At 42.4% G+C, this 230,686-nt stretch carries 180 protein-coding genes, 5 tRNA genes, 7 rRNA genes and 1 riboswitch (2 of these 193 cut by a window edge); of the genes, 117 read left to right on the forward strand and 75 right to left on the reverse strand.

Annotated features, from left to right (window positions below; translation table 11 throughout):
- Together hslO and hslR are read right to left on the reverse strand one after the other, a co-directional pair.
- On the reverse strand, positions 1–417 hold the 5' portion of the coding sequence (gene hslO, locus FJ709_RS00495) for an Hsp33 family molecular chaperone HslO (protein WP_226412434.1). It extends 444 nt beyond the left edge of the window; only the first 417 of its 861 coding nucleotides appear in the window; the start codon lies at positions 415–417; its stop codon lies off the left edge, out of view.
- A 64-nt stretch (positions 418–481) separates the two neighbouring features.
- Positions 482–880: a ribosome-associated heat shock protein Hsp15 gene (gene hslR / locus FJ709_RS00500; RefSeq protein WP_226412436.1), complete on the reverse strand. Its 399-nt coding sequence runs from the start codon at positions 878–880 to the stop codon at positions 482–484.
- 253 nt (positions 881–1,133) lie between these two features.
- Between hslR and gspC the strand changes: the two genes are divergently transcribed.
- From gspC to FJ709_RS00560, 12 genes are read left to right on the forward strand one after another with little or no spacing between them, the layout of a single operon-like run.
- Positions 1,134–2,048 (forward strand): type II secretion system protein GspC, encoded by a 915-nt coding sequence (gene gspC / locus FJ709_RS00505; RefSeq protein ID WP_226412438.1) that lies wholly within the window; start codon positions 1,134–1,136, stop codon positions 2,046–2,048.
- Between the two features lie 26 nt (positions 2,049–2,074).
- On the forward strand, positions 2,075–4,213 hold the full coding sequence (gene gspD / locus FJ709_RS00510) for a type II secretion system secretin GspD (RefSeq protein WP_226412440.1): 2,139 nt from the start codon (positions 2,075–2,077) through the stop codon (positions 4,211–4,213).
- Positions 4,203–5,759: a type II secretion system ATPase GspE gene (gene gspE / locus FJ709_RS00515; RefSeq protein WP_404829989.1), complete on the forward strand. Its 1,557-nt coding sequence runs from the start codon at positions 4,203–4,205 to the stop codon at positions 5,757–5,759. The genes gspD and gspE overlap by 11 nt, the downstream gene beginning before the upstream one ends.
- Before the next feature lie 3 nt (positions 5,760–5,762).
- A complete protein-coding gene (gene gspF, locus FJ709_RS00520; protein ID WP_226412442.1) occupies positions 5,763–6,995 on the forward strand; it encodes a type II secretion system inner membrane protein GspF in 1,233 nt (410 codons plus the stop codon).
- 54 nt (positions 6,996–7,049) lie between these two features.
- Complete coding sequence (gspG, locus tag FJ709_RS00525; RefSeq protein WP_226412444.1) at positions 7,050–7,484, forward strand: type II secretion system major pseudopilin GspG; 435 nt, start codon at positions 7,050–7,052, stop codon at positions 7,482–7,484.
- A gap of 3 nt (positions 7,485–7,487) precedes the next feature.
- Complete coding sequence (gene gspH / locus FJ709_RS00530) at positions 7,488–8,066, forward strand: type II secretion system minor pseudopilin GspH (RefSeq protein WP_226412446.1); 579 nt, start codon at positions 7,488–7,490, stop codon at positions 8,064–8,066.
- Positions 8,053–8,421, forward strand: a complete 369-nt coding sequence (gspI, locus tag FJ709_RS00535) for a type II secretion system minor pseudopilin GspI (RefSeq protein WP_226412448.1) — start codon at positions 8,053–8,055, stop codon at positions 8,419–8,421. The genes gspH and gspI overlap by 14 nt, the downstream gene beginning before the upstream one ends.
- Entirely contained in the window at positions 8,402–9,166 is a 765-nt protein-coding gene (gene gspJ / locus FJ709_RS00540; RefSeq protein ID WP_226412450.1) for a type II secretion system minor pseudopilin GspJ, read from the forward strand. The genes gspI and gspJ overlap by 20 nt, the downstream gene beginning before the upstream one ends.
- Entirely contained in the window at positions 9,166–10,155 is a 990-nt protein-coding gene (gspK, locus tag FJ709_RS00545; protein WP_226412452.1) for a type II secretion system minor pseudopilin GspK, read from the forward strand. Before gspJ ends, gspK begins: the two co-directional genes overlap by 1 nt.
- A gap of 48 nt (positions 10,156–10,203) precedes the next feature.
- On the forward strand, positions 10,204–11,421 hold the full coding sequence (gspL, locus tag FJ709_RS00550; RefSeq protein WP_226412454.1) for a type II secretion system protein GspL: 1,218 nt from the start codon (positions 10,204–10,206) through the stop codon (positions 11,419–11,421).
- 1 nt (position 11,422) lies between these two features.
- On the forward strand, positions 11,423–11,899 hold the full coding sequence (locus FJ709_RS00555) for a type II secretion system protein M (RefSeq protein WP_226412456.1): 477 nt from the start codon (positions 11,423–11,425) through the stop codon (positions 11,897–11,899).
- 9 nt (positions 11,900–11,908) lie between these two features.
- Positions 11,909–12,670 carry a type II secretion system protein N gene (locus FJ709_RS00560; protein ID WP_226412458.1) on the forward strand — a complete coding sequence of 254 codons (762 nt, stop codon included), beginning with the start codon at positions 11,909–11,911 and terminating at the stop codon, positions 12,668–12,670.
- Between the two features lie 111 nt (positions 12,671–12,781).
- On the opposite strand, the gene yrfG is transcribed toward FJ709_RS00560, so the two are convergent.
- Positions 12,782–13,456 (reverse strand): GMP/IMP nucleotidase, encoded by a 675-nt coding sequence (gene yrfG, locus FJ709_RS00565; protein WP_226412460.1) that lies wholly within the window; start codon positions 13,454–13,456, stop codon positions 12,782–12,784.
- A gap of 331 nt (positions 13,457–13,787) precedes the next feature.
- Here yrfG and FJ709_RS00570 point away from each other — a divergent pair, with 331 nt between their 5' ends.
- The 5 genes from FJ709_RS00570 (at position 13,788) to cysQ (ending at position 24,557) form a co-directional block, all read left to right on the forward strand.
- Positions 13,788–14,282: a GNAT family N-acetyltransferase gene (locus FJ709_RS00570; protein ID WP_226412462.1), complete on the forward strand. Its 495-nt coding sequence runs from the start codon at positions 13,788–13,790 to the stop codon at positions 14,280–14,282.
- Between the two features lie 250 nt (positions 14,283–14,532).
- A complete protein-coding gene (locus FJ709_RS00575) occupies positions 14,533–15,099 on the forward strand; it encodes a phage tail protein (RefSeq protein WP_226412464.1) in 567 nt (188 codons plus the stop codon).
- A 105-nt stretch (positions 15,100–15,204) separates the two neighbouring features.
- Positions 15,205–22,839: an Ig-like domain-containing protein gene (locus FJ709_RS00580; protein ID WP_226412466.1), complete on the forward strand. Its 7,635-nt coding sequence runs from the start codon at positions 15,205–15,207 to the stop codon at positions 22,837–22,839.
- Between the two features lie 196 nt (positions 22,840–23,035).
- The gene (gene nudE, locus FJ709_RS00585) at positions 23,036–23,584 is read left to right on the forward strand and encodes an ADP compounds hydrolase NudE (protein WP_226412468.1); all 549 of its coding nucleotides are present in this window, start codon (positions 23,036–23,038) and stop codon (positions 23,582–23,584) included.
- Positions 23,585–23,741: 157 nt separating this feature from the next.
- Positions 23,742–24,557 carry a 3'(2'),5'-bisphosphate nucleotidase CysQ gene (gene cysQ / locus FJ709_RS00590; protein WP_226412470.1) on the forward strand — a complete coding sequence of 272 codons (816 nt, stop codon included), beginning with the start codon at positions 23,742–23,744 and terminating at the stop codon, positions 24,555–24,557.
- Between the two features lie 227 nt (positions 24,558–24,784).
- Here the strand turns inward: cysQ and mnmH are convergent, their stop codons facing one another.
- The 3 genes from mnmH to FJ709_RS00605 form a co-directional block, all read right to left on the reverse strand.
- Positions 24,785–25,885, reverse strand: coding sequence for a tRNA 2-selenouridine(34) synthase MnmH (gene mnmH, locus FJ709_RS00595; protein WP_226412472.1), 1,101 nt, complete (start codon positions 25,883–25,885; stop codon positions 24,785–24,787).
- Positions 25,878–26,939: a selenide, water dikinase SelD gene (gene selD / locus FJ709_RS00600; protein ID WP_226412474.1), complete on the reverse strand. Its 1,062-nt coding sequence runs from the start codon at positions 26,937–26,939 to the stop codon at positions 25,878–25,880. The genes mnmH and selD overlap by 8 nt, the downstream gene beginning before the upstream one ends.
- A 231-nt stretch (positions 26,940–27,170) precedes the next feature.
- Positions 27,171–28,277 carry an acyl-CoA desaturase gene (locus tag FJ709_RS00605; RefSeq protein WP_226412476.1) on the reverse strand — a complete coding sequence of 369 codons (1,107 nt, stop codon included), beginning with the start codon at positions 28,275–28,277 and terminating at the stop codon, positions 27,171–27,173.
- Between the two features lie 166 nt (positions 28,278–28,443).
- On the opposite strand from FJ709_RS00605, the gene fabR reads away from it, so the two are divergent.
- Positions 28,444–29,061 carry an HTH-type transcriptional repressor FabR gene (gene fabR / locus FJ709_RS00610; protein WP_226412478.1) on the forward strand — a complete coding sequence of 206 codons (618 nt, stop codon included), beginning with the start codon at positions 28,444–28,446 and terminating at the stop codon, positions 29,059–29,061.
- A gap of 74 nt (positions 29,062–29,135) precedes the next feature.
- Here fabR and trmA read toward each other — a convergent pair whose 3' ends face one another.
- A complete protein-coding gene (gene trmA / locus FJ709_RS00615; protein ID WP_226412480.1) occupies positions 29,136–30,233 on the reverse strand; it encodes a tRNA (uridine(54)-C5)-methyltransferase TrmA in 1,098 nt (365 codons plus the stop codon).
- Between the two features lie 85 nt (positions 30,234–30,318).
- Between trmA and murI the strand changes: the two genes are divergently transcribed.
- Complete coding sequence (gene murI / locus FJ709_RS00620) at positions 30,319–31,092, forward strand: glutamate racemase (RefSeq protein ID WP_226412482.1); 774 nt, start codon at positions 30,319–30,321, stop codon at positions 31,090–31,092.
- Between the two features lie 19 nt (positions 31,093–31,111).
- On the opposite strand, the gene FJ709_RS00625 is transcribed toward murI, so the two are convergent.
- Entirely contained in the window at positions 31,112–31,567 is a 456-nt protein-coding gene (locus FJ709_RS00625; RefSeq protein WP_226412484.1) for an RNA recognition motif domain-containing protein, read from the reverse strand.
- Positions 31,568–32,273: 706 nt separating this feature from the next.
- Between FJ709_RS00625 and FJ709_RS00630 the strand changes: the two genes are divergently transcribed.
- From FJ709_RS00630 to rrf (FJ709_RS00650), 5 genes are all read left to right on the forward strand, one after another.
- Positions 32,274–33,818: ribosomal RNA gene (locus tag FJ709_RS00630) — 16S ribosomal RNA — on the forward strand.
- Between the two features lie 88 nt (positions 33,819–33,906).
- Positions 33,907–33,983: transfer RNA gene (locus FJ709_RS00635), tRNA-Ile, on the forward strand.
- 131 nt (positions 33,984–34,114) lie between these two features.
- Positions 34,115–34,190 (forward strand) — tRNA-Ala (locus FJ709_RS00640).
- Between the two features lie 361 nt (positions 34,191–34,551).
- A 23S ribosomal RNA gene (locus FJ709_RS00645) occupies positions 34,552–37,454 on the forward strand.
- 139 nt (positions 37,455–37,593) lie between these two features.
- Positions 37,594–37,709 (forward strand): 5S ribosomal RNA (gene rrf, locus FJ709_RS00650).
- The 16S, 23S and 5S rRNA genes sit together here with 2 tRNA genes alongside, the layout of an rRNA operon.
- A 1,054-nt stretch (positions 37,710–38,763) precedes the next feature.
- On the opposite strand, the gene FJ709_RS00660 is transcribed toward rrf (FJ709_RS00650), so the two are convergent.
- Complete coding sequence (locus FJ709_RS00660; RefSeq protein WP_226412486.1) at positions 38,764–41,928, reverse strand: efflux RND transporter permease subunit; 3,165 nt, start codon at positions 41,926–41,928, stop codon at positions 38,764–38,766.
- Positions 41,929–41,937: 9 nt separating this feature from the next.
- Positions 41,938–43,086, reverse strand: coding sequence for an efflux RND transporter periplasmic adaptor subunit (locus FJ709_RS00665; protein WP_226412488.1), 1,149 nt, complete (start codon positions 43,084–43,086; stop codon positions 41,938–41,940).
- 774 nt (positions 43,087–43,860) lie between these two features.
- Between FJ709_RS00665 and FJ709_RS00670 the strand changes: the two genes are divergently transcribed.
- Positions 43,861–44,478: a TetR/AcrR family transcriptional regulator gene (locus tag FJ709_RS00670; RefSeq protein ID WP_226412490.1), complete on the forward strand. Its 618-nt coding sequence runs from the start codon at positions 43,861–43,863 to the stop codon at positions 44,476–44,478.
- Between the two features lie 15 nt (positions 44,479–44,493).
- On the opposite strand, the gene FJ709_RS00675 is transcribed toward FJ709_RS00670, so the two are convergent.
- Together FJ709_RS00675 and FJ709_RS00680 are read right to left on the reverse strand one after the other, a co-directional pair.
- Positions 44,494–45,183 (reverse strand): DNA-3-methyladenine glycosylase I, encoded by a 690-nt coding sequence (locus tag FJ709_RS00675; protein WP_226412492.1) that lies wholly within the window; start codon positions 45,181–45,183, stop codon positions 44,494–44,496.
- Between the two features lie 135 nt (positions 45,184–45,318).
- Entirely contained in the window at positions 45,319–45,849 is a 531-nt protein-coding gene (locus tag FJ709_RS00680; RefSeq protein ID WP_226412494.1) for a thioesterase family protein, read from the reverse strand.
- A gap of 148 nt (positions 45,850–45,997) precedes the next feature.
- Positions 45,998–46,189: riboswitch (FMN riboswitch) on the forward strand.
- 94 nt (positions 46,190–46,283) lie between these two features.
- On the opposite strand from FJ709_RS00680, the gene ribB reads away from it, so the two are divergent.
- Positions 46,284–46,940 carry a 3,4-dihydroxy-2-butanone-4-phosphate synthase gene (gene ribB / locus FJ709_RS00685; protein ID WP_226412496.1) on the forward strand — a complete coding sequence of 219 codons (657 nt, stop codon included), beginning with the start codon at positions 46,284–46,286 and terminating at the stop codon, positions 46,938–46,940.
- Positions 46,941–47,260: 320 nt separating this feature from the next.
- Here ribB and FJ709_RS00690 read toward each other — a convergent pair whose 3' ends face one another.
- Both FJ709_RS00690 and prlC read right to left on the reverse strand, forming a co-directional pair.
- Positions 47,261–47,923 (reverse strand): flagellar brake protein, encoded by a 663-nt coding sequence (locus tag FJ709_RS00690; protein ID WP_226412498.1) that lies wholly within the window; start codon positions 47,921–47,923, stop codon positions 47,261–47,263.
- 181 nt (positions 47,924–48,104) lie between these two features.
- Complete coding sequence (gene prlC, locus FJ709_RS00695; RefSeq protein WP_226412500.1) at positions 48,105–50,144, reverse strand: oligopeptidase A; 2,040 nt, start codon at positions 50,142–50,144, stop codon at positions 48,105–48,107.
- 172 nt (positions 50,145–50,316) lie between these two features.
- On the opposite strand from prlC, the gene FJ709_RS00700 reads away from it, so the two are divergent.
- The 4 genes from FJ709_RS00700 to FJ709_RS00715 all read left to right on the forward strand — a co-directional run bounded on the left by FJ709_RS00700 (position 50,317) and on the right by FJ709_RS00715 (position 53,801).
- The gene (locus FJ709_RS00700) at positions 50,317–50,487 is read left to right on the forward strand and encodes a hypothetical protein (RefSeq protein ID WP_226412502.1); all 171 of its coding nucleotides are present in this window, start codon (positions 50,317–50,319) and stop codon (positions 50,485–50,487) included.
- A 104-nt stretch (positions 50,488–50,591) separates the two neighbouring features.
- Positions 50,592–51,119 (forward strand): hypothetical protein, encoded by a 528-nt coding sequence (locus FJ709_RS00705; protein WP_226412504.1) that lies wholly within the window; start codon positions 50,592–50,594, stop codon positions 51,117–51,119.
- A gap of 78 nt (positions 51,120–51,197) precedes the next feature.
- Positions 51,198–52,553, forward strand: coding sequence for a glutathione-disulfide reductase (gene gorA / locus FJ709_RS00710; RefSeq protein ID WP_226412505.1), 1,356 nt, complete (start codon positions 51,198–51,200; stop codon positions 52,551–52,553).
- A gap of 774 nt (positions 52,554–53,327) precedes the next feature.
- Positions 53,328–53,801: a CYTH domain-containing protein gene (locus FJ709_RS00715; protein ID WP_226412506.1), complete on the forward strand. Its 474-nt coding sequence runs from the start codon at positions 53,328–53,330 to the stop codon at positions 53,799–53,801.
- Positions 53,802–53,888: 87 nt separating this feature from the next.
- On the opposite strand, the gene FJ709_RS00720 is transcribed toward FJ709_RS00715, so the two are convergent.
- Positions 53,889–55,418 carry a DUF3612 domain-containing protein gene (locus FJ709_RS00720; protein WP_226412507.1) on the reverse strand — a complete coding sequence of 510 codons (1,530 nt, stop codon included), beginning with the start codon at positions 55,416–55,418 and terminating at the stop codon, positions 53,889–53,891.
- A gap of 157 nt (positions 55,419–55,575) precedes the next feature.
- Here FJ709_RS00720 and FJ709_RS00725 point away from each other — a divergent pair, with 157 nt between their 5' ends.
- Entirely contained in the window at positions 55,576–56,094 is a 519-nt protein-coding gene (locus FJ709_RS00725; RefSeq protein ID WP_226412508.1) for an aldolase/citrate lyase/malate synthase family protein, read from the forward strand.
- A 113-nt stretch (positions 56,095–56,207) separates the two neighbouring features.
- Here FJ709_RS00725 and ccoG read toward each other — a convergent pair whose 3' ends face one another.
- Together ccoG and FJ709_RS00735 are read right to left on the reverse strand one after the other, a co-directional pair.
- Positions 56,208–57,683 carry a cytochrome c oxidase accessory protein CcoG gene (gene ccoG / locus FJ709_RS00730; RefSeq protein WP_226412509.1) on the reverse strand — a complete coding sequence of 492 codons (1,476 nt, stop codon included), beginning with the start codon at positions 57,681–57,683 and terminating at the stop codon, positions 56,208–56,210.
- A gap of 207 nt (positions 57,684–57,890) precedes the next feature.
- On the reverse strand, positions 57,891–59,333 hold the full coding sequence (locus FJ709_RS00735; RefSeq protein ID WP_226412511.1) for a sigma-54 interaction domain-containing protein: 1,443 nt from the start codon (positions 59,331–59,333) through the stop codon (positions 57,891–57,893).
- Positions 59,334–59,586: 253 nt separating this feature from the next.
- Here FJ709_RS00735 and FJ709_RS00740 point away from each other — a divergent pair, with 253 nt between their 5' ends.
- Positions 59,587–60,522 (forward strand): YeiH family protein, encoded by a 936-nt coding sequence (locus tag FJ709_RS00740; RefSeq protein WP_226412513.1) that lies wholly within the window; start codon positions 59,587–59,589, stop codon positions 60,520–60,522.
- A gap of 150 nt (positions 60,523–60,672) precedes the next feature.
- Here FJ709_RS00740 and FJ709_RS00745 read toward each other — a convergent pair whose 3' ends face one another.
- Entirely contained in the window at positions 60,673–60,855 is a 183-nt protein-coding gene (locus FJ709_RS00745) for a hypothetical protein (protein WP_226412515.1), read from the reverse strand.
- A gap of 450 nt (positions 60,856–61,305) precedes the next feature.
- Between FJ709_RS00745 and FJ709_RS00750 the strand changes: the two genes are divergently transcribed.
- From FJ709_RS00750 to FJ709_RS00765, 4 genes are read left to right on the forward strand one after another with little or no spacing between them, the layout of a single operon-like run.
- Positions 61,306–61,986: a methylamine utilization protein gene (locus FJ709_RS00750; RefSeq protein ID WP_226412517.1), complete on the forward strand. Its 681-nt coding sequence runs from the start codon at positions 61,306–61,308 to the stop codon at positions 61,984–61,986.
- Positions 61,976–64,273 (forward strand): EAL domain-containing protein, encoded by a 2,298-nt coding sequence (locus tag FJ709_RS00755; protein WP_226412519.1) that lies wholly within the window; start codon positions 61,976–61,978, stop codon positions 64,271–64,273. The genes FJ709_RS00750 and FJ709_RS00755 overlap by 11 nt, the downstream gene beginning before the upstream one ends.
- Positions 64,274–64,296: 23 nt before the next feature.
- On the forward strand, positions 64,297–65,148 hold the full coding sequence (locus FJ709_RS00760; protein WP_226412521.1) for a DUF3034 family protein: 852 nt from the start codon (positions 64,297–64,299) through the stop codon (positions 65,146–65,148).
- Positions 65,145–65,579, forward strand: a complete 435-nt coding sequence (locus FJ709_RS00765) for a group I truncated hemoglobin (protein WP_226412523.1) — start codon at positions 65,145–65,147, stop codon at positions 65,577–65,579. Before FJ709_RS00760 ends, FJ709_RS00765 begins: the two co-directional genes overlap by 4 nt.
- Before the next feature lie 22 nt (positions 65,580–65,601).
- Here the strand turns inward: FJ709_RS00765 and FJ709_RS00770 are convergent, their stop codons facing one another.
- Positions 65,602–66,795, reverse strand: coding sequence for an HD-GYP domain-containing protein (locus tag FJ709_RS00770; RefSeq protein ID WP_226412525.1), 1,194 nt, complete (start codon positions 66,793–66,795; stop codon positions 65,602–65,604).
- Between the two features lie 268 nt (positions 66,796–67,063).
- Here FJ709_RS00770 and FJ709_RS00775 point away from each other — a divergent pair, with 268 nt between their 5' ends.
- Entirely contained in the window at positions 67,064–68,422 is a 1,359-nt protein-coding gene (locus FJ709_RS00775) for an isochorismate synthase (protein ID WP_404829990.1), read from the forward strand.
- Positions 68,423–68,526: 104 nt separating this feature from the next.
- Here FJ709_RS00775 and FJ709_RS00780 read toward each other — a convergent pair whose 3' ends face one another.
- Positions 68,527–70,134 carry an AbgT family transporter gene (locus FJ709_RS00780; protein WP_226412527.1) on the reverse strand — a complete coding sequence of 536 codons (1,608 nt, stop codon included), beginning with the start codon at positions 70,132–70,134 and terminating at the stop codon, positions 68,527–68,529.
- Between the two features lie 533 nt (positions 70,135–70,667).
- Between FJ709_RS00780 and FJ709_RS00785 the strand changes: the two genes are divergently transcribed.
- The 4 genes from FJ709_RS00785 (at position 70,668) to FJ709_RS00800 (ending at position 73,946) form a co-directional block, all read left to right on the forward strand.
- Positions 70,668–71,186, forward strand: coding sequence for a LemA family protein (locus FJ709_RS00785; protein WP_226412529.1), 519 nt, complete (start codon positions 70,668–70,670; stop codon positions 71,184–71,186).
- A 284-nt stretch (positions 71,187–71,470) separates the two neighbouring features.
- Positions 71,471–72,124 carry a lytic transglycosylase domain-containing protein gene (locus tag FJ709_RS00790; protein ID WP_226415793.1) on the forward strand — a complete coding sequence of 218 codons (654 nt, stop codon included), beginning with the start codon at positions 71,471–71,473 and terminating at the stop codon, positions 72,122–72,124.
- A gap of 112 nt (positions 72,125–72,236) precedes the next feature.
- Entirely contained in the window at positions 72,237–73,640 is a 1,404-nt protein-coding gene (locus tag FJ709_RS00795; RefSeq protein WP_404829991.1) for a M28 family peptidase, read from the forward strand.
- A 57-nt stretch (positions 73,641–73,697) separates the two neighbouring features.
- A complete protein-coding gene (locus FJ709_RS00800) occupies positions 73,698–73,946 on the forward strand; it encodes a hypothetical protein (RefSeq protein WP_226412531.1) in 249 nt (82 codons plus the stop codon).
- A 69-nt stretch (positions 73,947–74,015) separates the two neighbouring features.
- Here FJ709_RS00800 and FJ709_RS00805 read toward each other — a convergent pair whose 3' ends face one another.
- Positions 74,016–74,858 (reverse strand): 23S rRNA (adenine(2030)-N(6))-methyltransferase RlmJ, encoded by an 843-nt coding sequence (locus FJ709_RS00805; RefSeq protein WP_226412533.1) that lies wholly within the window; start codon positions 74,856–74,858, stop codon positions 74,016–74,018.
- Positions 74,859–75,013: 155 nt separating this feature from the next.
- Here FJ709_RS00805 and FJ709_RS00810 point away from each other — a divergent pair, with 155 nt between their 5' ends.
- Positions 75,014–75,772, forward strand: a complete 759-nt coding sequence (locus FJ709_RS00810) for a class I SAM-dependent methyltransferase (RefSeq protein WP_226412535.1) — start codon at positions 75,014–75,016, stop codon at positions 75,770–75,772.
- 1,085 nt (positions 75,773–76,857) lie between these two features.
- Positions 76,858–77,391: a cysteine hydrolase family protein gene (locus FJ709_RS00815; RefSeq protein ID WP_226412537.1), complete on the forward strand. Its 534-nt coding sequence runs from the start codon at positions 76,858–76,860 to the stop codon at positions 77,389–77,391.
- Positions 77,392–78,122: 731 nt separating this feature from the next.
- On the opposite strand, the gene FJ709_RS00820 is transcribed toward FJ709_RS00815, so the two are convergent.
- The 5 genes from FJ709_RS00820 to FJ709_RS00840 all read right to left on the reverse strand — a co-directional run bounded on the left by FJ709_RS00820 (position 78,123) and on the right by FJ709_RS00840 (position 83,026).
- A complete protein-coding gene (locus FJ709_RS00820; protein ID WP_226412539.1) occupies positions 78,123–78,338 on the reverse strand; it encodes a TIGR02450 family Trp-rich protein in 216 nt (71 codons plus the stop codon).
- Positions 78,335–78,832 carry a DUF3429 domain-containing protein gene (locus FJ709_RS00825; RefSeq protein WP_226412541.1) on the reverse strand — a complete coding sequence of 166 codons (498 nt, stop codon included), beginning with the start codon at positions 78,830–78,832 and terminating at the stop codon, positions 78,335–78,337. Before FJ709_RS00825 ends, FJ709_RS00820 begins: the two co-directional genes overlap by 4 nt.
- A 189-nt stretch (positions 78,833–79,021) precedes the next feature.
- Positions 79,022–80,041 carry a DUF4382 domain-containing protein gene (locus FJ709_RS00830; protein ID WP_226412543.1) on the reverse strand — a complete coding sequence of 340 codons (1,020 nt, stop codon included), beginning with the start codon at positions 80,039–80,041 and terminating at the stop codon, positions 79,022–79,024.
- A gap of 513 nt (positions 80,042–80,554) precedes the next feature.
- On the reverse strand, positions 80,555–81,547 hold the full coding sequence (locus tag FJ709_RS00835; RefSeq protein ID WP_226412545.1) for a DUF4382 domain-containing protein: 993 nt from the start codon (positions 81,545–81,547) through the stop codon (positions 80,555–80,557).
- 918 nt (positions 81,548–82,465) lie between these two features.
- Positions 82,466–83,026: a TetR/AcrR family transcriptional regulator gene (locus FJ709_RS00840; RefSeq protein ID WP_226412547.1), complete on the reverse strand. Its 561-nt coding sequence runs from the start codon at positions 83,024–83,026 to the stop codon at positions 82,466–82,468.
- Positions 83,027–83,133: 107 nt separating this feature from the next.
- Between FJ709_RS00840 and FJ709_RS00845 the strand changes: the two genes are divergently transcribed.
- Entirely contained in the window at positions 83,134–84,327 is a 1,194-nt protein-coding gene (locus FJ709_RS00845; RefSeq protein ID WP_226412549.1) for a nitroreductase family protein, read from the forward strand.
- A gap of 165 nt (positions 84,328–84,492) precedes the next feature.
- Complete coding sequence (locus FJ709_RS00850; RefSeq protein WP_226412551.1) at positions 84,493–85,005, forward strand: DUF2937 family protein; 513 nt, start codon at positions 84,493–84,495, stop codon at positions 85,003–85,005.
- Positions 85,006–85,125: 120 nt separating this feature from the next.
- Here the strand turns inward: FJ709_RS00850 and FJ709_RS00855 are convergent, their stop codons facing one another.
- Positions 85,126–85,731: a HutD/Ves family protein gene (locus FJ709_RS00855; protein WP_226412553.1), complete on the reverse strand. Its 606-nt coding sequence runs from the start codon at positions 85,729–85,731 to the stop codon at positions 85,126–85,128.
- A 131-nt stretch (positions 85,732–85,862) separates the two neighbouring features.
- On the opposite strand from FJ709_RS00855, the gene FJ709_RS00860 reads away from it, so the two are divergent.
- Positions 85,863–87,896 (forward strand): EAL domain-containing protein, encoded by a 2,034-nt coding sequence (locus tag FJ709_RS00860; RefSeq protein ID WP_226412555.1) that lies wholly within the window; start codon positions 85,863–85,865, stop codon positions 87,894–87,896.
- A gap of 106 nt (positions 87,897–88,002) precedes the next feature.
- On the forward strand, positions 88,003–88,893 hold the full coding sequence (locus FJ709_RS00865) for a dienelactone hydrolase family protein (RefSeq protein ID WP_226412557.1): 891 nt from the start codon (positions 88,003–88,005) through the stop codon (positions 88,891–88,893).
- A gap of 197 nt (positions 88,894–89,090) precedes the next feature.
- On the opposite strand, the gene FJ709_RS00870 is transcribed toward FJ709_RS00865, so the two are convergent.
- Genes FJ709_RS00870 through putP form a run of 3 tightly spaced genes read right to left on the reverse strand, consistent with a single transcriptional unit; the run spans position 89,091 to position 92,943 of the window.
- Entirely contained in the window at positions 89,091–90,338 is a 1,248-nt protein-coding gene (locus tag FJ709_RS00870; RefSeq protein WP_226412558.1) for a glutamate-5-semialdehyde dehydrogenase, read from the reverse strand.
- Positions 90,335–91,438 carry a glutamate 5-kinase gene (gene proB, locus FJ709_RS00875; protein ID WP_226412560.1) on the reverse strand — a complete coding sequence of 368 codons (1,104 nt, stop codon included), beginning with the start codon at positions 91,436–91,438 and terminating at the stop codon, positions 90,335–90,337. The genes FJ709_RS00870 and proB overlap by 4 nt, the downstream gene beginning before the upstream one ends.
- An 8-nt stretch (positions 91,439–91,446) precedes the next feature.
- Positions 91,447–92,943 carry a sodium/proline symporter PutP gene (gene putP, locus FJ709_RS00880; protein ID WP_226412562.1) on the reverse strand — a complete coding sequence of 499 codons (1,497 nt, stop codon included), beginning with the start codon at positions 92,941–92,943 and terminating at the stop codon, positions 91,447–91,449.
- A 362-nt stretch (positions 92,944–93,305) separates the two neighbouring features.
- Here putP and FJ709_RS00885 point away from each other — a divergent pair, with 362 nt between their 5' ends.
- Positions 93,306–93,785 carry a MarR family winged helix-turn-helix transcriptional regulator gene (locus tag FJ709_RS00885; RefSeq protein WP_226412564.1) on the forward strand — a complete coding sequence of 160 codons (480 nt, stop codon included), beginning with the start codon at positions 93,306–93,308 and terminating at the stop codon, positions 93,783–93,785.
- Between the two features lie 61 nt (positions 93,786–93,846).
- On the opposite strand, the gene iadA is transcribed toward FJ709_RS00885, so the two are convergent.
- The 3 genes from iadA to FJ709_RS00900 form a co-directional block, all read right to left on the reverse strand.
- Positions 93,847–95,010 (reverse strand): beta-aspartyl-peptidase, encoded by a 1,164-nt coding sequence (iadA, locus tag FJ709_RS00890; protein WP_226412566.1) that lies wholly within the window; start codon positions 95,008–95,010, stop codon positions 93,847–93,849.
- A gap of 8 nt (positions 95,011–95,018) precedes the next feature.
- On the reverse strand, positions 95,019–96,467 hold the full coding sequence (yfcC, locus tag FJ709_RS00895; protein ID WP_226412568.1) for a putative basic amino acid antiporter YfcC: 1,449 nt from the start codon (positions 96,465–96,467) through the stop codon (positions 95,019–95,021).
- A 72-nt stretch (positions 96,468–96,539) separates the two neighbouring features.
- On the reverse strand, positions 96,540–99,131 hold the full coding sequence (locus tag FJ709_RS00900; protein WP_226412570.1) for a TonB-dependent receptor: 2,592 nt from the start codon (positions 99,129–99,131) through the stop codon (positions 96,540–96,542).
- A 347-nt stretch (positions 99,132–99,478) separates the two neighbouring features.
- Here FJ709_RS00900 and FJ709_RS00905 point away from each other — a divergent pair, with 347 nt between their 5' ends.
- The 7 genes from FJ709_RS00905 (at position 99,479) to FJ709_RS00935 (ending at position 110,779) form a co-directional block, all read left to right on the forward strand.
- Positions 99,479–101,206 carry a cyanophycinase gene (locus tag FJ709_RS00905; protein ID WP_226412572.1) on the forward strand — a complete coding sequence of 576 codons (1,728 nt, stop codon included), beginning with the start codon at positions 99,479–99,481 and terminating at the stop codon, positions 101,204–101,206.
- A gap of 67 nt (positions 101,207–101,273) precedes the next feature.
- Positions 101,274–102,014 carry a PepSY domain-containing protein gene (locus FJ709_RS00910; protein ID WP_226412574.1) on the forward strand — a complete coding sequence of 247 codons (741 nt, stop codon included), beginning with the start codon at positions 101,274–101,276 and terminating at the stop codon, positions 102,012–102,014.
- Complete coding sequence (locus tag FJ709_RS00915) at positions 102,014–102,766, forward strand: PepSY domain-containing protein (protein ID WP_226412576.1); 753 nt, start codon at positions 102,014–102,016, stop codon at positions 102,764–102,766. The genes FJ709_RS00910 and FJ709_RS00915 overlap by 1 nt, the downstream gene beginning before the upstream one ends.
- 257 nt (positions 102,767–103,023) lie before the next feature.
- Positions 103,024–103,461, forward strand: a complete 438-nt coding sequence (locus tag FJ709_RS00920) for a hypothetical protein (protein ID WP_226412578.1) — start codon at positions 103,024–103,026, stop codon at positions 103,459–103,461.
- 114 nt (positions 103,462–103,575) lie between these two features.
- Positions 103,576–104,931: an efflux RND transporter periplasmic adaptor subunit gene (locus tag FJ709_RS00925; protein ID WP_226412580.1), complete on the forward strand. Its 1,356-nt coding sequence runs from the start codon at positions 103,576–103,578 to the stop codon at positions 104,929–104,931.
- Positions 104,932–104,943: 12 nt separating this feature from the next.
- A complete protein-coding gene (locus FJ709_RS00930) occupies positions 104,944–108,078 on the forward strand; it encodes an efflux RND transporter permease subunit (RefSeq protein WP_226412582.1) in 3,135 nt (1,044 codons plus the stop codon).
- A 223-nt stretch (positions 108,079–108,301) separates the two neighbouring features.
- Positions 108,302–110,779 carry an alpha/beta hydrolase family protein gene (locus FJ709_RS00935; protein ID WP_226412584.1) on the forward strand — a complete coding sequence of 826 codons (2,478 nt, stop codon included), beginning with the start codon at positions 108,302–108,304 and terminating at the stop codon, positions 110,777–110,779.
- 383 nt (positions 110,780–111,162) lie between these two features.
- Here FJ709_RS00935 and FJ709_RS00940 read toward each other — a convergent pair whose 3' ends face one another.
- The gene (locus tag FJ709_RS00940; RefSeq protein ID WP_226415795.1) at positions 111,163–112,059 is read right to left on the reverse strand and encodes a LysR family transcriptional regulator; all 897 of its coding nucleotides are present in this window, start codon (positions 112,057–112,059) and stop codon (positions 111,163–111,165) included.
- Positions 112,060–112,266: 207 nt separating this feature from the next.
- Here FJ709_RS00940 and FJ709_RS00945 point away from each other — a divergent pair, with 207 nt between their 5' ends.
- Complete coding sequence (locus FJ709_RS00945; RefSeq protein WP_226412586.1) at positions 112,267–113,235, forward strand: TDT family transporter; 969 nt, start codon at positions 112,267–112,269, stop codon at positions 113,233–113,235.
- Positions 113,236–114,533: 1,298 nt separating this feature from the next.
- Here the strand turns inward: FJ709_RS00945 and ppiC are convergent.
- Positions 114,534–114,812 carry a peptidylprolyl isomerase PpiC gene (gene ppiC, locus FJ709_RS00950; RefSeq protein WP_226412588.1) on the reverse strand — a complete coding sequence of 93 codons (279 nt, stop codon included), beginning with the start codon at positions 114,810–114,812 and terminating at the stop codon, positions 114,534–114,536.
- A gap of 328 nt (positions 114,813–115,140) precedes the next feature.
- Here ppiC and FJ709_RS00955 point away from each other — a divergent pair, with 328 nt between their 5' ends.
- The 7 genes from FJ709_RS00955 (at position 115,141) to FJ709_RS00985 (ending at position 120,924) form a co-directional block, all read left to right on the forward strand.
- Positions 115,141–115,584, forward strand: a complete 444-nt coding sequence (locus FJ709_RS00955) for a TlpA family protein disulfide reductase (RefSeq protein ID WP_226415796.1) — start codon at positions 115,141–115,143, stop codon at positions 115,582–115,584.
- Positions 115,585–115,587: 3 nt separating this feature from the next.
- Positions 115,588–115,827, forward strand: coding sequence for a DUF4266 domain-containing protein (locus tag FJ709_RS00960; protein WP_226412590.1), 240 nt, complete (start codon positions 115,588–115,590; stop codon positions 115,825–115,827).
- Positions 115,818–117,122, forward strand: a complete 1,305-nt coding sequence (locus FJ709_RS00965; protein ID WP_226412592.1) for a DUF3570 domain-containing protein — start codon at positions 115,818–115,820, stop codon at positions 117,120–117,122. The genes FJ709_RS00960 and FJ709_RS00965 overlap by 10 nt, the downstream gene beginning before the upstream one ends.
- Positions 117,123–117,262: 140 nt before the next feature.
- Positions 117,263–118,093: an FAD:protein FMN transferase gene (locus tag FJ709_RS00970; RefSeq protein WP_226415797.1), complete on the forward strand. Its 831-nt coding sequence runs from the start codon at positions 117,263–117,265 to the stop codon at positions 118,091–118,093.
- A gap of 26 nt (positions 118,094–118,119) precedes the next feature.
- On the forward strand, positions 118,120–118,779 hold the full coding sequence (locus tag FJ709_RS00975) for a response regulator transcription factor (protein WP_226412594.1): 660 nt from the start codon (positions 118,120–118,122) through the stop codon (positions 118,777–118,779).
- Positions 118,779–120,224, forward strand: coding sequence for an ATP-binding protein (locus FJ709_RS00980; RefSeq protein ID WP_226412596.1), 1,446 nt, complete (start codon positions 118,779–118,781; stop codon positions 120,222–120,224). The genes FJ709_RS00975 and FJ709_RS00980 overlap by 1 nt, the downstream gene beginning before the upstream one ends.
- A 226-nt stretch (positions 120,225–120,450) precedes the next feature.
- Positions 120,451–120,924: a peroxiredoxin gene (locus FJ709_RS00985; protein ID WP_226412597.1), complete on the forward strand. Its 474-nt coding sequence runs from the start codon at positions 120,451–120,453 to the stop codon at positions 120,922–120,924.
- Between the two features lie 102 nt (positions 120,925–121,026).
- On the opposite strand, the gene FJ709_RS00990 is transcribed toward FJ709_RS00985, so the two are convergent.
- The 5 genes from FJ709_RS00990 to FJ709_RS01010 all read right to left on the reverse strand — a co-directional run bounded on the left by FJ709_RS00990 (position 121,027) and on the right by FJ709_RS01010 (position 125,919).
- The gene (locus FJ709_RS00990; RefSeq protein ID WP_226412599.1) at positions 121,027–121,881 is read right to left on the reverse strand and encodes a hypothetical protein; all 855 of its coding nucleotides are present in this window, start codon (positions 121,879–121,881) and stop codon (positions 121,027–121,029) included.
- Between the two features lie 115 nt (positions 121,882–121,996).
- Positions 121,997–123,331, reverse strand: a complete 1,335-nt coding sequence (envZ, locus tag FJ709_RS00995) for a two-component system sensor histidine kinase EnvZ (RefSeq protein WP_226412601.1) — start codon at positions 123,329–123,331, stop codon at positions 121,997–121,999.
- 3 nt (positions 123,332–123,334) lie between these two features.
- On the reverse strand, positions 123,335–124,060 hold the full coding sequence (ompR, locus tag FJ709_RS01000) for an osmolarity response regulator transcription factor OmpR (RefSeq protein WP_226412603.1): 726 nt from the start codon (positions 124,058–124,060) through the stop codon (positions 123,335–123,337).
- A gap of 246 nt (positions 124,061–124,306) precedes the next feature.
- Positions 124,307–125,047 carry a hypothetical protein gene (locus FJ709_RS01005; protein WP_226412605.1) on the reverse strand — a complete coding sequence of 247 codons (741 nt, stop codon included), beginning with the start codon at positions 125,045–125,047 and terminating at the stop codon, positions 124,307–124,309.
- A gap of 119 nt (positions 125,048–125,166) precedes the next feature.
- Positions 125,167–125,919: a putative porin gene (locus tag FJ709_RS01010; protein WP_226412607.1), complete on the reverse strand. Its 753-nt coding sequence runs from the start codon at positions 125,917–125,919 to the stop codon at positions 125,167–125,169.
- A 360-nt stretch (positions 125,920–126,279) separates the two neighbouring features.
- Here FJ709_RS01010 and greB point away from each other — a divergent pair, with 360 nt between their 5' ends.
- Positions 126,280–126,750: a transcription elongation factor GreB gene (greB, locus tag FJ709_RS01015; protein ID WP_226412609.1), complete on the forward strand. Its 471-nt coding sequence runs from the start codon at positions 126,280–126,282 to the stop codon at positions 126,748–126,750.
- Positions 126,751–126,916: 166 nt separating this feature from the next.
- Positions 126,917–128,965 carry a TonB-dependent receptor plug domain-containing protein gene (locus tag FJ709_RS01020; RefSeq protein ID WP_226412611.1) on the forward strand — a complete coding sequence of 683 codons (2,049 nt, stop codon included), beginning with the start codon at positions 126,917–126,919 and terminating at the stop codon, positions 128,963–128,965.
- A 128-nt stretch (positions 128,966–129,093) separates the two neighbouring features.
- Here FJ709_RS01020 and FJ709_RS01025 read toward each other — a convergent pair whose 3' ends face one another.
- Both FJ709_RS01025 and FJ709_RS01030 read right to left on the reverse strand, forming a co-directional pair.
- On the reverse strand, positions 129,094–129,624 hold the full coding sequence (locus FJ709_RS01025; RefSeq protein WP_226412613.1) for a response regulator transcription factor: 531 nt from the start codon (positions 129,622–129,624) through the stop codon (positions 129,094–129,096).
- On the reverse strand, positions 129,617–130,897 hold the full coding sequence (locus tag FJ709_RS01030; RefSeq protein ID WP_226412615.1) for a sensor histidine kinase: 1,281 nt from the start codon (positions 130,895–130,897) through the stop codon (positions 129,617–129,619). Before FJ709_RS01030 ends, FJ709_RS01025 begins: the two co-directional genes overlap by 8 nt.
- A 281-nt stretch (positions 130,898–131,178) precedes the next feature.
- Here FJ709_RS01030 and FJ709_RS01035 point away from each other — a divergent pair, with 281 nt between their 5' ends.
- Positions 131,179–131,751 carry a cytochrome b/b6 domain-containing protein gene (locus tag FJ709_RS01035; protein ID WP_226412617.1) on the forward strand — a complete coding sequence of 191 codons (573 nt, stop codon included), beginning with the start codon at positions 131,179–131,181 and terminating at the stop codon, positions 131,749–131,751.
- Positions 131,752–131,804: 53 nt separating this feature from the next.
- On the opposite strand, the gene FJ709_RS01040 is transcribed toward FJ709_RS01035, so the two are convergent.
- The gene (locus FJ709_RS01040; protein ID WP_226412619.1) at positions 131,805–134,825 is read right to left on the reverse strand and encodes a bacteriohemerythrin; all 3,021 of its coding nucleotides are present in this window, start codon (positions 134,823–134,825) and stop codon (positions 131,805–131,807) included.
- A gap of 203 nt (positions 134,826–135,028) precedes the next feature.
- On the opposite strand from FJ709_RS01040, the gene FJ709_RS01045 reads away from it, so the two are divergent.
- The 5 genes from FJ709_RS01045 (at position 135,029) to FJ709_RS01065 (ending at position 143,779) form a co-directional block, all read left to right on the forward strand.
- The gene (locus tag FJ709_RS01045) at positions 135,029–137,392 is read left to right on the forward strand and encodes a Tex family protein (protein WP_226412621.1); all 2,364 of its coding nucleotides are present in this window, start codon (positions 135,029–135,031) and stop codon (positions 137,390–137,392) included.
- A gap of 184 nt (positions 137,393–137,576) precedes the next feature.
- Positions 137,577–139,244 (forward strand): phosphoethanolamine transferase, encoded by a 1,668-nt coding sequence (locus tag FJ709_RS01050; RefSeq protein ID WP_226412623.1) that lies wholly within the window; start codon positions 137,577–137,579, stop codon positions 139,242–139,244.
- Positions 139,245–139,336: 92 nt separating this feature from the next.
- The gene (locus FJ709_RS01055; protein ID WP_226412625.1) at positions 139,337–140,011 is read left to right on the forward strand and encodes a response regulator transcription factor; all 675 of its coding nucleotides are present in this window, start codon (positions 139,337–139,339) and stop codon (positions 140,009–140,011) included.
- Positions 140,011–141,474, forward strand: coding sequence for a sensor histidine kinase (locus tag FJ709_RS01060; protein WP_226412627.1), 1,464 nt, complete (start codon positions 140,011–140,013; stop codon positions 141,472–141,474). Before FJ709_RS01055 ends, FJ709_RS01060 begins: the two co-directional genes overlap by 1 nt.
- A gap of 292 nt (positions 141,475–141,766) precedes the next feature.
- Positions 141,767–143,779: an LTA synthase family protein gene (locus FJ709_RS01065; RefSeq protein ID WP_226412629.1), complete on the forward strand. Its 2,013-nt coding sequence runs from the start codon at positions 141,767–141,769 to the stop codon at positions 143,777–143,779.
- A 90-nt stretch (positions 143,780–143,869) separates the two neighbouring features.
- Here the strand turns inward: FJ709_RS01065 and FJ709_RS01070 are convergent, their stop codons facing one another.
- Both FJ709_RS01070 and bioH read right to left on the reverse strand, forming a co-directional pair.
- Positions 143,870–144,370, reverse strand: coding sequence for a hypothetical protein (locus FJ709_RS01070; protein WP_226412631.1), 501 nt, complete (start codon positions 144,368–144,370; stop codon positions 143,870–143,872).
- A 94-nt stretch (positions 144,371–144,464) separates the two neighbouring features.
- Entirely contained in the window at positions 144,465–145,250 is a 786-nt protein-coding gene (gene bioH / locus FJ709_RS01075) for a pimeloyl-ACP methyl ester esterase BioH (protein ID WP_226412633.1), read from the reverse strand.
- 30 nt (positions 145,251–145,280) lie between these two features.
- Here bioH and FJ709_RS01080 point away from each other — a divergent pair, with 30 nt between their 5' ends.
- On the forward strand, positions 145,281–146,189 hold the full coding sequence (locus FJ709_RS01080) for a ComF family protein (protein WP_226412635.1): 909 nt from the start codon (positions 145,281–145,283) through the stop codon (positions 146,187–146,189).
- A 282-nt stretch (positions 146,190–146,471) separates the two neighbouring features.
- Positions 146,472–147,050, forward strand: coding sequence for a Fe-S biogenesis protein NfuA (gene nfuA / locus FJ709_RS01085; RefSeq protein WP_226412637.1), 579 nt, complete (start codon positions 146,472–146,474; stop codon positions 147,048–147,050).
- A 51-nt stretch (positions 147,051–147,101) separates the two neighbouring features.
- Here the strand turns inward: nfuA and FJ709_RS01090 are convergent, their stop codons facing one another.
- A complete protein-coding gene (locus tag FJ709_RS01090) occupies positions 147,102–148,160 on the reverse strand; it encodes a PepSY-associated TM helix domain-containing protein (RefSeq protein ID WP_226412639.1) in 1,059 nt (352 codons plus the stop codon).
- A gap of 648 nt (positions 148,161–148,808) precedes the next feature.
- Here FJ709_RS01090 and FJ709_RS01095 point away from each other — a divergent pair.
- Positions 148,809–150,788, forward strand: a complete 1,980-nt coding sequence (locus FJ709_RS01095) for a methyl-accepting chemotaxis protein (RefSeq protein ID WP_226412641.1) — start codon at positions 148,809–148,811, stop codon at positions 150,786–150,788.
- Positions 150,789–150,941: 153 nt separating this feature from the next.
- Here FJ709_RS01095 and menE read toward each other — a convergent pair whose 3' ends face one another.
- The 4 genes from menE to menD are packed head-to-tail and all read right to left on the reverse strand — an operon-like array spanning position 150,942 to position 156,060.
- The gene (menE, locus tag FJ709_RS01100) at positions 150,942–152,438 is read right to left on the reverse strand and encodes an o-succinylbenzoate--CoA ligase (RefSeq protein ID WP_226412643.1); all 1,497 of its coding nucleotides are present in this window, start codon (positions 152,436–152,438) and stop codon (positions 150,942–150,944) included.
- A gap of 8 nt (positions 152,439–152,446) precedes the next feature.
- Positions 152,447–153,472: an o-succinylbenzoate synthase gene (menC, locus tag FJ709_RS01105; RefSeq protein ID WP_226412645.1), complete on the reverse strand. Its 1,026-nt coding sequence runs from the start codon at positions 153,470–153,472 to the stop codon at positions 152,447–152,449.
- 9 nt (positions 153,473–153,481) lie between these two features.
- The gene (gene menH / locus FJ709_RS01110) at positions 153,482–154,321 is read right to left on the reverse strand and encodes a 2-succinyl-6-hydroxy-2,4-cyclohexadiene-1-carboxylate synthase (protein WP_226412647.1); all 840 of its coding nucleotides are present in this window, start codon (positions 154,319–154,321) and stop codon (positions 153,482–153,484) included.
- Entirely contained in the window at positions 154,321–156,060 is a 1,740-nt protein-coding gene (menD, locus tag FJ709_RS01115) for a 2-succinyl-5-enolpyruvyl-6-hydroxy-3-cyclohexene-1-carboxylic-acid synthase (protein WP_226412649.1), read from the reverse strand. Before menD ends, menH begins: the two co-directional genes overlap by 1 nt.
- A gap of 466 nt (positions 156,061–156,526) precedes the next feature.
- Between menD and FJ709_RS01120 the strand changes: the two genes are divergently transcribed.
- Positions 156,527–157,357, forward strand: coding sequence for an HDOD domain-containing protein (locus tag FJ709_RS01120; protein WP_226412651.1), 831 nt, complete (start codon positions 156,527–156,529; stop codon positions 157,355–157,357).
- A gap of 156 nt (positions 157,358–157,513) precedes the next feature.
- Here the strand turns inward: FJ709_RS01120 and FJ709_RS01125 are convergent, their stop codons facing one another.
- Positions 157,514–157,948 carry an Lrp/AsnC family transcriptional regulator gene (locus tag FJ709_RS01125; protein ID WP_226412653.1) on the reverse strand — a complete coding sequence of 145 codons (435 nt, stop codon included), beginning with the start codon at positions 157,946–157,948 and terminating at the stop codon, positions 157,514–157,516.
- Between the two features lie 141 nt (positions 157,949–158,089).
- Between FJ709_RS01125 and yjeH the strand changes: the two genes are divergently transcribed.
- Positions 158,090–159,379: an L-methionine/branched-chain amino acid transporter gene (gene yjeH / locus FJ709_RS01130; RefSeq protein ID WP_226412655.1), complete on the forward strand. Its 1,290-nt coding sequence runs from the start codon at positions 158,090–158,092 to the stop codon at positions 159,377–159,379.
- 6 nt (positions 159,380–159,385) lie between these two features.
- On the opposite strand, the gene FJ709_RS01135 is transcribed toward yjeH, so the two are convergent.
- The gene (locus tag FJ709_RS01135) at positions 159,386–159,835 is read right to left on the reverse strand and encodes a tellurite resistance TerB family protein (protein ID WP_226412657.1); all 450 of its coding nucleotides are present in this window, start codon (positions 159,833–159,835) and stop codon (positions 159,386–159,388) included.
- 158 nt (positions 159,836–159,993) lie between these two features.
- On the reverse strand, positions 159,994–160,527 hold the full coding sequence (locus tag FJ709_RS01140) for a DUF2780 domain-containing protein (RefSeq protein ID WP_226412659.1): 534 nt from the start codon (positions 160,525–160,527) through the stop codon (positions 159,994–159,996).
- Positions 160,528–160,685: 158 nt separating this feature from the next.
- Between FJ709_RS01140 and FJ709_RS01145 the strand changes: the two genes are divergently transcribed.
- Both FJ709_RS01145 and FJ709_RS01150 read left to right on the forward strand, forming a co-directional pair.
- Positions 160,686–161,441: a hypothetical protein gene (locus FJ709_RS01145; protein ID WP_226412661.1), complete on the forward strand. Its 756-nt coding sequence runs from the start codon at positions 160,686–160,688 to the stop codon at positions 161,439–161,441.
- 39 nt (positions 161,442–161,480) lie between these two features.
- A complete protein-coding gene (locus FJ709_RS01150; protein WP_226412663.1) occupies positions 161,481–162,968 on the forward strand; it encodes a tetratricopeptide repeat protein in 1,488 nt (495 codons plus the stop codon).
- Positions 162,969–163,323: 355 nt separating this feature from the next.
- Here FJ709_RS01150 and FJ709_RS01155 read toward each other — a convergent pair whose 3' ends face one another.
- The 3 genes from FJ709_RS01155 to FJ709_RS01165 form a co-directional block, all read right to left on the reverse strand.
- Positions 163,324–165,279 carry a methyl-accepting chemotaxis protein gene (locus FJ709_RS01155; RefSeq protein ID WP_226415798.1) on the reverse strand — a complete coding sequence of 652 codons (1,956 nt, stop codon included), beginning with the start codon at positions 165,277–165,279 and terminating at the stop codon, positions 163,324–163,326.
- Positions 165,280–165,472: 193 nt separating this feature from the next.
- The gene (locus tag FJ709_RS01160; RefSeq protein WP_226412665.1) at positions 165,473–165,835 is read right to left on the reverse strand and encodes a hypothetical protein; all 363 of its coding nucleotides are present in this window, start codon (positions 165,833–165,835) and stop codon (positions 165,473–165,475) included.
- A 159-nt stretch (positions 165,836–165,994) separates the two neighbouring features.
- Positions 165,995–166,969, reverse strand: coding sequence for a LysR substrate-binding domain-containing protein (locus FJ709_RS01165; protein WP_226412667.1), 975 nt, complete (start codon positions 166,967–166,969; stop codon positions 165,995–165,997).
- Positions 166,970–167,127: 158 nt separating this feature from the next.
- On the opposite strand from FJ709_RS01165, the gene FJ709_RS01170 reads away from it, so the two are divergent.
- Positions 167,128–168,327, forward strand: coding sequence for a multidrug effflux MFS transporter (locus FJ709_RS01170; protein ID WP_226412669.1), 1,200 nt, complete (start codon positions 167,128–167,130; stop codon positions 168,325–168,327).
- 86 nt (positions 168,328–168,413) lie between these two features.
- On the opposite strand, the gene FJ709_RS01175 is transcribed toward FJ709_RS01170, so the two are convergent.
- Positions 168,414–169,406, reverse strand: coding sequence for a putative porin (locus FJ709_RS01175; RefSeq protein ID WP_226412671.1), 993 nt, complete (start codon positions 169,404–169,406; stop codon positions 168,414–168,416).
- A gap of 84 nt (positions 169,407–169,490) precedes the next feature.
- On the opposite strand from FJ709_RS01175, the gene FJ709_RS01180 reads away from it, so the two are divergent.
- From FJ709_RS01180 to FJ709_RS01210, 7 genes are all read left to right on the forward strand, one after another.
- Complete coding sequence (locus tag FJ709_RS01180) at positions 169,491–170,105, forward strand: tRNA-uridine aminocarboxypropyltransferase (protein WP_226412673.1); 615 nt, start codon at positions 169,491–169,493, stop codon at positions 170,103–170,105.
- A complete protein-coding gene (locus tag FJ709_RS01185; RefSeq protein ID WP_226412675.1) occupies positions 170,102–170,473 on the forward strand; it encodes a hypothetical protein in 372 nt (123 codons plus the stop codon). The genes FJ709_RS01180 and FJ709_RS01185 overlap by 4 nt, the downstream gene beginning before the upstream one ends.
- A gap of 30 nt (positions 170,474–170,503) precedes the next feature.
- On the forward strand, positions 170,504–171,193 hold the full coding sequence (locus FJ709_RS01190) for a methyltransferase domain-containing protein (RefSeq protein WP_226412677.1): 690 nt from the start codon (positions 170,504–170,506) through the stop codon (positions 171,191–171,193).
- A gap of 169 nt (positions 171,194–171,362) precedes the next feature.
- On the forward strand, positions 171,363–172,643 hold the full coding sequence (locus FJ709_RS01195) for an amidohydrolase (protein ID WP_226415799.1): 1,281 nt from the start codon (positions 171,363–171,365) through the stop codon (positions 172,641–172,643).
- Positions 172,644–172,688: 45 nt separating this feature from the next.
- Entirely contained in the window at positions 172,689–174,017 is a 1,329-nt protein-coding gene (locus FJ709_RS01200; RefSeq protein ID WP_226412679.1) for a M16 family metallopeptidase, read from the forward strand.
- The gene (locus tag FJ709_RS01205) at positions 174,014–175,459 is read left to right on the forward strand and encodes a M16 family metallopeptidase (protein WP_404829992.1); all 1,446 of its coding nucleotides are present in this window, start codon (positions 174,014–174,016) and stop codon (positions 175,457–175,459) included. The genes FJ709_RS01200 and FJ709_RS01205 overlap by 4 nt, the downstream gene beginning before the upstream one ends.
- Positions 175,460–175,634: 175 nt before the next feature.
- Entirely contained in the window at positions 175,635–176,216 is a 582-nt protein-coding gene (locus FJ709_RS01210; RefSeq protein ID WP_226412681.1) for a hypothetical protein, read from the forward strand.
- A gap of 179 nt (positions 176,217–176,395) precedes the next feature.
- Here the strand turns inward: FJ709_RS01210 and FJ709_RS01215 are convergent, their stop codons facing one another.
- From FJ709_RS01215 to FJ709_RS01240, 6 genes are all read right to left on the reverse strand, one after another.
- Positions 176,396–176,728: a DUF2956 domain-containing protein gene (locus FJ709_RS01215; protein WP_226412683.1), complete on the reverse strand. Its 333-nt coding sequence runs from the start codon at positions 176,726–176,728 to the stop codon at positions 176,396–176,398.
- On the reverse strand, positions 176,725–177,189 hold the full coding sequence (gene trmL, locus FJ709_RS01220) for a tRNA (uridine(34)/cytosine(34)/5-carboxymethylaminomethyluridine(34)-2'-O)-methyltransferase TrmL (protein ID WP_226412685.1): 465 nt from the start codon (positions 177,187–177,189) through the stop codon (positions 176,725–176,727). The genes FJ709_RS01215 and trmL overlap by 4 nt, the downstream gene beginning before the upstream one ends.
- Before the next feature lie 109 nt (positions 177,190–177,298).
- A complete protein-coding gene (locus FJ709_RS01225; RefSeq protein ID WP_226412687.1) occupies positions 177,299–177,946 on the reverse strand; it encodes a hypothetical protein in 648 nt (215 codons plus the stop codon).
- A gap of 166 nt (positions 177,947–178,112) precedes the next feature.
- Positions 178,113–179,477 carry an ATP-binding protein gene (locus FJ709_RS01230; protein WP_226412689.1) on the reverse strand — a complete coding sequence of 455 codons (1,365 nt, stop codon included), beginning with the start codon at positions 179,475–179,477 and terminating at the stop codon, positions 178,113–178,115.
- Entirely contained in the window at positions 179,477–180,163 is a 687-nt protein-coding gene (locus FJ709_RS01235) for a response regulator (RefSeq protein WP_226412691.1), read from the reverse strand. The genes FJ709_RS01230 and FJ709_RS01235 overlap by 1 nt, the downstream gene beginning before the upstream one ends.
- Before the next feature lie 93 nt (positions 180,164–180,256).
- The gene (locus FJ709_RS01240; protein WP_226412693.1) at positions 180,257–181,708 is read right to left on the reverse strand and encodes a cytochrome C biosynthesis protein; all 1,452 of its coding nucleotides are present in this window, start codon (positions 181,706–181,708) and stop codon (positions 180,257–180,259) included.
- A gap of 276 nt (positions 181,709–181,984) precedes the next feature.
- Between FJ709_RS01240 and FJ709_RS01245 the strand changes: the two genes are divergently transcribed.
- Together FJ709_RS01245 and fieF are read left to right on the forward strand one after the other, a co-directional pair.
- Positions 181,985–182,476 (forward strand): Spy/CpxP family protein refolding chaperone, encoded by a 492-nt coding sequence (locus tag FJ709_RS01245; RefSeq protein ID WP_226412695.1) that lies wholly within the window; start codon positions 181,985–181,987, stop codon positions 182,474–182,476.
- A gap of 217 nt (positions 182,477–182,693) precedes the next feature.
- On the forward strand, positions 182,694–183,563 hold the full coding sequence (fieF, locus tag FJ709_RS01250; protein ID WP_226412697.1) for a cation efflux pump FieF: 870 nt from the start codon (positions 182,694–182,696) through the stop codon (positions 183,561–183,563).
- A 106-nt stretch (positions 183,564–183,669) separates the two neighbouring features.
- Here fieF and glnG read toward each other — a convergent pair whose 3' ends face one another.
- The 4 genes from glnG to FJ709_RS01270 form a co-directional block, all read right to left on the reverse strand.
- Positions 183,670–185,085, reverse strand: a complete 1,416-nt coding sequence (glnG, locus tag FJ709_RS01255; protein ID WP_226412699.1) for a nitrogen regulation protein NR(I) — start codon at positions 185,083–185,085, stop codon at positions 183,670–183,672.
- Between the two features lie 25 nt (positions 185,086–185,110).
- A complete protein-coding gene (glnL, locus tag FJ709_RS01260) occupies positions 185,111–186,154 on the reverse strand; it encodes a nitrogen regulation protein NR(II) (RefSeq protein WP_226412701.1) in 1,044 nt (347 codons plus the stop codon).
- Between the two features lie 127 nt (positions 186,155–186,281).
- On the reverse strand, positions 186,282–186,824 hold the full coding sequence (locus FJ709_RS01265; RefSeq protein WP_226412703.1) for a DUF4124 domain-containing protein: 543 nt from the start codon (positions 186,822–186,824) through the stop codon (positions 186,282–186,284).
- A 133-nt stretch (positions 186,825–186,957) separates the two neighbouring features.
- Entirely contained in the window at positions 186,958–188,082 is a 1,125-nt protein-coding gene (locus FJ709_RS01270) for a helix-turn-helix transcriptional regulator (protein WP_226412705.1), read from the reverse strand.
- A gap of 185 nt (positions 188,083–188,267) precedes the next feature.
- On the opposite strand from FJ709_RS01270, the gene FJ709_RS01275 reads away from it, so the two are divergent.
- A complete protein-coding gene (locus FJ709_RS01275; protein WP_226412707.1) occupies positions 188,268–190,652 on the forward strand; it encodes a PKD domain-containing protein in 2,385 nt (794 codons plus the stop codon).
- 83 nt (positions 190,653–190,735) lie between these two features.
- On the opposite strand, the gene ppnP is transcribed toward FJ709_RS01275, so the two are convergent.
- Positions 190,736–191,041, reverse strand: a complete 306-nt coding sequence (ppnP, locus tag FJ709_RS01280) for a pyrimidine/purine nucleoside phosphorylase (RefSeq protein WP_226412709.1) — start codon at positions 191,039–191,041, stop codon at positions 190,736–190,738.
- A gap of 192 nt (positions 191,042–191,233) precedes the next feature.
- Positions 191,234–193,045: a translational GTPase TypA gene (gene typA / locus FJ709_RS01285; RefSeq protein WP_226412711.1), complete on the reverse strand. Its 1,812-nt coding sequence runs from the start codon at positions 193,043–193,045 to the stop codon at positions 191,234–191,236.
- Positions 193,046–193,608: 563 nt separating this feature from the next.
- Here typA and glnA point away from each other — a divergent pair.
- The 4 genes from glnA to glpK all read left to right on the forward strand — a co-directional run bounded on the left by glnA (position 193,609) and on the right by glpK (position 199,092).
- Positions 193,609–195,018, forward strand: a complete 1,410-nt coding sequence (gene glnA, locus FJ709_RS01290; RefSeq protein ID WP_226412713.1) for a glutamate--ammonia ligase — start codon at positions 193,609–193,611, stop codon at positions 195,016–195,018.
- Between the two features lie 653 nt (positions 195,019–195,671).
- Positions 195,672–197,024, forward strand: a complete 1,353-nt coding sequence (locus FJ709_RS01295; RefSeq protein WP_226412715.1) for an outer membrane protein transport protein — start codon at positions 195,672–195,674, stop codon at positions 197,022–197,024.
- 70 nt (positions 197,025–197,094) lie between these two features.
- On the forward strand, positions 197,095–197,523 hold the full coding sequence (locus FJ709_RS01300) for a nuclear transport factor 2 family protein (RefSeq protein WP_226412717.1): 429 nt from the start codon (positions 197,095–197,097) through the stop codon (positions 197,521–197,523).
- Between the two features lie 75 nt (positions 197,524–197,598).
- Positions 197,599–199,092: a glycerol kinase GlpK gene (gene glpK / locus FJ709_RS01305; RefSeq protein ID WP_226412719.1), complete on the forward strand. Its 1,494-nt coding sequence runs from the start codon at positions 197,599–197,601 to the stop codon at positions 199,090–199,092.
- A 90-nt stretch (positions 199,093–199,182) separates the two neighbouring features.
- Here glpK and FJ709_RS01310 read toward each other — a convergent pair whose 3' ends face one another.
- On the reverse strand, positions 199,183–199,485 hold the full coding sequence (locus tag FJ709_RS01310; RefSeq protein ID WP_226412721.1) for a hypothetical protein: 303 nt from the start codon (positions 199,483–199,485) through the stop codon (positions 199,183–199,185).
- 706 nt (positions 199,486–200,191) lie between these two features.
- Here FJ709_RS01310 and mraZ point away from each other — a divergent pair.
- From mraZ to lpxC, 15 genes are all read left to right on the forward strand, one after another.
- On the forward strand, positions 200,192–200,650 hold the full coding sequence (gene mraZ / locus FJ709_RS01315; RefSeq protein WP_226412723.1) for a division/cell wall cluster transcriptional repressor MraZ: 459 nt from the start codon (positions 200,192–200,194) through the stop codon (positions 200,648–200,650).
- Between the two features lie 21 nt (positions 200,651–200,671).
- Positions 200,672–201,613, forward strand: a complete 942-nt coding sequence (gene rsmH / locus FJ709_RS01320; RefSeq protein ID WP_226412725.1) for a 16S rRNA (cytosine(1402)-N(4))-methyltransferase RsmH — start codon at positions 200,672–200,674, stop codon at positions 201,611–201,613.
- An 11-nt stretch (positions 201,614–201,624) separates the two neighbouring features.
- Positions 201,625–201,939 carry a cell division protein FtsL gene (ftsL, locus tag FJ709_RS01325; RefSeq protein ID WP_226412727.1) on the forward strand — a complete coding sequence of 105 codons (315 nt, stop codon included), beginning with the start codon at positions 201,625–201,627 and terminating at the stop codon, positions 201,937–201,939.
- An 11-nt stretch (positions 201,940–201,950) separates the two neighbouring features.
- Positions 201,951–203,687, forward strand: a complete 1,737-nt coding sequence (locus FJ709_RS01330; protein WP_226412729.1) for a penicillin-binding transpeptidase domain-containing protein — start codon at positions 201,951–201,953, stop codon at positions 203,685–203,687.
- Positions 203,684–205,213 carry a UDP-N-acetylmuramoyl-L-alanyl-D-glutamate--2,6-diaminopimelate ligase gene (murE, locus tag FJ709_RS01335; protein WP_226412731.1) on the forward strand — a complete coding sequence of 510 codons (1,530 nt, stop codon included), beginning with the start codon at positions 203,684–203,686 and terminating at the stop codon, positions 205,211–205,213. Before FJ709_RS01330 ends, murE begins: the two co-directional genes overlap by 4 nt.
- Positions 205,210–206,583 carry a UDP-N-acetylmuramoyl-tripeptide--D-alanyl-D-alanine ligase gene (locus FJ709_RS01340; RefSeq protein WP_226412733.1) on the forward strand — a complete coding sequence of 458 codons (1,374 nt, stop codon included), beginning with the start codon at positions 205,210–205,212 and terminating at the stop codon, positions 206,581–206,583. Before murE ends, FJ709_RS01340 begins: the two co-directional genes overlap by 4 nt.
- Positions 206,584–207,666 carry a phospho-N-acetylmuramoyl-pentapeptide-transferase gene (gene mraY / locus FJ709_RS01345; RefSeq protein WP_226412735.1) on the forward strand — a complete coding sequence of 361 codons (1,083 nt, stop codon included), beginning with the start codon at positions 206,584–206,586 and terminating at the stop codon, positions 207,664–207,666.
- Positions 207,667–207,672: 6 nt separating this feature from the next.
- The gene (gene murD / locus FJ709_RS01350) at positions 207,673–208,992 is read left to right on the forward strand and encodes a UDP-N-acetylmuramoyl-L-alanine--D-glutamate ligase (RefSeq protein WP_226412737.1); all 1,320 of its coding nucleotides are present in this window, start codon (positions 207,673–207,675) and stop codon (positions 208,990–208,992) included.
- On the forward strand, positions 208,982–210,193 hold the full coding sequence (gene ftsW, locus FJ709_RS01355; RefSeq protein WP_226412739.1) for a cell division protein FtsW: 1,212 nt from the start codon (positions 208,982–208,984) through the stop codon (positions 210,191–210,193). Before murD ends, ftsW begins: the two co-directional genes overlap by 11 nt.
- Before the next feature lie 62 nt (positions 210,194–210,255).
- Entirely contained in the window at positions 210,256–211,320 is a 1,065-nt protein-coding gene (murG, locus tag FJ709_RS01360; protein WP_226415801.1) for an undecaprenyldiphospho-muramoylpentapeptide beta-N-acetylglucosaminyltransferase, read from the forward strand.
- A gap of 1 nt (position 211,321) precedes the next feature.
- Positions 211,322–212,767: a UDP-N-acetylmuramate--L-alanine ligase gene (murC, locus tag FJ709_RS01365; RefSeq protein WP_226412741.1), complete on the forward strand. Its 1,446-nt coding sequence runs from the start codon at positions 211,322–211,324 to the stop codon at positions 212,765–212,767.
- 132 nt (positions 212,768–212,899) lie between these two features.
- The gene (locus tag FJ709_RS01370) at positions 212,900–213,670 is read left to right on the forward strand and encodes a cell division protein FtsQ/DivIB (protein ID WP_226412743.1); all 771 of its coding nucleotides are present in this window, start codon (positions 212,900–212,902) and stop codon (positions 213,668–213,670) included.
- A complete protein-coding gene (ftsA, locus tag FJ709_RS01375) occupies positions 213,667–214,902 on the forward strand; it encodes a cell division protein FtsA (RefSeq protein ID WP_226412745.1) in 1,236 nt (411 codons plus the stop codon). The genes FJ709_RS01370 and ftsA overlap by 4 nt, the downstream gene beginning before the upstream one ends.
- 26 nt (positions 214,903–214,928) lie before the next feature.
- A complete protein-coding gene (gene ftsZ / locus FJ709_RS01380) occupies positions 214,929–216,095 on the forward strand; it encodes a cell division protein FtsZ (RefSeq protein ID WP_226412747.1) in 1,167 nt (388 codons plus the stop codon).
- A 245-nt stretch (positions 216,096–216,340) separates the two neighbouring features.
- Complete coding sequence (gene lpxC / locus FJ709_RS01385) at positions 216,341–217,261, forward strand: UDP-3-O-acyl-N-acetylglucosamine deacetylase (protein WP_226412749.1); 921 nt, start codon at positions 216,341–216,343, stop codon at positions 217,259–217,261.
- Here the strand turns inward: lpxC and FJ709_RS01390 are convergent.
- Positions 217,258–217,716 carry a DUF721 domain-containing protein gene (locus tag FJ709_RS01390; protein WP_226412751.1) on the reverse strand — a complete coding sequence of 153 codons (459 nt, stop codon included), beginning with the start codon at positions 217,714–217,716 and terminating at the stop codon, positions 217,258–217,260. The two genes, lpxC and FJ709_RS01390, sit on opposite strands and share 4 nt — an antisense overlap.
- 27 nt (positions 217,717–217,743) lie before the next feature.
- On the opposite strand from FJ709_RS01390, the gene FJ709_RS01395 reads away from it, so the two are divergent.
- The 9 genes from FJ709_RS01395 (at position 217,744) to rrf (FJ709_RS01435) (ending at position 227,972) form a co-directional block, all read left to right on the forward strand.
- Positions 217,744–218,643, forward strand: coding sequence for a M23 family metallopeptidase (locus FJ709_RS01395; protein ID WP_226412753.1), 900 nt, complete (start codon positions 217,744–217,746; stop codon positions 218,641–218,643).
- A gap of 58 nt (positions 218,644–218,701) precedes the next feature.
- On the forward strand, positions 218,702–221,425 hold the full coding sequence (secA, locus tag FJ709_RS01400) for a preprotein translocase subunit SecA (RefSeq protein ID WP_226415803.1): 2,724 nt from the start codon (positions 218,702–218,704) through the stop codon (positions 221,423–221,425).
- 692 nt (positions 221,426–222,117) lie between these two features.
- A 16S ribosomal RNA gene (locus FJ709_RS01405) occupies positions 222,118–223,662 on the forward strand.
- Positions 223,663–223,877: 215 nt separating this feature from the next.
- Positions 223,878–223,954, forward strand: a tRNA-Ile gene (locus FJ709_RS01410).
- A 145-nt stretch (positions 223,955–224,099) separates the two neighbouring features.
- Positions 224,100–224,175 (forward strand) — tRNA-Ala (locus tag FJ709_RS01415).
- 361 nt (positions 224,176–224,536) lie between these two features.
- Positions 224,537–227,439, forward strand: a 23S ribosomal RNA gene (locus FJ709_RS01420).
- A 139-nt stretch (positions 227,440–227,578) separates the two neighbouring features.
- A 5S ribosomal RNA gene (gene rrf / locus FJ709_RS01425) occupies positions 227,579–227,694 on the forward strand.
- A gap of 52 nt (positions 227,695–227,746) precedes the next feature.
- A tRNA-Thr gene (locus tag FJ709_RS01430) sits at positions 227,747–227,822 on the forward strand.
- A 34-nt stretch (positions 227,823–227,856) separates the two neighbouring features.
- Positions 227,857–227,972 (forward strand): 5S ribosomal RNA (rrf, locus tag FJ709_RS01435).
- 838 nt (positions 227,973–228,810) lie between these two features.
- Here the strand turns inward: rrf (FJ709_RS01435) and mutT are convergent.
- The 4 genes in view from mutT to coaE are tightly spaced (at most 53 nt apart) and all read right to left on the reverse strand, a layout consistent with a single transcriptional unit that may run on beyond the window.
- Positions 228,811–229,209 (reverse strand): 8-oxo-dGTP diphosphatase MutT, encoded by a 399-nt coding sequence (gene mutT / locus FJ709_RS01440; protein WP_226412755.1) that lies wholly within the window; start codon positions 229,207–229,209, stop codon positions 228,811–228,813.
- Positions 229,210–229,239: 30 nt separating this feature from the next.
- Positions 229,240–229,467, reverse strand: a complete 228-nt coding sequence (yacG, locus tag FJ709_RS01445) for a DNA gyrase inhibitor YacG (protein ID WP_226412757.1) — start codon at positions 229,465–229,467, stop codon at positions 229,240–229,242.
- A 53-nt stretch (positions 229,468–229,520) separates the two neighbouring features.
- Positions 229,521–230,255, reverse strand: a complete 735-nt coding sequence (gene zapD, locus FJ709_RS01450) for a cell division protein ZapD (protein ID WP_226412759.1) — start codon at positions 230,253–230,255, stop codon at positions 229,521–229,523.
- Positions 230,248–230,686, reverse strand: the 3' portion of a protein-coding gene (gene coaE, locus FJ709_RS01455) for a dephospho-CoA kinase (RefSeq protein WP_226412761.1). The gene runs 179 nt beyond the window's last position; the window shows 439 of its 618 coding nt (coding positions 180–618); its start codon lies beyond the right edge, outside the window — the gene reads right to left on this strand; it ends in the stop codon at positions 230,248–230,250. Before coaE ends, zapD begins: the two co-directional genes overlap by 8 nt.

The following is a 230,686-nucleotide window of genomic DNA, read 5'->3' on the forward strand; positions in this document are numbered from 1 at the left end:
CAAACATGCCGCCATATTCGAGTGATCTAATGAAACAATACCTTGATAACGCTCACCTTCATCCGGTGTTAGGGTTATCACCATATAGCCTTTGCCCATCATATCTTGCAGGCTAGCATCCGCAGCAATGTCACCTTTCCAGCGTGAAACACCGCGTAATACTTGTTTGTTATTGCCATTAATGACCGCTAATGATACTGGGCCATCACCTTGTAACTGGACGCTGATATCACCAGAAAATTTAATTGTTGCGGTAAGTAAAGAGGTTGCGGCCATCAATTGACCTAATAAAATCTGCACTGCTACAGGGTAATCATGGGCGGATAGTACTTGTTGGTAACAATCTTGTAATTGAACAATTTCACCACGGACATCGGCGTTATCAAACAGGTAGCGGTGTAATATATCGTTAGTCATCACGTATCTCTTCTGTAATAAGTCGATTAATTGATTAATTGATTAATTGATTAATCGTCTAATTCTATAATTCTTTGAAGCGCATAAGCTGTCTGCGCTGTTTTTTATCCGGCTTATGGTCGGGAACCGGATTATTTAACATGTTCAATCGTCTTGCTTCGGCGTTAAACTCACGTTTAATAATACTTTGCTCGGTTTCTTGATAAAGTGTTTGGGCAATTTCAGCACCTTGGCGTTGCTCCGATAACTTTACAATAACCACTTCTCTATCATCATGTCCCTGGCGGATCCGTATTTTGCAACCCAGTTCAGCATTCTTACTGGATTTAGTACGTTGTCCATTGTAATGTACTTTGCCGCCGTTAATCATGTCTTTGGCTAATGCGCGGGTTTTGTAAAAACGAGCTGCCCAAAGCCATTTGTCGAGCCTAATAGTGGATTTATCGGACTTATTGTCTTTCAAAGCGCCTCCCTAAACTGGACTGAGTTCACAAGCTGATTCATTTTACCGTCATATCGATAAAGTATCATCGTAAAAAGCGGCAGGCCTCACACCCTTTTCAGGCGCGTAAAGTTAGCATATTTGGGCGTATTTCGCCAATTGATCTGCTCTGGGCTTGTTGCTTATTGCTGTGTGAGTTAGCATGAGTAGCTATAACTAAATTACAACATAAAACAGAGGCCTGTACTGTAAAAGTATAGAGGGTCCAAAACCTATGGATTTATTAGATAAACTGATCACCAAAGCGGCCGTTATTCCTCACAAGCAAGTGAGTAATATCGTCTTTGGCTTAGGTCTTATAATTGTGTTGCTGCTTGCTGCACAAATTACATGGAAGTTAATGCCCGTGTCTGATAATCAGGCAAATTGGCAACCCTCTCCTGTGTCGGCCTCTTCCGCCAAGCGTGTGGAGCTTGATGCTGTGCGCAATTTATTATTGTTTGGTCAAGTTGATAACAATAATAGTCGGCCTAAAGCTGAGGTCGTTGAGCAAATCACTGACGCACCTAAAACCAACTTATCAATTTTATTAACGGGTGTGGTTGCATCAACGTCTGAGCAGCATGGCTTGGCTGTTATTGAATCTAGCGGCAACCAAGAAACCTATAGCCTTGGCGATAAAATTAAAGGGACGTCTGCTTCACTTAAAGAAGTCTACGCCGACCGCATCATTATTACTAACTCGGGGCGCTATGAAACCTTGATGTTAGATGGCTTAACATACACCACGCAAAGCAATGTTAATCAGCAGCTTCAGCAGGCTAAAATTAACTCGCGTGATGTTAGGCAAGTTGACATGCGCAACAGTGAGCTTTCAGCTGAATTGGCTCATTCACGTGATGAATTGCTGTCTGATCCAAGCAAAATTACCGATTATATTGCTATTTCCCCCGTTCAAAAAGACGGAGAAATAGCTGGGTATCGTTTAAATCCAGGTAAAGATGCGGAACTGTTTAAACAAGCAGGGTTCCAACCGAGTGATTTAGCTAAATCAATTAACGGATTTGATCTGACCGAAATGAGTCAGGCATTAGAAGTGATGGCGCAGTTGTCTGAGCTGACGGAAATGTCAGTGATGGTCGAACGCGAAGGACAATTGGTCGAAATCATGTTTAGCTTGCCACAATAAGTAGTGGCATTAGGGGAATAAGAATAATGAATAACAAAGGACTTCGACACAAGATTATTGCAGGCATGATTGCTGGTGCTGCGATGCTCGCTTCCCATGGCGCTTGGTCGGAACAATATGCTGCCAACTTCAAAGGAACTGACATACAAGAGTTTATTAATATTGTCGGTAAAAACCTGAATAAAACTATTATTGTCGATCCTACCGTGCGCGGTAAAATTAATGTGCGTAGTTATGATCTATTAGATGACGATCAGTATTACCAGTTTTTCCTCAATGTGCTGCAAGTATATGGTTATGCTGTGGTTGAAATGGAAAACCATGTCATTAAAGTCATTAAAGATAAAGATGCTAAAACTGCCGCTATTCGGGTTGCTGACGACTCTACTCCTGGCTTAGGTGACGAAATGGTGACGCGTATTGTGGCGCTATACAATACCGAAGCTAAGCAGCTTGCACCTCTATTACGCCAATTGAATGATAATGCGGGTGGCGGTAACGTTGTTAACTATGATCCATCTAACGTATTAATGATTTCAGGCCGAGCCGCTGTTGTTAACAAGTTGGTGGATATTGTCCGCCGCGTTGACAAACAAGGTGATACAGCTGTCCAGGTGGTGTCGTTAGAGTTTGCTTCGGCAGGTGAAATCGTTCGCATCATTGACACGCTTTACCGTTCAAGTGCTAACCAATCACAACTTCCTGGTCAAGCACCTAAAGTGGTGGCCGACGAGCGCACCAATGCGGTGATTGTCAGTGGTGATGAAAAAAGTCGTCAACGCGTAGTTGAGTTAATTAAACGTTTAGATGCAGAGCAAGCCAACACCGGTAATACCAAAGTACGTTATTTACGTTATGCCAATGCTGAAGATTTAGTCGAGGTGTTAACCGGTTTTGCGCAAAACTTACAAAGTGATAAAGACGGTGCTGCTACGCAAGGTGGTGGCAGTAAACGCCGCAGCGAAATTAACATCATGGCCCACGCAGATACTAACGCATTGGTGATCAGTGCCGAACCTGATCAAATGCGCACTATTGAAAGCGTAATCAACCAACTCGACATTCGTCGTGCGCAGGTATTGGTTGAAGCCATTATTGTTGAAGTTGCCGAAGGCGATGATGTTGGTTTTGGCATTCAATGGGTTACCGAAGCGGGTGGTGGCACTCAGTTTAATAACCTAGGCCCTACTATTGGTGAGATTGGTGCTGGGATATGGAATGCACGTGAACAAGAAGGCACTTTTATTACCAATCCAAGTACAGGTGAGGTCATTGGTCAAAACCCGAGTTCTCAGGGCGATATTACTTTACTTGCACAGGCTTTAGGTAAAGTAAATGGCATGGCTTGGGGCGTGGCAATGGGTGACTTTGGTGCGCTTATCCAGGCGGTATCAAGCGACACTAATTCAAACGTGTTAGCAACGCCGTCAATTACCACCCTTGATAACCAAGAAGCCTCGTTTATTGTCGGTGATGAAGTGCCTATCCTAACCGGTAGCCAAAATTCTAGTAATGGTAACAGCAACCCTTTTCAAACGGTTGAACGTAAAGAAGTGGGTGTTAAATTAAAAGTGGTGCCGCAAATTAATGAAGGCACTTCTGTTAAGTTAACCATTGAACAAGAGGTGTCTGGTATTAACGGTAAAACCGGTGTTGATGTGACCTTTGCGACTCGCCGCTTAACCACGACTGTTATGGCTGATTCTGGTCAAATTGTGGTACTTGGTGGCTTAATCAGTGAAGAAGTCCAAGAAAGCGTGCAAAAGGTGCCATTTTTAGGTGATCTACCTATTATTGGTCATCTCTTTAAATCATCTTCAAGCGGTAAGAAAAAGAAAAACCTGATGGTGTTTATTAAACCCACCATTATCCGTGACGGTATTACCATGGAAGGCATAGCAGGCCGTAAGTATAACTATTTCCGTGCACTGCAACTTGAGCAGCAAAGTGGTGGTATCAACTTAATGCCTGACTCTAATGTGCCAATTCTGGATGAGTGGGATCAAGACACTTATGTTCCAGATGACGTTAACCAGGTACTTGAACGTTATAAAAATGGTAAAGGGTTAGAAACCCAAATGCGTGAAACTGACCCGGCATTAAGAAGCATTAATGAAAGCAAACAAACAAATGATATAAATGATAGTGAGCAAAATGATGACTGATATCGCAGCGGATCCGTTGGCGCAGGCATCTCAAGAGTTAGCGCTAGAAGTGGAAGGCGATGAGGTCTTCCACTCTAATAGCAAAGAGCGACTACCGTTCACGTTTGCCCACCGTTTTCAATTGGTGCTGGCTAAACAAGATGAGCTGTTGTCGTTGTTTTACACCGAAGCGACACCTATTGAAGCCATGCTTGAGGCGCGTCGTTATACAGGACAAGATTTACCCTTATTCAAATTGGAAAAAACCACTTTTGAAGCTAAGTTAACCCAAGCTTATCAGGCCAATTCGTCAGAAGCACAACAGCTAATGGAAGATATTGGTAACGAGATGGACTTGTTTACTTTAGCTGAAGAGTTACCTCAAACAGAGGATTTGCTCGAAGGTGATGATGATGCGCCAATCATTAAGTTGATTAACGCCTTGTTATCCGAAGCCATTAAAGAAGAAGCCTCTGATATCCATATTGAAACCTATGAGAAACAACTTATTGTTCGTTTCCGTATTGACGGTGTTTTGAAGGAAGTTTTAAAACCAAACCGCAAGTTATCCTCTTTGTTAGTGTCACGTATTAAAGTGATGGCACGATTAGATATTGCCGAAAAACGTGTACCACAAGATGGACGTATTTCGCTGCGTATTGCTGGACGTGCGGTCGATGTACGTGTTTCGACCATGCCGTCGAGTCATGGCGAACGTGTGGTGATGCGTCTGTTAGATAAAAATACCGGTAACCTTGATTTACAGCAATTGGGTATGACACCAGGTATTCGCGAACAATTCGATCAGCTTATTCGTAAACCCCATGGCATTATTTTGGTGACCGGTCCAACAGGCTCAGGTAAAAGTACCACCTTGTATGCTGGCTTGACTGAAATCAACTCCAAAGACACCAATATTTTAACCGTTGAAGATCCTATCGAATATGAATTAGAAGGTGTAGGCCAAACTCAGGTTAACAATAAAGTCGACATGACATTTGCCCGAGGTTTACGCGCCATATTACGTCAAGATCCCGATGTGGTAATGATAGGCGAAATCCGCGATCTAGAAACCGCGCAAATTGCCATACAAGCATCACTTACGGGTCACTTAGTGATTTCAACCTTACATACCAATACCGCTTCTGGTGCGATTACGCGTCTGCAAGATATGGGCGTAGAACCTTTTCTGGTTTCATCTAGTTTACTGGGCGTATTAGCGCAGCGACTTATTCGTACCTTATGCCCTAAATGTAAAGAATCACATGTGCCAGATGAACGTGAACGTGAACTATTAGGCATAACCGCCAATGACACACGGGTTATATTCCGCGCCAAAGGTTGTAAAGCCTGTGGCGAAAATGGTTATCGTGGCCGTACCGGCATTCATGAACTGCTGGTGGTTGATGATAACGTGCGTGAGCTTATTCACGGTGGTCGTGGTGAGTTAGCCATTGAAAAATATGTCCGTAAAACCATCCCAAGTATTCGTCATGACGGCATGAGTAAAGTGCTGGCAGGCTTAACTACATTAGAAGAAGTACTACGCGTCACTCGCGAGGAATAATCAATGGCAGCGTTTGAATACAAAGCCCTTGATAAAAAAGGCAAGCAACAAAAAGGGGTGATAGAAGCCGACTCGGCGCGTCATGCCCGTAGTCAATTACGTGAACAACGCCTAATGCCGGTAGAAATACAGCAAGTGGCAGATAAAGAGGCTCGTTCACAAAGTGGCGGTTTTAGTTTTGGTAACTTATTTAAGAAACGTATCTCTGTCGCGGAATTGGCGTTAATTACCCGACAAATTGCCACCTTAGTTGCCGCAGGTTTGCCGATTGAAGAAGCCTTAAAAGCTGTGGGGCAACAATCTGAAAAAGCCCGTTTAGGTAATATGATTATGGCGGTTCGCTCACGGGTGGTCGAAGGTTATAGCCTTGCTGACTCAATGGCGGAATTCCCCCATGTATTTGATGACTTATATCGTGCCATGGTGGCGTCTGGTGAAAAATCTGGCCATTTAGAAGTGGTGTTAAATCGCTTAGCTGATTACACCGAACGCCGTCAACAATTGAAATCAAAACTGACTCAGGCGATGATTTATCCTGCGGTGCTTACCACGGTTGCCATTGGCGTCATTGCGGTATTATTAGCCGCAGTCGTACCTAAAGTGGTTGGTCAATTTGAGCATATGGGACAGGAGTTACCCGGCACAACCCAGTTTTTAATTCTTGCTTCTGACTTTGTGCAAAACTACGGTTTTATTCTTGTCGGCGTGATTGTCGCCTTATTTGTTGTATTTAAACGCTTATTAACTCAGCCAGCAATGCGGATGAAGTTTGATTCATTACTATTGAAACTTCCTGTGATTGGTAAGGTCAGTAAGAGTATCAATACCGCACGATTTGCTCGAACCTTAAGTATTTTATCCGCTAGTGCGGTGCCATTATTAGATGGTATGCGTATTGCCAGTGAAGTACTGCAAAATGTGAAAGTGCGTGCTGCCGTTGATGATGCTGGTGCTAGAGTGCGCGAAGGTACCAGTTTAGGCGCAGCATTAACCAACACTAAGCTTTTTCCCGCTATGATGCTGTATATGATCGCTTCGGGTGAAAAAAGTGGCCAGCTAGAAAATATGTTAGAACGTGCGGCAGATAACCAAGACCGTGAATTTGAATCTAACGTCAATATTGCTATCGGCGTATTTGAGCCGCTGCTTGTTGTTAGCATGGCAGGTGTAGTGTTATTTATTGTAATGGCAATTTTACAACCTATTTTAGAGCTCAACAATTTAATCAGCGGTTAATGCAAAGTCTTAACCCAAATCATATTAACAACACTGTTTTAGAGGAAGTATTCAATGCAAAAGCAAACCAAACAACGTGGTTTTACCTTACTTGAGGTCATGGTTGTTATCGTTATTCTAGGTATTTTAGCCTCAATGGTTGTTCCCAACTTAATGGGTAACAAGGATAAAGCCGATCAGCAAAAAGCGGTATCTGACATCGTTGCACTCGAAAACGCATTAGACATGTACAAGCTAGATAACAGTGTTTATCCAACCACAGATCAAGGTTTAGATGCATTGGTTCAAAAGCCGTCATCATCGCCAGAACCACGTAACTACCGTGATGATGGCTATGTAAAACGTTTGCCACAGGACCCATGGCGCAACGAATATTTATTATTAAGCCCAGGTGAAAACGGCAAGTTAGATATCTTTAGCGCAGGTCCAGATGGTCAACCAGGTACTGAAGATGATATCGGTAACTGGAATTTACAAGATTTCCAATAAACCATGCAAAAATATCGTCAATCTGGTTTTACGCTACTAGAAGTGTTGCTTGTTGCATTATTGATCGGGCTAGCCGCTGCGGCTGTCACCCTATCAATGGGCAGTGCTGGGCCTGAGCAAGAGTTAAAAAAGCAAGCTCAACGCTTCATGGTTGCAGTAGAATTAGTACTCGATGAAACCGTGTTAAGTGGCCAATTCATTGGCATAGTGGTTGACGAAAGCGCATATCAATTTGTGTATTATAAAGATGCTAAATGGGAACCCATAGAGCAAGATAAGCTGTTATCTGTTCATGATTTAGCGCCAGGAATGACGCTTAATTTAGTGTTAGATGGTATGCCTCTAGACCAAGAGGATGAGCAACAAGATTCCTGGTTTGATGAGCCCTTTATTGACGAGCCCAGTGCTGAAGATAAAAAGAAAAATCCTGAACCTCAAATTCTGTTGTTTCCAAGCGGTGAGATGACTCCATTTGAGCTGAACTTTTCAATAAACGATGAAAACCGACAACCTATTGATGTATTAGTTGTGGGTGATGCATTAGGGCGATTATCGATAGGGCATTTTGATGAACAACTCTAAAGGCATGACTTTACTAGAAGTGATTGTCGCCTTAGCGGTATTTTCTATTGCAGCTGTGTCAGTTACAAAAAGTTTAGGCGAACAAATGGCCAATATGCCCATTTTAGAAGAGCGGACATTGGGACAATGGGTTGCCAGTAATCAAATGGTTGAGGCGCGTTTGCCAGACAAGTTTCCTGAAATTGGCTCAAAAGATGGCCAAGTAGAGCTGGCAGGTGAAGAGTGGTATTGGCGTCAAGAAGTGATAAAAACCACCGATGATAATTTCAGAATGATCCGAGTCAGTGTGAGTAAAGATCAACGTTATACCCGCATAGTGGCACTAGTGAGTAGTTATGTTCACAACCGCGGTTAAAGGCCATAGAGGTTTTACCTTACTTGAGATGCTTATTGCTATCGCTATTTTTGCGATGATCGGCCTTGCAGCAAACTCAGTGTTATCGACCGTAATGAAAAACGACGAAGTGACCAAGGCTTTCTCCGTTCGTTTAAAAGCGTTACAACAAGGTTTTGGCGCAATTGAGCGAGATTTGGGACAAATTGTGGCGCGTACATTTCGCGGCTTAGATGGTGAACGCAGTAACAGCTATTTTCAAAGTGGTGACAACCTACTTGGGTCAGAAACTGAAGCATTGGTGTTTTATCGGTTAGGTTGGTTAAACCCTGATGGTATTCTACCCCGAGGCAGTATCCAGTCGGTTGCCTATGTTGTTCAAGGTGGTCGCTTAGAACGTTGGTATTATCCTTACCCAGAGCCTGAAAGTGCAGCAGAGCCATTAAAAACGCTTATTATTGAGAATGTATTATCAATAGAGTACTCATTTTATATTAATGATAAATGGGAGCGAAAAACCGATGGCACCACCATGCCAAAAGGAATTGCAATTAACCTGGAAATTGAGGGTTTAGGAAAAATTCAACGCCAGTTTTTATTACCCAAAGGTGCATCAGCACCTAAACCCGGTGATAACAATGAGCCTAATGATGGCTCAGATGATAGTAATGGATCTGATAATAAGAGTAATGCTGGCAGTGGTGGCGAAGATACTGATGATAATGGCCGTAATGTCGGCAATGGTAATGATGGTGGACGAGGTTGATGGGGCGTCATAAGCAGCAGGGCGTAGCCATGATAGTGGTTATTTTAATTGTTGCTGTGGTAGTGACAATTGCCACTAATATCACCAGCCGCAACCAACTCTCAATGCGTCGTACACTTAATTTAGCACAATATGATCAGGCTTATTGGTATGCCCTGTCCGGCGAAGAGTTGGCAATGAAAGTACTCAAACAAGACTTTGAAGACGCCGACGGTAATATCGTTCATCGCCAGCAATATTGGGCATTAGCCGATGTGATTTTTCCTGTTGAAGACGGCCAAATTGCCGGTGAAATACAGGATATGCGTGCCTGTTTCAACTTGAATGCCGTAGGGCTTGAGTCAAAAGAAGTTGAAAATGGGCAGCCAAAATTAACCTTGGCGGCTAAGCAATTTCAAGGGATATTAATTGCCCTAGGCATGGATGAGTTTGGTGCAGAGCGCTTAACTCATACCCTAAAAGATTATATTGATGAAGATACTTTATCGGGTCCATTTGGTGCAGAAGATGCCGAATATGAGTCTCGAAAAGTACCGTATCGTGCAGCGAATACATTAATGCAGCATCGTAGTGAGCTTCGTGCAGTGCTGGGCTTTACCCAAGATATATATGTAACACTATTACCCTATATTTGTGCAATACCCGGTGATGATCGCCAATTGCTAAATGTGAATACTATTGAAGTTGAACAAGCGGCGTTAATGGTAGGCATGTTGGATAATCAGATTTCTATTGCCGATGCCGAAAATATTATTAACCAGCGACCAGCAGATGGTTTTGAAAAAATAGAAGATTTTTGGGATAACTCCTCAGTTAGAGGAATAAAGTCTGAAGCGACTCTTCGTTCAAGCTTTGTGATTACGAGTGATTATTTTTTACTGCACTCAGGTGCCAAAGTAGATAATGCAATATTCAGAATGGACAGTGTATTGAAGCGCAGTGGCAATAATTTAGATGTCATCACTCGCCAGTACGGTGGCCAACAATAATAACAAACTCAACCGCATGATGTGGTAAGAGATTGGTGGAGAATAACAGTGTCTGAAAGGCTATTTATCCGATTAGGTAAAACAGCAGATCACCCATGTTCATGGTTAGTGTGGTCTGAGCAGGAGCAAGAAATTATTGCTTCAGGCGAATTACCCGATGCGCTCAGTCTTAACAGCTTAACAGCTCGTGTGGGTAATCGACCTGTTGATGTGTTAGTGCCAGCAGCAAGCATGACGTTAACTAAAATAGCGGTACCTGAAAAAGGCCAACGTCAAGCGCTTAAGGCGTTGCCATTTATGCTGGAAGAGTCCATTGCCAGTGATGTAGATAATATGCATTTTGTGGTAGGAACCCGCCATGGTGACAATGTTAATGTGGTCGCGGTTGAGCATCAACAAATGCAATTATGGCTAACATGGTTAATGGATGCAGGTTTAAAAGCAAAACGCATTGTACCAGATTGCTTAGCCTTACCCCTTGAGCAATGTCGCTGGGCTATTATGAGCTTTGGTGATGAGTATTTATTGCGTACTGGCGAAGGTTCGGGTGTGAGTTTGCCTAAAACCTGGACTGAGCTTGCGCTACCAAAGTTAGTCGCAGAGGCGCAAAAAAGTGCCGCTATCGAGCAGACCATTGATGTTGCCTGTTATAGCGAAGGGGTAACCTTTAACGCTAACCATATAACGCTGTCACCTAAGCCGCTTGAACTCCCTATGATGGTATTGGCCAAAGGTATTTTGAATGCCCCGGTTAACCTATTATCAGGTGCATATAAGCCAAAGCGTGAATACAGCAAACACCTTATGTTATGGCGTAATGCTGCGATTATGATGGTAGCTGTTTTGGTATTGGCGCTCGTTAATAAAGGTTTGGCAATTTCTCAATTAAATCATCAGACAGCGGCAATGAAAATTCAAAGTGAGGCGATATTTAAGTCTGTAGCGCCAAGCATTAATCGTATTGTGGATATTCGCTCCCAAATCAATAGCCAGTTGCGCAGTATGCAAGGTCAAGGTGGTGGAGTGGCATTTTTTGAAATGTTAGATGGGTTGAAGCCCGCATTTTCCAGTGTACCTCAACTTAAACCCACCTCATTGCGTTTTGATGCAAACCGTAATGAATTAAGGATGCAGGTTGTTGCTGACAATTATGCCCAATTAGATAAATTTAAAGAAATTGTCAGTAAAGACTTCCAGCTCGATGGCGGTGCAATGAACAGTAATGAAGACAGTGTTACCAGCACACTAACCTTGAGGAGCAAATAAGATGGATAATTTGCGTATTTGGTGGCAAGGCTTAGTGCATCGAGAGCAACAACTAGTTGGTTTTTGTAGTGTGATTGTGGTGATTGGTATTTTGTATTGGGGAGTATGGTCGCCTATTTCAAATGCTCAACAAACAGCCGAGCGTAATTATAATGCTGAGCTGCAAAACTTAAATTATGTGAAGCAAACAGCCAATAAGATAGCTGGCCTTGAAAAAGCCGGAGCGAAAGTTCAAGCTAGCGGCAGTTTAAGCTCGATTGTGAACCAAACTGCCAGCCAATATAATTTAGAGATAACTCGAATGCAGCCGCAGGATGATAAAATTCAACTGTGGATGGACGAAGTGCCATTTGACTCGCTGTTAGACTATTTACATAATTTGGTTGATCAAAAAGGTTTAACGTTAGATAGCGTCGATTTATCAGATTCAGATACGGCGGGTTTTGTTAATGTCAGACGTATTCAGTTGTCTCAGTAAGGAATGTTTGTGAAATTATTTGTCAAAATTGGCATTGCTGTAGTGGTGTATTTGATTTTTTTGATTGTATATTTACCTGCCAGTCTGTTAGTGAGCGTAGCGCCATTACCGAATAATATTCAGTTTGCGGGTGTGGACGGTACTTTATGGGATGGTAAAGCCGATCTGGTGCGTATCGATCAACGCCAATTAGAACAGGTGAGTTGGCAGTTAAGTCCGTGGGCATTGTTTATTGGCCGTGCAGATATTGATTTTAAAATCGGTACGCGGGCAACGGCTGTCAGCAGTAAAGGCAGTATCAGTTACTCTTTTTCCGGTTTGCAGGTTGAAAATTTACGCTTTGATGCGCCCAATAGTTTTATTGTTGCGGGAGCACGCTTGCCGTTTAGAGCGCAATTAAATGGTGACATTAGTTTAATGGTAGAGAAGCTAGAGCAGGGTCTGCCCTGGTGTGAGCAGCTCAAAGGTAAGTTGTTTTTAAACAGTACCCATGTCATTAATCAATTTGGCGAATATCCATTAGGTAATATTGCTTTAGGTCTGAACTGCCTTGATGGTCAAGTGCAATTAACTACCGACGAGCAATTGAATCAATTAGGTTTGGTGGGCACTATTACTTTGGCTGAAAATAATCTGGTTAAAGTCAGTGCTAAAATAAAACCCACAGCGGCTCAGCCAAAAGATTTAACCGAAGCTTTAGCATTTTTGGGTAGACAAGATAGCCAAGGATATTATCCGATTAACTATCAAGGTGCTATTCCGGGTTTATAAGCGTCAGCGAGTGCTGAGCGTTCGAGTATTGATTATGATAGGGCGCACTAGCGCCCTTTTTTTCATCAGTGAGGTTATGGACAATTGCGCCATTACTACCTTGGGCTAGCGTTATAGATGTTGGCCTGCAAGTAACTCTTCTAATAAATGATGGTAATCATCAATTGCCGGAAAATCATTAAATAGCTTATGGCCTTTTTGGCTGTCAGGATTCTTTATGCCTAGCTGAAACCCTATGCCCGCCTTTTTCGATGCGGCTAAAATCGGTTCACTGTCATCAATAAATAAACATCTGGCGGGATCTAGCTGATATTTTTCAATCGCCGTCAACCAGAACTGCGGATGCTCTTTAGGGTAACCCGTTTCATGACTTGATAACATTGCATCTAAACCCTGTGCCAGTTCAGTATGCTCAAGTTTTAACGCTAAACTTTTAGGGTGGGCATTGGTGAATAAGATACGTTTTTTATTCATAGCACCCAATGCCATAAGAAAAGGCATGCTGTCTTGACGCATTTGAATGCGTTCAACAAGTGAATAATGCAGAGTGAGAATATCAAGCTCAAGCTGCTGCTGCCAATAATCTAAACAATACCAATCTAATGTGCCAGTCACTTTGTGGTAAGCGTTTTCGACTAATTGCTTGGCCGCATCAAGGCTAATTTGTCTTTGTTGGCTTAATTGCTGCGGCACTAAAGTAAGCCAAAAATGGTTATCAAAGTGTAAATCCAGCAAGGTGCCGTCCATGTCGAGTAACACTGTATCTATGTTATTCCAGTTAAACATCAATAAATCCTTTGCAGATAAAAAGTTTAGCCATCACTTGTCATTCTTCCTTTATATACTAGCCTCAACAAGCGTGCTGAATGTTTAAGCGTCACTTTGATAAGTTTATAAATTCATTATCTTTGCTAATGTGACTCAACGCAATTTAACAAATTTAACAGCATATAGTGACAATAGTTCGGAGTTAAATTCGGACCTTACTTAAAAATGCAGGGTGACCTTATGTGAATAAACACTATTTTCAAGATGTTTTGACATTGTGCAGCAGAGCAGCAAGTTAAGTATGTTAGCTACCTTCAGTTGCTAACTATGTCTTATTTTTGGAGTACTAATGTTAAGTCAGCTAAACCCACTATTGAATATCAATGTGCGCCCAGCCAGTGATGATGACGTATTTATTATGGCGCAGCTATTTTATTCTACCCGTAGCGATTTCTATCAACTTGGATTACCCCAAGTTACAGTTGATATGCTACTGCAGCAGCAATATCAACTTCAACAAATGTCCTACAAAAATCAATTCCCCAACGTAATGGATTATATCCTGTGCCGCCAAGCTCAGATAATTGGCAAGCTGACCTTAGAGGTTAAGCCAGAATATTTGTGGCTTGTCGATTTGGTGATAGCGCCTGACACCCGTAGCAAAGGCGTTGGCACCGCAGTGTTAGAAGCGCTTAAGCAAGATGCCAAGGGGCGGCAAGTCCCCATTTACTTGTCTGTAGCGATAGATAATCCAAGAGCGAAAGCACTTTATTATCAGCAAGGTTTTACTATACAAGGTGTTACGGATACTCATGAAAGCATGCAGTGGCAATACCGCACATAAATGACATTACTTAAATATAGCACCCATGTATCTTTTTTTATGCCTATACCCTTGCAGTGTCGTTTTTTTTACTACACTTGTATCGTTTGGGTCATTGTAATTGTTTTTAGGTGATACGCAGTAAAGCGCAAAGGGCTTATTAGCGATAAATTTAGGTAACGCGTTTTGTGCTTAAAATATCACAAGTCCTGACGTTTAAAACAAGCAAGATTAAATAGACTTAATCGTAAATAATCTAAGGAGAGAAAACATGTCAGAACCATTTACTGGAGAAATCCGCATGGTGGGTTTCAACTTCGTGCCACGTGGCTGGGCCTTATGTGATGGGCAGATAATTTCAATTGTGCAAAACCAAGCGCTTTTTGCTTTGCTAGGCACCACCTATGGTGGTGATGGTATAACGACCTTTGCCTTACCTGATTTTCGTGGCCGTAGCCCTGTTTGTATGGGGGCTGGGCCAGGATTAACCCCGGTTAAACAAGGAGTATTAGCAGGTCAGGAATCGGTCCACTTAAGCGTGGAACAGTTACCCGATAGACCCTTGGCGGTGACAGTCAGTGTGGCAATCCCCGCTTCTGCAGCAGGTGTTAACGTTACAGCTACGCCGACAAATGCTGCAGTATTAGGTCCCATCGCGGCTAGTGGGCGCTCAGGTACCCTCTATGCTACAGATGCTGCGGATGTAACCTTAAAACCCTTCAATGCAACCGGTAATACAGCATCCTTGGGTAGTGGGGCACCAGTCTCTTTGCGCAATCCAAATATAGGCACTAATTTCATTATCGCCCTGGAAGGACTGTTTCCATCGCGTAATTAACCTTATTTTTTTATGTTCGATAAGCGTTCCTACTTGGAGCGCGTTGTTGTAAAGTGAAAATTGTTATCCAGTAAGTGCATCTACCTATTATAAAAAGAGAATATTATGCTTAAAAATATGCTTGCCAATACCATTAACACACTTGGAACTCGTACTAAAAAATATTGTGTTACTTGGCTCAGACTATGTGTAAGTGTTTTATTCTTGACCATGATGCAACCTGCTTATGCGGCGACGCCTGCCGATGAAAATTATGATGATAACGCGCTAGCTGATGTTGCCACGAGCAATTTATTCACCTTGGATGGTGTCAAATACACGCTGACAGGCTCAGGTACATATCGGAATGTTATAGCAAGTTCAACTGTATTTTCTGCTTTAGGTGACAATGGGGCAGATCGCTATTTGTTTATTGATTATGATAGCGCCTATGGCTTAACGAGCGTCAGAATTGAAGCTGCCGATGGCAGTGCTTTCCGCTTATCTGGCTTTAGCTTTGATGCTGTTGCGGACGCTAATATTACCGTAACCCCGAACGGCGGTAGTGCACTTTCTTATGCTAGTAATGGTTTGTATATTACTCAGCAAAATGTTGATACATCAAGTAATACCGACTTTCAAAATATTACCAGCGTAACGTTTGCAGGGGCAAATCTTAGTATTTTTTTTGATGACTTAAACTTTGAGCCTGCGGTTTTACCCGCGCCTACTATCACCAGCGCAACCTACAACGCCTCGACGGGTGCGTTGGTTGTAACCGGCACTAATTTCACGGCAACGGCGGGCGCGACCAATGATGTTGTTGCGAACACATTTACCCTAACGGGTGAGGGCTTCGCTACCTACACATTAACCAATACCGCCGATGTAGAGATTTCCTCCGCGACCAGTTTCACCTTAACCCTGAGTGCAACTGATCGCGCCAGTGTTAATGTTCTGACCAATAAAAATAATGCCACTTCTACTAGCGGAACTAGCTATAACCTTGCCGGTGCGGCAGGTTTTATCGCCAATGCCCCTGCCACAGCAGACTTGACCGCCAATGCTATTACGGTTTCAAGTGTACCTTTGCCAACAATTTCTACGGCAGCTTACAACGCCAGTACCGGTGTGCTTACGGTGTCAGGAACTGGATTTAGTAGTTTTGCAGGCGCGACTAACGACATAGTGGCAAATAAATTTACGCTCCACGGTGAAGCGGGTATGAGTTATACCCTAACCGATACGAGCAACGTTGAAATAACCTCCAATACCAGCTTTTTGTTAACCTTTAGTGCAACAGATAAGGCCGCCTACAATCTCATCGCCAATAAAAATGGGGGATTATCGACAGATATATCCACCTATTACTTGGAGGCGGCAGATGATTGGGCTGCAGGTGCGGATCCAACCCTCTTTGTTGAGGATTCTTCGGGTAATAACATTACGGTGACTAATGTCCCTCTGCCGACCATTAGCAGCGCACTTTATAGCGCCTCTACGGGTGTATTGGCTGTTACCGGGGCTGGCTTCACCAGCTCAGGCCCTGGTGGTAGCGATGATATTATCGCGAATAAATTTACCCTTAGGGGAGAAGCGGGTGCCACCTACACCTTAACGGATACCGCCAATGTTGAGGTCACCTCGGGTACCAGCTTTACCTTCACGTTGAGCGCCACGGATAAGTCAGGTGCTAATGCCCTCCTGAATAAAAATGGCACCAGCTCTGTTGATGCCACTACTTACAATCTCGCAGCGGCGGAAGATTGGGCGCCAGGCGCAGACGCAACCCTGACCATTGCTGATCTGGTTGGCAATGGAATTACCGTTAGTAATGTGTTTGCTGCGCCGGGTGCACCCACAATAGGCACGGCTACAGCGGGCGATACCCAAGTGTCGGTTACCTTCAGCGCGCCGGGTTCTGATGGTGGCTCAGCGATTACCGGTTATACGGTAACGGCGAGTCCGGGTGGTGCAAGCGCATCTGGTGCAGGTTCGCCCTTAGTGGTGACGGGTTTGACGAATGGCCAGGCCTATACTTTTACGGTAACGGCTACCAATGGTATTGGCACTGGCTCTACCTCGGCAGCCTCAAACAGTGCAACTCCTAAGGCGCCACAAACCATCACTTTCGGCAATCCGGGCACGCAAAATTTTGGCACTACGCCAACACTCAGCGCGACGGCAACATCTGGTTTAACGCCAACCTTTAGTTCCACCACAACGGGTGTTTGTACCATTACCAGTGGCGGCGCATTGACGTTTGTGACAGCGGGTACTTGTAGTATTGATGCCGACGAAGTGGGTAATAGCAGCTATCTGGCCGCCGCGACTGTTACGCGCTCATTTAACGTAAATGCGTTAGTGCCAGGCGCACCTACAGTGGTGAGTGCCACGGCGGGTGATACCCAAGCCTCTGTGAGTTTCACCGCACCAGTATTTACGGGGGGCGCAGCTATAACCTCATATACAGTGACCTCAAGCCCTGGCGGCATAACGGGCACAGGTGCAGATTCACCCATTACTGTGACTGGGCTAACCAATGGTGTTGCTTATACCTTTACCGTTGTGGCGACTAACTCTGCCGGTGCGGGTTCCGCTTCTGGGGCCTCTAGTGCCATTACACCTAAAGCGGCGCAGACTATTACTTTTAGTAACCCAGGCGCGCAAAACTTCGGTACTACGCCAACGTTAAGTGCGTCGTCAACGTCAAGCTTAACGCCAACCTTTACTTCATCCACAACGGGAGTGTGTACTGTTACCAGTGGCGGCGCCTTGAGCTTTATTACTACAGGCACTTGTACCATTAATGCTGACCAGACGGGTGACGTCAGCTATATAGCGGCAGCGCAGGTGAGCCAGAGTTTCAATGTTATTGCCGTTGTTGCAGGAGCACCCATTATAGGTACCGCGACAGCAGGGGATACTCAAGCTAGTGTGAGTTTTAGTGCACCTGCCAGTACTGGTGGTGCAGCAATTACAGCTTATACCGTCACCTCTAGTCCCGGAGCCTTAACGGGTACGGGTGCAGGTTCACCAATTACAGTGACGGGCTTAACCAATGGTGTTGCCTATACCTTTACCGTTACGGCGACTAACTCTGTGGGTGTTGGTGCTGCCTCTAGTGCCTCTGGTGCTATTACGCCTAAAGCGGCGCAAACCATTACTTTTAGTAATCCAGGCGCGCAAAACTTCGGCACCACACTAACGTTAAGTGCTACGGCAACGTCAAGCTTAGCGCCAACTTTTACTTCATCTACAACGGGAGTGTGTACTGTTACCAGTGGTGGTAACTTAAGTTTTATTAGTGCAGGCACGTGTACCATTAATGCAAATGAAGCGGGTAATGGTAGTTATTTAGCAGCAGCGCAGGTGAGCCAGAGTTTTTCTGTTAATGCTGCGGTTGCAGGTGCGCCAACAATAGGTACTGCCACTGCCGGTGATGCTCAAGCTAGCGTGAGTTTTACTGCGCCTACTAGTACAGGTGGTGCAGCCATTACCGGTTATATCGTGACGTCTAGCCCCGGTGGTTTAACTGCTAATGGAGCGGCTTCACCTTTAACCGTCACGGGTCTCACTAACGGCATAGCTTATACCTTTGCGGTACAGGCTATTAACAGTGTTGGGGCGGGTAATACTTCTGTTGCAAGTAACTCTGTTATTCCAAACGGCGCACCTGTCATTACCGGTACGCCAATATTGACTATTGATCAAGATACACAGTACTCATTTACACCAAATGCAGTGGATACCGCGACAGATACTTTAACGTTTAGTATTGTCAATAAGCCGTTATGGGCAACATTTAATACGAGTACGGGTACATTGTCAGGTACTCCATCAATTCAAGATGTTGGGGTTACCAATGGCATTGTGATCAGCGTGTCCGATGGTACTTTGTCTGCAAGTTTAACGGCATTTAATTTAACTGTTATTAATACTAACAAGGCACCAACTATTACTTCTACTCCTATCACTAGCATTGCAGAGGGTTCTGTCTACAGTTATACCTTTTCAGCTACGGATGTCGACCCTGGTGATACGCTCACGTTAAGTGCGCTCACATTACCGAGTTGGCTAAGCTTTAATGTTACTACTGGTGTACTAAATGGTACCGCGACTAATGAAGAGGTTGGTACACATTCAGTGACACTTCGCGTAGCTGATACTGCAGGGTTAACAGCTGATCAAAGCTTTAGTATTACAGTCACTAATGTCAACGATGCGCCAATTATTGGCTCAACACCTATCACCAGCATTGCAGAGGGATCAGTATACAGTTATACATTCTTAGCTACGGATGCAGATTCAGGTGACACGCTAACGTTAAGTGCGGTCGTGCTACCAAGTTGGCTACGCTTTAATGTTACTACGGGAGTATTAAGTGGCACCCCTACTAGTGCAGATGTTGACACGCATGAGGTTACGCTTCGTGCTACAGATGTCGCAGGGTTAACAGCTGATCAAAGCTTTAGTATTACAGTCACTAATGTCAACGATGCGCCTATAGTGAACAGTGCCAGTGTGACATTGAGTGAGGATAGTTCAGTAATGATTATTCTTACAGCGGAAGATCTAGATAATGATCAACTAACCTATGATGTAGTTAACATGCCTGTGTCAGGTACGTTAGAGCAACATGGTACGGCATGGCTTTATACCCCAGAAAAAGACTTTAATGGTACAGACAGCATTAGCTTTACCGCGAAAGATGCAGAATTAACTTCTGAAGCCGCGATTATCACCATCAATGTTACAGCTATAAATGATGAGCCATTAGCCGTGGATGATAGTTATAGTCAAAGCCTGTCGACGGATAATAGCTATACCTTAGCGGTGTTGGACAACGACAGTGACGTTGATGGTGATACCTTGACTATTGATGGCGCTGCTGCCGATGTCGGTAGCGTGCAAATTGTAGCGTCACAGCTTAAATACCTAGCGCCTACCGATTTTGTTGGCCCGGTGACATTGCGTTATAGCATTTCCGACGGCAATAAAGGTCGCAGTAATGCCAAAGTACAATTGCTTGTGACCGGTGAAAATTCTGCTGATTTACCTGTTATTACCGTCCCTGCCGACATTACCGCTAACGCAACAGGTTTGTTTACTAAGCTTAAGCTAGGTGTTGCAACGGCGGTTGATAAGGCGGGAAATAAGCTTGCTGTGTCGCTTGTTAATACCCAACAACTGTTTGCTCCTGGTGAGCACTTAGCCTACTGGAAAGCCACTGACAGCCAAGGTCGCAGTGCGATTAAACCGCAAAAAGTGACGGTTAAGCCGTTGATTTCGATTAGTCGCAATCAAGCGGTTGCCGAAGGCAGTGAAGCTCATTTCAGTGTTATCTTAAATGGTCCATCGCCGCAGTATCCTGTCAGCATTCCTTATACCGTGTCTGGCAGTAGTGATGGCAATGATCATGATTTAGTCGATGGTGTGTTTGAGATAACCTCTGGTTTAAGCGCAAGCTTTAGCGTCAATGTGTTCGATGATGGGATAACGGAAGCGGATGAAGAGCTGCTAATCAGCTTAGATCCAAGCCTGAACCTCAGCAGTCAGCGTGAAACTCGCTTATTGATTACTGAAGCTAACATTGCGCCGACAGCGAGTATCGAGGTTACCCAGTCAAATGAGCCACGGACTCAAGTGAGTAAGCAAGACGGAAAGGTGTACATTCAGGCGAAAAGCCAAGATGTGAATTTGCAAAATAGCCTTACAGAGGTCTGGTCAACAGGTGTGTTGGTGTTAGAAAGTGATGCCGATGGCAGTTACTTTGACCCAAGTACGCTTGATGCGGGTATTTATCCTATTAGCTTGGTAGTGACCGATGATGGTACGCCGCAATTATCGACTGAGGTGCAATTAACCTTATTGGTGAAAGACAGCTTACCCGTACTAACAGGAAGTGACAGCGATGGTGATTTAATCCCAGATAATCAAGAAGGCTTTGCTGATACCGATGGTGATGGTATTGCTGATTACCTGGATGGGATTAATGAGTGTAACGTGCTGCAAGAAAAGGTTAGTTCGCAACAGACCTTCCTTGCAGAAAGTGAGCCGGGTGTGTGTTTGCACTTAGGTAATGCGGCGCTAAGTAATGGTGCTCAAGGTCTTCAGATACCAGACGATAACTTAATCCCTGATCCAATAGCATTTATTCCAGCAGGTGGCTTGTTTGATTTTGTAATCGACGATCTCCCAACACCAGGCATGACTGTTAGTATCGTTATTCCGCAAATACAACCCATACCGGCAAGCGGTGTGTATCGTAAGTTTATGCGCGGTAGATGGGTGAGCTTTGTGGAGAATGCCAACAATTCAATCCACTCTAGTCAGGGCTCTGCCGGTTATTGTCCGCCACCAGGCGCTGCAGAATGGCAGCCCGGCTTAATTGAAGGCTACCATTGTGTGCAGTTAACCATAGAAGATGGCGGCCCTAACGATGATGATGGTCTTGTCAATAGCGCGGTTTCAGACCCGGGCGGGGTTGCTGTGATGCTTAACAATAATCACTTACCAGTGGCAAATGCAGACAGTGCGTCTTTATCATTGAACCAAAGTATTGATATAGATGTGCTGGCAAATGATACCGATATCGATGGTGATACCTTGAGCGTGCAGAATGTGACCAGCGATTTTGGTGATGCGGTGATTTTAGCCAACCAGCAAATCAGTTACACTCCTGATGTTGACTTCATTGGCATAGACGTACTGTCCTACAGTATTTCAGATGGACAAGGTGGCACATCAACTAGTCAACTTACGGTAACCGTGAGGGCTAATAGTGCACCCACCACAATCGATGACACAGCTAATACGGATGATAGAACCAGCTTGCTGTTAAATGTATTAAGTAACGACAGTGATATCGATGGTGACAGCTTAACGTTAGTCAGTGGTACAGCATTACAAGGGGCTGTATCGATAGAATCTAACCAGCTTCGTTATACACCTAAACAGGGGTTTGAAGGGGTGGATACACTGAGCTATTTGATAAGTGATGGTGCTGGCGGCGAAGCCTCAGGGCAGGTGTTAGTGACCATTAAAGCTTATCAAGAAGTTGTTATCGATAATCAATCCGGTGGTGGTAGCTTATCCTTGTACGGATTGGTGCTACTTGCTTTTGGTGGTTTAGTGCGTCGAGGTAAATGGCTGGCGGTAGCAATCAGCAGCGTGTTATTGACTGGTGTGACAGCGCAAGCTAATGCAGCAGAAGCCAACAGCTGGTATCTAGATGGGTTTGTTGGACAAGCGTATGCTGATAGCAAGATACAAAATTGGCAATATCCAAACGATACTGAAGTCACTGATGTTGATGATAGCGATACTGCATTGGGTTTGAGTGCGGGTTATCAATGGAACAATTTTCTTGCTGTTGAGTTAGGTTATTCTGACTTTGGTAGCGGCACTGCACAACTTAAAGGCAGCACCTTAAGCCCTGAGGCATATCAACAGGCATTGAAATCGGTTACGCCGATACTGGCTGATGGTATAACCCTAGGACTGCGTTTTACTTTAGTTGAGCATCAGGATTGGCGATTTGAGATACCGGTCGGTTTATTTAGATGGAATGCCGATATTGCCAGCCAGATGAATAATAACCGTATAATGACCGAGCTTAGTGGTACTGATTGGTATATTGGAATGCAATTTCATTACCAAATGACCGAATCCTGGTCTTTAGGGCTGGGGTACCAATATGTTGATATTGAGCCAAATGATATTTTAACTGGCCAGCTCAGTTTACGTTATCATTTTTAAAGGGTTGTAGAAGTGAAAAAGGAGCTAATTAGCTCCTTTTTTATTGAGTAAAAATATCAATAATAGCGCTATGAATCATCTTTAATGACTAAGGCATAGAAACTTGTTTTAAGAAGACTGTAAATTCCGGTTGTAGATTACGCTTAGGGTAGTAATATTGTCGCTTGTCTTATTTCATTCGTCACATGAGGTTGCAATGACAGAGCGGCATAGTAAGCCGGAAATCTTGCACACAGAAATTGTCGCTAAAAGTCGGCTATTTCAAATTGAGCAAGTTCATCTTAAGTTTTCAAATGGTGTTGAGCGCCAGTATGAGCGAATGAAGGGCGGAAGCCGTGGCGCTGTAATGGTTGTGCCTATTTATCAAGGTCAGTTGTTACTGGCAAAAGAGTATGCCGCCGGAACGGATAATTACGAATTAGGTTTTCCTAAAGGGCTTATTGATCCTGGTGAAGAGGCTATTGAGGCTGCTAATCGTGAATTACAAGAAGAAATAGGTTTCGCCAGTAAAAAATTAACGTATCTAAAAACGCTATCACTTGCACCGGGATACTTCTCTAGCAAGATGCATATTTTTGTTGCAGAACAATTGTATGCCAGCGAACTCGAAGGTGATGAACCTGAACCAATTATTGTGGTGCCCTGGGCACTAGATGATTGGCAAGCATTGTTAGATAACCCCGACTTTTCTGAATCTAGAAGTGTAAGTGCACTTTTTTTAGCTAAACAGTTTTTAGCTAAGTAATCTCTAGCTAGGTAATTTTTAGTCTCGCAATATGAGTCATACAGAGGTAAGTGCCATTTACTTACCCAGTAAAGTATTATCCTCGCACTTTGGCTAAAATTAGCTAAAGTTAGTTTTAATCAGTAATACATGCTTATTTCCAGCAACTGGAGTTGTAATGAAGCCTGAAGCCATCATCGAACAAGCAATTGAAATTGCTATCGAAGCAGGGAATGCTATTCGTAAAATCTACCAGTCAGGTGATTTTAAACGAGAGATAAAATCTGATAATACCCCTGTAACGTCTGCCGACTTGGCCGCCCATGAAATCATTTGTTCACGTCTTGCTAAGCTGACACCGGACATTCCTATTCTCAGTGAAGAAGATGCAGATATTCCTTTGTCTGTCAGACAAAACTGGTCAAAGTATTGGTTAGTCGATCCGCTTGATGGTACTGGTGAATTTATTGCTGGTAGTGGTGATTTCTCGGTGATTATTGCCCTTGTTGAACATAATCGTCCCATCATGGGAATTGTTTATGTGCCAATGACCGAGGTATGTTATTACGCTATTGCAGGGTTAGGCGCCTATAAACGTAGCGCCGAAGGTGAAGTACGTATTACCAGCACTCAATTGGCGCTATCAGAGCAAAATCATTTGCGAATAGCGGTTAGCCGCCGACAAGACCCCCAAAAGGTACTTAAATTATTTAACCACCCTAAAGACTGCGAGTTAGTGGTGTTAGGTGGTGCGGCATTAAAGAGTTGCTTAGTTGCCGAGGGGCAGGCCGATTGTTATATCCGTTTGGGCCCAACAGGTGAGTGGGACACAGGTGCAGCACAAATTATTGTCGAAGAAGCGGGTGGAGCCTTGGTTGATATCCACTTGCACCCAATGACTTACAATGAGCGAGACACACTAGAAAATCCTAATTTTATTGTTGTTGGTACCGAAAATCTGCCGTGGAATGTCATGGTACTTGATGGTGAATAATTAATCTCAATTCGGGCTAAGAGATGCATTCAATAAGCTAAATTCAACACGTTTAGTCTATATTAGCCTCAGCATATGTGTATGTTCCTGAATAATGTCGCTGAAACCTTATGGTGGACATTATTCAGGGAGTGACATAATTAAATGAGACACTATGCAAATAGTTAAAAGCGCTGTTGGCATCAGTGACGATGCGATATAAGTAAATTCTCCGGTAAATAGGTGGCTTATATTTGCTCATCTAGCCATTGGTGTACTTCAGTGGCATTACCTTTAAAAATCACCTTAGTGAGTTTTTTATCAAGTTGGTATTGATACATGGGGTCATAGTATTTGCTGAGTAACTGACTTATCCAGGCGTAATGACCATCAAAGCTATGGTGACTTTGCTGCTGCTTTAATGCTTGTTGAATAAGTCCTTGTAACTCGTCATGTTGTTTTCCGCCTAAGCGTTTACGGATTTTGCTAATACAGTCGACTAAATACACAGAAAAAGCGTTAAATCCCTCAACCTCTCCGAATAGAGTGCAATATTGTTGGTGCATATTACTGACATATTCACCATGAAGCCTATCGACTCGGGCATTAAATGCTTCTTCAAGTAATACAATTGGCGCTTGCTGCATGGCTTTAAAAAATGGCTGCGGAATAGCGGTACGGCCAATTAAGAAGCTCTCATCTTCTAACAGCAATTTGGATGATGGCTTGACCTGTTGATATTTAAGTAACGCGACCCCTAGATTATTTTCAAAATTAATTTGGCTAGGTTGTGAGCTTATTTGTTTACCAAAACTTGATCCGCGATGATTAGCCAGGCCTTCTAGGTCGATGGTTTCTTTACGCTGATGAATAAACTCAGTTTTACCACTACCGGTACTGCCGCTTAAAATCAAAAAATGGTGATTTGATTCAGCTTGTTCAATAGTACTAATCAGAAAGCTACGGAGTGCCTTGTATCCCCCATAAATATAGGGAATATCAATACCTACATGTTGCAGCCATTGTTGGCTAAGTTGAGAGCGAAGGCCGCCTCGAAAACAATACAAATAACTATGATTATGTTGGTGTACTTGTTTGCACCAGGCATCAATACGGCTTTGCTTAATATCACCGCTGACCAATTGATGGCCTAGGGTAATGGCGGCTTGTTGCCCCTCCTGTTTATAACAGGTACCCACTAGTTGACGCTCTCTATCATTCATCAAAGGTAAATTAACTGACTCGGGAAAAGCACCTTTATTGAACTCAATTGGCGCGCGAACGTCGATCAGAGGCCGCTTATCTAATAACAGACGGCCGTATTCGCTTGCGGCAATGGTATTACTCATTGAGTAAAGCCACTAGTTGTTCAGGTGTGTTTAATACATTGCTACTCAATGTCCCAATACAATGGAGCGCAATTTGATGCTCAGCTAATATTTTGTGTAACTCTGCCTGCGCCGATTCATTTACTGCTATCAATAAACCACCACTGGTTTGAGGATCACATAATATTGCCTGCTGGTAATCGGTCAATGATGGTAAATGCGGTGCATAACTTTGATAGTTACGACTTGTTCCCCCAGGAATACAACCTTGGGCAATATAGTTATCGACTTCAGCTAATCTAGGAATGGCATCAAAGTTAAGTGTCGCAGTGAGATTAGCCCCTTGGCAGAGTTCGATTAAATGACCTGCTAAACCAAACCCAGTAACATCTGTTAAGGCATTGACGCCTTTTATTTTAGCGATATCTTGGCCAACGTTATTCAGCTGACACATAGCATCAATCGCAATATGATTATGTTCGGGTTTAAGCTTTTTTTGTTTTTGAGCAGTTGTCAGTACACCAATACCAATAGGTTTGGTCAGATACAATTTGTCACCCGTCTTAGCAGTGCTGTTTTGCTTTAAATCATTCAATTTTACCTGGCCTGTCACGGCTAAACCAAAAATAGGTTCTGGTGCATCAATACTGTGCCCTCCCGCTAACATAATACCGGCATCTTTACAGGCCTGACGTCCGCCATCTATGACTTGTTGAGCCACTTCTGCAGGCAGTTTATTTACCGGCCAGCCTAAAATGGCTATCGCCATTATTGGGGTTCCGCCCATGGCATAAATATCACTTATTGCATTCGTCGCTGCAATACGACCAAAGGTAAAAGGGTCGTCGACTATGGGCATAAAGAAGTCAGTAGTACTAATAATCCCAATATCATCATTGAGTTTGTATACCGCAGCATCATCACGCGTGTCATTACCGACCAGGATATTAGGGTCAGTGAATAGCGGCAATTGTGATGACAATATGGTGCTGAGTACTTGAGGTGAAATTTTACAGCCGCACCCGGCTCCGTGGCTGTATTCGGTTAAGCGAATGTCTTGATAATTGGACTTCATAATGAATAACTTAATCTAAGGAAGTGAAGGTCTGTTATAGATTCATTGTGAAAGATAATCTGGTACTTGGGTAGCATTAAATAGAAAAAGCGCATTTGAATTGGTTTTTGAAATTGCTATAGCATCTTTAGACACAGTCAACAGGCGAATAAAAATGCCGCTCCCTAAAGGGCGCGGCATTAATGTCACTGTAAAGCGGCTGTTAATTGGCCGCTAGAATTCAGACTAAAACTACGCGTAAGCAGCAGTCAGGTTTTTCCATTGTCGCTGCTGCTCAAGAAAGCGTTCGCGAAGTTCTTGAACCTGTTCTTTTAAGTGGGTATCAACTAATTGTTTTCGCTTAGCTTCAATTAACGCTTTTTTGGCTTGATAGTATTCCATCAAATGCTGCTTCATAAGTTCATATTCAGCTTGGAAGGTATCAATTATTTCATCACAATTAGGTAAATGGGCTACTTTATACTGCACACGTTGCAGTTGCATTTTCAGTTTAGCCGCTTCAATACGCTCTTGTGGTACTTTACGTAAGTCGGAGGCTAGTCCAAACCAGTCCAACGTTTTTATTAACCACTTAGTTGGATCGTAATCCCACCATTTAATACCATTACGGTAATCATTTTCAAAAATATGGTGGAAGTTGTGGTAACCCTCACCGTATGTCAGCAAGGCTAAAAAAGCATTGTCGCGAGCGGTGTTTTTGTTTGTGTACGGTTGTTTACCCCAAATATGGGCAAGTGAGTTAATGAAAAAAGTACAATGATGCACTACCACTAATCGTAGCAAGCCAGCCATTAATACCATTGACACTATGTCACCATTTAACCAGCCCAATAAAGCGGGTAGACCGATATTCATTAAAATAACCAATGCTAAATAGTGTTTGTGTTGCCATACAAGAATCGGATCATTTTGCAAATCGCGGACGTTATTGTAATCACTATAACGACTTGCTTGATATTCACGTAACATCCAACCTATATGGCTGTACCAAAAGCCCAGCTTAGCTGAATAGGGATCTTTGTCGTTATTATCGACATGCTTATGATGTACACGGTGATCACTACACCAGTGTATAGCACTATTTTGTAATGCTAATGCACCACCTAATGCAAATAATACTCGCACTGCCGGATGCGCTTTATAGGCCTTATGGGACCAAAGGCGATGATAACCAGCGGTGATAGACAAGCCACTGGCATAGGCTAAAACAATGAAGGCAAGCCATTCTACACCATCAAAACCGTGCGCTATACCGCGCCAAGGTACTAATACCACAGCACCAATAAACGTAATAGCGAACAACAAGGTGTTAAGCCAAATAATAGGAGGTTTTTTCATCTAATCGATTTCCTGCTAACTTTTAAATATGAGTCTAAACTAATTGAGCGTACATATGTAAGCTAATTTATCCTGTGATCAGTTTTGGGTCAAGCTCAATAGGGCTGTGTTTATACGATAAAAGGGGTATTATCTGTTAATTAATCTTGACTGAGCGATTTGTTAAATGGGTGTAAGAGCACAACAAAAAGAGAAAACCCGCCGTGCATTAGTGGATGCAGCGTTTAATCAATTAAGTGCTGAGCGCAGTTTTTCTAGTTTAAGCTTACGTGAAGTTGCTCGAGAAGCCGGTATCGCACCGACATCTTTTTATCGTCATTTTAAAGATATGAATGAGCTTGGCCTGACTATGGTTGATGAGGGCGGGTTAACGCTTAGACAAATGATGCGTAAAGGTCGTCAACGTGCTGAAGCGGGTGGAAGTGTTATTCGTATTTCAGTTGACACCTTTATGGAAGTCATGGAATCAAACCCCAATGTGTTCCGAATTCTATTACATGAACGTTCAGGGACATCAGCGGCTTTTCGCGCAGCAGTTGAGCGTGAGGTTGAACACTTTATTTCTGAACTAGCCCATTACACCGAAGCACACGCAAATAGACACCCAACACTTGCACGAGCTCAAGCCGAGGCTTTGGTGACTTTGGTGTTCAATGCGGGTGCCAGCGCATTAGACTTAAAGCGAAGTGAGCGAAAATCGCTGGCTGATCAATTGGTGTTGCATTTGCGAATGGTGGCGACAGGTGCTGAAGCATTACAACAAAAAATGGACAGCCGCAGCTGATGATTCAGTTATATATTTTAATAAAAAGGGCAGATAGTTAATCTGCCCTTTTTATTCATATTGATAAAGCTGTCTTACTTGCGCTCAAGTAACACACCAGATTCCATATGATCGGTATATGGGAACTGATCAAATAATGCAAAGCGGGTAATTTTATGGGTAATGCCTAGTACTGTTAAGTTATCTTTTAACGTACTTGGGTTACACGATATATATAAAATACGCTCATAGCCTTGAACCAACTTTAATGTTTCGTCATCAATACCGGCTCTTGGTGGGTCTACAAATATGGTATTGCAATCATAGCTGTCTAAATCGATACCTTCTAAGCGTCTAAAGCTACGTTTTTTGGCCATCGCATCACTAAAGTCTTCTGCAGACATGCGAATAATCTGCACGTTATCGACTTTATTAATTTCAATATTATATTGCGCAGCATCAACTGATGGTTTAGCCAGCTCAGTAGCCAGTACGCGCGAAAAATTTTGCGCCAATGCAATTGTGAAATTGCCATTGCCGCAATAGAGTTCAAGTAAATCACCCTGGCTATTTTGGGTAGCGTTTATTGCCCACTCAAGCATTTTAACTGACACGTTAGCATTCGGCTGGGTAAAGCTATTTTCAATCTGCTTATACAAAAGCGTCTTACCGTTCACATTCAGTTTTTCAGTGACAAAATCTTTATCTAAATCGATTTTTTGCTTCCTAGCTCGACCAATTAAATTAACATTAAATTGTTTGGCGAGTTTAGCCTTTAGTGCGCTCGCATCTTCATGCCATTGAGCATCTAATTGACGGTGATATAACAAAGACACTAAAATCTCACCGCTTAAGGTAGACAGGAAGTCGACCTGAAATAAACGATATCGCAAAGAAGGGCTTGGTTTTAGCTCTTCAATTAAGGCTGCCATCATTTGATTGATCAAAGTACCCGCTGGTAAATATTGATCACAACGCACTTTAGCATTCAGCTCTTTGTCAAACATGTAGTAATATAAGTCTTCGCCTTCGTGCCACATTCTAAATTCGGCGCGCATCCGATAATTAGCAGGCTCAGAAGCGAAGACTTCTAATACTGGTGGGGTAAAATCAGCAAAGGCTTGTTCAAGCTTGATACGCTTCTGTTCAAGTTGCGTAGCATAGTTATTTGGGTCCATGGCTGCTAAATTCATTTTCTCCACCAAAGGCAATAAAAAAGGGCGCAAATTTTATAACAAATAGCGTCGATATCCAATGTATATAAAATAGGAGACCACTTTGTCAGAGCCAATTTTAGTATTCGACTCAGGAATAGGTGGTTTATCAGTACTATCAGAAATCCGCAAGTTACTGCCAAATAGGGATTATCATTACTTATTTGATAATGCCCGCTTGCCCTATGGAAACTTATCAGAAGTAGATTTAATTGAAGGGTGTGTTGAGTTAATTCTACAACAGGTACATCAAATCAATGCTGCTATTGTGGTTGTTGCATGTAATACCGCCAGCACTCTAGTATTGCCAAGGTTAAGGCAGAGTTTATCTATCCCTGTCGTTGGCGTTGTGCCAGCCATTAAACCCGCCGCTGCATTATCTACCAAGAAGCATATTGGACTGCTTGCCACACCTGGCACAGTAAAACGTGATTATACTCAAGAACTGATTAATGAATTTGCCGATGACTGCAAAGTAGAATTATTCGGGTCATCAGAATTAGTTATGATGGCAGAGAAATATGTCGCAGGTGAAATCATAGACCTAATAGAATTGGCCTTAATACTGCAACCTATTAAAGATGCTGATATTGATGTGCTGGTATTAGGCTGTACACATTTTCCTATTATCGCAGCCGAAATTAACCAGATACTGGGTAATCATGTCAAATTATTAGATTCTGGATTGGCAATAGCGAATAGAGTAAAAACATTGGTTGCTATGAGTAATAAGCAGGGAAGTGAATTAACGGTCAGTTATACAAAACAGATTTCAACAGGACTCTATAAAGCATTAGTCGGTTATGGGTTCACTAGTGTGAAACAAATAACCGACTAAACCACCTAACTAAGTTAGATTAAGCATCAGAAGAATCGGAAGAATCAGATTCTTGAGATTTAGCTTCTCTTACCTTTAAAGTACGCTCCTGGAAAGTATAGTCGTTCAACTTACCCATTGCTTTTTGAGCACCCGCTTCAGACATTTCAACAAAGCCAAAGCCTTTACGGCGACCTGTTTTGCGATCACGTACTAAACGGACTGAATTAACCGGGCCATACTCACCAAATAACTCTTTAACTTCACCTTCATGAACACGGTAAGGTAAGTTACCAACATATAACGTCATTGTTGGACCTACATAAGGTTCATCAGATGCGCGAGCTTGGCTAGATGGAACAAAGGTAAAGATAAGTGTTGCTGTTACTATCCCTGCAATAAACGCTACAGAGGAAGCTACACTACCTTGAACTTGAAAAAAAACAAAAGCACCAACAAGTGCTGCAATAAGAACAATCACGAATGATTTCTGCATAAAATAATCTCTAATAATAATGAAATGAAAAATAACTGTTAAAAAACCGCTATATATTAATGAATAATCCGAACATTAACCAGTCCGTTGTAGAAAAAATGAGCTTAAAATTAACTTAAATATGATAAATACAGCTTTATGGATCAAACTTGTCGGATTTATGGGCAGGAAAAGCGAAAAAAACAGCGATCTGAGTAAAAGATCATCGGTCAGTAAAAAAGATCGCGATCCCCCCTTGCGCCGATTCAGAATCTCCCTATAATGCGCATCCACTGACACGGCACAGCGCGAAAGCAAAGTGGCATCTGAAGTTAATCACTTAGGAAGTCAGGTTGATTTGAAAGGATAAAAACTTCGGTTTCATCATCAAATCAACAGCGAAAAGAAAGTTTGAAAAAACACTTGACGCTGACAACAGGGTCTGTAGAATACGCAGCCCAAGCCAACGACCTAGCGTCTTACGGCGATGTTTGAAAAATCAACATCAACGCTCTTTAACAATTTATCAAGTAATCTGTGTGGACATTCACAGGTATTGAGTTATTCGAAATTGTCTTCTGTTCTTCGGAATGTTGGCAATCAAAAAATTTAAACTCAATGCAACGATGAATGTTCATAGTAATATGTACAAAAAGACTTTGTTAACTTCGGTTGATAAAGCAATCAGAATTCATTGAGCCGAAACCTTCGGGTTTCAAAAAAACTTTAATTGAAGAGTTTGATCATGGCTCAGATTGAACGCTGGCGGCAGGCCTAACACATGCAAGTCGAGCGGCAGCGGGAAGATAGTTTACTATCTTTGCCGGCGAGCGGCGGACGGGTGAGTAATGCCTAGGGATCTGCCCAGTCGAGGGGGATAACAGTTGGAAACGACTGCTAATACCGCATACGCCCTACGGGGGAAAGGAGGGGACCTTCGGGCCTTTCGCGATTGGATGAACCTAGGTGGGATTAGCTAGTTGGTGAGGTAATGGCTCACCAAGGCGACGATCCCTAGCTGTTCTGAGAGGATGATCAGCCACACTGGGACTGAGACACGGCCCAGACTCCTACGGGAGGCAGCAGTGGGGAATATTGCACAATGGGCGAAAGCCTGATGCAGCCATGCCGCGTGTGTGAAGAAGGCCTTCGGGTTGTAAAGCACTTTCAGTAGGGAGGAAAGGCAGTAGTTTAATAAACTATTGCTGTGACGTTACCTACAGAAGAAGGACCGGCTAACTCCGTGCCAGCAGCCGCGGTAATACGGAGGGTCCGAGCGTTAATCGGAATTACTGGGCGTAAAGCGTGCGCAGGCGGTTTTTTAAGCCAGATGTGAAAGCCCTGGGCTCAACCTAGGAATTGCATTTGGAACTGGGGAACTAGAGTCTTGTAGAGGGAGGTAGAATTTCAGGTGTAGCGGTGAAATGCGTAGATATCTGAAGGAATACCGGTGGCGAAGGCGGCCTCCTGGACAAAGACTGACGCTCATGCACGAAAGCGTGGGGAGCAAACAGGATTAGATACCCTGGTAGTCCACGCCGTAAACGATGTCTACTCGGAGTTTGGTGACTTAGTCACTGGGCTCCCAAGCTAACGCATTAAGTAGACCGCCTGGGGAGTACGGCCGCAAGGTTAAAACTCAAATGAATTGACGGGGGCCCGCACAAGCGGTGGAGCATGTGGTTTAATTCGATGCAACGCGAAGAACCTTACCTACTCTTGACATCCAGAGAATTCGCTAGAGATAGCTTAGTGCCTTCGGGAACTCTGAGACAGGTGCTGCATGGCTGTCGTCAGCTCGTGTTGTGAAATGTTGGGTTAAGTCCCGCAACGAGCGCAACCCCTATCCTTATTTGCCAGCGAGTTATGTCGGGAACTTTAGGGAGACTGCCGGTGATAAACCGGAGGAAGGTGGGGACGACGTCAAGTCATCATGGCCCTTACGAGTAGGGCTACACACGTGCTACAATGGCGTATACAGAGGGTTGCAAAGCCGCGAGGTGGAGCTAATCTCACAAAGTACGTCGTAGTCCGGATTGGAGTCTGCAACTCGACTCCATGAAGTCGGAATCGCTAGTAATCGTGAATCAGAATGTCACGGTGAATACGTTCCCGGGCCTTGTACACACCGCCCGTCACACCATGGGAGTGGGCTGCAAAAGAAGTGGGTAGTTTAACCTTCGGGAGAACGCTCACCACTTTGTGGTTCATGACTGGGGTGAAGTCGTAACAAGGTAGCCCTAGGGGAACCTGGGGCTGGATCACCTCCTTACCTATACGACTAACTCAATACCTAAAGTGCAGAAATGCATGTGAGTGTTCACACAGATTACTTGATAGAAAGAAAGAGAAATTACGTTGGGTCTGTAGCTCAGCTGGTTAGAGCGCACCCCTGATAAGGGTGAGGTCGGTGGTTCAAGTCCACTCTGACCCACCAAAATCTTTCCTTTCCTGCGTTGGAAAGTGACTCGTTTAGTGAACTAAACGTCGCCACTTACCGCCTTGAATAGAAACGATTTGGTTTAATGCCTTCGTTGAAGGTGAACGTAAATTCTCACTGTATGTAAAGGGGTTATAGCTCAGCTGGGAGAGCGCCTGCCTTGCACGCAGGAGGTCTGCGGTTCGATCCCGCATAGCTCCACCATTCTCTTTAATGAGAAACATACATATTGGTCCGAGATGCCAAAGATAAACGAAATTTTATCTTTGGCTTTTTTAAGCCCGCTCTTTAACAATTTGGAAAGCTGATAGTACTAACTAAAGGCGCATGAATGATGATTCGTTGTCGTTTATGTGATTACGTTAGTGCGAAAATAATATTGATGCGAAAGCATCAGTATCTTGAGTTCTCAAAACACTGTTTAAGTGTCTTGAATATTCTAAAAACTAAGGCGAGTCACACTTCCTGGTCGGGAGTGAGACAAGTAAAAACCAGCTAGTTGCGATACAGTCTAATTAGTTCATTCTCTTGTTTACAAGGGTTGTGAAACTCATTTGGGTTGTATGGTTAAGTGACTAAGCGTATACGGTGGATGCCTTGGCAGTCAGAGGCGATGAAGGACGTAATAACTTGCGAAAAGCGTTGGCGAGCTAGTAATAAGCATTTGAGCTAACGATATCCGAATGGGGAAACCCGGCCACATAAGTGGTCATCATACAGTGAATACATAGCTGTATGAGGCGAACCTGGGGAACTGAAACATCTAAGTACCCAGAGGAAAAGAAATCAACCGAGATTCCCCTAGTAGCGGCGAGCGAACGGGGATTAGCCCTTAAGTCTATGGGGTGTTAGTGGAATGAGTTGGAAAGCTCAGCGGCACAGGGTGATAGCCCCGTACATGAAAACTAACCATAGATGAAAACGAGTAAGGCGGGACACGTGACATCCTGTTTGAATATGGGGGGACCATCCTCCAAGGCTAAATACTCCTGACTGACCGATAGTGAACCAGTACCGTGAGGGAAAGGCGAAAAGAACCCCTGTGAGGGGAGTGAAATAGAACCTGAAACCGTATACGTACAAGCAGTGGGAGCGGTTCTTGAGACCGTGACTGCGTACCTTTTGTATAATGGGTCAGCGACTTACGTTTTGTAGCGAGGTTAAGCGAATAGCGGAGCCGTAGGGAAACCGAGTGTTAACTGCGCGTTTAGTTGCAAGGCGTAGACCCGAAACCGAGTGATCTAGCCATGGGCAGGTTGAAGGTTGAGTAACATCAACTGGAGGACCGAACCGACTTATGTTGAAAAATGAGCGGATGACTTGTGGCTGGGGGTGAAAGGCCAATCAAACTCGGAGATATCTGGTTCTCCTCGAAAGCTATTTAGGTAGCGCCTCGAGCGAATACCATTGGGGGTAGAGCACTGTTAAGGCTAGGGGGTCATCCCGACTTACCAACCCTTTGCAAACTCCGAATACCAATGAGTACTACTCGGGAGACAGACAGCGGGTGCTAACGTCCGTTGTCAAAAGGGAAACAACCCAGACCGTCAGCTAAGGTCCCAAAGTGTATGTTAAGTGGGAAACGATGTGGGAAGGCTTAGACAGCTAGGATGTTGGCTTAGAAGCAGCCATCATTTAAAGAAAGCGTAATAGCTCACTAGTCGAGTCGGCCTGCGCGGAAGATTTAACGGGGCTAAACATACCACCGAAGCTACGGGTTTGCAGTTTACTGCAAGCGGTAGAGGAGCGTTCTGTAAGCGGTTGAAGGTGAAGGGGTAACCCACACTGGACGTATCAGAAGTGCGAATGCTGACATGAGTAACGATAAAGGGAGTGAAAAACTCCCTCGCCGAAAGACCAAGGGTTCCTGTCCAACGTTAATCGGGGCAGGGTGAGTCGACCCCTAAGGTGAGGCCGAAAGGCGTAATCGATGGAAAACAGATTAATATTTCTGTACCTCTGCTAACTGCGATGGAGAGACGGAGAAGGCTAGGCTAGCGCGGCGTTGGTAGTCCGCGTTTAAGGTAGTAGGCGGTGTTCTTAGGCAAATCCGGGAACACGTACTTAAATGTACACGTTGAGAGCTGATGACGAGTCACTAAGGTGATGAAGTAGTTGATGCCATGCTTCCAGGAAAATCTTCTAAGCTTCAGGTTAGTAGGGATCGTACCCCAAACCGACACAGGTGGTCGGGTAGAGAATACCAAGGCGCTTGAGAGAACTCGGCTGAAGGAACTAGGCAAAATGGTACCGTAACTTCGGGAGAAGGTACGCTGCTGTTGGTGATGGGACTTGCTCCCTAAGCTGACGGCAGTCGCAGATACCAGGTGGCTGCAACTGTTTATCAAAAACACAGCACTGTGCAAAATCGCAAGATGACGTATACGGTGTGACGCCTGCCCGGTGCCGGAAGGTTAATTGATTGGGTTATCGCAAGAGAAGCTCATGATCGAAGCCCCGGTAAACGGCGGCCGTAACTATAACGGTCCTAAGGTAGCGAAATTCCTTGTCGGGTAAGTTCCGACCTGCACGAATGGCGTAATGATGGCCACGCTGTCTCCAGCCGAGACTCAGTGAAGTTGAAATTGCGGTGAAGATGCCGTATACCCGCGGCTAGACGGAAAGACCCCGTGAACCTTTACTATAGCTTGGCACTGAACATTGAACCTACATGTGTAGGATAGGTGGGAGACTTTGAAGCTTCGTCGCTAGATGGAGTGGAGTCAATCTTGAAATACCACCCTTGTAGTTTTGATGTTCTAACTCTGGCCCCTTATCGGGGTTGAGGACAGTGCCTGGTGGGTAGTTTGACTGGGGCGGTCTCCTCCCAAAGAGTAACGGAGGAGCACGAAGGTTGGCTAAGTACGGTCGGACATCGTACGGTTAGTGCAATGGCATAAGCCAGCTTAACTGCGAGACATACACGTCGAGCAGGTACGAAAGTAGGTCATAGTGATCCGGTGGTTCTGAATGGAAGGGCCATCGCTCAACGGATAAAAGGTACTCCGGGGATAACAGGCTGATACCGCCCAAGAGTTCATATCGACGGCGGTGTTTGGCACCTCGATGTCGGCTCATCACATCCTGGGGCTGAAGTCGGTCCCAAGGGTATGGCTGTTCGCCATTTAAAGTGGTACGCGAGCTGGGTTCAGAACGTCGTGAGACAGTTCGGTCCCTATCTGCCGTGGGCGTTGGATGATTGAGGGGAGCTGCTCCTAGTACGAGAGGACCGGAGTGGACGAACCGCTGGTGTTCGGGTTGTCATGCCAATGGCATTGCCCGGTAGCTACGTTCGGAATCGATAACCGCTGAAAGCATCTAAGCGGGAAGCGAGCCCCAAGATGAGTCATCCCTAGAGCTTTAAGCTCTCTAAAGGGCCGTAGGAGACTACTACGTTGATAGGCAAGGTGTGTAAGCGTTGTGAGGCGTTGAGCTAACTTGTACTAATGACCCGTGAGGCTTAACCATACAACCCAGATGGGTTTTACTAACCTTAGTTGTTAGGATGGGACACTTAGACAGTGCGAACTCAAGAAGCTCTAATGAGCAATCAGCTTTCCGAATTATTATTTAATGCTAGTTAAATGGCGTTAGATAACCAAATTTGTCTGGAAACCATAGAGCTGTGGCACCACCTGATCCCATTCCGAACTCAGAAGTGAAACACAGTATCGCCGATGGTAGTGTGGGGTCTCCCCATGTGAGAGTAGGTCATTTCCAGGCGCCAAATAAAACAGCAAGGCCACTCTAATTGAGTGGCCTTTTTGTTTTGTGTCGAAAAATTATTCTTGAGCATGAGTCAAACATAGTGTGGCCGATATGCCCATGTGAGAGTAGGTCATTTCCAGGCGCCTAATTTACTCGAAAGAGTAGTGATAAGCCCGTTGCTAATGCAACGGGCTTTTTTACGTCTGAGATTTAAGCATTAAAGTCGTGTAGCCGATATGCCCATCTGAGAGTCGATTATTTCCAGGCGCCTAATACCAATCAGATGGTACCAATCTCATTAATTTATGGGTCAGACCTATTCTCTCTAATAGCTCAATCGGATATCCCTTCTGGCTCAAATATCCTCATCTCCATGAAAGCAGCTATTAACTAGTTCATTCTGATAAAGTCGTTATCACACTTGCTCTCCATGGTTTAGTTCTGGTGAACCGGGGTAACTTGAGGGTTGTTAGTTTAGCAAAGTTATCATCTAAATCATGCTGTCGCTGAGATCAATTTCAAATACTCGTACATTTATCTGCTGTTAGCATGTGAGGCAATAATGGCTTTCGTTACTGGCGTGACTGCTCCGTCTAAATATACTGATTCAAACAGTTGCAGCCATAACGCTCGTGGACGAGTTTCTTTGGCTAGGAGAATTATGTTGGCTAAATCTGACTAGACATCAGTGCGAGTGAATGTCACATATTAAGGACAGTTGGCATATAGGGGGTTTTAAAAGCGTCCAGAATTACTTGGGGTGATGAGATCAAGTGGTTATCAATGACAATCTAATTGATGAAGTAAATGATAGGTTTTTTTATGCCAGACTAAATTCAGGTGAGTTAAAGCAATTGATACTTTGGGTTAGATAGGTAGCAATCTAGGTGTTAAAGCTTACCTTGCGGATCTTTAACCTACTGGTAAATATCGTTCGAGGACGATCTTTACCATCTATTCAGCTTGATAAAATAAAGGACCAAACGTTTGCACGTTTGGTCCTTTATATTCTGCCAAATACCTTTACTCAGTTATTTTCTGAAAAGCGTTAAGCGTTAAGCGTTAAGCGTCAGACGTCAGGCTTATTGCTTGCGGCTGAGTCGACACTGTTTATTTCTGATTCAGCTTGGCTTTTTCTCTTACTGAAAAGTCTTTCAACCACCACAAAGAACAGTGGAATTAAGAATATACCTAAGAATGTCGAACTCATCATGCCACCTAATACACCGGTGCCAATGGCGTTTTTACTGCCGGAACCGACACCAGTACTAATTGCTAATGGAACCACACCGAAACCAAATGCTAATGAGGTCATTAGAATAGGACGCAAACGCACACGTACCGCATTTAGTGTTGCTTCGATTAATCCCGCACCTTTATCGTAGAAGTCTTTGGCGAATTCAACGATCAAGATGGCATTCTTGGTTGCTAGGCCCACCGTTGTCAATAAGCCTACCTGGAAGAATACGTCGTTAGGTAAACCTCGACCGTTCATAGCAAGCAATGCACCAATAACCCCTAGAGGTACGACTAATACGACGGCAAATGGCACCGACCAGCTCTCATAGAGTGCTGCAAGGACCAAAAACACCACTAGAATTGACAAAGCATATAATGCAGGTGCTTGGTTACCCGACAAACGTTCTTCATAGGACAGGCCATTCCACTCAACTCCAAACCCAGGTGGTAATTGTTCGACCATTTTCTCTATCGCAACCATAGCATCACCGGTACTGTAACCAGGCACGGTAGCACCTTGAATATTGACAGCAGGTAAACCATTAAAGCGTTGTAACTGCGGTGAACCAAAGTTCCAAGAGCCTGTCGCGAAGGCTGAAAAGGGCACCATTTCGCCCTCTGAGTTACGGACATACCAAGTGTCTAAATCACTGGGTTGCATACGATATTTAGCCTCACCTTGCACGTATACTTTCTTAACACGACCACGGTCAATGAAGTCATTCACATATGAGCCACCCCATGCGGTAGCGAGTACGCTGTTGGCACTGTTGATATCAATACCCAGTGCGCGCACTTTAGCTTGGTCGATATGAATTTCGTACATTGGCGCATCTTCCTGGCCATTGGGTCTAACGCCCACCAAGCTTGGATTTTGTGCCGCCATACCCAGTAACTGGTTACGTGCCTCAATTAATGCATCATGGCCTTTACCGCTTCTATCTTGCAGATATAAATCGAAACCATTTGCTGTGCCCAACTCAATTACCGCAGGTGGAACAAACGCAAACACCATGGCTTCTTTTATTTGCATAAAGCGGCCCATTGCACGACCTGCGATAGACTGTACATCCTGACCTGGTTCTTCTCGTTCGGCCCAATCTTTTAAGCCAACAAACGACATGCCCATGTTTTGGCCCATACCCGCAAAGCTGAAACCTGCAACACTGAACACAGAGTTTACCGAATCGCTTTCCTGGGTCAGATAGAAATCATTGATTTCGTTTAACACTTTAACGGTACTTTCTTGGGTTGAGTTGGTTGGTAAAATTGCTTGGGTGAATAAAATCCCCTGATCTTCATCTGGTAAGAATGCCGTTGGCATGCGTAAGAAAATCCACGCTGTAGCAATAACAAGCACAAGATATATGCCCATCATGCGGAAACTGCGTTTAAGAATTTTTGCCACGCTCGCTTCATAGCGAGATGTCATGCGATCAAACATACGGTTAAACCAACCAAAAAAGCCGGTATTAATATGGGTATGACCTTTAGGTAATGGCTTTAACATGGTTGCACATAATGCAGGTGTTAAAATCAACGCTACTAATACTGACAACGCCATAGCCGATACGATAGTGATTGAGAACTGACGATAAATCACCCCGGTAGAGCCTGACATAAAGGCCATAGGCACGAATACCGCAGAAAGTGTTAAACCAATACCTACAAGTGCGCCAGTAATTTGATCCATCGACTTACGAGTTGCTTCAAGTGGGCTTAACCCCTCTTCAGACATTAATCGTTCAACGTTTTCTACTACCACAATGGCATCATCGACCAGTAGACCAATTGCCAGCACCATAGCGAACATGGTGAGGGTGTTAATAGAGAACCCTGTTGCCGACAAAATAGCGAATGTACCCAGTAGTACTACGGGTACTGCAATCGTTGGGATTAACGTTGCCCTGAAGTTCTGTAAGAACAGATACATGATCAAGAATACTAATACGATAGCTTCGATTAACGTATGGACCACACCTTCAATAGATTTCTCAACAAATGGAGTAGTGTCATACGGATAGTAAATTTCTAACCCTTCAGGAAAATAGGTTTTTAAATCATCTAAACGGTCGCGAATATTATTAGCTGTATCGAGTGCGTTTGCACCTGTTGCCAACTTAAAAGCTAGACCAGATGCAGGTTTACCATTATAGAAGGATTCAACCGCGTAGCTTTCGGCACCAAGTTCAACTCGAGCCACATCTTCAAGATAGACATTTGCGCCAGAAGAGTCTGATTTCAGAATAATACGTTTAAATTGTTCAGGTGTTTGTAAACGGCTTTGTGCGGTAACCGTGGCGTTTAATTCCTGGCCTGGCATTGCAGGTGAACCGCCTAATTGGCCAGCCGATATTTGAGCATTTTGCTCTCTAATGGCTGCCATTACATCAATACTGGTTAAGTTGTATTGGGTTAACTTTAGCGGTTCAAGCCAGATGCGCATTGCGTACTGCGCACCAAACAATTCGAGTTCACCAACACCTGGTACTCGACTCATCGGGTCTTGAATATTGGCAGCAACGTAATCAGAAATATCGTTTTTAGCCAGCGAGCCGTCTTCAGACACAAACGCCACAACCATTAAGAAACCCGCGCTGGATTTGTTAACGTTTACACCTTGTGATTGTACTTCTTGAGGTAAGGAGGTCATTGCCGACTGCAGTTTATTCTGCACTTGAACTTGAGCAATATCGGCATCGGCTTCGGCATTAAACGTTAAGGTAACAGTAGCGTTACCAAAACTATCACTGCTAGAAGAAATATAGCGTAAATGGTCAATACCTGTCATACGTTGCTCAATAACTTGAGTCACGGTATCTTCCATGGTTTTGGCCGATGCACCAGGATAAAATGCGGTAATCACAACCGTTGGCGGTGCAATACTAGGGTATTGGGCAATGGGCAGGCCTTTAATGGCCAGCACGCCTGCTAACATAATAAGAATTGCGATCACCCAAGCAAAAATAGGGCGATCGATAAAAAAGCGAGCCATAATAATGTCCTATTTTTGTGGAGTATCTTCAGTTAATACCTGTGGTGATACCGCCGCACCTGGACGAATTTTTTGTAAGCCTTCTACAATTAATTTATCGCCAGCTTGGAGGCCATCAATGATGCGCCATTGGTTATCAATTACTTCAGCAGTAGTGACAATACGCACTTCGACATTGTTATCTTGATTAACAATCATAGCCATTGCCTGACCTTTGGTATTGCGAGTAATGGCGCGTTGAGGCACTAAAATAGCTTGTGGATCAGTACCTGTATCTAAACGTGCACGCACATACATACCAGGTAACAGTACACCATCAGGGTTAGGGAATTCAGCACGTAATGTGACAGACCCGGTAGCCTCGTCAACACTGACCTCAGCAAATTGCATCGTACCTTGCTGATCATAAGTGGTACCGTCTTCTAAAATCAGCGTAACAGTAGCATTGTCACTTTTTTGTAACTTACCCGCTTTTAGCTTACTTTTAAGGCGTAATAACTGCACACTAGATTGAGCAATATCAACATTGATAGGGTCTAATTGTTGAATCGTCGCCAAAGTGCTGCTTTGGTTTGCGGTGACTAAAGCACCTGCTGTTACTGATGATTTACCTATGCGACCCGCAATTGGGGCTTTTACTTCAGTATATTCAAGATTGATTTTAGCTGTGTTAATAGCGGCTTGCGCAACGGTTACAGATGCTAAGGCTTCTTTATAAGCGGCTTTTGCTTCATCAAAATCTTGTACACTGACCGAATTAGTTTTTACCAATGTTTGGTAGCGCGCCGCTTTCGCTTTAGCAGATTCTAAACCTGCGTTAGCACTGGCTAAATCAGCTTCTGCGCTAACTAAAGCCGCTTTATAGGTAGCTGAATCGATTTGATAAAGAGATTGACCTTTAGTGACCTCTTTACCTTCAATAAATCCACGTTCAGTAATAATACCAGACACTTGTGGACGAACTTCAGCTTCTAAAAACGATTTACTGCGACCCGGTAGCTCTACTTGAATCGACTGTGACTGTGCTGTCACTACCATTACACCAACCGGAGTAGGTGGGCGCTCTTGTTGAGCCTGCGCTCCTTCGTCTTGTTTGCCACAGGCTGTTAACCATAACGTCGCAGTTATCACTGCGGCAATTTTCAATGCTTTGTGCATGAGAGCTCCTACTCTAATGTATCCACACACAACTAGGTTACTGTGTGAAAAAGGCTATTTCAATTCTAACTGTATATTTTGCTACGCAATTAACATTGCTCATAGAAACTATTCGCAAAGCCAATGGGCTAAATTGTAAATAAATACGTTAACCCGCTTGATTGATAACTGTTTGTTAACGAATTTGGAGTAAAAAACTTGTTTTATGAGTAATTTAATTAAAAATGTTTACTCAGTGTGTGGTTAATTTAACAGCTATATATTGCAATTACACAGACCAACTAAGATAACCTTGTTGAAAGTTATTATAGTATTTCACTATTAATGGTTTTTGTCTGTTAGCTCTTTTGGTTAGTTTTGCTTATTTTTATTGTAAAACAGGTGTTTGTTGCGTTAATTGCACTGAACTTTGTCATCAAAGATTGTGTGCTTGTGGAGTAGGCATACAAATCAGTAGGTCAAATTCAGGGATAATAAGCTCAACATGATGTTGTTTAGCAAGGGCAGTTGTCCGTTTTGTAAACGCAAAATTCTTGAGCATATTGCAAACATCAGATATTCCTTTTTGCTAATTTACTGCTTGGTTTACGTCACAATCAACCATTGAAATACCCCAATAGATGTAATCATGATTAACAAGACTGATACGACAATAATCAACATTTTCATTATCAACTAAAAAGTAAACTATACGGTGTAGTTTATTGCGATCCAGTTGAAAAGTAAACTGGTCAGTGTAAAATAACTTTTATCAATTTTTTGAATACAAAGTATATGGACACTGAAAAGAAAAGCCGCAGCCAGTTAAAACGACAAGCCATCATTGATGCAGCCAAGCGCACCTTTAAATCGATAGGTGTCGCAGCGACCAGCATGGACAAGCTAGCTGAAGAGGCTCAAGTGTCTAAACGCACGGTTTATAATCACTTTGCTACCAAAGAAGCCTTAGTGATGCACTTGGTGAGTGAATTGTGGCTTGAAGCTATGACACGTAACCAGGGTCAATATCAAGCCGACAAAGATTTACTACAACAATTTACGGCCATTATTTTGACCGAAATTGAGTTTATTAATTCACAAGAACATATCGATATGGCCCGAGTCGCATTTGGGCACTTGTTTTACAATAGTGAAGAGATGAACCGAGAGGTTGAGAAAATGAAGCTGCTTGAAACGGCGTTACTGCGCTGGATAAAAGCCGCCGTAAGCGATAATAAGTTAGCACTAACCGATGTTAATTTTGCTAATGAACAGTTAATGCACTTAATTAAAGGGCATTGTTTCTGGCCACAATTATTGGCTTACAAACCTTTACTCACCAGTGAAGAGCGCCAACATCTGGCCGATGAAACTGCAAAAATGTTTTTAAGCCGTTATCAAGTAACAGCTTAATACCTATCATCACTTCTACAGATAGTTATCACCGACGCCGAGTGAAATAATTCGGCTTATTTCAGCTAATGTCAGCCCTGATTCTTGTTGCCAAGTATTGAATGCTGCTTGTGTTTGTTTAAGGCCTGTTTGTGAACTAAATCCGGCATCGACAACGTTTTTGGCTTTTAAATACCCTTGTACATCGTTGGATAATATAAAGGTGTCTTTGCCAATGGAGCGTAAAAAGTACGCACCAGTATTGCCGCCTAAACGGGTCCCTTGTTTTTTCAGTGACTGCCATAAACCGATAATATCTTCGGTTGGCCAGTGGGCGATGAACTCAGCAAAGCTGCCGTGTTTAGCCGCTAATGATTGCACCATATAGGCATTATCCACAATAGCCTGGGTCTTCTTTTGGTGGCGGATCAGTGTTGCGTCGGATGCCCGTTGTTGAATCTGCTCAGGTGATAGCATCAGCACTTTTTGTGGCTCAAAATCAAAGAAGGCTTTTTCATAAGCGGGCCATTTATTGTCGACTACGCGCCATACAAAACCACTTTGAAAAACCCGCTTAGACATAGCTGATAATAATTGTGCATCACTGTATTGGGCTATTTCACTACTGGATAATGTGTTGGGTAACAAAGCTTCAACAGCCGCCATTCCACCTTTGCGTTCACAGGCACGTAACACGATATCAGCAAATTTTTCTAGCTTAGCCACAATATGGTCCTCAGGTATTTGATTGTCATTTAGCGTTTGAGTTATGAGCTAAATTAATCTATTTAAATGATTATATGGCACAAACAAAACAGCCATCTATACGATGGCTGTGGTTGTTTAGATTAACATTAGGCGTTAAATGTTTCTTTCTTTTTTAAGTTGTAAAAATTGCTTCCACTTTACCACTTCAGGTGGCAAATCTGGTGTTGCACCTTCATAGCCCGCTTCCAATACTAAGCTGTTAATCGGCACTTGTTTGCCTTTACATATAAATACGCCACGGACATGAACAATACAATGCAAACCGCGTGCTGTGACAAAACGCTGCTCAATATAGAAATATTTTTCATCCCAGCCAACCACTTTAGTTTCAACTTCAAACTTTTCAAATGGCTTAATATCACGGATATAAGTGAACTCAGATGCATTAACAATTGGCATCCACTTCATCTTGAGAAATTTTTTCATTAACCCCATATCGGCGATCATATAGGTACGTGCCAAGTCCATAAATGCAGGGTAGCGTGAGTTAGTGAGATGCAGGTTTATATCGCAATCAAACGGCAATGCTCGATAACTAATCTTGCTGGTACCTAAAAAACCAATGCCAGGGCAATGGCGAATGCGCCACATGAACAACCACACTAATCGAAAATACAGATTCATTTACAACCACTCCTTTATGAGCGCCACAGGCTAGCAGAGGTCATACCAGCGAGCAAGCAGAGTTTTTGCGATTTTCGCGGGCGTTTGTGCGTTGAGTTGATTGAACTTATGTGGCTAGGACATTATTATAGCGCTGCTGAATTTCAGCATTAATTCTCAGGGCGGGGCGAAATTCCCCACCGGCGGTAAATACTTGTGCCTATTTATATGGTGCAAACATAAAGCCCGCGAGCGCTCGATTCGTCGAGGTCAGCAGATTTGGTGACTTAGTTTATTACTAATATGGTAATGGCTAATATTCCAGAGCCGACGGTTAAAGTCCGGATGAGAGAGAATAGCAACACCATCAGTAGACTCTGTCCGCTGGTGCAATTCTATTTGGCGTAAAAACCCTCTTCAAAGCCCTGATTCTGGTATTTTTTTAGGAGTAAACCATGAATCAGTTATCTTTACTTGCACCTTTTGGTGAGCCAATCGAGCGCGTTGAAAAAGCTATTATTGCCTTACAACAAGGTCGGGGCGTGTTATTGCTTGATGATGAAGACCGTGAAAACGAAGGCGACATTATCTATTCAGCACAGCACCTGACCACAGAGCAAATGGCATTAATGATCCGTGAATGCAGCGGTATTGTGTGCTTATGCTTAACCGATGAGCAAGCTAATAAGCTTGAACTGCCACCTATGGTGATGGATAACAACAGTGCTAATCAAACGGCATTTACGGTATCGATAGAAGCCAAAGTTGGCGTGACCACAGGTGTTTCTGCTGCGGATCGTGTTACCACAGTTAAAACGGCAACAGCAGTACATGCTAAAGCCAGCGACTTAGCAAGACCTGGGCATGTATTTCCACTGCGCGCCCGTACAGGTGGAGTCATGTCGCGTCGTGGCCATACTGAAGGCACTGTTGATTTGATGCAAATGTCAGGTCTAGCGCCTGCTGGGGTGTTGTGTGAACTAACCAATGAAGACGGCTCTATGGCTAAAACGCAGGAAATTGTCGCCTTTGGTTTAAAACATAACATGCCAGTCCTAACGATAGAAGACATGGTAATGTATCGCTTAAAGCATGATTTGAAATTAGCCTAGTTGATTTAACTGGCTTAATGGCTTTGATGTACAATTGCTGGAAAGAGGCGCTTATGCGCCTCTTTTATTATCTTCAACGTACGAGATTAAGCCTACTTGCATAAGGCACAATGACACTAAAGCGCATCTATAATACTTGGTAGTGGGCCATTGTCTTAGCCTCAGTTAACATTCCTTTGTGGATCCACACTTATAAAAGATGCCATATACCAGAGTGTTTTTCATCCATCCAGTCGTTGGGAGTGAGTATTTAGTCAAAATAGCTACAGTGCTAAGGGGAAGTAATATAGATTATTTGGCTGAAGTGTCGCTTATTGCCATTACAATTCGATAAAGAGTTGGTTCAATAGCTTTTTGATCTGTTCATCATCTTCTTTAAATTGAATGCCTACATTTACTTTGCCATTTTCAAAACGGCTATTACATACTCTGGCAGGAATGGTAATTTCAAGATCACTGGGTGAGCGAAGCACGACAAAGATATCTTTTTGGTTTACGGTCACTTTAGGGTTATCGGTTTTAAAAACAAAACCACAACCTTTTGCGGAAATATCAGAAATAATACCCTTTAATTGGGCTGCTTTTTTAACCTCTTGCTCGCCTCTTGCGACAAGCGATGCCGGTAAATGTGTGACATAGCGTTGATGAGTACGTAGTTGTCTATTTTCAATTTTTTCTGGGTAGGTTAAAAATATAAATTTTTCAGGAATCTTAGTGATATTTCGAATGGTGGCTTTAAACGCGTAACACTCCCCTTGTTGACCTTCAAGTAGATAACGAACAACAACTACATTACCTTCGGCTAACACATCGCTGTAGTTATTCATATTCTGTGGGGCGGGATGTTTTAAGATAATATATTGGCCTAAATCATAACCTGCTAACGTCGCTTTTATACGTAACTTAACAGGATGGTCAATTTGTAAATCGACGATTTTTCCTGGTTTTAAATCAAAGAAAATAGGCTGTATATTGGCTGTCAACGTTCAAGTCCGTTCATAGATTATTATTAGTATGGAGGCCTGTTAATGTATTGTGATAATCCCTATAAGGCAATTCTTTTTATGCCAATAATTGATGTAGTGCCATAAGTCATCAAGTGTGGATGTTTCAATTTGAACAAAAAAGCGCCTTAATGGCGCTTTTTTTGTTTACAGTATTTTGTTAAGCAGCAATACCACTATGTCTCAATAGGGCATCGGTATTAGGCTCACGTCCCATAAAGCGTTTAAATAGCTCCATGGGTTCTTCACTGCCGCCCATTTCAAGTATGTTGTGTAAGAAACTTTTGCCTGTTTCTGAGTTGAAAATACCTTCATCTTCAAAGCGCGAAAAGGCATCTGCGGACAATACTTCAGCCCACTTATAGCTGTAATATCCCGCTGCATAACCACCTGCAAAAATATGGGCAAAGCCATGTTGGAAGCGGTTAAAGCTGGGGGGTGTTAATACCGCTACCTTACTGCGCACTTCATCTAAAATACCCTGAATATCGGCGCCCTTAGCAGGATCAAACTCATGGTGCATTCTAAAGTCGAATAACGAAAATTCCAGCTGACGCAACATCATCATGCCAGACTGGAAATTCTTTGCCGCTAACATTTTATCCAGCAATGCTTTAGGAAGTGGCTCACCGGTTTCAAAGTGACCTGAAATTTCCGCTAATGCTTCTTCTTGCCAGCACCAGTTTTCTAAAAATTGACTTGGTAATTCAACCGCATCCCATGGCACACCATTAATGCCTGATACACCGCCTACATCAACTTTGGTGAGCATGTGGTGAATGCCGTGGCCAAACTCATGGAATAAGGTGATCACTTCATCATGGGTAAATAAAGCAGGCTTACCATTTACGGGGCCATTAAAGTTACAAGTTAAATAAGCAACTGGCTTTTGTAGGCCAGTAGAGGTAATACGACGACCTCGACAATCATCCATCCATGCTCCGCCACGTTTACCTGTGCGGGCATATAAGTCGAGGTAGAAGCTGCCACGGTGAATGTTTTCAGCATCAAAAATATGGAAAAAACGCACATCTTTGTGCCAGGTATCAAATTGTTTTTCTTCTTTAATGGTTAAACCAAACAGCTTGTTTACCGTAAAGAAAAGACCTGATAATACTTTGTTTTCAGGAAAGTACGGGCGTAACACTTCTTGGGATACTTCATACTTATGTTGTTGCAGTTTTTCGGCATAAAAGCTTAAATCCCACGACGCCATTTCGGTCACATTGAAATGTTCTTTTGCGAAAGCACGAAGTTCAGCCAACTCGCTTGCCGCTTGATCTTTTGAGCGTTCACCTAATTCATTCAAAAAGCCCAGTACTTGCTCAGGGGTTTCAGCCATTTTGGTTGCTAAAGATTCATCGGCATAGCTTTTAAAACCTAATAGATTAGCTATTTCATGACGTAGTGCAATGATTTCATTCATGTTGCTACTGTTATCAAACTCACCGGCATTAGGGCCTTGATCCGATGCGCGTGTCACAAATGCACGGTAGCATTCTTCACGTAACTCACGGTTTTCACTGTAGGTCATAACAGGCAAGTATGATGGGAAATCTAAGGTGAATAACCAACCTGTTTTCTCATTTTCGTCAGCCATGGCTTTTGCTGCTGCGATAGCTGATTCCGGTAAGCCGACTAACTCCGATTCATCGGTGATCAGTTTGGTCCACGCTTGGGTGGCATCTAATAGTTGGTTTGAAAAATTGCTGGTAAGTTCTGAAAGACGTTTCACTATGTCGCCATAACGGACTTTATCAGCATCACTTAAGCCAATACCTGATAATTCGAAATCACGTAGGCTTTGTTCAATCACCATTTTTTGTGCCTGAGTTAATTGGCCAAAATCCGCGGACTGGTGAATCGATTTATACGCTTCATATAAGCCTTGGTGTTGACCCACATAGGTGCCGTAATCTGATAGTAGTGGCAGACAGTCATCGTGTGCTACACGCCATTTATCATTACTAACAACTGAATTCATATGAGAAACCGGTGACCAGACTTTACTGAGCTCATCATCAACTTCTTCAAGTGGCGCGATTAGGTTGTCCCAGGTGTATAAGCTGTTCTTGGCGAGGAGTTGATCAATACTGTTGCGGCAGTTTTCAATGGCTTGTTCCACAGCAGGCTTAATGTGTTCAGTTTTTATTTGTGAAAAAAGCGGTAATTCTGTGCCACTTAGCAATGGGTTGCTCATAATGTTTCCTCGAAGATTAGGCGTATGTGATCTTTATGAGGGCGACAGGGTTGAATTTCAAGTCAAATAGGCTGAGCGGATGAATAGGAGTACGCCTAAGAATACTTTATTAGGCATTACCTAGGCTAAAAATTGACTAAAAAAAGTGATTTTGCTCCCGATTTGCATTTACATGCTATTTGGTGTTGAAGCGGGTTATGCACTATCTAACAATGTGGAATTGTCAGCGCACTTTAGCCGTACCAAAGCATTAAAGGATATTAAGCGTGAAGCATCGGTTGATGGTGTAACGGGGTGTTTAAATCAAACCTACGCTGGTGTGCATGTTAACTGGACTTTCTAACTCGGCTAGATGACGATTACATCTTTATGTGAAACTTAGTCTACACTTTAAAGCGCAGCAGGATTGTTATGCTTTTATTACCTCATTTTTTGCAAGGATGCATTATGAAACTTTTCATTTTATTCTGTTCTGTCTTATTTTCTCTAATTTGTCTCTCAAGTATCAATCAAAGTATTGCCGGTGATGATTGGGCAGAGCTAACTGCCAATACTAAGTTAAAACAATCTGAGCTTAATAATCAATCTGCAGTAAAGCTTGGTAAAGATGGTGTTTATGACAGTGAAGGTAAACCTATTAAGATAAGTCAGCCTTCATTTGCACTTGAATATGATGCTGAGGAAGCATTAGTTACACCATATCGGTTACAAAATGCCACAAAATCCATCAAAGGGTCTGAAAAAACATCCACCAAAACAAAATCATCCGCAACGGCTAAAATGGCCGATGATCCCAGTTGTCGCTGGCTGCATAATCGTATTACCTATTTGCAAGGTAAAGTTCGAACAGAAAACCGCCATCAACAACATTTTGAAAAAGAGTTGTCCGCTAGGTTATCTGAGTGGAAATGTTTGCAGTGCGCAGGAAAAGGACCTTCTCAGGGTGATCACGACCGATGCCAGTACAAACGTTAACGCGAGTTTATTAATGGCACCTAGCATCCAAGTCGTTTCCTCCCTACAATAGCCATATCAATTGCAGCGGAGATTATCATGGCTCAACATTTTGACTATATTGCTTTGGGTGCCGGCAGTGGCGGTATCGCATCAGCAAATCGTGCAGCAATGCGCGGTGCAAAAGTATTAATTATTGAAGCAAAACATGTGGGTGGCACCTGTGTAAACGTAGGGTGTGTGCCTAAAAAAGTGATGTGGTATGGTGCGCATGTCGCAGATGCCATGAATCTTTATGCCAAAGATTATGGTTTTGATGTCACAGTTAATAAATTTGATTGGAACACCTTAGTTGATAATCGTGAAGCTTACATTGGACGTATTCACGAAGCCTACGGCCGTGGTTTTGCTAGCAACAAAGTGACACTACTAAACGGTTACGGCAAGTTTGTTAACAACAACACAATTGAAGTGAATGGTGAGCATTACACCGCCGACCATATTGTGGTCGCTACCGGTGGTGCGCCGACTATTCCTGATATTCCAGGAGCAGAATACGGTATCGATTCAAACGGCTTCTTTGAACTACGTCACCAACCAAAACGCGTGGCCGTGGTTGGTGCGGGTTATATTGCTGTTGAGCTAGCAGGCGTATTACATGCCCTTGGTAGCGAAACTCATTTATTAGTGCGTAAACATGCACCTTTGCGCAACTTTGACCCTATCTTAGTTGATGCGCTTGTTGAAGCAATGGCAACAGATGGCCCAACACTGCATACTCACAGCACGCCAAAGCAAGTGATTAAAAATGCTGATGCAAGCTTAACGCTTGAGCTTGAAAACGGTAATAGCATTACCGTAGACACGCTAATTTGGGCTATTGGTCGTTCACCAGCAACAGGTAATATTGGTCTTGAAAATACTGATGTCACTCTTAATGCAAAAGGTTATGTAGTAACCGATGAGCAACAAAATACTACCGCAAAAGGCATTTACTGTGTTGGCGATATTATGGAGGGTGGTGTAGAGCTAACTCCTGTTGCCGTAAAAGCGGGGCGTTTATTGTCAGAGCGCTTATTTGGTCAAATGCCTAATGCGAAAATGGATTACAGCGTGATCCCTACTGTGGTGTTTAGTCATCCTCCAATTGGTACTATGGGGCTTACCGAACCCGAAGCGATTGAGCAGTACGGCAAAGATAAGGTGAAAGTCTACACCTCAGGCTTTACCTCAATGTACACAGCCGTCACAGCACACCGTCAAGCCTGTAAAATGAAGCTAGTATGTGCTGGTGATAATGAAGTCGTGGTAGGTATACACGGTATTGGTTTTGGTATGGATGAAATCCTGCAAGGGTTTGGTGTTGCAATGAAAATGGGCGCAACCAAAGCTGATTTTGATTCAGTAGTTGCGATACATCCAACGGGTGCTGAAGAATTCGTTACTATGAGATAATAGTAAGTAAGCGGTATTAATCGAGAGCAAAAAAGCAAACCATAGTGTTTGCTTTTTTATTGTCTGATGATTTATTCCAGCCCTGCACCCTTGATACTCATGTCGTTGGTGGTCAGTATAAATGATCACCGATCTGGATAATAAATGCATATAAAATATCTCGTTGCACAGCTAACTGTGTTGATATGTAATAGGCTGGCTCTTGATGCGTTAATTCGCCTTGTTAAAGGCATCGATAAACTCCAACTAATGCATGAGGATAAAGCGGTGAATTTAAAATGGTGGAAGAGGTAAAACAAGCGGCCGATGTAAGATGGGGTTCTATCAACGAAACGGATCAATTTTTTGAAAAAGTGTTTTCTGTTGATGCTTAATCTAACCGGTTAATCATTTATGCTAGCAATATTCTCCATACTACCAATATTACCTAGGCAGTGGAGTTTGACAAATTATCTTCTAACAATTGCACCACAATTAACTCTTTTTTCAGTGTTGAGTCATCTACGAATGATTCATAAAACAATCTATTCTGCAATTAAGAAATAACATTGGTTAATAGGCATTATCGTCTTTAACTCATGGCTCGTTCTAAACATACTCTTGTTCATGTTAGTCCGTTTAGGTTCTGCGGCTAACTTATTGTGAAGGTCTAATTCTGAAGCCTTTGAATAGTCTATGGCAAAGGTAATAGCAACAAGAAGCAAATAAATGCCTATACAAATAGGTGATAAATTTCAATAATGGGTTTCATCATCTTTAGCTGAATCTTATTAAATGACTGTCGAAATTGAACGTAAGTATCTTGTACATAATGACCAATTTAAATCACTTGCTCACCGCTCAACTCGAATTGTTCAAGGATATTTAAACTCTGAAAAATCGCGCACGGTAAGAGTTAGAATAATGGGTGATCAAGGCTTTTTAACCATCAAAGGTATTAGTAATCAAGCTGGGTTATCACGCTTTGAGTGGGAAAAAGAAATCAGTGTGCAAGAAGCTCAAGACTTACTTAAATTATGTGAACAAGGTGTCATTGATAAAACCCGATACTTGGTGGAATATCAAAACCAAGTATTTGAGGTTGATGAGTTTTATGGTGATAATCAAGGCTTGGTAGTGGCTGAACTTGAGTTAGAAAGTGAACAGCAAGTGGTGATAAAACCTGATTGGTTAGGTGAAGAGGTGACTGGTGATAATCGTTATTACAATTCTTCATTAATGAAGCAGCCATATAGCCAATGGGCTTAAGCTGTTATCGGTTACATCTTTTGTAAGCTAATAAAATGCCGTTTAAATTGATATTTAAACGGCATTTTAATATTGACAGTGTTTGAGTTAATTATCTTCACATAGATTTTTGCCTGCCGCATAACAACTTGGCTGTCTTGGGCACACTGCGCCGCGTGAGCAAATTAAGCGGGCGTCATTTTTAATGCCGCGTTCAATCCAATTAATGTTAAGAATTTTAGCCACACTGGTGAGATCTTGTTTGATGTGCCTTGGAATAACCACAGAGCCACCATTAGAGGCGCACGCTTGTTTCAAATCATTGGCAATCGACAGTGAATCTTTACCCTGGGCATCAATAGCTGGGTTCAAATCAATACCTGCACACAGCACATGTGGATTACCCGCTGAGTCTTCAACCTTGATAGATTCACAGCAATATATTCGGGGTTGATTACCGACATTTAAAATCGAAATTTGCGCTGACGTACCAGATGACGGCTCATTAATCATTCTGAACACCGCCCAGTGCTGACAAGGGTCTTCCACTAAACGCATGTTGCCCCATGGCAGCGGGATACCATTGCCGCGATATACCGCTTTTAATTTGCCTGGCGCATAGGCATCAAAGAAATGCCAATGTGGGTAAGGTGACACCACCGTCATGCGGCGCATAGCAACCGATGCAGAAACTTGTAATTGCTTGTGAACACTAATTTCATAGCCGTGACGGTCAAGCAATTGCCTAAAGGGAACCTTAGGGCACAATAACGCACCGGCAAAAAAGCTTGATTCAAAATCACGCCAGGCATGCAAAATATCTTGAGCATTAAGCGTGTTTGACTGTGGAATACCGTTGTCATCACCTTCTTCTTTTCGCCCTGAGGTCATCACCGACTTTAAACCGTCTTTGTTGTGCAACACACAGTGACCAATATGCACAGCTAAATCATATTTCAAACGATGAGGACGATCTTTTAAGGTGTTATTTAAGTAAATCGTACCGGGAGGCTCAAAGAAAGAAGTCACTAATTGATGTGAGCTTGCCCCCATCTCATCACGAATTTCTTGCGGAGTGCGGTCAATCCACTTAATCACTAATCCCATTCTGGCGGCAATGGTGAGCATGTCATCGGCCATTAAGGGCATACGTTTTAAACCCACATCTTCAGCGGCACGTTCTAAATCAGGAAAATGATTTTGGTGATGCTCTTGGTGCGCGCGGATTAGCAAGTGGGCAAACTGCCTGCCCGATGTACCGGTTTGCGACAGCATTTCGGGTATCGCAATTTGTAAAATATCATTAGAGAATAAAAAGCTTGGCTCTAGCGGCATACCACTAATGCCACCTTTATTGCCTTTTTCAGGCGTAATAGCGTGATCTTCTGGCACGTCATCCAGAAACCAGCCGACTTCTTTTTGAAAAACCACTGCGATAACCGCAAGCATATCGGCACTTGGCACACGCTTACCACGTTCAATCATAGATAAATATGACACAGAAGGTGAGTTGTTAGCGTCTACCCGCATACAGCGGGCAGATAAGTCTTCCATGGTTAAGTTGTTGCGTTTACGCAAGTTTCTTATTTTTGTACCCAGAAAATGGGTCTTTCGCATCAAGCTTTTATCATTTCTCATTTTGTATAATTCACACTGTAAAATTTTTATTGTGAAATTCTTAGTAAAAATAGCATAGACTAAAAATCAAGCTGTGAACAAGGCTTAAATTAAAAACCATTTTGAATCATTATAAATAAAATAATGTGACCTACGATTAAAAGAAGAGGATAAGGCTATGAACATGTCTACTCAAGCAAGCAAAACATCTACCCAAAACCTTAACCACTTCATTGGTGAGCAATTTGTGGCAACCACTAACCCATTGGATCGTTCTATTAATGCGAAAGAATTTTTAGACGCTCAATTTCCATTAGCAACAGGCTCACACCAAGATGTGACTAGCTATGTGGTTTACTACACGCACTTGCTTGCATTTTTAAAAGATGGCACACAATGTGGTTTATTAAATCCTTGCCAATTTGTTGCGCTAACGGGTCATAAAAGCGAGCCAACATCCGTGGTATTAAAAAATAATGACACTCATATTGAAATTTGTTTCGACCGCCAGGGCGATATTGGCTCTGATGATTTGGCGAACATTGAAGATATTCAAATTGAAATGCCAATTAAGAATTTACCGACACCTTACAAACAATGGATCAGCTTATTACACTCAAGCTGCAAACCAACCGAAGGCCGTTGCAAAGTGTTTACTGCTAAAGATGGTAGCGATTACGCCATGCACCAGCGTTAAGCCTGTAGCTAACTTTAGCGTATTAAGAAAGCATTTAAGCAAGAATTACTCAAAGCCAGCGGGCTAACCCCGCTGGCTTTTTGATTACTTGCTTAAGTTGCTTGGCTAGAAAATTAGTTGCTGGGCCAGAAAAAATTAGAGTCTTGACTGACTTTGTTTGATGGCGTGGCTTGGTCAGCAATATAGAAGCTGATGGTTTGCTTGCTCATCGCACTTGTGTTTTCTGACTGTTTACAGCGTAAAGTCACCGGATATTCGATTTGCTCGCCTGGTTGAATATGGACTTTGTTGTCGGTGATAAGGGTGAGATCGCAACCCTGATGTCGGCTATCAATACCAATAATATAATTGACGGGGTGCTGGGTTTTATTGCGGATTTTAAGTTGATAGCTATTTTCGACAAATTCTCCAACTTCACGATAGAGAGTTTGGCGGTCTCGTATCACATTGAGTTGAATCAAGCTGCGATTGGCTAAGTCTACTACCATTAATACGCACATAATGAGTAAAGCTGATGCGTATCCTAGCGCTTTTAACGATAGCTTTTTAGCTGGAATGCCGGGTTGTTGATCTTTATGGCTTTGAGCTATTTGGCTTTGGGGAGCCAGAATAGCGGGAGTTGGCTTTAGTGCATTCTCGCTGGTAAAACTAATTAAGTTGGGTTGATAACCAAATTTTTCCATTGTTTGATTACATGCATCGACGCAGGCACCGCAGTTGATACATTCATATTGCAAACCATTGCGAATATCGATACCTGTTGGGCAAACATCCACGCATAAATTGCAATCTACACAGTCACCTAAATCGGTATTTTGTGAGCGTTTTCGTTGTCCTCTTGATTCGCCTCGGGCGGCATCGTAGCTGACTGTTTTGGTATTTGAGTCAAACATCACCGCTTGAAAGCGCGAGTATGGGCAACAATGTAAACACATCATTTCGCGCATCCAACCCGCATTGATATAGGTACAAAGTGCAAAGAACCATACCCAAACGCCAGTCCAAAACCCGCTAGAAAAAGTAAAAATATCAATATATAGATCTTTAGCAGGCATAAAGTAGCCCATAAACCCACAACCAGTAACTAATGCAACAATGGCCCATAAACTGTGTTTGGTCATGCGTTTACGGATTTTGGATGCAGATAATGGGGCTTTATCTAATGCGGCACGATGGTGATGGTTCCCTTCAACTTTTGCCTCTATCCACATAAACATAGCGGTCCACGCCGTTTGCGGGCATAAAAAACCACACCATACTCTGCCCCAATAAACGGTCACAAAAAACAACCCAAATGCCGCCGCCATAAACATCCAGGCCAGAATAGTGAAATCTTGCGGCCATAGGGTGATATTAAAAAAGAAAAACTGTTGCTGGGTAACATCAAGCAAAATGGCCTGACGCCCTTGGTAGGTTATAAAGGGCAACAGAAAGAAAACGGCAATCAATAAAGTATTACTGTATTTTCGAATGCGCTGAAACACACCATATTGTTCACGCACATGAATTTTACCTGAGTGAGATGAGCTGACATTCACAATAGGGATGCGTTGGGATGATGGTAATCGACTTGATTCTGGTGCTGACATGTTGTTTTCCTAAAGTGACATTACGTCGTTATATAGCAATAGGTAAGCCAACATATTTTTTACTTATCAAGCTGATTTTAATAGAGAAATATTTTTTTGAGTTGATGATGCATCACGATATATCGCAATTAAGCGAAATGTCGTGATCTAGCGGCAATGATGTTTAAGTGAGTCGCTTGATGAATCCTATATTGATTAAGCGTCAGGCTAACGGTTAATACCGAGTTTTTTCATTCGAGATCGCAATGTGCTGGGCGGCAATGCCAGCATGGCTGCTGCACCATTTGGGCCTGATATTCGCCATTGAGTCAATTCTAGTATGTCGATAATATGCGCAGCCTCGGCTTCTATCATGGTTAAAGGCTGCTTAATGGCAGTATTGTTATCTATGAGTGTGGGAAGCTGTAAGCTATTAAATGTTAACGTGTTGTCGTGGGTTAGAATGATTTCTCTTTCGATTAAATTTTGTAGCTCACGCACGTTTCCCGGCCAAGGGTATTGTTGTAACTTGTGTAAGCCTTTTGCGCTTACTTTGGTGATTTTCTTTGCCAGTTTTTGACTGAGTGATGCGACCAAATCACTCACCAGGTTAGGCAAGTCTTCTTGTCGATCGCGCAGGGGAGGAACCTGAATAGGAAAAACATTGAGGCGGTAAAACAAATCCATTCTAAATAAACCCTGCTCTACACGGCTGGGTAAATCATGATGCGTTGCTGCAATAAGACGAATGTTAACCTTAATGGTTTCGCTGCTACCAACCCGTTCAAAAGATTGCTCTTGAATGACGCGCAATAACTTTGACTGTGCTTCAAGGCTGAGTTCAGCAATCTCATCTAAAAATAGCGTGCCATTATGGGCTAATTCAAAGCGACCTTTGCGTCGACTAATGGCCCCAGTGAACGCGCCTTTTTCATGACCAAATAACTCACTTTCTAAAATTGATGCCGAAAATGCAGCGCAATTGACGCTTACCATGGGGTGGTTTTTACGGTGGCTTAATTGGTGCAGACTGCGTGCGACTAGCTCTTTTCCTGTGCCATTTTCGCCGCAAATTAGCACTGTGCTGTCGGTGTTAGCAACGAGGTTAATTTGCTGAGTTAAATGGTTTATGGCTTTGCTGTTGCCAGACAAGCCCATAGCGCCTTGCTTACCTTGTAGTTCGGTGAGTAGGTATTGATTCTCTGAGGTTAATCGCTCAGATAAGGCTTGTACTTGTGCGAGGGCTTTGCGTAATGAATCTTCAGTATGCTTTTGAATACTCACATCGCGAAATATGGCGATAACACCAATAAGAATATTATTATCATAAACCGGTGTTGAGCTGTAATAAACAGGGAAACAACTACCATCTTTACGCCAGAACACATCTTCACTGACCTGGCGTGCTATACCATCATGTAATGTGCGATATATCGGACAATCTTGCTGAGGATAATGGCTACCATCTGCATGACTATGATGGTGACAGTCATGAATATTTTTGCCGATTAACTCTTCAGCATTCCACCCAGTCATTTGCTCTGCTGCTGGGTTGATGAACACAGCATTCCCTTTAAGGTCAAAGCCATAGACACCTTCAGTCATTGCATTGAGTAGCAAGGTATTTTCTGGCAGAAAATGGCTGGTGGTTAAGCTGGTTTTTTCGGTCATATTTAAGCTTATAAAGACTGATCAACAAGAAATATCAATCATTATAACTAAGTCACGATATTTCGCGACTTAAATGTCGCCTACAGCAGTTTGTTCCTCTTGCCTAGTTTGAATGCTGCTGGAGATAGCATTCAATTAACTGTTCCCGATCTAGGCATAATTTGTGTAGTGGGTTGAAATTATCCACTATAAACATCGTTTGAGCACAATCAAGTTGTTACAATAGCTAATTGCTTTTTTAACGTGTTATTCCATGACGAACTTATCTACTACACATTATAAAATGTGGTTGTTTATTGCAGTGGGCTTGTTGTGCCTTACGCCGCTAATATCTTCTCCGGTAGCTTTACTGATGGGGTTTACATTAGCGAGTATCGGTTTGGTGCCGGACAGTATTGATTTAGGTAAGTGGACTAAAAAGCTACTGGCGTATTCGATTGTTGGTTTAGGTTTTGGGATTAATTTACCTAAAGCGATTGACGCTAGCAGTCATAATCTTGGCCTCATTGTGGGTTCAATTTTTTTTACCTTGATTTTAGGTTACGGCCTCACACGATTAATGGGCTTAGACAATAAAACCGGGCATTTAATTAGCTGTGGTACAGCTATTTGTGGCGGCAGTGCTATTGCTGCGGTCGCACCAGCGATTAATGCGAAGAATGATCAAATTGCTGTGTCGTTAGCCTGCGTATTTTTACTCAATTCAATCGCCTTGTTTGTGTTTCCAACGATTGGTCATGCGCTGCAATTGTCTCAATATGATTTTGGCGTATGGAGCGCCATTGCTATCCACGACACTTCGTCGGTTGTAGGCGCCGCGGCGGCCTATGGCGATGAAGCGTTAAAAATTGCCACTACAGTTAAGCTAGCTAGAGCACTATGGATTATTCCTATCGCATTATTAAGTGCTATTGCCTTTGGTGGTGATAAAAGCAAAATTACCATTCCATTTTTTATTCTGTTTTATTGTGTCGCCATTTTAGTTGCCTACTTTATTCCCCAGGGGCAACCGGTTTATAACCTATTGTTTGCTGTGTCTAAACAAGTGTTAGTCTTGTGTTTGTTTTTAATTGGTGCAGCGATTACAGTCAAAAAAATGCGCGCTAATGGTCCTAAACCGTTACTGTTAGGCGTGTTGCTATGGTTTGCAATTGGCAGCAGTTCATTGTTTTATATTGTGACATTTTAGGTATGAAAGCTTTAAAGTAATAATACTGAATTTGCCGTGCAGTTTTATGCACAAAAAGATGCTGAAATTGGTAAATAAAATCTATCACAAAGACGTGAATAACTTGAACGAGGGGATCAGCGGTAACAAAATCTTTTGAAGGCTTAACCGTTAGGCGTCGTGCTGTTTAATATCAGGTTTGCTTAATGCTAGCCAAATAAGACCACCGAATGCAATTAACTCGATTAATGCTCGTGTGAGTCCTGTTGTTTGTATGGAGGCAATAACGGCGATAATACATAAGGTAATAATCACAGCTGATTTAAGCCGACGTGATAGCCATAATTGTGTCATTTCCCCTCCAATATAATGATAAAAGCGGATGATATTATCGAGGTAATGACTTTGTTGGCGCCAATATCAATTTTAACTATCTCATAACTGATTGGTTACCATTTTGTCGTGACTGGGCTAGCTGAGTTAAACATGCTACTAAATGATGTGCCAAATACCGAGCGTCACCTCGGGGTAATTGTGCCAGACGATAGCAGCACTGTAGATGTGGCCAGTTTTACTCGAATAGGCTTTTTAATGAATATTTGAGTTTAATGTTTACGCACTTAACACTTGTTTGCGGGAATTGATAAACCCAAACAGCGTAAATTATGTTATTAGTTATATTAGTAAGAAGTTGGTTATATTGATCATACTTAGTTACATAGTGAGCAGAGTAATATTATGCATTTATGCAAAGGGTTAAGCTAAACTTACTGCAAATGTGTCATCAACCAAGAAGAGATATAAATGCTGAGTTTTCGATTACGGGTGCTGATATTGTTAACCTTTTTTACCTTATCTGTTGGCGCGTCAGCGACTATCTTAGATGTTGATGTGAGTGACCTTCAAGGTGCTTCAATCAGTGATGCTGTGGTGGAGTTGATCCCTGAACATAGTATGTCAGCATCAGCCATTAACAATCATGAAATGAAGCAGCAGAATCGAATATTCCAGCCTTTTGTACTGGCTGTTCAACAAGGCGATAAAGTCAATTTTCCTAACTTTGATCGTACCCGGCACCATGTGTATTCATTTTCAGCCGCAAAACCGTTTGAATTAAAGTTATATGTCGGAAAAGCAGAAGAGCCAATCGAATTTGAACAGCCGGGTATTGTGGCGATAGGCTGTAATATTCATGATTATATGCAGGCATTTATTTATGTCGCCCAAAGTCCACTTTACGATGTCAGCGATAATAAAGGTCGTGTGAGCTTTAATGATTTAACCCCAGGAACATATAACGTTAACGTATGGCACCCGTGGCAGAAAACTTCCGTGGCAGTAGCACCAATGGTATTAACCGGCGAACCCCCAAAAACGCTTGAGCTACAGCTTGATATAGAACATCAGGACAAGCCAACATCACCCCCAGCAGGATTTGCTGCAACCAGTCAGTCAACTCAAATTGAGTTAGCCAATGCGCAATAGTTTTCGACATAGATTGATTTTGGTCTTTTTAGTGGTACTGACTGTAGTGCAACTGTTAACGGCAGTATTTGTGTTGAATGCGACTCAAAATGCCAGTCGGCAACAGCAAATACAGCGATTAAGTGTCGGTATTAACGTTTTTAGCGATATTTTGGCTAACCGCAGTGAGCAGTTGAATCAGAGTTTGTCATTACTGAGTGCTGACTTTGGCTTTAAACGTGCTGTTGCGACTAAAGAGCAAGAGACCATTTCTTCGGTTTTATCGAATCATGGTAAACGTATTAATGCTAATGCGGCCATATTACTTTCACCGCAGGGGCAGTTGCTATCGTCTAGTTTGACAGGTTTATCAGCCGACGATGTTGCTAGGTTATTTACCAAGCATAAAAGTGAAGATAACGACTTTGTGATGTTAAATGTTAATCACGCTAACTATCAATTTGTGTTTCAGCCAGTAAAAGCGCCAACATTAATTGCCTGGGTTGGTATGGGCTTTTTACTCGATGAAAATGTGGCTCAACAAGCTAAGGCGATGACAGGTATCGATGTGAGCTTTATTAACTCAACATCAATACCTGTTGAAATTATTTCTACTTTAGCGCCAGAATTGATTCAACACTTAAGTGATATCCCATTCCGTTTTGCCGATGCTACCCTTCCCCCACAAGAGCACTATCCTGATAACTATTTGTCCCAGGCTATTCAGTTAGATCCGCAAAGTGATGAGCAATGGGTCGTATTGCATCAGTCTAATCAGCGCTGGCAACTCAATTATCAGCAACTGCGTAACAACATGCTGTTGATATTTGCATTCACTTCTTTATTGGCCTTTATTGTGGCCATGTGGGTCACCAATGGATTAACTAAACCGATAGATGCTTTGGTTAATTTCGCAAAAAAAGTGGGCCAGGGTGAAAATCCTACTAAAATTTACGGCGCCCCTGCAGAATTGCAGGCTCTTGCAGATACCTTGTCCACAATGCGCAGTAATATTGAGCAACGTGAACAAGACTTTTTATATCAATCAGAACACGACCCCTTAACGGGTTTGTTTAATCGTTTTGCCGCCGAAAAACACATCAAACATAAAATTATTGGCTTAACTGGTACCTTGTTATTGATTGATATTAAGCATTTTAGGCAAGTGAATGACATTATTGGTTTTGCTAATGGTGATCAGCTGTTAGTCAGTTTTTCTGAACGGTTAAGCCGCTTGTCTATTGATGTATCCCTTGTTGCAAGGTTAGACGGCGATGCCTTTTTATTGTTGTTACAACAACCGGCAAATAAAGCTGAGATTAGCCAGTATTTACATGGTGTGGTTATGCCATTTGATGTTGCAGGGTCAAAAATAACGTTATCAATTAGAACTGGCATTGTGCAGTTGAATGGCTTGTATCAACATATAGACACTCTCTTTAGACACCTTGAGATAGCCTTGAACCATGCCTGTGTTCAAGCCGATGATTCGTATGTTTATCAAGAAGGTGATGATGATAAATATCAACGCGAGTTGTCATTGGTGCGGGATTTACCGCAAGCATTAATTCAAGGGCAATTGCATTTGGTATATCAGCCTAAGGTGAATATTCAACTTAATACTTGTCATGCTGTTGAAGCATTAATTCGCTGGCAGCATCCAGATTTGGGCTTTGTTCCCCCAGATGAATTTATCCTACTTGCCGAGAACTCAGGTAACATTTCGATTATTAGTGAATGGGTTATGGCTGAAGCTATCCGTCAGGCGCACATTTGGCATCAACAAGGGTTAGCTATTTCTGTGGCGATTAATTTATCTGCACATGACTTAATGGATGAGTCATTGCCAGCTCGATTAGCGCAGCAGTTACATGATGTTAATTTACCTATTAACGCGATAGCTATTGAAGTTACCGAAGGTGCGGTAATGACAGACACAGAAACCACCATTAAGGTGCTTAGCCAATTTAAACAACACGGCTTTCATATTGCGATTGATGATTTTGGGACGGGTCACTCGTCATTAGCTTATTTGAAAATGTTACCCGTTAATGAAGTGAAAATAGATCGCAGTTTTATCAAAGACATTCATCATAACGCGACTGACCATATGATAGTTGAAACCAGCATTAAATTGATTAAAGGCCTGGCTTTGTCTGTGGTCGCCGAAGGTGTTGAAACCCCATTAGGGATTGATATTTTAAAGCAAATGGACTGTGATATTATCCAAGGCTATGTGTTTTCTAAGCCCGTCAAAGCTGCCGAGTTGCAGGTTTGGGTGAGTGAATTTAATCGCACGACAGCTTAACTCTAATAGCGTGGGAATTTAACATGCAACGTATTTTACAGGCCATATCTGCCGCAACTTTATCTATCTGTGTGATTTTTATCCCCAATAGTTATGCTGAATCGAGCAGAATTATTGCCACGGGTGGCGCCAGTGAAATTGAGGGATCAGCTGGTGGCGGTATTGTTCCCTGGGCAGTGATTAACGGTTATGGCAGTAGTGGTGAGTGGGCGGCAACCGCAATGGCTACTAAGGTTGCAGTTGATGACTTTACCCTTAATGTCGTGGGCGCATCCGTTAGTTATGATAATCAATTTGAACTTAGCATAGCCAAACAAACATTTAGTTTAGATTCATTAGGTGGTGAACTTGGACAAGATATTTTAGGGATAAAATATAAACTTACAGGCGAGTTACTTTATAGTTCCATGCCACAAATCAGTGTGGGTATGCAGTATAAAAAAGTTGACGATTTTGGTTTGCCCAGCGCGGTAGGCGCGCAAGATGATTCAGGTTTAGATATTTATTTAGCCTCTAGCAAGGTGATTTTAGATGCGATAGCGGGTCGTAATTTATTACTTAATGCTACGGTGCGAGCCACTAAGGCGAATCAAATTGGTTTACTTGGTTTTGGTAGTGTGAATTCAAATGACTATCAGTTGATGTTAGAGGGCTCAGTAGCTGTTTTATTACGCGATGATCTTGCCCTAGGTTACGAGTATCGTCAGAAACCCAATCAGTTGGATTTTGCTAAAGAAGACGACTGGCAAGATATTTTTTTAGCATGGTTTGTGAATAAATATTTTTCAGTAACAGCCGCTTATGCCGATTTAGGTGATATTGCGGGTTTTGAGCAACAAAAAGGCTGGTATCTCTCAGTTGAGGGGGCGTTATGAGACACATTGGTATTATGCTAATTAGCAGTGTTTTGTTAGTGATATGTTTAGGCTGTTCTATTACTAAACCATCTACAAACCTGCTTTACCAACGCCTTGGCGGTTATCATGGTCTTGAGTTAATTGCCGATGATTTTTTAAAGCTAATTTCACAAGATGAACGTATAGTTGATCACTTTCGTGAAACGGATATTAGTGTTTTCAAGCAAAGATTAGTCGAACATTTATGTGTTGTGTCCGGGGGCGGGTGTGACTACCAAGGCGAGAGCATGTTTAATGCGCATCAGGGGTTGAACATTAGCCAGGCTGACTTTGACGCTGTTGTCGGCCATTTAACCAAAGCAATGCAGCAGAACGATATTCCGATACAAACCCGCAATGCTTTACTCGCTAAGCTTGCCCCCATGTATGGGGACATTACTTACCATTAATATGGTGTATTGATATCAAGAATTAATAAAATGGTGCAGGGTCCACATCTAGTGCGCTTGGGGAGATACCGCGTTCAATGTTAATGTCAGCTTTTAGCAAATCCACCATAGTGACATCGGTATAGCGTTTGTGTTTTAACGAGTAGAAACATTTCACTATAGGGTGTAATGCATCACGGTTTTTAGCTTCCCAGACAATACCGACACGTTCATCTGACAGTTGTACCAGTGATCCCACAGGATAAACTCCAATACAGCGGATAAACTCGTAAACCAATGATTGATCTAAGTGGAACGGCGTTAAGCTGATTAAGATTTTAAATGCAGCAGCCGGGCTCATGGCTTCTTTGTAACAACGTGCTGCAGTTAGCGCGTCAAAAATATCGACAATACAACTCATTCGCCCATGTATTGGAAGTTCATCCCCTTTCAAACCTTTCGGGTAGCCTCGGCCATCTAGCTTTTCGTGATGCATTAAGCATACATCTTTACTGATCTGCGACAAACCCTTGGTGTCTTCCATAATTTCAACCGCATAAACTTGATGCAGTTTCATATGTTCAAACTCTTCCGGTGTTAGTTTTCCGGGTTTATGCAAAATTTTATTATCGACTTTTACCTTGCCAATATCATGCAAAATACCACCAACAGCCATTTGGCGAAGGGTGTCGATATCTAGTTTGAGGTGTTTACCGAAAGTCACTAATAGAAATGCGACATTGATTGAGTGTTCCAGCAAATAAGCATCTTTGGTGCGCAGCGCTGAAATACATTTAAAGGCGTCAGCATCATCCATCACAGATTCAATCATTTTATCGGCAACGGCTTCAAAAGGACCAACCTCAACGGCTTTACCTTCAAAGGTTTCAGATAATACTTTTTTGATTAACCCTTTCGCTTCATTGAGAAGTTTTTTTGCGTGAACTTGTTGAGCATCACGGCTAATAGTGGCTTTTCTTGCCAGTGGTTTACCAGGCACTTGCTGTGGAGGCACTTTTTTTAGACCGCAACTGTCTGATGAGCGGTCAATATCTACCCATACAAATTTAATATTGCTTTTAGCTAATTTTGTAATAGCGTCACGGCTTTTTATTTGGCCGGCATTGGCAATTTCTACAGTGCTGTTGTTATGATCGATAGCAGTCACAAACATACCGAGGTTTAGTTTGGCGACTGGAATTTTTACAGTGTTTGACGATTCTGTTGAATCACTCATTTGACAAGCGCCCTCAAGGTCAAAAATGCACTTAACAATTTATATTATAGTTAAAGTGATATTGGCCTGCTTAATATTGAGCCTTCCTTGGGGTCAATGTTCAAAACCTTAAAGATTTACGTTATAGCATGCGCAATAGTTTACACCATCATTCTGCAATATTAGCATATTAATTAATTATAGATCACAGCGTGTAGAGTTGACGATTGACACTGAATCTTTGGTTGATTAACTTTATCTAAATTATCAGCATAAATAGGAGTCGATATTGTCTGGTCACTTTTTTAGTTCACAATTTAATGACTTAAAGCAAAAACTTGCCCAAGTTATGCAGGCGCCTAATATGATGCCGATTGTACAACTATCTGTAGAGGCACCAGCGGTTCCGCTATTATCTTGGTTGAGTGCACAAACTCAGTATCCACGTATTTATTGGCATGGCCGCGACAAGGCTGAAGAAGTTGCCGCTATTGGGATGTGTAAACAATTCTATTATCAAGACCAAGTGGATGATCATCAACTATCCGCAGACTACCAGGCGCAGCGGAGTAAGGACGCAAGCCAAGACTTACGTTACTACGGTGGGGTAGCATTTGACCGTACGGTTGACTGCTGGGCTGACTTTGGACGGGTTCGGTTTGTTCTGCCTCGTATAGAATTAAGACGAAGTGGTCATAAAATAAAAATCTTACTTAATTTAAACTTCGATGGCCAAGATCGAGAGTTAGAGTGCCAAAAAGCGCTTGATTTAATCTCTAAAATAGAGAGGCCTAAACCGCTTTCTCCGCCGAATAAAACACAACTAATGAGTCGCAGTGACTTACCGAATCAAGAGCGGTGGCGCGAGTTAGTTGAGCAAGTGACTCAAGATAATTTTAATCAAACTACCCCTAAAGTTGTGCTGTCGCGACAAACACAAATTGATATTGCCGAGTCACTTGACCCCTGGACTATACTGGCTTGCTGGCAGGGGCGTAATCCTAATAGCTTCCAGTTTGGGTTTCAATTTAGTCCTGAACGGACATTTATATCATGTTCACCAGAACGGTTATATTTACGTCGCCAAAATGAGTTATTTACAGAAGCCCTAGCAGGCACAACGACCCGAGGTTTAAATCAGGAAGAAGATGACTTTTTAGCGCAGCAGTTATTAGACGATGCTAAAAACAGTCATGAAAACCAGCTGGTTAGGCAGCATATCGTGGGTGAATTAAAACCACTTAGTCAGTATGTTGGCGCTGACGAGCAAGCTAAAATATTTAAATTAACCCATATTCAGCATTTACACCGCGCAATTCGAGCAGAGTTAAAAGCTGGGGTGAATGATTTTGACCTATTACGCGCGCTGCACCCAACTCCAGCAGTAGGAGGGTTGCCTCGCCACAGTGCACTGAACTTTATTCGTCAGCGTGAAGGTTATACCCGCGGTTGGTATGCCGGGGCTTGTGGCTATTTTAATCATTATGAATCTGAGTTTTCAGTCGCTATTCGCAGTGCATTGATTGAGCCTCGTCGAATTACCTTATTTGCTGGCGCGGGCATAGTCGCAGGGTCCGACCCTGATGCAGAATGGCAAGAATTAGAGAATAAACTGGAGACGGTTTTATCGATATTAATCGATTTTTAATGGCTGTTTGAACGCGAGCGGATCACCCATTGATTTGCTGGCATCCAATAAAAAACGCATCTTACACAGATGCGCTTTTTATTATTGTGCCATGCTGTTATTTATTACGGCGTGTAATAAGTGGCAGCATTGGGGCCGACTGGAATGCCTAATACAAATACCCACAGGAAGAAGAACATAGTCCAGCCAATAAAGAACACGATACTGTAGGGCAGCATAGTGGCAATTAAGGTGCCGATCCCCAAATCTTTCTTATAACGGCAAGCTACCGCCAAAATAAGTCCAAAGTAGCTCATCATCGGAGTGATAAGGTTGGTGACTGAATCACCAATTCGATATGCCGCTTGGATGGTTTCTGGAGCATAACCAACGAGCATTAGCATGGGCACAAAAATTGGCGCAGTAACAGCCCATTGTGCCGAAGCACTGCCTAGCATAAGGTTGATCACGCCACACAGCATAATAAATAACACAAATACTAATGGTCCTGTTAAGCCAATAGTATTTAATGCCTGCGCACCACCTACAGCCAATACCGCACCTAAGTTTGTCCAATTAAAAAACGCCACAAACTGAGCAGCAAAAAAGACTAATACTATGTACATGCCCATAGTACTCATACTGTGTGACATGGCATTGATGACATCGACATCCTTCTTCATGGTGCCAACGACTTTACCGTACACTAAACCTGGAATAGCAAAGCCGATAAAGATAAATGCCACAATTCCTTTCAAGAAAGGTGAGCCAGCCACGAGTCCCGTTTCAGGGTGACGTAATGGCCCATTTTCAGGAATAATAGTCAATGCTAGTAAAGCAGAAAATGCGATAGCAGCAAAGGCTGCCATTTTTAAGCCACGCTTTTCAATATCACTAACGTTCTCCATGGTTTGGTCATCTAAGTCGCCAGCTTCACTTGGGTCATATTTACCTAATTTAGGTTCAACAATTTTTTCAGTTACCAGGCCACCTAGCAAGGTAATTAAAAACGTAGAGGCAAACATAAAGTACCAGTTAACCTCAGGGCCAACTGTGTATTCAGGGTCGATCATTTGTGCTGCGGCTTCAGTAATACCTGACAATAGAGGGTCAACAGTACCCAATAAAAGATTGGCGCTATAGCCGCCAGATACACCAGCAAAGGCCGCTGCTAGCCCCGCCAGAGGATGGCGGCCCAATGAATGGAATATCATTGCAGCCATAGGAATGAGGACAACATAGCCTAGCTCTGCCGCTGTGTTAGATATAATGCCTGCAAATACAATAGTGTAAGTGACTAAGCGCTTTGATGATCCCATCACTAACAAACGCATTGCCGCTGATAACAAACCAGAACGTTCGGCAATACCCACGCCCAGTAATGCCACCAGTACCGTACCCAATGGTGTAAAACCGGTAAAGTTAGTCACTAAGCCTGACACAATACGTTGTAAGCCTTCTGCGCTGAGTAAGCTCACTACGTGAATTAAACCATCAGGACTTCTGCCTGAGGTACCTTCTGGTCTAGGGTCAACAACCGACAATTCAAAGTAACCCGCAATACCGCTTATCACTACCACAGCGACACAGAACATGGCGAATAAAGTGATTGGGTGGGGTAATAAGTTACCGAGTCTTTCGACTATGTTTAAAAATCGTACAAAGGCACCGGACGAGGCTATGTCAGAGGCTGTTTGAGGCGATTTAGTCTTTGGTTGGTTTGATTGACTCATGTGGTTCCTTGATTTATTTAGGCTTTTTCCTCATCGCCATTAATACATTTATGTATTGATGTGAGCATGGTCGTCAGGATAGTTGATATAGTTTTGCCAACTTATTAGCTTACAGGGACAGAGTTAATTGAAAATTAATTTATATTTATGAGTTAATTAGGTTTGAGCAAAAATGAGTGCTTTAACGGGTGAAAGTAAGCATTTTATAGTGGGTTTATTGTATGATAAGAGAGTGTTTATTGTGGTGCGGGTTAAAAATAACTCACCGTAATTTCTATTTAAGCGGCTGATTTTAATGTTTTTTAGTTTGGATTTTAAACTTGTCATTTAGTGTGGCTGTGTCATGACTTAATTCGTCACGATATTGAGTTAGATGCAATAAAATTGTTTGTTTTGTCAACCAAATGTTACTGTTAGCCATTGTGATGTAATAAATATAGTTGTGACTTCGCTGAGATTTAAGTGAAATATAAAGTAAATTATGCTTATTATGCTAGATAAGAATTAGAAAAATCATCATTAAGGAAAATATCATGCAAGCATTGCTGCTGAGTGTAAGCTTGGCTGTTATTCTCTGCTACCTATGGTACGCCAGTCTAGTCAAAAAACGTCAGTCAGCGATTGATTCTCTGATTGTTTTGAATCAAAAAATTGATGCTCGCTTAGTTTTATTAAGCCAGTTATCTGATGTTAGTTTACAACATCAACCTTTGGATGAAGCGCAAGCTGATCAGTGGCAGCAGTTGCGCGCCCTGGCTGATAATAGCTTGTGGTCGCAGGGCATTGATCATCATTTACCGACTACTTTAGCTGTCTGGTCTGAAATGGATATGCTGCAGAAAGGCTTATTTTCAGCTTTGCATGGCGATGATCTTGATGAGCAGCGGGTGAATGAATATCTACAATTAGAATTAGATTATCAAAATGTGGCTGAGTTTTATAATCAAACCGTGACTGAATTGAATCAAGGCGTTGGTATGTTTCCGGGGTCTATTGTTGCCAAGTTAGCCAAGGTATCGGTTATGCCCCAGCTCATACCAGATGTAGGTTAATCGAGTTGAGTGGCATATTGCAGTTAAGCAGTATAGTAAACCGGTTACAGCTAAAACGGTTACTGCACAGCATTGTGCTGACAAGCTTGGTTTTGTGTCCCGGGTTACTGGCCAATCAAACTGTGGAAAACAATACAAAAAAACCAGTAATAAAAGCGGTATATCAACCCAACCTTCAATCTACACCCGCAGATAAAGCGCATCTTAGTTTGTTTCCCGACCTAAATGAGCTCGCTGTTATTCCGCAAGGGGCAGAGGGTGCGGATAAATCTATTACATCAACCCTGGTGCTAGATAATAGTTATCCACTCGCTAAGCCTGATTTAAGCAAGCCTGCTAAAAAACAGCTTAAAGCCAGTTATTCAGAACACGGTATTTTATCCGACTTAGGTGTTGAAAAACGTAAAGTCTATCAATATGAAAAAGATGGTATTACCGCATTCAGTGACACTGAGCCAGACCATACTAACTACCGTGTGTTACTGTTTGAATGCTATGCATGCCGTCCTGATTCAACCATTGATTGGTATAAAACCCCATTATTCACCCAGGATTATGCCAGTTTTGTCGCCGTTGCTGCATCACGATATAAACTTGAGCCTGCACTCATCAGAGCTGTTATTCATGCCGAGTCAGCTTTTAGAAGTAATGTGGTGTCTAAAGCTGGTGCTATGGGGTTAATGCAATTAATGCCAGGCACGGCCAAAGACATGCAAGTGTTAGATGCCTTTCAAGCAGAGCAAAATATAAACGGTGGCAGTCGTTATCTGGCACTGTTATTAGCACGATTTAATGGTGACATAGACCTGGCTTGTGCGGCCTATAATTCAGGTCCATCAACGGTTACCCAATACAATGGTGTACCGCCATATCCTGAAACACAAGCCTACGTGCAACGGGTAAAAATTCTTTATAGTCGCTATCGGAAAGCCAGCTGAGTTTAGCGATAAAGCATAAGCTTGGATAATAAAATAGTGACTCACATAATTGATACAAAAAGAAAATACCAATAAATAACCCTGCCTAATGATATGGCTAAAATTTAAAGGAATGTTTATGACCTTTTCACCCGTTATTACCTCTTTATCGGTTGCCATTGCTGCCCTGTGCTTATCTTCCTCAGGTTATGCAAACGCTGCCGTACAAGCTACAGCAATGAATACGGCACCATCCCAAGAAGATGTGCGCTTATATGACATAGCTACCGCGCCACAGGCCAGCCGGCTAGAGCAAGATGTGCGAAAATTGGTTGGTTTTGGTACCCGTCATACCCTGTCTGAAACTCAATCGGATACCCAAGGCATAGGCGCGGCAAGGCGTTGGATTGAAGCCGAGTTTAATCGTATTTCAAAAGACTGTGGTGGCTGCTTAGAAGTCATAACCGTCAGTGACACTGTGCAAGGCAAACGCATTGCTAACTCTACTGAAGTGGTTAATGTCATCGCTATTCAGCGCGGTAAAACTGACCCTAAGCGTGTGGTGATGATGAGCGGCGATATCGATTCTCGAGTCACCGACGTATTAGATGCCACCTCCATCTCACCGGGCGCCAATGATAATGCCTCAGGCGTTGCAGGTGCAATTGAAGCGGCTAGGGTGTTATCGCAATATCAATTTAACGGCACTATCGTCTATGCCGCCTTGTCAGGTGAAGAGCAGGGCCTATATGGCGGAGATATTTTAGCTAATTATGCTAAAAGTCAGGGCTGGCAAGTGCAAGCGGTATTGAATAATGACATGATCGGTAATATTGCCGGTATTAATGGCGTGGTGAATAACTCTACTGTACGGGTGTTTTCTGAAGGAGTGCGTTTTGTTGAAACCACTGATGAAGCCAAAGAGCGCTACTTTAGTGGCGGCGAGAATGACTCTGCGTCACGCAATTTGGCGCGCAAGATTAAAGCCTTAGTTGATCAGTACATGACCAATTTAGATGTCATGTTAGTGTATCGGCTTGACCGTTTTGGCCGTGGTGGACATCATTTACCGTTCAACAAAGCGGGCTTTCCTGCCGTGCGGGTGATGGAAACCAACGAGCATTATGATCGTCAGCATCAAGATATTCGCACTGAAAATGGCATTAACTATGGTGATGTTATTGAGGGCGTTGATTTTGATTTTAATGCAAAATTAACCGCACTAAATGCCATTAGCTTAGCGTCAATGGCGTGGGCACCCGCGCCACCATCAGGTGTCAGCATAAAGGGGCAAGTTTCTCCTAGCACCACACTCAACTGGACAAAAACAGCGGATAAAGATGTGGTTGGATACCGGGTCTATTGGCGGCTAACCACAGTGCCAGAATGGAGCCATAGTCGTTATGTTGGCAATGTGAATGAATTTATGCTGAAAAATATGGTCATAGATAATTATTTATTCGGTGTGGCAAGTGTCGCAGCGAATGGTAATGTCAGCCCTGTGGTGTTTCCCGGGGCGGCAGGTAGGTTTTTTTAACATTTTGCTCAAAATTAATCATTATGTGTAATCAATGAAGTATCAAAAGGAAGAGGTATGAAAGGATTTATTATATTAATAACACTTGGGTTGCTTTTAAGTACAACGGCTTGCAGTACAAATACAGCAAGGAATGCCGGTTGTGACTTTGTGAAGGGGGCCGGAGAAAATAATAGCGAGCGCAAAGAGCGAGAATCGGCCCCTGGGAATGAAATGGAGTCAAGAAATAATGATGTAGAAGTAGGGCTGCTCTCTGCTATTTTTGGCTTTATAGTCAGGCCGTTTTTTGATGATGAAGAATGCTAACTGATTCAGTAAAAAACCTTGAAGCGATTGCTTCAAGGTTTTTTGAATGTATATTTAAATAAAGTAGAATTACTCAGGCACTTCTAACTTCACTACCGTTTTACCACCGCTATGGCCCAAACGACGCTCTAAGTAATTAAGCATTTCTTTTGCGGTTACATCTAATTGCCAAGGTGGATTAATAATCCATAATCCTGCCGCAGTCATACCAAATTCATTACTGTCAGGTTTAATTGCTTGCTCAACTCGTAGCTGATTTTTAATGCCGCTATTTTTAAGTAAATTGAGCATAGATTCCGTTTGCTCACGCTGAACTACCGGATACCACAACATATACACCCCAGTCGAAAATCGCTTATGGGCTTTAATGATAGTTTCCGCAACATCAACATAATCAGATTTAATCTCGTAGCTTGGGTCGATTAATATCACCCCACGGCGCTCTGGCGGTGGCACTGCAGCGATTAAACCTTGTAAACCGTCACCTTTAAGTACTTTTACTTGCCTATCTTTAACAAAATATTCAGCTAATAAATCGTGATCAGTACTGTGTAACTCGTGTAATAGCATCCGGTCTTTTTCACGTAACTCGGCATCGACAAAACTGGGCGAGCCAGGGTAAACCGTTAGCTGATCATATTCAGCGTTAAACACTTTAACGGCTTCGACGTAATCTGCTAATGCTGCTGGCAGGTTGCTGGCCTCCCACAGTTTGGCCACACCGTCTAAGTATTCACCGGTTTTTTGAGCAAATTCATCATTTAATGAATAAGCACCCGCACCAGCATGGGTATCAATATAGGCATAAGGTTTATCTTTTTTCTGCATTAATTTAAGCACTTGCAGTAACATTGAATGCTTTAGTACATCGGCATAATTGCCAGCGTGATAACCGTGACGGTAACTTAACATGAGATATTCCAAAAAAAGTAGCAGCGTGGACTGCAAGATAATCACATTATAAGTTTTATCTTGGCTAATACCAATCAGCTTAAGCACGGTATAGGTATTCACTGCGGTAGCCTTTTGGCATAATAGGCTTATTCACCCTAAATGTAGGCAATACAGTGACCGCGATTTATTTCAATCAACAATACCCAAGCCTTGTCGATATTTGCCAACGATGGTCACTGCACTATGAACCAAGCGCACCCTTTGAGCTGCGTTTCGAGCAAAATCAATTAACCTTACACAAACGTGACGAGCCCAAACTCGACGGCATTCTGGTCGATTTTGTTACGGGTGCCGTCGCCCATAGACGCAAGTTTGGCGGTGGCCGAGGTCAGTCAATTGCTAAAGCCGTCGGCCTTAAGCAAGGTGTCACCCCCACAGTGGTAGACGGTACAGCAGGCTTAGGCCGTGATGCTTTTGTGTTAGCCAGTTTAGGCTGTAAGGTGATTATGGTTGAGCGTCATCCAGTGGTCGCAGCATTATTAGAAGATGGTTTACGCCGCGCCTATGAAGATGCTGAAATAGGCGATTGGATGACGGAGCGAATGAGCTTGTTTCATGGGTCCAGCATTACCGCATTAGCAGATGCAGCCAAAGCCAGCGGCACAGAAATTGATGTAGTCTACCTTGACCCTATGTACCCGCACCGTGAAAAGTCTGCCCAAGTGAAAAAAGAAATGCGCGTATTTCAAACCCTAGTGGGCGCCGACTTAGATGCCGACAGCTTACTCAAACCAGCAATATCACTAGCCACTAAACGCGTGGTAGTCAAACGCCCTGATTACGCCGAAGACTTAGACGGGGTAAAGCCCTCAATGGCCATTGAGACTAAGAAAAATAGATTTGATGTATATGTGAGATCGGCAATGAAATAGCGGCTATTTAAGTGGCCGCTGGAGTGTTGGTTTATTGTCGCTGAACCCATACATTGACATAATCTCCCCATAGTCTGACAAAAAATGCTATTTGTAGTTAAATTACAAATGGAAATTTAATAAAATCAGATTGTTGCCAGAATATTGAAGTGTAGTCTGACAAATTCAACAACACCACGAGCCTTAATACTATTAAAGCGTGTATGGAACCTCCTTTAACTCCATTGCTTATCAATGAAATGCCCCAAAGTTTGTTTGCCATTTTGGACAAATCAAAGTCGTGGTGCTTCGCTCATACTAGATTTAGATCGAAAGTTTTCTTTAAGTATTTCTAAACTCCGTTTGGACTAACATCGCAGGATTCCATCCTGCACCGGCCAAGAGGGTATCAACAGCAATACCCTCTTTACTTTTAATTAAAGAATTGGGCCCTGCCGCCCTGACGAAAAATGCTGAAAAGCGCATAATTTTCGATGGGGATCGATCCAGCTTTAAACTTCATCTGTATCCGGCTTCGGCCATTGTCACCTAATATAAAAAATATCCTAACGCTTCCGATGAGCCGTCCCTGGCCCAACGAAAGCTAGCGTGGCATCCATACCAAGCTCACGGGTTCACGGAATAAAGAGTCTCGATGACCTCAATTCAAAACGGACATCCCAGTTTTTCTTATGGAATTGTTACAAATGAAGTTAAATCGAAGAGGCGAAAATATCATCTGTATAAGAACCGGCTGCAGAAAATGGATTAGATTGAAGTCACGGACTGATTTAACCTACCCTATACAACTTGTATTAAAACATTGAATTAAAAATATAAAGTAGATTAAAGTATGAAAAATTAAGGACAAAGAAGGGTAACCTCGAACATAATCATCGAGCGCACCATTTAGGGAAGGTAAAGCCATTCAATAACATGCGTTTATTAACTCCCCTAAAATGTTTACCCTGACCCCACTAATTCTACAAGCGCATCAAAGCTGACTCCGCAAGCTGTCGCATTTTTTGCAAAAGATAAAAAGCGCAAAAAAGTGCGCCAACATGCTCCGCAGTTTATGCGGGCGTTAGCCCTATCGGAGGAAAATAATGAAATCTGCGGTATTAGTTATTGATGTTCAGTCGATTCTGTTCGACCCGGAACCTCAACCATTTGAATCACAAATCGTACTCACCAAAATTAATGAGGTTACGAAATTGGCGCGTGCTAAGTCTGTCCCAGTTATCTTTATCCAGCACGAGCAACCTAAATCTGTTATTGAATACGAAAGCGCTGGTTGGGCATTGCAGTCGAGCTTAGTAACACAAACTGGTGACCATTTCGTTCGTAAAACAACACCAGACTCGTTCTTAAATACTAATCTTCAAAGTGTTTTGAATGAACTCGAAGTAGATATCTTAATTGTGTGTGGTTACGCCTCTGAGTTTTGCGTTGATACCACCATTCGCAGAGCAGCAGGTTTAGGCTATTCCGTAATTTTGGTTTCGGATGCTCATACAACTCATGACAAGGAACACGCGAGTGGGGCTCAAATTCGAGAGCACCACAATGCCACGTTACCTAATATTTCGAGTTTCGGTGTCAAAATCGAAGCGGTAGAGGCATGCAACCTTTGGGCATAGGGCTAACAAAGCGTTTAAGACAGATTCGCAACGCTTGGCATTTTTGGTTTTAATCGGTTTTTGTGTTTATGGCACAATGATTTAGGTTAGGTGGTAGCGTTGCTCACTACTTAACGCGGCGTTACCCATAGAAAATTTAACCTGAAACTCATGAATTAGAATTAATGGTCTAACTCGGAAATGTTCAGTTCAGAGTTACCTCTTGTGTTACCACAGCCATCAATGAAGCTAAATCGAAGAGATAATAATGCGGGTGCGGATGAGCCAGCGAGTATCCAAAACACGGATGTTTTGGTTAAGCCCACATGGAGGTGCTTGCGGCGTCTCGCTGGATCATCTGCACTTGTAGGTAATCTTTGACGCCAATGAAAATTTAACTGAGTTTTAAAATTTAGTCTGGTTAGGGCAAACTTTTATAAAAACAAATCTTCCAACCCGCTTTTGTCCAAAAGTTTGTTAGATAGAGCATAAGCTATTTGGATCTTCGTAATAAAATGACATTCTCCTTTTAAGCACTATTTATGACATTTCGATTTGTCAGACTATGGGTACATTTTATGTCAGAGTATGGTTATATCTTTTCGGTAAGTTATTGAAAGCTGGAAGCTGCCTATGTCAGACTTTGCTTCCAGAGACATATAAGAATATTCCTGTGGATCTAATAGGTAACTCTTTGAAAAAAATGCAATAACGTAGAAGACGCAGTCAATTCCATGATACTAATGCCAGATTTAACACCAGCCTTGGCGCCACTGGGAAGGCTGCTTTAAATCACGCCAATTAATCTCATATTCATTATTGTTGTAAACCGCTTGAATGACGCAGCGAATGACTTTTTTATCGTCATCAAATTCAACGGCGGTCACGGCAAAATGTTTTTCTCGATTCACTGGCGACGTTGCCGTCCATTTGCTTAAAAGCAGTGCTTTTGGATTGATTTGATTCATGCAACCACTCCTAAATGGCTCAATTGCGCCCACATTAATAAATGACACACCAATACCACCGAGGTTATTTTGGCCCGCATTTGTTGGTACTCTTTGCTTAATAACGCCCAACTTGGTAACCGCTTTTGCAGCAATAATAGCCAAACAAAACTGCCGGCTAACCACAGTAAGCTAAATTCAACACTAACCCACACCCCAAGTGGTAAAGGTAAAGTCACCAGCACGACAAGCCACGCCTGAGTGAGCGACTGGCTTCGAGCTGTCGACTCTTCTAACTGGTCAACGTTATTTTGCTGATGTTTTGCGCCTTGTTTTGTTTGAATATTGAGTGGAGCTTGCCACAAACTGCCTGCCACAAAGCTTAAAATGCTGACACTATAAATAACAAAAGCCTGCAGTATCCACTGTGTATCGCTAAAAAAATAGCCGCCGGTTAAAATCAAAAAAGGTAATAAGCCTAAATAGCTCAGAGTCACATGATGGGTTGAGTGCATAGTTGATTCTGCTCATAAAAATTTGATCATACATTACGTACATAATACATAAGTCGATCAGCTTAAATTCAGCCACAATTTAGCTAGTGGCTAGGCAATGACAGCAAAACTACCCTAACTCAAAGGCATCCATTATGGATGCCTAGTATGTGATTCAACTTTATCTGGCATCAAACCAGTCAATTAATATTATGGATTAGTCGCCACAACAAAATCGCCATCGGCAATAGTGCCATTAGTTACTGTCACTGCTTGTATATCGGCTTGGATAAAGAAAGGTAGCTCAACATCGTCTGGGTTGTTATTGGCATCAGGATCATCATTTTGAGCGACACAGGTGTAACCCACACTGTAGCTACCAGCAACGACGAAACCAAATTCATAGCCTTGGCCAATGACTTGGTTACTTTGATCCATAATATCGTTCACCCTTGCAGCGGCAATAGGCGCAATTTTTGGCGCCACAACGGCATCACTTCTAAAATCGCTCATATTATCAAGCGCAGTTGCATCGGAATATAAATAGACGGCATGGCTAAAGATACTGCCACCGGCAGCAGTTTCGCACTGTGTCACAAGTTCTGATGGGATATTGCCTTTAATCGCGCCGACTTCTGCATTGTTATATAGCTGCACTGATGTTGGCTTTAGGGTCCAGTAGTCTTTATTTCCTTTAGGGTCTTGTAAGCCGCTATTTAAGTCAAATTCAGCAACAAAGCTATTGGTACCGGCTGCAATAGTAAACTTCTTATTAAAAAATAAACGGCCAGTATCAGTATCGTCTGCACCAACACCGCCACAAGAGCCATTACTGTTGGTTGTTAACCCATGGAGATTATCATCCATGGTTTTAACATAAGAGCTATCGGCATTTGGCGTTTCACTTCTTTGCATGTAAATACACATTTGGTATTCGCCAACAGGAATACTTTGGCCGCTCACTAAGGTTTCAACTGCAGTACCTTGAAATTCGAGTAGATTGACTTGTTTTAATGCCCCATCGTCAGACACGTTAAATGAAATACTGCCAGTACTGCCTTTCAGTACCACTTGCTTAAAAGCGATAGTCACATCTTTAGCGTCACTTGGGTTATCTGACACGCCTAAGCTAAACACTCCCATTTGCTCCGCTGGGGTGTCGTCACCGCCGCCACAGGCGACAAGTAAGCTTGATAGGGAGAGCGCTATCAGGGTTTTCGCTGTTTTCATGATGGACCTTCTTATAATTAGGGGGTGAGGTTGTCGTGTGGAAAAGTATAACTGATCATAAAAGTTAACTTACTGTATCGAGTATTACTCTATTTGCAAGTGTCAATATTTTGAAATATGTCAATAACTTAGCTATATATTGCGGCGTAAAGATAGATAGTTTTTTATTGTTATTAAAGTCATGGGGATAGAATTGTTTTTATCATTAGTCATGCAAATAATCTCCAACATTAATGATCAAATACAATGAGGGTTGAATACTGTGTTTACGCACTGAAAACGGCTTTAGTGGCTTAGTGGCTTATCCGCATAAGTATAAAGACTTAATTTGAGGGCTTGTATGGTCTATTCTATGCAGTTTTACAGTTGAGCTAAACTTAGCAGGGCTCAGCTTAAATTTTTTACATTTGTTTTATGTAATTGATTGTCCTATTAAATGATGATTTCTTCACTTGGTGCACAACATTTTCGGCGGAAGGCTCCCAAAGTAAGTAGGAGCCTGATTAATGTTAACTAGCCACCATGTCCTCCGTGATGGCCACCATTGCCGTTACCGCACTCATGTATTGTTTGTTGGCCGCCTAATGTTCCAGCCTCTATGGTAATTGAGCCCGAATCTTTAAACATAACAAATAGGCCATTACTGATATCATCGGTGGTCGGGTCATCTAAATGGCCTAAACAGCTGTAACCAACCCGATAGTTCCCCTCAGGCAAGTAACCCATGGCAAAATGCCAATGACCGCCGCCATCTTGCAGCATCGGACTTACCGCCGTAGGTAATATAAAACTCACTGACGGGTTTGTTGTCATATCTGCCATTTGGTTAATATTGGTTACCGCTTCAGGGTACAAATAAGCTATATGATTAAATTGGCCACTAGCTGGGGTCAGATCTGAATAAGTTGTTTCACAATCGGCAATCCATTGGGGATCTACCTCACCAAGTAAATGTCCCATCTGTCGATTATCGATTGACCACATGGCTTGATGGTTTAAGTAATATTGTCCCTGAACCATAGATAAACCACGGTACAAATCAATTTCCATTGTGATGCTAAGGTGTTGGCCTGCAACTATCTCAAAATCCGCAACGGGGAGTTGTCCATTAGTCACATGCAACCCGTGCCGCCCTTGTCCATCTTCGACAAAACAGCCATCATTACCATCACCTTGTTGAATGGTGACATAAGCATCATGAAATTGACCAGAGGGCAAGTCGATACTATCTACCATTAGATGACTATCCATGCCCTGGTAATCGAGTAGATTGAATGCCATGTTCTGTAAGTCGTGCCTGTGGATCACGCCCGCAGAATCTGTCATCACTAACTCGCCCATGACCATACCCACATGGGTTACGCCAGCCATAGGTGAGTCGGAGATAGCGAGAGATAATTGCCCTTGTGACAGTTGCGGTGTTGTTGCCGTGCCATCACCATCATTTCCGCAAGCACTGAGCAATAAAACCGAGGATAACACCAAGATTGTTCTATTAATCGTCATAAATCCGCCGTAATAATAGGGGGTACACTTGATGGTACTCCTTTTGGAGTAATCGATCTGTGATCCTGCACCATATTTAATATTGAGAAAATGACGAAGTTTAAAACGTGGTAAATATTTAAATAATTGATTTTTAATGGTTTTTGGTTCTTTCTTATGCTTTCAGCTTCTGGCGCATCAAGATACCTATATGTGAAATGACAATGATGATTACTGAATATCTGAGTCTTCGACTTTAAAAAACTGACTCTTTCTGAAAGCTGTTTTAGTGTCCAGGGTGGATTCAAAACGGATATGTATTTGACCCCCAGTTTATTCAGACCGCTGATGGAGTAGTGCCATCCTACATAATCTTCAGCTTCGGCAGAGATTTAGCGGGGTCAGAGTAAATTTTAAGAAAGATAAGTTAACCGTTCAGCTTTTATCTTTTTTTGTATCGCTTTTACCACCCCGCCGATAAAGCTAAATTGAATAAACAAAAATTATCGGTGCAGATGATACAACGAGTATCCAAAACAAAGATGTTTTGCTTAAAATCCCAGGAATGTGTTTGCCGCGTCTCGTTGGAACATCTATACATCGGCCTGCGGAAGGCAATAAGCACCCATGAAGTATTGGGCTAAGTTAATCGACCAAACTTGGACTAATATCTATATAGTTTGTTGGACATAATTAAAGTCCAGTCGTTGGTTCAAGGCCAATTTTCATAAAAATACACTTTCTAATCCCATTTTGTCCAAAATCCTGTTAGTGCTGGTAACACATGGGCAGTCTTTTTATGACGGTATGTATAGCATCTTATGCGAATTAACTAATGTGAAACAAAGTTGCTCTTGCAAAAGCTACTGACTGGCTACAGGTAGAAATAGTCACTGACAATGTGCTTCGAAATGATATTACTGTGCCCCATAGGATTATTTAAACTCCTCTGCCTTCAAGAAATAATCTTAAATGAGCCTCAACATTAAATGCTGGAATATCATCTCTTAGTCCAGATTGTTTAAACATCAGATAAGTCGCGATAGGGCCAATGAATGATGTCAGTGTCAGCATTGGGTGTTCATCTTTTAGGTGGCCTTGTTGCTGATGAAAACCGACGAGTTGGATCATTTTTTGAATATTACTGAGTAAATTGGTCATCGCCTCTTTGACTTCTGGGTGGCGGGGGCTTTCCTGCAAGGTACGAAAAACCACATCTCCATGGGCCTCAAAAGTTGCAACATAAGCCGTCGCTAGCGAGGATAGATCAGCGAGTAGTACTCCGGTCATTTTAATGTTAGCCAAAGGTGTGTCAGCTAACTGATGATCGACAGCTCTTGCGAATAGTCCCGCTTTACTACCGTAACGGCGAAATAGTGTGGCCTCGTTTATACCTGCTATCTTGGCAATTGCTTTTGTTGTTGTACCCACGTAACCATGGGTCATCCAGTCATGGATTACGGTTTCAAATAGTTTTACTTCATCAATTTTTTTTGGCATGTGCCCTCCAGCAGATCGGTGGCAGTATAAATTATGCGAGTACATACTTGCAAAAAAGAATATCCCTGCCATAATGCAAGCGATCACTTGCATATAGAGGCGTAATCATGACAGCAGTAACCAGACCTAGAAAATCAGACATTATTTATAAAAGTCTTGGTGCCAATGAGCAGGCGATCATCGACAAAGTCGCTATTCCTTGGTTACGCAGGCTGCTTATTCACGCGGTTGCGCAAAAGATGAAACTGCAATTTACCGGTTGGTTACAGTATTTGATGCTAGTGCCTGCAACGCTGGGGCTATTTATATTTGTTGGGTTATTATATTTATTGGGTTTGAATACCCTTGCCAATGTGCTGTTGGTGTTACCGCTGTTGTTGTTAACCATTATTGTGTTTGATGTGATTACATCTCGATTTCACATTCGTTTTCCTGAAGCACTACCAAAGCCAAGAACTGAGGATGTGTTTACCTTAATAAAACAGCGACGTTCATGTCGCTCTTACCAGATTCGCAAGTTAACCTCTGAGCATGCTCAGGGGTTGGCACAGTCGGTTAGCACGCATTTGAATGCACCCAGATTAGGTAATGTGCCTATTCGTTTAGAATGGGTTGAAGCACCTATCACCGTGTGGCCAGTTGTGAATGCTCGTCACTTTTTAGTGGCTATTGCGCCAGCAGAATACGATAGAAGTGCGATTTTAGATATTGGCCGAAGCTTGCAAAAAATCGTTATTGATGCGACTAAAATGGGACTGGGTACTTGTTGGATTGGTCCTGGGGCCGATCATGTCAGTGTCAAATCGCATCTTGGAGATCGTTTTAATGCAGATAAGGATGCCATTATTTGCCTGTGTGCGGTGGGTTACCCAAGCGGGTATATTCCTTTATTTATTCGCATATTCAACGCTCAGTTTCATAAGCGTTTACCTTTGTCAGCGTTATTTTTTGCCGATACAGAAATGTCACAACCGCTTGATATGAAAATACAACCTTGGTCTGACTTTGCTGCTTGTTTTGAAAGCTGCCAATGGGCACCATCCTCTTATAATGGCCAAACCACTCGATGTGTAGCAAAGCAGATGCCTGAGGGTTTTCAGGTTGATTTTTATGCCGTGACTTCATCGCGCTATTACGCCGCCGTAGCCATTGGTATTTGGTGCGGCAATTGGGAGATGGGTATCGATGCCTTAGAAATGAAAGGTCACTTTATTCAGCAAACAGAGCTAAACGGCAAAAGTGATCACGGCCATGAAAAACTGCCACACTATGATATTAGTTGGGTTAGCGATATTAGTTAGGTCAGTCGACAAACTAGCATATTGGCTTATTTGAATGAGCCAATATAACGACATTAGTGATTTATGATGGCCTGCTAGGCAAAATATATATCCACTTATTCCAGGTGCTTAGTGAGATAATCAGTGATATTGTGATGCTTTGTATTTGGCGACATTTTAGGCATTATGATTAAATATTTAATGGACTACCTGCGCATTATTTTATTTGTGTGTGGGGTATTAATTGGTATTCAGGTTCCCGGTTTTGTTGATCAATATGGGCAACGTCTTGAGGCGCATCAATTAGAAGCTAAATTGAGTTTGGCTGAGTTTCAGCGCGATGCAGATCGCTTTTTTGGTGGCGATTTTAATAAACTGATTAGCCACTACCGGCAAAACAATGATCCGGTTGTTAATGCTGGTGGTGAAAGTATTGAGTCTATTTATCAACGTTATGTGTTGTTAACTGAGGCGCTTACTCAGTTCCGCCAACACAGTTACAGCCCCTATCAACAGCTTATTCTAGCACCACAACAGGACATTCAAGTTGAGGTATGGAAAAACTATTCACATGTGATTTTATTAAAACCTGAGGCGATTGCTATAGGCATGTTGCTAGGGCTGTTGTTTGCTGTGCTATGTGAATCTATATTATCGATTTTGTACTTGGGTTGCCGTAAGGTGTTTGTGTCAAATTGAGTCTTGCCTAAGTTAGCTCTTCATCACCTAATAAGATCTAAAACTTAGCCTGTCAGTAAATTAAAGCGCTTCTTATCAGCCATGGATAACATTTTTGCCTTAATGAAGCTGAGATTAGCGCTAATTGGCACAGTTAAGTAGTTGGATAATGATAACGGGAGTCATCTGGTTAAAAGACCATTGACGAATGATATCGCTTGAAACGGCTAACAAATCATATTGGGCGATTGAGTAGTGCTTAGATGTTTCATCTTGGTACTCAGCATCGGCTAAAAATAACACCATTAAGTCCCCTTGAAGCGCGGGGAAATGACCTGTGAGTAATTGACATTGGGTAACCACGGCTTGGTATTTCCCTCTACGAACCATGACGTTAAAATCTAACACCAGTGAACCAATAAGTTCACTGTTAATAGACCATTCGCCTTTAAAAGCATAAGGCCTACTTGTTTGGCTTAAGTCTATTGCAGGACGGCTAGCTGAAGGCTTGTTAGTCGCAGAGTTATCAGTAAAAGTTAGCCTTAACCCGTTACCTTCAAGTAGTGATAAGTGACGATCGATACCCTTAAATATTGAAAAAGGTCCATTGGTTTGTACTCTTGCCATGCTGATCCGTACATCAAAGTTATCTAGATCAGCATCTAGGGGCCAAATATAGCGCTGAAATGTACTGCCTAAGCCATTTTTCCACGGTGTTGCCTGGCATTGACTGAATTTGAATAGCATTTTAGTCGGCTTATGTTGCTTGGGTAGAGCTTCAAAATAGGCGTAAATCTTTGTCTGTACAAGTTGCTATTGAAATATAAGTAATCTGCGTTATTATCAATAAATCGCCATGTTAAATTTAAGTGTTTTTATTGTTAACATCTCTTTTCGAATCTCGCAGATTTCAACGTTTAGCAAGCTTGAATCAAACCGTGCTTATCCTGTCTATGCGCGAAGGCTTTATTGCACTTATTCCTTTTTTTGTAATTTCTTCGTTAGCTTTTATGCTGATCGGATTACAGTCTTTGTTGCCCGGTTTTGCGGGTAAAATAGCTGTTTTTTCTGCTTTGGACACAAGTCACAGCTTAATTATGGCCATCTCACCTTTAGCAATTGTGATTTCGCTAAGTTACCACCTTTCTAAAAATTTAAGAGTTAACACTATAGTGGGCAGTATTTTGGCTTGCTTGTGTTTTATTACTCACAGTAATTATCTGATTAAAAGTGACTCTGGCTATATGCTAAGCTCTGTTTGGCCTAACTTTTACTCCATAGTTATTCCACTGTTGGTGCCCTATTTAGTGCGTTTTTTTCTTGGTTTTAATGGGTTGAAGCTGGTTAGAGCATCAGTGGCAAGCTCATTTTTAATGAAGCACTTAAATCTTATTCTGCCTTTCTTTTTAGTGTACCTCACGCTGTACTTAGTTTTACCGATTATGGATTTGTTGATTGGTGATTTGACTGCTAACTTGGTGACCTTTGTGACTGGATTGTCATTAGAGGTGCAAGGCTTTATCCGGATGTTAATCATACATAGCCTTTGGTTTATCGGGGTGCATGGTGATAACACTTACTTAAGTCTTTTTTCAAATGTGCTGATGTCAGAATCTTTTGTTGCGGGCTTATCTTTAAACAGTTTTTACAACAACTTTGTTATTGTGGGGGGCTCAGGCTGTTTATTGTCTTTGGTGATTGCAACCTTGTGGCGTGGTCGTTCGTTACAAGAGTTAACGCTGATGAAAGTGTCTTTGCCTTTTAACATGTTTAACTTCTGTGAGCTAATAGTGTACGCATTGCCGATTGTGTTTAATCCGGTTTACTTAATTCCCTTTATTTTGGCGCCAGCGGTTAATTTTATTATTTCATATTGGGTACTTGGTTTAGGTTTCATTGAATTTACCTCTCAAGAAATATCTTGGATGACCCCGGTGTTTTTGAACAGCTGGTTAATCAGTGGTGACATTAAGGCTGTGCTATATCAGGCCTGTTTAATTGTGTTGAATGTGTTTATTTATCTGCCATTTGTGTTGTTTTCCAGCAGATTTGCCAATAATGCCAACTTAATAGAAAAGCTCAGTCATAAATTAAAATTTACTGATATCCATCAATTAGATGCAGAAGCTCGATACAGCTCTGAGCAGCGAGATTCAATTATTCATATTACAGAATTGAATCAAGTATTACACCAGATTGACAATGGTAAGTTGATTTTATATTACCAACCTAAAGTGGATATAAATCAGCGTAAGGTAATCGGCTTTGAGGCGCTGCTGAGACTGGAAAATAACCTGGGTGAAATTTCTGGCCCCTGGTTTATGGATATTCTTGAACGCAATAATTTAGTGTCGATGATCGATTTCTGGGTGGTCAATAGAATTAAACATGACCTCAAAAAGCTGGCAGAAAATAGTATTAGGCCTTTTGTGTCGATTAATCTTCACCCTTTGTCGTTATTAGAAGCCTCAATTATACAGGGATTAGATGAACTCAATCGTTTGTATCCACAACAGATACAGTTAGAGGTGTTAGAGTCTGGTTTTAAAGATGACAGTCCTCAGGCTTGGGCGAATTTAGCGCAATTACAGCGCAAAGGTTTTAGTGTTGCCATTGATGACTTTGGCCGAGGGTTTTCTAACTTATCACGTTTAATTAAGTTATCCCCCAATGATATAAAACTTGATCGCTCGATGTTATTGGCGACAGATTCAGCCGACGGGTTACTGTTATATAAGCATATGGCGGCTTTATGTTCCGAATTAGGTTATCAATTAGTTGCTGAGGGCGTTGAAACCGAGGCTGAATTAGCGATTGTACGACAAGCGGGAGTGTATTGTGTACAAGGTTGGTTTTTTGCTAAAGCTATGCCAATAAATGAAGCTATGGCGTATCAATTTCCGCCAGAGTGAGTATAAAACTAAACATAAATATAAGTATAAGAAGTGACTATTTATCGATTGTTGAATGCCGTTAATATTGCAACGGTCACGCTATATATGATCTAAGGGAGTTCAGATGTCAGAAACGTTAAAAAATACTATTCCACAACAAGCATTTGATTGGTATGACGAATATGCCCATGGGGGCATGGATCGTCGCATGTTCATCAAAAAGCTCGGTTCGCTAGTGGCGCTGGGATATTCAATGAGCGTACTGACGTCAGCTTTACTGCCCAATTATGCTTTAGCAGAGCAGGTATCCTTTAATGACGCTGCTATAAAAGCCACTTATGAGATCTTTGATTCGCCGTTAGGGTATGGCAAAGGGCGCGGTTATTTAGTGACGCCGACAGATAAAACGGGTTTATTACCAGTGGTGCTGGTGGTACATGAAAACCGTGGTCTTAATCCTTATGTTGAAGACGTGGCTAGACGTTTAGCCAAAGCGGGCTTTATTGCATTTGCCCCAGACGCTTTGTTTTCTTTAGGCGGGTACCCTGGGAATGATGATGAAGGGCGGGCGATGCAAGCAACATTAGATCGCGCTAAAATTGAACATGACTTTGTTGCTGCGGGTAAGTTTTTAAAAGGTCATCCAAACAGTAATGGCAAGTTAGGCGCTGTTGGTTTCTGCTTTGGTGGTTATATTGTGAATTATCTCGCCGCTGTTGATGCTGAGCTTATTCAGGCGGGGGTGCCTTTTTATGGTACTCCAGCGGCCAAAGAGCTGCGCAAAAATATCAAGGCTCCCTTAATGGTGCAATTAGCAGAGCTGGATGAAAGAGTGAATCAGTCTTGGCCAGAGTATGAGCAAGATTTAAAAACTTTTGATGTGCCTTATCAAATGCACATGTATAAAAATGCTAACCATGGTTTTCATAATGATTCTACTAGCCGTTATGATGAAGATAATGCTGAGTTAGCATGGCAAAGAACATTAGCATTTTTTACTCAGCATTTAGCATAAGTGATTAATCATGTTTTCAAATTACTGATGTGCATAGCAATAGAGTGCCAATACCTTTATTGCCCAAGCCTAGTTTGAGCTATCGCTTTGATGCATAAAAAAGAGGCTCACATTATGTGAGCCTCTTTTTATTTAGCTATCCTGAGCTGAAGTTAACCAGCTTAATTTAGTGATTTTCACTCGCTCAAAGCTAATGACTAGCCTCTAACGTGGCCGTTACCAGACACTAAAAACTTTTCAGCGGTTAATGCTTCTAACCCCATAGGACCATAGGCATGTAGCTTAGTGGTGGCAATACCAATTTCGGCACCTAAACCTAGCTGACTACCATCAGAAAAACGCGATGAGGCATTGACCATTACGACCGAGGCATCAACACTACGCTGGAAACGTTGAGCACGCTCAGGGTTTTCAGTACAAATGACTTCAGTGTGATGGCTGCCATTTTGATGAATGTGATCTAAAGCTTTATCCATATTATCGACCACTTTAATGGCGATTTCTAAATCAAGATATTCTTGACCAAAATCTTCTTCAGCCAATAAATTAGCTTGCTTAAAGAAAGGCAGGCTGGTGGCACAGGCGTTGATGGTAACCTTATGTTCAGCTAGGTTTTTTGCGACTAACGGCATAAAGTCGTTAACAATCTCCTGGTGAACCACTAAGCCTTCTAGTGCATTACACACCCCTGTACGTTGGGTTTTGCCGTTCAGCAGGATATTGATTGCTTTGTCAAAATCAGCATCTTTATCAACGTATAGATGGCAAACACCTTTAAAGTGCTGAATAACCGGTACTTTACTGTTGTCTGTGACAAAGTTAATTAACCCTTCGCCGCCACGGGGAATGATTACGTCAATCAGGCCGCGTTGATCCATCAAATCCATCAGCAGTTGTCTGTCAGCATTAGGTACTACACTGATTAGTGCTTCAGGTAAGCCGAACGAGGCTAAGGTCTTTTGTAAAATACTGGCGATAGCCTTACTTGAATGAATCGCTTCTTTGCCGCCTCGTAAAATAATGGCATTACCTGATTTAAAACACAGGGCGCCCGCATCCGCGGTGACATTAGGTCTTGCTTCATAAATCATACAAACCACACCTAAAGGCATGCGCATTTTACTGATTTTAAGCCCGTTAGGCTGCTCACCTATATCGCGTATTTTACCAACTGGATCCTCAAGCTTAACAATGTCTTCTATCCCTTTAGCCATAAGTTCAATACGTTCTTGGTTTAGCAATAAACGGTCAAGCATTGCACTGGCGACATTATCTTGCTTAGCACCATCCATATCGATTTTATTAGCATCAAGTATGACTTTTGACTCTTTACGAAGCTCTGCGGCCATCATTAATAAAACGTTATTCTTTGTTGCTGTATCTAAGTTTGCTAACACGCGTGCTGCTTGTGACGCCTGTTTTGACATAGTTGTCATTAAATTCATGTGTTCTCCAAAACGGTTAAATGCTCTTTTGAGATAATGGAATTGTCTTCAGAAAAGTAGCCGTCGGTTGTTTTTATATCGTCTTGTTCATGGGCGATATAATTCAATAGGCAACTACTGTAATTTGTCATGGCTTTAGCCACTCTAGTTCCATCATCTGTAGTGACCAAAATGGTGTCTCCTGCAGAAAACTGACCTTTTACTTCAATAATATTTTCGCGGGTCAACATGTCTTCATTGTCACCAAATGGGGTGGTGGGGTCATTGATGATCACTTCGCCACGTTCGCGAACAGTGTGAGTCATCCAATGCACGGCTGGTGATAATGGCTCGCTACTGGATAGAAAGTGAGTGCCAGGGTTTTTACCTTCAAGTAGTTGGTTAAAAGAATTAACGTCAAAACCATTAATGATGAAGGTATCAATGCCATGTGCAGTGGCTTTTTCTGCAGCCTCAATCTTGGTTTGCATACCACCTGTGCCTGTTGAGCTTACGGCACCACCGGCCATGGCATATATTTCCGGTGTGATGACATCGACTTGTTGTAATAATTTTGCATCACTGTGGCTGTGTGGGTTTTTATCATAAAGCCCATCAACATCAGTACACATAATTAAGGTATCTGCATTTATGGCAGCAGCAGCCATTGCGGCGAGATTATCATTATCGCCCACTTTCAGTTCTTCAGACGTGACAGTGTCATTCTCATTAATAACTGGCAATACGTCATATTCCAAAAGTGACTCAATGGTCTCTTTAATGCTGACATAGCGCTCACGATTACATAAGTCGCCTTGAGTCAGTAATATTTGTGCCAGAGGCATATCAAGCAATTTAGTCCATATTGCCATCATGTCGTTTTGACCCGCAGCGGCCATGGCTTTCTTCAATGCTGTTGAAGGATTATCAACATTAAACCATTGACGACCCGCAGCGACTGAACCAGAAGAAACCAAAATGACTTGTAAGCCTTGTTTGCGGCAACGTTTAATAAAGTCGGCGATGTTTTTCAGGTATTTAGGACTGCAACCGTCACTACCTGGGGCAATTAATGCACTGCCCACTTTGATAACGATCCGTTTATTATTACTTAAAGACATACTTCCTCTTATGATGTGCTTTCAATCAATACTTGATTAACTTCTTTAAATTGGTCAGTTATTTTCTTTGAAGGCTTTTCGCTCCAAAGACTAACAAGCCATATGCTGAGTGCACTAATTAAAAACCCAGGTAGCATTTCATACACTAAGCTACTGAGTGTTGCGCCACCGTCTAACACTGGCGCATAAATCCAAAACAATACTGTTGCCGCCCCAGTGATAATTCCGGCAAGTGCACCGCTATAAGTGACTCGCTCCCACAGCAGACAGAACAAAATTAATGGACCAAATGCGGCACCAAACCCTGCCCATGCGTTACTGACAATGCCAAGAATATTGCTAGACGGTTGTAATGCCATGACTGCCGCGATTAGTGCAACGACAAATACGCATCCTCTGCCCACATTCACTAAGTGTTTTTGCGACAGCGTTTTTTTACTGTAAACACGGTAAATGTCTTCGGTGAGTGAACTTGATGACACTAAAAGCTGTGATGATATTGTGCTCATTACCGCGGCTAAAATAGCGGCTAATAAGAAACCACTAATTAGTGGGTGAAATAAGACGTTCGAAAAGAAAATAAAAATGGTTTCAGGGTCTTTTAAATCAACATTATATTTATTCACATACGCCACCCCAGTTAAACCTGTTGCTAACGCACCCAAAATGGTGACCGTCATCCAACTCATGCCAATACGTCTAGCTGTTTTGATATTCTTAACCGTATCAATTGCCATAAACCTAACAATAATATGTGGCTGACCAAAGTAACCTAGGCCCCAGGCTAAGCTTGATAATAATGATAATACGGTAAGACTTTCAAGGCTTTGACTGAAAGAGGGGATCTCTTCTAGTGAGTAAGCCATCATGGTTTCTGTGCTTTCAAAATAAGTAAGAGCCACCACGGGCACCATAACTAGCGCGATGAACATAATGACGCCCTGCACAAAGTCGGTCAGACTTACCGCAAGAAAACCACCTAGTAAGGTGTAAGCGACAACGACAAGCATGGTGATGAAAACGCCTAGCTGATAGTCGAGTCCAAATGCTGATTCAAATAGTTTGCCGCCGCCAACCAAGCCTGCAGAGGTATAAAGCGTAAAGAAGATAATGACGACAATCGCAGATACTAGCTTAATAATGCCATCTTTTTTATGAAAACGTTGGGCAAAGAAATCGGGCAAGGTTAACGCGTCATTAGCGACTTCGGTGTATACACGTAACTTAGGGGCGACTAACTTATAATTTGCCCATGCACCTACAACCAAGCCTAAAGCAACCCAGACAGTGCTAAAACCAGAAACAAAAATAGCGCCGGGTAAACCCATCAACATCCAACCACTCATATCTGAGGCTCCAGCGGAGAGTGCGGTTACTTGAGGGCTGACTTTTCTGCCGCCCAACATGTAATCAGATAAGTTAGAAGTGGATTTTTTAGCGGCATAAATTCCGATGCCTAGCATTAACATAAAATATAAAGTTAATGTGAAATAGGTATAATTCATTACTTTCCTGCGTTATCGTTTGAGTTCGACTTATATATTGTATACAAAGGGCTGAAAACATAAGTCGCAAGAATTAACCAGAAACAAAGGAGTTCCATTGAGTTCTTAGCGATTCTCTTAGGCTTTATTTTTGAGTTGAAGATTTTTCTTATAAAATTATTGCGTTTCATATGATTCACCACGAATGATTAGAGTGCGAACAATTATGATACGTTGTTAACGGGGAAGATCAACCCATGTTGGTAACTTTCTGACAACTATTTCGTTTTAAAATAAACAAAATAGTCTGTTTATGAGTTATTCAGATTTTGATAGAATTGTAATTATTAGTATTGAACAGACAGTTGGAGTGAATAAGTCCGATGAAAAAGTATGAAGAGTTACTGGTCTCTTTGCGGCAGGTTATCCGCGCAATTGATTTGTATTCAAAGAAGTTATCTAAAGAAACTGGTTTAACAAGCCCACAACTATTGGTCTTGCTGTCGATTGCGGAACATGACGGTGCTATGGTCAAAGAGGTGGCTAAAACCATTAACTTAAGCTCGGCAACCATTACTAGCATTGTCGATCGTCTAGAAAAGCGAGGGTTAGTGACACGTACGCGTTCAACTACAGATAAACGCAAGGTGGGGATCAGTTTAACTGATCAAGGCAAAGAGATAATTAAAGACTCTCCTAAGCCTTTGCAAGATCACTTTATTGCCCGTTTTGAGTCAATGCAAGAGTGGGAACAGTCGCAGATGTTGGCGACCATGCAACGAATTTCAAGTATGATGGATGCCGAAAAATTAGATGTATCACCTGTTTTAGAAGTTGGGCAAATATATCTGCATGAGTATTAGCACGATTAGAGAGCTAACAATTCAATGTTGAGTTAGCTCTATATAGCCGTTTTAATCATGATTAGAACGGTATGTTAAGGCGTGATCTCCCCTCAGAGAACACTAACTTACCTTTACTGTATACCGCTTCAATAGCCAATGTCTGCGCATTCAATAAATTAATATCGCCGTCCATATCAATAGCTACCCTGCCTTTGTGTGTCAGCCTTAATATATTTGCTGGTGACTCAGTTATTGAGGCTAAAGCAAGTTCAATAGGCACGTTGAATAGTTTAACAGCATCAACCATAGCTTGATGTAGGCTGCTAACTTGGCCCATCTGTAAATCAACTAGGTTACCTTTAGTATCAAATACCGGCAGACTAGCATTACCATCTGAGCTCATGGTCAGTTGGCTAATTGGAGTCTGTTTGTCTAGTGCTAATGCTAATGCCTTTGCAGCGGGAACTTCCCCCTGTTGAATAATTTGTGCCGTGGTGCTGGTGGTGAAGTCAATAAACCCACCCTTAAGGGCAAACTCAATACCTGCCTCTAACAGCGCTTTACTGCGGTTAATATGGGTTGGGTAGTACTGAGTAATGGGGATATCAAACTGACTAATCACCTGTTCAAGTAATGCTAGTTTACTGGGCTCATCCCCCACATGAATACTGACAATCCCGACTTTACCAGCCAACATGCCAGCTACTCTGGCTTCTGATGTGAGTCGGGCCATTTCGTGTGAGGTTATTTGCGAGCTGCGATGATCGGCAATAGCCACTTCACCGACACCAATAAATTTATCGATCAGCATAATGTCATGCTTAACTGATTGGGTAATGGTGACCATAGGCAAGTGGTAGGAGCCGGTATAACAAAATACTGATAAACCTTGCTCTTCTAACGCATATGCTTTGGCGAGAAGATTTTCTAAACTGCGGGTTTGAGCATCTGTCCCCAGTACGCCTATCACTGTGGTTACGCCACCCTTAATCGCGTCGTTTATGTGCATTTCTGGAGTGCGAGTCGTGTATCCGCCTTCGCCACCCCCACCGGTAATGTGCACCAGAGAGTCTACAAATCCTGGGGTTAATAGTCGTCCTGTTGCATCAATGACAGTAATGAATGAATTGGCGGTGAGTTCAATATTATCTTCAATGGCAATAATTTTACCGCCGCCCAACAGAACATCTTTTTTACCCAGGTACATTGGGGCATAAACTTGTGCATTTTTAAATAATTGCATGAAAACCCTTAGCTAAAATTGATGCTGACGGCAATAATCATAAACGTGATCGAAATGCTGACCAGCAGCAACATAAATCGCCATATAAATTTGGCCCAAACAAACCAATCTACTTTAGCTACACCAAGACAGCCAATCAGCGCGGCAGATGTTGGGATGATGATATTGGTTAAGCCGTCACCTAATTGAAAGGCTAATACGGCAATTTGACGGGGTAAGCCTAAAATATCAGATAATGGCGCCATAATCGGCATAGTTAACGCAGCTTGGCCAGAACCCGATGCGATGAAAAAGTTAAATATGGATTGAAATAAGTACATAAAAACCGCTGAAACGGTTTCAGGTAATTGTCCTAAAAATAGACCAGTATAGTGCAGCAGGGTGTTTAATACAGATGGAGTGTCCGCTTGATCGCCGCCTAATATAATCACGATACCCTTGGCCATGCCGACAATCATTGCCGCCGGCAATAATTCTTGTGCGCCTTTTTTAAAGGCATTGGCAACATCATTAACTTTAAGGCGTTTACTGAGAATGGCGATTAAACCTATCGCACAACCTAAGGTAAAAAACTGACTTGCCAGTTCGGGAATATAATAACCTCTGGCAATAACACCCCAAATAACCCAAACAATACCCAGCATAAAAGTGGTGAGAATAAGGCCATCGGTTAAATTGAATTTAACTTTTACCTGCGGCTCAGTTGAAAAAACTTCTTCGTTAAAGCAGGGGGATAGTTCAGGGTTTCGTTTTATTTTTTGGGCGTAGTGCATAGTAAATGCAACACCGACAGAGGTAAAAATAAACCACATTATCACTCTAAACTCTAAGCCTGACATTAACGGAAGGTCAGCAATACCCTGAGCTATTGCAACACTAAAAGGGTTCATCCAAGATGCGGCAAAACCAATTTGAGTCGCCACATAAGTGACTAAAATTGTCACAATACCGTCGTAGCCTATGGCGCGCATTAAGGGTAACAGCACAATACAAAAGGCAATGGCTTCTTCGCCCATACCAAATATCGCACCGCCTGCAGAAAATAATACAAATAGAATAGGAATAAAAGCCAGTTCAAATTTTTGGGTTTTAGCGATTAACGCCAAAATACCATTATCAACCGCTTTGGTTTGCATGATGATGCCAAAGGCGCCGCCAGTAATAATGATAAACATCATTACTCCAATGGCTGAGCCCCATTTGTCACCTGAAACCATGCCTTCAAAGGCAAAATTGAGAAAGCCAATTTCACCCTGTTCGGCAAATAAAGGCACACCCTGATAGTCGCTGGCAAACTGAAAGCTACCGGCAATTAATGCTGATTTATTGGTATCAGGATTGATAGCCACTTCAAAAAAACCTGCTGGGACAAAGTGGGTGGTAATTGCGGCAAATAACACAACAAAAAACAAGATGATGAAGGCATCTGGCATTTCTCGAGCTGTCTGTAACTTCATATTGTTATACTTTTTATTTTGGTGATAGAAAATGTAGGCCGTGCTATGCACGACCTACAGTGCTTAAGTTATTTAAAACTTAAAAGTATAACGTACATTCCAGCGGCGTCCGAGCCAATCATGTACCGAGCTGGCATAGCCATTAGTAGGTGAAGAAGCATAGGGTGGCTCTTCATCGGTTAGGTTGCGGACCGATAACAATACAGTGTGATTTTCGTTAAGCTCATAGCCAATACTGGCGCTAAAGGTTAACCAATCTTCAACGGTTTCATTATCAAACTTAAAGTCACCGTCACCCATGGAGCTAATGTAATGACCTGAAATGTTGGCATTCCAGTTATCAACTTCCCAGTCTGTGCCTAAATCAATAACACGTTCAGGGCGCGCGGTTTCAGATGCACCACTGAGCTTGCCTAATAAGTCTTCAACAGGACTAGTCGGTGTCACTTGGCGTTCAAACGAGAAGGTTTCAGTACCAGCTACATAGAACTTAAACTCACCTATTGTTTTGGTGTCTAAGCGATAGTTAACGTTATAATCTAAGCCGTCAGTACTTTGATTGCCAACGTTAAAATAACCTGTGCGTAAGAAGCTAATATCACCTCGTCCATCAACAACACAGCCAAAATTATCGCCTAACTCAGCAACACTACCGACCACGTTAGCAGGATCTTTAATACAGGCATCCAGGGTGGTATTCGCGTCAATATCAACAATATCATCATGCTCATAGCGCCAATAATCGACAGTCAATTGCAATTCATCGGTCGCATTCCATGACATGCCCACGTTAATCGCTTGCGACTTTTCTGCTTCTAAGCCTTTATTGCCTAAGGTTTCTTGGTCAAACTCTAATTCGCCTAAATCGGCACCAGCTGTGCCACATAATGCGTTATAAGCTTCATCTGCACCGCAATTAATATATTGGCTGCCTAATGAGGTGCCAGCACCCAGTTGAGATAACGATGGCGCTCTAAAACCTGTGCTCCAAGATGCACGTAATACCAGCTCATCGATTGGGTTATAACGTAACGAGACTTTAGGGTTTACATCACCACCAAAATCACTGTAATGGTCGTAACGTAAGGCTGCGATTAAGTCGAGTGATTCAGCTAATGGGAAGTTAAACTCACCATATGCAGCGTATTGAGTGCGATCTGCGGCGGCGTCGCTGGCGCCCAAGCCAATGATTTCATTATTAACGGCATTCACTGAAGGTTTGTCAAAAATATCTTCTTTTCTGAACTCGCCACCAAATACTGAACTTACCATACCAGCAGGCAGCTCAAATAAGTCTCCAGCGAAGTTAAAATCGAGTGATAACACTTCAGACTCACCCTGACGCACGCCAGGATCACGTAATGCCGCTATTTGAGCTGAACTGCTATCTTGGCCTAAATTAAATGGATTAAAGCTATCGTTTGCCACCGCGGCATCTAGACGATTGGCATTCATGTAGCCAGATACGTTTCTAATTTCATTGGTCGATTTACCGTAGCTCAGTGCCGACTCGACACTCCAATCGGCTATATCCCCTCTAATACCCGCTAACATACGGTAGCTTTGGGTGTCATATTCTTGAATTCGACGCTCAGGGAAACGCGTTCGTACTGTGATAAAATCACTCACGCTACCATCTAGCATATCGATATCTTGAACGTATTGAGGAACATTTACCGAATCACCGGCCACATAAGCCGTGTAGCCAGCTGGAGCTTCATAGGATGAGCCGTTATTTTGTTGAAACATGCCTTCAGCAAAAAATTCTAAACCACTATCAAGTCGATAGATATGATTCAGTGTAGCGCCTATGTTTTCATAATCAGGTTGAATGGCGCGTTGAATGACGTAGTCATAGTTACAACGACTACCACTTTTTTGGGTATCGTCACCACACCAATTTTCGGCGTAGTCATCACCGTCTATTGACATACGCGTATTAGACTCATATGTCACATTAACCGGTCTATCACTGTTAAAAATTGGATTGCGCGTAGCATAGTCAACCACAATGGTTGTATTACTATTAGTGGTTTCAAACCCGCCAGCATAGGTCAGATTGGTTTTACTGGCATCGTGGTCTGAAGTGTCATTACCATATTGTGCACTTAATTCATGGCCGACAAAATCTTTACGTAGGATAAAGTTAATCACCCCAGCGATAGCATCAGAGCCATAAATCGATGAGGCGCCATCGGTTAACACATCAATCCGTTCGATTGCAGTAAGCGGGATGGAGTTAACGTTCACAAAAGAGTCTGAACCGTTTGAAAATGAATCCACTGCAACACGTCGACCATTGACTAATACTAGGGTAGAGCTTGAGCCTAGTCCTCGTAAACTGACCCCTGAAGCGCCAGCAGGGGCACCATCTGCTCCTGCTACTCCGCCAGACTCAGAGAAAGTTCCAGCGCTTGATGCCTGGGGTAAATCACGTAAAAACTCACTGACAGATCCATAGCCTTTTTTGGCTATTTCATCCTGGCTAAAACTTTGCAAAGGGTTAGCCCCTTCCATATCGACACCTTTAAGGCGTGACCCCGTCACTTCAACCCGTTCTACTGTTTGTTCTGGTTGTGATTTTTCTAATTCGTTGGCAACGGCTAAGGCAACAGGTGATAACGTCATGCCAAAAACGGCACATAAAAGTACTGAACTTCTCATGGTAAGCTCCCGATAAATCTCTAATTGTAATTTTTAGACGTGGCTACACTGCGCGTGAGTCAATACGCTTGGCATTAATAAATGTTTGCAGGCAGTACAACGTCAATCAAATGATTGAGAGGGGAGTAAGACGGCTAGACAAAACTCCACCAAACACTAACGTGTTCAGTAGGTTATTCGTCCCACCATTCAGACAGATACCAATTACGGAAGTGGTATCTTTGGAAAAGAGTTGCTGAAAATATCATGTTATAAAAAATAGTCTTTTGTTGTTGATATGTTAAGAGGCTATCCGTAATATGATGCTTGAGTCAATACGTGGCAGACACTTTTTTTTGAGTGCAACCATGAAAATTATTTCTAGAATTAAATTATTTATATTTTTTAGCACTTTAGCTTTTTGCTTGTTATTGCAATTATTGTTTGTTGATAATGTATGGGCAAATCAAGACGTTTCACCAAAGTTAGAAAAACCATTATCACCTGGGTTTGATTTGATGTTAGTTGGGGGGGGCTTAAAAACCTGTAGCTCACTTTCACCTCATTCCTGCGTCGACAGCATCACTTTTTCACCTAATGCCAAATTATCAATCCAATATCACTTTAGCCTTGATTGGCTTGAGCGAGCACTTGATCATTTTAGCTTGCAAACATTATCTTTAAATCAAACTAACAATCTGCGCAAAGCCAGTCGAAAAGCAGCAAAAAGCAGCGTTAATTTAAACCAGTTAAAAGATGCTGTGTATCAGGTTGATAAGCATTTATTGGATGAGTTAACCGATCAGCAATACTATGCTTTACTCGATTTATTAGAACAAGAACAACACTCTATTGATGGCAGCCCCTTGCAAGAACAAGTCAGGATTGATGCCACAACCAAGCCTTATGGTCCGGCTATTTATCGACTATTTACCTTGCAGGCTTTACTAAAAAAACAGCAAAAAAATCCCGATGCGACACGCCCATTAATTGGTATTGTAACCGCTTCAGCCCGAGACCCGTTTGAGTCCATTTCTTTCTACATCAGTGCTTTTGAACAAGCTGGCGCTGATGTTATTTGGTTGCCCTTAGATGCGGCTTTGCAAGCTGGTATACATCATGATCAATGCGAGAAATTGCCATTGCTTCGCCAGCAACTGCAAGGAAATACTGATAAAGCGAGGCTTTATCCTGAACACACACAATTACAACAACGTCTATGTGAGTCACCCGAAAATTTGTATCAGCAGCTTGAGCATATTGATGGCTTATTTTTAAATGGTGGCGATCAAAGTTTAACCTTAACAGCTTGGTTAACGCCGGATAAAAAGCCGTCTAAAGCGTTAGCCGTCATTAAAAATCGCTTGGCCAATAAACAAATCGTGATTGGCGGGACGAGTGCGGGAACAGCAGTGATGACAGCGGCGAATATGATCACTGGCGGCACTAGTGACGGCGCAATACAGCATGGTGTATTGAGTGCCAAACCACCGAGTGAGCGGTGCGAAATACATCAGTGTGATGGGGATATACCCGCAACGGCAGTGACCTATCGTGCCAAGGGCGGGTTAGGGTTATTTCCTTTTGGGATAATGGATACGCATTTTTCTGAGCGGGATCGCCAAATAAGATTGTTAATGCTAACCGCCTCCACTGATAGTGAAATGGGATTTGGGGTGGATGAAAATACCGCGCTGTTAGTCAATATTGCTGATAAACATCTGTCGGTTATTGGTGAGCATGGTGTGTGGGTTATCGAGCAAACTCAAGCCCGTAAAGATGATAATGGCAAATCAATATTTAAAGGGGTGTCTCATTATTTAACTTCAGGCAGCCAAGCCGATATTGATAACAAACAGCGTCTGGCTAATATTGAATTCGCCAATCGGGTGGTTTCAGTTAATATGGCTGCCAATTATCCAGCTTACCAACAGTGGATTGTGCAAGCTTGCCGTGAGGGACGGTTATCGAGCAAACTTATCGATGATGTTGAACTTATCCTCCTCCCAAGCTCAACAACTGGGTGCAAACCAGTGCTAAACAATCAGCAAAGCTATCAAGGTATTAAGCTATTATTGCAGCAACAAGATGATTAACGATTACCTAGCTAAAACTGTTAAGGTAATAATATAAAAGTGTTTTAGCTCAAATACAGAGAAAGTCATGCATAAAACCGCAAGAACGTTTCATCAATGGTTGATGTTATTTTTAGGGCTGCAATTTGCGATATGGTCGGTCACGGGCGCTTATATGGTCTATATGGATATCGATTTTATCCATGGTGATGATTTGGTTACCAACCCGCAATCTAAAGTGCAGCCCGCCCAGATGAATTATTCACTGCAACAGCTCATTCAAGCTTATCCCCATATTGACAAGATCAGTGTCGATACCTTGTTAGGTGAAACTGTTTATAGGCTGACCTTAGCGGATAGCGAGTCCCCTAAAGAATTAGTCATTAGCGCTAATAGCGGCCAAGTGTTATCACCATTATCAGAGTTAACGGCCGTATCCGTTGCGCAATACTTTTACACGGGCAAGGGCGATGTTGCCGAGGTGACGCTGATTACCGACAATCCCCCTTTTGAGTTAAGCCCACGCCATTTGCCAGCATGGCGAGTCAACTTTAATGATTTTGGTGCCCCCTCCCTTTATGTGTCGGCACAAACTGGCATCTTGGTGGGCAAGCGCCATGAGTTTTGGCGTTGGTTTGATTGGATGTTTAGGTTTCATATTATGGACTACAGCAGCGGTGAAGATATCGATAATATGCTGCTGTTTTGGGTCGCCTTGCTAGCCAGTGGTGGGGCACTGACTGGCATGGTGTTAGTGTATTTCAGGGTGTTTAAAGGCCAGTTTACAAGCCGTAAAAAAAGCCGCGTTCAACGCGTGGGAGTTGCCTAATGCGTTGGATTAGAAAATTGCACAAATGGGCGTCGGTCATTGTCGGGATTCAGTTTGTGCTGTGGTTAGCCAGTGGCCTGTATTTTAATTTGATGGATCACACCAAAGCGGCAGGGCTAACCTATTTTAGTCAGGATATGGTGCAACATCAGCTTGATATGGCTAAGTTTATTGAGCCTAAAGCTGTACTTGAACAGCATAGTGATAGCGTGGCGCTAGATACGGTATTTTTATTGGCTAAGCCCTATTATTTACTTAGCCATCAGCAAGGCTTGTATGCGCATTCTTATCATGAATACACCTTAGTCGATGCCTATAGCGGTGAGGCGGTCACTCTTGATGAAGAGCTGGTAACAAGTTTAGCGCAAGCGTCATACACAGGTGAGGGCAAGGTAGCCGAACTCAAATTACTCACCCCACCGATTAGCGATTTTCCAAAACAACAAAACCCCACATGGCAGGTCAACTTTACTGACGACATCGATACTCAAGTGTATGTTGAGGCGCAATCTGGGCGAATAGTCGGCCACAGTGATCAGCATAAAAAGTTAGCCGATATCTTTTTTATGCTGCATTTTATGGATTATAACAACCAAGGCAGTTTCAATAATCTGCCTATGATGTTGATGGCCTTTTTCAGTTTGTGGTTAACCGTTACCGGGTGTTATTGGTGCATTGATTTACTTCGAAAAGGAAAATACCGCCGCAAGCGTCGTACTCGGTCAAAGCCCGCTGCGATAAAATTGTTATAGTTATTGCTAAATTAGGCATTTGTCACACAATGACAACAATAAAAAAGTTATCATCAGCATGAATTTAGCGTTATGCTATTGCCCTTATCGACTTGTTTGTTAGCTGAGCTAACGACCAAAGTTGTTTTAGATTGAAAGCATTTTATGGTTTACACGGTCAACTCTATTAGTTGATATTTTATGAGCCTATATTGAATAATCGCCATCGTAAGATGCTGTAAGATTTATTCAGTCCGGCATATTGGATTTTGAGTGCGATGCAAAAAACACTGAAAAACTACTGGCTAATTACTTTCACTTTGTTCGCACTTGTCGGACAAGGTTTGTTAGCTAATGGTAGTTCTATGGTGCCGATGGATCATCAACAATCCCATATGGTGACTCAAACATTGAGTGATGGTTCAGATAATAATGTGCCTCTGACCTCAATGCAGCATGTCTCCGCGATGACAGATTGTCATGGCAATATGCTGCCTGATCAGAAATCGCAGCAAGCAGATAACAACAGCTGTTGTAATAGTGTAGGCGGTTGCAGTATCGATTGTAATCATTGCTTAACCATTACCTTTACCGCTGACTTAAGTGATATTCAGTTAGCTATTGCTAATGCTCCTGCTAATCCAGCCCCTATCGCGGTGGCTGTAAACAGTTTCTCTATCGACTTCCCGCCAGCTTTTAGACCTCCTATCGTCTAACGTAAACATCTTAGCTGCGCATTTATGGTATATCGCCCATGTTAGCAGCAAATTTTACTGTTTCTTTTTAAACGAGTTTTAACACATACGAGTGTTAAATCGTTCGAGGTCTATATGAAAATATCCCCCTGTAAAAGCGTATTTACGTTTGTTTTAATGCTAACCACAAGCTTGCTGATGTCATCAGTGACACTTGCTTCCGAGGATGAACATGCAGGACATGATCATGCTGCACAGCCAATGGATGCCGTAAATAGCGCTAACACTGACGCTGACAAGGTTTTTAATCAACCTCAGCCGGCACTATTACCGACTAAAAGCAGCGCTAATGACGCGAACATCAAGTATGTTTGTCCCATGCACCCGCACGTGGTGTCTGATGCACCTGGTAGCTGCCCAATTTGTGGTATGAATCTAGAAAAAGTCATCCTAGGTGAAGTGGGCGAGGAAGTGGTTGTTGGGGTTTCTGGAGGCATGCAACAGGCTTTAGGCATGCGCAGTGAAACCGTTACCGAGGGCACCCTGTGGAAGCTAGTTAAAACTATAGGTACGGTAGAATACAATGAAAATATGATTGGCCATGTACATACCCGAGTGACCGGCTGGATAGAAACCCTCAAGGTGCATACGGTTGGCCAGCAAGTAAAAAAAGGCCAATTATTGTATGAGCTGTATTCGCCAGAGCTGATTAATGCTCAAGATGATTACATGCAAGCCAGAGATTACCTTAAGCAGGATAAAAGCCGTGGTGGAGTATTGTTGAACAAAGCTCGCCTACGCCTTGAGTTATTAGGGGTAAGTTCGGCGTCGATTCAGCAATTAGAGCGCACAGGTGACACCCTTTATCGCGTGCCATTTTATGCCGAGCAAGATGGACTAATTAGCCGGCTTACAGTGCGTCATGGCATGTACGTGCAACCGGGTGATACCTTGTTTGAAATCGTTGATTTAAGCAGCGTGTGGGTGATTGCCGACGTATTTGAAAATGAACAAAGCTGGTTAAAACAAGGTCGGCCAGTTGAGGTGACGTCTGCGGCGCAAGGCCTGTTTGATATTGAATCCAGCATAGATTACATCTACCCAGAGTTAGACCCAGTGACACGGGCAATGCGGGTGAGAATTCGCTTAGATAACCCGACTCAGCAATTAAAACCAGGCACCTTAGTGGATGTAAAACTGTTTGGTGGTCCAAACCGGGGAGTATTAGCCATTCCAACCGAGGCGTTAATTCTTACCGGGCGTGAAAACCGTGTTGTGGTGCAACGCAGTGATAACCAATTTGCTTCTGTACCCGTTAAAGTTGGCATGATTGCCCAGGGTAAAGCTGAAATCACCGAAGGCTTAAAGGCTGGCGATAAAGTGATTGTGTCGGGGCAATTCTTGCTTGATTCAGAAGCCAGTATTCAAGGTAGTTTGCAGCGATTAAGTGGCAGCAATAGTGCTGCACCTGATCCACACGCAAATCATTAATCGGAGCTCACTATGTTAGAAAAAATAATTAGTGCGTCGATTAAGCAGCGAGCCATGGTGTTGTTAATGACCGTGGTTATCGCATTAATTGGCTATCAAGCCATGCGGATGACGCCTTTAGACGCTTTACCTGATTTATCTGATGTGCAGGTGATTGTAAAAACCTCATATCCAGGCCAAACACCGCAGTTAGTTGAAGACCAAATTACCTACCCCTTGTCGACGGCGATGCTAGCCGTGCCTGGCGCGAAAACCGTGCGTGGCTTTTCGATGTTTGGTGATTCCTATGTGTACATTATTTTTGAAGATGGCACAGATATTTATTGGGCCAGATCACGGGTTTTAGAATATTTATCGCAAACCCAGGGGCAATTGCCCCCTAATGTCATCCCTTCATTAGGGCCTGACGCATCTGGCGTGGGCTGGGTGTTTCAATACGCCCTTGTTGACCGTAAAGGTAAGCATGATTTAGCTCAGCTTCGATCACTGCAGGACTGGTTTTTAAAATTAGAATTGCAAAGCGTTGAAGGTGTTTCAGAGATCGCCACTATTGGCGGCATGGAGCAGGCGTATCAAATTATTGTCGACCCACACAAACTGGCGCTGTATCAAATTGATTTGATGACGGTGAGGAATGCGCTAGATAACTCTAATAGTTCTACCGGTGGCTCGGTGATTGAAATGGCCGAAGCTGAGTACATGATCAGCTCTTCGGGTTATCGTCAAACCTTAGAAGACTTTGCCGAAATCCCTTTAGGCATTGTGGCTGAGTCGGGCACGCCAGTATTGATGAAAGATGTGGCGCAACTGCGTACTGGTCCCGCGGCTCGAAGAGGTATTGCCGAGCTTGATGGTCAAGGCGAAGTCGTTGGTGGCATTGTGGTGATGCGTTACGGTGAAAATGCCCTCGCAACCATCAACAACGTTAAAACAAAATTAGCCGAAATTGAGAATGGTTTGCCCGATGGCGTTGAGCTAGTGATTACCTATGATCGCTCGGAACTTATCTTAAATTCGGTGGATAACCTCAAGCGTAAAGTGCTAGAAGAAATGCTGGTGGTCGGCTTTATTTGCCTTATTTTCTTACTGCATGCCCGCTCAACCTTAGTGGCGATCATTTCATTACCGATTTCAATTTTAGTCAGTTTTATTGTGATGAACATGATTGGTGTCAATGCCAACATTATGAGTTTAGGCGGGATTGCAATTGCGATTGGTGCAGTGGTGGACGCCGCTATTGTGATGGTAGAAAACCTCCATAAACACCTTGAGCATTACCGCGACCAACATGATGGCGAAACGCCAACGGGTGAAGCCCATTGGGAGTTAGTGCGACAATCGTCGGTTGAAGTCGGGCCAGCACTGTTTTTTAGCTTATTGATTATTACTTTAAGCTTTGTGCCTGTGTTCGCGCTTGAAGCTCAAGAAGGGCGATTGTTTCATCCGTTAGCCTTTACTAAAACCTTTGCTATGGCGGCATCGGCTATTTTGGCCATTACCTTAATTCCGGTATTAATGGGTTATCTTGTACGCGGCAAAATTCCTGCAGAAAAGAAAAACCCGCTAAGTCGCCTGTTAATTGCTATGTATGAACCGCTGTTACGCGTGGTACTGCGCTTTCCTAAAATCACCATATTAGTTGCTATTATGGCGCTTGGCAGTGCGATATACCCTATGACTAAAATGGGCAGCGAGTTTATGCCTTCACTCGAAGAAGGCGATTTATTGTATATGCCTACCACCTTGCCGAGCGTGAGCTCAGGGAAAGCGGCGGAAATATTGCAGCAAACCGATCGCCTGATTAAAACCATTCCTGAAGTGAAAAGAGTATTTGGTAAGGTTGGCCGCGCAATTACAGCAACCGACCCCGCGCCACTGACTATGCTTGAAACCACGATTATGCTTAACCCACGTGATACTTGGCGTGAAGGCATGACACTGGAAGGCATTATTAGTGAACTGCAAAAAACCGTAAAAGTGCCCGGTATTACCAATGCGTGGGTGCAGCCGATTAAAACCCGTATTGACATGCTATCCACTGGGGTAAGAACCCCCGTGGGAATAAAAATATCCGGGGCAGACATTAATGAGCTACAACGGATAGGTGCTGAAATTGAAGCTGTAGTGAGCAAGTTGCCAGGTACCACTTCTGCTTTTGCGCAGCGAACCAGTGGTGGCCGTTATATTGATATCGAACCCGATCTTAAAAATGCAGCCCGATACGGTATGACCTTAAAAGATATTCAAGATGTGGTGCAAATGGCCATTGGTGGCATGCAAGTTGGCCAGTCGATACAAGGGCAAGAGCGTTATCCTATTATCATTCGCTACCCACGTGAGCTACGTGACAACATAGAAAAACTCAAAGACTTACCGGTACTTACCAAAACGGGTAAATATGTGCCTTTGGGTAATTTGGCAAGTATTACCATCAGTGATGGCGCGCCTATGTTAGCCAGTGAAAATGGCCGTCTAATCAGTTGGGTGTTTGTTGATTTACAAGACATCTCCATTGGCGAATACATCAAAATGGCACGTACTGCGTTGGATGAACAAATCACTCTGCCGCCTCGTTACAGTTACACCTTTGCTGGCCAATACGAGTACATGCAGCGAGTTGAGGCTAAAATGAAGTTAGTTATTCCACTGATGTTAATTGTGATTTTCATCTTGTTGATGATGACATTTAGCTCATTTATTCAAGCGTCGGTGATCATGTTAAGCCTACCATTCTCATTGGTGGGCAGTGCATGGTTATTATACTTGCTCGACTTCAATTTCTCGGTCGCGGTATCTGTTGGCATGATAGCCCTGGCTGGGGTAGCCGCTGAGTTTGGGGTAGTGATGCAGGTGTATTTGAATAACAGCATTAAAGATCGCCAAGCAGCAGGGCAATACAATCATCGCTCTGACTTAACCGAAGCATTAATTCATGGTGCGGTAATGCGTATTCGCCCTAAAGCCATGACGGTAGCCACTATCTTCTTTGGTTTGCTGCCCATTATGTGGGGTAGCGGTACAGGTAATGAAGTGATGCAAAAAATCGCCGCCCCTATGGTCGGCGGTATGGTTACCGCACCCTTGTTATCTTTGTTTGTTATTCCTGCAATATATTTACTGATATACGGCCGTAAAATGGCCAAGTAATTATGCCGCCAGGTATTGTTGACTTAATGCTCTCAGTAATTTGAGAGCATTTTTATATGTCCCACTCGCATAAAGCCAAATTTTAGTCCGATTGTTTATAAACTCTGCAATTCAATTCTTCCCTGAACAGTAAAAACGGGTGCATTTCTAAGCTGTTTTTGTCAAACTAGGATCCATAAAATAGATAAAAACATCAATATAATAATGACAACAAGGACACTTCATGAAAGCTTTTACACTGGTGTGTACCAGTTTAGCCATGGCTATTTCAGGCATTGCTCACGGAGCTGAAATTGATCTCAGCCATATTCAACGTTTAGGGCCTGTTAGCCAGATCACTGCCGCCCCACTATCCAAAGGTGATCATGCGGATGCTTTACGCGCTAATTTAGTTGCTAAGTTAGCGGAACAACTCAATCAAGTCGAGCCTGCGTCAGTACAAGTATTTAATCAACAACTGACCTGGCAAGCGGCCTCAGCCAAAGTTGAGGGGTTAGGCTGGTTAGCTTACCAACTCCCACTATCAACCCAGCGATTTACTCAGGGCACCTTTAAGATAAAAGGGCTTGAAAACCCACAAGTGTATTTAAATGGTCAGCTCGTTAAATCAGCTGATGAAGTGCCGCTGGTGTTAGCCAATGGTGATTATCAGCTCATTGTGTTAGCTGATGGCCAGCAAGCCGATGTGCCTTTCAGTTTAGATTGGCAGGGTAAGAGTGAGGTTGATGTACTGAGTTTTGTAAAGCAGGACACCCAGCGCGTGTCTGCTCAGCAGTTGTTTGATGCCAAAACGATTAGCAGTATGCAGCTATCGCCTAATGGTAAATACCTACTGCAATCAACGGTTGAGTATTCCCCTAGTGAGGGAGACAAAGCTATTTCGGTTACCGAGCTACGTGATGTTGCTAGCAACCAAGTGCTTTATCGTTGGCAGGACAGCTCGCCGCAAAGCAGCGCATTTTCATCAGATAGTAAACAGTTAGCTTATGTGACTGGGCAGCAAATTGTGCTGTTAGATATCGCCGATTTATCTCTAAAAATAGTAGCGGATAAAATTGAAGATGTCTCTGGTTTACAGTGGTATGGCGATACCTTGTTATTTAGCTGGCAAAAAACCTTTAAAGCCGACGAAAAAGCCACCTCAAAGCGCTATCAAGCACTGGAAGATCGCTGGAGCTATTGGCGTAATAACAGCCAGATTTACCAGTTAGATGTGGTATCTGGCGCAATGAGACAACTTACTGAATCTAAGCAAAGCAGCGACTTGTTAGACAGTGATGTCAGCTTAGGTAAGCTGTTATTGACCCGCTCAGTGGTTGACTATGCCCAACCTGCCCATGGCCTGACGCAATTATTTGAGTTGGATATTGCTAGCTTAACGGAAGTTTTAATTGGCGAATACCGCACCTTTGGCAGTGCTTTGTACGGCGAAAATGGCATGTTTATTTTGGCCGGTCCTAATTTTATGGATGGCCTAGGTAAGCAAGATCCCGCTATGGAAGTTAATGACTATGACGGTCAATTATATTGGCGCGAAACTAAAAATGAACAAATCACAGCCCTAAGCAAAGAGTTTGATCCTGCTATTACTAGCATGACAGCGGTTGCGGGTAGAGACTTGATTTTATCCGTGATAGAGGGTGATTTTGCCCCATTGTATTTCTTTGATAAAAGCCAAAATAAGTTCAGTAAAATCGATACGGGCGTCGAAATGGTCAACAGCTTTGGTATTGCTACCGATCAAGCTTTGCCTACCATTGTTTATGCCGGAACATCGGCTACTGTGCCTGAACAAGCGTATGTGATGAATATAAAGTCAAATCGCAAAGTGATGCTGTTTGATAGTAAAGTCACTAGTTATGCGACCACACGTTTAGGCCAAATGGAAGATTTTGACTTTACCAATAAACAAGGTCAATCGATTGATGGGCGAGTGTATTTACCTGTTGATTATGATGCCACTAAAAAATATCCAGCATTAGTGTATTACTACGGCGGCACCTCACCTGTTGGGCGTCACTTTACTGGACGCTGGCCATTTAATTTATGGGCGGCACAAGGCTATGTGGTGTATGTATTACAGCCTAATGGCACAACGGGTTATGGGCAAGCATTCAGTGGCCGTCATGTTAATTCCTGGGGTAAACACAGTGCGGACGACATAATTGAGGGAACTCAAGCGTTCTTGCAGGCTTATACTGCGGTTGATCCTAAAAAAGTGGGTAATATGGGTGCGTCCTATGGCGGCTTTATGACCATGTATTTAGCTACCCAAACGGATATTTTTGCCGCGTCTATGTCTCACGCTGGGATCAGTAACCTATCTTCATACTGGGGACATGGCTGGTGGGGTTATGGTTACTCTGGTGTAGCGAGTCGAGGTAGTTTCCCATGGAATAACCGTGAGTTATACGTAGACCAAAGCCCGCTGTATCATGCTGATAAAATTACCACGCCGCTATTACTGATCCATGGTGATGCCGATACCAACGTCCCTGTTGGCGAAAGTCATTACATGTATACCGCGCTTAAGTTATTAAACAAAGACGTAGAATTAGTCGAGTTTGCCGGTCAAGACCACCACATTAATGCGCGTAATATACGTTTTGATTGGTGGGACACTACAATGGCATGGTTTGACTTACAGCTTAAAGGTGAACCAGAGTGGTGGAACACCCTTTATCCTGAAACCAAAAAATAGTCTTATTAGATAGCGCCATCTCTTAACCAGAGTTGAAGTTAGTAAAAAAAGCCTCGCAACGCGGGGCTTTTTTGTCGATATTCTAAAGTGAGTTAAGCCGCTGTAAGCTCATTTACCTCACTTCAACCAATCAATTTTGGCGAATATGATGCTGATAAATCTTAGTTATCATATCGCGTAATTTATGAGTATTTAGCTTATTAGCCTAAATGAGCAGGCGTAATGTCTATCTGTCAGGGACCAAGAGCTGCGTATTGTTCGTCATGCCGGCGCGCTGAAATCAACAACTACCGATGTGACTACCGAAATACCGGTGAAGTTATTGCTCGATTATTTAGCAATAAAAGCCGATTCGGTTAAAGCGCACAATAATCACTTTGAGGTTAACTTAGCCCTGATGGCTGCCATTGCTGACAAAAAGCTATAAAGCTTTTAAGCAGTGGGTTTTGATATTTGTCTTTATGGATTAAAAACCAAAAGCGGCGTGGCATGCTAATAGGCAGAGTCAGTTGGCTAACTCGACCACTTTTTATGGCATATTGTGCCGCCAACGTGGATAAACAGCCTAATCCCAGCCCTGCTGAAACACTGCTAATCAATGCCTCAGTGGTGTTGATTTCGAAGGCGAGCTGCCAATGGTTAAGTTTCGGTGCCAGAGTATTAATAAAAACCTCGCGTGAGCCTGAGCCGGGCTCCCTTAACACCCAATCGCTATGTTCTAAGTCCGTTATTGTCAGCGTTTTTTGCTTAGCTAGTGGGTGATCGATGGCGCTAATAATGCACATTTCATCGTGACTGAAAGGGATTGAAATCAAATCTGGATGATGGGTTTGACTTTCGATAAGGGCAATATCTAGCTCAAAATCAACTAACTTTTGGCAAATAGTGGCAGAGTTTGAAATAAATAAGCTTTGCGATAAATGCTGATGTTGTTGCCGAAATTGGCTCAGTAAATACGGGCTAATATGATTGCCTATGGTATCGCTACTGCCCAGCCTGAGCTTGCCGTACAAGGCTGGATTATCGCTAAAAAGATGCGTGATCTGCAGGGCGCGAATAAGTAATTCATCTGCCAAGGGTAACAGCTGTTGCCCTTCTTGATTAAGAATAAGCCGATTGTTTACCCGATCAAATAATGGATGAGACAGTTGTTTTTCAAGTTCTGCCAACGCCATGCTGATAGCGGCTTTAGATAAGCAAAGCTGTTCTGCTGCAGCCGTTAAGGTTTTGTGTTGCGTAATAGCATGAAATACATTGAGCTGCTTCAAAGATATGTGCATGGCCATAGTGATACCATCCTCGCGTTTATCGTTATCATCAACGCCGCCATTGATGAACCGAGTGTTAATTCGTTTTTATACTCAAGTATATCGTTCAGTATTTCTTAACGCACGTCATTAATAATTGGATATATATAAACAATTAGCAAGGGTAACATCTCATTAAGAAACACATTCGCGCGTTAATTGAAACAGTGAGAGGTCAGCATGATAAACATGGCTAAAGGTAAATTAATTACAGCGCCAACGCCTATGGCCGGCTTAGCTTTGGGGATTGCCAGTTTAGGCTGGTGTTGGGAAAACTTCGCCAATTTAGATGGTTATGGTCAACTGATAGGCGCGGCCATTGCCAGCGTGTTACTTCTGCTGTTAGCGATGAAGTTTGTCGTCTTGTCCGATACCTTAAAAGAGGATTTAGCCCATCCCGTGATTGGTAGTGTGGTCCCCACATTTGCCATGGCGACTATGGTAGTGTCTAACTCGGTAGGGCAGTTTTATTTACTCGCAGGCGATGTGTTATGGTTATTTGCCGTTGGCTTACATATCGTATTTTTAATAAGCTTTTTATATCACAGAGCGAAAGCATTCGAACTCCATCACATGGTGCCCAGTTGGTTTATACCGCCCGTAGGGATTATCGTTGCCGACGTGTCATTTTCGGGTACGCCACAATTAGCCTTAATTGCTCATATCGCCTTAATCTTTGGTATGGCGACGTATGCTGTGATGTTACCGCTGATGATCTATCGTTTGATGTTTAGCCATGAAGTGCCCGATGCGGCCAAACCAACTTTGGCCGTGTTAGCCGCCCCCGCCAGTTTGTCATTAGCAGGATATTTAACCGTATCGGCTACGCCATCACCTATCATTATCGCCTTACTATTTGGCATTGCAGTGTTGATGACCAGCGTTATCTACCTGGCATTTATTAAATTACTTACCCTGCCATTTAGCCCCGGCTACGCAGCGTTTACTTTCCCTATGGTGATAGGTTCTACCGCATTATTCAAAATGGTCACCTGGATGGAAACGACCAATATAGCAGTGGATTATATTGATCAAGTACGCCGATTAGCGCAGTTAGAACTAGTCATCGCAACCGTGGTAGTGGCCTATGTGGCAATACGATATCTGTATTTTTATCAGCCGTTTAGAATTAAAACGACGGTTAGTTAATCAGTGTTTTTGGTAGAGGTTATCGATGAACCATAGGGCTTAAAACATTTTTAGACAAAAGTGGCTTAGAAGGTTTTTTTGAAAAGGTTTACTTAGACCTAACTAAATTACAGCGCGGCAATCACTCTAGTTAGTGTAACTAGACCAATATCTTATGGGACTTATTGCCTGCCAAAGAGTCGCGATCACATGGTCAGTAATATTACCTACATCAGACTGACATATCCAATATCCTATGGGTCAGATGTGAAAGGGCGACCTTTAGTGCAGACGATCCAGCGAGACGCCGCAAGCACTTCCATGTGGGCTTAACCAAAACATCCCTGTTTTGGATACTCGCTGGCTCATCTGCACTAAGCTTTTGCCTCTTCGATTTAACTTCATTCGTAATAACACAGTAAGAAAAAGCTGGGATTTACTGTTCGAATTGAGGTCATCGAGAAAGGGCTGTGAGCTTGGTATGGAATTAGTTGGGTCAGAGAAAAGTTTATAGGGATGTCGATAGATACATGTAATTGAATGGTTTTTTATTCTCTAATTGGCGTGTTCGATAGTCGTGTTTAAGATAGCCAACTCTGCCCTTTACTTTCGGTAAGTTAGCCTACTTTATTGCCAATGAAGTCAAATCGAAGAAATAGAATATTAGGTGTAAGCGCGGCTGTGACCGTCGATGGCAGGGATGCCATCGTTGAGCTTACAGGGACGTACTTGCAGCGTGTCACAGAAGTGCTTGCACATAAGGTGGCTATCTCACATCCATGTGATCGCGACATGCAAATTAGTTGGGGCAGAGTCGGATTCATAGGGGAGTCGATAGGCACATCTCATTGTGCAGTTTTTTATTCTCTAAATGGCGTGTTCGATAGTCGTGTTTAAGATAGCCAACTCTGCCCTTTACTTTCGGTAAGTTAGCCTACTTTATTGCCAATGAAGTCAAATCGAAGAAATAGAATATTAGGTGTAAGCGCGGCTGTGACCGTCGATGGCAGGGATGCCATCGTTGAGCTTACAGGGACGTACTTGCAGCGTGTCACAGAAGTGCTTGCACATAAGGTGGCTATTTCACATCCATGTGATCGCGTCATTCGTATATCCTATACATCCCTGCCAGCGTGACATTTGTAAATACTGAAAGGGAACCTGCGATCTAAATCTGCTGTGGGTGAAGCACTACTAAGTTGATTTGTTTAACATGGCCGACAAGCTTTAACGTAACACTTAGTTAGCCCTGATCTGTTTTAGCGCAGCAATCAGTAAATCATGGTCGCTTACTCATACGCGAACTCTTATGTTCACTCTTAGGTCCGGTAAAGCACTTTTACCACATGCCAGCCAAATTTTGTTTTAACTAAATGCGGCGTGATGAGCTCGCCACTAAAACAGACCTTATCAAACGGCGGTACCATTTGGCCTTGTTTAAATTCACCTAAACTGCCGCCTTTTTTACCCGATGGACAGCTAGAGTGTTGCTTTGCAAGCACATCAAATTTAGCGCCTTTTTTAAGTTTAGCCATAATGTCATCGGCCAACTCTTTGTGTTTGACCAAAATGTGTAATGCGCTAGCAGTGCGTGCCATGATGTGAACCTTTTATAAAATGTCGCTAATGACGGCATTATATCATTGCTTATGCCTGTTGCTAACCTTGCAAACTGAATGATATTTATCTGCTTAATTCGCCCGAATTAAGCATAATGATGCTGGCATATCACTTTATGCTACTGACTGATTTTACAAAATAAACATTTATCAATTTTCCTTAAGAAAGCCTTAAGATTGGCCCGATAGATTGCCAGTATAGGGTTTATAAGGATTAATCATGCCAGCTATCCATAATCACATTTCGTTACTGTCTTTTCGAAAAACCATCAATGCATTGTGCTTATGCTTTAGCGCTTTGTGGGTGATGACGTTTGCACATTCAAGCATTGCTGCGCCCGCATTAAATTATGCTGTGCAAAATGTTAAGGGTGAAACCGTTAACCTGTCAGAGTTTGCGGGCAAAGTGGTGTATGTCGACTTTTGGTCGTCCTGGTGTGGACCTTGCCGCAAATCTTTCCCTTGGATGAACGAGATGCACGCCAAATATGCCGCCAAAGGTTTAGCTGTAGTGGCGATTAATTTGGACGTTGAACCTGAGCTTGCTGCGCAGTTTTTAACAAAGTTACCCGCGAGTTTTCCTGTGCGTTATAACCCCGAAGGCGATGTGGCGAGATCATTTGATTTACAAGGCATGCCGAGCAGCTTTTTGTTCAATCGCCAGGGCGAATTAGTGCAAAAGCATGTGGGTTTTTATGATGATAAAAAAGCCCTGTATGAGCAAGAAATTCAACAGTTGTTGGTGGAGTAGTTTATGAAAAACAATTTGATTCGATTCAATATTAAAGCTGGACTCGCTATTGTTATTTTAACCGGTTTATCGGCTTGCTCAACCTTAGGTGTTGAGCCCTGGGAAAAAGATCAACTTGCAAGAGCTGATATGGCTCTAGACAGTGAAAAGCTTGATATGGCCTTAGATGATCATATTTATTTTAGTAAAGAAGGCACCAGTGGTGGTCGCTCATTAGCGGGCGGAGGTTGCGGATGCAATTAACTCAAAAACGCAATATAGCTGGCGCCATAGCCATGGCGAGTTGCAGCTTAATTAACCCTAGTGCTCAAGCGACAGACCTTAATGACACCGTAAAATCAGACGATTGGAAAGTGGATGCCGCCATTATGTATTACGGCGAGCAAGATAGAGTGCAAGCCGCTGAAGTGATCGGCAATGTGCAGAAATCGTTTGGCGATAGCTCATTATTGGACATGAAGCTGGTAGTGGACAGTTTAACGGGGGCATCGGCGTCAGGTGCGGTGGCGCAGGACAGTAGCCAAACCTTTACTCGCCCTTCTGGTAATGGTGAATATACCGTTACCCCTGGTGAAACGCCGCTTGATGACACTTTCCACGATACGCGCGTGCAATTAAGCGCGAACTGGATGGAAGTACTTAATCCAGATTGGACCTTAAACGTGGGCTTAAATGGCTCAACCGAATTTGACTATTTATCGTTAGGTTTAAATGCGGGTCTTGAGCGTAGCTTTAATAAAAACAACACGATAGTGGCGTTATCAGGGGCGTTTACCCAAGATACCATTGATGCCGTAGGTGGCAGACCTGTGGCGTTATCTGAAATGGCACTGAGATCTAAATATGATACCGAAGCCGCGTTTCAAGCTGCATTTGATGACACGCGTCAATCGGGTACCGATGACAAGCAAACGATTGACCTAATGCTTGGGGTAACCCAAAACATTAATCGCTTTTGGTTAATGCAAGCTAACTATGGTATTTCGAATGTGTCGGGTTACATGAGCGACCCATATAAGGTGTTATCTCAAGTGGATAACAGCGGTACCGCACAGGCGTACCTATATGAGAATCGCCCTGAAGATCGCTTAAAACACAGTGTGTTTTTAATGACCAAAGGCGCGTTAGATTCTGGTGTAGTTGATTTTTCTTATCGCTACAGTACCGATGATTGGGATATTTCATCACATACTTTGGAAACCCATTATCGTTATTATTTGAGCCCGAGTATTTATGCTCAGATACACCTACGTTACTACCAACAACAAGCAGCAAACTTTTATCAGCCATTTTTGTTGGCGGATGAGCCATTACCTGAATTTGCCAGCGCAGATTATCGTATTGGCGATATGACCGCGTATACGGTGGGATTAAAGTTTGGCCAACGGTTATCTGGCGGACATGAATTAAGCTACCGTTTAGAGTACTACCAGCAAAACCCAGAAAATAATGGCACTGAGTTAATTGGCCAGTTGAATCAATTTGAACAATTCCCTGCGGTGAAAGCGATTGTGGCACAAGTGAGTTATTCGTTTTAAGATGAACACATAATGTGTTTGTGGACAATGCGCTAATGAGCGGTGCCAATTTGAGTGCTAATCAGACTTATGATGCCAATCAAACCCCTTCAGCGACTTTACAGAGTCGCAGTTGGGGTTTTTTAGGGTGTTTTCGCGCTATGGCAAGCCCTTGTGAGCTATTAATGGCAACAGATAACGCCGATATAGCCCAAGCTATGTTGGATATTGCCCACAAGGAAGCCATTCGCATTGAGCAAAAATATAGCCGCTTTTTAAGTCATAACCCCCTATGGCAGATAAATAATGCCCAAGGTGCTGCGACCCCTATCGATACAGAAACCCTACAATTGCTAACCTTTGCCCAGCAATGCTACCAATTAAGTGATGGCGACTTTGACATCAGTGCAGGGCCATTAATGCGCTTATGGCGCTTTGATGGGCAGTCTTCGATACCGGATGACACGACCATTACTCAGGCTAAAGCAAATGTTAATTTTGCTAAGGTCTATTTTGATCAAGCTAATATTCAGATGCCGGCGGCAATGAACCTTGATTTTGGCGGTATTGGCAAAGAATATGCGGTTGATAAAGTGGTTCATTTATTAGCGGCTCAGTGGCCGGATATTTCGGTATTAGTGAATTTTGGCGGCGATATTCATTGTTTAGTTGAGAAATCACACTCCCCTTGGCAAGTTGGTATCGAAAACCCTAACGCCTTAGATAATGCCGCAGCGGTACTTAGTATTAACCAGGGAGCGCTTGCCACCAGTGGTGACACGCGCCGCTTTATTGAAGTGAATGGCAAACGTTATGGGCATATTATTAGCCCAGCAACGGGCTATCCAGTCGTTAATGCGCCCCGCTCTGTCACTGTACTAGGGCCTAATTGTGTCACCGCCGGAATGTTAGCCACCATGGCGATGTTACAGGGCGCGAATGCTGAGTTATTTTTAGAACAACAGTCAGTGAAATTTACAGTATTTAGATAATTGAGTGAATCAAAAAGGACAAGGTCATGCGGGTGCTACTGGTTGAAGACAATGCATTATTAGCGCAGGGAGTGTGCTTAAGTTTATCTAAGCTTGGTATGCAAGTGGATCATCTCTCAACATATCAACAAGCCTTAACGGCAGTGGATTATGAAGACTTTAGCGTGATTATTCTTGATTTAGGCTTACCAGACGGTGATGGCGCTGATTTACTTAAGCGTTGGCGCAAAAACGGGGTGTCTATTCCGACTATTGTGCTGACCGCGAATACTGATTTTGATACTCGTCTGGCGTGTCTAGACATGGGCGCAGATGATTACTTAAGTAAACCTTTTGACGTGAGAGAGTTAGCGGCAAGATTGCGCGCTATTGTGAGGCGACAGCATGGCCTAGACCATAATCAATTTGAGTATGGTGCATTAGGGATCGACTTTTCTAAGTGTGAAGTGCATTTTCGTGGTGAACTGGTTTATCTTTCAAGACGAGAATACCAATTGCTGCTTGAGTTTGCTCAGTCAGCAGGGCGAGTGTTAACGCGCTCTCAACTTGAACAATTAACCTATGGCTGGGATGAAGTTGGCAGTAACTCTATTGAGGTGCATATTCATCATTTACGTAAAAAAATGGCTAACGAACTCATCAAAACAGTGCGCGGTATTGGTTATACCTTAGTTGAGGTTGTTTAATGTCGGTAAAATCGAATCGGGGTTTAAGCTCGCTGTACTCGCTGCGCATGCTAATGGGCGTTGCTATGGTAACGGCCATTATCATTACCGTGGCTATCACTAATTTACTCAGCCGAGATGATGCTAGTAGACAAATAGAAGAGTTATTTGATGCGCAAATGCTGCAAACAGCTAAAGTGCTGGAATTGTTTTATGTGAGTGAGTTTACCGACGTAAAAATTAAACAACTTATTCAACAGCCTATAAAACTGCATGTGCAACAAACCGATATTGAAACCTTTGCAGAGCAGTCGACCACAGCCAACTTGATGTATGAAAACAAAATGTCTTTTCAACTGTTGAGCGAGTCAGGGGAATTATTAGTTTATTCAGATAGCTCCGGTGAGAAATCACTAAGTCGTTTGGCTCAGGGGTATGAGTTACGCAACATTGATAATGCCTTGTGGCACGTGTTTAGCTATTTTTCCAAAACACATAGAATATGGATTGTTACTGCACAAAGTGAGGATGTTCGCGAAGAGCTGTTAGCTAAGATGATGTCGAATACCTGGACCGTACCGTTCCTTGTTATGCCGGTCGTGTTGTTGGTGTTTCTATTGATTACTTATTACTTATTTAAACCAGTCAAAACCCTCGAAGCTAATTTACTGACGCGCGCGCCACAGGATTTATCGCCCATCAATATTGCTCTGCCTACTGAATTAATTCCGGTGCAGCGGGCTTTAAACGATTATATCCACCGTATATCACAGGCAATGCAGCGGGAAAGGCGTTTTAGTGCTGATGCCGCCCACGAGCTCAAAACCCCATTAGCTATTGTGAAGCTGCACCACAATGGTTTAAGGGATTTATATGGTGACACTGTTGAACAATTAGTCACTGAACCACAACAGGCGCAACTTCACTTAAGTGCGATTGAGCAAGGTGTGGATCGTATGAGCCATATGGTTGAACAGTTATTGTTGTTGTCCAGAGTCGATGCTATTGAGGCGCTTAATTTACAACAGTGTAGAGTGAGTGACATCATTGAGGCATCGATAAACCAGCTTATTACTATTATCGCCGACTACGAATGGCAGATTGATATTTCTCCTTCTATTATTGCCACGGTTGATGAGTTTTATATGGAGTTAGTGTGTAAAAATTTGATAGAAAATGCCTGTAAGTATAGTCCTAAAGAGTCGATTATCAGTATTCAAGCCATTGAGCAAGATAACAAGATTATCTTAAAGTTTGCTGATTCAGGTAAGGGAATGAGTGAGACGCAAATCGCACGAGCAAAAGAGCGATTTTATCGGGTGGATGAAAATGAATCCCAAGGTGCTGGTTTGGGATTATCGATTTGCCAGCACATTATTAGTCTACATGGCGGTGAGCTTAATTTGGCAGCCAACCAACCTAAAGGCTTAGTCGTCAGTATGTCATGGCCAAACGCAACACAATAAACAGCGCGGATAACGTAGTAGCCGAATAAATTAGTTTGGACTAATTTATCTCTACAGACGTACAATGAGGTTATTTGTTAGACTGCATGGCTGATCAAAATACGCGTTTGCAATGAGTTATTGCAATAAACTGTCATAATGTTCAGTCACAATCATCGAACCTTATTTTTATACAGCGGCTTTCTATCATGCCGCTGCAACTTCACTTCATCGTTAAGGAACAAACATGATCACTCAAGGACAAACTTTACCAGCGGGTACATTAGGTCAATTAACTAAAGACGGCATGGTAAACCATAACGTTACTGAGCTATTCGCGGATAAAAAAGTGGTTTTATTTGCCGTACCAGGTGCATTTACGCCAACGTGTTCAGAAGCACATTTACCGGGTTTTGTGGTATTAGCGGATCAGCTTAAAGCCAAAGGTGTTGATTTAATTGCGTGTGTATCAGTTAACGATGCATTCGTGATGAAAGCTTGGGGCGAAGCGCAAAATGCATCAGAATTAATGATGCTTGCAGACGGTGATGCTAGCTTTACTAAAGCGTTAGGTTTAGAAATGGATACCGCAGGTTTTGGTGGTGTTCGTTCACAACGTTATGCCATGGTAATTGATAAAGGCGTGGTTAGCGTATTAAACGTTGAAGCGGCTAAGTCATTTGAAGTCAGTACTGCTGAAGCAGTATTAGCTGCCCTATAAGTTTCCCTTTCATCACTTTGACGTGATGATGAACTAAAAAAGCACGCCACCATTACTTTGATTGGCGTGCTTTTTTTTGGTTACAAACAGTACGATGCAGGCTTAGAAGTAGTGAATATATTCAGCACCGACACGATATAACACATCATCAAAACCTATTAAATCTAACTCATAATCACGGCTGACATATTCGGTTGCGAAATGCAGTAAATTGTTCTGGTTGCCTAACGGCACAATAACGCCAAATTTTAAGTGATCTACTTTATAAAATTGATTGTCGTCATACGCCCACTCACCAGAGAAATGGCTGTAGGATGCAGTTATTTGTACGCTACTGTTGGTAAAGGTATAGGCGTTATTCCATTCAAAAAAGTAACCTAGACCAGAGCGGCCAAGTACATCAACACCGTGGCCAAGTTCTTGGCGCGGCCAATCATCATCTTTTTCTTCTTCGCTATAACCTGCGGCAAGTACAAAGCCAAGATCGTAATGGTTAACGTCAGTAAAACGACGATTTAAGCCTAAACCAGCAATGGCTAATATTTCAAACTCTTCTAGTTGCTGGCTATTGTAATGGCCTTCAACACGAGCGTGGGCACTGACGATATATTGCTGCTGATCACCAAAACTGGTAAAAGGACGATAATAATGGAGCTTAGCATCCATAGAGTTACGATAGCGGTCGTCATCGTACTTTTCAGAGTCTCTTTCGTAGTAATAAGTTGCCCGTGCGCGAATATAGTTTTCATCTAGCTTAAGGCCATTATTGTAACGGCGATCATCCCAAATGATTGAAAACCCACCACCGCGCGACATTGAGCTATATTCTGAGTCTGGATATGATTCAAGACCGACAATAACCGACGCGGCTAATGGCAAGGGCTTTTCTTCTGCCATAACGGAGGTACTGATATGTGCCAATAGTAAACTACTGATCACTAACATCATCAATTTCATAATGTGGATAACCTTTTTCAATGTAAACGCAATGTGCTGCCTAATATTAACATCTTGAGGGCATATATCATTATAAAAAGGAGGGATTAAGCTGTACTTAAGTGTTAGCTTTTGATCATGTTTTGGGTAATAAAACCCGGGCAATTAACCCACCATCAGCTCGATTTGCCAAACTCACTTTGCCATTATGGCGGTCGATAATACGCTTAATGATTGCTAGGCCTAAGCCTGAACCTACGCTACCACGCGCACTGTCACCTTGGGTAAAAGGCTGGAAAAGTGTTTCTGCTGTAGCTTCATCAATACCAGGGCCATCATCCTCTACCGAAAAACCGATAAATGCACCTTGTTGGAAGGATGATATTTTTACCCAGCCATTACCGTATCTAAAGGCATTTTCTACCAGGTTACTCAGTACCCGCTTAATCGCTACGGGATGAATAAGAATTTCCGGACATTCGCTTAAGTTTGTTTCTAGCACACCTGAACGATGACTTTCTTGCTGACTTATCTCTTGAATTAGCTGATTAACTTGAAACAATTCACGAGCAACATCTTCATCATTGCGGATATAAGCAATAAATTGGGTGATGATGGCGTCCATGTCTTCTATATCACCGACAATGCCGTCTTTTAAATATTGGTCATCTTCCACCATCATTTCTGATGCAAGGCGAATCCTGGTTAAAGGAGTGCGTAAATCGTGAGATATTCCGGCCATCAGTAGGGCGCGGTCTTGCTCTAGTTGTTTCATGCTGTGCGCCATTTGATTAAACGCATGGGTTACTTCAACTATTTCCGTTGAGCCACTTAAGGGTAAAGGCTCGGGGAATTGGCCTTTTGATACCGCAAAAGCGGCCTTTTGTAATCGTTTTAAAGGTTTGTTTTGTTTGCGAGCAAACAGCCAACCGCCAGCGACACTAAGTGCTCCGATAACCAGCAAATATAATGTCAGTGGCGATAAGTCAGATTCGTTAATGCTAGTCAGCGGCACTTTTATCCACAATTTAGGCGCTTGCGGTGGGCGGATCCAAACATTTAACGTCTCGCCTTGAGAAAAGCGCACTTCTGCTTCACCGCCTAAATAACCTGACATTTGCTCAGATAAAAAACCATAGTAAGCGGCATTGTCTAAACCTGCTTCACGGGCTTGTTTTAGGTTGTAGACGGTCATGCCATCGTGGCGAACTTTGGCGTTAAGTGCGTCAACCATGGACAGATGTTCACGACCAACGTCAACACCATCAACAAATAGAATATTGATTTGCCTAGCAATAAGCTGGTTAATTTGCTCATAACTGGGTTTAATAAAATACACAGCAACTGACCAATAAGACACCAGTTGATTGATCAGCAGCAAGCTACCAATCAATACCACGGTTTGACTAAAGGCGTTACGAGGTAAGAGGCGTTGCCACCACTTTAAGACTAATTTGGCAGGTTCAGGCACGGTTTACTTACGCGCCGAACCGTCAGGCACAAACACATAGCCTAAACCCCATACCGTTTGAATATAACGTGGGTTGGCTGCATCTTTCTCTATTAATCGGCGTAAACGCGATACTTGCACATCAATCGAACGCTCTAGGGCAGAATAATCACGGCCCCTTGCTAAATTCATGAGTTTGTCGCGCGATAGTGGCTCACGAGGGTGGGAAACCAATACTTTTAATACCGCAAATTCGCCACTAGTGAGCGCAATACTTTCATCACCATGGAACATTTCGCGGGTGGCTAAATTCAGTGAAAACTCACCAAACTCAATCATTTCTTCTTGCTGTGCAGGGGCGCCGGGTACATCAGTAATTTGTCGGCGCATTACCGCTTTAATGCGGGCAAGTAATTCACGGGGATTAAATGGTTTAGGTAAGTAATCATCGGCGCCTAGTTCTAGGCCAATAATGCGATCGACTTCATCGCCTTTTGCGGTAAGCATCACAATCGGGATCGGGTTTTCTTGCTGACGTAAACGGCGACAAATAGATAAACCATCTTCACCTGGTAACATTAAATCTAATACGAGTAAGTGAAAGTTTTCACGCTCAAGTAGTCTATTCATTTGATCTGCATTGGCAGCGCTGCGTACCTGGTAGCCTTGCTCCATTAAATAACGCTCTAACAACGAACGCAGTCGCATATCGTCATCAACAACGAGAATTTTAGATGTTTCTTGGCCCATGAAAATGTCCCTTTTACCTTCAGCATTTTTAGTTAATATAACCAGTTTACCGCTTGGCTAATAGTGTCTTGAAAGTAACTTTAGCTTGAAGTCGCATTTTTATAACTATTTGTTATTAAATGCTATTGATTTTATTGATTTTTAATTAATATCAATTAAAGTGTGAAAATTGTAACAAATCCCATTTTGTAGATAATTAACAAGGCTTTGTAAGCTAGGTATGCAAATTGTATTAAATGCTTATGTTTAAAATAATTTTCCCCACACAAACTCAGCGTTAATAGCTTGATCTGAACTGCTATAAACCTGGGCGTAATAGCCGTTAGCAAAAATCACACAATAGCTGATATCAACCGCCAATTTATTAGGCCAATATCCAAAAGTGTGATGGCGCTCAAGTGCTTGGTATTGCTGACCGAGAATATCCACATCACCATACTCAGAGGATAAAGTGAGTAGGGTATTTGCTGCGGACAGCGAGTATTGGATCGGTTGGGTTACAAGGTTGTGAGTGAGCAAGTCGGTTTTGGTTATTTCTGGTAATTCTACAGGCTGCGTGACTAAAGACTGTGCCGCTACAAACTGAGCTTGTAACGATTGTTGTCGGTAAAATACTAGCTCACTGGGAATAAACTGCAGTGCATCAGTCAGTTGCTTGATACGTCCCCAATGGTGGAAGCTGCTATTTGGTGAGTCGAGGTTGATAAAAACGTGGCTATAACTGGTATCAGGATTAATGTGCAGCAATGCCATTTGGTTTGCTGATTGATAAAGCCAGTCGCCTGTTATAGGCAGGTCATTATTGGGTAGAACACTACTTGGTAGGGCGCTATTAGGTAGAGCAATGTTCGTTAGCACGCTCGTCAGTAGGTTATTACTGTAGGCGAAACCGACATTAAAACACATTGATATAGGCAACATAATGACAAGTGTAAATAGCGGTTTAGGTCGATATTTATCAAATAAGTCTTTTAGCATTGAGTACATATAATTCCCTTTATGTGTACAAATAGAAGGTTAAGTATAGTTGATAAAATGGCACATAAAAAAAGAGCCTCATAAAGAGACTCAATTTTAGGTATTCATAAAGTATGATTTAAGGTGAGTTAGAAGCGGCCTACAACACCCAAACCTACATTATAACCATCAGCATCAGAATCAAGATTTTTTGATAAATCAAATGTAGCAGAGAATGCATCTGACATGCGTAACCAGTATGCGGTTTTAACCATAAAAGCATCATCAGAGCCAACATCCGCATAACCTAAACCCACAGACCAGGCTTTAGTCACATACCAATCTGCATTGATATTGATTAAGTCATCAGCATCTGTGTGAGTCCAAGATGCACCTAGGTCGATACCGGTTGTTGTTTCAAAATCAATAAAGCTACGCACTTCAGCACCGTACTGTGATTCAAAGTCATCACTGCCATCAATATAAAAAGCGGCTACTTTTGAGCTATCATTGAAAAAATAACCCCCATCCAGTTTGTAAACACTGCCACTATTATTGCCAAATTCTACACGTTGGAATTGACCACCAACGAACCATTTTGAATCAAACACATAAGTACCATCAAAACCTAAAGTGTCCACATCTGCAGCGTCAAACATAGAATAGTTAGCGCCAACGTTAGATTTTTGCGCTAAAAAGCCGTTAAGTGCATAAGGGCCGTTTGCTTGGTCAACAGGGCTAACATAGTAGCGATATTTTGCATTCCAAATACCGTCGCCAAATTCTTCAGAGTTAGCGTTATAGCTTAAGCCCGCTTCGTGTTGAAACGCAGCATCTTGTGCAGCTACAGCAGGTAAGCCTACAAAACCTAATAATAACGCTAGAGCAGTAACATTTTTCATCAATCATTCCTTTATTTGATTATTTTTCGCTAGGTAATTCAAGCAAGGTCGGGGGGGGAGATAGACTGAACATACAAGATGTTTAATCCACTATATTTTTCTTCCAAAACATCATGTTTGTGAAGTGTGCTTTCCTAGCGGCGCAAACCATAAAGCAAATGAGGTTAAAAATAAAATGAAACTTATAAATTAATAAAAAACTTAGACTTTTTATAAATGTCAATCCACTAAATAGAATGGGTTTTACTGTTGGCATTCTACTTTGTAATTAGTTTTATGTGCTATTCCGCTACATTGAGCTAATCGTGATATATTGCGCTATTGAATTTTTTATCCTCTAACTGTGATTATAAAATTATTATGAGAACGGCGATTGTGACCCGCGAAGGGTTTGAAAAACTCCAGCAAGAACTGCATTTTTTGTGGCGTGAAGAGCGACCTGAAATCACTAAAAAAGTGGCTTGGGCCGCTAGCTTGGGCGATAGAAGTGAAAATGCTGATTATCAGTACAATAAGAAACGTCTGCGTGAAATTGATTGGCGAGTAAGGTATTTACGTAAAGCGATTGAAAACCTTAAAGTTGTCGACTATTCCCCTGAGCAAGAAGGCAAGGTGTTTTTTGGTGCTTGGGTAGAGATTGAAAACGATGATGGCCAACAACTGACACTGCGGGTTGTCGGTTATGATGAAATTTTTGGTCGCAAAAATTACATTTCGATAGATTCACCTATGGCACGTGCCTTGTTAAAAAAAGAAGTTGATGATGAAGCGATAGTCAGTACACCTGATGGTGATAAGTGCTGGTATATTAATAAGATATATTATCAGTAAGCCGAATAAGCTTATTTAAAAGATATTATTTTTTCGTCCCCTTATCACAAAATTTGATAAATAGACTCTAGGCTGCGACACCTTGTCGCAGTTTCCGCTTTAGCTTTTGTCTCCCCCTATTATCGCAGGCACAATTGCAATACAACTTATCTACAAAAACAACAACATGAATGTAAAGTTTTCAATATTAACCGCTGCAGTTTTATCTGGGCTCTTTAACGGCCAATCTTTTGCTGATGAAATGGAAATTATCACCATTCAGCATAGTGATAATTACGCTGTTGCTTCTGCTTCAGACAAGGCATTAGCCGCCAAAATTGATGTAGGCGATTTATTTAAGGTGTTACCCGGAGCGTCAATTAATGGCAATGGTCCGTTAACGGGAATTGTGCAATACCGGGGTTTGTCTGGGGACAGAGTTAACACTCAAATTAATGGTGCTAAATTGGCTGGAGCAGGTCCTAATGCTATGGATACCCCCTTAAGTTATGCCAGCTTGATTATGACTGAACGGGTAGATTTGTATCGGGGTATCGCGCCTGTTGCTAGTGGTATTGATACCATGGGCGGCACAGTTAACGTTGTAGAGTCTAGCGCCGAGTTTGATGTGGTTAATGGTAAAGCTGCCGGCCAGTATCAAGATAATGGGCAACGTGGTTACTTAGGGGCAAAAGCTAATTTGGCGAATAAAGACCATGCTTTATTGGTTTATGCTGATGCATTAAATGGCAATGAAGATGTTAAAACAGCTAGCGGCAAGCGTATTCACCCCACTGATTATAAAAAACAAATGTTGGGTGGCCAATACAAGTTTAATTTAAGTGACTCTGCCGGCCAGGACGCGTTTATTGGTGTGGGTTATCAACATCTTGAAACAACCGATGCGGGCACGCCAGCATTACCCATGGATATTGGTTTTATTCGCACAGATCGGGTTAATGTTGAAGGTTTACAGCAACTAGCCGACTGGCAACTTGATTGGCACTTAGCCTATTCTGATGCGCGTCATGGAATGGACAACTTTAGTCAACGTAAGTTAATGCCAACCATGGGCGCGCGTTATAACAATGCTGATTCGACCAGTTTTGATGGTGCAGTAGCATTAAGTAAAGATAATTGGCAGCTAGGTGTGAATGTACAAATGGCCAACCATGACTCTGTGATTACTAATCCTACCCAGGCTATGTTCAGTGTCGATAACTTTAATGATGTAGAAGATAATCGCTACAGTGCTTTTGCCCAGTGGGACCAGAAAATCAACCATTGGCAAGTTAGTCTTGGTGCGCGTGTTAAACAATATCAAGCGAATGCGGGTGACGTACATCATTCAATGGCTGCCAATATGCCCGCTATTAATATGCTGATGACGCAGTTTAATCAAGCCGATAAAAGCCAATCGCAAACCGGCTTTGATGCTGTGGTGGATGCAAGATATGAAGTCAATAATGAGCTGTCTTGGATTGTAGGGCTGGCTCGCAAGCAATCTAGCGCCTCTTATCAGCAACGGTATTTGTGGGTACCTATGCAGTCTACCGGTGGTTTAGCTGATGGTAAAACCTACGTAGGACAAATCGATTTAGACCTTGAAACCGCTTATCAAATTGAACTGGGTAGTGAGTATCGCTGTGAAGGTTTATCTATTCTTCCGCGTATTTTTTACCATAGTATTGATGATTATATACAAGGTGTAAGCGCAACCAGTTCTACTGTGATAATGGCAGGAGCCATGGTGGGTGATAATCAGCCTATGCAGTTTGCCAATGTCGATGCAGATTTAATGGGAATGGATATCAACGCTGCGTATGCGTTTAACTCACTTTTTTCAATCGATATGGTAGCCAGTTATGTCGCGGGTGAACGTCGCGATATTGACGATAATTTATATCGTATTGCCCCAGCCAATATTAATGTCGGATTAAACTACGAATCACATTCCTGGTTTGCAAGATTAGAAACCTTAGCGGTAGCGGCACAAAATAAAGTGTCCCAAAGCCAATTAGAACAGCGCACGTCAGGTTATGCGGTGGTGAATATGCTAATGGGATATGAAGCTCAGTCTTGGTTAATAAAAGCCGGCGTCAATAATGTTTTTGATATTGAATATCAAGACCATTTGGCGGGATATAACCGGGTTATGGCAAGTGAAATTTTACCGGGTGAGCGTATGCCAGGGCTGGGTATACAAGCATGGTTAGCGGGAGAATATCGCTTTTAATACTTAATCATTTCAATCGTTTGGTTGAGTACCACACTTTGTCGATGACGACCCACTTTCGCATCTCTGCCAAGAATGAAAGTGGGTATTTTTTTGCTACTTTTTATTGGGATTTAACTTAACTTAAGTCACTGATTTACTGGTTTTTTTAGCAGTTTTCGCTGTAGTGTGCGCCTATGCATGCCTAATTGCCTTGCTGTTTGCGACACATTACCATTATTAGCGTTCAGCACTTGCTGAATGTGTTCCCACTCTAAACGTTTGGGGCTAATGGGCTGGTCTACTATGGGATTTTGGTCAATTTCATACTGTTGTTTAGCAAGGGCTTTTAATAATGTTTGGGTGTCTACCGGTTTAGATAAATAGTTGTCAGCGCCTAAACGGATCGCCTCAACAGCGGTGGCAATACTGGCATATCCGGTAAGAAACACGATCGTCGATTTAGGTAATAACTGGCGTAAAGGATTGACTAAGTTAAGGCTATTGCTGTGCTCAAGTTTCATGTCGAGCAGAATATGGCTAGGCAAATGTAGCCTCGCCAATAATAAGCCTTGGCTAGCGTCATGGGCTATGACGCATTCAAAGCCGTGCTGTGTCATACGCCGATGAAGAATGTTAGCCAGCGTTGTGTCATCTTCAATAATCAGCAATTTATGCATGGGTTTCTGCCTGCAACAAATCTGGCGTTATCGCTAAACTTGGTGCTATGGGTAAGCGTACCTGTGCCAATGTGCCGCCCTGTGGATGATGGTGCAAGGTTAAACTTCCGCCCAGTTTTTCTAAGCTTGCGTGACTGAGTAATAAAGCCACCCCCATTCCTTTTGCGTCGCGAATGATGTTTTGACCTATTTGGGCTATTAAGTCGGTAGAAATACCTGCGCCGAAATCGCGAATGTTTAAGTGACATTGTTGGTTGTCGATTGACACAGATAACTCGACTTGGTAATCAGCGTTATTTTCTTTACTGGCTCTGGCTGCATTGTCAATTAATGACATTAAAGCGGGTAAAAGGCTGGTATCCATATTGATTATCGTATTTGTGTCGATATTCACTTTAGTGGTTAAGGTCACTTCAGGCATTAATAACAATACTTGTTGGGTTAATATTTCTAATAGTGAAGTTAGGGCAATATGGGATTGTTGATTGTCTCGTATTGACTGAGTTGCGGTGCGTAAATCCGTTAAGGTTAATTCACAGCGGCCTAAAGCATGTTCAATATCGGGCAGAATATGGAACATGGACTCACCTTCGTGCAGTTCATCGACTAATAAGCGCAAACTGGCTAATGGAGTCGCAAGTTGGTGAGCCATTTGTGCCGACGCAGTACCTAGTGCTAATAACTTTTCTTGGCGTAATTGAGCCTCTCGTAAAATGCCCAGTTCTGCTTCTTTTTGACGAATTTTACGGGCGATAAAGGCAATGCTGGTGGTCACAATTAATGCTGATATTAAAAAGTTAAACCACATGCCCAAAAAGTGTGAACGCATATCCATGGTGTGGTTGCCCATGTTGTGCTCTGGCATGACAAAAATCATCAAGCTATAACTGGCGGTAGACAACAAGGTTAATACCCAGGGCGCCCATTGCGGTAATGCCACGGCGGCTACGGCAATAGGTAATAATAACAATGAGATAAAAGCGTTGGTTGCGCCGCCAGTAAGGTATAACCAGGCGGCCAGTAATAGTGAGTCTATTATGAGTGATGCAAATATCAATAAGATATTATGAAGGTAATATTTTTTGAAAAAGACGCTTAAACCAACATAAATAGCTTCCACTGTGAACAACAGATAAATCATGCTCGGCGGCGACGATAGGCCAAACAAATCAGCGGCAAAAAAGGTTAACCCTATTTTGAGCAGTAAATATACTAATCTGAGGTGGGTGTGATGGCTATTGCTCAGCCAGCTTTGTCGTTGAGGTGTTGGCAAAAATACAATCCTTTTAAGCCTAGTGATAAAAATGCACTCACTTATTGGGCAGATACAAACGTTTTTAACTCGAACAAAATTCAACCAGCAAAGATCAACAGGCCTAATAGATAAATATGCTGGGTGTGTCTCACATCATAATATTATTTTGCGGTTTAATGAACTTATACCAATTTCATAAGCGTTACTTAAGTTTCGGTTATCACAATAGTTAAATATTATCGCTCACTGATATTTAATCATCAGTGCTTAGACTTACTTGTACTACTTCGAGGTTAATTATGAAAACATCACATGAGTTTCCGCTGGTTCACCGATTAATCCATTGGGGCTTAGCTTTTGCTATGCTGGTGATGTTGCTGACAATATTTTTGCGCTTGGGTTGGATGGAAAAAAATCATATGGCGGCGATTATTCAGCAGGGCTTAGCCAAAATTTCAGTGACTATTGATAGTAAGCAAGCGGTGAGTATTGCCAAGATGATCCGCGGTGAGATGTTCCAGTGGCATATTTACTTTGGTTATGCCGTTGGGGTGTTTTTATCGGCACGCTTTATTTATATGGCAAAATGTGGCTTGCATTATTTATCTCCCTTTAATCCGCTGGCAAGCTTGCAACAAAAAATGCAAGCATGGGTCTATTGGTTATTTTATCTTGGGGTAACCGCCTCGATAATGACGGGTTTATTACTTAAATTTGGCCCTGAGTCGATTGAGGAATTAGCCGAAACCGTGCATAAATTAGCCTTGTGGTACTTCATCCCGTTTATTGTGCTTCACTTAGCCGGTATTGTGTTTGCTGAAGCTGGACATGACAAAGGCATAGTATCGAAAATGATTGGGGGTAAGTCGTAAGTTTATTATTAGCCTAGCCTAACGGTTTACTTTAATGGTTAGGCTAGGCGAATTTATGACAAGACTAAATCACATTCCTGTATATTACTGATTAGTTGTTCAATTTCGCTAATGGGCATAGGTTTACTGAACAGATAACCTTGAAAATGAGAGCATCCTATATCGAGCAGATAGCGTTTTTGTTCGATGGTTTCAACCCCTTCTGCAATGACTGAAAATCCTAAACTGTCAGCCATGGAGATGATGGTTTTCACAATTGATTGGTCGCTGGGATCGGTTAATAAGTCATCAACAAATGACCTATCAATTTTTAATTGTGACAAGGGTAGCTTCTTTAAATACTGTAAAGATGAGTAACCTGTACCGAAGTCGTCTAATGAAAACAGGATCCCCAGTCTGCCTAAGGCATTCATTTGAATGATGGTATTGTCGATATCATCGAGTAATAGTGACTCGGTTAATTCCATCTTTAGTTTAGTCACATCAATGTAGTAATGGTTAATCATTTTAATTACAGTATCGACAAAGTTTTTTTGACGGAATTGCTTGGAACTGACATTCACGGCAATGGTTAAATGCTTAGTATCACATTGTTGTTGCCATTGTTTTAGCTGTGCACAAGCGGTTTCTAATACCCATTGGCCTATTGGTAAAATTAATCCAGATTCTTCGGCGTAGGGAATAAATTCTACGGGACCAACAATGCCTTTAGTTGGATGTTGCCAGCGTATTAATGCTTCTACACCCACAGGTTGCTGATTTTGGTCTACTTGTAGTTGATAGAAAAGTTTGAATTGGTGTTGTGTTACCGCCTGGTGCAGTTCAGCTTCTAATGCTGCACGCTTACTAATTGCTTCTTGCATTTTGGGGTCAAAAAAACGCACCGTATTTCTACCCGCTAGCTTAGCTTGGTACATGGCAATGTCAGCTTGCTTCATCACTTCTGAAGTGGTGGTTAAGTGATCCTTAAACAACACCACACCAATGCTGGTAGTGCAATTATAGTGAATGTCGTTGAGCTGAAATACGTCATTCATTCTGGTCAAAATAGTGGTGCAAATAGTTGTTTTTTTTGATGCCGCAATAATATCTTCTTCATCAAGCCCTTCTAATATAATGACAAATTCATCACCGCCTATTCTGGCCAGGGTATCTTCTTTTCGTATGCAGTCACTTAATCTGGTAGCAATTAATGTGAGTAAGAGGTCACCTACATCATGACCGTGGGTGTCATTAAGCATTTTAAAATGGTCGATGTCTAAAAACAGTACTGCATTATTTTTATGGAGTCGTTTATTGGAAATAATCACTCGATTTAATCTATCCAGTAATAGGCGCCGATTGGGTAGCTCAGTCAGTGGGTCGTAAAAGGCTAACTGTTGAATTTTTTGTTCATTATTTTTACGTATGGTCATGTCATTGATAGTGATAACGTAATTTGTAATACATTGATTCTCATTGCGGACAGCATCGATAAATAAATAAGCTGGAAAGGTAGAGCCATTTTTATGGTTATGCCATATCTCACCCTCCCAATTATCGGTTTCAACCACCTTATTCCAAATCTCATTATGAAAATTGTCATCGTAAAGCGCAGTATTAAATAAGTTAGGTTGCTTGCCTATTAGCTCTTCTTCTGGATAGCCAGTAATCGTGCTAAAGGCCTTGTTTACTTGTAAAATTGCTCGATTAGTATCGGTAATGAAAATTCCTTCATTCGACTCGAATACCTTGGCCGCTAAACGAAGTTTTTGTTCCAACTGTTTACGCTCAGTAATATCAGATATGCCTGTGATGTAACCGACCACTTGCTGTTGTTCATCAAACTCGGGGACGTACTGAACTAATAATTCCTGTGTAAACAAGCATAAGTCATAGGTCACTGAAACCCCTGACAGCACCTTATCAATATGTTGACTAATTTCTTGGTAAATTATTTCCCCAAAGATGCTTTTCACCGGCTGACCCACAATGTCGTCAGGTTTTAGCCCAAACAAGGCTGCATAAGATTGCGTCGCATAAATAAACTCTTGCTGCTTGTTGCATCTGGCAATATAAAAAGGCGAATTGTCGTTAATAAATTGCAATCGTTGCTGCTGCTCGATCAGCTTTGTCTCAGCGTTTTTAAATGCTGTAATGTCTTGGGAAAACCCCGATATTGTATGTGATTTACCATCAGGACTTGCGATACGTTTACCACGGCATTCTATCCATCGAGTTGTTCCATCACTGGGGCGAGTTATAGGGTATTGAATGTTATGTTCGATGCCGTTGTTATAACAGGACGTTATTGACTCAATTAAAGTGTGCTGATATTCAACGGGGATCAACTGACAAAGCATTTCTAGACAAGGTTGTTGATCTTTTGATAACCCAAATAAGCTATACATTTGATCAGACCAATGCAGCGGTGCGTGTAAATCGACTAAATCCCAGTAGCCAACCTGAGCATAGTACATCGCTTCTTCAAAGCGTTTTTCGCTATTGACCAACTGTTGCTGAATGTCATAGTTCAGTCTTGTTTTACGCATCAGGTGCAAGGTGTTAGTTGATAAATTAGCATAGCTGGACAAAATGACATTGATAAGGCGTCGAGTTGACCCCTGCATTTGCTGTTGTGAATGGGCTTTAGCCTCTTTTAAAGGTACTCCCTGTTGCAACATCATGACTAGGATTGCCATGTAGCGGTCACTTTCTAAAATATGGGATGCTAACCATTGGGTGAGAAAAGATATCATTTGCTCGAGTAAAGCATCAGATGGCGTTGTAGTGAGTTGAGTTTGCAGGGTAATGACCTGCTGAACAAAATCATCATGGCCTAATTTGTGGTTTGTACTAAGTTGATGATTGGGCAAGTATTGATGCCAGATATCTTCTTCAGTTTTAAAGTGGTAAACAGTGTAATTAATTAGCTCTTGGAATATGGCATTCATATCTATCACTGAGGTACTAAATACCGCCTGATTTGCCAGGCGATTTAAAATGATGACTAATTTTTTATGCTGTTCATCGATTTTTGCTAATCCTGTGCAAAAATTTTCATTCCATGGAAAAATATCTATCGATTCAGTCACTATGCCACCAATTAAATTCTGGTATCTCTAAGTAATCAGTATAGTTGTACATTTTACACTTGTGGATGAATTTTAATTTTCCTGACAATTGTTGTGATCAATTTCTACGGTTTCGTAAAGTAAAAATCATGTTCAATATCTAATTTTATGCGGTTTGTGGTATGGTGAGGCAATTTTAAAATTTAAGCCTATAAACATCTGCTATGCATAATATTGCCCAAATAATTGCCCAAGAATTGAATGTTCGCCAACAACAAGTCGATGCCACTATCGCCTTGCTTAATGATGGTGCCACAGTGCCCTTTATTGCTCGTTACCGTAAAGAAGCTACCGGCGGGTTAGATGATACTCAGTTACGGCAGCTTTACTCCCGTTTAGGGTATCTAACCGAGATGAGCGACCGACGTCAGGTAATTTTGTCTAGCATCGACGCACAGGGTAAGTTAACTCCAGCGTTAAAGTATGCAATCGATGAAGCCGACAGCAAAACTCGCCTTGAAGATTTATATTTGCCTTATAAACCTAAGCGTCGTACTAAAGGGCAAATAGCCATTGAAGCTGGCATTGAGCCATTGGTCGATATATTGCTTGCCGATCGCAGCGCAGATGCTGACGCTAAAGCCGCCGAATTTATTAACTCTGAAGCCGGTTTTGCAGATGCAAAAGCTGTGCTGGATGGCGCACGTTTTATTTTGATGGAACGCTTTGCCGAAGATGCTGATCTGGTCCTTAAAATTCGTAACCATTTAGCCCAACAGGCTGTGTTTGAAAGCAAAGTGGTTAAAGGCAAAGAAAAAGAAGGCGCTAAGTTCCGCGATTACTTTGAACAAAGTGAAAGAATCACTAAAGTGCCATCACATCGCGCCTTAGCTATGCTTCGTGGCCGCAATGAAGGTATTTTAAGTTTAAGCATGAATGCCGACCCTGATACTGAAGCCAAACAAGGCAGTTATTGTGAAGTAATTATTGCCGACCATTTCAAGCTTAAACTCACAGATTCAAGTGTCGATCAATGGTTAAAAACCGTTGTTACCTCGACGTGGCGCATTAAAATTGCGTTACAAATGGAAACTGAATTTATTACTAAAATGCGTGAAAGCGCCGAAGAAGAAGCGATTAAAGTCTTTGCCCGCAACTTGGGTGATTTGCTTATGGCTTCGCCTGCGGGCGCAAAAGCGACTATGGGGCTAGACCCTGGTATTCGTACCGGTGTGAAGGTTGCTATTGTTGATAACACCGGCAAGTTAGTTGCCCATACAACGGTTTTCCCGCATGCGCCACAAAATCTGTGGGACAAATCAATAAAGACATTATCCAATCTGGTTGGTATGCATAAAGTGGACATTATCGCGATAGGTAATGGCACTGGCTCGCGTGAAACCGACAAGCTGGCAGGTGAGTTAATTGCGGCGGTAAAAGAAAGCCGTCCAACTCTAACTAAAGTCATGGTCAGTGAAGCGGGTGCTTCTATTTACTCGGCTTCCGAATTTGCCGCCAATGAATTTCCCGATTTAGATGTGTCGATTCGAGGCGCGGTGTCAATTGCGCGTCGTTTACAAGACCCATTAGCCGAGCTAGTTAAAATTGAACCTAAAGCCATTGGTGTAGGGCAATATCAACATGATGTTAGCCAAAGCCAGTTATCGCAATCGCTTGAAGCTGTGGTTGAAGACTGTGTGAACAGTGTGGGTGTTGATTTAAATATGGCCTCTGCGCCGTTATTGGCACAAGTGGCTGGGCTGAATAAAACCTTAGCGAAAAACGTGGTTGATTACCGTGATGAACATGGCCAATTCACTAACCGTAAGCAATTATTGAAAGTGGCGCGTTTAGGGCCGAAAGCTTATGAGCAAGCCGCAGGATTTTTACGCATTCGCAATGGTGATAATCCACTTGATGGTTCAGCAGTGCATCCCGAAGCGTATTCAATTGTTGAGTCTATTGCCGCCGCGTCGAAACATGATGTTGCCCAATTGATTGGTAATGGCGAGTTATTAAAGGGCGTGAAAGCTGAGCTGTTTGTCACTGAATCATTTGGTTTACCGACCATTACCGATATTTTGGCTGAGTTAGATAAACCCGGGCGAGATCCGCGTGGTGAGTTTAAAACAGCCAACTTTAAAGACGGTGTTGAAGCGCTTAACGATTTAAAAGTGGACATGATCCTTGAAGGCGTTGTGACTAATGTGACTAATTTTGGTGCCTTTGTTGATGTGGGTGTTCATCAGGATGGTTTAGTGCATATATCGTCGCTAACCGACAAGTTTGTCAGTGATCCGCATACCATAGTGAAAGCGGGTGACGTGGTTAAAGTCAAAGTGATGGAAGTGGATATTGAGCGCCGCCGAGTCAGCTTAAGCATGCGCCTTGATGAAATACCGCAACCGGCTAATACAGACGGCAAGCCACAATTTATTGGTCAGCCTGGCAAGGGTAAACCTGCTCATAATAAAGGCCAAAAACCTGCGCATGCTGGTAGAAATGTTACACCGCCAAAAGTTAAAGTGCCGGCTAATGCCGCTATGGGTAATGCGTTCGCGGATGCTTTGGCTAAAATGAAAAAGTAATTTTGCTTGTATATATCATTCAGAAAGCGCTTATTAGTAAGCGCTTTTTTGTTTTTATGCCTGTTATAAACTGAAGTTTCACTGGGCAAGTGAACATTCAGTATTTCTTAAGCCATTCTTAAGTTTGGTTGTGGATGATACATTTAGGTAATTAAGAATATTAAATCATCATAATAGGTAAAGCATGTCGACACTTTCTAAACTATTTTTACGTATTGGCTCTCCTCAATTACATGTCACTAGCGTTATTATTCTATTGTCAGTTTATTTTGCTGTTGTGTTAAATTACCCAATTAATCAACGTATTTATGAATTATCAACAGAAGGCCATCTGCTGTTTAAGCTGTCTCCTGCTGTGCTGTTAACCGGACTATTCTTAATTATTTTCAGCATGTTTTCTATTTCTATTAAGTATGTGTTTAAGCCTTTTGTGACATTGTTATTAGTGTCGTCAGCCACGACCATGTTCGCTATGTTGTTTTATAATGTCATGTTTGACTATGGCATGATTGAAAATATCTTTGAGACTAATACTGGTGAGGCTTGGTCTTATGTGAGTTTACCCTCGGTGTTATTTGTCAGCACTTTGGGTATTTTTCCATCATTATTATTGTTACGAACTCGGGTTATTCGGGCCGACAGTATCTTAAAAGGTGTCTTGCAACGTATTGGATTAGTTGTTATTGGCTTAGCACTTGTTGGTGTTGTAGCGTTATTTTTTTACAAGGATTACGCTTCTGTAGGGCGTAATAATCATTACTTAAATAAAATGATTAACCCAGCACACATTTTTAATACCGTTAAGTACATCAATAATACCTATTTAACAGAGCCATTAGTTTACAAGGCGCGTGGCACAGATGCCCACCTAGCCGCCAAGAAAAACCCAAAACCAACCCTATTTGTGCTGGTAGTAGGCGAAACAGCCAGGGCGGAAAATATGGCTTATTATGGCTACTCTCGAAACACCAATCCTTTTACTCAGTCGCTGGATATGATCAGTGTTGCTAATGTATCTTCATGTGGCACGGCAACCGCGCATTCATTACCTTGTATGATGTCTGATATGAATCGGGATAATTTTAAGCGAAATCAGGCTAATGCCCAAGACAATGTGTTAGAGGTATTACAGCAAGCGGGCATTGAAGTGACTTGGTTTGAAAGTGATGGTGGTGACAAAGAGGTTGCTAGTCGCATTACTAAGAAAGAGGTCGCCATAAGTGATAATAATCCGCTTTGCGATGGTCTAACCTGTTTTGATGCGGTTTTAGTTGAACAACTGTCAGCTCATATCAAAGCAAGCGCGGTAAATGACCTAGGGTCTACTTTGCAAAATCAATTTATTGCTTTGCACACTATTGGTAGCCATGGCCCGACATATTGGAAGCGTTACCCGAAAGAGATGGAGGTGTTTACGCCCGCTTGTAATCGCAGTGATATTGAAAACTGTACCGATGAAGAAATCGTTAATGTGTATGACAATACGATACATTACACCGATTATATTTTGTCTCAGGTTGTTAGTATATTAAAGCAGTATGAGTCTGAATATCAGGTTGCCATGTTGTATGTCTCTGATCACGGTGAGTCATTAGGTGAAAATGGTCTTTATCTGCATGGTACACCTTACGCGATAGCCCCAAGCCAACAAACTCATGTGCCTTGGCTGATGTGGTTGCCTGAAAGCTATACAGAAGCAAAAATGCTTGACCGGAAATGCATTGTTGAACAGGCCAGTAAAGGTGAACACTCACATGCCAATCTTTTTCATACTCTATTGGGTTTATATGGCGTAGAGACCCATTTAAGAAATAGTCAACTTGATATCAGTCATGGCTGCAAAGTGATTTAAGCAATGTAGATATATGAATCGACAGAATGCTGGCGCTTGAGATGTCCAGTGGTATACCTATAAATGCGTTAATGGAATAAGCAGGAAGATAGATGAAAGTGTTGCTAATTGAAGATTCTGAAGCGCTTCGTCGGGGGATCAGAGTAGGACTGGATCATTTGGGTTATACGGTTGATGAAACTGGTGATGGTTCTGAAGGCCTCAGTATGGCGCTGACAAATCATTATGACTTTATTATTTTAGACTTAATGCTGCCCAATGTAGATGGTATTAGTTTACTTAAAAGTATTCGTAAACTGGGCAACCAAGCCAAGGTGATTATCTTATCGGCAAAATCATTAACTGAAGATCGCGTCGCCGGTTTACTCGCTGGGGCTGATGATTACCTCACCAAACCTTTTTCATTTGACGAACTTCAGGCTCGTTTGGTTACCTTGGGCCGCCGCGGTGATCTAACCTCACATTCGAAAAATATACGATTGGGTGAGTTACTGCTTGATGATAATCAAAAGGTATTAATTTATAAGCAGACAATCATAGAGTTAACTAAAAATGAATACAAAATTATCGAGTATTTATTTAACAACCCTAATCAAGTGCTTAATCCTGAACAAATAAGTGAAGCCGTTGTCGGCTCATTTAACCATTTATCTAAAAATACTATCGAAGCCCATTTGTCGGCCGTGCGTAAAAAAGCAAATCTAGTGGGAGCGACGTTACCGATAAAAAACAAACGCGGTTTTGGTTATTTTGTGGGTGAAGATTAATGACATCATTAGCTAATAACCTAGTTAATAGGATGACATGGGCGGTATTAATTATTGTGGTATTGGTATTTTTAGCCGTTGATATCATTATTGATAACTGGATTGATACCGAATTTGATAATGCATTAACCACCAAGTCGAACTACCTTAAAACCTTAATTAAAGTGTCGCCGGCAGGAGTCGAGTTTGATTTTGCGGGGGAGTTTATGCCTGAGTTTACTTTACCTGCCAAAGGGGAGTATTTTCAGCTGTGGCAAAATGGCGTTGTGTTCGAACGGTCTGAATCTTTGGCGCATTTTGCTCAAGCAAATCTAATAAAAGCCGATTTGGCTATTAATGGTCGTCAGTTTTTCGATGTGACCTTGCCAGATGGGCGTTCAGGAAGAGCAATGGTGTCTGTTTTTGAACCACAGGTGCCTGATAAATATCAAAGTGTCATCACTGAAAATATCGCTCCCATGGTATTAACTGTGGCGCTGTCAGAAGAAGAGTTAAATCATATTCTGATTATTATAGATTCCAGTTTGGCAATTGGTTTATTGCTGGTTATTTTGTTCATGCGCTGGGCTGTGGTGAACTTGATTCACCGGGGTTTGCAGCCATTGAATGATCTAAACCAGGCGCTCAAAGATATCGACTTCCAGCAAGCTGAGTTAAAACTTCCTGCCCATTTTAAAGCGTTTATCGAAATTGAACCGATAAAAAATGAACTCAATAAATTTCTAAGAATCAATCACAAACATCTGCAGAATGAAAAACGGATCACCGCCGATATTGCCCACGAGCTTAAAACCCCGATCAGTGAGCTAATTAGTTTAAGTGAAATCTATATACGTTATCCCGACGACGAACGAATAGGCGTGAGCTACAAGCAAGATGTACTCAGCATAAGCTTAAAAATGAAAGATATAGTCAATAATTTATTATTACTGCAAAAGGCGTCTTCCGAAGGGTTGCAATTAAGCCAAACTTTGATTGATGTTAAAGCTTTTATTCAAAAAATCGTCGCTGAGTTAAATGCTTTGCGAAGCGGATCGTTAGCCAGAGTCAACGTCATCAGTGAGTTAAATGGAGTCATGTGCCAAACAGATGCGTTTTCGCTTCATACTGTACTGTATAACTTGATTGATAATGCACTGTTTTACAGCCCGCAGCAGTCAAAGGTTGATATTCGTCTTATTAAGCAAAAACAACCTGTTCAGGGCAACAAATCAGCGATGATAGTGATCACCATTGAAAATGAGTTACTTAATAGTATCAGTGATGATGATTTAGACCGTTTGACGCTCCCTTTGTTTCAAACCGAAAAGTCACGTCAACACCAAAATAGGCATGGGCTGGGTTTAGCTATTGTGGATAATATAGCCCAGGTGAACCAATACGCTTTTTCGTTTGGCCTCGTTGATACAAATCGAATCGCATTTACCTTTACATTGCCAGTGATGGGCGATATTAGTGGCTGACAAGAGACAATGGGTTAAGTAAATGTGAATTTTATTAGTTTACAGTGAACTAATATTTATATTGAGCGTCAAATTTGAATCGAAATAATCATAAACAATGAGTTTTATTTTATAAGCTGACTGTAATCATTGAACAATATCGCATTAATCATTATTTGACACATGTTAGTATTCTGTTAACGTGCACGTCGCTGATTGCCGGTGTTAAAACCGATTGCTGTTATGACACAAAGTATCGTGCCATAGACATAAAGTATCCTAAAAATAACAGAATAATATATTGGAGTCATTAATGGGGTTATTTTCCCTCAAGTCGAATGTAGACTACATCAGATCGTCTCGTTACCCCAAGCCACATAATATCTATAGCGCTATTTTGGTGTTTGCGCTGATCATTTTAGCTGTGACTACATTGAGCCGTATTGGCTTATCACTGTGGCAACTTGAACGAGTCAATGACGCTCAAGGATGGTCAGATATTATATTTCAGGGCATAAGGGTTGATTTTGCAACATTGTGCTGGTTGTTCGGTATTGCAGCGCTTGGTACTGCATTATTTGCAGGAAATCATGCAATAGGGCGCTTGTGGGCACTGATTTTAAAGGTCTGGCTAACTCTTGGCTTGTGGTTAATCGTGTTCTTAGAAATATCGACGCCGTCATTTATTCAAGAATACGGCTTCAGACCGAATCGTTTATATGTTGAATACCTTATTTACCCTAAAGAAGTGCTGTCGATGTTGTGGGCCGGTCGAAAGGCTGAACTGATATTCGCTTTTGTAGTGTCTACAGCAACATTATATGCAGGCTGGCGCTTGTCTGACTATTTTACCCGAAATGTGCGTACACCGCGGTGGTATTGGCGCCCTGTGATGGCCATTTTGGTTATTTGTGTCACTATTTTAGGAGCGCGTTCTTCTTTAGGTCATCGACCATTAAACCCTTCTTTAGTCGCGTTTTCAGATGATCCTTTAGTTAACTCATTAGTATTGAACTCGGGTTACTCACTCACTTTCGCCATTAAACAAATGAGTAATGAAGAAGAGGCCTCAAAGGTATACGGCAAGTTAGATGATCAAAAGGTTATCGATATTATTCGTCGTCAAAGTGGTCGTTCAGCACAAGCATTTACGTCAACTGACTTGCCAAGTTTGACCTTTAACCAGGCAACTTATCAGGGTAAGCCTAAAAACCTAGTGATTATTTTGCAAGAAAGTTTAGGCGCTCGATTTGTTGGCAGTTTAGGCGGGTTACCGCTGACACCTAATATTGATGAGTTATCCTCACAAGGGTGGTTTTTTGAAAACCTTTACGCCACAGGAACCCGCTCAGTACGAGGAATTGAAGCCATTACCACAGGTTTTACTCCAACGCCCGCTCGTGCGGTAGTTAAGTTGGGTAAAAGCCAAACTAACTTTTTTACCATTGCAGAATTATTAAAGCGTAACGGTTATTCAACCCAATTTATTTATGGTGGCGAAAGTCATTTTGATAATATGCGCAGCTTTTTCCTGGGCAATGGCTTTAGTCAAATAATCGATCAAAATGACTACAAAAACCCTGCATTTGTCGCATCTTGGGGCGTGTCAGATGAGGACTTGTTGTTTAGAGCCCATGACGAGTTTACCGCTATGCATGAGCAAGGTAAGCCATTCTTTAGTTTAGTGTTTAGTTCTAGTAATCATGACCCATATGAGTTCCCTGATAACCGGATTGAACTGTATGAACAACCGCAATATACCATGCACAATGCCGTGAAGTATGCGGATTACGCAGTGGGCGAGTTTTTCAAAAAAGCACAAAAAGCAGACTATTGGAAAGACACTCTATTTCTTGTGGTAGCTGATCACGATAGTCGTGTCGGCGGCGCTAACTTAGTGCCTATTTCACGTTTTCGTATCCCAGGACTGATTTTAGGTGGTGGGATTGAAGCCATGCGTGACCCTAGAGTGGTTAGCCAAATTGACATGGCGCCGACGTTATTGTCTATGATGGGTATTTCAGACAGTTACCCTATGTTAGGACGTGATTTAACCCAACAAGCGGCAGATTGGCCGGGTCGAGCCATGATGCAATATGATAAAAACTTCGCCTTAATGGAAGGCAATCAAGTGACTATATTACAGCCAGAACAAGCTGCTAAAAGCTTTGTATATGATTTTGGTGCAGAAACACTAACGTCACGTGAACTAGATACCGAACAAGCTGAAAATGCACTCGGAATTGCATTGTGGGGTAGCGCTGCCTATAACAATCATTGGTTTACTTTGCCGAAACAAACTCAAACAGAGCAGCAGTCGCGCTAGTTATTCAGTCTAGTTAGTTGCCATGCCGTGAAAGTATCTAGGCGTGAGAAAGGTTAAGACGATAGTAGGTATAAGACGTCAGAGGGTGTCTTATACCGTATCAGGGATACTTGCAAGATTGGTCGGTGTGTTGTTTTGGCCATAATATTGGCTAACATGTTGCCTTACTTGCTGATAATAAGCTGAGCTTTGCTTAGGCATTTCATCATTACGTACCGAAGACTTACTGCTTTGCGTTGTGCTTTGTTCAGCTTGGAGCGATTGTTTAATACGAATATCTTTACGCTGTATGGTTGGCGTGTTGTTTGCCACTATATTTAGCGGTTGTCCCTGTAAGCTTTTAGGTGCAACTAATTGTTGAACAATGGCTTCTCTTTGGTTTGCTGAACGCTGCTGTTGCTGTTTTTGTTCAACAATATTGTGCGCTTGAGTGCGTTCATTTTGTTGGTTATAAGCACGCTCAGGATGATTCTTTGTCGGTTGCTGCGGTGGGATAATGGGCGGCTTTTGTTGATTATCCACCCGTGCAGAATCCGTCGCAACATTAGAGGTTACTATCGAAACTTGCGGGTAATGGGAATTAATCAACATACTCAATAACCTCCGCTCGGGATAATCTATATCTGAAGTTAATTTGTTTTTATGGCGGTTAAATTATAGCCAATATTTAAGCGATATTAAAGTGCTAGCTGTTAATACCTTTAATCCAGTCACAAAGGTGTTCAATAAACAGGCTTGAATGTGAGATAAAAGGCGCATGGGATGCTTTGGCTAGGATAATGTCATCGATATTTTTAGCTTTTACTAGCATTTCAAGCCCACTTTTCGGCACTAAACTATCTGATTTCCCCCATATCCTCAACCAAGGTAGCTTTATATTGGTTAATTGAGCACGTAAGTCTACCTCTGCAAGCATGGCTAACCCCTGCTGCAAACTGTCCTCACAGGGTAAGGGCTTAGCCAGCACCAGATGTCTTATCATTTGAATATCTGCTTTTGCTGTTTCACTGCCCATGGCTTGAATAGCTAAAAAGCGCTCAATCGTTTTAGGCAGGTTTTTATGTAACTGCTGTGAAAATTGAGATAATACCTGCGGCGCAATGCCTGGCCAGGGTTGCGGTTTTTCATCGGGCTGCGCCATAAAACAAGGGGACGATGCGACTGTAATTAAGGCTTTTATTTTAGTTGGAAATGTTAATGCTACTTGAGTGGCAACTAACCCGCCTAATGACCAGCCTAACCAAATTGCATTATCGGGTAATTGTGTTGCTAGCGCTGCAGCCCAGTTATCAATGTCGCCCTTAATAGGCTCGCTGTTGCCAAAACCGGGCAAATCAACATAATGCACTCTATACTCAGACAAGGCCTGCTTTAAGGGTTCAAACACCGCACTATTGACGCCCCAACCGTGAAGTAACACGATATCTTGGCCATCACCTAAAGTATTGATATACAGCTTTGGGACCGGCAATTGTTTAACCTCTATTTAATGGAATGAATAGTGAAGCCACTTATTAAGCTAGGACGCGACTTGCAGTGCAGTAATCAATCAGAAGACCAGCTTGGAAAAAGTGTGTCTACTGTTATGTCATTAGCTGCTTTGCAGACGAAAAGCGTTAGGTTATTAACCCATTTTAGTCGTTATATACGTCGCAGTTTACCTAACCGCTGTTTACTGTGCCAGCAAAGGATTGAGCAGCAAGGCTATGCGAAGTTATTTGACGGTCAAGTACTCACTGGGGTATGTCAGCATTGTTTAGTGAGTGGTTTATATCAAACCGAAGTGTGTTTGGGGTGTGCTAAACCGTTAGTGCAATTACAAGAGTATTGCGGTCAGTGTATGGCAAGTTTGCCGATTAAAGTGATTGCGCCTTGCAGTTATCATCAGGGTTTAGGTCAACTGGTGAGCGCGATAAAATACCAGCGCCAAATAGCCGCTTTACAGGTACTGGCACAACAGCTGGCATACCGCATTCAACAACTTGTTAAACACGGTTTAATTGAGTTACCCCAAGTGATTATTCCTGTGCCATTACACTCAAATCGTTTACGTCAACGGGGCTTTAACCAGGCGTGGTTAATTGCCAAACAACTTAGTGCGATGCTTGACCTGCCGTTAGATGATCAGTTTATTTTTCGACTTCAAGATACGCAGCCACAAGCGGGACTGAACGGAAAACAAAGACGTGACAACTGCCACCAAGCCTTTGCTTTGATGGCATCACTGGAACCTGACTTAGCATCAGAATTAGTACCCAAGCAATCTTGCTACCAACATGTGGCGCTGGTTGATGACGTGGTCACAACCGGCACGACGATTAATGAGATAGCCGCATTACTAAAACAACACCACATAGCTAGTCAAGCATGGTGTTTAGCGCGTGCCGAGGCGCCTGAGTTACGCGGCTAAATTGATCAATATATTCGCTTCGAATGCTGGGCATAACACCTTGCGTCGCAGGTTAATATAAAGAGCAAACGGTTTAGCTGGAACAAACTTTGACCACAAAAGTTCAACAGCCACTAGTGTCACTTTGATACTAGACATCTATTATTACCCATTAATGCAGATGATTTATTGTATTTTTTAATGATCAAACGATGAAGAGGGCTACAAAGAGAATGCAACACAGAGTATCATGGTGCTAATTCTCACTAATTTACTCAGGTATTACCTGACGGAGTAAGTTTTATGATCTCCATTTCCGAAGCAGCTCAGGCTCATTTTGTAAAATTATTAGCAGATCAAACCGAAGGTACGCATATTCGTGTATTCGTTATCAGCCCTGGTACCGCACAAGCAGAATGTGGTGTGTCATATTGCCCACCAGATGCGGTAGAGAGTGATGATATGGAATTACCGTTCAACGGGTTTAAGGCTATGGTTGATGAGAAAAGTGTGCCTTTTCTTCAAGAGGCCACCATTGATTATATTACTGATCAAATGGGTTCGCAGTTAACTTTAAAAGCACCAAATGCCAAAATGCGTAAAGTGTCTGACGACGCGCCATTAAAAGAACGTATTGAATATGTTATTCAGTCGGAAATAAACCCGCAGCTTGCTAGCCATGGCGGCAACATTATGTTGGTTGAAATTTCTGCTGAAGATGTCGCCGTATTACAATTTGGTGGCGGCTGTAACGGTTGTTCTCAAGTTGATATTACTTTAAAAGATGGTATCGAGAAGCAGTTACTTGACCTATTCCCTGGTGAACTTAAGGGTGTGCGTGATGTGACTGACCATCAACATGGTGATCACTCTTACGCTTAATCTTTGATTTTTTGATTTAAAACGCGCCTATATGGCGCGTTTTTTGTTATATCAGGCTTTAGATTTAAATGTCCGTCGATAAAACGTTACTACACTAAACAATAAAATAAATGTACCAATTACAGATACGAAAGTAATGAATAGTACATAGCTAAAAGGCATATTCAGTGCATCATGGAGCGGTCTCACAAAGCTGGCTATTTGACCTGCAATCGGTCGGTCACTGTGCTTTAATGCGGACTGAATTTCACCTCGTTGGTAATTCATCGTAATGTTATCTGCTTGTCTTAACCAGACACTATTGTGGCTATCAAAACGTATGCTGTATTCTAAATCTTGTTCTGTAGCGTCTTGCGCCTCTGGTTGCCTTGGTTTACTTACCGCGACTAACAGTGAATCTGGCCAAAGCTTCTGAGCGGTATCCAGTTGACTGTACCAGTCGTTTTCCTGGCTTTGCGGATAAGACACATTGGGTGCTTGCTGGTGTAGTAAATAATCCGTCCATAAGCCTTTGTAAGTGATCAAAAATCCACTTATACACAAAATAAATAACGGTAGTGAAATAAATAATCCTAGTTGAATATGGCTTTTCACTAAGCTGCTTGAACGGGTATCTTTTGGCACACTGTGTTTAAGCCTAAATCCACTGCGTACCCGCCACCATAAGTAAATCCCAATTAAGGTAATCACACCGCCAATGAGTGCAGCCCATGCGTTGATATATTTGCCCACATCATCGAGTAAAAAATTTCTGTGTAACCAAAAAATTGTACTATAAAAAGGCACGTTTTTAGATTCATGGATGGAGATTTCATTTAGATTATTATCTAACGCAATACTTTTCCCGCGGGTCGCGGCTTCAATAAAAGGCGAGTGTTCGGTTGGAAAACGTACCGTACTCATTTCAGGATAACGCTCAAACACAGTTTGGGTCACCTGTGCTTTTTCTATCGTGGTTAACGGCACAAATTGCTGGCCTTTATTGTCTAGGCGATTGAGCATATCCATGCTGCCAAGATATACCCCTGTGGTTAAAACGATTAGCATAGTAATGCTAATAAAAAATCCTACCCAGTTATGAAACCATTTTAAAGCTGATACCACTTTCATAAATAACGTTCTCAGTTTTGATCGTGAAAAAGTCACGACTATTTAGTATTTCGTTTAATTTTGTGCGAATGATAATTAATATCGTTTAATTCATCAATTAAAGAAGTGTAAAGATGCCTATTACACTCTTCGTGAATATCAATCAAAATCTGTTACATTTTTTATTTGAGTTGAGTTAACTTGTTGTATTTAATGTTTTTGTGCTCATTGTGATAGCGGGTTTAAAATGAGTCATGTATTTATCATCACCTCGGATAAAAAGATGAATATCACGCTAGGGTGGGTATCATTTGCTGTAAGAAAAAGCAGCCGATGTTGTTGTCACGATAAATTAAGTATTGGTTAATAATTAATTGCTAATGTGTGTTGTAAAATGGTTTACCTAGTCCGCGTTTTTGTCATTTGTAAGGTATTTCTGCTAATTAACTCTATCTCATCCACTTTCGATATTTGCGCATCATTCTTTTCACATCTATTGTTATAGTGTTTAAAACAGCGTTTAAAAAAGATTTTAAAACAGTGTATTAGTATTTTTTGTTTGTTTTATGCCATTTTGATGGTGAAAAAACTCCAATTAATATCGCAGTTTAATACTGAAGGGATACTTTACCTTACTCAATTATCACGGATGAACTTAAAGGTTATTAAATGAAACTTAAACAAAAGCTATTGCTGGCTTTCTTGTCAATAGGCTTGATCCCAGCATGTATCATCAGCATTACTGTACTCTACATCAGCAGCCAAACATTAACCCAACAAGCATTCAATCAGCTTGATTCGATTAAACATATTAAAAAAGAACAAATTGAGTCTTACTTTGCTGAACGGCAGGGAGATTTAAACTTACTGCAATATACCCTTTCTAAAAACTTAAACTTCAATGATGAAGCACAATTATCCCGTAGTGCTGATGTGCAGCACGACTACCTGACGCAGTTTGTCAGCGCGTATCAGTATTATGATCTGTTTGTGATTAGCCCTTCGGGTAACATTTTATATACGGTTGCTAAAGAGTCAGATTATCAAACGAATTTAAATGACGGCAATTATAGAGACTCAAATTTGGGTGAGTTATTTCGCCAAACCATGCGTCAGCAGAGTTACCAGATCACCGATTTTGCTCCCTATGCACCGAGTAATGGTGAGCCAGCTGCCTTTATCGCTCAGCCGATTATTGAAAATAATCAGGTGAAAGCCGTGATTGCTTTACAGCTGTCACTTGAGTCGATAAATGAAATCATGCAGCTACGGGCTGGTATGGGTGAGACTGGCGAAAGTTATCTTGTCGGGCCAGATTTGCGGATGCGTTCAGACTCGTTTCTTGATCCCACAGGGCATTCAGTAAGAGCCAGTTTTAGTGGTAATATCAAAAATAATGGTGTTGATACTGTTGCTGCGCATGCTGCATTGAAAGGGACTTCAGACACGCAAATAATCACTGATTACAATGGTAATCCGGTACTGTCCTCATATGCACAAATTAAAATTAATGACTTGCACTGGGCCTTGCTAGTTGAAATTGATGAAGCCGAAGCCATGGCTGCTGTGCATCATTTGCGCTGGGTTATTTTGCTTATTACCGTGCTTGCGGTGATAGGTATTTTGATGACTACCTATGTGATCACGCAATCAATTTTGCGTCCTTTGGGCGGAGAACCCAAAACAATGCAAGTGATTACCGAGCGCATAGCCAGTGGTGATCTTACCGTTAACTTTGAATCTAACGTTAAGTTGATTGGTGTGTATGGTGCCATGCGGACTATGTCGACCTATTTAAAACAAATCATCGGTAGCATTGTTGATGCCACATCGCAATTATCCGCCACAGCAGAGCAAACCAGTTCAACAAGCCATCAATCAAATATCAGTTTACAAGAGCAACAGGCTAATATTCATAATGTGTCTGTTGCAATGCAAGAAATGGCGACTACGATTGCAGATGTTGCTATGAACGCTAGAAACGTAGCAGATTCAACCAGCCATGTATCTAATATTTCAGAAGCTGCTACTGCCAGCATTGAACAGACAATTACCGTTATTTTATCCTTAAGTGACGAAGTCTCCAAGGCTACAAATGTGGTGCAAGAAATTGCTAAGCAGAGCCAAAGCATTGGGTCAGTGCTAGAGGTGATTCGATCGATAGCTGAGCAAACAAATTTACTGGCGTTGAATGCAGCTATTGAGGCCGCTAGAGCAGGGGAGCAGGGACGTGGTTTTGCCGTGGTTGCCGATGAAGTTAGACAATTAGCGTCGAAAACCCAGAATTCAACGGCAGATATTGAGTTGATGATCCAAACTCTGCAAACCAAAACCAATCAAGCGGTTACAGTAATGGAATACAGCGCAGAGCATGCTTTAGACACTGTAGAGAAGGCTCGTGATACCCAAAACTCGTTTAAAGAAACTACCGTAGAAATTGATCGAATCGCATTAAATGCGCAGCAAATTGCTGCTGCAGCTGTGCAGCAAGCCGATGCCGCTGAAGAAATTAATCAGTGTTTAGTGACGATTAATGATGTTGGCAGACAAAATGCTGAAGGAGCACAGCAAATTTCAGAGGCCAGCGCTGATTTAAGTCATTTAGTGAGGCAGTTAAATGGCATTACGCTGAAGTTTAAACTGCAATAGTCAATACCATAAGCATCCTCCGCATAGGGGGATGCGGAACTTTTATGGTTAATTGCTCTTTAGGATTCATCTAGGTATTCGCTATAGCGTACCTTAATTATACGGGGTGATACGACATCACCTAGTCAGGTTTTCATTTATGTACTTTTTCACCTAGCTATTTTTTAAGTTATGGACTGTGCTGATGACTGTGGCAATGATTTGCTTTCGATTAATTTTAAGGCCATTAATTGCGATATCTGGCCAGGCATAAAAGTGTCTGGGGCGCTTAAAACTAGCAAGCTGTCGCGTTACCATTTGAGCTAATTGTTGTTCTACTTTCGTTGGTACTTCAGCTTGCTTGTATTCAATAATCGCCGCGGGTAGTAAACCAAATTTGTCATCAGCAAGGCCAAAGACTATAGCGTTAACCACTAAAGGATGTTGCAGTAACACTGATTCAATTTCTTCAGGTTGGATATTCTCGCCACCACTGATAAACATGTTATCGACTCGACCTAATAATATCAGTTGGCCTTTTTCATTTAATTGGCCGCGATCTTGTGTGCAAAACCAGCCTTGTTCATCGACAGGTAAATACAGCTGGTATTGTTGCTGTTGATTTATCTCTAGATAGCCTTGAAACAAACACTCACCCTTTACCCAAATAACCCCATCAACCAATTTTAACTGTCTATTAGGTAATGCACGGCCATGATGTTGCTGTAAATTGGCTTTGGCAGTGGTGATTTGCGAGCTCATCTCAGTCATACCGTAGCTTGTGTAAGTGTTCACTTTTTTCTGTGCTAGGGTTTCAATCAATGTAGCTTCAATAACCCCACCACCAAGTAATAAGGCTTTTAATCCGCATAACGCCTGTGGCGCTTGTTGCAGAATTTGAAGCGCTTGCGTTGGTACCATTGATACGTGGGTGATTGCTTCATCTTCAAGTTGCTGCGCCAATGTGATGTAGTTTGATTTAATCACAATACAGGCCGCCGCAAGCGCACAGCGATTAACAATCGCCAGGCCACCAATGTGAAACAAGGGTAATGACAGTAACCAACGGTCGTTATTATGCAGCGGGATATAACGGCTTGAGCCCTGAGCGCTGGCAATGTGATTGATTAACCCATGTACAGCCGCTTTGGGCGTGCCGCTAGAGCCCGATGTCAAAATGATATTAACCGGCTTGTGCGGGTTTATTTTTTGCACGGCATAAACAGGCTGACTATTGTCGAGTTGATGATCAGTCGTTACGTTTTGAGTTAAATCAATTAACGCTTGATGGTGCTCAAGCGATACTATTTCGCTATGTTGCCAAATAAAATGGATCTGAAAACGGCCAAGTAGTTGCTCTATTTTGCTAACAGAAAAGCGGCCGTTAATGGGAAAAAATATGGCGCCAATTTCAACACATGCCCAATAAAGTGTCATGATGGCAAAGGTTTGCTGGGCTAAGTCGTGATTTGGGGTTTTATTGGCGTTAACTGGTGTTGGGATAATGGTCGCAATAATAGTACCAGGCATTACCCCCTGTTGTAGCAAATTAGCTGACAGCACAGAAATGTGTGCCGCCCAGTTTGCGTAAGTTATCGACGCTCCTTCAAGTAACACTGCAGTATTATCAGCGGATCGCAGCGCAGCTTGTTGAACTGGAGATAACATCATATCGCTGACTAGCCTTTAATCAGTTTGAGCTTATTAAGCTTTAATTGGCCATTTTCATCTAACAAACGCTGGCTAAATGCACTTAAGGTGTCAAGCCCTGGTGGATTATCAGGGGTGAGCGCCTGGCTAATAAGGGCTAAATCAGCAATACCGACATCAGACTCAAGGCTTGAGCTTACAATACAACGCACACCTTGGTGTTCGGCCAGGCTGACAATCTCTTGCATCTTACTGAGTGAGCCTAACAACATAGGTTTTAAAATAAACGCCCCTATGCCTGGTTGCTGTTGCAATAATTTATCGAAGTCTAAATCTGCGGTTAATAAAAACTCATCTAACGCATATTTTATGCCGAGCTGCTGATACATTTTCAAGTTGTCACTGGGTTGCTGGCAAGGCTCTTCAACGTATTCGATTTGTTTTTTAGGTAAACATGCTAAAAAATCTACCGCTTGATTGAGGGTAAAACCGCGATTAGCATCAAGACGTAGCGTTAAACTGGGTTTACGTGCTAACACCTGATGAACAAAAGCAATTTCACTGTCCATGTCGGTTTGTGCCACTTTGATTTTTACACTGTGTATATGGCTTAAATCAGCCAGTTTTTGATCAATTACCGTTGTGGATAAACCGTGGTAAAGCAAAGGGATATTTGCTTGAGTAATGACCCTAACCGGGAACTGTTGCAGGCATTTGGCCGCTAATACACTTAAACCAAATTGCACAGAAGGCAATAAACTACGCTCTGCAGCCTGGGCTAGTTCAGTGATCTCTTGCCCTATTAACTGAGATTGAAGCTGGATAAGTTCAGCGCTAACTTGCGCGAGGGTTTCATGGCTAAAGCCAGTCAATGGTAAACCTTCAATATCAATACCTGCAAGGGGAGATATTTCGGCAAAATATTGTTGGTTATCGTCCAGTGTCACGTTAACAATAATACCAATTCGATGATCAATGCGTTGTTTAGCAACAGGTAAAGGTACGGTTAAATCAATTTGAAATTGATACAATTCAAACGATGCGATCTTAGTCATAGGGCACTCTTATTTTTGTGGATCATCGCGAAGTAACAATAATAACCTGTCAGCGAACATTTGCGGTTGTATTGAATGAATATTGTGACCCACTCCTGCAATTATGCTCACATGAGGTTGTGATATAAGTGTTTGTTCTACGCTAGAGGTGGGTATGTTTGCTTGGGCACTTTGTTGCAGGTGTTCTAGCCAATTACTGGTTATTTGCAGAAATTTTTTATCCTGCTCGCCGCTAATAAAGTAGCTAGGACACTTGAGTTGTTGCAACACGTCTCGACAGTCTTGCTGCAAACCTAATGAGGTAGCCTGATAGCATGCGTGCAGGTGATGTGGATTGTTCGATTGGCGCTTACTGATTAGCCATTGGCGCTGCTCTGAGGTTAAACCTGAGAATACCGCTTGTTGATACCATAAACTCAGAAATTGTTTCAAAGGAAGGGCGTTAAGCCTATCTGCCCAGCGCTTATCGCTTAGTATTCTTTGTTGTTTATCTAGTTCATTTTGCAAACCGGGATGGGCAGATTCTAGCACTAAACTCAGTAATGCTTGTGGCTGTTGTTTGGCGATATGTAAGGCTATGCGCCCACCTAGCGAATAACCAACTAAGTGAAAATTTTGATAGCCTAATTGAGTTACCGCCTCAAAAATATGTTCAGCTGCCTCCAATAATCCTGGGGTCGGTAAACGATATTGATTGCCGCCATGGCCAGGTAAATCGATACAAATGCAATGGTAATACTGGCTCATCTTGGCCATCAAAGGTTGCCAGTCTTCTTTTGCTCCCATAAAGCCATGTAGAAACACCATGGCAGCTAATTTAGGGTCGCCGTATCGATTAATCCATGCCATTAATGCTGTTTAACCCATTGGCTAATTTGAGCGATTTGATTACTCGCTTGATCATGGCTGACATTCACTTCAATCACGCTGGCGCAATTAAAGTCCATAGCTTCGGTATAGGCTTGTATAAACGACTCTAAATCATCGGCTTGACGGTAAGCTAAGCCAAACATTGCTGCGCCATAACCAAACTCTAATCCATGTGATAAGCGATAAAAGTCATCTCTGAGTTGTTCGGTTGGAACAGGTAATAAATTAAAAATATTACCACCGTCATTATTTAATATCACTAACACATATGCCGAGGTGATTTGCTTCAATAAAGCCAAAGAGTTCAAATCATGTAAGCAAGAAATGTCACCTATTATCATAGTCATAGGGAGTTTGTGACCGATAGCAATCCCTGCGCTGGTGGCTATCAGCCCATCAATACCAGAGGCGCCGCGGTTGGTGTATATCTTAGGTAAAGCCAGACCAATGGGAGCATACATGTCGTATAAGCGGATCGGTAGGCTATTGCCTATGAATAAAATTTTATCGGCAGTTTGTTGTTGGGCAATCCAGCGAATAACTTGTGCTTCACCAAACTGAGTTTGGTCAATGTGTTGGATAAATAATTCAGCTAGGGCTTCATTATGATTAATGAGTTCCAGCGCCCAGTTAGCACTTGATGATCGTGGCCAGGCTAATTTACAAAATGCACTGACGCTGGTTTGCCAAATCTGTTTGCTTTGATGGCTAGGGTCTAAACGATTTGAGCGAGGTAATACTTGCCAATAACTATGCCAAAGTTGATTTGCCAAGTAACTGATTAAGCGCTTGGAAATAAAGCGTCCACCAAACACCAAGACACGATCAGCTTGTTCTAATAGCTTGCTGGTTCTAGGGCAAAGCAGCAGTTGATCGACATTACCAATAACCCCTGAATGCTGTCTTAGCTGAGATTGGGCATCGGTCACTATCGGCCAGGCCAGTTTTTGAGCTATTTCAACAATTTGTTGCGGATTGTCTTCGGGTGACAAGGTACCAACCAGGATAACGCCCTTACCATGGGCAAAGCGTTTTAAGCCATCTTCGCTGGGCAGCTGTGCGCCCATTGTTGGATGATAATAACTATATGGATGTTGATGGCTTAACCACTGACAAAGGGGTTTTAAATATTGTTGAATAATAATCGGCGCATTTTTAGCTTGCTTGGTTAGGGGGCTAAGTTCATTAGGGTAAAACGGCTCGCGGTACATACAATTAATGTGTACTGGTTGGCTAGTTTGACTAATGGCTTGATCTATAGTGGTTAACAGTGCACTTGCTGGTAAAGCTAAATCAGGCGTAGGTAGATTCACCTGAACTGCATAATGGCCAAAAATTCCCGGCTGAGTAATCGCTTGATTGGCGCCACAGTCAATTAATTCTGGCGGGCGATCGCCTGATAATATAATTAACGGCACATGGGTTAACCAGGCTTCTATTATGGCAGGATATAAATTGGCAACGGCGGTACCAGAGGTGGTAATGATCGCCACAGGGGCGCAGCTGGCTTTGGCTAACCCTAGCGCCATAAAGCCTAAGCCACGTTCGTCAAAATGAGTATGGCGGTTAATCGATGTTTGTGATGCAGCAGCTAATGTTAAAGGCGTAGACCGTGAACCTGGCGCCATGCATACGTGCTTAACCCCTAAGCGGCTAAGTTCTTCAAAAATTAATTGGCCCCACAAAAGATTTAAATCGGCACTGGCCTGAGATTGCATATTAACAAATACCTGCAAAAAAGAGTCTGTTTTAAGTGTAACCGTTCGTCATAGCGATATCTAAGATTAAGTCTTCATTTTTAACATGGCGCTGAAAAATATCAGTGAAAATATTTACTAAAACCCCACAAGTAAATTTTTTGTTGTGCTAATGTTAGATATATGATTTATATATAAAGCCAGATACTTAAACAATGTCAAACTGTTAAACAAGAAAAATCAAACATAAACAGGATAGCTTGATGTTAGCGATAGACTGAGTTTTAAATTGCTTAGGCGATTGCTAATGCAATTGGAGTCACACTAGCTCTCGCTTATGATGGTTACAACTTGGTTATAACAAGATAAAAAAACAATAATCTCACCTACCATAGTGAGTCGGTTAATTGATTAAACATTGCTGACCAATTAATTGAACTCATCCCTTATCAAAAGAGGATATAGGTGAATAATCAGGAGAACATATATGCAGACTTCGGCGCTATTAAAAAGAGTTGATGAACTTCCTCGTTTACCTAAAGCGATCAGTGAATTACTCGAAGCGGTTAATAATGAAAATAGTTCAGTAAAAAGTATTTCATCAAAAGTAGCTCAAGATACCTTAATCAGCGCGCGGGTACTTCGTTTAGCTAATTCTGCCCATTTTGGCCGCAGTCGAGAAGTGGGTTCGATTGATGAAGCGGTGATCCGCCTCGGAATGCAAACCTTGCGAACCTTAGTCATTGCCTCTGCAGTTGTTGGTGCAATTCCTAAGGTAAATGGTATTGATTTGGCTGACTTTTGGGGCCAAACCTTTGAAGTAGCACTATACAGTCAGGAATTAGCCAAGCGTTGTAATGTGCCCGCAGATGAAGCATTTACCTGTGGTATTTTACACCGTATTGGTGAGTTATTAGTTGCCACCATTGAACCAGACTTGGCGGCGCAAATTCGTGCTGCGGTAGAGCAAGGTGGCGATGCGCAAGAGCTTGAAACCACATTGTTAGGTTTTAATTGTCCATCAGTTGGCGCACTATTGGCTAAAAACTGGAAATTTACCCCTAGTTTAGTGGCTGGCATAGAGTTTCAACGTAATCCTATTGCGGCGGAACCCGCATCCAAATTAGCGATTTTAATGTATTTATCTCAGCATATTTATATGCATTGGGATGATGATCGTGAGGAAGAAATCTTTACTGCCTGGCTTGCAGCCCTAGCGAATAAAGCCGGTATTATTAAAATGGATATGTCAGGTTTAGCTGAGAAGTTAGAAGAGTTACGCGGTAAGGGCTTAGAGATTGGTAAGCAATTAGTGTAAATCGATTTGTAGAGTCAAATTTTTTCATATATTTAGAATCAAATCTTGTCATAAAACAGTACCAGCAACTTTTCACTAGGTTGCTGGTTTTTTTATTTATAAATTAGTACCTACCCCTTGCTTGATTGAACTCGATTATGATGAAGATTGTTTAGCTTAATCCGAATTGAGGTTATTTATCCATTCACTCATTACCACGTGGGTTTTGATTTTAATAATGTCAGTTTGTGCATCAATAAATTCACGAATTTCATGTAAGCGCTTCATTGAGTCCGCATGCACATAGACTAATAAATCCATGTCACCGGTAATGCCCTGGCAGGTAATGACCTCAGGGATACTGTGAAAAACGTGTACCACATCGGCGCATCGTGGGCATTTATGCTGGATTTCAAAGTAAGCTGATACCCCTTGTTTTTGCGATTCGCTTAAAAGCACCTGGTAGCCGCGGATCACGCCGGTGTTTTCCAGTTTTTTAATCCTTTCGGTCACAGCACTTCGAGATAAATTGACTCTATCTGCAATAGTCGAAATACTTTGACGCGCATCTTGGCGTAACTCATTTATAATGGCTTTATCAAATTTATCCACAACTGATCCGTCATTTTGTTAGTATTTTTATCTTTAACCGTCATTTTGTGGGTTTAATCGAGCAGTTTGCGTTATATCGCCGACAGAATGAAAACCCATGTGACACTATAATAACCTAAAATAAGCCCAGTAGAATAACAAATGAATCAAATCACAGGAACCATAGGACGTTGGCAAGGCGCAGGCTTAATGGCCACCACTTTGCTGGGTACAGGGGTGTTTATATTACCGCAAATGACGATAGCAGTGGCGGACTCAGGGGCTTTATTAGGCTGGTTAATTCTGACCTTAGCCATTATTCCGGTAGCGTTAGTCTTTGGATTATTGGCGAGCCGTTTCCCCCACGCAGCTGGGCCAGCTTATTTTGTTGAGAAAGCATTTGGCCGAACTGCTGGCAGAACCATTGGGCTTATTTTTCTACTCGTTATTCCTATTGGTGCGCCTGCGGCAATTTTAATGACCTTTCAATTTATGGACGCATTAGTGCCGCTGCACAATGGCTGGCAATTAGTCGCCGAACTATTTGTGGTGTTGATGTTGTTAGGCCTAAATATTCGCGGTATTCAGGTGTCAGCCAAGTTGCAGTTTGGATTAACTTTGGCGATTGTGGCTGTGGTAGCAATATTATTTGGCGCAAGTGGTCTCAACTCAGAGCAACTTGAGTCTTTTAACCAAACTAGCCATCCACAGGTGAGTACAGTCATGTTGGCAATGGGCATAGGTTTTTGGAGCTTTTTAGGTATTGAAGCCATGACCCATCTTGCTAGTGATTTCCGTCGCCCAGATAAGGACATGTTACCTGCCATTTTAATGGGTACAGTATTAGTGGGTATTATTTACTTAGCCTGTACATTTTTATTGTTAATGGTGCCGTCGGATAAAAATGGCGTAGCGATGATAAGCGCGTTTGACTACCTACTGAGTGACAGCTTTTTACACGGTTATGGTGCTCAAATAATCGGTGTTTTAGGTATAGCCAGTGGTTTAGCAACGGTGAATGTTTATGCTGGAAGCGCTGCAAGATTACTGTGGAGCTTTAGCAAAGAAGGTATTTTACCTAAATACTTTGTGGTGCTAAATCGCCATGGTGTTCCGTTTAGGGCCTTGTTTGCCATTCTGGGCACTATGGCATTAGTGATTGTGCTGACCTTTTATTCTAATCAGGATTTAGAAAAACTGATTGCCTGGAGCAATGGAGTATTTGTGATTATCTATTTATTGGCGATGCTCTCAGCGGTTAAACTATTGAGTAAGCGTTATCTGCCTTTAGTGGTTGCTAGCTGCCTATTTTGTGTCGGTATTGGTATCGCCCTTGCTGACAACATGCTATATGCGGTTTTGTTGGTCGCTGTCATAGCCCCATTTATGTGGTGGCAAAAAACACACTTACAAAGCAAGTCTATGCAAACTCCGGCGCACTTACCCGAATAAGCTGAGCTAGCTTTGGGATATGGCCATATTACGCATTTGGATTAGTTCGCTGTGCTTGAGGTGAAGTAAGTCTGCACAGCGACGAATAACTTGGTCTTCATGTTGCGATAGTTCACCATCGGCATAAGCTAATTGCCACATTGCCAGTAGTAACTGCTGCTTTTCATCAAGGCTGAACGCTTGATTCACTTCAGCGGTAAATTCAAATAACGAGGTTGCGTTACCTCTGATCAAGGTCGCCTCTTCAATTAGTTCTTTCGTTTGCTCTGCATTGATATTCAATGCGTTAGCAAGCATGCTGGGTAACAGTGCTGCTTCATTGTCATCCAAGGTTTCATCAGCGTATACCACTTCTAGTAACAGTGTGGCTGCCGCTAGGTTCAATTGACGGGTTTTATCTTCCGGGCTGTCTGCCTGGGTACGTGCTTGAATAAATTGTTTGAGTTTGGCAATCATCGTTATTCCTCTTAATTTCGCCTCTTTCTAACAAAGACGTATGCTATTCAATATACATACTAACAAAGACAACAATGCCGAGCACAGTGCTCGGCATTAATTTATGTTTATATTTGTAAATGAACGGATCAATTAGTTTGCAAGATTTCTGGCAAAGTTTATAGCAGCGAACCTAAGCCTTTCATAAGTAAGTCAACGGTGCCTTGACCTGATTGTTGCTGTAAATATTGCTTAGCAATGTCGACCATAGGCGCAATATATTCTTTTGAAATACCCAGTTTTTCAAAAGAGTCATAAACAACTGCAGCCCCCTGAAATGATGAACCTAGGTTACCTGCTTTTGACAATAAGCCTGACATACCTGAATCACCACCCATGGCCGGTACTGCACCTAATAATGAGTCTATGCCGGGAATGCTGTTACTTAAGGTGCTGAAATCGTTATTGCCTAGGTTTGACTGGGCTAAATTAAGTATCGAGCCTAAGCCGCCAGCAGCTTGTTGCTCAGTTAAGCCAAGTTGGGACATAACATTGCCCACTAAGGCGTTATCCGCTAACCCAGTTACTGCAGCAGCTTGGGTTGCTACGGGGACAACTTCTTTTTTGGTGACATTGTCTAACCAACCAGCATTTGCTGGAGCAGAGAGTAATACGGCTGATAATACTGAACAGGCAATAATAGAACGGTTCATAAAGTTGATCCTTTGGTAAAAATAGTGCTGATATTGGCATTATGTTAACTTTTTTTGCCTCTATACGACATATGAAGATTTTGTTTTGTGCAAACTCGATCAATTTTGGGTATCCTTAGCGCCATAATCATCTTAAGCCGATTTTTGGGATCTCACTTATGTCACTTTCAGCGATTTTGACTGAAGCCTATAATTTTTTTCGTAATCATATTAGCCAACTTGCCGCAATAACCTTTCCGTTATTACTGATACAAGTGATGATCCAGCTTTGGCTGGGTAATGAGATGTTGATGCAAGCCCAGGCTGAAACGCCAGAGTTTGGTGGTATTCACGCCGCAGCCATGATGGTGTTGCTGTTACTGTTTTCTATATTGATAGCAGCAGTTACGGTATACCTAGAGGTGCGCTCACGTGGCCACGATGTTTCAACCGCTATGGTATTTAAACAAAGCATTCAATTTGTGCCGCCTTTATTACTTGCGGGAGTGTTTTCTGGTTTAGCTATTTTAACCCCAGTGATGCTATTTGCTGCCTTTGGTCCATTTGGCATAGTGGGCTTTGGGATTAGTTTTTATTTATTTTCGCGCTTAGCTTATGTGAACTTTATGGTTATTGTTGAGCGTTTAACGCCATTGGAAGCTATCAAAGCTAGCTTTATATTTACCGGGCCGATTACGGTTAAAACCATTGCGATATTAATGTTGTATCTGCCACTCATCCTAATCAGTGGTACGCTTTCACAAATGGCCGCACAAGTTGGTTTTCCACTGCAATTAATTACCGACACTGTGTTCGCTTTTTTTGGGTTATTTATTAACGTGGCATTGTTCCGACTCTATATGGTTAATCGTAAAATTGATGCCCCAACAGGTGATGATGCCGCAACAGATGATGATAGCCACACAGAAGTGTAATTTATTAGACCTAATTTACTGAGTTGATAGGAGAGTTTATTGATAACTGATACTGAGTTAGTTAGCCAATTCTCCATTGAACTTGGGGAAGACTATGCCAGCGCAAAGAGTTATGTCCGTGACATACCCACTCAAGCGCTGGTTTATATCCGCAGTTTTACTCACAAACTTGCCAGCCTAGTAGCTAAACAGCATCAGCTAGAGTTTATTGGGCCTAATCTATACGAGCGCATTGAGCAATTAAACCAAGGTCGTCTTATCGACGTTACTGCTATTCGTACCATGCATAAATTGCGTGCTGACGGTAATCGTGGTGCTCATCCAGAAAAATATCATCTTACCCAACATCAATTAGTGTCCTTGGCTGAAAAATCAATTAAGCACATTATTGACGTGATCAAGCAGCTTTATCCGTTAGTGCACCATGTGACAGCGCCTGCTTATCAATTTGTGCCATTTGATTCATTGGCGGGCAGAGATTTATGCTATCGCGCCATGATGCACAATGACCATCATGCTCAGTATTTAGTGGCTATGTCACTAAAAGCTCAAGCACTAATGGCTCAAGATCAAACTGGCACTCAAGCTGTTGCTCCCGATGAAACACATAATCCACAGTTTAATCAGGATGAGATGCAGCGACTTTTTGCTCAGGCGGCTTATTGGTTTGCCCAGGCTGCACCTTTTGAACATGCGGCATTATATGAACACGGTGTCAGCTTGCTACATGGTTATGCTGATTTTGAACCAGTAAAAAAAGCCCTGCACACAAAACAAGGTGAGTTACTTATTGCTCAAGCCGCTAGGCATGGCATCGCCGATGCTCAAGCATTACTGGGTTACTTCTATCTGGTGGGCAGTGAGGTGTTTGGTACTGATGTTGAGCAGGCTAAATTGTTGCTAACCCAAGCGGCTGAAGCTGATAATGTTGAAGCTATGTCTAATCTTGGGGTGTTGTTTTATGAAGCGGGCGAATACCAAAAGGCATATTTTTGGATGAGCAAAGCGGCAGAGTCTGGCTATCCTCAGGCGCAGTATCATTTAGCGTTACTATTAGCCGAAAAGTTGGCTTTAAGTGTTGACGATAATATCGATGTGCAGCTTGAGCAAAGTCAAATATGGATGCAAGAAGCGGCCAGCCAAGGCCAGCTAGATGCTATGCTACATTGCGCTACGACTATTCTTCACCATGAACACGCCATTAAAACCGAACTTGAACAAGCGGAGCGCTACTTACACGATGTGATTAAGTATGGTCACAATGTTACCGCAATGATTGAGCTCAGCGTTGCTTTGGCTGACGGTATATTAGGTCGAATCGATGTGGTGCAATCAGCTTACTTATTACAACAGGCAAAATTGCATGGCAATGATATTCAGCGGCAAGTAGTAGCGCCTTTGTGGCAGTCGCTATTAATGCAAATTGACAGTGTTATTGACAACCACTGCGTGACCGCGCTTCAGCCTAGTGAAAGTGAGTTGGCTGCCCTGCAACAAGCAAAACATATACTTAATCTAAGTTCGTGATAGTAAACACTTACTAAATAGCCCTTTTCCCTGCTAATAGCGTTAGATTAACGTGCAATAGGCAAGCTGTTGACGTGTTAATGCGCCTTGTTTTCAAAAAAGATGACAAGTTTGTTATAAAATAGGTTAAACGTGTTGAATTTAGCTAATTGAATGCATCTCTACCTGAATTGAAGGTAAATTAACGCGTTTTCAACGCATAACGTTTGGCGCACGTGCTTTATAAGAGAGGTATCACATAACACGAGACCTCTTCATTTTATCGATGTATTTTTAATGTTTAACGATGCCAATCGCTAATCCTGTTACATCAGTAACAGGATTAGATCAGTCTGATGATCCTTGCCCCTTAACTCTAACCAGTAATTCCAAGGCTTTGCTCAATATTATCGACACTATTATTCACTTGTGATGCAATGGTTTCACTTTGTTCAAATGCATGCTTGGCACGTTGCATTAAGTTGTCCATGGCGATAACAAACTCATCAAGATGATGCACCTGCTGTTTGGCAAAATCGCTGCCTTGGCTTGCACTGTTGAGCATAACATTGGCCTGTTGTTGAACTTGCTGGGCAACGGTAAGTAAGCTTTGTGCGCGGGTTTTCTGTTGCGCTGATGCTGTGCTTATATCACTGACACTGCTACTGAGTGCACTATTTGACTGGGTAAGTTGGGTGAGAATTGCCATTATTTCTTTTAGCGATACCTGAGTGCGTTGTGACAGGTTACGCACCTCATCAGCGACAACCGCAAATCCTCGTCCCTGTTCGCCAGCCCTTGCTGCCTCAATAGCTGCATTTAATGCCAATAAGTTGGTTTGTTCGGCAATGTTACCAATCACATCAACAATTTTAGCAGCATCACTCACAGAGGTACTGAGTTGTGATAGTGAATGGTTACATTGAGTGACTGTGTGTAATGTATGGTTAGTGGCGGTAAGGACTTCCTGCGCTTCTAGTTGACTAGCCTGCATGTCGTTCATGGTTTGCTGGGCAGTGGCTGTTAATGCGCTAGAGGACTGATTGACTTGATTAGCCAGTTCAATTAAATCCGCGGTTTGACCTTGTGCTTGTTGTACCACTGTTTGGGTTTGCTGAGTGCTGTTTGATAATGAACCAATTCTTGCCACTAAATCACTTAACGATTGTGACACCTTGGTCATATTGTGCTTTTGTTTATTATCTTCTTGCTCAAACCTTTGTAATAACTGGTTAAAGTGTGCGGCAATTTGCCCGGTTTCACACTGACTATTTATCGCAAGCGGTTCCCTTTGATTCGATTCACTTAATAATGAGAAAGCACGGTTCAACTGTTTTAATGGCGCAACAACGCGGCGCTGCTGCAAAATGAAGTAGCCGACTGAAAATAATGCCAGCAAGGTTACCATGCTATAAAGCAGCCATTGTAAATTCACTTTTAATTGCTGGTCAGCTGCCTGTTGGGTACTTGCCAATGCGATAAGCTGACGTTCGGCCTGGTTGGTGGCTTTGATTAATGCGGCTTGTACCAGCTGATTTTCTGCCAACATCTGCTCAGTATTCGCCACCTCTTTGCCGTAACGTTGTGTCAGACTGAGTAATTCAGCCCGTGGTGTTTCGCCTGTTTCAATTTGGGTGGACTCGTCATCACCTAAGGCAAATTCATCCGCTTCTTCGGTCTGGTAAATGCCCAGTAAAGGCAGCTTATCTAATTTATCGTGCCACAGGTTTAGGGCATTGATAGAAAAATTTAGGTTGTTAGCCACGCCGCTATCTTTGTCGATTAATATCGCCTGGGTTTGCTGAGACAATGTATACACTAAGCTGGGTAACTCAACACTAAGCGCGAGATATTGCTGTGCGATATTGAGGTCGTGAATGTCTTGCGAAGCTGATTGGGCGTAGCGGCTTAAGTTACGACTGTAGTCGAGCATTTCTGATTCAGAAAATGCCAATAGTTGTCTTGGGTTGCCTGCTAGCTTACCCGCTGCGCGATACTTAGTGTCTAAATCACTAATTAATTGCGTCATGAATGTGGTTAAAGAAGCACTGTTTAGGTAAGGATGAACTTGGTGTAACTGAGTAATGTCTGCATTAATTTTGGTAATGTCATTACGCGCTTGTTCAAGGTAATTCGTTTGGCCTGTTTGTAAGTATTTATCGATATTGCGACTGATGCCATATTGGAAACTATGCTGGATTTTTTGTAAGTCTTGATTCAGTTGTTCACTGACTTGTCGTTGTTGATTGCTCCATAAAACGGTTGTTGCTAGCAACGCTGCCAGCAGTAGCAATAGCGCAGATGCGCCTAAAGATAGAGTGGATATTTTCAAGGGGCTAATACTCACATAAATGGCATGAATAAAAGCAGCATATGGCATTAATATTACAGTTCTGTGTTCGCTGTAAATATAGTCTTGATTGCGGTGTAGCTTAATGATGTGTTAACTCCCCGATGTCACTAAAAAGGGGGGGGGAGTGACATCGGGGGAGGATTATTAAATCCTCATTTGATTCAATATTAGATTAGTCTGCTTGATGCTCAAACGTACGTCCACCTTGGTTTGTCTTGTTTTTATGTTTCCCCGCGGGCGAAAACATATCAGCATAAGGTGCAGTAGGTTCGCGTGGAATATCAGCATTGCTTTGGTATGTGTGACCTTGTTGGCGCTGAGATTGTTCAAAAGCACGCTTCATTTTTGGGATAATAACTTTACGGCCCAGTAGCTGAAAAGTAATAAAACTCAGTAATAAAAATAACAAAATAAATGGCAGCAACACCATGGCAATTAATGACAGACCAATAAAGGCCACTAATGCCAAAAGCGGGTTCATTGCGGTTAAGCTGTTTTTCAAATTGGTTGCGCGAAAAGATTGATTAAATTGCATAGTGGCTCCTGAATATGATTAGCCCATATAAATAATAATGAAGACTGAAAGCCTAGTGTGCCGCTTTAGGACATAATATGTCACGTTAAAGTGAGTTAATGTTCTCAGTGCAACGTGACATCATTGTTTTCTGGGATTTTTATTATTGATGGTTTTTGTTTATTCAATATGGAGTGATGCCCTGAGATCCTGGGGAATGCTATTAACAATCATTTGTCTCACCCATTCATGACCAGGGTCTTGATTGTTGCGCTCATGCCAAAGTAGAACATAGGCCATTGGCATAAACTCAAAGGGTAGGGGAATTTGCACTAATGGGTACAGGTTTTGTGCATGGTGTGCAAAACTGGATGGTAAAGTGAAAATTAAATCGGTATGGGCGCAAATACTGGCCGCACCATAAAAGTCGGGTACAGTTGTGGATATTCGGCGATGATAATTACTATTTGCTAGAAAGTAATCTAATGCCCACCAGTCGTTGCCTTCGCAGCGAACTTGTACATGGCTCATGGCAAGGTAAGCCTCTTGATGCCAGTGACCTTGTTGTAATGCAGATAAAATAGGGTGATCTTTACGGACTAAACAAACTTGATTATCGCTAAACAAGGTTTGGTATTGCAGGCCATCAGCAAGATTATCCTCTTTAAATTGTGAGTGTGGATGCATATCACGACCCGCAATGCCAAAGTCTATTTGGCCGTGTTGTAAGTCGTAAATTGATTTCTCTGTCCAACCATAAGTATCTAGCTTTAACTGCGGAGCTTGCTGTAACAGTGGACCGATAAAGTAAGGAATTAATGTTTCATAAGCGCTTTCAACCATAGAAAAAGCAAAGTGACGCTGGCTGGTGGCAGGCTCGAAACTAGGTGGTAAGGTTAACTGATACAAGTTTTGTAAAGCTTGTGGTAACACTTTGCCTAATGCCAGTGCATGGGCAGTTGGTTTTAAACCGTGAGCTGTGCGTTGAAATAATGGGTCGTCTAAAGTGTCACGCAATCGGTTTAAGCTTTTACTTAATGCAGACTGGCTTAAATGCAGCCGATTAGCGGCACGGGTCACGCTTTGTTCTTCTAATAATACTTGTAAAGTAACCAGCAGGTTTAAGTCAATACGGGCAAGGTTGTCTAAATTCACAGCAGTTATTCCTTTGTGGAAATTCATTATGGATTTTATATCATTTCTTGTCATACCACTAATGCGCTAATATTACTGATTAACCTCAATAAGAAATAACGATTGAGGTGAGACACATACAAGTCTGTGGTTAATCTATAAATCGAGTGAGAAATTTGATGCAACGTAATCTATTACCGTTATTAATGTTGATGGTGCTGCTAAGCCCTTTGGCGATTGATATTTATTTGCCTTCTATGCCAACCATGGCATTAGAGTACGGTGTGTCAGACAGCCAGGTGCAATCCACGTTAGTGTTGTTTTTATTTGCGATGGGTGTTGGGCAAATTCTGATTGGGCCACTTGCTGATCGATTTGGTCGCAGACCGATTGCGATTTTTGGTATTGTGCTTTATGGCGTCAGTAGCTTTCTGGGGGCTTATGCGGTTGAGTTTGAGTTATTGCAACTTGCAAGGGTATTTCAGGGGCTAGCCGCGTGTTCAACGTCTATTGTAGTGTTTAGTGCGGTGCGTGATTGCTACAGCAATAAAGAAAGTGGCTCGATTTACAGTTACCTTAATGGCGCTATTTGTGTGGTGCCCGCACTAGCGCCTACATTAGGTGGATTATTGGCGCTGCAGTTTGGTTGGCGTTCGACCTTTATTTTTATGGCGTTATACGCAATTATCGTGTTGTTTATTGTTGGCTTTAAATTTCCTGAAACTCGACCGCTTAACACTGATACCTCAGGGAAATTATACCGTTGGGGACGCTATAAGCCGGTGTTAAGTGATGGTCATTTCATGTTTTATGCCTCGGCTTGTATGGTCGCAATGGCTTCTATTCTTTGTTATGTGTCTTATGCCCCAGTGTGGTTAATTGGTCGTTTAGGTATTTCTGAGCTAACGTTCAGTGCCTTATTTGGTCTTAATGCCGTAGTGAATGTTGCGGCTTGTTTTGCTGCGCCGATATTAGTGAAGCGCATCGGTAATCGTGCTGGTGTGGTTGTAGCACTTAATTTTATGGTTGCAGCCGCGGCTATTGAAGTGGTGATGCAGTTAGTGGGCCCACAAACTGGCTTAGCGGCAGGTTTTGGGTTTATGTTACCTATGATGTTGTTATGTGTAGGCTTTGCGGCGTTACTTGGCCCCGCGACTAGCATGGCATTGGCAGGCTTTGGTGAGCGTGCGGGTACAGCAACGGCCATGCTAGGTTGTATTCAAATGAGCGGCGCAGCGATATTAACCGCCCTTATTCAATTAACTGATATTCCAGCGCCCTATGCAATAGCCTTATTAATGGGGGGATTGTGCAGTGTGTTATTACTGATGATGGGCATGAAACGTTTTAATCATTGGCACCAAGAGCAGCATGCTTAATTGAATAGGCATATGCACTGATTGCTTATGAAGCAAAAAAGCCCATTAGTAAAGTAATGGGCTTTTTGGATCTAGGTCATTAGGTTTTAGAATCGAGCGTTAATAGCGATACCAAGTGAGGTTTCAGAGTCTGACTCAGAATCTGTAAAAGTTTGCTCAATTGATGCTTTAGCCGAGAAAATATTAGAGAAGCGCCAGAAATAACGAGTATTTACTGAATATACATTAGCTGAACTCGCGTTGCTGTAATTGTTATTATCATTAACGACGGTATCAGGCGTAGTAATAACGTTTACGTTATTAATCTCATAATCACTGTTAAAATGGGTACACAGTCCACCAACAGACCAAGAGTCAGTGATATACCAATCAGCGTTAACACCGAGTACGGTTAGCGAATTTTCACTGTTAGTGATGCGCGATGAAATATTGTCATCTTGCCCCTCAACGATAGTATATTCAATGTCATTTGTATTATTAGAGTGCAGTATAAAACCATTTAGCATTAACCCTGATGTTGATTCAAAAGGGAGATAATGTTGATAATCAAGCTTAATCACATTGCTTTTATACTCATAACTATAATATCTACCATCAAGTTGATCGCTTTCGAATCGATGAGTTTCATCGTCTGATTTCCATGCGTATGACAAGGTTAATTTTGACTGCTGAGTAAAATAATATCCTAAATTAGCACCGTAAGTATTTTGGCCATCTCCTGAAGCGTTCAGTAGATCCATGTCAGTGGTTATTCTTGTATAATCACCACCAATGAAAAATTTAGAGTCAAAGACATATTCACCCGCCATATTATATAAATCTTGGTAATCGGTTACGGCATAGCGAGCTGAAATGGTAGAATATTGATTGAGAAAAGGCGCCAGTGCGTAAGGAATGTTAGCTTGGTTAACGGGCTCAAAATAATAACTATAATTGAGATTGAGTAAGCCATCAGAGTTTTCACTAGAGTCTAGAAAGCCTAACTCAACTTCATGTTGAAAAGTGTCAGCGGTTTCTGCGAGCGTGTTCGAACTGACCAATGCCAGCATTAGTGCTAAAGACAAACTTGTCTTAGTCATTTATTCATCCTTGATATGGTAAAAGTATTGTAAAAATATGATGTTATATGGTTTCCTGTATTCAAGCAACAGGTTTGATTTAAGATGAAAAGAACTTATTGCGCCGTCTGTGATTACCCAGAAACAGCTTGTGTGTGCCATGCGGTTAGCCCATTTCAGGCGCGCACAAATGTCATAGTGATGCAGCATGAAAGTGAAGTTAATCATGCTAAAAATACCGTTCGTTTAATGCAGTTAGTCATGCCAAATATACGAGTGTTTGTGGGTGAAACCGCGGAAGATTTTATTGATTTACAGGCTTACCTAGCCCAAGCCTCCAAGCCGATATATGTGGTGTATCCAAGTGACAATAGTCAAACTGTGTCGCAATCGGGTGCTCAGGCCGACAGCATCATTATTTTACTAGATGGCACTTGGCGTAAAGCTTATAAAATTCTTCAGTCTAATCCATGGCTGCAACACTACCCCGCTATCCATTTAGATGTTGAACACGCATCAAATTATATTATTCGCAAAGCAAAACGGCCTGATAGTTTATCTACCTTAGAGGCTACGGCTTTATTATTGTCGGCGCTAGATAAAACCTTAGACACAGAGCCTTTGTTTGCCGTTTTTGATGCTATGGTGCAACATAGATTGAGCGCCATGCCTGAAAACATCAAAGCCCGTTATCAATTAAATGACAAGGAAGTAAAATGAAGTATTTATTATTAGGACTGTGTTTGGTATTTATCTTGACCTCTAGCGCGTTTGCAAATGATGTCATTAAGCCAATCGATCCTGAAAAACCGCGCAAAAAAATGTCATTAGAAAAACAAGCTGAACAAGGCCGCATTGATTCTGAAAAGTTAGCGCAATCGCAATTAGACAATGCGCGTGTTGCAGCGCAAGCTACCGCTGAACGCGAACAAGATGTGTTGTCGCGCCAAGAGTCTGGGGAATGGCAGAATGAGCAACGTGAAAAGGCTAAAATACAGTTTGATGATCGTGCTGAGCGCGAAAATAAATATTTAAAGCAAGCACAAGAAGCCGCCGCTAAAGAAAAACAAATTAGTGAAGAAAAGTAGCCTAAGTGTTGAGCCAATAGAGTGTCTTTCATGTCAGTAGATTTAGCTGTTAATACCGTTGTTGCGCCAGAACGCTGCCCATTATGTCACCACACTGAAGTGGTGTTTTTTCACCAAGATAAAGACCGTAGCTACTTTCAATGCAAGCGATGTGAATTGGTTACTGTACCTGCGTCATTTTATTTAGATAAAGCAGCAGAAAAAGCCCACTATGATTGTCACCATAATGACTTTGCCGATGTGGGTTATCAACGCTTTCTATCTCGTACCTTAACGCCATTACTCGCTCGGGTTAACCCCAACTCCAAGGGCTTAGACTTTGGCTGTGGGGAAGGTGCTGTGCTTAGCCAAATGGCAGCGCAGCAAGGTGTTGACGTTAGTAATTATGATTTATTTTATTTCCCTAACCATGACCTACTACAGCAGCAATATGACTTTGTCACCATGACCGAAGTGCTGGAGCATATTGCTAACCCCCAAGCAATATTTAAGCAACTACAAGGCTTACTAAACCCTTCAGGCAAGCTGGCTATTATGACTAAGCGAGTTAAGGGGATTGCAGGTTTTATAGACTGGCATTACAAGTTTGATCCTACTCATATTAATTTTTATAGTCTGTCGACCTTTGAATGGATAGCTAAACAGTATCAATGGCAACTAGAAGTGATCGAGAATGACGTGGTAATGTTTCATTTGCCAGAATCCGCTGACTCTAACTAATTTACTTGGGGGGACTCATTACTGCAAACAAATAGATACAATTGTTCTGGGCCGGCCACCCTCAAAAAATTTAACAATTTAGCAAAATAAAGGTAAGTTAATTGTCCAATTATAATAATTAAACGGATTAATCATGCGCCTTACATCAATTGCTAAGTTCATTACCACTATGACGGTAAGTTTAACTACAGGTTTATTAGCAGTACCAGCCTTTGCCGACCAACCCAATGCTGCTCAGCTTGCTGCAGATGTAGAGACAAAAGTTATTGAGTGGCGCCGCGACTTACACCAACATCCTGAATTATCTAATCGTGAATTTCGTACCAGTAAAGTCATTGAAAAACATCTAAAATCTTTAGGGCTAGAGGTGCAAACAGGTATTGCACATACTGGCGTAGTTGCCATCTTAAAAGGGGGTAAGCCAGGGCCGTTAATCGGTTTACGTGCCGATATGGACGCGCTACCGGTTACTGAGGTAGTTGATTTACCTTTTGCATCCAAAGTTACCGATACTTATCGAGATCAAAAGGTTGGTGTAATGCATGCGTGTGGTCATGATACCCATGTGGCTATGTTAATGGGTGTCGCCGAAAGTCTGGTAAAAGTAAAAGATAGCCTAGCGGGAGATGTGATGTTTATCTTTCAGCCCGCGGAAGAAGGCGCACCTGAGGGTGAAGAGGGCGGAGCTGAGTTGATGTTAAAGCAAGGCTTATTTGCTAAACGTAAACCTGATCAAGTATTCGGTATGCACGTGACCTCAAGTTTACCTACGGGTGTGATTGGATTACGTTCAGGGCCAGCCATGGCCAGCGAAGATTCATTCACCATTAATGTCACAGGCAAACAAACCCACGGCTCACGTCCTTGGGGCGGGGTTGATCCTATTGTGGCATCCGCGCAAATTATCACCAGCGTACAAACTATTATTAGTCGCCAGGTTGATATCACTAAAGCGCCAGCCGTGGTGAGTTTTGGGGCCATAAATGGCGGGATCCGCTCTAATATTATTCCTGATAAAGTTGAGTTAATTGGCACCATCCGCACCTTTGATCAAGACATGCGAGCTGCAATTAAGGTCAAGCTAGCTGATATAGCCTCCAATGCTGCTAAAACAGTGGGCGCAAGTGCTGAAACCATTATTGATGCGGGTTATCCAGTAACGGTTAATAACCCTGAATTAGTCAGTAAAATGCGTCCTGTAATTGCATCTGTTGTCGGCGAAGAAATGCTTATCGAACCCGGTTTAATTACCGGTGCAGAAGACTTCTCTTATTACGCATTAGAAACCCCAGGGTTATTTTTCTTCTTAGGTGTAACTCCACATGACCAAGACTTAAGCCAAGTCGCCAGTAACCATTCACCTGCATTTTATGTGGATGAAAGCGCTTTGAAAGTCGGTGTACAAACTATGACACAAATTGCGCTGACAGCATTAGGTGCAGCAGAGTAAAATTTATTCAACATTGATAGTTTAAATAGCTCAAAGGAGCGAAATATGAAACGGACGTTAACCGCGTTAATGTTATTGGCAGGCGTGTTAGGCACATCAAGTGCTGATGCCACTACCGCCAAAGATATTGACAGTTTTACCTTAGATAACGGTATGGAAATTATGGTATTAGAGGATAGCTCTATACCCAATGCCAATATGTACTTATTTTGGAAAGTTGGCTCGCGCAATGAGGTACCCGGTATTACCGGTATTTCTCACTTTTTTGAACACATGATGTTTAATGGTTCAAAAAAGTTTGGTCCGAAAATGTTTGACCGCACTATGGAAGCTGCTGGTGGGGCAAATAATGCTTACACCACTGAAGACATGACAGTGTATACCGACTGGTTCCCCGCTAATGCCATTGAAACCATGTTTGATTTGGAAGCCGACCGTATCGCTAATTTAGATATCAACTCTGAAATGGTTGAGAGTGAGCGTGGCGTGGTGCAGTCAGAGCGTACAACAGGACTTGAAAACTCTAACTGGCGCACCATACAAGAAGCGTTAAAAGGTGTGGCATTTTCAGCTCACCCTTATAGCTGGTCGGTTATTGGTTATGAGTCTGACATTGCCGCATGGACGTTAGAAGACTTGCAGCAATACCATAAAACCTATTACGCGCCAAACAACGCCGTGGTGGTTATTGCCGGAGATGTAAAGCTGGCTGAAGTTAAGCGATTAGCAAATAAGTATTTTGCACCTATTCCGGCACAAGCACCGCCTAAAGCCGTTCGCACCGTCGAGCCATTGCAGCAGGGTGAACGTCGTGTTTTTGTGAAAAAAGAATCGGTAAGCACCCCAAATGTGATGTTGGCTTACCATATTCCCGCCACCAGTCATGCAGACTATTATGCGCTAGATTTACTCAGCTCAGTTTTAAGCCAAGGTAATAGCTCACGTTTTTACCAAGGTTTGGTAGACAAGCAACTGGCAACATCGGCAGACACGTACATGCCAATGTCGTTCGACTCTAACTTGTTTTACATCTTAGGTGTCGCTAACACAGGTGTTGAAGCCAGTACCCTTGAGCTTGCCTTACTAGAGCAAATTAACTTAATCGCAACCCAAGGTGTCACAGCTGGGGAGTTAGAAAAGGTTAAAAATATTAAATTAATCAATTTTTATCGTGATATGGAAACCATTAACGGTAAAGCCAACACGCTAGGAACCTACGAGATGTATTTTGGCAGCTTTGAAAAATTATTTGATGCGCCAGAGCGTTATAACACAGTGACCCCAGAAGATATCAAACGTGTAGCGCAAACCTATTTAATTCGCGCTAATCGTACCGTCGGTGTGTTGGCGGCTACAGAGGAGAGCGACAAATGAGACTTATGAAACCAACAATCAAAATGTCGTTGTCGGCCCTGGCTATTGTCAGTGCATTATCATTAGCGGGTTGCGCTACTACAAGTAACAGTACTGTGGCCAATGTAGTCGAAACAGGCAGCTTTAGCTTACCTCAGTATCAAACGGTGAGTTTATCTAACGGTCTTAAAGTGAATTTAATGGTACAAAAAGAAGTGCCATTAATCACAATCAATGCCGTGGTGCGGGCCGGTGCAGTGAATGACACCACCTCTGGTTTAGCCAGCATGACAGCCCAAGGTTTAATGCTAGGTGCGGCGGGCCAATCAAAAGCGGATATTGAACAAACACTCGATTTTATGGGTGCCAGTTTGAATACCGGTGCAGATCAAGAGGGCAGCTATATTGATGCCAGCTTTATGAGTAAAGATCTGGATAAGGTACTGCCTATTTTTAGCAATATACTGTTATCTCCTGACTTTGATACTGCTGAGTTCGCTAAATTACAGCAACGTGAAATTGTGGGCTTGTCTCAACAAAAGGAAAGTCCGCGCGCTGTTATTGGCCGTTACTTTAATAAGTTAGTGTTTGGTGATCATCCTTATGCTAACCCAAGCTCAGGTAACAGCGAGTCTATTGCTGAATTATCTATTGAGCAGCTACGAGCGTTTCATCAGGGTTTCTATCAACCTAATAACGTAGCAATCAGTGTTGTCGGTGATTTTGACCCACAGCAGATGCAAGCCAAGTTAGAGCAAGCTTTGGGGCAATGGCAAAATACTGAAGTCGCAGTGCAAGCCGATTTAGCTCAAGCTTTACCTGTAATGGGCGCTAGCCGCGTGTTGCTGGTGGATAAGCCTGATGCAATTGAAACCACTTTTGTGTTTGGTGGCATGGGCATAAGTTACGATAACCCTGATTACGTTGGCTTAACGGTAGTGAATACCATTTTAGGCGGTCGTTTTACCTCATGGTTAAATGATGAGCTTAGAGTTAATGCTGGCTTAACCTACGGTGCGCGCTCTGGTTTTGTGCCGTTTTCAAAGGCTGGTGTATTTCAAATTAGTACCTTTACTAAAGCTGAAACTACCAAAGAAGCCATTGATTTAGCCTTAAAAACCTATGCAAGATTGTGGGAAAAAGGTATCGACCAAGCGACATTAGATTCAGCTAAAGCTTATGTTAAAGGGCAGTTTCCGCCTAAGTTTGAAACCGCAAGTCAGCTAGCGGGCTTAATGTCAGAGATGTATTTATATGGCTTTAATGATGATTTTATTAATCAATTTCAAGCTAAAGTTGATGGGTTAACCATTGCTGAAACCCAACGTTTAGTTAAAAAGTATTTTCCTCAACAAAATTTACAGTATGTGCTGATAGGTAATGCTGAAAAAATTGCCGATATTGCCGCTCAGTATGGCGACGTGACCAAGGTTGATATAAAAGACAGTGGTTTTGGTCAGTAGTTTGGGGTAGTGAATTGAGCTGTAACTAATAGCCAAACTAGAAAAGACCCACGATTGAGTGGGTCTTTTGTTTTATCGGGTGTATATTTTGAGTTGATTATCTTGGGGGCGATTAAATAAGTGTATCCCAAGCCTTAGGTGCTAAAAACGGGTCAAATATGGCAATCAGTGAAATATGCACTCGCGCTTTACTTTCAACAATCAACCGACTTTAAACAAGATGATATTGAACTGCTTTAAATCGATAACCTGTATTCTATTTGGCATTATTACGCTGCATTGTGCGCCTGCTTTGGCCAACAAGGTGCAGCTTGGGCAACTTTGCCCGTTAATAAGTGGTCAGTGGCAAGGTAGCGCAGCAAATCCAAACGGCCTATCAAAACAGGTGACTACCTCAGTGCTGTGTTCTGCCGATAACAATAATATGTATATTAGTATTAGCCAAGGTGCACGGTTCAGTAATAGTGAAACCTGGTGGTTTCGTGTGCGAGGCAATGAGATCGAGCTGATTTATTCTGATGGTATTAATGCAGACATTAGCCAACTATTTACCTTATACCAGCAAGGTGATGGATTTACTTTTCTAGGAAAGGGTGAAATTAAACAGCGTCCAGCTTTAATACGGCTTTCCTTTGATGCACAGCAAGCTAACGGTAAAACCCACTGGCTATGGCAACAAAGTGCCCACTTTTTAGATGATGATAGCGACAGTTATCAAGTGGTTCGGGGGGTAAGCCTGATGCCTATAGGTAGGTAAAAGTCTGGGCAATAAACAATATAAAATCGATGCAAGTTTGGTATGCCATATCCCTACGACCTAGCTATGCTAGTCAATAAGTTAGCCAGTTAGTTTTAGTCGGTGAACCCTAACCAGTAAAGCTTAGTCGCTAGTAAAATTTGGTAGTCCGTAATACTGAGTAGATCGTAAAGCTGAGCCTAGCTAAAAAAGTACAACGCAAAACCTAACCAACTTAAGCCCAATGCGCAAACTAATGCCCATACTATAGGTGTCATTTGGGTTGATTCAGCAAACTCTAATTCAAACTCAGGTTCATCGTGTTGTATTTTTTGCTTAGATTTAACTTGCTGCTTGCGCGCTTTATCACTCTGTCTTGCTTTGGCTTTATGCTGTTTTTTATATTCAGTAATGCCTTTTTCAATACCGCTAGCAATAAGCTTAGTTTGCGCTTTAGTTTGACCTTCTTTCTGAGTCGACTTGGCAATGGTTAATGCTTGCTCTTGAGTTTCATTTGAACTGGATTGCTTCATTCTGCGCCTGCAAAATCGAGCTGTCGCCAGGCTTCATAGCTAATTATCGCGACAGAGTTAGAAAGATTTAAGCTGCGGCTATTGGCAGTCATAGGAATGCGCAGGCGCTGCTCTAATGGCGTCGCATTTATAATGTCCATGGGTAAGCCGCGTGTTTCTGGGCCAAATAATAAAACATCATCTTCCGCAAAAGCGATTTGAGTGTGTGGGCGACTGCCTTTGGTGGTACACGCCATAATACGTTTTCCAGCCATAGCGACTAAAAATTCTGGGTAATTTTTATGGCGGGTGACTCGGGTTAGGTCGGAGTAATCTAAACCTGCGCGACGTAGCTTTTTCTCTTCTAAGTCGAAACCGAGAGGTTCAATAAGATGAAGTTGCGTACCATTATTGGCACATAAACGAATAATATTGCCCGTATTTGGGGCGATTTCTGGCTCATAAAGTGCGATATGGAACATGGTGACCTACCTGAAAAAAATAACGGTGTATTATAGCGTTAGCGAAGCGACAAATCAGCTAAATTACTCAGTTTGATATTATTTGATTTTGATTATGCAGGGTAGTTGACTATATCGCTTTAAATCCTTTGGAGTCTAAATGATTGAGTATTTTCTGACTTATAGGGCATTGAGTGTTAATCCATACTCCTATTGGAAATTTTCTAAACACTGTGGTCGAACTTTGAATTTGCTCCATAGGGATACCAAGTTGGTTTGCTGCGAATGTAATAGCACGTAAGTCGGCATAGACATAATCGACTCGATTTTTTATCAGTAAATGTGTGCCTTGTTGAATAGACTCAATATCAAATAATACCGCACCAGCATCAGAGAATTGTTTGATAACGCCTTTAGGTTGCATCATCCGAAGTTGTGCACTACGCATCCCTTCAATCTTATCACCTGTAAATTGGCTCGGTTGTACTAATCGATGTAATTTCAGTTCTAAAATGTCATCGTATAATGGAACAAGTTTATGATTTTTCTTTGTTTCAAATGGCGGAACAAAACTGGCACACCAATCTTGATTAACTAATTTTTTATGTACTCTGGCGGAAGATAAAAAGTTTGCCGTCACCTCGAAACCCGATGATTTCATGGCTTGAGATAGCTTAGCGAATGCTTCGCCCCTATCGGTTTGCTGCTGTATTAAATAGGGAGGGTATTCAATGGCATCGACGTAAAATGGTTCAGCATGAGTTATGCTCACTCTCATAGATAAAACCAACGTAAAGCAAGATAATATTACTTTACGACATGTTGTCATTTCGAGGCGCATTCCTTTCCCTTGTTAACTTATTCTCCTAAGTTTTAAGCATAGCAGAACCGCATATTAAAATAGGGGGAAGTTTATTCTTTAGAATACATAAAGTATGTGTCGTTTAAATGGGAATGTTTAATTTGATATGCAGTCCATTAGGCTTGTTATTCAACGCTTTAATATCCCCATTATGGGCTTGAATTGCCGCTTGAGTAATTGCCAGGCCTAACCCCCAGCCACCACTGATTCTATCTCGTGCGTTATCTGGACGATAAAATGGTCTAAAAATCGCTTCTAATTCATGCTCATCAATCCCTGGCCCATCATCAATAATAGAGATAACAATTGAGTGACTCTGCTGGGTGGCTTCGATTGAAATTTGGCTGGCAGCATAACGAATGGCATTACGTAACACGTTTTCAATTGCGCGGCACAAATGCTTTGGATAATGCTCAAACGCAAGGCTGTCATCTATATGAATATGCAACTGCTTGTTTTGTTGCTCTGCCTCAAACTCTGCATCATCGAGCACTTGGCTCAAGGTTTCGCTTAATTCGGCATAAATTTTTATTTCGCTGGCATTTAGTGTTACTCGAGATAACGTCAGTAACTCACCGATTAAGTCATCTAATTGGTTGGCTTCATATTCTATGCGGGTTAATTCGGTACTGTCTTGGCCTTTTTTACGCGCCAGCGCCAAGGACAGTTTTAAGCGTGTTAGCGGTGTGCGAAGTTCGTGGGAAATGTCTCCCATTAACCGTTGCTGGTTAGTCACCATAACTTCAATTGAGTCGGCCATACTGTTGAACGTCATTGCAAGCTGGCCCATTTCATCACTTCTGCTGACGGTAGTTTTGTCGACTCGGTGCGATAAATCGCCTTTCGCGATTGCATTGGCGCTGCGTTTTAGACTATTCAGGGGTTTACCAAGATGCCAGGCGAGTAAACCACATAATATGCCTGAGAATAGAATGGCAATAGAAGCTGTGAGTAGTTTGTTCTCAGAAAAGTAAAAGAACCAGGGTCTAGGATGGTTAGCGGGAACACGACCATAAACTTGGAAGGTTTGCTGATTAACACTGAAGGTTAAAGGGCCAAAAATAAGCTCATTTCTAAACTGATGACTAATTGGCTGCTTGGCGTCTTCTGCCATTAATAGAAACTGTCGTAATGAGCGGGGGACTTTACGGCTATTAATGACTTGACCACCGTCGTTTACAAGATACACACGTAGCGGCTTGTTTTGTCTTGAATGTTGGCGTTGTAATTTATATAGCTTATCTGTAATGAGAATATCGGGTGATTGTTGAATGTCTTTGGCTACCGTTTGTAGCACTTGCTGTAAATGCTTTTCAATCGGTGCGCGGTCTTGATTTTGCATAATAATGGGTAGAATTAACACTAATGCAATGGTCAAAGAGCTGCATAGCCAAAAGCCAATCAATAATTTAAAGAATAAACGATTTAATGGGTTAGTTGTACTCATTAGGGGATCCAAATATAGCCCTTGCCTCGTAGAGTTTTTACCCTTGCTCGGCTATCTTTGCGCTCGGGTAATTTTTTACGCAAATTGGATAAATGCATGTCTAAACTGCGATCGAAGGGCATCAGCTTTTTACCCAATACACTTTCACTTAACGAGTCTTTGGTGACTAACTCACCAGAATTAGCAACTAAGTTAAGCAGTAAGCTAAACTCGGTTGATGTCAGAATAATTAATTGTTCATTGCAATAAACTTCATGGCGCTTAGGATCTAGGCGTAAGTCACCAACTTGCACAGCATCATTGGTTGATTGCTCTTGTTCTGCATTGGACGCACGACGTAATATGGCCCGAATACGGGCGATTAATTCTCGGTCATTAAACGGTTTTGGCAGGTAATCATCGGCGCCAATCTCCAGGCCTATAACTCGATCAATTTCATCGCCACGGGCGGTTAACATCAATACTGGAGTTTGCTTACGTTTGCGGATGCCTTTTAATACTTCAAAGCCCCCAAGTTGCGGTAGCATCACATCCAATAGAATCAGATCAAAATCAGTTTGCAATGCTTTAGTTAACCCTTCTTGACCATCATAAGCCTGGTTGACAGTAAAGCCTTCCATTTCTAATAACTGGGTTAATAATTCTGATAATCCGACATCATCGTCAACAAGTAAAATTCGATTCATTTCAGCCCTCAATATGCATTCAAACACTTTAGCCTATGGCGAGCTGAGATGAAATCATCATTGCACAGTTTTACATTCGTTGGTGCTTTACTGCTAGCCAGCAGACTTATCTTTTTTTGCCGGAGTCAGTTTGACGATAATGAAGGTCAATATGATTGACCCCACAATCAGCCCTATCGATAGCACTGGATTTTGTAATGACATGGGATTAATCACTAGCATGCTACCCAAGCCTAGCATCATAACCCCAGACATTAGCTTTAACTTTTCGCCTTCTTTTTCAGTCAGTTTTCGCTTGCCCAGTGTCATTGAAAATACAATCACTATGGTGGCTAAAGGGATGACGTAAACCACGTTGTAAGCGATCAAATAAAGATAACGCTCCATGACATCCAGGTTAGAAATGGACAGCACTGAAGTGTAAATCATTGGAAAACCCGCAGTACACAATAACTCGTAAGCATTCGCCAAAATAGCCAATACTGATGAGCCGATAATCATGGTCGGTAATGAACTGGTTTTAGACAATTTACCCATACGCTTAATAAGCGTCCCTCTATTTTCTACTGACATCGATAGACTGACATCGCCACGGCCGTAGAAGTAGTCCTTGATATTGACCCCAGCAGCAATCAAAGCCAATACTCCCGCACAGGTAATAATAATGTCGCCATCACCGCCGCCAAGTAGTTGGAATAAATTTAACCAGGCACTCATAAAGATGAAATAAATAAATCCAGAGAAAAATACAAATATACCGCCCACCAGTAACATGCGTTTTTTACTGCCAGCATTGACCATGATGCTGAGTAAGAATAACAACACGAAAAATGCGCACGGATTAAAGGCATCAACACCTGCCAATACTACAGTTAATAGGGGTAATGACATTTGTTCAGGATGCACTGCACCAATTAAGGGAATATCCACGGGTTGAACATGTGGCTTTGAGGTGTTCGTGCTGACTGAAGTGTCTTCGGTTGCTATGCTACTGTCCATGCCACAAGTGCTAGCGTTATCTTCAACATTACTGGTATCTCCACATTTAGCAAATAAGGGCTCGGATGGTGTGTTATCTAAGGTTAGAAAGTCATCAAGTGTGTCGCCAATATTAGCTTTGCCACCTTGTTTTTGGTAACAGTCGACTAAACGCTCAATAATATATTGGCCAGTGACCTGATGGCTGTTGTAGCCAACAATGGCTTCACCACATACCGCAAAGTAGGGCACAGATTTAGGTTCAACTCCTGTCCGCTTGCCCATTGCCATAAGTTTATCGACATTGCCAGTTTCACTGATTAAGTAATCTTCAACCGTTATCCAATCAAATCGCTCGCCTAATGCGTCAATTAAAGGGTGAGCCTTGCGACAGTGCGGGCAGGTTTCTGACCAAAAGAAATGCAACTTAACAACTGGCTGCTCATTTTTTTGACTGTACCATAGTGAGTTATCTGCTGATGTTGAGGGGGTTATACTGGCTATGGCACTTGGCGCCAATATCAGTATATAAAGCAGTAACAGCAACTTGCTAAATAATCGATTCATAATTTATTCCAATAAAGCACTAATAGTAAGATTTTATGCCCTTATCTAATGACTGTAATGATCAAGTTTAAATTACGTTAACTAGCTCGCATTACTGTGGTGTTTATCATCCAATATGCCAACTAGATCATCTATTTCTGGTGAAAAAGTAGTAAGAAAACATTCTTTACATAGCTTTACGCCACCTTAACCCTGATTGACATTGCATTGGGTAAACTGAGTATCAAATCTGCTGAGGCAGAAAGTAACCCCTTTTTTATACCGAGGAATTTACCAATGAAAACATCATCAATCTTCAAAAAGAGTTTAGTTGCTTTAGTGGCAAGCTCAGCATTATTGGCTGGTCAGTTATATGCAGAAGAAACCATTAGCAGTGCAGCAAAAACTGAGCAATCTAGCGTTAAAGCCGACAGACATCATGGCCATAAAGGTGGCATGCACAAAATGTTGCGCAAACTAGATTTAACAGATGCACAAAAAGTGCAATTTAAAGTGATATTTGACAAATATAAGGCTAACCGTCCAGAGCACCCAACAAAAGAGCAACGTGCAGCGCACAAAGCCGATAGGTTAGCGTTAATCACTACCGCTGGTTTTGATGAAGTTAAAGCCACTGAAATGGTTGAAGCAAAACAACAAATGCAGTTACAAAAAATGTTAACCCAGATGAAAATACAAAACGAAATTTATCAATTATTAACACCTGAACAGCAACAAACGTTTCAAGATAAATTTAACTCAGGCAAAGGCCATAAACCACACGATTAATCATTAACCTATTCTATATAGGCTGACATAAATAAAATCCATTACTTCAGGGTAATGGCTTTTTGTTTAGTTAAGCTTGTGACTTTTACAAGATTGAGAAAGGTCACACTTTGCATAAGGCGAGTCGATTGTTTAGTAAACTTTATCCTAATTAAGTAATCAACTTGCTATAGTAAGGGTTGGTAGATTATCAGTATAAAGAGTCGATAAATCTTTTATGAGTGAAACTTCAGAATATGATTTTTGGGTAAAACTGGCTAGCCGTGCAGCGGTAGCGACGGCCCTTTGCTTGATAGTCATTAAGCTTGTAGCGTGGTTGTATTCCGGTTCGGCAAGTATGCTGGCATCGTTAACCGACTCTTTTGCCGATGCTTTGGCGTCAATAGTCAATTTTATTGCAGTGCGTTATGCGATTGTGCCTGCGGATAAAGATCACCGTTATGGTCATGGTAAAGCTGAGCCGTTAGCTTCACTAGCACAAGCGGGGTTTATTTTAGGCTCGGCTTGTGTATTGTTGCTCTACGGCGGTGAAAAGTTGATTAACCCTGTAACGGTTACCCACGCCACTTTAGGGGTTATTGTGTCTATCATTGCCATTATTATGACCTTGGCCTTGGTATTGTTGCAAAAAAGAGCGTTGGAAAAAACCAACAGCACAGTAGTTGAAGCAGATGCTTTGCACTATAAGTCTGATTTGTTTTTAAACTCAGCCGTGCTATTAGCGCTAGTTTTGGCACATTATGGTTGGTGGTGGGCGGATGGATTATTTGCGATATTGATTGCCATATTTATTGGTCAACAAGCCATTGATTTAGGCTATCGCTCAATACAAAGTTTGTTAGACAGAGAGCTAGATTCTGATACTCGTGAACAGATTAAAGCATTGGCTTTAGAAGATAAAAGAGTCAAGGGACTGCATGATCTTCGTACCCGTCAATCAGGGAAAACCAGGTTTATTCAATTGCATTTAGAATTAGATGGTAACCAGCCATTGTTTGAAGCACATTCAATAGCTGATGCGACCGGACTGCGTATCAAAAATGCGTTTGAAGATGCTGAAGTGATTATTCACCAGGATCCCGTTTAGCATCTTTGTTGGTTATGCCTAAGCCTTGCCTCTTAGGCATAGCAACTTAGGCATAGCAACTTAGGCATAGCAACTTAGGCATAGCAACTTAGACATAGAAAAGTACTTATTCCATTGATAACTCTTTTAATTTACGGGTTAACGTATTGCGCCCCCAGCCTAAACGTTTAGCGGCATCTTGTTTATGGCCTTGGGTATGTTTTAAGGCGGTTTCAAGTAATATGCGCTCAAATTCAGGTTGTATCTCGGTGAGTAAGTCGTTATCACCGGCACTGAGTCGTTCATTTATCCAGTCTTTTAGCGCCGATTGCCAGTCAGTATGTGCCGCATTTGGCTGGCTAGTTGCCACAGGATCTTTGAGTAATTCAGGTGGTAAATCTTGTGGCAGAATTTCTTGCCCCGATGCCATTACGGTTAACCATCGGCAAGTGTTTTCAAGTTGACGCACGTTCCCTGGCCAGGGTAATTGCGATAGTTTAGCGGCGGTTTCTTTGGTGAGTATTTTGGGTTCTACGCCCATTTCTTTGGCCGCAGTACTGAGAAAGTGAGTAGCGAGTTGAGATATGTCTTCACGACGTTGTGACAGAGGAGGTAAATGCACTCTAATGACATTCAAGCGATGAAATAAATCTTCGCGAAATGAGCCTTTTTGCACCAATAATTCAAGGTTCTGATGCGTTGCTGCAATAATACGTACATCAACCTGCACTGATTGATGACCACCAACGCGATAGAATTGGCCATCTGATAGCACCCGCAATAAGCGTGTTTGGACATCGAGTGGCATATCGCCAATTTCATCTAAGAATAGTGTGCCACCATTGGCTTGTTCAAACCGCCCTTGACGCACATTAGCAGCCCCAGTAAATGCGCCTTTTTCATGGCCAAATAGCTCTGACTCAATAAGGTCTTTAGGTATTGCTGCCATATTAAGGGCAATAAAAGGCTTATCTTTGCGTGGGCTGTGTTTATGAAGCGCGCCGGCGACTAACTCTTTACCTGTACCTGATTGGCCATTAATTAACACGCTGATAGAGGACCGAGATAAACGGCCAATAGCACGAAACACCTCTTGCATAGCGGGAGCTTCACCGATAATTTCAGGTGTTTTTACCTGTGTATCAACTACCGGAGTTGCAGGTGTTTGTTCGGTTGCATGGGTTAATGCCCGTTCAACTAGGGCAATGGCCTCGTCAATATCAAACGGTTTAGGCAAATACTCAAACGCGCCTGCTTGATAGGCGCTAACTGCACTGTCTAGGTCAGAGTGAGCTGTCATGATAATTACGGGAATATGCGGGTAATGAAGCTGTAAACGGTCTAGCAGGGTTAAGCCGTCGGTACCTGGCATGCGTATGTCAGACACAATTACTTGAGGTTGAGCTAATTCTAATGCTTGCCATAGTGATTCGGCTGCAGCAAAACTGGCGCAGGTTAATTTTGCGCCTGAGAAGGCTTTTTCTAGCACCCAACGAATGGAGCTATCATCATCTAAAATCCAGACTTGTTCGCTTATTGTCATCTTGTTACCTCGTGCTGCCTAAGGTCTAGAATTTTTGTAATGGCAGGGTAATTATAAATTCGGTATGGCCTGGAGCTGATACGCAGTCAATACGTCCGCCATGTAATCTTGCTATATTGTGTGCAATGGATAAACCTAGGCCGGAACCATCTTCACGCCCTGTCACCATAGGGTAAAACAAGGTGTCTATAAGATCAGAGGGTATGCCGGGGCCGTTGTCGATAATCGACAGGACTAACACTAACTTATACCTTTGTGTACCAAGGGTGACTTGATGTTGAGTTCGGGTCTTTATCAAGATTTCACCGCCAGCATGTTCTAATGCTTGAATGGCATTTTGGACAATATTAAGCACAGCCTGCTGAAGTTGGTCGGGATCCATCTGAAAATCAGGAATAGATGGGTCGTAGTCACGCTTTAGATTTATGTTTGCGGGTAAAGCCATTTCAACCAGCTTTAATACCTTTTGTACCACTTGATGAATATTGTGTTCGGTATGCTGTGTTGGTCGCTGCGGGCCTAATAACCTATCGACTAGGTTGCGCAGACGATCGGCTTGTTCGATGATTAAAGTGGTAAATTCTTTTAATTCCGGTGAGTGCAGTTCTCTTGATAACAGTTGAGCTGCACCGCGTAATCCCCCTAATGGATTTTTAATTTCATGGGCAAGATTACGCACAAGATATTGCGCTGCTTGTTGCTGCGCGTCCATATTTAGCTGCTGGTGTATACGACGTTGTTGATCAACTTGTCGTAGCTCTAAAATACTGAGATTTTGTTCATTCTCGATAGGAATTAAGGTCAAGTCTACAGTGTGGTGCTGACCGTCTAAGGTAATTAATGCCGCAGTGTTAACTGTGATCCCCTGATTTGATGATACAGCATCTCGCAAAATATGTTCATCAACGCCTAAAAACTGATATAAATCAGGTAAGCTTAATTCGAGTAATTTATGGTTGGCGACAGCCAATAGCTGCTCGGCAGCAGCATTGGCAAAACAAGGCTTTAATTTGGTGTCGATCACTAGTACTGCGGTAACTAGATGATTAAGTAAATTATTAGTGTCCATTCGCCATCCTGATTATTGGGTTGCAGCTTGCACCAATATGTTGCACCAATATGGTGCGATCTGCAACTCAGTTCACGCAGGCAAATAGGGAAATAAATTCAAACAGTTTTTGTTATATAGCACTGTTTTAATTGCCTTTTTTAGCATAGTAAGGCGTTGGTTTCGCCAATCTTCTCACACTTGCCTGGTGAAGAAATATCTTTCTTGGAGAACTAGATGCAAGGACTTTGCCGTTTTGATCCAATGCTTTCACCACAATGATATGTTCTCCTCGGTAAATGCCCATTAAGCTAAAAGTGGATGAAGATTGTGGTTGAGCTTTGACTTCGCCATCAATAAAAAGCGCCAGTAAGATACCTCGGGGGAGTGTTGGGGTAACACTGACAATGACATCAAATTTTCCCTCATTACTGCGAATGGTTTCATCATGTGTGGGGGATACTATACTTAAGACGAGCTCAATAGCATCATTTTGCGAGGTTGAATCTATAATGATTGGGGTATCATTCAGCACGATAGTATTTTGAGTATTTTCTTTTACTTCTACAAGCTCTGCATTAGGCTTAGCTTCGTCGCTATAGTGAACTTTCCCGTTTTCATCGACCCAGCGATAAACGGCAGCGCTGCTAGATAAGCTAATACAAAGTAGGCTAAATAATATGAATCGCATCGTGATTCCTTTCCTCAAGATTGGAACAGTTATAGTAGACTGTTTTACACTAAAAACTAGCATAGTTTATTTCGTTAATTATGCTAAATAAAGCAGTGTAGTTTATTGAACTCTTGTTAATTTTGATTGATGGCTAAACCGTTAAGAATAGTTTTAGCATTAAACTGACTAATTGTGTTTGAGTTGATGTGCATGTTTTTGCCATACAGGTTTTTATTTGTTGGCGAGCTGTGGCAACGTTAGTGCCTCTAATATAGGCGATCTTGCTTGGCTTATACCCTTGAGTTAACAATTCGCACACATGTGATTCGGCTTTGGTTAAATCGAAGTGATTTTGAATGGCTAGCATATCGAGCGTGTGATTAGATGCTGAAGGCTTAAAGCTAATCATAACACTTGGATGCTCTATTATCCCGCAACTGGTTATACTTCTATAAAGCCATGGTTTAACGATAACTTTATATAAATCTTCGCCAATACGGATGAAAAATGGTGTTGATACTACTTGTTGATATTCAATTGATTTTAAACTTTGTTTGATTCTTAAAAATAAGGCTTGTTTGAAACGGCTGTTCAGTATGGTTAACTTGTTATGTTTAATGGATAGTTCGGTATTCTGTCTGAGTAGTGTTTCAAAAAGTTCATTATAAAAAATAATATCATCCATACCTTTGCAGATAATAATGGGGTGATCTGTTTTGTATAAAATAGATTCTAAATTTAGAATACTTTGTTGTTTTTCTTCAATGGTATGTAGTAAAGCGATACTGTGCTGGATATGAGGTAATATTGCATTGGCTTTATTGACTAATTTAGTATCATAAATGTCAAAGTCTTTTGACCTCATTATCCCTATCTCTGTTATCAATTCATCGTTAGGATCCGATAATAGTGCACCAATACCAAATCTTATTTGTGCGGGTCTAGCAAAATCAACGTATATCTCAGAGTGCATAAATTGTTTTTCATTACTGATTTTATGATTAGCATGAAAGCAATTAAGGCGATTATTAAATAAAGCTTGGGTCCATAAATCTACTTGAAAGAAGTGCTTCTGATATCGCTCAAAATAATTTTTTTCAAATCCTACATCATAAAATGAATGAGGTTGCTCATTTTCTTTAGTACGTGTTGCTATAAAAGCACAAGTTGAATCTAGATCTAGCATGATATGATTTAAGATATCTTGCCAGTTTTGGGCGACGTTAATTGAGCTATATACCTTCTCTATCAAACCCTTATGGTTTTCTGATAACAAGTTGAAAATCCTTCTTAACCACGATGTTATACAAATTATTTTAGCGTATTCAATCGATCTTGCTAGTAATTATCTTTTGTTCACTTTATAGACAAAATTCGTATACCATTTAGTAGATGATATCAATCTTTATCGATGCTTTACTTATTCAGTTAGATATATCCTCATTTTTAAAGGAATCGAAAATGAATAAGAAAATTATTGCCTTATTAATTGGTACAAGTTTATTGGCAGGGTGTAATAGCTCTGATGATCAACAAATCGAGCCTGTTGAACAAGTGCCTGAAAATAAAGCACCAAGTGTGATTATGGTAGCAGCTAGCCCGTTAGTGGAAAAAGGTGCCGGAATACTATCCGTTGATGCTAGTGACAGTGATGGTAGCATTGCTACATACCTGTGGGAGCAAACAAGTGGGCCAGTACTAACCATTATCGGAGCTGAAACAAAGAGTATTTCTTTTGATATCCCCTCTGTGACTATGGACACACAGATTAGTTTTAAAGTCACGGTTACCGATGATGATGGTGACATAGCAAATACCACTATAGAAACAGCTATTGAGCGTATAGAAACTGACTACCAATTAGCTGGTAAAGTAGTGGGCGATGTTTTTGCTGGAAAAATGTTAAAGGCAGTTGTATCTACAGAAGTGGCAGAGACCGCAATTAAAGATGATGGAACATTTTCTATCAATTTGAAGGTGGACGATGACATTCCCCTCACCAAGCTGGTAAAAATATCCACTTTAGCAGCAACTGGTATAAATTTAACACTTTTGTTGCCCTCGCTAGATAAGCTGGATAGCATTATTTTCACGCCATCAAATGCGTCTAAGCTCAATAACATAAATGCACAACAAGCCGCTACAGCCAGTTTGACGTCGTTATCTGTGTCAGCCGTTTCTACTGCGTTATATAGTCTAATTTTAGCTTCAAATAAGGGGGTTGAGCCAGATAACATTAATACAATTGAATTGATCGAAAGTCAGTTGAACCCGGAGGATGTTATTAGATCAGCTGCTGTTGTCAAAATTTTACTCGAAAGTGACACCATTGTATTACCAGAAGGTATAAATAATGTGGTTGATTTAATCGCGAATCCTGAAGCCTTAGACAGTTTTGTCGCCACAATAACGGCAATGACTCCAGACTTAATTGAGAATGAGATGGATGCGATTATTGCAGATCCCAATCTCACGCCGCCAGTCGATAGTAGTTCAGTCGCAAAAGTGTACTATCAAACAGAGCCTGTTGCACCGACATTTCTAGCTCGCTCAGGGAGTCGCTATCAATTTGATGATAATGGTATAGGTAAATTTACCGATAGCTTTGGTGTCAGTATATTCGGTTGGGAAATTAAAGAGGGTAAGATTGACATTACTTACACCAATCCCGCGGTGTCTGTCAGTTATGATGATGTCAGCGCTTTAGATGCATTATCTCAAACGGATAAAGATGCACTTTGGGCTGCAGGTTACACTCAAGTTGAAGTTATGGTGAAGAAAAGCCATGAAACATTTACTCGTCTAACGACTGGCTCCTCAGTAGATAGTTATTATGTTGAAACATCGGCGCTACGTGAAATGACGCCAATTACCTTAGGTTTTGACACAATTAAAGGAACCTGGCAAGGGACAAGTGAAAGTGATTTTTTGATGCGTAAGTCCGCTACTGCGGGTGCTCAATTTGAAAAATCTTATTTTAAAGGACTTTGGGTATTAGATGTTTATCATCCTCAATCTTATAATAATGTACATTTTGAACGTCTTGATTTTGACGCTGACGGCACAGGCGTAAGCGCTGATACTGCAAGACAGTATACATGGACAGTTACTGACGGGGTGCTAATTTTAGTATTTGATGATTTTATTCAAACTTATAATGTTATTGATGCACTATCAGGAGACTACTCAACGTTTTCTGAGATTAAAAGTAAAGTAGGTGAAACCCTAGCAGTGACCTTTGGCGTCGTTTTGCAGCAAGAGGAAGGGTTAACATTTAATGATACAAATACAGTTACAGGAGCCGAACGTTACTGGCAAACAACGATTAATCAGTGGACTGCAGACTCATGGGATGGAAATCGTTTAAGTTTTTGCTTAAGAGATTCAGATACATATGCTTGTGAAAATGGCAGTGTATTTTTCGGATTTCAAACACTAAGTGATAATACTGGCACGCGCTATACGTATGCTGAAGGAGTGCCTCCGTCATTATCTAATTATTCGGGGAATGCACTCAGTTGGTCAATTATGGCTAATAACAATGTTATCAAGTTTGAACATAGAAATTCATGCTGGGATGTCGAGGGGGTTTGCCGTTATCGAGAGTGGCACCTTTTAAAAATTGAAGACGGCATTATTGGAAAACGATTCTATGTTCAAGAAGTCGATTATGCACGAGTTGGCTCTGAAGATGAGTGGTATTACTTCATTCAACCTCGATTTAATCAATACGAATTAATAAATTTAGAGTACTTTAATCAAACAGCACAGATAATTTCACCGCCTGGACATACGCCGGCTATGCATAGTGTGTATTATCCTAGTATGGTAAAAGATATAAATTAATAGTAAATGGATTGGGTGGTGACATTAAACCGTTTATGAATAAAAAAACCAGTTATTATTCAACTGGTTTTTTTATGGACGACTTAAAGGTAGCTGCAACAGTATTCAGCAATATCGCTGGTTTTAATACTAAAGTTCACACCAGCAGCTAATTCAAACTGGGTGTCAGCTGAATAATTGATCCATTCTGTCGTACCAGGCAATAACACTTCAAAGTTACCTGATGTGACTTGCATTATTTCACCTTGAGAGGTTGAAAAGGTATATTCGCCAGGTAAGACAACACCTAGAGTTTGTCTGCTTCCATCGGCTAAAAATACTGTGCGGCTAATGACTTTTCCATCAAAATAAACATTTGCCTTTAGGGCTACATCGACTTGTTTTAACATATTTCCTGATACTCCATAAATGTTTTAAGTGAATTTATATCTATTTTAAATGTATATCTAGTTTTTTTTGTACTCTGGTTATGAATTATTTATGTGTAAGTTTTTAGATTAGCAGGCACAAAAAAGCCCAGAACAATCTGGGCTTTTTAGATATTAATAAGTGGTAAATATCACACCACTCATTAATTGCAATTAACTGCGGTTATGACGCTTACGCTCGTTTTCAGTTAAGTATTTCTTACGAACACGGATGTTCTTAGGAGTTACTTCAACTAATTCATCATCATCGATGAACTCAAGTGCTTGCTCAAGAGTTAAGTTAATCGGTGTCGTTAACACTTGTGCTTCATCAGTACCTGATGCGCGCATGTTAGTTAGCTGCTTACCTTTAAGACAGTTAACTGTCAAATCGTTAGAGCGAGCATGGATACCGACAACTTGGCCTTCATAGACTTCAGCAGCGTGGCCAATAAACAGACGACCGCGGTCTTGTAAACCGAATAATGCGAATGTTAATGCTTTACCCGTTGCGTTAGAAATCAATACGCCGTTAGCACGTTGACCAATATCGCCACCTTTGTGCGGTGCGTAATGATCAAATGAATGATAAATTAGACCAGTACCTGAAGTTGCAGTTAAGAACTCAGTTTGGAAACCAATTAAGCCACGGCTCGGCATGATGAAATCGATACGTACACGACCTTTACCATCAAGCAGCATATCTTTCATTTCAGCTTTACGTACACCTAACTTTTCAATTACGGTACCTTGATGTTCTTCTTGAACGTCAACAGTAACGGTTTCGAATGGTTCGTGTAGTTCGCCATCAACAGTCTTAAGAATTACTTCTGGACGTGATACCGCTAACTCGTAGCCTTCACGACGCATGTTTTCAATAAGGATTGATAAATGTAATTCACCACGACCTGAAACACGGAAACGATCTGGACTGTCAGTTTCTTCAACGCGTAATGCTACGTTGTGAACAAGTTCTGTTTGTAAACGCTCAAGAATGTTACGAGAAGTAACATACTTACCTTCTTTACCCGCGAACGGAGAAGTGTTTACCTGGAACGTCATCGTTAGTGTTGGTTCGTCAACAGTTAATGGCGGTAACGCTTCTACTTCAGTCACAGCACAAACTGTGTCAGAAATCTTAAGTTCACCTAAACCTGTAATTGCCACGATGTCACCAGCGTTTGCAATTTCAACTTCAGTACGGTCAAGACCCATATAACCTAATACCTGGCCCATTTTACCGTTACGCTTTTTACCGTCAGCGCCAACAATAGTCACTTGTTGGTTAGTTTTTACACTACCACGCTTAATGCGACCAATACCGATAACACCCACATATGAGTTGTAATCGATTTGAGAAATTTGCATTTGGAATGCACCTTCCGAATCAGCGTCAGGGAAAGAAACTTTCTCAACGATGGTTTGGAAAAGTGGCGTCATGTCAGTGCTAGTTACATCAGGATCTAAGGTTGCGAAACCGTTTAATGCTGAAGCATAAACAATAGGGAAGTCTAACTGTTCGTCAGTTGCACCCAAGTTGTCGAATAAATCGAATACTTGGTCAATAACCCAATCAGGACGAGCCCCAGGGCGGTCAATCTTGTTAATAACAACGATTGGCTTTAGGCCTTGAGCAAACGCTTTCTTAGTCACAAAGCGAGTTTGTGGCATTGGACCATCAACTGCGTCAACTAACAATAATACTGAATCAACCATAGATAGAACACGTTCTACTTCACCACCGAAATCGGCGTGACCAGGTGTGTCTACGATGTTAATGCGGTAGTCGTTCCATTTGATGGCAGTGTTTTTTGCCAGAATGGTGATCCCACGTTCTTTTTCAAGATCGTTAGAATCCATCACACGCTCAGTCGCTTCACCACGTGAAGCAAGGGTACCAGACTGCGCAAGCAATTTGTCTACCAGGGTCGTTTTGCCATGGTCGACGTGTGCAATAATGGCGATGTTACGTAAATTCTCTAGCACGGATAAAACCTCTATACCATCAAACAAAAAAAAGGGATTATTTACAGTAACTATTTAATTATAGCCACCATAAAAAAGCGTGCCATTCTACTCCAGCAAGGCCTCAGTAGATAGGATTTTTTTTGAACACCTCATAATTTCGTCTTATTATGCTATAAATTTGCAGTTAATTTAGTGATATAAACTTTATCATCCCCTCGTATGCTAGGTTACAAAAGATGTAAAACACAGTTTTCGCGATTTTGTTTAGTAAATTGTTATCTGTATGCACTTTTTGGGTTTCAGTGTCTATATAATCAAACAGGCGTGCACCACTCTGGTGTAGTGCACTGTTATGATGCAACCAATGGATCTATTTGGTGCAACCCTTGATTTTTGGGAAAAACTAAAAATATCAAGTTTATATAAATCAGATGCTTATATATCTGGCATGATAATAGCTAAGTAAACGTCATCATGTGGACATCATTGTTTTACATTAGTTTACTGAGTCAATAAAACTTGGTGAACAGTAATATTAAATATTAGAAGGGAATACCCTTGACCCTACCGGAGGCTTGAGAATGTCAGTTGAATCAGTATTAAAGCAACTTCAAGAGTTAGAAGTTAAGTTTGTTGACTTACGCTTTACCGATACTAAAGGTAAAGAGCAGCACGTTTCTATCCCATCTCATCAAGTAAATGAAGAATTTTTTGAAGACGGAAAAATGTTTGACGGTTCTTCAATAGCAGGCTGGAAAGGCATCAATGAATCAGACATGGTATTAATGCCTGATCCAACTACTTTTGTTTTAGACCCTTTCACCGAAGAAACAACAGCACTTATCCGTTGTGACATTTTAGAACCTGGTACTATGACTGGTTACGACCGTGACCCACGCTCTATCGCTAAAAAAGCAGAAGCGTATCTAATTTCTACCGGTATTGCTGATACAGTATTGATTGGTCCTGAGCCTGAGTTCTTCTTATTTGATGACGTCCGTTTTGGTACTGATATGTCAGGTTGTTTCGTTAAGATTGATGCGAAAGAAGCTGCATGGAACTCCGGTAAAGAATACGCTGATGGCAACACAGGCCACCGTCCAATGGTGAAAGGTGGTTATTTTCCAGTTGCGCCAGTTGATTCTTCGCAAGACTTACGTTCTGCAATGTGTTTAGTACTTGAAGAAATGGGCCAAGTTGTAGAAGCGCATCACCATGAAGTGGCGACAGCGGGCCAGAACGAAATTGCAACACGTTTCAACACCTTGACTAAGAAAGCGGATGAAATCCAAATTCTTAAGTATGTTGTTCATAACATGGCGCATGCTTATGGCAAAACAGCGACCTTTATGCCTAAGCCTATCGTAGGTGACAACGGCAGTGGTATGCACGTGCACCAATCTTTAGCTAAAGACGGTGTTAACTTATTTGCTGGCGATAAGTATGCTGGTTTAAGTGAATTAGCGCTTTATTACATTGGTGGTATTATCAAGCACGCTCGTGCATTGAACGCATTCACTAACCCAAGCACCAACTCTTATAAGCGTTTAGTACCACATTTCGAAGCGCCTGTTATGTTAGCTTATTCTGCGCGTAACCGTAGTGCATCTATTCGTATTCCAGTAGTGCCAAGCCCTAAGGGTCGTCGTATCGAAGCACGTTTCCCTGATCCACATGCAAATCCATATTTAGGTTTTGCGGCATTATTGATGGCAGGTCTTGATGGTATACAAAACAAGATCCACCCTGGAGATGCCATGGACAAAGACTTGTATGACTTACCGCCTGAAGAAGCTGCTGAGATCCCACAAGTTGCGACTTCTTTAGAAAACGCGCTTGAAAACTTGAAAGCTGACCATGAGTTTTTAACTAAAGGTGGCGTATTCAGTGAAGATTTCATCCAGTCTTATATCACTTTGAAGACTGCAGAAGCTGAGCGTGTAGCCCGTACTACTCATCCATTAGAGTTTGAAATGTACTACAGCCTATAATATTAACGCGCTAACTTTGTTAGCGGTTAAGTGATAAAAAAAGCCTCGCATAGATTGCGGGGCTTTTTATTAAGTTATTTTTACAATTATTTACAACCTTTCTCATTCTGTTTTAACTCATGCTTTGCGAATTTCTGTTTTAAATTCAGCTAACTCGTGTGCGTTAGGATTATCCAGTTTTTTGTCATTAGTTATTGATATATATAAATAATTAAATCATATGACATTTGACTATAACTATTCAGCCAACACTTTGTTGATATCCTTTTGTTTATTGAATAACTTGTGAGCAAGTTATCAGTAATATCAATCATTTTGTGATCCAGCATTTGCAAGCTAGCTGTTGCAATGGCGTTTTAGATCCGTAAACTTGCGCCGTATAAATGCCGAGCAATTACTCTAAAAGTGATTTTGGGTTAAAGGCAGATATAAATAACCTCAACTTGGGTTAAGGGATGAATAAGCGGGATTTAAATAGATAAATTCAGATGTTTACTCTCAAACTTGAGCTTTGCGCTGGTAATAAGGCGAACTAACGCGTCAACAGCTAGCCTATTGCAAGTAAATTCAACACAGTTAGCGGTGCAAAGAGCTGTTTGATATACATTTGTTATCCTGAGCTGAGGTTAAATACAATAACTAAGAGAATGATAATGAAAAAAACAATAATCACTTTGGCAATATCAGCTATTGTCTTTGGCACGACTTCACAAGCTCAAGCTGCAGGTTTTCAGTTAGCAGAATATTCATCAACCGGCTTAGGACGTGCATTTGCAGGTGAAGCGGCAATGGCCGATAACGCGTCTGCGCAATCACGTAATCCGGCAATGTTAACGTATCTGACCGGGCGTCAACTGTCAGCAGGTGGCATTTATGTCATGCCTAATATTGATGTGACGGGTGACATTGCGATTACCTCTCCTTTATTGGGCGCTCAAGCTATGCATGTGCCAGCCAGTGCGCATGATGTAGCGGGTGACGCACTAGTGCCTAATTTCTATTATTCTAACCAGTTAACTGATCAATGGACCTGGGGATTAACGGTAAATTCAAACTATGGACTAGCTACTGAAATCGATACTACACATGCTGCGGCAATTTTTGGTAATAAAACAGCGATTACCACTGTAGAGTTTAATCCTAATATTGCTTATAAAATCAATGAGCAATTTTCAGTCGGTGGCGGTCTACGCGTGGTTTATGGAGAAGGTAGTATCAGCGCAACTACGCCTGCTTGGGTGGGGGCGATTAAATCTAATCCGGCATTGCCTGCTGCAGTTGCTGCACGTTTACCTGATTCTGGTATGACTTTAAAAGCAATGGAAGGTGATGATATTAGTGTCGGCTGGAAAGCGGGTGCTAGCTGGCAGATAAACGCTGATCATCGTTTAGGGTTAGCTTATCATAGCGGCGTTGAACTTGAGTTAGATGGTCACGCGTCTGGCTTGCTTTATGATGGTGGTCAGGATATATCAATTGAAGGTTATCTTCCGATCGAGACGCCTGCATTTGCTGAATTAGCTTCTTATAACCAGCTTACTGAAAAATTTGCGATGCATGCAAGTATCAATTGGACTCAATGGAGTGTATTTGATCAATTAGTGGCATATTTCCCTGGTGAGCAAAAGCCAGTTAGTGGCGTTGAATCTGACTTAGTAAAAGATGAAAACTTCAAGGATAATTGGCGTTATGCCCTTGGTGGTACTTACCAGCTTAATAATGATTGGTTGGTCCGTGCAGGCTTGGCATTAGATAAAACGGCTGTTGAAGATCAATATCGTACTACAACTATTCCAGATACTGACCGTTTATGGTTTAGTATGGGAGCAGGTTATCAAGCTAGCAAAAATCTTACCGTTGATTTTGCGGTAACCTATATTCGTATGTATGGTGATGCGCCGATTAATGAAGAGCAAAATCTGGCTGGATTGGCTTTAGTGAACTTTGATGGCGAAGCTAACGGTGACGTGTGGCTTGCGGGAGTTCAGTTAAGCTACAAAATGTAATCCGCATTTTTGAGCCGATTTTTAATAGCCTCGCATAGCGGGGCTTTTTTGTGAGGATAAGGAAATGGCAATGATTAAATTTATGATGGTCGCAATAGCCTTAGTTGCAGGCTTTTCTGTTCAAGCTAATGACAAAAGCCAACTAGTGAGCCAATTTGTAGAGGCATTTAATTTACGTGACCCAGAGTTAATGGGCCAAATGGTGACCAAAGAGGCATTGTGGTTTGATGTAACACGTGCAGGAATTAACAATCAAACAACCACAAGAGACGAGTTAGTCAAATCAATGAAAGAGTATTTTTCAGACTCTAGTCGAGCGCATTCTCGAGTGATTAAGTCGATTGACTCTGGTGATTTTGTCAGTACTGTTGAGCAGGTTTCTTGGCAAAAAGAGGGGGAGTGGACATCTAAATGTAGTATCGGTGTATATCTATTTGAGCAACAAAAAATTGCAGCGGTGTGGTATTACAAAGCACATCAATGTGATGACCCTCAGTAAGTCGTTGTCAGCGTTTATTATCCTGAGCTGAGATTGATAACTCATTAGTAATGTAAATGAATAAGAGAGCGTCACATGAAAGCTAAAAAATACATTATTGCTTTAGATCAAGGAACCACCAGTTCTAGAGCGATTGTGTTCAATCATCAAGCCGACATTGTGGCTATTTCACAACGAGAATTTAGTCAGCATTATCCACAGGCAGGCTGGGTGGAACATGATCCAATGGAGATTTGGTCGTCACAAAGCTCTTCATTAGTGGAAGTGTTAACGCGTGCAGGTATTAGTCGTCATGAGGTTGCCGCTATCGGCATTACCAATCAACGTGAAACCACTATTATATGGAATAAGCACACCGGAAAGCCTATTTATAATGCGATTGTGTGGCAGTGTCGGCGCAGCCAAAGTATTTGCCAACAATTAAAGGCGCAAGGGGTAGAGAGTCTTATTCGGCAGAAAACCGGTTTAGTATTAGACCCTTATTTTTCAGCTTCAAAAATTAAGTGGATTTTAGATAATGTTGTAGGAGCGCGTGCGCAAGCTGAAGCAGGCGATTTACTATTTGGTACTGTTGATACCTGGTTGGTATGGAAATTAACCCAAGGCGAGGCCCATGTCACCGAACCGACTAATGCTTCCAGAACTATGCTGTATAATATTCATACTCAGCAGTGGGATGAAGAGCTATTAAATCTATTTCAAATACCGCGCAGTTTATTGCCTGAAGTAAAATCCTCCTGTGAAGTTTATGGCCACACTGAATTAGCAGGTGGTCAGGGGATTCCTATTGCGGGGATGGCTGGCGATCAACAGTCGGCTTTGTTTGGCCAACTTTGCCTAAAGCCAGGCATGGTTAAAAATACCTATGGCACGGGCTGCTTTTTATTGATGAACACTGGTGATAAAGCTGTTGAGTCGAGCCACGGATTATTAACCACTGTGGCTATTGGTGATAAAGGCCAGGCTTGTTTTGCGTTAGAAGGGTCGGTTTTTATGGGCGGAGCGATTATTCAATGGCTACGTGATGAGTTAGGCCTTATTCAAGATGCCTGCGATACACAATATTATGCCGATAAGGTGAGTGATACCAACGGGGTTTATGTGGTGCCAGCATTTGTTGGTTTAGGCGCACCTTACTGGGACGCTGATGCTCGTGGGGCAATAGTGGGATTAACCCGTGGTGCTAATCGTAGTCATATTATTCGTGCTGCACTAGAGTCAATTGCTTATCAGTCACGAGATTTGCTCGATGCCATGAGTAAAGATTCTGGCGTGCCACTAACCCAAATTCGAGTAGATGGTGGCGCAGTCGCCAATGACTTTTTAATGCAGTTTCAAGCTGATATAACCGATGTGAATGTATTAAGACCTAAGGTGACTGAAACTACCGCGATGGGAGCAGCATTTTTAGCTGGGCTTGCAGTAGGAGTATGGCAGTCGACGCAAGAGTTACAGTCTATACTGGCAACCGATCGTATTTTTAGTGCGCAAATGGACAACGCTACCCGTGAAACCTTATATCAAGGTTGGGTTAAAGCGGTTAAGCAAGTCAGTACGCAAAAAGCGTAAACCAATCCAGTAACAGATTCGGATATTGAATATAAGGTTGAGACAGCTTTTTAGTGTCTAAAGTAAACCGTATTGGCGTCAATGACGCCGCTATACTTCAAGATCTATATGCTTGGTCTTATGTTTACTTTTAGGCTCACTTAAAGGCGCGTCATCATCAGTAATATAGTCACCAGTGCCTAGTTCATATTCTACTTTCGATTTCTGCTTAGCTTGGGTATTGTGTACATGTTCGTTATGGGATGAGGGAAGTTCAGCCTGTGGCTCCTCATAGCTATCAGGTGCGACCTCACTCGAGGGAGTCGACGCACTTACACGATCGACAATGCGTCTGCGCTGAGTAATGAATTGTACGGGTTTGCTAAGCATGGCATATATGCTGTCTAAACTCATGTTTGCCTCCTTGTCGTGTATGATCACTGACATCCCATGTGAGTAATATTAGGGCTATTGACTTCATTTATTTCAATGCCATCTTTTAGGCGCTGTTAACGTAAGATTGCATTACTATTTACCTTATATCGGCCTGTGTGGGCGATATTTTAATCAAATATTCAGTTATTCTGTAAAATGATCTAAAAAGATGCTACGCAGTGGTGTAGATCAAATCATCTTACCTTCATTACATTCTGCTAACCGAATGTCTGCTCAGTTCTCTTGCCATCAATTATCAGCAACATAAATTGTATGCTTTTTATGCTTGATGACGATTTATTCACACCAGATGGATTAAGTTTAATTAAAAATTATATTTAATATGGCGTGTTGTTAAGGGTAAATCATACCGTTTAAAGGTGATTTAACCTATTAATCGTACGCTATAGTGTGATTTGTTAACATTAGGTGAGATAAAAGTTGCTGAAATAACCGCCGATATGTATCTGGTTTTATTCATTAACTCATATTTTTCGTGGTTATTATTCGCTTTAGCTATTGTTTTTATTCCCCAGCTATAAATTCCCTGCTAACCCGCTTGGCGTCTGGATTTAATATATGTTCACATCCCTTGACAACACTTGTGTTGTATCCCTAAACTTAGCATTTGTGGGAAGAAGTGGATCATTGTGGATCAAATTAAAACAACAAGGACTTTCTAAACGTGTTTCGAGGTGCAAGTGCAATCAATATGGACGCAAAAGGACGGATCGCTATGCCAGCGAGATTCCGCGATGCGTTACGTAATGGGCACGATGGCATGCTTGTATTGACCGTTGATATTAACTCTCCTTGCTTGCTGATTTATCCCTTACATGAGTGGGAACTCATGGAAACCAAATTGTTACTACTTTCTGACATTGACCCCACAGAGCGCTCGTTGAAACGCAAGTTATTGGGATATGCCCAAGAATGTGAACTAGACAGCCATGGCCGCATTGTTGTGCCGCCAATACTCAGAAGCTTTGCTAATTTGGATAAAAAAACCATGTTAGTTGGCTTATTAAATAAATTTGAATTATGGGAAGAAGGGGCTTGGCAGCTGCAAATGGAGCAAAACCATGAGCTGATCAGCAACCAGAATTTGGCCAGCCATCCAAGGTTGAGCCAATTTACCCTGTAATGTGATGAAAAGAAGACCCAAATGAGTCAAGAGTTTGCTCACTTAAGCGTGTTATTAAAAGAGACTGTAGAGGGTCTTAATATTGATCCTAATGGCATCTATATCGATGGCACATTTGGTCGTGGCGGACACTCACGACATGTACTGAGTCACTTAGGTCCTAATGGACGTTTAATTGCCATTGACCGAGACCCGCAAGCAATTGAAGCTGCTAAAGCGTTTGCTGACGATCCTCGCTTTCAAATTGTCCACGGTGGATTTGGTCAGATGGCCGATTACATTGAAGACTTAGGGCTAGTTGGCAAGATTAATGGTGTACTACTGGATTTAGGCGTGTCATCGCCACAACTTGATGATGCTGATCGTGGTTTTAGTTTTTTACGCGACGGTCCATTAGATATGCGCATGGACAATAGCAAGGGCGAAACGGCAGCGCAATGGATTGCCCGCGCTGAAATTGAAGATATGGCGTGGGTATTTAAAACCTACGGCGAAGAAAAAAACTCTCGCCACATTGCCCGTTGCATTGTTGCTGACAGGGACGAAAAACCCTTTTTACGTACCAAAGATTTAGCTGAATTGATTGCACGTATCACTAAAAATAAAGAACGTAACAAGCATCCTGCAACACGTGTGTTTCAAGCAATTCGTATTTATATTAATAGTGAGTTAGAGCAAATTGACCAGGCACTTGAAGGTTCTCTAAAAGTGTTAGCGCCCGAGGGACGCTTATCAGTAATTAGCTTTCACTCATTAGAAGATCGCATGGTGAAACGTTTTATTCGTCGTCACAGTCAAGGTGAAAGTGTGCCGTATGGTTTACCTATCACTGAAGATCAAATAAATAAGTCGCGCAAACTGAAGCCAATGAGTAAAGCATTAAAACCATCGGATGAAGAGATTGAACAAAACCCTCGCTCACGCAGCTCAGTGCTACGTGTAGCTGAGCGTTTACCGTATTAAGGTAGAAGATTTTGAGCCAGCCTTCACTTAATCTTCCCCGTATCGTTTTACAAGATATATGGCACCATAAATGGGTGGTGCTGGCGACGATTATCGTGATGATAAATGCAGTAGCCGTGGTCTATACCAGCCATGTGAGTCGCAAGCTGACATCACAATGGGACGAATTATTACAAGAACAAGATCGTCTTGATATTGAGTGGCGAAATTTATTGTTAGAAGAGCAGTCGCAGTCGGAACACAGTCGTGTCACCCGCATTGCGACAAAAGACTTAAACATGTCTAGACCACTTCCCAAAGAAGAAGTGGTGATACGGGCACAGTGAGCATAGGGAATATGTCCAGACAAGCAAAGCGTAAACAAAATCCTGAACTGATCCCATGGCGTCTATACGTTGTGGTGGGATTTGTCATGCTGCTATTTGTCAGTTTAATTGCTCGTGCAGCCTACATTCAAATTATTGAACCGGATAAACTGCGTCACGAAAGTGATATGCGTACGCTACGAACGACCAGTAACCAGGTACAAAGAGGCTTAATTACCGACCGACATGGCGATATGCTTGCCGTCAGCGTACCTGTACGAGCGGTATGGGCCGACCCTAAACATGCATACGATCAAAAAGCCTTTGCTGATATGCGCCGTTGGCAAGCATTAGCCGATGTACTGCAAGAGCCTGTGGATAAATTGGTTGAGAAAGTTAAGCGCGATCCAAAGAAACGATTTGTCTATCTAAAGCGTCAAGTTACCCCTGCGGTTGCTGATTATATTGAGCAATTAAAAATTGGCGGTATCTACTTAAAATCTGAATCACGTCGCTACTATCCAGCCGGAGAAATTGCTGCTCAGTTAATTGGTATCACCAATATTGATGATGTTGGCATTGAGGGTATTGAAAATACCTATAACACCTGGTTAACCGGGACACCCTCAAAGCAAAAAGTACGTAAATCTCGTGACGGTAGCGTAGTTGAACGTCTTGATATGGTGCAAGAGGGTGAAAACTCTAACGACATCGTCTTGAGTATTGATCAACGCATTCAACAATTGGCTTATCGAGAATTAAAGCGGGCTACTGAAACCTATCAAGCTACTTCAGGTTCTGTGGTGGTGATTGATGTGCTTACTGGCGAAGTGCTAGCTATGGTCAATACGCCATCATATAACCCCAATGCTCGCGATAATTTGCAAGCACACCGAATGCGTAATCGCGCATTAACAGATACTTTTGAACCTGGATCTACCGTTAAACCCTTTGTAGTGGCGGCGGCTTTAGAGGCTGGAACCGTAAAGTCTGATGATCTAATTTCAACATCGCCAGGTTGGATGCGGATCGGCGGTCGTCAGGTACGTGATTCAAATAACTATGGCGACATGTCGCTGGCAAAAATACTGGTCAAATCATCTAACGTAGGTATCAGTAAACTCGCCTTGTCTATGCCAGTTCAACAATTGCTTGGTACTTATCAATCTATGGGACTTGGCAATTATTCAGGTATTAACTTAACGGGTGAAAGTGCAGGATTAATTCATGATCGCCGCCGCTGGTCTGATTTTGAACGCGCGACGCTATCGTTTGGTTATGGTTTTACTGCCACACCGCTTCAACTTGCTCGCATGTATGCCACCTTAGGCAGTGGTGGCGTATTGTTTCCGGTATCTATTTTAAAGTTGAAAGAGCCACCTAAAGGTCAGCAAGTATTATCTGAGCAAGTCGCTAAAGATGTAATGCAAATGTTGGTCGGCGTGACTGAAACCGGTGGCACAGCGACTAAAGCCCATATTGATGGTTATCCTATAGCGGGTAAGACTGGTACCAGTCGTAAGGCGGTAGCGGGAGGCTATGGTGATGATTATGTAGCAATATTTGCCGGTGTAGCGCCTGTGCATACCCCAAGATTGGCTATATCTGTGGTCATAAATGAACCCAAAGGTGATAAGTATTATGGCGGCGATGTCGCCGGCCCTGCTTTTGCCAAGATAATGTCCGGTGCCCTGCAAATGCTCAATGTCGAACCTATTTCTGAACGCGATGTGATAAAGCTTGCTGCTGCGCCAAGGAGCGCGGGATGATGTTACTCAAAGATTTACTCGCGCCCTGGTTTCATTATGCCGGGGCTGAAACTTTTTATAGCTTAACCTTAGATAGTCGTCAGATTGATGCTGGCAAAGTATTTGTTGCCTTGCCTGGTTATCAAGTTGATGGGCGAAAATATATTAACGCTGCGATTGAAAACGGCGCAGTAGCGGTACTTGCGCACACTGACGATCCCGCTCAACATGAACAAGTCGAGTTGATTAATAGCGTTCCTATTATTCATTTCTGCCAATTGACAAGACAGCTTTCAGCTGTGGCAGCTCAATACTATACCGTGTCAAACAAGCTTAAAGTAATAGGCATTACCGGCACGAATGGGAAAACCTCTGTCAGCCAGATTATTGCACAAATAGTGACTTTATTAGGTCAAAAAGCGGCTGTAATGGGGACCTTAGGCAATGGATTATGGGGTGAGCTCGTTGACAGTGGTAATACCACAGCTGATGCGATTACCGTGATGCAGCAATTATCTGGTTTTGAACAGCAGGGCGCGAACGTGTGTGCCATGGAAGTATCAAGCCATGGTTTAGTGCAAGGACGGATTGAAGCTGTGCCATTCAATACCGCAGTATTTACCAATTTAAGTCGCGATCATCTTGATTATCATGGTGATATGGACGCCTATGCCGCAGCTAAAAAACGTCTATTCCAATTTGGGTCATTATCAAGCGGGGCGATTAACCTAGATGATGCAGTCGGTGCAAAGTGGTTAGGCGAATTCCAAAAAAATGAGCTAGCGCTCACGCATTCGTTCAATAGCAACTCTACAACGTTAAAATTACAGTCTTTTAGTTTGAACAATGTTAGAGCTGATTTTTACTGCCAAGATACTGTGTTTAATGACCAAGGCGTTACTGCAATATTGGTTTATCCTTCAGCCGATGGCAGCGATAAACTCAGTGCAAAGTTAATCTCACCATTACTTGGGCATTTTAATCTTGCTAATGTATTAGCCGCTATTTCAGCTTTATCATTACAGGGTATTGAAATGGCCGACATACTTAATGTGTTACCGCAAATTAAACCCGTTGCAGGTCGAATGGAGCGTTTTGCGTGTGATGGTAAAGCAACATTAGTGGTTGATTATGCCCATACTCCAGACGCTATCGAGCAAGCTTTAAAAGCACTGCGCGTTCATTGTGCAGGCCAATTGTGGTGTGTTTTTGGCTGTGGTGGCGATCGTGATAAAGGCAAGCGTCCTTTAATGGCGCAGGCCGCAGAACAATTTGCTGATCGCGTTATGGTTACCAGCGACAATGCGCGTAGTGAAAATCCTCAAAATATTATTGACGATGTATTAGCGGGGTTAGCTTCACCAGAACAAGCACTGTCTAATATCGACCGGATCAGCGCAATCAAGCAAGTTGTGGCGCAAGCGAAACCGCATGACATTATTTTATTGGCGGGCAAAGGTCATGAAACTTATCAAGAAGTGGCAGGAAAACGATTGAATTATGATGAACGCGCATTGGCCATGCAGTTAATGGAGGCTTCAATATGATTTCGCTTTCATTAAGTCAAATAGCACAGACTTTAAATGGTCAGTTGATTGGTGAGGATATCGCTATCAAGGCCGTCAGTACTGATAGCCGTAAATTTGATCATGACAGTCTATTTATCGCGCTCAAAGGTGAACGATTTGATGCCCATGAATTTGCAGCTAAGGCTTTAGAAAATGGCGCTAAAGCGTTATTAGTTGAACGAGAGTTGCCGCTGAATATCCCTCAAGTTGTCGTCAGTAATACTCACAAAGCTTTAGGCCAATTAGGTCAGTTAGTGCGACAGCAAGTGGCACCGATAGCTGTGGCGTTAACCGGCTCAAACGGTAAAACCAGCGTTAAAGAAATGGTCGCAACCATTTTATCTCAGCAATTTCAGGTGTTATTTACCGCAGGTAATTTTAACAACGATATTGGTGTCCCACTTACCCTGTTGCGATTATCACCAGGTGATCAGTATGGTGTATTTGAATTAGGTGCGAACCATAAAGGTGAGATTAACTACACCAGTAGCCTGGTTGAGCCGCAAGTTGCCTTAGTCAACAATATCGGCAGTGCACACCTTGAGGGGTTTGGCTCGATAGAAGGCATTGCACAGGCTAAATCTGAAATATTTAATCATTTGTTACCAGACGGTACTGCCGTGATTAATGCCGATGATCAGTTTGCTGATTTTATGGCAATTAAAACTGCGGCGTTTAAGCAGCTGCGCTTTTCTCGGGAATTAGATGTTACCGCTGATGTGCGAGCTACTAAATTAGTTGCCAGTGCCCAAGGTTGTTATCACTTTTCACTCGAATATGCTTCGCAAGCGGTTGAGGTGCAATTGCCGTTGGCGGGTATCCATCAAGTCAGTAATGCACTGGCTTCTGCGTCTATATGTTTAGCTCTAGGGCTAGATTTATCGATGGTGGCCTCAGGGTTGAGTTTATTGCAACCAGTAAAAGGGCGCATGATGCCGAAAGCATTGGGGCGTTTTTTAGTGGTAGATGATAGTTATAATGCCAACCCTAGTTCAGTCAGTGCTGCGATTAACTGGTTGCAACAACGTCAACATCACCGTTGTTTAGTGCTGGGAGATTTGGGCGAATTAGGCGACAATGCTGCCCCTTTGCACGAACAGCTCGGTAAGCAGGCTAAAATGGCTAATATTGACGCGCTGTATTGTTGTGGCAGTTTATCTGCATACGCAAGTCGTGCTTTTGGTTGTCAACATTTTCTAGATGTCAGTGAATTAGGTCAGATGTTAATAGCACAATTAAATCAGTTGCCAGGTGAGGCGACAATATTAGTTAAAGGTTCTCGAAGCGCAGCGATGGAACGTGTGGTCGATATATTAGTAGATGCCTTTGGGCGCGGGGAGTTAGTGTAGATGCTGGTTTATCTGGCCGAGTATTTAACCCAGTTTTACAGTGGGTTTAACGTTTTTTCTTATGTGACTTTTAGAGCTATTTTAGGGCTGTTGACCGCATTAGTGTTTAGTTTGTGGTGGGGACCAAAATTGATTGAGCGTTTGCAGTTATTGCAAATTGGTCAAGTTGTGCGTAATGACGGCCCTGAATCACATTTTAGTAAACGCGGCACCCCGACCATGGGCGGATTACTGATCCTTGCGGGTATTTTTATCAGCGTATTACTTTGGGGTGATCTATCCAGTCGATACGTGTTGGTGATGTTGTTCGTGTTAGGTGCTTTTGGCGCGATAGGCTTTCTTGATGACTACTTAAAAGTGGTTAAGAAAAACTCTAAAGGACTTATCGCTCGCTGGAAATATGCTTCACAGTCTATAGCCGCGTTAATTGTCGCTTTTTACTTATATAGTTCAGCGACAATACCCGGTGAGACCCAGTTAGTGGTGCCGTTTTTTAAAGATGTCATGCCACAACTTGGCATCCTGTTTATCTTTTTAACTTACTTCACCATTGTCGGTGCCAGTAATGCGGTTAATTTAACCGATGGTTTAGATGGTTTAGCGATTATGCCTACCGTGATGGTTGCAGGCGCGTTTGCGCTGGTTGCTTATCTGTCAGGTCATGCCCAGTTTGCCAGTTATTTGCATATTCCTCATTTGCCAGAAGCGGGTGAGTTAGTGATTGTATGTACCGCAATTGTTGGCGCTGGTTTAGGTTTTTTGTGGTTTAACACCTATCCTGCGCAAGTTTTCATGGGCGATGTGGGCTCACTCGCACTCGGTGCGGCTTTAGGCACTATTGCGGTATTGGTTCGCCAAGAGATTTTATTGGTCATCATGGGCGGCGTATTTGTGATGGAAACCGTTTCAGTAATTTTACAGGTGGGCTCTTACAAGCTTCGCGGGCAGCGTATTTTCCGTATGGCGCCTATACACCACCATTATGAATTAAAGGGCTGGCCTGAGCCGCGCGTAATTGTGCGTTTTTGGATTATTTCTCTATTCCTTGTGTTACTGGGTCTTGCGACCTTGAAGTTAAGGTAAATTATTATGCAATCCAATTACACGCACATAGTGTTAGGGCTTGGAGCCACAGGGCTGTCGGTCGTGCGTTATTTAGTTTCGCAGGGAATTAAACCTTTGGTAATGGATAGCCGGCGCCACCCCCCGGGCGAAGATGTGCTAGCAAAAGAGTTTACTGATATTGAATTGATGGCAGGTGGTTTTGATTGCCGATATTTAGTTCAAGCAAGTCAATTAATTATCAGTCCTGGTATCTCAATTGATACGCCTGAGATTAGAGCTGCCCGTGACATGGGGATTGAGGTTATTGGTGATGTAGAGCTATTTGCCCGAGCTATTGCTGATAGAAAACCGTGCGTGATCGGTATTACAGGATCCAATGGTAAGTCTACCGTAACAACCTTAGTGAACGACATCTTGGTTGCGGCAGGAAAAAAAGTCGCCATGGGCGGTAATATTGGTATTCCAGCATTAGATTTATTGGCTTTGGATGTTGAATACTATGTATTGGAGTTATCTAGCTTTCAGCTTGAAACGACATTTTCGTTGAACTGTATTGCAGCGACTTGCTTAAATATTAGCGAAGATCATATGGATCGCTATTGCAGCATTACCAGCTACCGGGAAGCTAAGTTGAATCTTTACCCACAAAGTAAATTTGTGATGTACAACCGTGATGATGAGCTGACTTTTCCCTTTGAGCCTATGAATCAAAATACATTTGGTTTAGGGGTGCCTGAAGGGGATGAATGGGGATTAAGCGACGGTAAAATCTTCCATGGTGACAGTGAGATCATGAATTTAAATGATGTCACCTTAATTGGCTCGCATAACCATGCAAACCTACTGGCAGCCATGGCATTGGTTGATGCCTGCTCAGTGGATAAAGCTTTTGCTATTCAAGTTGCTAGTAGCTTTAAAGGCCTAAGCCACCGTTGTGAGCTTGTAGTGGTATTAGATGGTGTGACGTATATCAATGACTCTAAAGCCACTAATGTTGGCGCAACGGTTGCGGCGTTGCAAGGATTAAATACCCATTTAGGTGAGGTGTTTTTAATCGCAGGTGGTGATGGCAAAGGGGCTGACTTTACCCCTTTAATTCCAGCATTAGAGCATGTTGCAAAGGTCATTACTCTTGGCAAAGACGGCGCAAAAATCGCTAAGCTCAAAAGTAATAGTATTAGCGTAACCACCATGAAAGAAGCGGTTGATACCGCTGCGAAACTGGCTTTTTCAGGTGATATCGTATTGCTGTCTCCTGCGTGCGCCAGTTTAGATATGTATCGCAACTTTATGGCGCGTGGCGATGATTTTAAGCAATGTGTGGAACAACTAGATGGCCAGTAATGAGCCGCAATTAAGCTTGTTCAAACAAGGGCTAAAAGGAATTTGGCCTTCATTGCTTAATGATAATAGCGCTGGCATAGAGCTTTACGACCGCACATTTTTAGCGGCTATTATTGGCCTGATGTGTTTTGGTTTTGTTATGGTAATGTCAGCTTCTATGCCTGAGGCAGAGAAGTTAACGGGTAATCCGTTTCACTTTATATATCGGCATATTTTTTATCTTGTTGGCTGCATTGTAATTGCGTTTGCCGTGTTGAAAGTTGAGGTGAGTCATTGGGAAAAAAATAGCGGCATGCTAATGATAGGCGTGTTAGTTATGCTATTTGCCGTATTGGTGGTGGGAACATCGGTTAATGGTGCAAGGCGTTGGTTAGCCATTGGGCCTGTGCGTATTCAAGTCGCAGAACTGGCAAAGTTTGTTTTTATTGTTTATATGGCGGGTTACCTAGTTCGTCGACATGGCGAGTTAAGAGAAAACCGTAAAGGCTTTTATAAGCCTATTGGTGTTTATGTGCTATTTGCAGTGTTAATTCTACTGCAACCCGACCTAGGCACAGTAGTGGTATTATTCGTTTGTACCGTCAGTTTATTATTTTTGGCCGGAGCCCGAATAACTGACTTTATGGTGTTGATATTACTCGGAATTGCAACCTTTGTGCTACTGGTGTTATTTGAGCCATACCGAATGCGACGGGTGACGTCGTTTATGGACCCGTGGGAAGACCCATTTGGCAGTGGTTATCAGTTAACTCAATCGTTAATGGCTTATGGTCGGGGAGATTGGTTTGGCCAAGGCTTAGGGAATAGTATTCAAAAGTTAGCTTACTTACCTGAGGCGCACACCGACTTTATTTTTGCGGTCATTGGTGAAGAACTTGGCTTTATGGGCATTATTGCAGTGCTAATAGTGATGTTTTTTATTGCACTGCGCGCTATTAGATTGGGTAACCTATGTTTGCAAATGCAACGACCGTTTGAAAGCTATGTTGCATATGGTGTGGGTATTTGGATTTGCTTTCAAACTGTAGTTAATGTCGGTGCAAGTATTGGCATGTTGCCAACAAAAGGGTTGACATTACCCTTTATTAGTTATGGTGGTAGTAGCTTGTGGGTAATGACCGCTGCGGTGATGTTGTTAGTCAGGATTGATCATGAAAGGCGTGTCAGTTTAATTCAAGCAGTACAAGGGAGGGCTAAATAGTGACAGATAAAAATACCAATAACAGTGCAGTTACTTATAGCCACTCTCCAAGATTATTAGTGATGGCAGGTGGTACCGGCGGTCATGTTTTTCCGGCATTAGCGGTTGCAAAGCATTTAGCCGCCATCGGCTGGCAGGTACGATGGTTAGGCACAGCAGACCGTATGGAAGCGCGCTTAGTGCCACAACATGGTTTTGATATTGAGTTTATCGATATTAAAGGCGTGCGCGGTAATGGCTTGCTGCGTAAATTAGCTGCACCGTTTAAAGTGGTACGCTCTATTATTCAAGCCAAAGCAGTTATAGACGATTTTAAGCCTAATGTGGTGCTAGGCATGGGCGGTTTTGCCAGTGGACCGGGTGGCATAGCAGCTAAGTTAGCTGGCGTTCCGGTAGTACTGCATGAGCAAAATGCCATTCCAGGTTTGACGAACAAATTACTGTCAAAAATTGCCACCAAAGTATTGTGCGCTTTTAACAACACGTTTTCGAGCGATGTTAAAAATGTTGAAGTGGTGGGTAACCCAATCAGACAAGAGTTGGTGCTATTGGGCGCGCTAGATAAACCCCTTAACGAGGATGCGCTAAAAGTATTGGTTGTAGGGGGAAGCTTAGGTGCTAAGGCGCTTAATGAAACCTTACCAGATGCGGTTGCCCAGTTAGCGACACAGCACTCGATAACCGTTTGGCATCAAGTGGGTAAAAATAACCTAGATTCAGTTAAAGCCGCTTATCAGCAACTAAACCAGCTTGATAAAGTGAATGTGGCTGAGTTTATTGATGATATGGAAGCGGCATACCGATGGGCTGATGTGGTTGTGTGCAGATCGGGTGCATTAACGGTATCAGAGCTAGCCGCTGTAGGTTTACCGAGTATATTAGTGCCTTATCCACATGCTGTTGATGATCATCAAACTAAAAACGCAGCAGTGTTAGTGGATGCTAAGGCGGGTTTTTTATTACCGCAAACAGAATTGAATGCAAAATTGCTTGTTGAAAAATTGCAGCTATTTGCCAGTGATAGAAAAGTATTGCTCCAAATGGGGTTAAAAGCACGGGGCGTAGCCGTGTTAGATGCCACTCAAAGAGTTGCAGCTATATGCGCCGCGGTAGCGAAAAAGGGTTGAAATGACAAAGACAGAAAAGTACGCACAGCTTCGTAGCATGATCCCAGAAATGAGACGGATCAAGCGAATTCATTTTGTTGGCATCGGTGGTGCTGGCATGGGTGGTATTGCGGAAGTGTTAGTCAATGAAGGCTATCAAATCAGTGGCTCGGACATTGCGGTAAATAATGTCACCGAACGCTTAGCGCGTTTAGGAGCAAAAATCATTATTGGCCATCAGGCTAACAATGTTGTTGATGTGGATGTTGTTGTCGTCTCAACGGCTATTGATAAGCAGAATCCTGAAATTCTAGCCGCACAGGAAAATCGTACGCCAATCGTGCGTCGAGCAGAAATGTTAGCTGAACTGATGCGTTATCGCCACGGTGTAGCGATTGCTGGTACACATGGTAAAACCACCACAACCAGTTTAATTGCCAGTGTTTATGGTGAAGCTAAGCGCGATCCCACTTTTGTTATTGGTGGTCTGTTAAACAGTGCAGGTACTAATGCACGTTTAGGTACAAGCCGGTATTTGATTGCTGAAGCAGATGAAAGTGATGCCAGCTTCTTGCATTTACAGCCAATGGTCAGTGTCGTAACCAATATTGAAGCTGATCATATGGACACTTATGGCGGCGACTTTGAAGTACTTAAAACCACATTTGTGGATTTTTTACATAATTTACCATTTTACGGTGTTGCCGTAATGTGTATTGATGACCCGGTTATTCAAGAGATTTTACCGCGAGTTGGACGTCAAATAGTCACTTATGGCTTTAGTGAAGATGCCGATGTCAGGGCGAGTAACTTTGTTCAGCAAGGGCATCAATCTCGTTTTACTGCGCACAGAAAAGACAGACCCGATTTAGATATCGTGTTGAACTTGCCCGGAGCACACAACGTGCTTAACTCTTTAGCTGCTATTGCAGTGGCAAGTGAAGATGAGATTGATGATGCTTCTATTGTCAAAGCATTAGCAGAGTTTGAAGGTATTGGTCGTAGATTCCAACATCTAGGTGAGTTTGATACCCCAAATGGCAAGGTCATGTTAGTGGATGACTATGGTCATCATCCAAGTGAAGTGCTTGCAACCATTAAAGCGGCACGTGCAGGTTGGCCTGATAAACGATTAGTGATGGCTTACCAGCCACATCGTTATAGCCGTACTCGCGATCTATATGAAGACTTTGTCGAGGTACTATCGCAAGTCGATTGTTTGCTGTTACTTGATGTTTATGCTGCTGGTGAGAATCCGATACCGGGTGCTGATGGCCGAGCATTGTGTCGTTCAATTCGCGTGCGCGGTCAGGTTGACCCGATATTTATCTCTGGGCCTGATCAACTCGCCAGTGTATTACCTGATGTATTGCAAGACGGAGACTTATTACTAACACAAGGTGCGGGTAATATTGGTGCGTTATCACGTGAGTTAGCAAGTAGTGAACTGGGTTTTAAGCCTACATAATGTTAAACTAAAATTGAGCGGTTTTTGTACAGCTATGCAGTTGAAAAATCGCGCTTTTATACAGTCATTAAGCACTATATAATGGCCGGTTTGTTGCAGGTTCGTATCAGCAGTTTTCGGGAGTGATTATCGGTGTCATGGAGCAAGAAAGGACGCCAGTTAAGACAAAAACTAAAACACGTTAATTGGTATTTGTATTTTGGTTTGATGTTTTTGCTCAGTGTGTTGGCAACAATTACATGGAGTGGCATGAAGCTTCATGAGTTACTTAATGATGCTGATGCTCTTCCGATAGAAGCAATCGCAATTAAAGGCGAGCGCCATTATACCTCGGACGAAGAAATCCAGGTGGCGTTGCAATCAATGATGAAAAGTAGTTTTTTTAACGCAGACGTATTAGATATACAGCGGGCATTAGAAAGCCTGCCTTGGGTTTATCATGCGTCTGTTAGACGCGAGTGGCCTGCAAAATTTAAGGTGAATTTGCAAGAGCAACAAGCTGTGGCGCACTGGAACGGTGAAGCCTGGTTAAATGTAAACGGTGAAGTGTTTAATGCTTTGGCGGAATTAGACCTAGTTGATTTACCTAAGTTGTCAGGTCCTGATGATATGGCTGAGGAAGTACTTATAAGCTTTAGGCAATTAGATGACTTACTTCAGATTAATGGATTTAAATTAGCCAGTCTGCGATTAAGCCCACGCCATGCATGGCAAGCTGAATTGGCTAATGGTATACAAATAGAGCTAGGGCGTGAGGATAAAATGTCTCGAATACAGCGTTTTATTAATGTCTACCCGACACTAGTGCAAAGTGAAAGACCCGTCGCCAGAGTTGATTTACGTTATGACACAGGTTTTGCTGTGGGCTGGGATGAGACCAATAAGAGAACTGAGAATAAATGACCAAAAATCAGGAAAGAAACCTTATCGTAGGGTTAGATATCGGAACATCAAAGGTCGCTGTCATAATAGGTGAAGTACTCCCCGATGGCGAAATTAGTGTTATTGGTTTAGGTAATCATCCTTCTCGTGGCATGGACAAAGGCGGTGTGAATGATCTCGACTCAATCGTACGCAGTGTTCAAAGGGCATTAGATCAAGCTGAATTAATGGCTGACTGCCAAGTGTCTTCTGTTTATTTAAGTATTTCAGGTAAACATATCGCGTGTCAGAATGAAAACGGCATGGTGTCGATTAACGACGAAGAAGTCACTCAAGAAGATGTCGACAACGTCATTCATACCGCGCGTTCGGTTAAAATACCTACTGAGCGTCGTATTTTGCATGTGTTGCCACAAGAATATTCAATTGACGTGCAAGACGGTATAAAAAGCCCAATAGGTATGTCAGGCATGCGTATGGAAGCGAAAGCCCATATTGTGACATGTGCAAACGATATGGCTAAAAACATCACAAAAAGTGTTGAGCGTTGCGGGTTGAAAGTTGATGACTTAGTGTTCTCAGGTATTGCATCAGCAGACTCTGTATTGACCAATGATGAAAAAGATTTAGGTGTGTGTATTGTCGATATCGGTGGCGGAACAACCGATATTGCGGTTTATACCAATGGCGCATTACGCCATTGCGCGGTTGTGCCAGTAGCAGGTAATCAAGTAACAAGTGATATTGCTAAAATATTTCGCACACCGTTAACCCACGCTGAACAAATTAAAGTGCAGTTTGCCAGTGCAAGAAGCTCAATGGTAAGCCGTGAAGACAGTATTGAGGTGCCATCTGTCGGTGGAAGACCTTCGCGCAGCATGTCACGTCATACTCTGGCTGAAGTTGTTGAGCCAAGGTACCAAGAATTATTTGAGTTAGTACTTAAGCAATTACAAGATAGCGGCTTAGAAGATCAAATTGCCGCAGGTATTGTGCTAACTGGCGGAACATCCTCCATAACAGGTGTGGTAGACATTGCCGAAGCGACATTCGGTATGCCAGTGCGAGTCGCATCGCCACTGCCTGTTAAAGGATTATATGAATACGTGGACCAACCAATTTACTCAACAGGGATAGGGTTGCTTCACTATGGGGCAAGAAGGCTTATCGAACGTCAGTTCGAACGTCCTGAACGCCAAGGGGTAACTAGCTTTTTAAATCGGGTAAAAAGCTGGTTTAAGGGTGAATTTTAAATAACGCAGACAAACGGGATCAGACAATGTTTGAGATCATGGATTCACATTCAGACGAAGCGGTGATTAAAGTCATCGGTGTCGGTGGTGGTGGCGGAAACGCTGTCGAACATATGGTAAAACACAGCATCGAAGGTGTTGAGTTTATCGTAACAAACACAGACGCACAGGCATTACGTAAATCAAGTGCAGGTTCAACTATTCAACTTGGACGTGATGTTACAAAAGGTTTAGGCGCTGGCGCTAACCCAGAAGTGGGACGTCGAGCAGCTGAAGAAGACCGCGAGAATATTCGTGCTGCGATTAAAGGATCAGACATGATCTTTATCGCAGCCGGTATGGGTGGTGGCACCGGTACAGGTGCTGCGCCAGTCGTTGCTGAAATCGCACGCGAAGAAGGCATCTTAACGGTTGCCGTTGTGACTAAGCCGTTCCCATTTGAAGGCAAAAAGCGTATGGCATACGCTGAGATAGGGATCGCTGAGTTAGCTAAACATGTGGACTCATTAATTACCATTCCAAATGAAAAGCTACTTAAAGTGCTTGGCCGTGGCACATCGTTACTAGATGCATTCGCTGCAGCTAATAATGTGCTACTTGGTGCGGTGCAGGGTATTGCAGAGCTAATTACTCGTCCAGGTTTAATCAACGTGGATTTCGCCGACGTAAAAACCGTTATGTCTGAAATGGGTAATGCCATGATGGGTACGGGTGTCGCTACTGGTGATGACCGCGCAGAAGAAGCGGCAGAAGCTGCGGTTGCAAGTCCATTATTGGAAGATATTGATCTCGCTGGCGCCCGTGGCGTATTAGTTAACATTACAGCTGGTATGGACATCACAATTGAAGAGCTAGAAACAGTGGGTAACCATGTAAAAGCTTACGCATCTGAAAATGCTACAGTAGTAGTGGGTGCGGTGATTGATCCTGAAATGAGCGATGAGCTACGTGTAACTGTTGTTGCTACGGGTATTGGCATTGAAAAGAAGCCTGATATTCAGCTAGTGCAAAAGACAGCACCACGTCCAGAGCCAGTAGTCATTGAGCCACGACCTGAGCCAGTTGATGAACCTATTGTTGCACAAACATATTCTTCGCCCAAGAGTAATGCTGTACCACAATCAGTTCCAGCTCCACGTGCAGATGCAGATTATTTAGATATTCCAGCATTTTTACGTAAGCAAGCTGATTAATTAGCATAGTTATCAACCCGTTTAAAAGCGGTTTTTGATAGGCTGACATTAATACGGTTTACAATATTAATGTTAACAAAGGTGTGATGATTAAGTAGTTGATAACGAAATGACGTTGTTCTGGAGCCATTTGCATTTTTTTTGTGAATTGTGCAAGATATGGTAGCATGTCGTACCAGCTATACATGATAGCTTTAGGTATTTATTTTAAGCTTTTGTTTTTATTGTTATTTACGGGTAAATGAATGATTTTTCAAAGAACTGTTCAAAAAATGGTGAAGAGTACTGGTGTCGGATTACATTCTGGCAACAAGGTCACTCTGTGCATTATGCCCGCACCAGTAAATACAGGGATTGTACTGACACGTACTGATCTTACGCCTGCAGTGTCTATACCTGCTAAGGCTGATTTAGTGCGCGAAACGACAATGTGCACAGCGCTTGTAAATGATTCTGGTGTTCGTATTTCTACAATTGAGCATCTATTTGCAGCTCTTGCTGGTTTAGGCATTGATAATGCGATTATCGAGGTTGATGCCCCGGAAATCCCAATTATGGATGGTAGCGCCAGTCCGTTTGTTTTTTTGCTGCAAAGTGCAGGCATTAAAGAACAAGCAGCACCGAAAAAATATCTAAAAATCACCAAACCTATTCGCGTTGAAGACGGCGATAAATGGGCTGAGTTAAGACCTTTTAAAGGGTTTAGAGTTGATTTTAAAATTGACTTTACTCATCCAGAAATTGCTCGAAGCCAACAACATATGGTGATGGACTTTTCTACATCAGCTTTTGTAAAAGATATCAGCCGTGCTAGAACCTTCGGCTTTATGCGTGATATTGAATATTTGCGTGCGAATAACCTAGCTTTAGGTGGCAGCATGGAAAATGCTGTAGTGCTTGACGAATACCGCGTCCTCAACCCTGATGGTCTGCGTTATGAAGACGAGTTCGTTAAGCATAAAATTCTCGACGCTTTTGGTGACTTGTATGTAGCAGGTCATGCCATTGTCGGTGAATTTAAAGCATACAAAACAGGTCATGCATTAAATAATCAACTCGTTAGAGCGCTACTTGCCCAGCAGGACGCATGGGAATTAGTGAGCTTTGACAAAGAAGCCGATGTGCCTGTCAGCTTCATGGTGCCAGGTTCAACGGCACTAGCTTAATCGTTTGATTGCCTATTACGGCTGGCCAATGCAGCCAGCCGTTTTAGTTTTTCACCCAGTGATCCTTCCACATGATCAGCCAATGCAGTGATGTGTTGCGCAGCTTCATTACTGATATAAGTGTGATTCATCTGGGAGTTTACATTTCCTATTGCTAATCCTGGGTTGACTTTAACCTCAATAGCAGTGAGCATGGGTAATGTTTCAGCCTGAAGTTGTCGTAGTAGTTTAGGCTTTTGAAAATTAATTCTAGCGGCCCAGGCAGCGGATGACGTTTCAACAACAAGAACACCCTGGCGGAGATTGGCTACTTTTAGCTGCTCTGCCGCAGGACCATCGATAATCTGTTTTAGATAACGATTCAGATTATTTAATAGTTCTGCTTTCTCAGCGAGTTCAGGTAGTTTTCCTGACAAATGTAACAAATTGCTGAGGTCTTGAGGGGGCTTTTTCATATGATAATAAGATGGCTGAGTTAGGCTATGAGTGTAACAGTATTTGTTCAAGGTCGAAATGGGGTCACGCGCTGGCAACCCAGTAAGCGATGGTTTCTTCTACCAATCATGATAATGGTTACCGGAACTGCTATTTATCAATACAGTACCGACCGCTTTGCTAATCAACAAGCTAAAGTGGACGAAAACCAACAATTGCGTGAGCAACAAAAACAGCAAGTGATTGAGCTCAAACACGCAACCGAAATTCAACTGTCTACGTTAGTAACTCATGTTGCTAAAATGCAGGCCAAAATTACCCGACTTGAGGCATTAGGCCAGCAAGTCGCCCAAAATAATTTACTCGACGATCAATTCGATTTCCATATAGAAGTTGGTATCGGCGGTTACAGTGAATTAGGGACAGGAATCGAATTAAGTCAGCTTATTAATGATATGAATACGCTGGCATCAAGAATTGATAGTAATAATCTTCAGTTGTCACTACTTGAAACAGTGTCAACAAATCTCCATATAGATGAAGAGCGTTATATATCAGGGCGGCCAATCGATAAAGGTTGGTTATCTTCGCCCTATGGTTTACGCAATGACCCTTTTAATGGCCGTAGAACAATGCATAAAGGTATTGATTTTGCCGGGCGAGAAGGGGCCGATGTTGTTGCAACTGCCGCAGGTGTAATAACGTGGTCAGGAAGTATGTTTGGATATGGTGAGCTTATCGAAATAGATCATGGTAATGGTCTTCGAACTCGCTATGGACACAATAAATCTCTGTCAGTAAACGTAGGTGACGTCGTTGCCAAAGGCGATACAATCGCCAGTATGGGAAGCACAGGCCGTTCAACCGGCCCTCATGTGCATTACGAAGTGCTTCGCGGTGGACAACAAATAGATCCACAAAAGTATGTCTATCGCAAAGCAAGTTGATCATATTAACGGTTAATCCGCTCTGAAGAGCCAAACCTACAAGAGATAAGTGACTAAGATGTTAGGTAAATTACTGACAAAAGTATTTGGAAGCAAAAACGATCGTACCCTAAAGAACCTGGGTAAAGTGGTCACTAAAATTAACGCATTGGAAGCAGACTATGAAAAACTGTCCGATGAAGAATTAAAAGCAAAAACCGCAGAGTTTCGGCAGCGTCTAGAATCAGGTGAAAGCTTAGAAAGCCTGATGGCAGAAGCATTTGCCGTTGTGCGTGAAGCGTCAAAGCGTGTGTTTAATATGCGTCCTTTTGATGTCCAATTACTTGGCGGTATGGTACTAGACAGTAATCGTATTGCTGAAATGCGTACCGGTGAAGGTAAAACATTAACCGCAACATTACCTGCATACTTAAATGGTCTCAGTGGCAAAGGTGTTCACGTTATTACTGTGAATGATTACTTAGCCCGTCGTGATGCTGAATTCAATCGTCCGTTATTTGAGTTTTTAGGCTTAACGGTTGGCGTTAACGTTGCTGGTATTGGTCAAATAGAAAAGAAACAGGCTTATAACGCAGATATAACTTATGGCACCAATAACGAATTTGGTTTCGATTATCTGCGCGACAATATGGCCTTTTCTCCACAAGAGCGTGTACAACGCCCACTAAACTACGCATTGATCGATGAAGTCGATTCAATCTTAATTGATGAAGCGCGTACGCCACTGATTATTTCTGGTGCAGCCGAAAACAGCTCAGATCTGTACATTAAAGTGAATAAGTTAATTCCTAGACTTGTACGTCAAGATAAAGAAGATACCGAAGACTATATCGGTGAAGGTGACTTCACAATCGATGAAAAAGGTAAACAAGTTCATTTAACAGAACGTGGTCAAGAGAAAGTTGAACTACTGTTAACTGAACAAGGCATGTTAGCTGAAGGTGATTCACTTTATTCAGCCGCAAATATTTCATTACTGCATCACGTGTATGCAGCACTTCGTGCGCATACTCTATTTGAACGCGATGTTGATTATATTATCCAAGACGATGATGTTGTTATTGTAGATGAACATACTGGCCGTACAATGCCAGGACGACGTTGGTCAGAAGGTTTGCATCAAGCGGTTGAAGCCAAAGAAGGGGTTCATATTCAAAATGAAAACCAAACATTAGCCTCAATTACCTTTCAAAACTACTTCCGTCAGTATGATAAATTAGCCGGTATGACGGGTACTGCCGATACCGAAGCATTCGAGTTTCAGCATATCTATGGCCTAGATACCGTTGTAGTACCGACTAACCGTCCAATGGTTCGTAACGACATGGCTGATTTAGTTTATCTAACAGCTGCAGAAAAATACGATGCTATTGTTGCTGATATTAAAAGTTGCCGTGAACGCGGTCAGCCAGTATTAGTGGGTACAGTGTCTATTGAGCAATCAGAGCTGCTTAATACATTATTGAAAAAAGCCAAAATTCCACACAGTGTACTAAATGCTAAATTCCATGAAAAAGAAGCTGAAATTGTTGCCCAAGCCGGTAGCTTAGGCGCAGTAACGATTGCAACAAACATGGCTGGCCGTGGTACGGATATCGTATTAGGCGGTAACTGGAACATGGAGATTGAAGCGTTAGATAATCCAACAGCAGAACAGAAAGCTAAAATTAAAGCAGATTGGCAAATACGCCATGATGAAGTGCTTGCGGCTGGCGGTTTACACATTCTTGGTACCGAGCGTCATGAATCGCGTCGTATCGATAACCAGCTACGTGGTCGTGCCGGTCGTCAAGGTGATGCGGGTTCTTCACGTTTCTATTTATCGATGGAAGATAGCTTAATGCGTATCTTCGCTTCAGATCGTGTTTCAGGCATGATGAAAAAGCTGGGTATGGAAGAAGGCGAAGCTATCGAACATCCATGGGTATCTCGTGCCATCGAAAATGCACAGCGCAAAGTAGAAGCGCGTAACTTCGATATTCGTAAGCAATTGCTTGAATATGATGACGTGGCAAATGATCAACGCCAAGTTGTTTATTCCCAACGCAATGAGTTAATGGATGCTGAAAGCATTGAAGATACCATCAAGAATATCGAACAAGATGTTGTTTCTGGCGTTATTGATACTTATATCCCACAGAATTCTTTGGAAGAGTTATGGGACGTACCTGGCTTAGAGCAACGTTTACATAATGAGTTCGCATTAAAGCTTCCGATACAAGAATGGTTAGATAAAGAGGACGATCTACATGAAGAGACATTACGTGAGCGTATTGTGACATCATGGACTGAAGCCTTTAAAGCTAAAGAGCAGATGGTTGGCCCGCAAGTATTACGTCAATTTGAAAAAGCTGTAATGCTACAAACCTTAGATGGTTTATGGAAAGAGCATTTAGCTGCGATGGATCATCTACGTCAAGGTATACATTTACGTGGGTATGCACAAAAAAATCCTAAGCAAGAATATAAGCGTGAATCATTTGAGTTGTTTCAACAGATGCTTGAAACATTAAAGCATGATGTCATCAGTGTATTATCGAAAGTGCAAGTACAAGCACAATCTGATGTAGACGACATGGAACAACGCCGTCGCGATGAAGAAGCTAAGATTAAACGTGATTACCAACATGCAACGGCTCAAGCATTGGACGAAGGTGAAGCGACAGCTACAGCCGAAAAACCTAAGACGGTTATACGCGATGGTGAGAAAGTGGGACGTAATGATCCATGTCCCTGCGGATCAGGTCAGAAATATAAACAATGCCATGGCAAATTAAGTTAATAAACCAGTTAGCTTAGCTAAACCAGCATAGTGATTATAAAAAGCAGCTTATATAGCTGCTTTTTTTATATCTCATTGACAAGAGTCTAAGGTTATAAATCAGCTATTGTGGATAACTTTGGGGGTAAATGGTGCAAAACATGTATGTAAGTGGGTAACTATCAAAAAGATCGTAAAAAACCGATCTTTTTACACAAAAGGCCTTGCACTGCCTCAGAATCTCCCTATAATGCGCAACCACTGACACGGCACTGCGCGAAAGCAAAGTGGCATCTGAAGTTAATCACTTAGGAAGTCAGGTTGATTTGAAAGAATAAAACTTCGGTTTCATCATCAAATCAACAGCGAAAAGAAAGTTTGAAAAAACACTTGACGCTGACAACAGGGTCTGTAGAATACGCAGCCCAAGCCAACGACCTAGCGTCTTACGGCGATGTTTGAAAAATCAACATCAACGCTCTTTAACAATTTATCAAGTAATCTGTGTGGACATTCACAGGTATTGAGTTATTCGAAATTGTCTTCTGTTCTCCGGAATGTTGGCAATCAAAAAATTTAACTCGATGATGAGAATGTTCATAGTAATATGAAACTACAGCAATGTAGTAAATAACTCGTTAGCTCTTATGAGCGAAGCGAATTATGACAGTAGAATTCATTGAGCCGTTCGACGTAGTCGAACAAAAAAACTTTAATTGAAGAGTTTGATCATGGCTCAGATTGAACGCTGGCGGCAGGCCTAACACATGCAAGTCGAGCGGCAGCGGGAAGATAGCTTGCTATCTTTGCCGGCGAGCGGCGGACGGGTGAGTAATGCCTAGGGATCTGCCCAGTCGAGGGGGATAACAGTTGGAAACGACTGCTAATACCGCATACGCCCTACGGGGGAAAGGAGGGGACCTTCGGGCCTTTCGCGATTGGATGAACCTAGGTGGGATTAGCTAGTTGGTGAGGTAATGGCTCACCAAGGCGACGATCCCTAGCTGTTCTGAGAGGATGATCAGCCACACTGGGACTGAGACACGGCCCAGACTCCTACGGGAGGCAGCAGTGGGGAATATTGCACAATGGGCGAAAGCCTGATGCAGCCATGCCGCGTGTGTGAAGAAGGCCTTCGGGTTGTAAAGCACTTTCAGTAGGGAGGAAAGGCAGTAGTTTAATAAACTATTGCTGTGACGTTACCTACAGAAGAAGGACCGGCTAACTCCGTGCCAGCAGCCGCGGTAATACGGAGGGTCCGAGCGTTAATCGGAATTACTGGGCGTAAAGCGTGCGCAGGCGGTTTTTTAAGCCAGATGTGAAAGCCCTGGGCTCAACCTAGGAATTGCATTTGGAACTGGGGAACTAGAGTCTTGTAGAGGGAGGTAGAATTTCAGGTGTAGCGGTGAAATGCGTAGATATCTGAAGGAATACCGGTGGCGAAGGCGGCCTCCTGGACAAAGACTGACGCTCATGCACGAAAGCGTGGGGAGCAAACAGGATTAGATACCCTGGTAGTCCACGCCGTAAACGATGTCTACTCGGAGTTTGGTGACTTAGTCACTGGGCTCCCAAGCTAACGCATTAAGTAGACCGCCTGGGGAGTACGGCCGCAAGGTTAAAACTCAAATGAATTGACGGGGGCCCGCACAAGCGGTGGAGCATGTGGTTTAATTCGATGCAACGCGAAGAACCTTACCTACTCTTGACATCCACAGAAGAGACCAGAGATGGACTTGTGCCTTCGGGAACTGTGAGACAGGTGCTGCATGGCTGTCGTCAGCTCGTGTTGTGAAATGTTGGGTTAAGTCCCGCAACGAGCGCAACCCCTATCCTTATTTGCCAGCGAGTTATGTCGGGAACTTTAGGGAGACTGCCGGTGATAAACCGGAGGAAGGTGGGGACGACGTCAAGTCATCATGGCCCTTACGAGTAGGGCTACACACGTGCTACAATGGCGTATACAGAGGGTTGCAAAGCCGCGAGGTGGAGCTAATCTCACAAAGTACGTCGTAGTCCGGATTGGAGTCTGCAACTCGACTCCATGAAGTCGGAATCGCTAGTAATCGTGAATCAGAATGTCACGGTGAATACGTTCCCGGGCCTTGTACACACCGCCCGTCACACCATGGGAGTGGGCTGCAAAAGAAGTGGGTAGTTTAACCTTCGGGAGAACGCTCACCACTTTGTGGTTCATGACTGGGGTGAAGTCGTAACAAGGTAGCCCTAGGGGAACCTGGGGCTGGATCACCTCCTTACCTATACGACTAACTCATACCTGAAAGTGAGAAATCACCTTGAGTGTTCACACAGATTACTTGATAGAAAGAAAGAGAATATACGTCTCTATTTAGACGACGTTAATTTGCTCTAGCACCAGGCACTTGAAGAGTGAGGGAGGACGTGTAGTACACTACACGACGACTGAACGATGAAAGTAACGCAGTGATTGAGTAAAGAAACAAGTATAAATGGGTCTGTAGCTCAGCTGGTTAGAGCGCACCCCTGATAAGGGTGAGGTCGGTGGTTCAAGTCCACTCTGACCCACCAAAATCTTTCCTTTCCTGCGTTGGAAAGTGACTCGTTTAGCTTCTTGTAATAAGAAACTAAACGTCGCCACTTGCCGCCTTGGTAAGAAAATATTTGGTAAAACACCTTCTTAGAAGGTAGTAGTATATTCTCGACTGTATGTAAAGGGGTTATAGCTCAGCTGGGAGAGCGCCTGCCTTGCACGCAGGAGGTCTGCGGTTCGATCCCGCATAGCTCCACCATTCTCTTTAATGAGAAACATACATATTGGTCCGAGATGCCAAAGATAAACGAAATTTTATCTTTGGCTTTTTTAAGCCCGCTCTTTAACAATTTGGAAAGCTGATAGTACTAACTAAAGGCGCATGGATGATGATTCGTTGTCGTTTGTGTGATTAGGTTAGTGCGAAAATAATATTGATGCGAAAGCATCAGTATCTTGAGTTCTCAAAACACTGTTTAAGTGTCTTGAATATTCTAAAAACTAAGGCGAGTCACACTTCCTGGTCGGGAGTGAGACAAGTAAAAACCAGCTAGTTGCGATACAGTCTGATTAGTTCATTCTCTTGTTTACAAGGGCAGTGAAACTCATTTGGGTTGTATGGTTAAGTGACTAAGCGTATACGGTGGATGCCTTGGCAGTCAGAGGCGATGAAGGACGTAATAACTTGCGAAAAGCGTTGGCGAGCTAGTAATAAGCATTTGAGCTAACGATATCCGAATGGGGAAACCCGGCCACATAAGTGGTCATCATACAGTGAATACATAGCTGTATGAGGCGAACCTGGGGAACTGAAACATCTAAGTACCCAGAGGAAAAGAAATCAACCGAGATTCCCCTAGTAGCGGCGAGCGAACGGGGATTAGCCCTTAAGTCTATGGGGTGTTAGTGGAATGAGTTGGAAAGCTCAGCGGCACAGGGTGATAGCCCCGTACATGAAAACTAACCATAGATGAAAACGAGTAAGGCGGGACACGTGACATCCTGTTTGAATATGGGGGGACCATCCTCCAAGGCTAAATACTCCTGACTGACCGATAGTGAACCAGTACCGTGAGGGAAAGGCGAAAAGAACCCCTGTGAGGGGAGTGAAATAGAACCTGAAACCGTATACGTACAAGCAGTGGGAGCGGTTCTTGAGACCGTGACTGCGTACCTTTTGTATAATGGGTCAGCGACTTACGTTTTGTAGCGAGGTTAAGCGAATAGCGGAGCCGTAGGGAAACCGAGTGTTAACTGCGCGTTTAGTTGCAAGGCGTAGACCCGAAACCGAGTGATCTAGCCATGGGCAGGTTGAAGGTTGAGTAACATCAACTGGAGGACCGAACCGACTTATGTTGAAAAATGAGCGGATGACTTGTGGCTGGGGGTGAAAGGCCAATCAAACTCGGAGATATCTGGTTCTCCTCGAAAGCTATTTAGGTAGCGCCTCGAGCGAATACCATTGGGGGTAGAGCACTGTTAAGGCTAGGGGGTCATCCCGACTTACCAACCCTTTGCAAACTCCGAATACCAATGAGTACTACTCGGGAGACAGACAGCGGGTGCTAACGTCCGTTGTCAAAAGGGAAACAACCCAGACCGTCAGCTAAGGTCCCAAAGTGTATGTTAAGTGGGAAACGATGTGGGAAGGCTTAGACAGCTAGGATGTTGGCTTAGAAGCAGCCATCATTTAAAGAAAGCGTAATAGCTCACTAGTCGAGTCGGCCTGCGCGGAAGATTTAACGGGGCTAAACATACCACCGAAGCTACGGGTTTGCAGTTTACTGCAAGCGGTAGAGGAGCGTTCTGTAAGCGGTTGAAGGTGAAGGGGTAACCCACACTGGACGTATCAGAAGTGCGAATGCTGACATGAGTAACGATAAAGGGAGTGAAAAACTCCCTCGCCGAAAGACCAAGGGTTCCTGTCCAACGTTAATCGGGGCAGGGTGAGTCGACCCCTAAGGTGAGGCCGAAAGGCGTAATCGATGGAAAACAGATTAATATTTCTGTACCTCTGCTAACTGCGATGGAGAGACGGAGAAGGCTAGGCTAGCGCGGCGTTGGTAGTCCGCGTTTAAGGTAGTAGGCGGTGTTCTTAGGCAAATCCGGGAACACGTACTTAAATGTACACGTTGAGAGCTGATGACGAGTCACTAAGGTGATGAAGTAGTTGATGCCATGCTTCCAGGAAAATCTTCTAAGCTTCAGGTTAGTAGGGATCGTACCCCAAACCGACACAGGTGGTCGGGTAGAGAATACCAAGGCGCTTGAGAGAACTCGGCTGAAGGAACTAGGCAAAATGGTACCGTAACTTCGGGAGAAGGTACGCTGCTGTTGGTGATGGGACTTGCTCCCTAAGCTGACGGCAGTCGCAGATACCAGGTGGCTGCAACTGTTTATCAAAAACACAGCACTGTGCAAAATCGCAAGATGACGTATACGGTGTGACGCCTGCCCGGTGCCGGAAGGTTAATTGATTGGGTTATCGCAAGAGAAGCTCATGATCGAAGCCCCGGTAAACGGCGGCCGTAACTATAACGGTCCTAAGGTAGCGAAATTCCTTGTCGGGTAAGTTCCGACCTGCACGAATGGCGTAATGATGGCCACGCTGTCTCCAGCCGAGACTCAGTGAAGTTGAAATTGCGGTGAAGATGCCGTATACCCGCGGCTAGACGGAAAGACCCCGTGAACCTTTACTATAGCTTGGCACTGAACATTGAACCTACATGTGTAGGATAGGTGGGAGACTTTGAAGCTTCGTCGCTAGATGGAGTGGAGTCAATCTTGAAATACCACCCTTGTAGTTTTGATGTTCTAACTCTGGCCCCTTATCGGGGTTGAGGACAGTGCCTGGTGGGTAGTTTGACTGGGGCGGTCTCCTCCCAAAGAGTAACGGAGGAGCACGAAGGTTGGCTAAGTACGGTCGGACATCGTACGGTTAGTGCAATGGCATAAGCCAGCTTAACTGCGAGACATACACGTCGAGCAGGTACGAAAGTAGGTCATAGTGATCCGGTGGTTCTGAATGGAAGGGCCATCGCTCAACGGATAAAAGGTACTCCGGGGATAACAGGCTGATACCGCCCAAGAGTTCATATCGACGGCGGTGTTTGGCACCTCGATGTCGGCTCATCACATCCTGGGGCTGAAGTCGGTCCCAAGGGTATGGCTGTTCGCCATTTAAAGTGGTACGCGAGCTGGGTTCAGAACGTCGTGAGACAGTTCGGTCCCTATCTGCCGTGGGCGTTGGATGATTGAGGGGAGCTGCTCCTAGTACGAGAGGACCGGAGTGGACGAACCGCTGGTGTTCGGGTTGTCATGCCAATGGCATTGCCCGGTAGCTACGTTCGGAATCGATAACCGCTGAAAGCATCTAAGCGGGAAGCGAGCCCCAAGATGAGTCATCCCTAGAGCTTTAAGCTCTCTAAAGGGCCGTAGGAGACTACTACGTTGATAGGCAAGGTGTGTAAGCGTTGTGAGGCGTTGAGCTAACTTGTACTAATGACCCGTGAGGCTTAACCATACAACCCAGATGGGTTTTACTAACCTTAGTTGTTAGGATGGGACACTTAGACAGTGCGAACTCAAGAAGCTCTAATGAGCAATCAGCTTTCCGAATTATTATTTAATGCTAGTTAAATGGCGTTAGATAACCAAATTTGTCTGGAAACCATAGAGCTGTGGCACCACCTGATCCCATTCCGAACTCAGAAGTGAAACACAGTATCGCCGATGGTAGTGTGGGGTCTCCCCATGTGAGAGTAGGTCATTTCCAGGCGCCAATTAAAATTACTGATCATAATGATGAGTAATAATATAAAGCAAGTTTTGCTGATATGGCTCAGTCGGTAGAGCGCATCCTTGGTAAGGATGAGGTCCCCAGTTCGATTCTGGGTATCAGCACCACGAATATTCTAGTGTATTGTCCTAGTAGAATTTGTCTGGAAACCATAGAGCTGTGGTACCACCTGATCCCATTCCGAACTCAGAAGTGAAACACAGTATCGCCGATGGTAGTGTGGGGTCTCCCCATGTGAGAGTAGGTCATTTCCAGGCGCTAATTAAAACATCAAGGCCACTCTTACTGAGTGGCCTTTTTGTTTATTGACGAAAAACTATTCTTGAGCATCAGTCATACATAGTGTGGCCGATATGCCCATGTGAGAGTAGGTCATTTCCAGGCGCTAATTAAAACAGCAAGGCCACTCTAACTGAGTGGCCTTTTTGTTTATTGACGAAAAACTATTCTTGAGCATGAGTCAAACATAGTGTGGCCGATATGCCCATGTGAGAGTAGGTCATTTCCAGGCGCTAATTAAAACAGCAAGGCCACTCTAACTGAGTGGCCTTTTTGTTTATTGACGAAAAACTATTCTTGAGCATGAGTCATACATAGTGTGGCCGATATGCCCATGTGAGAGTAGGTCATTTCTAGGCGCTAATTAAAACAGCAAGGCCACTCTAACTGAGTGGCCTTTTTGTTTATTGTCGAAAAACTATTCTTGAGCATGAGTCATACATAGTGTGGCCGATATGCCCATGTGACAGTAGGTCATTTCCAGGGGCATAATTTACTAGAAAGAGTAGTGATAAGCCCGTTGCTCACGTAACGGGCTTTTTTACGTTTGACATTTGAGCATGAAAGTCGTGTGGCCGATATGCCCATCTGAGAGTAGGTCATTTCCAGGCGCCAAATAAAACAGCAAGGTCACTCTAATTGAGTGGCCTTTTTTTTTGTGTCGAAGAACTATTCTTGAGCATGAGTCATACATAGTGTGGCCGATATGCCCATGTGAAAATATTGATCAAATGTAGTGAGGTTTTTTTAGTGATGAATACAAATAAGCCCACACAAATATGTTGGGGCTATTTACACTATTACTGCAGAATAGAGCTAGGCTAATTCAGCTAAAATTTTATCAACTATTGCTTGATTCGCTTCTGGAAAATCAAATTGCTGAAGCTGATTGATTGGCACCCATTGTATCTGCTGTCCTTCTAAACCCTTTGCTTGATTTGAAAACTCAGTAACTAAATGAATATCTAATCTGACATGTTTATCTGGATAATCATGGATAATATCCATGAAGGGTATAGAGGTGGTTACATCTAAGTTTACTTCTTCTTTTAGCTCTCTAATTAATGCCTCAGTGACTGTTTCACTGACTTCCACCTTACCGCCTGGGAATTCCCATTTACCGCCTTGGTGAAGGTGTCCGTGTCTTTTAGCCAATAGAATATGATTATCTTGGTTAATGATGACACCTACGGCCACATGAATTCGCTTTTGCATAATGTGTATTCCAATATCGCTTAGGTAGAGTTAGTCTTCTTTAAAGAAAGAGGATTCGTTTAATCCCAGTTCGTCATAACCTAAGTCATCATACATATCAGGGTCTAGTGGTGCAGTAACCGGAATAACATGTTTTTCATCAGCCCAGTCACCTAGGTCAATCAATTTACAGCGCTCACTGCAAAAGGGTTTAAATTTAGATTCAGCTACCCATTCAACTTGGGTTTTACAGATGGGGCAATTAACAGTCAATGGCATAATTTATATACTTGAATAATTAAGAAGTAAGATTATGCAAGATCTTAAAAGGTTTAGCTGCAAGTAGCCAGCAAGAATTGAATTGTTTTGTCGGTATGGCGAAGTTGGTCAAAATCAACAAAGTGAATGGCGTAACGGTTACGGTGGCCACTAATTGTTGGGTAGCATCCTTGAGATACGTCCACTTTAACGCGAATTAACGCAAGAGGTTGTCCGCTATCACCCTGATAAAAACCTGCTTTTGCTTCAGTAGGACAAAAATCTGCAGTACTGCGGATAAGTTCAAGTAATAAGGTGATTGGGGTAAGCAGAGGTTGAAATTGATCAACCCAGCATTGAAGATCAATTTGACGTTCTTTCCAGGGCTTAGCTAACCAAAAGTGTAATTGGGGTAAATCAAAATTACAGCAGGCGCCTGGCATTCCAAAACGCTGTCGCAGTGCAGAAATAAACTTATCTTTTTTAAGGTGGACACCAATTCGGTCTGAGTTTTGTAACTGCGCTTTTGCTTGTACTAAACGATCTATCAACTCGTTAATTTGTGATTTATCAACATGAAGTAATTCGAGCCACTTTGACAACATTATTATATGGCGGTCGATATCTTTTAATACATCGGAACGATAGTCACAACGGTCGGTTAATTCACAAAGCGAAAATAGCGGATAAAAACAGCGATGTTGATGATCTTGGGTCAAATTAGATTGTATTTGTGTCGACAGATATTCTAACCGTAAATAACTACGAATTTTTTCATTCAGTGGTTGTTCGTATATTAGTTCAGTCATCGGAGTTAATTGTTTGCGCCAATTTCAAATATTTGTGATGTAACAAAGCTACTTTGTCCCGTAGCACGTTTAACTCTCCTTGATTATCAACAATATCATCGGCTTTAGATAATCGTTGTTGACGTGATATTTGGCTTTGAATAATTTGTTCAACTTGCGTTGCAGCCACGTTATCACGTTTACTCGTCCTTGAAATTTGCAACTCAGGTGAAATGTCCACTACTAAAGTTGTATTGACTAACTTATCTAACCCATTCTCAAATAGCAAGGGAACAACCAAAATGACATAGTCAGATACAGCATTTTTTACCTGCTGTAACATAGCATTACGGATCATTGGATGTAATAAGTTGTTTAACCAGTCGCGCTGTTCTGGTTGGTTAAAAATAATATCTCTCAGCTTGCTGCGATTTAACGAACCATCGGCCAGA

It is taken from the genome of Shewanella glacialimarina (assembly GCF_020511155.1).
In the GTDB taxonomy this organism is placed as follows: domain Bacteria; phylum Pseudomonadota; class Gammaproteobacteria; order Enterobacterales; family Shewanellaceae; genus Shewanella; species Shewanella glacialimarina.

What these genes read in the sequence shown, in the direction of transcription:
- yrfG (WP_226412460.1), bottom strand. Translation starts at nt 13,456, where the DNA reads ATGTTTAACTGGAATAACATAGATACAGTGTTACTCGACATGGACGGC.
- FJ709_RS01340 (WP_226412733.1), top strand. Translation starts at nt 205,210, where the DNA reads ATGATTTCGCTTTCATTAAGTCAAATAGCACAGACTTTAAATGGTCAG.
- FJ709_RS00605 (WP_226412476.1), bottom strand. Translation starts at nt 28,277, where the DNA reads ATGAAAAAACCTCCTATTATTTGGCTTAACACCTTGTTGTTCGCTATT.
- FJ709_RS01035 (WP_226412617.1), top strand. Translation starts at nt 131,179, where the DNA reads ATGAAAACATCACATGAGTTTCCGCTGGTTCACCGATTAATCCATTGG.
- FJ709_RS01020 (WP_226412611.1), top strand. Translation starts at nt 126,917, where the DNA reads ATGAATGTAAAGTTTTCAATATTAACCGCTGCAGTTTTATCTGGGCTC.
- FJ709_RS00575 (WP_226412464.1), top strand. Translation starts at nt 14,533, where the DNA reads ATGTCAGAACCATTTACTGGAGAAATCCGCATGGTGGGTTTCAACTTC.
- FJ709_RS00855 (WP_226412553.1), bottom strand. Translation starts at nt 85,731, where the DNA reads ATGCTATTCAAATTCAGTCAATGCCAGGCAACACCGTGGAAAAATGGC.
- FJ709_RS00835 (WP_226412545.1), bottom strand. Translation starts at nt 81,547, where the DNA reads ATGACGATTAATAGAACAATCTTGGTGTTATCCTCGGTTTTATTGCTC.
- FJ709_RS00920 (WP_226412578.1), top strand. Translation starts at nt 103,024, where the DNA reads ATGCAAAAAACACTGAAAAACTACTGGCTAATTACTTTCACTTTGTTC.
- FJ709_RS00830 (WP_226412543.1), bottom strand. Translation starts at nt 80,041, where the DNA reads ATGAAAACAGCGAAAACCCTGATAGCGCTCTCCCTATCAAGCTTACTT.
- fieF (WP_226412697.1), top strand. Translation starts at nt 182,694, where the DNA reads ATGAGTGAAACTTCAGAATATGATTTTTGGGTAAAACTGGCTAGCCGT.
- FJ709_RS00975 (WP_226412594.1), top strand. Translation starts at nt 118,120, where the DNA reads ATGCGGGTGCTACTGGTTGAAGACAATGCATTATTAGCGCAGGGAGTG.
- mnmH (WP_226412472.1), bottom strand. Translation starts at nt 25,885, where the DNA reads ATGAGTAATACCATTGCCGCAAGCGAATACGGCCGTCTGTTATTAGAT.
- FJ709_RS00580 (WP_226412466.1), top strand. Translation starts at nt 15,205, where the DNA reads ATGCTTAAAAATATGCTTGCCAATACCATTAACACACTTGGAACTCGT.
- gspH (WP_226412446.1), top strand. Translation starts at nt 7,488, where the DNA reads ATGCAAAAATATCGTCAATCTGGTTTTACGCTACTAGAAGTGTTGCTT.
- FJ709_RS00660 (WP_226412486.1), bottom strand. Translation starts at nt 41,928, where the DNA reads ATGGCTCGCTTTTTTATCGATCGCCCTATTTTTGCTTGGGTGATCGCA.
- ftsW (WP_226412739.1), top strand. Translation starts at nt 208,982, where the DNA reads ATGGCCAGTAATGAGCCGCAATTAAGCTTGTTCAAACAAGGGCTAAAA.
- menD (WP_226412649.1), bottom strand. Translation starts at nt 156,060, where the DNA reads ATGCAATCTCAGGCCAGTGCCGATTTAAATCTTTTGTGGGGCCAATTA.
- rsmH (WP_226412725.1), top strand. Translation starts at nt 200,672, where the DNA reads ATGAGTCAAGAGTTTGCTCACTTAAGCGTGTTATTAAAAGAGACTGTA.
- FJ709_RS00760 (WP_226412521.1), top strand. Translation starts at nt 64,297, where the DNA reads ATGCAACGTATTTTACAGGCCATATCTGCCGCAACTTTATCTATCTGT.
- FJ709_RS00985 (WP_226412597.1), top strand. Translation starts at nt 120,451, where the DNA reads ATGATCACTCAAGGACAAACTTTACCAGCGGGTACATTAGGTCAATTA.
- FJ709_RS01235 (WP_226412691.1), bottom strand. Translation starts at nt 180,163, where the DNA reads ATGAATCGAATTTTACTTGTTGACGATGATGTCGGATTATCAGAATTA.
- ribB (WP_226412496.1), top strand. Translation starts at nt 46,284, where the DNA reads ATGAATCAGTTATCTTTACTTGCACCTTTTGGTGAGCCAATCGAGCGC.
- gspK (WP_226412452.1), top strand. Translation starts at nt 9,166, where the DNA reads ATGGGGCGTCATAAGCAGCAGGGCGTAGCCATGATAGTGGTTATTTTA.
- yjeH (WP_226412655.1), top strand. Translation starts at nt 158,090, where the DNA reads ATGAATCAAATCACAGGAACCATAGGACGTTGGCAAGGCGCAGGCTTA.
- FJ709_RS01310 (WP_226412721.1), bottom strand. Translation starts at nt 199,485, where the DNA reads ATGAGTTTAGACAGCATATATGCCATGCTTAGCAAACCCGTACAATTC.
- FJ709_RS01215 (WP_226412683.1), bottom strand. Translation starts at nt 176,728, where the DNA reads ATGAAGCAATCCAGTTCAAATGAAACTCAAGAGCAAGCATTAACCATT.
- yfcC (WP_226412568.1), bottom strand. Translation starts at nt 96,467, where the DNA reads ATGAAGTTACAGACAGCTCGAGAAATGCCAGATGCCTTCATCATCTTG.
- FJ709_RS00915 (WP_226412576.1), top strand. Translation starts at nt 102,014, where the DNA reads ATGCGTTGGATTAGAAAATTGCACAAATGGGCGTCGGTCATTGTCGGG.
- murG (WP_226415801.1), top strand. Translation starts at nt 210,256, where the DNA reads ATGGCAGGTGGTACCGGCGGTCATGTTTTTCCGGCATTAGCGGTTGCA.
- FJ709_RS00625 (WP_226412484.1), bottom strand. Translation starts at nt 31,567, where the DNA reads ATGCAGAAATCATTCGTGATTGTTCTTATTGCAGCACTTGTTGGTGCT.
- FJ709_RS00980 (WP_226412596.1), top strand. Translation starts at nt 118,779, where the DNA reads ATGTCGGTAAAATCGAATCGGGGTTTAAGCTCGCTGTACTCGCTGCGC.
- gspG (WP_226412444.1), top strand. Translation starts at nt 7,050, where the DNA reads ATGCAAAAGCAAACCAAACAACGTGGTTTTACCTTACTTGAGGTCATG.
- FJ709_RS00785 (WP_226412529.1), top strand. Translation starts at nt 70,668, where the DNA reads ATGCAAGCATTGCTGCTGAGTGTAAGCTTGGCTGTTATTCTCTGCTAC.
- cysQ (WP_226412470.1), top strand. Translation starts at nt 23,742, where the DNA reads ATGAAGCCTGAAGCCATCATCGAACAAGCAATTGAAATTGCTATCGAA.
- FJ709_RS00715 (WP_226412506.1), top strand. Translation starts at nt 53,328, where the DNA reads ATGACTGTCGAAATTGAACGTAAGTATCTTGTACATAATGACCAATTT.
- FJ709_RS00740 (WP_226412513.1), top strand. Translation starts at nt 59,587, where the DNA reads ATGACGAACTTATCTACTACACATTATAAAATGTGGTTGTTTATTGCA.
- FJ709_RS01200 (WP_226412679.1), top strand. Translation starts at nt 172,689, where the DNA reads ATGAAACGGACGTTAACCGCGTTAATGTTATTGGCAGGCGTGTTAGGC.
- FJ709_RS00665 (WP_226412488.1), bottom strand. Translation starts at nt 43,086, where the DNA reads ATGCACAAAGCATTGAAAATTGCCGCAGTGATAACTGCGACGTTATGG.
- zapD (WP_226412759.1), bottom strand. Translation starts at nt 230,255, where the DNA reads ATGACTGAACTAATATACGAACAACCACTGAATGAAAAAATTCGTAGT.
- ppiC (WP_226412588.1), bottom strand. Translation starts at nt 114,812, where the DNA reads ATGGCACGCACTGCTAGCGCATTACACATTTTGGTCAAACACAAAGAG.
- FJ709_RS01065 (WP_226412629.1), top strand. Translation starts at nt 141,767, where the DNA reads ATGGGGTTATTTTCCCTCAAGTCGAATGTAGACTACATCAGATCGTCT.
- ompR (WP_226412603.1), bottom strand. Translation starts at nt 124,060, where the DNA reads ATGGGCCAAGAAACATCTAAAATTCTCGTTGTTGATGACGATATGCGA.
- FJ709_RS00960 (WP_226412590.1), top strand. Translation starts at nt 115,588, where the DNA reads ATGAAAAACAATTTGATTCGATTCAATATTAAAGCTGGACTCGCTATT.
- FJ709_RS01045 (WP_226412621.1), top strand. Translation starts at nt 135,029, where the DNA reads ATGCATAATATTGCCCAAATAATTGCCCAAGAATTGAATGTTCGCCAA.
- FJ709_RS00770 (WP_226412525.1), bottom strand. Translation starts at nt 66,795, where the DNA reads ATGAGTGATTCAACAGAATCGTCAAACACTGTAAAAATTCCAGTCGCC.
- FJ709_RS01175 (WP_226412671.1), bottom strand. Translation starts at nt 169,406, where the DNA reads ATGACTAAGACAAGTTTGTCTTTAGCACTAATGCTGGCATTGGTCAGT.
- menE (WP_226412643.1), bottom strand. Translation starts at nt 152,438, where the DNA reads ATGATGTTATCTCCAGTTCAACAAGCTGCGCTGCGATCCGCTGATAAT.
- FJ709_RS01050 (WP_226412623.1), top strand. Translation starts at nt 137,577, where the DNA reads ATGTCGACACTTTCTAAACTATTTTTACGTATTGGCTCTCCTCAATTA.
- FJ709_RS01005 (WP_226412605.1), bottom strand. Translation starts at nt 125,047, where the DNA reads ATGTACTCAATGCTAAAAGACTTATTTGATAAATATCGACCTAAACCG.
- trmL (WP_226412685.1), bottom strand. Translation starts at nt 177,189, where the DNA reads ATGTTCCATATCGCACTTTATGAGCCAGAAATCGCCCCAAATACGGGC.
- FJ709_RS00725 (WP_226412508.1), top strand. Translation starts at nt 55,576, where the DNA reads ATGAACATGTCTACTCAAGCAAGCAAAACATCTACCCAAAACCTTAAC.
- FJ709_RS00765 (WP_226412523.1), top strand. Translation starts at nt 65,145, where the DNA reads ATGAGACACATTGGTATTATGCTAATTAGCAGTGTTTTGTTAGTGATA.
- FJ709_RS00990 (WP_226412599.1), bottom strand. Translation starts at nt 121,881, where the DNA reads ATGAAATTGATGATGTTAGTGATCAGTAGTTTACTATTGGCACATATC.
- prlC (WP_226412500.1), bottom strand. Translation starts at nt 50,144, where the DNA reads ATGAGCAACCCATTGCTAAGTGGCACAGAATTACCGCTTTTTTCACAA.
- FJ709_RS00870 (WP_226412558.1), bottom strand. Translation starts at nt 90,338, where the DNA reads ATGAATTTAATGACAACTATGTCAAAACAGGCGTCACAAGCAGCACGC.
- ppnP (WP_226412709.1), bottom strand. Translation starts at nt 191,041, where the DNA reads ATGTTAAAACAAGTCGATGTAGCCCTAAAGGCAAATGTTTATTTTGAT.
- FJ709_RS00865 (WP_226412557.1), top strand. Translation starts at nt 88,003, where the DNA reads ATGTCAGAAACGTTAAAAAATACTATTCCACAACAAGCATTTGATTGG.
- gspJ (WP_226412450.1), top strand. Translation starts at nt 8,402, where the DNA reads ATGTTCACAACCGCGGTTAAAGGCCATAGAGGTTTTACCTTACTTGAG.
- FJ709_RS01240 (WP_226412693.1), bottom strand. Translation starts at nt 181,708, where the DNA reads ATGAATCGATTATTTAGCAAGTTGCTGTTACTGCTTTATATACTGATA.
- FJ709_RS01245 (WP_226412695.1), top strand. Translation starts at nt 181,985, where the DNA reads ATGAAAACATCATCAATCTTCAAAAAGAGTTTAGTTGCTTTAGTGGCA.
- FJ709_RS00670 (WP_226412490.1), top strand. Translation starts at nt 43,861, where the DNA reads ATGGACACTGAAAAGAAAAGCCGCAGCCAGTTAAAACGACAAGCCATC.
- FJ709_RS00705 (WP_226412504.1), top strand. Translation starts at nt 50,592, where the DNA reads ATGAAACTTTTCATTTTATTCTGTTCTGTCTTATTTTCTCTAATTTGT.
- fabR (WP_226412478.1), top strand. Translation starts at nt 28,444, where the DNA reads ATGGGTGTAAGAGCACAACAAAAAGAGAAAACCCGCCGTGCATTAGTG.
- proB (WP_226412560.1), bottom strand. Translation starts at nt 91,438, where the DNA reads ATGTCTTTAAGTAATAATAAACGGATCGTTATCAAAGTGGGCAGTGCA.
- FJ709_RS01145 (WP_226412661.1), top strand. Translation starts at nt 160,686, where the DNA reads ATGTCACTTTCAGCGATTTTGACTGAAGCCTATAATTTTTTTCGTAAT.
- FJ709_RS00745 (WP_226412515.1), bottom strand. Translation starts at nt 60,855, where the DNA reads ATGACACAATTATGGCTATCACGTCGGCTTAAATCAGCTGTGATTATT.
- gspE (WP_404829989.1), top strand. Translation starts at nt 4,203, where the DNA reads ATGATGACTGATATCGCAGCGGATCCGTTGGCGCAGGCATCTCAAGAG.
- putP (WP_226412562.1), bottom strand. Translation starts at nt 92,943, where the DNA reads ATGAATTATACCTATTTCACATTAACTTTATATTTTATGTTAATGCTA.
- FJ709_RS01120 (WP_226412651.1), top strand. Translation starts at nt 156,527, where the DNA reads ATGCAGACTTCGGCGCTATTAAAAAGAGTTGATGAACTTCCTCGTTTA.
- FJ709_RS01090 (WP_226412639.1), bottom strand. Translation starts at nt 148,160, where the DNA reads ATGAAAGTGGTATCAGCTTTAAAATGGTTTCATAACTGGGTAGGATTT.
- FJ709_RS01390 (WP_226412751.1), bottom strand. Translation starts at nt 217,716, where the DNA reads ATGAAAAAGCCCCCTCAAGACCTCAGCAATTTGTTACATTTGTCAGGA.
- FJ709_RS01295 (WP_226412715.1), top strand. Translation starts at nt 195,672, where the DNA reads ATGAAAAAAACAATAATCACTTTGGCAATATCAGCTATTGTCTTTGGC.
- FJ709_RS00815 (WP_226412537.1), top strand. Translation starts at nt 76,858, where the DNA reads ATGAAATCTGCGGTATTAGTTATTGATGTTCAGTCGATTCTGTTCGAC.
- selD (WP_226412474.1), bottom strand. Translation starts at nt 26,939, where the DNA reads ATGAAGTCCAATTATCAAGACATTCGCTTAACCGAATACAGCCACGGA.
- FJ709_RS00955 (WP_226415796.1), top strand. Translation starts at nt 115,141, where the DNA reads ATGACGTTTGCACATTCAAGCATTGCTGCGCCCGCATTAAATTATGCT.
- murE (WP_226412731.1), top strand. Translation starts at nt 203,684, where the DNA reads ATGATGTTACTCAAAGATTTACTCGCGCCCTGGTTTCATTATGCCGGG.
- yacG (WP_226412757.1), bottom strand. Translation starts at nt 229,467, where the DNA reads ATGCCATTGACTGTTAATTGCCCCATCTGTAAAACCCAAGTTGAATGG.
- gspC (WP_226412438.1), top strand. Translation starts at nt 1,134, where the DNA reads ATGGATTTATTAGATAAACTGATCACCAAAGCGGCCGTTATTCCTCAC.
- FJ709_RS00905 (WP_226412572.1), top strand. Translation starts at nt 99,479, where the DNA reads ATGAAAATTATTTCTAGAATTAAATTATTTATATTTTTTAGCACTTTA.
- greB (WP_226412609.1), top strand. Translation starts at nt 126,280, where the DNA reads ATGAGAACGGCGATTGTGACCCGCGAAGGGTTTGAAAAACTCCAGCAA.
- FJ709_RS00805 (WP_226412533.1), bottom strand. Translation starts at nt 74,858, where the DNA reads ATGTTAAGTTACCGTCACGGTTATCACGCTGGCAATTATGCCGATGTA.
- FJ709_RS00900 (WP_226412570.1), bottom strand. Translation starts at nt 99,131, where the DNA reads ATGAGAAGTTCAGTACTTTTATGTGCCGTTTTTGGCATGACGTTATCA.
- FJ709_RS01395 (WP_226412753.1), top strand. Translation starts at nt 217,744, where the DNA reads ATGAGTGTAACAGTATTTGTTCAAGGTCGAAATGGGGTCACGCGCTGG.
- FJ709_RS01095 (WP_226412641.1), top strand. Translation starts at nt 148,809, where the DNA reads ATGAAACTTAAACAAAAGCTATTGCTGGCTTTCTTGTCAATAGGCTTG.
- FJ709_RS00570 (WP_226412462.1), top strand. Translation starts at nt 13,788, where the DNA reads ATGTTAAGTCAGCTAAACCCACTATTGAATATCAATGTGCGCCCAGCC.
- FJ709_RS01265 (WP_226412703.1), bottom strand. Translation starts at nt 186,824, where the DNA reads ATGCGATTCATATTATTTAGCCTACTTTGTATTAGCTTATCTAGCAGC.
- FJ709_RS00820 (WP_226412539.1), bottom strand. Translation starts at nt 78,338, where the DNA reads ATGAATCAAATCAATCCAAAAGCACTGCTTTTAAGCAAATGGACGGCA.
- secA (WP_226415803.1), top strand. Translation starts at nt 218,702, where the DNA reads ATGTTAGGTAAATTACTGACAAAAGTATTTGGAAGCAAAAACGATCGT.
- FJ709_RS01300 (WP_226412717.1), top strand. Translation starts at nt 197,095, where the DNA reads ATGATTAAATTTATGATGGTCGCAATAGCCTTAGTTGCAGGCTTTTCT.
- menC (WP_226412645.1), bottom strand. Translation starts at nt 153,472, where the DNA reads ATGACTAAGATCGCATCGTTTGAATTGTATCAATTTCAAATTGATTTA.
- FJ709_RS01025 (WP_226412613.1), bottom strand. Translation starts at nt 129,624, where the DNA reads ATGCATAAATTGCTGATTATTGAAGATGACACAACGCTGGCTAACATT.
- FJ709_RS01330 (WP_226412729.1), top strand. Translation starts at nt 201,951, where the DNA reads ATGTCCAGACAAGCAAAGCGTAAACAAAATCCTGAACTGATCCCATGG.
- FJ709_RS00720 (WP_226412507.1), bottom strand. Translation starts at nt 55,418, where the DNA reads ATGAGAAATGATAAAAGCTTGATGCGAAAGACCCATTTTCTGGGTACA.
- FJ709_RS00750 (WP_226412517.1), top strand. Translation starts at nt 61,306, where the DNA reads ATGCTGAGTTTTCGATTACGGGTGCTGATATTGTTAACCTTTTTTACC.
- FJ709_RS01195 (WP_226415799.1), top strand. Translation starts at nt 171,363, where the DNA reads ATGACGGTAAGTTTAACTACAGGTTTATTAGCAGTACCAGCCTTTGCC.
- FJ709_RS01140 (WP_226412659.1), bottom strand. Translation starts at nt 160,527, where the DNA reads ATGAACCGTTCTATTATTGCCTGTTCAGTATTATCAGCCGTATTACTC.
- FJ709_RS01190 (WP_226412677.1), top strand. Translation starts at nt 170,504, where the DNA reads ATGTCAGTAGATTTAGCTGTTAATACCGTTGTTGCGCCAGAACGCTGC.
- ccoG (WP_226412509.1), bottom strand. Translation starts at nt 57,683, where the DNA reads ATGTCAGCACCAGAATCAAGTCGATTACCATCATCCCAACGCATCCCT.
- FJ709_RS01230 (WP_226412689.1), bottom strand. Translation starts at nt 179,477, where the DNA reads ATGAGTACAACTAACCCATTAAATCGTTTATTCTTTAAATTATTGATT.
- lpxC (WP_226412749.1), top strand. Translation starts at nt 216,341, where the DNA reads ATGATTTTTCAAAGAACTGTTCAAAAAATGGTGAAGAGTACTGGTGTC.
- FJ709_RS00800 (WP_226412531.1), top strand. Translation starts at nt 73,698, where the DNA reads ATGAAAGGATTTATTATATTAATAACACTTGGGTTGCTTTTAAGTACA.
- FJ709_RS00885 (WP_226412564.1), top strand. Translation starts at nt 93,306, where the DNA reads ATGAAAAAGTATGAAGAGTTACTGGTCTCTTTGCGGCAGGTTATCCGC.
- FJ709_RS00935 (WP_226412584.1), top strand. Translation starts at nt 108,302, where the DNA reads ATGAAAGCTTTTACACTGGTGTGTACCAGTTTAGCCATGGCTATTTCA.
- FJ709_RS00680 (WP_226412494.1), bottom strand. Translation starts at nt 45,849, where the DNA reads ATGAATCTGTATTTTCGATTAGTGTGGTTGTTCATGTGGCGCATTCGC.
- gorA (WP_226412505.1), top strand. Translation starts at nt 51,198, where the DNA reads ATGGCTCAACATTTTGACTATATTGCTTTGGGTGCCGGCAGTGGCGGT.
- gspD (WP_226412440.1), top strand. Translation starts at nt 2,075, where the DNA reads ATGAATAACAAAGGACTTCGACACAAGATTATTGCAGGCATGATTGCT.
- ftsZ (WP_226412747.1), top strand. Translation starts at nt 214,929, where the DNA reads ATGTTTGAGATCATGGATTCACATTCAGACGAAGCGGTGATTAAAGTC.
- FJ709_RS00925 (WP_226412580.1), top strand. Translation starts at nt 103,576, where the DNA reads ATGAAAATATCCCCCTGTAAAAGCGTATTTACGTTTGTTTTAATGCTA.
- FJ709_RS00910 (WP_226412574.1), top strand. Translation starts at nt 101,274, where the DNA reads ATGCATAAAACCGCAAGAACGTTTCATCAATGGTTGATGTTATTTTTA.
- FJ709_RS01180 (WP_226412673.1), top strand. Translation starts at nt 169,491, where the DNA reads ATGAAAAGAACTTATTGCGCCGTCTGTGATTACCCAGAAACAGCTTGT.
- FJ709_RS00700 (WP_226412502.1), top strand. Translation starts at nt 50,317, where the DNA reads ATGCTATTTGGTGTTGAAGCGGGTTATGCACTATCTAACAATGTGGAA.
- menH (WP_226412647.1), bottom strand. Translation starts at nt 154,321, where the DNA reads ATGGCATGGATTAATCGATACGGCGACCCTAAATTAGCTGCCATGGTG.
- FJ709_RS01225 (WP_226412687.1), bottom strand. Translation starts at nt 177,946, where the DNA reads ATGAGAGTGAGCATAACTCATGCTGAACCATTTTACGTCGATGCCATT.
- FJ709_RS00555 (WP_226412456.1), top strand. Translation starts at nt 11,423, where the DNA reads ATGGATAATTTGCGTATTTGGTGGCAAGGCTTAGTGCATCGAGAGCAA.
- FJ709_RS00795 (WP_404829991.1), top strand. Translation starts at nt 72,237, where the DNA reads ATGTTTATGACCTTTTCACCCGTTATTACCTCTTTATCGGTTGCCATT.
- FJ709_RS01160 (WP_226412665.1), bottom strand. Translation starts at nt 165,835, where the DNA reads ATGCAATTTAATCAATCTTTTCGCGCAACCAATTTGAAAAACAGCTTA.
- mutT (WP_226412755.1), bottom strand. Translation starts at nt 229,209, where the DNA reads ATGCAAAAGCGAATTCATGTGGCCGTAGGTGTCATCATTAACCAAGAT.
- iadA (WP_226412566.1), bottom strand. Translation starts at nt 95,010, where the DNA reads ATGCAATTATTTAAAAATGCACAAGTTTATGCCCCAATGTACCTGGGT.
- FJ709_RS01210 (WP_226412681.1), top strand. Translation starts at nt 175,635, where the DNA reads ATGCACTCGCGCTTTACTTTCAACAATCAACCGACTTTAAACAAGATG.
- glnG (WP_226412699.1), bottom strand. Translation starts at nt 185,085, where the DNA reads ATGACAATAAGCGAACAAGTCTGGATTTTAGATGATGATAGCTCCATT.
- FJ709_RS00940 (WP_226415795.1), bottom strand. Translation starts at nt 112,059, where the DNA reads ATGCACATATCTTTGAAGCAGCTCAATGTATTTCATGCTATTACGCAA.
- FJ709_RS01170 (WP_226412669.1), top strand. Translation starts at nt 167,128, where the DNA reads ATGCAACGTAATCTATTACCGTTATTAATGTTGATGGTGCTGCTAAGC.
- trmA (WP_226412480.1), bottom strand. Translation starts at nt 30,233, where the DNA reads ATGAATTTAGCAGCCATGGACCCAAATAACTATGCTACGCAACTTGAA.
- FJ709_RS01060 (WP_226412627.1), top strand. Translation starts at nt 140,011, where the DNA reads ATGACATCATTAGCTAATAACCTAGTTAATAGGATGACATGGGCGGTA.
- glnL (WP_226412701.1), bottom strand. Translation starts at nt 186,154, where the DNA reads ATGGACACTAATAATTTACTTAATCATCTAGTTACCGCAGTACTAGTG.
- murD (WP_226412737.1), top strand. Translation starts at nt 207,673, where the DNA reads ATGCAATCCAATTACACGCACATAGTGTTAGGGCTTGGAGCCACAGGG.
- ftsA (WP_226412745.1), top strand. Translation starts at nt 213,667, where the DNA reads ATGACCAAAAATCAGGAAAGAAACCTTATCGTAGGGTTAGATATCGGA.
- gspF (WP_226412442.1), top strand. Translation starts at nt 5,763, where the DNA reads ATGGCAGCGTTTGAATACAAAGCCCTTGATAAAAAAGGCAAGCAACAA.
- glnA (WP_226412713.1), top strand. Translation starts at nt 193,609, where the DNA reads ATGTCAGTTGAATCAGTATTAAAGCAACTTCAAGAGTTAGAAGTTAAG.
- FJ709_RS00780 (WP_226412527.1), bottom strand. Translation starts at nt 70,134, where the DNA reads ATGAGTCAATCAAACCAACCAAAGACTAAATCGCCTCAAACAGCCTCT.
- nfuA (WP_226412637.1), top strand. Translation starts at nt 146,472, where the DNA reads ATGATCTCCATTTCCGAAGCAGCTCAGGCTCATTTTGTAAAATTATTA.
- FJ709_RS01010 (WP_226412607.1), bottom strand. Translation starts at nt 125,919, where the DNA reads ATGAAAAATGTTACTGCTCTAGCGTTATTATTAGGTTTTGTAGGCTTA.
- FJ709_RS01070 (WP_226412631.1), bottom strand. Translation starts at nt 144,370, where the DNA reads ATGTTGATTAATTCCCATTACCCGCAAGTTTCGATAGTAACCTCTAAT.
- FJ709_RS00845 (WP_226412549.1), top strand. Translation starts at nt 83,134, where the DNA reads ATGACAGCAGTAACCAGACCTAGAAAATCAGACATTATTTATAAAAGT.
- FJ709_RS00850 (WP_226412551.1), top strand. Translation starts at nt 84,493, where the DNA reads ATGATTAAATATTTAATGGACTACCTGCGCATTATTTTATTTGTGTGT.
- FJ709_RS00825 (WP_226412541.1), bottom strand. Translation starts at nt 78,832, where the DNA reads ATGCACTCAACCCATCATGTGACTCTGAGCTATTTAGGCTTATTACCT.
- gspI (WP_226412448.1), top strand. Translation starts at nt 8,053, where the DNA reads ATGAACAACTCTAAAGGCATGACTTTACTAGAAGTGATTGTCGCCTTA.
- FJ709_RS01135 (WP_226412657.1), bottom strand. Translation starts at nt 159,835, where the DNA reads ATGATTGCCAAACTCAAACAATTTATTCAAGCACGTACCCAGGCAGAC.
- FJ709_RS01205 (WP_404829992.1), top strand. Translation starts at nt 174,014, where the DNA reads ATGAGACTTATGAAACCAACAATCAAAATGTCGTTGTCGGCCCTGGCT.
- FJ709_RS00970 (WP_226415797.1), top strand. Translation starts at nt 117,263, where the DNA reads ATGGCAAGCCCTTGTGAGCTATTAATGGCAACAGATAACGCCGATATA.
- mraY (WP_226412735.1), top strand. Translation starts at nt 206,584, where the DNA reads ATGCTGGTTTATCTGGCCGAGTATTTAACCCAGTTTTACAGTGGGTTT.
- glpK (WP_226412719.1), top strand. Translation starts at nt 197,599, where the DNA reads ATGAAAGCTAAAAAATACATTATTGCTTTAGATCAAGGAACCACCAGT.
- murC (WP_226412741.1), top strand. Translation starts at nt 211,322, where the DNA reads ATGACAAAGACAGAAAAGTACGCACAGCTTCGTAGCATGATCCCAGAA.
- FJ709_RS00755 (WP_226412519.1), top strand. Translation starts at nt 61,976, where the DNA reads ATGCGCAATAGTTTTCGACATAGATTGATTTTGGTCTTTTTAGTGGTA.
- FJ709_RS00945 (WP_226412586.1), top strand. Translation starts at nt 112,267, where the DNA reads ATGATAAACATGGCTAAAGGTAAATTAATTACAGCGCCAACGCCTATG.
- FJ709_RS00930 (WP_226412582.1), top strand. Translation starts at nt 104,944, where the DNA reads ATGTTAGAAAAAATAATTAGTGCGTCGATTAAGCAGCGAGCCATGGTG.
- FJ709_RS00735 (WP_226412511.1), bottom strand. Translation starts at nt 59,333, where the DNA reads ATGACCGAAAAAACCAGCTTAACCACCAGCCATTTTCTGCCAGAAAAT.
- nudE (WP_226412468.1), top strand. Translation starts at nt 23,036, where the DNA reads ATGACAGAGCGGCATAGTAAGCCGGAAATCTTGCACACAGAAATTGTC.
- FJ709_RS01055 (WP_226412625.1), top strand. Translation starts at nt 139,337, where the DNA reads ATGAAAGTGTTGCTAATTGAAGATTCTGAAGCGCTTCGTCGGGGGATC.
- FJ709_RS01185 (WP_226412675.1), top strand. Translation starts at nt 170,102, where the DNA reads ATGAAGTATTTATTATTAGGACTGTGTTTGGTATTTATCTTGACCTCT.
- FJ709_RS01275 (WP_226412707.1), top strand. Translation starts at nt 188,268, where the DNA reads ATGAATAAGAAAATTATTGCCTTATTAATTGGTACAAGTTTATTGGCA.
- FJ709_RS00840 (WP_226412547.1), bottom strand. Translation starts at nt 83,026, where the DNA reads ATGCCAAAAAAAATTGATGAAGTAAAACTATTTGAAACCGTAATCCAT.
- FJ709_RS00965 (WP_226412592.1), top strand. Translation starts at nt 115,818, where the DNA reads ATGCAATTAACTCAAAAACGCAATATAGCTGGCGCCATAGCCATGGCG.